This is a genomic window from Ensifer sp. LBL (assembly GCF_050435225.1).
Lineage (GTDB): Bacteria > Pseudomonadota > Alphaproteobacteria > Rhizobiales > Rhizobiaceae > Ensifer.
In genome coordinates this window covers 727,237-953,864 of record NZ_JBNDJY010000001.1, presented here as the reverse complement: position 1 = coordinate 953,864, position 226,628 = coordinate 727,237, and the positions used below count along the sequence as shown (strand labels likewise).

Annotated in this window: 224 protein-coding genes, 3 tRNA genes and 1 pseudogene (2 of these 228 only partly in view); 153 read left to right on the top strand and 75 right to left on the bottom strand. The window is 61.7% G+C overall.

Going from position 1 to position 226,628, the window contains the following annotated elements:
- The 8 genes from cydB to OKW20_RS04635 form a co-directional block, all read right to left on the bottom strand.
- Window positions 1-640: the 5' portion of a cytochrome d ubiquinol oxidase subunit II gene (gene cydB, locus OKW20_RS04670; protein ID WP_429170522.1), read on the bottom strand. Its footprint begins 365 nt before the window's first position; the window shows 640 of its 1,005 coding nt (coding positions 1-640); its start codon is at window positions 638-640; its stop codon lies beyond the left edge, outside the window.
- Window positions 630-2,057: a cytochrome ubiquinol oxidase subunit I gene (locus tag OKW20_RS04665; protein WP_429170519.1), complete on the bottom strand. Its 1,428-nt coding sequence runs from the start codon at window positions 2,055-2,057 to the stop codon at window positions 630-632. Before OKW20_RS04665 ends, cydB begins: the two co-directional genes overlap by 11 nt.
- A 323-nt stretch (window positions 2,058-2,380) precedes the next feature.
- The gene (locus OKW20_RS04660; protein WP_429170516.1) at window positions 2,381-3,862 is read right to left on the bottom strand and encodes an ArnT family glycosyltransferase; all 1,482 of its coding nucleotides are present in this window, start codon (window positions 3,860-3,862) and stop codon (window positions 2,381-2,383) included.
- A 155-nt stretch (window positions 3,863-4,017) separates the two neighbouring features.
- Window positions 4,018-5,187: a M20 aminoacylase family protein gene (locus OKW20_RS04655; RefSeq protein WP_429170513.1), complete on the bottom strand. Its 1,170-nt coding sequence runs from the start codon at window positions 5,185-5,187 to the stop codon at window positions 4,018-4,020.
- Window position 5,188: 1 nt separating this feature from the next.
- A complete protein-coding gene (locus tag OKW20_RS04650; protein ID WP_043613147.1) occupies window positions 5,189-6,013 on the bottom strand; it encodes an ABC transporter permease in 825 nt (274 codons plus the stop codon).
- Complete coding sequence (locus tag OKW20_RS04645) at window positions 6,010-6,735, bottom strand: ABC transporter permease (RefSeq protein WP_429112288.1); 726 nt, start codon at window positions 6,733-6,735, stop codon at window positions 6,010-6,012. The genes OKW20_RS04650 and OKW20_RS04645 overlap by 4 nt, the downstream gene beginning before the upstream one ends.
- Before the next feature lie 102 nt (window positions 6,736-6,837).
- Window positions 6,838-7,620, bottom strand: coding sequence for a transporter substrate-binding domain-containing protein (locus tag OKW20_RS04640; RefSeq protein ID WP_034797062.1), 783 nt, complete (start codon window positions 7,618-7,620; stop codon window positions 6,838-6,840).
- Between the two features lie 36 nt (window positions 7,621-7,656).
- The gene (locus OKW20_RS04635; protein WP_043613145.1) at window positions 7,657-8,430 is read right to left on the bottom strand and encodes an ABC transporter ATP-binding protein; all 774 of its coding nucleotides are present in this window, start codon (window positions 8,428-8,430) and stop codon (window positions 7,657-7,659) included.
- 286 nt (window positions 8,431-8,716) lie between these two features.
- Between OKW20_RS04635 and OKW20_RS04630 the strand changes: the two genes are divergently transcribed.
- The 8 genes from OKW20_RS04630 (at window position 8,717) to OKW20_RS04595 (ending at window position 17,942) form a co-directional block, all read left to right on the top strand.
- The gene (locus OKW20_RS04630) at window positions 8,717-9,340 is read left to right on the top strand and encodes a TetR/AcrR family transcriptional regulator (RefSeq protein WP_043613143.1); all 624 of its coding nucleotides are present in this window, start codon (window positions 8,717-8,719) and stop codon (window positions 9,338-9,340) included.
- A 17-nt stretch (window positions 9,341-9,357) separates the two neighbouring features.
- Window positions 9,358-10,548: a pyridoxal phosphate-dependent aminotransferase gene (locus OKW20_RS04625; protein ID WP_205237146.1), complete on the top strand. Its 1,191-nt coding sequence runs from the start codon at window positions 9,358-9,360 to the stop codon at window positions 10,546-10,548.
- Window positions 10,545-12,152, top strand: coding sequence for a 5-guanidino-2-oxopentanoate decarboxylase (locus OKW20_RS04620; RefSeq protein ID WP_043613137.1), 1,608 nt, complete (start codon window positions 10,545-10,547; stop codon window positions 12,150-12,152). The genes OKW20_RS04625 and OKW20_RS04620 overlap by 4 nt, the downstream gene beginning before the upstream one ends.
- A gap of 165 nt (window positions 12,153-12,317) precedes the next feature.
- Window positions 12,318-12,725 carry a hypothetical protein gene (locus OKW20_RS04615; protein WP_246764908.1) on the top strand — a complete coding sequence of 136 codons (408 nt, stop codon included), beginning with the start codon at window positions 12,318-12,320 and terminating at the stop codon, window positions 12,723-12,725.
- A 109-nt stretch (window positions 12,726-12,834) separates the two neighbouring features.
- Window positions 12,835-15,375: a protein translocase subunit SecD gene (gene secD, locus OKW20_RS04610; RefSeq protein WP_043613134.1), complete on the top strand. Its 2,541-nt coding sequence runs from the start codon at window positions 12,835-12,837 to the stop codon at window positions 15,373-15,375.
- A 513-nt stretch (window positions 15,376-15,888) separates the two neighbouring features.
- Window positions 15,889-16,101 carry a hypothetical protein gene (locus tag OKW20_RS04605; RefSeq protein WP_034797039.1) on the top strand — a complete coding sequence of 71 codons (213 nt, stop codon included), beginning with the start codon at window positions 15,889-15,891 and terminating at the stop codon, window positions 16,099-16,101.
- A gap of 233 nt (window positions 16,102-16,334) precedes the next feature.
- Window positions 16,335-16,787 carry an RrF2 family transcriptional regulator gene (locus OKW20_RS04600; RefSeq protein ID WP_034797035.1) on the top strand — a complete coding sequence of 151 codons (453 nt, stop codon included), beginning with the start codon at window positions 16,335-16,337 and terminating at the stop codon, window positions 16,785-16,787.
- Window positions 16,788-16,931: 144 nt separating this feature from the next.
- Window positions 16,932-17,942, top strand: a complete 1,011-nt coding sequence (locus tag OKW20_RS04595) for a KpsF/GutQ family sugar-phosphate isomerase (protein ID WP_043613132.1) — start codon at window positions 16,932-16,934, stop codon at window positions 17,940-17,942.
- Between the two features lie 36 nt (window positions 17,943-17,978).
- Here OKW20_RS04595 and OKW20_RS04590 read toward each other — a convergent pair whose 3' ends face one another.
- Window positions 17,979-18,503 (bottom strand): Lrp/AsnC family transcriptional regulator, encoded by a 525-nt coding sequence (locus OKW20_RS04590; RefSeq protein ID WP_034797032.1) that lies wholly within the window; start codon window positions 18,501-18,503, stop codon window positions 17,979-17,981.
- Window positions 18,504-18,551: 48 nt separating this feature from the next.
- Here OKW20_RS04590 and OKW20_RS04585 point away from each other — a divergent pair, with 48 nt between their 5' ends.
- A complete protein-coding gene (locus OKW20_RS04585; RefSeq protein ID WP_429170508.1) occupies window positions 18,552-19,739 on the top strand; it encodes an MFS transporter in 1,188 nt (395 codons plus the stop codon).
- A gap of 21 nt (window positions 19,740-19,760) precedes the next feature.
- Here the strand turns inward: OKW20_RS04585 and OKW20_RS04580 are convergent, their stop codons facing one another.
- The 5 genes from OKW20_RS04580 to OKW20_RS04560 all read right to left on the bottom strand — a co-directional run bounded on the left by OKW20_RS04580 (window position 19,761) and on the right by OKW20_RS04560 (window position 32,640).
- Window positions 19,761-21,074: a capsule biosynthesis protein gene (locus OKW20_RS04580; protein ID WP_429170506.1), complete on the bottom strand. Its 1,314-nt coding sequence runs from the start codon at window positions 21,072-21,074 to the stop codon at window positions 19,761-19,763.
- A 28-nt stretch (window positions 21,075-21,102) separates the two neighbouring features.
- Complete coding sequence (locus tag OKW20_RS04575; RefSeq protein WP_429170504.1) at window positions 21,103-22,695, bottom strand: LTA synthase family protein; 1,593 nt, start codon at window positions 22,693-22,695, stop codon at window positions 21,103-21,105.
- A 97-nt stretch (window positions 22,696-22,792) separates the two neighbouring features.
- Window positions 22,793-23,632: an SDR family oxidoreductase gene (locus OKW20_RS04570; protein WP_429112305.1), complete on the bottom strand. Its 840-nt coding sequence runs from the start codon at window positions 23,630-23,632 to the stop codon at window positions 22,793-22,795.
- A gap of 84 nt (window positions 23,633-23,716) precedes the next feature.
- The gene (locus OKW20_RS04565; protein WP_043613128.1) at window positions 23,717-25,132 is read right to left on the bottom strand and encodes an aminotransferase class I/II-fold pyridoxal phosphate-dependent enzyme; all 1,416 of its coding nucleotides are present in this window, start codon (window positions 25,130-25,132) and stop codon (window positions 23,717-23,719) included.
- Window positions 25,129-32,640: a type I polyketide synthase gene (locus tag OKW20_RS04560; RefSeq protein WP_429170500.1), complete on the bottom strand. Its 7,512-nt coding sequence runs from the start codon at window positions 32,638-32,640 to the stop codon at window positions 25,129-25,131. Before OKW20_RS04560 ends, OKW20_RS04565 begins: the two co-directional genes overlap by 4 nt.
- A 408-nt stretch (window positions 32,641-33,048) precedes the next feature.
- Here OKW20_RS04560 and OKW20_RS04555 point away from each other — a divergent pair, with 408 nt between their 5' ends.
- From OKW20_RS04555 to pncB, 3 genes are all read left to right on the top strand, one after another.
- Window positions 33,049-34,236 carry a polysaccharide biosynthesis/export family protein gene (locus OKW20_RS04555; RefSeq protein ID WP_034797015.1) on the top strand — a complete coding sequence of 396 codons (1,188 nt, stop codon included), beginning with the start codon at window positions 33,049-33,051 and terminating at the stop codon, window positions 34,234-34,236.
- Between the two features lie 179 nt (window positions 34,237-34,415).
- Window positions 34,416-35,015, top strand: coding sequence for a bifunctional nicotinamidase/pyrazinamidase (gene pncA, locus OKW20_RS04550; RefSeq protein WP_429171146.1), 600 nt, complete (start codon window positions 34,416-34,418; stop codon window positions 35,013-35,015).
- A gap of 45 nt (window positions 35,016-35,060) precedes the next feature.
- The gene (gene pncB, locus OKW20_RS04545; RefSeq protein WP_043613125.1) at window positions 35,061-36,365 is read left to right on the top strand and encodes a nicotinate phosphoribosyltransferase; all 1,305 of its coding nucleotides are present in this window, start codon (window positions 35,061-35,063) and stop codon (window positions 36,363-36,365) included.
- A 343-nt stretch (window positions 36,366-36,708) separates the two neighbouring features.
- Here the strand turns inward: pncB and OKW20_RS04540 are convergent, their stop codons facing one another.
- A complete protein-coding gene (locus OKW20_RS04540) occupies window positions 36,709-37,425 on the bottom strand; it encodes a DNA helicase (protein ID WP_429170497.1) in 717 nt (238 codons plus the stop codon).
- A 598-nt stretch (window positions 37,426-38,023) separates the two neighbouring features.
- Here OKW20_RS04540 and OKW20_RS04535 point away from each other — a divergent pair.
- Both OKW20_RS04535 and OKW20_RS04530 read left to right on the top strand, forming a co-directional pair.
- Window positions 38,024-38,848 (top strand): hypothetical protein, encoded by an 825-nt coding sequence (locus OKW20_RS04535; protein WP_429170494.1) that lies wholly within the window; start codon window positions 38,024-38,026, stop codon window positions 38,846-38,848.
- Between the two features lie 362 nt (window positions 38,849-39,210).
- Window positions 39,211-40,536 (top strand): trypsin-like serine peptidase, encoded by a 1,326-nt coding sequence (locus tag OKW20_RS04530; protein WP_429170491.1) that lies wholly within the window; start codon window positions 39,211-39,213, stop codon window positions 40,534-40,536.
- A gap of 6 nt (window positions 40,537-40,542) precedes the next feature.
- Here OKW20_RS04530 and OKW20_RS04525 read toward each other — a convergent pair whose 3' ends face one another.
- From OKW20_RS04525 to OKW20_RS04475, 11 genes are all read right to left on the bottom strand, one after another.
- Window positions 40,543-41,706, bottom strand: a complete 1,164-nt coding sequence (locus tag OKW20_RS04525) for a tyrosine-type recombinase/integrase (protein WP_429170488.1) — start codon at window positions 41,704-41,706, stop codon at window positions 40,543-40,545.
- A gap of 166 nt (window positions 41,707-41,872) precedes the next feature.
- Window positions 41,873-42,304 carry a DUF968 domain-containing protein gene (locus OKW20_RS04520; protein ID WP_429170485.1) on the bottom strand — a complete coding sequence of 144 codons (432 nt, stop codon included), beginning with the start codon at window positions 42,302-42,304 and terminating at the stop codon, window positions 41,873-41,875.
- Window positions 42,304-42,477: a hypothetical protein gene (locus OKW20_RS04515; protein WP_429170483.1), complete on the bottom strand. Its 174-nt coding sequence runs from the start codon at window positions 42,475-42,477 to the stop codon at window positions 42,304-42,306. Before OKW20_RS04515 ends, OKW20_RS04520 begins: the two co-directional genes overlap by 1 nt.
- Entirely contained in the window at window positions 42,474-42,899 is a 426-nt protein-coding gene (locus tag OKW20_RS04510; protein ID WP_429170480.1) for a hypothetical protein, read from the bottom strand. The genes OKW20_RS04515 and OKW20_RS04510 overlap by 4 nt, the downstream gene beginning before the upstream one ends.
- A gap of 3 nt (window positions 42,900-42,902) precedes the next feature.
- A complete protein-coding gene (gene bet, locus OKW20_RS04505; protein ID WP_429170478.1) occupies window positions 42,903-43,910 on the bottom strand; it encodes a phage recombination protein Bet in 1,008 nt (335 codons plus the stop codon).
- Between the two features lie 2 nt (window positions 43,911-43,912).
- A complete protein-coding gene (locus tag OKW20_RS04500; RefSeq protein ID WP_429170475.1) occupies window positions 43,913-44,446 on the bottom strand; it encodes a siphovirus Gp157 family protein in 534 nt (177 codons plus the stop codon).
- Window positions 44,446-44,682 carry a hypothetical protein gene (locus OKW20_RS04495; RefSeq protein WP_429170472.1) on the bottom strand — a complete coding sequence of 79 codons (237 nt, stop codon included), beginning with the start codon at window positions 44,680-44,682 and terminating at the stop codon, window positions 44,446-44,448. Before OKW20_RS04495 ends, OKW20_RS04500 begins: the two co-directional genes overlap by 1 nt.
- Complete coding sequence (locus tag OKW20_RS04490) at window positions 44,679-45,014, bottom strand: hypothetical protein (protein WP_429170469.1); 336 nt, start codon at window positions 45,012-45,014, stop codon at window positions 44,679-44,681. The genes OKW20_RS04495 and OKW20_RS04490 overlap by 4 nt, the downstream gene beginning before the upstream one ends.
- On the bottom strand, window positions 45,011-45,211 hold the full coding sequence (locus OKW20_RS04485; protein WP_429170466.1) for a hypothetical protein: 201 nt from the start codon (window positions 45,209-45,211) through the stop codon (window positions 45,011-45,013). Before OKW20_RS04485 ends, OKW20_RS04490 begins: the two co-directional genes overlap by 4 nt.
- The gene (locus OKW20_RS04480; protein ID WP_429170464.1) at window positions 45,208-45,465 is read right to left on the bottom strand and encodes a hypothetical protein; all 258 of its coding nucleotides are present in this window, start codon (window positions 45,463-45,465) and stop codon (window positions 45,208-45,210) included. Before OKW20_RS04480 ends, OKW20_RS04485 begins: the two co-directional genes overlap by 4 nt.
- Window positions 45,466-45,910: 445 nt before the next feature.
- Complete coding sequence (locus OKW20_RS04475; RefSeq protein WP_429170461.1) at window positions 45,911-46,294, bottom strand: helix-turn-helix domain-containing protein; 384 nt, start codon at window positions 46,292-46,294, stop codon at window positions 45,911-45,913.
- 335 nt (window positions 46,295-46,629) lie between these two features.
- On the opposite strand from OKW20_RS04475, the gene OKW20_RS04470 reads away from it, so the two are divergent.
- The 5 genes from OKW20_RS04470 (at window position 46,630) to OKW20_RS04450 (ending at window position 49,207) form a co-directional block, all read left to right on the top strand.
- The gene (locus tag OKW20_RS04470; RefSeq protein WP_429170459.1) at window positions 46,630-47,253 is read left to right on the top strand and encodes a DUF2312 domain-containing protein; all 624 of its coding nucleotides are present in this window, start codon (window positions 46,630-46,632) and stop codon (window positions 47,251-47,253) included.
- A gap of 26 nt (window positions 47,254-47,279) precedes the next feature.
- Entirely contained in the window at window positions 47,280-47,606 is a 327-nt protein-coding gene (locus OKW20_RS04465; RefSeq protein ID WP_429170456.1) for a hypothetical protein, read from the top strand.
- A gap of 447 nt (window positions 47,607-48,053) precedes the next feature.
- Window positions 48,054-48,428 carry a hypothetical protein gene (locus OKW20_RS04460; RefSeq protein WP_429170454.1) on the top strand — a complete coding sequence of 125 codons (375 nt, stop codon included), beginning with the start codon at window positions 48,054-48,056 and terminating at the stop codon, window positions 48,426-48,428.
- A gap of 48 nt (window positions 48,429-48,476) precedes the next feature.
- Complete coding sequence (locus OKW20_RS04455; RefSeq protein ID WP_429170451.1) at window positions 48,477-48,842, top strand: helix-turn-helix domain-containing protein; 366 nt, start codon at window positions 48,477-48,479, stop codon at window positions 48,840-48,842.
- A 2-nt stretch (window positions 48,843-48,844) separates the two neighbouring features.
- Window positions 48,845-49,207, top strand: coding sequence for a hypothetical protein (locus OKW20_RS04450; RefSeq protein ID WP_429170448.1), 363 nt, complete (start codon window positions 48,845-48,847; stop codon window positions 49,205-49,207).
- Between the two features lie 135 nt (window positions 49,208-49,342).
- On the opposite strand, the gene OKW20_RS04445 is transcribed toward OKW20_RS04450, so the two are convergent.
- Window positions 49,343-50,218, bottom strand: a complete 876-nt coding sequence (locus OKW20_RS04445) for an HNH endonuclease (protein ID WP_429170445.1) — start codon at window positions 50,216-50,218, stop codon at window positions 49,343-49,345.
- A gap of 101 nt (window positions 50,219-50,319) precedes the next feature.
- On the opposite strand from OKW20_RS04445, the gene OKW20_RS04440 reads away from it, so the two are divergent.
- Genes OKW20_RS04440 through OKW20_RS04430 form a run of 3 tightly spaced genes read left to right on the top strand, consistent with a single transcriptional unit; the run spans window position 50,320 to window position 52,108 of the window.
- Window positions 50,320-51,060: a YdaU family protein gene (locus tag OKW20_RS04440; RefSeq protein ID WP_429170442.1), complete on the top strand. Its 741-nt coding sequence runs from the start codon at window positions 50,320-50,322 to the stop codon at window positions 51,058-51,060.
- Window positions 51,057-51,512: a helix-turn-helix domain-containing protein gene (locus OKW20_RS04435; protein ID WP_429170439.1), complete on the top strand. Its 456-nt coding sequence runs from the start codon at window positions 51,057-51,059 to the stop codon at window positions 51,510-51,512. Before OKW20_RS04440 ends, OKW20_RS04435 begins: the two co-directional genes overlap by 4 nt.
- Entirely contained in the window at window positions 51,512-52,108 is a 597-nt protein-coding gene (locus OKW20_RS04430) for a hypothetical protein (RefSeq protein ID WP_429170437.1), read from the top strand. The genes OKW20_RS04435 and OKW20_RS04430 overlap by 1 nt, the downstream gene beginning before the upstream one ends.
- A gap of 37 nt (window positions 52,109-52,145) precedes the next feature.
- Here OKW20_RS04430 and OKW20_RS04425 read toward each other — a convergent pair whose 3' ends face one another.
- Both OKW20_RS04425 and OKW20_RS04420 read right to left on the bottom strand, forming a co-directional pair.
- A complete protein-coding gene (locus tag OKW20_RS04425) occupies window positions 52,146-52,400 on the bottom strand; it encodes a helix-turn-helix domain-containing protein (protein WP_429170434.1) in 255 nt (84 codons plus the stop codon).
- Window positions 52,401-54,610: 2,210 nt separating this feature from the next.
- Window positions 54,611-54,979, bottom strand: coding sequence for a hypothetical protein (locus OKW20_RS04420; protein WP_429170432.1), 369 nt, complete (start codon window positions 54,977-54,979; stop codon window positions 54,611-54,613).
- A 228-nt stretch (window positions 54,980-55,207) separates the two neighbouring features.
- Between OKW20_RS04420 and OKW20_RS04415 the strand changes: the two genes are divergently transcribed.
- The 3 genes from OKW20_RS04415 to OKW20_RS04405 are packed head-to-tail and all read left to right on the top strand — an operon-like array spanning window position 55,208 to window position 58,227.
- Window positions 55,208-55,519 carry a hypothetical protein gene (locus OKW20_RS04415; protein WP_429170431.1) on the top strand — a complete coding sequence of 104 codons (312 nt, stop codon included), beginning with the start codon at window positions 55,208-55,210 and terminating at the stop codon, window positions 55,517-55,519.
- Window positions 55,520-55,522: 3 nt separating this feature from the next.
- Complete coding sequence (locus OKW20_RS04410; protein ID WP_429170429.1) at window positions 55,523-56,854, top strand: phage terminase large subunit; 1,332 nt, start codon at window positions 55,523-55,525, stop codon at window positions 56,852-56,854.
- 8 nt (window positions 56,855-56,862) lie between these two features.
- Window positions 56,863-58,227: a DUF1073 domain-containing protein gene (locus OKW20_RS04405; RefSeq protein WP_429170427.1), complete on the top strand. Its 1,365-nt coding sequence runs from the start codon at window positions 56,863-56,865 to the stop codon at window positions 58,225-58,227.
- A 10-nt stretch (window positions 58,228-58,237) separates the two neighbouring features.
- Here the strand turns inward: OKW20_RS04405 and OKW20_RS04400 are convergent, their stop codons facing one another.
- Window positions 58,238-58,831: a hypothetical protein gene (locus OKW20_RS04400; RefSeq protein WP_429170424.1), complete on the bottom strand. Its 594-nt coding sequence runs from the start codon at window positions 58,829-58,831 to the stop codon at window positions 58,238-58,240.
- A 184-nt stretch (window positions 58,832-59,015) separates the two neighbouring features.
- Between OKW20_RS04400 and OKW20_RS04395 the strand changes: the two genes are divergently transcribed.
- The 6 genes from OKW20_RS04395 to OKW20_RS04370 all read left to right on the top strand — a co-directional run bounded on the left by OKW20_RS04395 (window position 59,016) and on the right by OKW20_RS04370 (window position 62,907).
- Window positions 59,016-59,147 (top strand): hypothetical protein, encoded by a 132-nt coding sequence (locus OKW20_RS04395; protein WP_429170422.1) that lies wholly within the window; start codon window positions 59,016-59,018, stop codon window positions 59,145-59,147.
- A gap of 11 nt (window positions 59,148-59,158) precedes the next feature.
- Entirely contained in the window at window positions 59,159-60,307 is a 1,149-nt protein-coding gene (locus OKW20_RS04390) for a DUF2213 domain-containing protein (RefSeq protein ID WP_429170420.1), read from the top strand.
- On the top strand, window positions 60,307-60,771 hold the full coding sequence (locus OKW20_RS04385; RefSeq protein ID WP_429170418.1) for a structural cement protein Gp24: 465 nt from the start codon (window positions 60,307-60,309) through the stop codon (window positions 60,769-60,771). Before OKW20_RS04390 ends, OKW20_RS04385 begins: the two co-directional genes overlap by 1 nt.
- Before the next feature lie 11 nt (window positions 60,772-60,782).
- Window positions 60,783-61,721 carry a DUF2184 domain-containing protein gene (locus tag OKW20_RS04380; protein WP_429170416.1) on the top strand — a complete coding sequence of 313 codons (939 nt, stop codon included), beginning with the start codon at window positions 60,783-60,785 and terminating at the stop codon, window positions 61,719-61,721.
- Between the two features lie 12 nt (window positions 61,722-61,733).
- On the top strand, window positions 61,734-62,090 hold the full coding sequence (locus tag OKW20_RS04375) for a hypothetical protein (protein WP_429170414.1): 357 nt from the start codon (window positions 61,734-61,736) through the stop codon (window positions 62,088-62,090).
- Window positions 62,091-62,415: 325 nt separating this feature from the next.
- Window positions 62,416-62,907: a DnaT-like ssDNA-binding protein gene (locus tag OKW20_RS04370; RefSeq protein ID WP_429170412.1), complete on the top strand. Its 492-nt coding sequence runs from the start codon at window positions 62,416-62,418 to the stop codon at window positions 62,905-62,907.
- A gap of 9 nt (window positions 62,908-62,916) precedes the next feature.
- On the opposite strand, the gene OKW20_RS04365 is transcribed toward OKW20_RS04370, so the two are convergent.
- Window positions 62,917-63,345 (bottom strand): hypothetical protein, encoded by a 429-nt coding sequence (locus tag OKW20_RS04365; protein WP_429170410.1) that lies wholly within the window; start codon window positions 63,343-63,345, stop codon window positions 62,917-62,919.
- Window positions 63,346-63,434: 89 nt separating this feature from the next.
- On the opposite strand from OKW20_RS04365, the gene OKW20_RS04360 reads away from it, so the two are divergent.
- Window positions 63,435-63,788, top strand: a complete 354-nt coding sequence (locus tag OKW20_RS04360; protein WP_429170408.1) for a hypothetical protein — start codon at window positions 63,435-63,437, stop codon at window positions 63,786-63,788.
- Here the strand turns inward: OKW20_RS04360 and OKW20_RS04355 are convergent.
- Window positions 63,785-64,258: a hypothetical protein gene (locus tag OKW20_RS04355; protein ID WP_429170405.1), complete on the bottom strand. Its 474-nt coding sequence runs from the start codon at window positions 64,256-64,258 to the stop codon at window positions 63,785-63,787. The two genes, OKW20_RS04360 and OKW20_RS04355, sit on opposite strands and share 4 nt — an antisense overlap.
- Window positions 64,259-64,437: 179 nt before the next feature.
- Here OKW20_RS04355 and OKW20_RS04350 point away from each other — a divergent pair, with 179 nt between their 5' ends.
- The 12 genes from OKW20_RS04350 to OKW20_RS04295 all read left to right on the top strand — a co-directional run bounded on the left by OKW20_RS04350 (window position 64,438) and on the right by OKW20_RS04295 (window position 76,160).
- Window positions 64,438-65,475: a phage minor head protein gene (locus tag OKW20_RS04350; RefSeq protein WP_429171144.1), complete on the top strand. Its 1,038-nt coding sequence runs from the start codon at window positions 64,438-64,440 to the stop codon at window positions 65,473-65,475.
- Window positions 65,475-65,921: an HK97 gp10 family phage protein gene (locus tag OKW20_RS04345; protein WP_429170403.1), complete on the top strand. Its 447-nt coding sequence runs from the start codon at window positions 65,475-65,477 to the stop codon at window positions 65,919-65,921. Before OKW20_RS04350 ends, OKW20_RS04345 begins: the two co-directional genes overlap by 1 nt.
- 207 nt (window positions 65,922-66,128) lie before the next feature.
- On the top strand, window positions 66,129-66,557 hold the full coding sequence (locus OKW20_RS04340; RefSeq protein WP_429170401.1) for a phage tail terminator-like protein: 429 nt from the start codon (window positions 66,129-66,131) through the stop codon (window positions 66,555-66,557).
- 18 nt (window positions 66,558-66,575) lie between these two features.
- Window positions 66,576-67,067, top strand: a complete 492-nt coding sequence (locus OKW20_RS04335; RefSeq protein ID WP_429170398.1) for a phage tail tube protein — start codon at window positions 66,576-66,578, stop codon at window positions 67,065-67,067.
- Window positions 67,068-67,076: 9 nt separating this feature from the next.
- Window positions 67,077-67,493, top strand: a complete 417-nt coding sequence (locus tag OKW20_RS04330) for a hypothetical protein (RefSeq protein ID WP_429170395.1) — start codon at window positions 67,077-67,079, stop codon at window positions 67,491-67,493.
- Entirely contained in the window at window positions 67,493-67,864 is a 372-nt protein-coding gene (locus OKW20_RS04325; RefSeq protein ID WP_429171143.1) for a phage tail assembly chaperone, read from the top strand. The genes OKW20_RS04330 and OKW20_RS04325 overlap by 1 nt, the downstream gene beginning before the upstream one ends.
- Before the next feature lie 313 nt (window positions 67,865-68,177).
- Window positions 68,178-70,406: a phage tail length tape measure family protein gene (locus tag OKW20_RS04320; RefSeq protein WP_429170393.1), complete on the top strand. Its 2,229-nt coding sequence runs from the start codon at window positions 68,178-68,180 to the stop codon at window positions 70,404-70,406.
- A gap of 2 nt (window positions 70,407-70,408) precedes the next feature.
- Entirely contained in the window at window positions 70,409-71,113 is a 705-nt protein-coding gene (locus tag OKW20_RS04315) for a hypothetical protein (RefSeq protein WP_429170390.1), read from the top strand.
- The gene (locus OKW20_RS04310; protein ID WP_429170388.1) at window positions 71,113-71,682 is read left to right on the top strand and encodes a hypothetical protein; all 570 of its coding nucleotides are present in this window, start codon (window positions 71,113-71,115) and stop codon (window positions 71,680-71,682) included. The genes OKW20_RS04315 and OKW20_RS04310 overlap by 1 nt, the downstream gene beginning before the upstream one ends.
- Window position 71,683: 1 nt before the next feature.
- On the top strand, window positions 71,684-72,082 hold the full coding sequence (locus OKW20_RS04305) for a DUF6950 family protein (RefSeq protein WP_429170385.1): 399 nt from the start codon (window positions 71,684-71,686) through the stop codon (window positions 72,080-72,082).
- Window positions 72,082-74,151: a hypothetical protein gene (locus OKW20_RS04300; RefSeq protein WP_429170383.1), complete on the top strand. Its 2,070-nt coding sequence runs from the start codon at window positions 72,082-72,084 to the stop codon at window positions 74,149-74,151. The genes OKW20_RS04305 and OKW20_RS04300 overlap by 1 nt, the downstream gene beginning before the upstream one ends.
- Before the next feature lie 71 nt (window positions 74,152-74,222).
- Complete coding sequence (locus tag OKW20_RS04295; protein WP_429170382.1) at window positions 74,223-76,160, top strand: hypothetical protein; 1,938 nt, start codon at window positions 74,223-74,225, stop codon at window positions 76,158-76,160.
- 9 nt (window positions 76,161-76,169) lie between these two features.
- Here the strand turns inward: OKW20_RS04295 and OKW20_RS04290 are convergent, their stop codons facing one another.
- On the bottom strand, window positions 76,170-77,441 hold the full coding sequence (locus OKW20_RS04290; RefSeq protein WP_429170380.1) for a hypothetical protein: 1,272 nt from the start codon (window positions 77,439-77,441) through the stop codon (window positions 76,170-76,172).
- A gap of 194 nt (window positions 77,442-77,635) precedes the next feature.
- Here OKW20_RS04290 and OKW20_RS04285 point away from each other — a divergent pair, with 194 nt between their 5' ends.
- The 7 genes from OKW20_RS04285 (at window position 77,636) to OKW20_RS04255 (ending at window position 82,147) form a co-directional block, all read left to right on the top strand.
- Window positions 77,636-78,580 (top strand): hypothetical protein, encoded by a 945-nt coding sequence (locus tag OKW20_RS04285; protein ID WP_429170377.1) that lies wholly within the window; start codon window positions 77,636-77,638, stop codon window positions 78,578-78,580.
- A gap of 11 nt (window positions 78,581-78,591) precedes the next feature.
- Window positions 78,592-79,263, top strand: coding sequence for a methyltransferase domain-containing protein (locus tag OKW20_RS04280; protein WP_429170375.1), 672 nt, complete (start codon window positions 78,592-78,594; stop codon window positions 79,261-79,263).
- Window positions 79,264-79,274: 11 nt separating this feature from the next.
- Window positions 79,275-80,054 (top strand): class I SAM-dependent methyltransferase, encoded by a 780-nt coding sequence (locus OKW20_RS04275; RefSeq protein WP_429170372.1) that lies wholly within the window; start codon window positions 79,275-79,277, stop codon window positions 80,052-80,054.
- A 415-nt stretch (window positions 80,055-80,469) separates the two neighbouring features.
- Window positions 80,470-81,438 (top strand): peptidoglycan-binding protein, encoded by a 969-nt coding sequence (locus OKW20_RS04270; RefSeq protein WP_429170370.1) that lies wholly within the window; start codon window positions 80,470-80,472, stop codon window positions 81,436-81,438.
- Complete coding sequence (locus OKW20_RS04265) at window positions 81,438-81,674, top strand: hypothetical protein (RefSeq protein ID WP_429170368.1); 237 nt, start codon at window positions 81,438-81,440, stop codon at window positions 81,672-81,674. Before OKW20_RS04270 ends, OKW20_RS04265 begins: the two co-directional genes overlap by 1 nt.
- Window positions 81,559-81,798, top strand: a complete 240-nt coding sequence (locus tag OKW20_RS04260; protein WP_429170366.1) for a hypothetical protein — start codon at window positions 81,559-81,561, stop codon at window positions 81,796-81,798. The genes OKW20_RS04265 and OKW20_RS04260 overlap by 116 nt, the downstream gene beginning before the upstream one ends.
- Window positions 81,799-81,802: 4 nt before the next feature.
- On the top strand, window positions 81,803-82,147 hold the full coding sequence (locus OKW20_RS04255) for a hypothetical protein (protein ID WP_429170364.1): 345 nt from the start codon (window positions 81,803-81,805) through the stop codon (window positions 82,145-82,147).
- Window positions 82,148-82,318: 171 nt separating this feature from the next.
- Here OKW20_RS04255 and OKW20_RS04250 read toward each other — a convergent pair whose 3' ends face one another.
- Window positions 82,319-82,744, bottom strand: a complete 426-nt coding sequence (locus OKW20_RS04250) for a hypothetical protein (protein WP_429170362.1) — start codon at window positions 82,742-82,744, stop codon at window positions 82,319-82,321.
- A 364-nt stretch (window positions 82,745-83,108) separates the two neighbouring features.
- Here OKW20_RS04250 and OKW20_RS04245 point away from each other — a divergent pair, with 364 nt between their 5' ends.
- From OKW20_RS04245 to OKW20_RS04235, 3 genes are all read left to right on the top strand, one after another.
- On the top strand, window positions 83,109-83,357 hold the full coding sequence (locus OKW20_RS04245; protein WP_429170360.1) for a hypothetical protein: 249 nt from the start codon (window positions 83,109-83,111) through the stop codon (window positions 83,355-83,357).
- 17 nt (window positions 83,358-83,374) lie between these two features.
- Entirely contained in the window at window positions 83,375-83,764 is a 390-nt protein-coding gene (locus tag OKW20_RS04240; RefSeq protein ID WP_429170357.1) for a hypothetical protein, read from the top strand.
- 77 nt (window positions 83,765-83,841) lie between these two features.
- Window positions 83,842-85,551, top strand: coding sequence for an AAA family ATPase (locus OKW20_RS04235; protein WP_429170354.1), 1,710 nt, complete (start codon window positions 83,842-83,844; stop codon window positions 85,549-85,551).
- Between the two features lie 339 nt (window positions 85,552-85,890).
- Here OKW20_RS04235 and OKW20_RS04230 read toward each other — a convergent pair whose 3' ends face one another.
- From OKW20_RS04230 to OKW20_RS04215, 4 genes are all read right to left on the bottom strand, one after another.
- Window positions 85,891-86,397, bottom strand: coding sequence for a thermonuclease family protein (locus OKW20_RS04230; RefSeq protein ID WP_429170352.1), 507 nt, complete (start codon window positions 86,395-86,397; stop codon window positions 85,891-85,893).
- A gap of 494 nt (window positions 86,398-86,891) precedes the next feature.
- Complete coding sequence (locus OKW20_RS04225) at window positions 86,892-87,062, bottom strand: hypothetical protein (protein WP_429170350.1); 171 nt, start codon at window positions 87,060-87,062, stop codon at window positions 86,892-86,894.
- Window positions 87,059-87,286, bottom strand: a complete 228-nt coding sequence (locus tag OKW20_RS04220; RefSeq protein WP_429170348.1) for a hypothetical protein — start codon at window positions 87,284-87,286, stop codon at window positions 87,059-87,061. The genes OKW20_RS04225 and OKW20_RS04220 overlap by 4 nt, the downstream gene beginning before the upstream one ends.
- Window positions 87,287-87,605: 319 nt before the next feature.
- Window positions 87,606-87,680 (bottom strand) — tRNA-Thr (locus OKW20_RS04215).
- Between the two features lie 151 nt (window positions 87,681-87,831).
- Between OKW20_RS04215 and OKW20_RS04210 the strand changes: the two genes are divergently transcribed.
- The 9 genes from OKW20_RS04210 to yacG all read left to right on the top strand — a co-directional run bounded on the left by OKW20_RS04210 (window position 87,832) and on the right by yacG (window position 93,969).
- Window positions 87,832-88,083 (top strand): hypothetical protein, encoded by a 252-nt coding sequence (locus OKW20_RS04210; RefSeq protein ID WP_210335871.1) that lies wholly within the window; start codon window positions 87,832-87,834, stop codon window positions 88,081-88,083.
- Window positions 88,084-88,345: 262 nt separating this feature from the next.
- Window positions 88,346-89,638 (top strand): UDP-N-acetylglucosamine 1-carboxyvinyltransferase, encoded by a 1,293-nt coding sequence (gene murA / locus OKW20_RS04205; protein ID WP_429170345.1) that lies wholly within the window; start codon window positions 88,346-88,348, stop codon window positions 89,636-89,638.
- 106 nt (window positions 89,639-89,744) lie between these two features.
- A complete protein-coding gene (locus OKW20_RS04200; RefSeq protein WP_043613197.1) occupies window positions 89,745-90,185 on the top strand; it encodes a DUF2948 family protein in 441 nt (146 codons plus the stop codon).
- Between the two features lie 55 nt (window positions 90,186-90,240).
- Window positions 90,241-91,545, top strand: a complete 1,305-nt coding sequence (gene hisD, locus OKW20_RS04195; protein ID WP_429170344.1) for a histidinol dehydrogenase — start codon at window positions 90,241-90,243, stop codon at window positions 91,543-91,545.
- Entirely contained in the window at window positions 91,542-92,018 is a 477-nt protein-coding gene (locus OKW20_RS04190; protein ID WP_192447884.1) for a UPF0262 family protein, read from the top strand. Before hisD ends, OKW20_RS04190 begins: the two co-directional genes overlap by 4 nt.
- 14 nt (window positions 92,019-92,032) lie before the next feature.
- The gene (locus OKW20_RS04185) at window positions 92,033-92,500 is read left to right on the top strand and encodes a low molecular weight phosphatase family protein (protein WP_429112313.1); all 468 of its coding nucleotides are present in this window, start codon (window positions 92,033-92,035) and stop codon (window positions 92,498-92,500) included.
- 269 nt (window positions 92,501-92,769) lie between these two features.
- Window positions 92,770-92,988, top strand: a complete 219-nt coding sequence (infA, locus tag OKW20_RS04180; protein ID WP_004435948.1) for a translation initiation factor IF-1 — start codon at window positions 92,770-92,772, stop codon at window positions 92,986-92,988.
- A gap of 143 nt (window positions 92,989-93,131) precedes the next feature.
- Window positions 93,132-93,752, top strand: a complete 621-nt coding sequence (locus tag OKW20_RS04175; RefSeq protein WP_034797002.1) for a Maf-like protein — start codon at window positions 93,132-93,134, stop codon at window positions 93,750-93,752.
- 4 nt (window positions 93,753-93,756) lie between these two features.
- A complete protein-coding gene (yacG, locus tag OKW20_RS04170; RefSeq protein WP_043613109.1) occupies window positions 93,757-93,969 on the top strand; it encodes a DNA gyrase inhibitor YacG in 213 nt (70 codons plus the stop codon).
- Here yacG and OKW20_RS04165 read toward each other — a convergent pair.
- Complete coding sequence (locus OKW20_RS04165) at window positions 93,966-94,166, bottom strand: hypothetical protein (RefSeq protein ID WP_429170340.1); 201 nt, start codon at window positions 94,164-94,166, stop codon at window positions 93,966-93,968. The two genes, yacG and OKW20_RS04165, sit on opposite strands and share 4 nt — an antisense overlap.
- Before the next feature lie 144 nt (window positions 94,167-94,310).
- Between OKW20_RS04165 and OKW20_RS04160 the strand changes: the two genes are divergently transcribed.
- Window positions 94,311-94,386 (top strand) — tRNA-Phe (locus OKW20_RS04160).
- A gap of 143 nt (window positions 94,387-94,529) precedes the next feature.
- On the opposite strand, the gene OKW20_RS04155 is transcribed toward OKW20_RS04160, so the two are convergent.
- The 3 genes from OKW20_RS04155 to OKW20_RS04145 form a co-directional block, all read right to left on the bottom strand.
- On the bottom strand, window positions 94,530-95,855 hold the full coding sequence (locus OKW20_RS04155; protein WP_429170338.1) for an HsdM family class I SAM-dependent methyltransferase: 1,326 nt from the start codon (window positions 95,853-95,855) through the stop codon (window positions 94,530-94,532).
- 5 nt (window positions 95,856-95,860) lie between these two features.
- Complete coding sequence (locus OKW20_RS04150) at window positions 95,861-96,484, bottom strand: restriction endonuclease subunit S (protein ID WP_429112326.1); 624 nt, start codon at window positions 96,482-96,484, stop codon at window positions 95,861-95,863.
- Window positions 96,485-96,800: 316 nt separating this feature from the next.
- Window positions 96,801-97,709, bottom strand: coding sequence for a LysR substrate-binding domain-containing protein (locus tag OKW20_RS04145; RefSeq protein ID WP_429170335.1), 909 nt, complete (start codon window positions 97,707-97,709; stop codon window positions 96,801-96,803).
- Between the two features lie 98 nt (window positions 97,710-97,807).
- On the opposite strand from OKW20_RS04145, the gene OKW20_RS04140 reads away from it, so the two are divergent.
- The 8 genes and pseudogenes from OKW20_RS04140 to OKW20_RS04105 all read left to right on the top strand — a co-directional run bounded on the left by OKW20_RS04140 (window position 97,808) and on the right by OKW20_RS04105 (window position 105,596).
- Complete coding sequence (locus tag OKW20_RS04140) at window positions 97,808-98,878, top strand: 4-oxalomesaconate tautomerase (RefSeq protein WP_429170333.1); 1,071 nt, start codon at window positions 97,808-97,810, stop codon at window positions 98,876-98,878.
- Between the two features lie 54 nt (window positions 98,879-98,932).
- Window positions 98,933-99,913: a Bug family tripartite tricarboxylate transporter substrate binding protein gene (locus OKW20_RS04135; RefSeq protein ID WP_429170331.1), complete on the top strand. Its 981-nt coding sequence runs from the start codon at window positions 98,933-98,935 to the stop codon at window positions 99,911-99,913.
- 1 nt (window position 99,914) lies between these two features.
- Complete coding sequence (locus OKW20_RS04130) at window positions 99,915-100,436, top strand: tripartite tricarboxylate transporter TctB family protein (protein ID WP_429170329.1); 522 nt, start codon at window positions 99,915-99,917, stop codon at window positions 100,434-100,436.
- A 1-nt stretch (window position 100,437) separates the two neighbouring features.
- Window positions 100,438-101,943 carry a tripartite tricarboxylate transporter permease gene (locus OKW20_RS04125; RefSeq protein ID WP_429170326.1) on the top strand — a complete coding sequence of 502 codons (1,506 nt, stop codon included), beginning with the start codon at window positions 100,438-100,440 and terminating at the stop codon, window positions 101,941-101,943.
- 196 nt (window positions 101,944-102,139) lie between these two features.
- Window positions 102,140-103,186, top strand: coding sequence for an acyltransferase family protein (locus tag OKW20_RS04120; RefSeq protein WP_043613102.1), 1,047 nt, complete (start codon window positions 102,140-102,142; stop codon window positions 103,184-103,186).
- 179 nt (window positions 103,187-103,365) lie between these two features.
- A pseudogene (locus OKW20_RS04115) lies at window positions 103,366-103,761 on the top strand (flagellin); the annotation flags it as partial.
- 597 nt (window positions 103,762-104,358) lie between these two features.
- On the top strand, window positions 104,359-105,129 hold the full coding sequence (locus OKW20_RS04110; RefSeq protein ID WP_429171141.1) for a flagellin: 771 nt from the start codon (window positions 104,359-104,361) through the stop codon (window positions 105,127-105,129).
- Window positions 105,130-105,374: 245 nt separating this feature from the next.
- Window positions 105,375-105,596, top strand: a complete 222-nt coding sequence (locus OKW20_RS04105) for a hypothetical protein (RefSeq protein ID WP_429112346.1) — start codon at window positions 105,375-105,377, stop codon at window positions 105,594-105,596.
- Window positions 105,597-105,701: 105 nt separating this feature from the next.
- On the opposite strand, the gene OKW20_RS04100 is transcribed toward OKW20_RS04105, so the two are convergent.
- From OKW20_RS04100 to OKW20_RS04070, 7 genes are all read right to left on the bottom strand, one after another.
- The gene (locus OKW20_RS04100; RefSeq protein WP_429112348.1) at window positions 105,702-106,949 is read right to left on the bottom strand and encodes a glycosyltransferase family 2 protein; all 1,248 of its coding nucleotides are present in this window, start codon (window positions 106,947-106,949) and stop codon (window positions 105,702-105,704) included.
- 464 nt (window positions 106,950-107,413) lie between these two features.
- A complete protein-coding gene (locus OKW20_RS04095) occupies window positions 107,414-107,800 on the bottom strand; it encodes a DUF930 domain-containing protein (protein ID WP_402323362.1) in 387 nt (128 codons plus the stop codon).
- 119 nt (window positions 107,801-107,919) lie between these two features.
- Window positions 107,920-108,381, bottom strand: a complete 462-nt coding sequence (locus OKW20_RS04090) for a YbaK/EbsC family protein (RefSeq protein ID WP_043613094.1) — start codon at window positions 108,379-108,381, stop codon at window positions 107,920-107,922.
- A gap of 87 nt (window positions 108,382-108,468) precedes the next feature.
- Window positions 108,469-108,657 (bottom strand): hypothetical protein, encoded by a 189-nt coding sequence (locus OKW20_RS04085; RefSeq protein ID WP_034796970.1) that lies wholly within the window; start codon window positions 108,655-108,657, stop codon window positions 108,469-108,471.
- A gap of 128 nt (window positions 108,658-108,785) precedes the next feature.
- Window positions 108,786-109,040, bottom strand: coding sequence for a GlsB/YeaQ/YmgE family stress response membrane protein (locus tag OKW20_RS04080; protein WP_034796969.1), 255 nt, complete (start codon window positions 109,038-109,040; stop codon window positions 108,786-108,788).
- A 159-nt stretch (window positions 109,041-109,199) separates the two neighbouring features.
- Window positions 109,200-110,495, bottom strand: coding sequence for an L-rhamnose catabolism isomerase (rhaI, locus tag OKW20_RS04075; RefSeq protein WP_429170322.1), 1,296 nt, complete (start codon window positions 110,493-110,495; stop codon window positions 109,200-109,202).
- Window positions 110,496-110,509: 14 nt separating this feature from the next.
- Entirely contained in the window at window positions 110,510-112,609 is a 2,100-nt protein-coding gene (locus OKW20_RS04070) for a bifunctional rhamnulose-1-phosphate aldolase/short-chain dehydrogenase (RefSeq protein ID WP_429170320.1), read from the bottom strand.
- A gap of 202 nt (window positions 112,610-112,811) precedes the next feature.
- Here OKW20_RS04070 and OKW20_RS04065 point away from each other — a divergent pair, with 202 nt between their 5' ends.
- From OKW20_RS04065 to OKW20_RS04035, 7 genes are all read left to right on the top strand, one after another.
- Window positions 112,812-113,624, top strand: a complete 813-nt coding sequence (locus tag OKW20_RS04065) for a DeoR/GlpR family DNA-binding transcription regulator (RefSeq protein WP_065774466.1) — start codon at window positions 112,812-112,814, stop codon at window positions 113,622-113,624.
- A gap of 115 nt (window positions 113,625-113,739) precedes the next feature.
- On the top strand, window positions 113,740-114,729 hold the full coding sequence (gene rhaS / locus OKW20_RS04060) for a rhamnose ABC transporter substrate-binding protein (RefSeq protein ID WP_043613083.1): 990 nt from the start codon (window positions 113,740-113,742) through the stop codon (window positions 114,727-114,729).
- A 256-nt stretch (window positions 114,730-114,985) separates the two neighbouring features.
- Window positions 114,986-116,482, top strand: coding sequence for a sugar ABC transporter ATP-binding protein (locus OKW20_RS04055; protein WP_043613189.1), 1,497 nt, complete (start codon window positions 114,986-114,988; stop codon window positions 116,480-116,482).
- Window positions 116,479-117,459: an ABC transporter permease gene (locus OKW20_RS04050; protein WP_429170316.1), complete on the top strand. Its 981-nt coding sequence runs from the start codon at window positions 116,479-116,481 to the stop codon at window positions 117,457-117,459. The genes OKW20_RS04055 and OKW20_RS04050 overlap by 4 nt, the downstream gene beginning before the upstream one ends.
- Window positions 117,459-118,463: an ABC transporter permease gene (locus OKW20_RS04045; protein WP_429170314.1), complete on the top strand. Its 1,005-nt coding sequence runs from the start codon at window positions 117,459-117,461 to the stop codon at window positions 118,461-118,463. Before OKW20_RS04050 ends, OKW20_RS04045 begins: the two co-directional genes overlap by 1 nt.
- 7 nt (window positions 118,464-118,470) lie before the next feature.
- The gene (gene rhaM, locus OKW20_RS04040; RefSeq protein WP_429170311.1) at window positions 118,471-118,785 is read left to right on the top strand and encodes an L-rhamnose mutarotase; all 315 of its coding nucleotides are present in this window, start codon (window positions 118,471-118,473) and stop codon (window positions 118,783-118,785) included.
- 4 nt (window positions 118,786-118,789) lie between these two features.
- Window positions 118,790-120,181, top strand: coding sequence for an FGGY-family carbohydrate kinase (locus OKW20_RS04035; RefSeq protein ID WP_429170309.1), 1,392 nt, complete (start codon window positions 118,790-118,792; stop codon window positions 120,179-120,181).
- Between the two features lie 36 nt (window positions 120,182-120,217).
- Here OKW20_RS04035 and OKW20_RS04030 read toward each other — a convergent pair whose 3' ends face one another.
- Window positions 120,218-120,475 (bottom strand): hypothetical protein, encoded by a 258-nt coding sequence (locus tag OKW20_RS04030; RefSeq protein WP_429170307.1) that lies wholly within the window; start codon window positions 120,473-120,475, stop codon window positions 120,218-120,220.
- A 394-nt stretch (window positions 120,476-120,869) separates the two neighbouring features.
- Between OKW20_RS04030 and OKW20_RS04025 the strand changes: the two genes are divergently transcribed.
- The 13 genes from OKW20_RS04025 to visR all read left to right on the top strand — a co-directional run bounded on the left by OKW20_RS04025 (window position 120,870) and on the right by visR (window position 133,720).
- Window positions 120,870-122,486, top strand: a complete 1,617-nt coding sequence (locus OKW20_RS04025) for a globin-coupled sensor protein (RefSeq protein ID WP_429170304.1) — start codon at window positions 120,870-120,872, stop codon at window positions 122,484-122,486.
- A 41-nt stretch (window positions 122,487-122,527) separates the two neighbouring features.
- On the top strand, window positions 122,528-122,821 hold the full coding sequence (locus OKW20_RS04020; protein ID WP_043613068.1) for an STAS domain-containing protein: 294 nt from the start codon (window positions 122,528-122,530) through the stop codon (window positions 122,819-122,821).
- A gap of 3 nt (window positions 122,822-122,824) precedes the next feature.
- Entirely contained in the window at window positions 122,825-123,190 is a 366-nt protein-coding gene (locus tag OKW20_RS04015) for a response regulator (RefSeq protein WP_025425897.1), read from the top strand.
- Between the two features lie 19 nt (window positions 123,191-123,209).
- A complete protein-coding gene (locus tag OKW20_RS04010; RefSeq protein ID WP_429170300.1) occupies window positions 123,210-125,501 on the top strand; it encodes a chemotaxis protein CheA in 2,292 nt (763 codons plus the stop codon).
- 5 nt (window positions 125,502-125,506) lie between these two features.
- Window positions 125,507-125,977: a chemotaxis protein CheW gene (locus tag OKW20_RS04005; protein WP_043613065.1), complete on the top strand. Its 471-nt coding sequence runs from the start codon at window positions 125,507-125,509 to the stop codon at window positions 125,975-125,977.
- Window positions 125,974-126,882 (top strand): protein-glutamate O-methyltransferase CheR, encoded by a 909-nt coding sequence (gene cheR / locus OKW20_RS04000; RefSeq protein WP_043613064.1) that lies wholly within the window; start codon window positions 125,974-125,976, stop codon window positions 126,880-126,882. Before OKW20_RS04005 ends, cheR begins: the two co-directional genes overlap by 4 nt.
- On the top strand, window positions 126,879-127,937 hold the full coding sequence (gene cheB / locus OKW20_RS03995; protein ID WP_043613062.1) for a protein-glutamate O-methylesterase CheB: 1,059 nt from the start codon (window positions 126,879-126,881) through the stop codon (window positions 127,935-127,937). The genes cheR and cheB overlap by 4 nt, the downstream gene beginning before the upstream one ends.
- A complete protein-coding gene (locus OKW20_RS03990) occupies window positions 127,937-128,326 on the top strand; it encodes a response regulator (protein WP_025425902.1) in 390 nt (129 codons plus the stop codon). The genes cheB and OKW20_RS03990 overlap by 1 nt, the downstream gene beginning before the upstream one ends.
- A complete protein-coding gene (gene cheD / locus OKW20_RS03985) occupies window positions 128,323-128,877 on the top strand; it encodes a chemoreceptor glutamine deamidase CheD (protein ID WP_043613058.1) in 555 nt (184 codons plus the stop codon). Before OKW20_RS03990 ends, cheD begins: the two co-directional genes overlap by 4 nt.
- Before the next feature lie 73 nt (window positions 128,878-128,950).
- Window positions 128,951-129,343: a chemotaxis protein CheT gene (cheT, locus tag OKW20_RS03980; protein WP_043613055.1), complete on the top strand. Its 393-nt coding sequence runs from the start codon at window positions 128,951-128,953 to the stop codon at window positions 129,341-129,343.
- A 358-nt stretch (window positions 129,344-129,701) separates the two neighbouring features.
- Window positions 129,702-131,378: a flagellar basal-body MS-ring/collar protein FliF gene (gene fliF, locus OKW20_RS03975; protein WP_043613052.1), complete on the top strand. Its 1,677-nt coding sequence runs from the start codon at window positions 129,702-129,704 to the stop codon at window positions 131,376-131,378.
- 842 nt (window positions 131,379-132,220) lie between these two features.
- Window positions 132,221-132,961, top strand: coding sequence for a transcriptional regulator VisN (gene visN, locus OKW20_RS03970; protein ID WP_043613049.1), 741 nt, complete (start codon window positions 132,221-132,223; stop codon window positions 132,959-132,961).
- 12 nt (window positions 132,962-132,973) lie between these two features.
- Window positions 132,974-133,720: a transcriptional regulator VisR gene (gene visR, locus OKW20_RS03965; protein ID WP_429170298.1), complete on the top strand. Its 747-nt coding sequence runs from the start codon at window positions 132,974-132,976 to the stop codon at window positions 133,718-133,720.
- 100 nt (window positions 133,721-133,820) lie between these two features.
- On the opposite strand, the gene OKW20_RS03960 is transcribed toward visR, so the two are convergent.
- The 6 genes from OKW20_RS03960 to motA all read right to left on the bottom strand — a co-directional run bounded on the left by OKW20_RS03960 (window position 133,821) and on the right by motA (window position 139,090).
- Window positions 133,821-134,261, bottom strand: a complete 441-nt coding sequence (locus OKW20_RS03960) for a hypothetical protein (protein ID WP_043613045.1) — start codon at window positions 134,259-134,261, stop codon at window positions 133,821-133,823.
- Window positions 134,262-134,266: 5 nt separating this feature from the next.
- A complete protein-coding gene (flhB, locus tag OKW20_RS03955; RefSeq protein ID WP_043613043.1) occupies window positions 134,267-135,343 on the bottom strand; it encodes a flagellar biosynthesis protein FlhB in 1,077 nt (358 codons plus the stop codon).
- A 198-nt stretch (window positions 135,344-135,541) separates the two neighbouring features.
- The gene (gene fliG / locus OKW20_RS03950) at window positions 135,542-136,573 is read right to left on the bottom strand and encodes a flagellar motor switch protein FliG (RefSeq protein ID WP_034796925.1); all 1,032 of its coding nucleotides are present in this window, start codon (window positions 136,571-136,573) and stop codon (window positions 135,542-135,544) included.
- 29 nt (window positions 136,574-136,602) lie between these two features.
- Window positions 136,603-137,211, bottom strand: coding sequence for a flagellar motor switch protein FliN (gene fliN, locus OKW20_RS03945; RefSeq protein ID WP_429170295.1), 609 nt, complete (start codon window positions 137,209-137,211; stop codon window positions 136,603-136,605).
- 60 nt (window positions 137,212-137,271) lie between these two features.
- Complete coding sequence (locus tag OKW20_RS03940; protein WP_402323345.1) at window positions 137,272-138,207, bottom strand: FliM/FliN family flagellar motor switch protein; 936 nt, start codon at window positions 138,205-138,207, stop codon at window positions 137,272-137,274.
- Between the two features lie 4 nt (window positions 138,208-138,211).
- Complete coding sequence (motA, locus tag OKW20_RS03935) at window positions 138,212-139,090, bottom strand: flagellar motor stator protein MotA (RefSeq protein ID WP_043613037.1); 879 nt, start codon at window positions 139,088-139,090, stop codon at window positions 138,212-138,214.
- Between the two features lie 182 nt (window positions 139,091-139,272).
- Here motA and OKW20_RS03930 point away from each other — a divergent pair, with 182 nt between their 5' ends.
- The 14 genes from OKW20_RS03930 (at window position 139,273) to fliP (ending at window position 149,013) form a co-directional block, all read left to right on the top strand.
- A complete protein-coding gene (locus OKW20_RS03930; RefSeq protein ID WP_429170293.1) occupies window positions 139,273-140,052 on the top strand; it encodes a DUF1217 domain-containing protein in 780 nt (259 codons plus the stop codon).
- 2 nt (window positions 140,053-140,054) lie between these two features.
- Window positions 140,055-140,780, top strand: a complete 726-nt coding sequence (gene flgF, locus OKW20_RS03925; protein ID WP_043613031.1) for a flagellar basal-body rod protein FlgF — start codon at window positions 140,055-140,057, stop codon at window positions 140,778-140,780.
- Between the two features lie 18 nt (window positions 140,781-140,798).
- Window positions 140,799-142,190, top strand: a complete 1,392-nt coding sequence (fliI, locus tag OKW20_RS03920) for a flagellar protein export ATPase FliI (protein ID WP_043613184.1) — start codon at window positions 140,799-140,801, stop codon at window positions 142,188-142,190.
- A complete protein-coding gene (locus OKW20_RS03915) occupies window positions 142,190-142,744 on the top strand; it encodes a flagellar protein (RefSeq protein ID WP_429112385.1) in 555 nt (184 codons plus the stop codon). The genes fliI and OKW20_RS03915 overlap by 1 nt, the downstream gene beginning before the upstream one ends.
- Before the next feature lie 178 nt (window positions 142,745-142,922).
- Window positions 142,923-143,303, top strand: coding sequence for a flagellar basal body rod protein FlgB (gene flgB, locus OKW20_RS03910; RefSeq protein WP_034797574.1), 381 nt, complete (start codon window positions 142,923-142,925; stop codon window positions 143,301-143,303).
- Between the two features lie 5 nt (window positions 143,304-143,308).
- On the top strand, window positions 143,309-143,728 hold the full coding sequence (gene flgC / locus OKW20_RS03905; RefSeq protein ID WP_034796910.1) for a flagellar basal body rod protein FlgC: 420 nt from the start codon (window positions 143,309-143,311) through the stop codon (window positions 143,726-143,728).
- Window positions 143,728-144,069 (top strand): flagellar hook-basal body complex protein FliE, encoded by a 342-nt coding sequence (locus OKW20_RS03900; protein WP_043613027.1) that lies wholly within the window; start codon window positions 143,728-143,730, stop codon window positions 144,067-144,069. Before flgC ends, OKW20_RS03900 begins: the two co-directional genes overlap by 1 nt.
- A gap of 11 nt (window positions 144,070-144,080) precedes the next feature.
- A complete protein-coding gene (gene flgG, locus OKW20_RS03895) occupies window positions 144,081-144,869 on the top strand; it encodes a flagellar basal-body rod protein FlgG (RefSeq protein WP_034796905.1) in 789 nt (262 codons plus the stop codon).
- 17 nt (window positions 144,870-144,886) lie between these two features.
- Window positions 144,887-145,396 (top strand): flagellar basal body P-ring formation chaperone FlgA, encoded by a 510-nt coding sequence (gene flgA / locus OKW20_RS03890; protein ID WP_052201629.1) that lies wholly within the window; start codon window positions 144,887-144,889, stop codon window positions 145,394-145,396.
- Complete coding sequence (locus OKW20_RS03885; protein WP_043613025.1) at window positions 145,393-146,508, top strand: flagellar basal body P-ring protein FlgI; 1,116 nt, start codon at window positions 145,393-145,395, stop codon at window positions 146,506-146,508. The genes flgA and OKW20_RS03885 overlap by 4 nt, the downstream gene beginning before the upstream one ends.
- The gene (locus OKW20_RS03880; protein ID WP_429112390.1) at window positions 146,505-147,044 is read left to right on the top strand and encodes a MotE family protein; all 540 of its coding nucleotides are present in this window, start codon (window positions 146,505-146,507) and stop codon (window positions 147,042-147,044) included. Before OKW20_RS03885 ends, OKW20_RS03880 begins: the two co-directional genes overlap by 4 nt.
- Window positions 147,041-147,754, top strand: a complete 714-nt coding sequence (flgH, locus tag OKW20_RS03875; RefSeq protein WP_043613021.1) for a flagellar basal body L-ring protein FlgH — start codon at window positions 147,041-147,043, stop codon at window positions 147,752-147,754. The genes OKW20_RS03880 and flgH overlap by 4 nt, the downstream gene beginning before the upstream one ends.
- An 18-nt stretch (window positions 147,755-147,772) precedes the next feature.
- A complete protein-coding gene (locus tag OKW20_RS03870) occupies window positions 147,773-148,267 on the top strand; it encodes a flagellar basal body-associated FliL family protein (RefSeq protein ID WP_043613019.1) in 495 nt (164 codons plus the stop codon).
- Between the two features lie 8 nt (window positions 148,268-148,275).
- Window positions 148,276-149,013, top strand: a complete 738-nt coding sequence (gene fliP, locus OKW20_RS03865) for a flagellar type III secretion system pore protein FliP (RefSeq protein ID WP_043613015.1) — start codon at window positions 148,276-148,278, stop codon at window positions 149,011-149,013.
- 207 nt (window positions 149,014-149,220) lie between these two features.
- Here fliP and OKW20_RS03860 read toward each other — a convergent pair whose 3' ends face one another.
- A complete protein-coding gene (locus OKW20_RS03860; protein ID WP_429170290.1) occupies window positions 149,221-151,134 on the bottom strand; it encodes a glycosyl transferase in 1,914 nt (637 codons plus the stop codon).
- 370 nt (window positions 151,135-151,504) lie between these two features.
- Here OKW20_RS03860 and OKW20_RS03855 point away from each other — a divergent pair, with 370 nt between their 5' ends.
- The 22 genes from OKW20_RS03855 (at window position 151,505) to OKW20_RS03750 (ending at window position 171,978) form a co-directional block, all read left to right on the top strand.
- Window positions 151,505-152,446 (top strand): flagellin, encoded by a 942-nt coding sequence (locus tag OKW20_RS03855; RefSeq protein ID WP_402323336.1) that lies wholly within the window; start codon window positions 151,505-151,507, stop codon window positions 152,444-152,446.
- Between the two features lie 287 nt (window positions 152,447-152,733).
- Window positions 152,734-153,675 (top strand): flagellin, encoded by a 942-nt coding sequence (locus OKW20_RS03850; RefSeq protein WP_402323335.1) that lies wholly within the window; start codon window positions 152,734-152,736, stop codon window positions 153,673-153,675.
- A gap of 367 nt (window positions 153,676-154,042) precedes the next feature.
- A complete protein-coding gene (locus tag OKW20_RS03845) occupies window positions 154,043-155,017 on the top strand; it encodes a flagellin (RefSeq protein ID WP_043624928.1) in 975 nt (324 codons plus the stop codon).
- A gap of 450 nt (window positions 155,018-155,467) precedes the next feature.
- On the top strand, window positions 155,468-156,121 hold the full coding sequence (locus OKW20_RS03840; RefSeq protein WP_429170288.1) for a hypothetical protein: 654 nt from the start codon (window positions 155,468-155,470) through the stop codon (window positions 156,119-156,121).
- The gene (locus tag OKW20_RS03835) at window positions 156,118-157,389 is read left to right on the top strand and encodes a MotB family protein (protein WP_205237089.1); all 1,272 of its coding nucleotides are present in this window, start codon (window positions 156,118-156,120) and stop codon (window positions 157,387-157,389) included. The genes OKW20_RS03840 and OKW20_RS03835 overlap by 4 nt, the downstream gene beginning before the upstream one ends.
- A 5-nt stretch (window positions 157,390-157,394) precedes the next feature.
- Complete coding sequence (gene motC / locus OKW20_RS03830; RefSeq protein WP_429170285.1) at window positions 157,395-158,696, top strand: chemotaxis protein MotC; 1,302 nt, start codon at window positions 157,395-157,397, stop codon at window positions 158,694-158,696.
- 110 nt (window positions 158,697-158,806) lie between these two features.
- Window positions 158,807-160,108, top strand: a complete 1,302-nt coding sequence (locus OKW20_RS03825; RefSeq protein WP_429170283.1) for a flagellar hook-length control protein FliK — start codon at window positions 158,807-158,809, stop codon at window positions 160,106-160,108.
- Window positions 160,059-160,616 (top strand): transglycosylase SLT domain-containing protein, encoded by a 558-nt coding sequence (locus OKW20_RS03820; protein WP_034800733.1) that lies wholly within the window; start codon window positions 160,059-160,061, stop codon window positions 160,614-160,616. Before OKW20_RS03825 ends, OKW20_RS03820 begins: the two co-directional genes overlap by 50 nt.
- Before the next feature lie 269 nt (window positions 160,617-160,885).
- Window positions 160,886-161,557, top strand: a complete 672-nt coding sequence (rem, locus tag OKW20_RS03815) for a transcriptional activator Rem (protein ID WP_034800735.1) — start codon at window positions 160,886-160,888, stop codon at window positions 161,555-161,557.
- 91 nt (window positions 161,558-161,648) lie between these two features.
- Window positions 161,649-162,860: a flagellar hook protein FlgE gene (locus OKW20_RS03810; protein ID WP_034800738.1), complete on the top strand. Its 1,212-nt coding sequence runs from the start codon at window positions 161,649-161,651 to the stop codon at window positions 162,858-162,860.
- A 23-nt stretch (window positions 162,861-162,883) separates the two neighbouring features.
- Window positions 162,884-164,341 (top strand): flagellar hook-associated protein FlgK, encoded by a 1,458-nt coding sequence (gene flgK / locus OKW20_RS03805; protein ID WP_429170279.1) that lies wholly within the window; start codon window positions 162,884-162,886, stop codon window positions 164,339-164,341.
- 2 nt (window positions 164,342-164,343) lie between these two features.
- Entirely contained in the window at window positions 164,344-165,399 is a 1,056-nt protein-coding gene (locus OKW20_RS03800) for a flagellar hook-associated family protein (RefSeq protein WP_192447836.1), read from the top strand.
- A 34-nt stretch (window positions 165,400-165,433) separates the two neighbouring features.
- Window positions 165,434-165,781 carry a flagellar biosynthesis regulator FlaF gene (gene flaF / locus OKW20_RS03795; protein WP_034800744.1) on the top strand — a complete coding sequence of 116 codons (348 nt, stop codon included), beginning with the start codon at window positions 165,434-165,436 and terminating at the stop codon, window positions 165,779-165,781.
- The gene (gene flbT, locus OKW20_RS03790) at window positions 165,778-166,227 is read left to right on the top strand and encodes a flagellar biosynthesis repressor FlbT (protein ID WP_034800746.1); all 450 of its coding nucleotides are present in this window, start codon (window positions 165,778-165,780) and stop codon (window positions 166,225-166,227) included. The genes flaF and flbT overlap by 4 nt, the downstream gene beginning before the upstream one ends.
- Window positions 166,218-166,628: a flagellar hook assembly protein FlgD gene (gene flgD / locus OKW20_RS03785; RefSeq protein WP_034800748.1), complete on the top strand. Its 411-nt coding sequence runs from the start codon at window positions 166,218-166,220 to the stop codon at window positions 166,626-166,628. The genes flbT and flgD overlap by 10 nt, the downstream gene beginning before the upstream one ends.
- A 7-nt stretch (window positions 166,629-166,635) precedes the next feature.
- Window positions 166,636-166,902 carry a flagellar biosynthesis protein FliQ gene (gene fliQ / locus OKW20_RS03780; RefSeq protein WP_043624946.1) on the top strand — a complete coding sequence of 89 codons (267 nt, stop codon included), beginning with the start codon at window positions 166,636-166,638 and terminating at the stop codon, window positions 166,900-166,902.
- A gap of 128 nt (window positions 166,903-167,030) precedes the next feature.
- Window positions 167,031-169,118 (top strand): flagellar biosynthesis protein FlhA, encoded by a 2,088-nt coding sequence (gene flhA, locus OKW20_RS03775; RefSeq protein WP_429170276.1) that lies wholly within the window; start codon window positions 167,031-167,033, stop codon window positions 169,116-169,118.
- Window positions 169,115-169,867, top strand: coding sequence for a flagellar biosynthetic protein FliR (gene fliR / locus OKW20_RS03770; RefSeq protein ID WP_043624952.1), 753 nt, complete (start codon window positions 169,115-169,117; stop codon window positions 169,865-169,867). The genes flhA and fliR overlap by 4 nt, the downstream gene beginning before the upstream one ends.
- Window positions 169,868-169,871: 4 nt before the next feature.
- On the top strand, window positions 169,872-170,285 hold the full coding sequence (locus OKW20_RS03765; RefSeq protein ID WP_043624955.1) for a hypothetical protein: 414 nt from the start codon (window positions 169,872-169,874) through the stop codon (window positions 170,283-170,285).
- An 80-nt stretch (window positions 170,286-170,365) separates the two neighbouring features.
- A complete protein-coding gene (locus tag OKW20_RS03760; protein WP_043624958.1) occupies window positions 170,366-170,920 on the top strand; it encodes a rod-binding protein in 555 nt (184 codons plus the stop codon).
- 123 nt (window positions 170,921-171,043) lie between these two features.
- The gene (locus OKW20_RS03755) at window positions 171,044-171,412 is read left to right on the top strand and encodes a hypothetical protein (protein WP_034800762.1); all 369 of its coding nucleotides are present in this window, start codon (window positions 171,044-171,046) and stop codon (window positions 171,410-171,412) included.
- Complete coding sequence (locus OKW20_RS03750) at window positions 171,412-171,978, top strand: hypothetical protein (RefSeq protein WP_043624964.1); 567 nt, start codon at window positions 171,412-171,414, stop codon at window positions 171,976-171,978. Before OKW20_RS03755 ends, OKW20_RS03750 begins: the two co-directional genes overlap by 1 nt.
- A gap of 64 nt (window positions 171,979-172,042) precedes the next feature.
- On the opposite strand, the gene OKW20_RS03745 is transcribed toward OKW20_RS03750, so the two are convergent.
- Window positions 172,043-173,032, bottom strand: a complete 990-nt coding sequence (locus OKW20_RS03745; RefSeq protein WP_429112417.1) for a glycosyltransferase family 2 protein — start codon at window positions 173,030-173,032, stop codon at window positions 172,043-172,045.
- A 140-nt stretch (window positions 173,033-173,172) separates the two neighbouring features.
- On the opposite strand from OKW20_RS03745, the gene OKW20_RS03740 reads away from it, so the two are divergent.
- From OKW20_RS03740 to OKW20_RS03730, 3 genes are read left to right on the top strand one after another with little or no spacing between them, the layout of a single operon-like run.
- Complete coding sequence (locus OKW20_RS03740; protein ID WP_429170273.1) at window positions 173,173-174,420, top strand: glycosyltransferase family 4 protein; 1,248 nt, start codon at window positions 173,173-173,175, stop codon at window positions 174,418-174,420.
- Window positions 174,417-175,232 carry a WecB/TagA/CpsF family glycosyltransferase gene (locus OKW20_RS03735; RefSeq protein WP_429170271.1) on the top strand — a complete coding sequence of 272 codons (816 nt, stop codon included), beginning with the start codon at window positions 174,417-174,419 and terminating at the stop codon, window positions 175,230-175,232. Before OKW20_RS03740 ends, OKW20_RS03735 begins: the two co-directional genes overlap by 4 nt.
- Before the next feature lie 11 nt (window positions 175,233-175,243).
- Window positions 175,244-176,122: a DUF6492 family protein gene (locus OKW20_RS03730; protein WP_429170269.1), complete on the top strand. Its 879-nt coding sequence runs from the start codon at window positions 175,244-175,246 to the stop codon at window positions 176,120-176,122.
- A gap of 9 nt (window positions 176,123-176,131) precedes the next feature.
- Here OKW20_RS03730 and OKW20_RS03725 read toward each other — a convergent pair whose 3' ends face one another.
- Window positions 176,132-177,406, bottom strand: coding sequence for a lipopolysaccharide biosynthesis protein (locus tag OKW20_RS03725; RefSeq protein ID WP_429170267.1), 1,275 nt, complete (start codon window positions 177,404-177,406; stop codon window positions 176,132-176,134).
- A gap of 257 nt (window positions 177,407-177,663) precedes the next feature.
- Here OKW20_RS03725 and OKW20_RS03720 point away from each other — a divergent pair, with 257 nt between their 5' ends.
- Window positions 177,664-179,679 carry a GumC family protein gene (locus OKW20_RS03720; protein WP_429170266.1) on the top strand — a complete coding sequence of 672 codons (2,016 nt, stop codon included), beginning with the start codon at window positions 177,664-177,666 and terminating at the stop codon, window positions 179,677-179,679.
- 255 nt (window positions 179,680-179,934) lie between these two features.
- The gene (folD, locus tag OKW20_RS03715; RefSeq protein WP_429170264.1) at window positions 179,935-180,834 is read left to right on the top strand and encodes a bifunctional methylenetetrahydrofolate dehydrogenase/methenyltetrahydrofolate cyclohydrolase FolD; all 900 of its coding nucleotides are present in this window, start codon (window positions 179,935-179,937) and stop codon (window positions 180,832-180,834) included.
- Between the two features lie 48 nt (window positions 180,835-180,882).
- On the opposite strand, the gene OKW20_RS03710 is transcribed toward folD, so the two are convergent.
- Window positions 180,883-181,914 (bottom strand): substrate-binding domain-containing protein, encoded by a 1,032-nt coding sequence (locus OKW20_RS03710; protein ID WP_043624972.1) that lies wholly within the window; start codon window positions 181,912-181,914, stop codon window positions 180,883-180,885.
- Window positions 181,915-182,206: 292 nt separating this feature from the next.
- Between OKW20_RS03710 and OKW20_RS03705 the strand changes: the two genes are divergently transcribed.
- The 7 genes from OKW20_RS03705 (at window position 182,207) to OKW20_RS03675 (ending at window position 189,706) form a co-directional block, all read left to right on the top strand.
- Complete coding sequence (locus tag OKW20_RS03705; protein ID WP_429112432.1) at window positions 182,207-183,565, top strand: ABC transporter substrate-binding protein; 1,359 nt, start codon at window positions 182,207-182,209, stop codon at window positions 183,563-183,565.
- A gap of 174 nt (window positions 183,566-183,739) precedes the next feature.
- Complete coding sequence (locus OKW20_RS03700; protein ID WP_429112433.1) at window positions 183,740-184,753, top strand: carbohydrate ABC transporter permease; 1,014 nt, start codon at window positions 183,740-183,742, stop codon at window positions 184,751-184,753.
- A 1-nt stretch (window position 184,754) separates the two neighbouring features.
- Window positions 184,755-185,900 carry a carbohydrate ABC transporter permease gene (locus OKW20_RS03695; protein WP_429112435.1) on the top strand — a complete coding sequence of 382 codons (1,146 nt, stop codon included), beginning with the start codon at window positions 184,755-184,757 and terminating at the stop codon, window positions 185,898-185,900.
- Between the two features lie 29 nt (window positions 185,901-185,929).
- Window positions 185,930-187,582 carry an alpha-glucosidase family protein gene (locus OKW20_RS03690; RefSeq protein ID WP_429170261.1) on the top strand — a complete coding sequence of 551 codons (1,653 nt, stop codon included), beginning with the start codon at window positions 185,930-185,932 and terminating at the stop codon, window positions 187,580-187,582.
- Window positions 187,583-187,631: 49 nt separating this feature from the next.
- Window positions 187,632-188,720 carry an ABC transporter ATP-binding protein gene (locus tag OKW20_RS03685; protein WP_429170259.1) on the top strand — a complete coding sequence of 363 codons (1,089 nt, stop codon included), beginning with the start codon at window positions 187,632-187,634 and terminating at the stop codon, window positions 188,718-188,720.
- A gap of 131 nt (window positions 188,721-188,851) precedes the next feature.
- Window positions 188,852-189,262, top strand: a complete 411-nt coding sequence (locus OKW20_RS03680; protein ID WP_192447810.1) for a hypothetical protein — start codon at window positions 188,852-188,854, stop codon at window positions 189,260-189,262.
- Between the two features lie 78 nt (window positions 189,263-189,340).
- Window positions 189,341-189,706: a GFA family protein gene (locus OKW20_RS03675; protein WP_043617946.1), complete on the top strand. Its 366-nt coding sequence runs from the start codon at window positions 189,341-189,343 to the stop codon at window positions 189,704-189,706.
- A 58-nt stretch (window positions 189,707-189,764) separates the two neighbouring features.
- Here the strand turns inward: OKW20_RS03675 and edd are convergent, their stop codons facing one another.
- From edd to OKW20_RS03650, 5 genes are all read right to left on the bottom strand, one after another.
- Entirely contained in the window at window positions 189,765-191,585 is a 1,821-nt protein-coding gene (gene edd / locus OKW20_RS03670) for a phosphogluconate dehydratase (RefSeq protein WP_218684940.1), read from the bottom strand.
- Between the two features lie 195 nt (window positions 191,586-191,780).
- Entirely contained in the window at window positions 191,781-192,479 is a 699-nt protein-coding gene (gene pgl / locus OKW20_RS03665; protein WP_429170257.1) for a 6-phosphogluconolactonase, read from the bottom strand.
- Between the two features lie 8 nt (window positions 192,480-192,487).
- Window positions 192,488-193,963, bottom strand: a complete 1,476-nt coding sequence (gene zwf, locus OKW20_RS03660; protein WP_043617937.1) for a glucose-6-phosphate dehydrogenase — start codon at window positions 193,961-193,963, stop codon at window positions 192,488-192,490.
- Between the two features lie 209 nt (window positions 193,964-194,172).
- The gene (locus OKW20_RS03655) at window positions 194,173-195,459 is read right to left on the bottom strand and encodes an NAD(P)/FAD-dependent oxidoreductase (protein ID WP_429170255.1); all 1,287 of its coding nucleotides are present in this window, start codon (window positions 195,457-195,459) and stop codon (window positions 194,173-194,175) included.
- 15 nt (window positions 195,460-195,474) lie between these two features.
- Complete coding sequence (locus OKW20_RS03650; protein ID WP_043617932.1) at window positions 195,475-196,911, bottom strand: glutamine synthetase family protein; 1,437 nt, start codon at window positions 196,909-196,911, stop codon at window positions 195,475-195,477.
- A gap of 123 nt (window positions 196,912-197,034) precedes the next feature.
- On the opposite strand from OKW20_RS03650, the gene OKW20_RS03645 reads away from it, so the two are divergent.
- The 3 genes from OKW20_RS03645 to OKW20_RS03635 all read left to right on the top strand — a co-directional run bounded on the left by OKW20_RS03645 (window position 197,035) and on the right by OKW20_RS03635 (window position 201,481).
- Window positions 197,035-198,219, top strand: coding sequence for an NAD(P)/FAD-dependent oxidoreductase (locus OKW20_RS03645; protein ID WP_043617929.1), 1,185 nt, complete (start codon window positions 197,035-197,037; stop codon window positions 198,217-198,219).
- A 235-nt stretch (window positions 198,220-198,454) separates the two neighbouring features.
- On the top strand, window positions 198,455-198,601 hold the full coding sequence (locus OKW20_RS03640) for a hypothetical protein (RefSeq protein WP_192447798.1): 147 nt from the start codon (window positions 198,455-198,457) through the stop codon (window positions 198,599-198,601).
- A 354-nt stretch (window positions 198,602-198,955) separates the two neighbouring features.
- Entirely contained in the window at window positions 198,956-201,481 is a 2,526-nt protein-coding gene (locus OKW20_RS03635; protein ID WP_429170252.1) for a methyl-accepting chemotaxis protein, read from the top strand.
- Between the two features lie 90 nt (window positions 201,482-201,571).
- Here the strand turns inward: OKW20_RS03635 and OKW20_RS03630 are convergent, their stop codons facing one another.
- Complete coding sequence (locus OKW20_RS03630; protein ID WP_429170250.1) at window positions 201,572-201,775, bottom strand: hypothetical protein; 204 nt, start codon at window positions 201,773-201,775, stop codon at window positions 201,572-201,574.
- An 89-nt stretch (window positions 201,776-201,864) separates the two neighbouring features.
- On the opposite strand from OKW20_RS03630, the gene OKW20_RS03625 reads away from it, so the two are divergent.
- Entirely contained in the window at window positions 201,865-202,746 is an 882-nt protein-coding gene (locus OKW20_RS03625; RefSeq protein WP_429170248.1) for a LysR family transcriptional regulator, read from the top strand.
- 67 nt (window positions 202,747-202,813) lie between these two features.
- Here OKW20_RS03625 and OKW20_RS03620 read toward each other — a convergent pair whose 3' ends face one another.
- The 3 genes from OKW20_RS03620 to aceA all read right to left on the bottom strand — a co-directional run bounded on the left by OKW20_RS03620 (window position 202,814) and on the right by aceA (window position 205,843).
- A complete protein-coding gene (locus OKW20_RS03620) occupies window positions 202,814-203,923 on the bottom strand; it encodes a helix-turn-helix transcriptional regulator (protein WP_429170246.1) in 1,110 nt (369 codons plus the stop codon).
- A 269-nt stretch (window positions 203,924-204,192) separates the two neighbouring features.
- A complete protein-coding gene (locus tag OKW20_RS03615) occupies window positions 204,193-204,432 on the bottom strand; it encodes an SMc00767 family acetate metabolism repressor (RefSeq protein WP_034800815.1) in 240 nt (79 codons plus the stop codon).
- 121 nt (window positions 204,433-204,553) lie between these two features.
- A complete protein-coding gene (gene aceA, locus OKW20_RS03610) occupies window positions 204,554-205,843 on the bottom strand; it encodes an isocitrate lyase (protein WP_429112461.1) in 1,290 nt (429 codons plus the stop codon).
- Between the two features lie 228 nt (window positions 205,844-206,071).
- On the opposite strand from aceA, the gene OKW20_RS03605 reads away from it, so the two are divergent.
- Complete coding sequence (locus tag OKW20_RS03605) at window positions 206,072-207,481, top strand: helix-turn-helix domain-containing protein (protein WP_429170239.1); 1,410 nt, start codon at window positions 206,072-206,074, stop codon at window positions 207,479-207,481.
- Here OKW20_RS03605 and OKW20_RS03600 read toward each other — a convergent pair.
- A complete protein-coding gene (locus tag OKW20_RS03600) occupies window positions 207,475-208,443 on the bottom strand; it encodes a fatty acid desaturase family protein (protein ID WP_429170237.1) in 969 nt (322 codons plus the stop codon). The genes OKW20_RS03605 and OKW20_RS03600 overlap by 7 nt on opposite strands.
- 335 nt (window positions 208,444-208,778) lie before the next feature.
- Here OKW20_RS03600 and OKW20_RS03595 point away from each other — a divergent pair, with 335 nt between their 5' ends.
- From OKW20_RS03595 to OKW20_RS03580, 4 genes are all read left to right on the top strand, one after another.
- Complete coding sequence (locus tag OKW20_RS03595) at window positions 208,779-209,873, top strand: polyamine ABC transporter substrate-binding protein (protein ID WP_043618210.1); 1,095 nt, start codon at window positions 208,779-208,781, stop codon at window positions 209,871-209,873.
- 104 nt (window positions 209,874-209,977) lie between these two features.
- The gene (locus tag OKW20_RS03590) at window positions 209,978-211,120 is read left to right on the top strand and encodes an ABC transporter ATP-binding protein (RefSeq protein WP_205237069.1); all 1,143 of its coding nucleotides are present in this window, start codon (window positions 209,978-209,980) and stop codon (window positions 211,118-211,120) included.
- A gap of 4 nt (window positions 211,121-211,124) precedes the next feature.
- Complete coding sequence (locus OKW20_RS03585; RefSeq protein WP_429170235.1) at window positions 211,125-212,036, top strand: ABC transporter permease subunit; 912 nt, start codon at window positions 211,125-211,127, stop codon at window positions 212,034-212,036.
- 3 nt (window positions 212,037-212,039) lie between these two features.
- On the top strand, window positions 212,040-212,858 hold the full coding sequence (locus OKW20_RS03580; RefSeq protein ID WP_192447783.1) for an ABC transporter permease subunit: 819 nt from the start codon (window positions 212,040-212,042) through the stop codon (window positions 212,856-212,858).
- 66 nt (window positions 212,859-212,924) lie between these two features.
- Here the strand turns inward: OKW20_RS03580 and OKW20_RS03575 are convergent, their stop codons facing one another.
- Window positions 212,925-214,742: an AsmA family protein gene (locus OKW20_RS03575; protein ID WP_429170233.1), complete on the bottom strand. Its 1,818-nt coding sequence runs from the start codon at window positions 214,740-214,742 to the stop codon at window positions 212,925-212,927.
- Between the two features lie 186 nt (window positions 214,743-214,928).
- Between OKW20_RS03575 and OKW20_RS03570 the strand changes: the two genes are divergently transcribed.
- Window positions 214,929-216,881, top strand: coding sequence for an acetoacetate--CoA ligase (locus OKW20_RS03570; RefSeq protein WP_429170231.1), 1,953 nt, complete (start codon window positions 214,929-214,931; stop codon window positions 216,879-216,881).
- Between the two features lie 290 nt (window positions 216,882-217,171).
- On the opposite strand, the gene OKW20_RS03565 is transcribed toward OKW20_RS03570, so the two are convergent.
- Both OKW20_RS03565 and OKW20_RS03560 read right to left on the bottom strand, forming a co-directional pair.
- Window positions 217,172-218,854: an ABC transporter permease gene (locus OKW20_RS03565; RefSeq protein ID WP_429170229.1), complete on the bottom strand. Its 1,683-nt coding sequence runs from the start codon at window positions 218,852-218,854 to the stop codon at window positions 217,172-217,174.
- 92 nt (window positions 218,855-218,946) lie between these two features.
- Window positions 218,947-222,657, bottom strand: a complete 3,711-nt coding sequence (locus OKW20_RS03560; protein WP_429170227.1) for an ATP-binding protein — start codon at window positions 222,655-222,657, stop codon at window positions 218,947-218,949.
- Window positions 222,658-222,887: 230 nt separating this feature from the next.
- Between OKW20_RS03560 and OKW20_RS03555 the strand changes: the two genes are divergently transcribed.
- Together OKW20_RS03555 and OKW20_RS03550 are read left to right on the top strand one after the other, a co-directional pair.
- Window positions 222,888-223,337, top strand: a complete 450-nt coding sequence (locus tag OKW20_RS03555) for a phasin (protein ID WP_429170225.1) — start codon at window positions 222,888-222,890, stop codon at window positions 223,335-223,337.
- Between the two features lie 189 nt (window positions 223,338-223,526).
- Window positions 223,527-223,603 (top strand) — tRNA-His (locus OKW20_RS03550).
- A gap of 49 nt (window positions 223,604-223,652) precedes the next feature.
- Here the strand turns inward: OKW20_RS03550 and OKW20_RS03545 are convergent.
- A complete protein-coding gene (locus OKW20_RS03545) occupies window positions 223,653-223,853 on the bottom strand; it encodes a hypothetical protein (RefSeq protein WP_429170222.1) in 201 nt (66 codons plus the stop codon).
- A gap of 247 nt (window positions 223,854-224,100) precedes the next feature.
- Here OKW20_RS03545 and OKW20_RS03540 point away from each other — a divergent pair, with 247 nt between their 5' ends.
- On the top strand, window positions 224,101-225,864 hold the full coding sequence (locus tag OKW20_RS03540) for an adenylate/guanylate cyclase domain-containing protein (protein ID WP_429170220.1): 1,764 nt from the start codon (window positions 224,101-224,103) through the stop codon (window positions 225,862-225,864).
- Window positions 225,865-225,918: 54 nt separating this feature from the next.
- On the opposite strand, the gene OKW20_RS03535 is transcribed toward OKW20_RS03540, so the two are convergent.
- A protein-coding gene (locus OKW20_RS03535; RefSeq protein WP_043618241.1) for a LysR family transcriptional regulator crosses the window boundary here: on the bottom strand, window positions 225,919-226,628 show its 3' portion. The gene runs 172 nt beyond the window's last position; only the last 710 of its 882 coding nucleotides appear in the window; the start codon falls outside the window, past its right edge; it ends in the stop codon at window positions 225,919-225,921.

The following is a 226,628-nucleotide window of genomic DNA, read 5'->3' as shown; positions in this document are numbered from 1 at the left end:
ACGGCGTCCACAGGCTGACGATGCCCATCGCGGCGACGGTGGCGAAGGAGCATTTGAGCGCGAGGTCGCGAGCCCGATCGGCAAGGTCGCCATGGGTCTTCATCACCAGCCAGGTGGCGCCGAGCAGCGCGTAGCCAACGACGACGGCAATGCCGGTCATGATCGAGAACGGCGTCAGCCAGTCCCACCAGCCGCCGACATAGGCACGGTTCTCGACCGGAATGCCCTGGACGAGCGCGCCGAGGGTGATGCCTTGCGCGAAGGCTGCCAGCATCGAGCCGCCGGAGAAGGCCCAGTTCCAGAGATATTCGGCCCGCCGCGTGCGCCAGCGATATTCGAAGGCGACGCCGCGGAAGATGAGGCCGATGACCATGGCGATGATGGGCGCATAGAGCGCCGGTAGGATCGTCGCGTAGGCCAGCGGAAACACCGCCATCAGGCCGCCGCCGCCGAGCACCAGCCAGGTCTCGTTGCCGTCCCAGACCGGGGCGACGGAGTTCATCATCACGTCGCGGTCGTGCTTCTCCGGGAAGAACGGGAAGAGAATGCCGACGCCGAGGTCGAAGCCGTCGAGAATGACATAGGCGAGCACCGCAAAGGCGATGATGCCGGCCCAGATGAACGGCAGATCAAGCTCCATGATGGCCTCCCTTGATGTTTGCATGGCTGGCGTGAGTGGCGGGGCCCGGCATGATGCCGGAACTGCGCAATGGTCCTTCGCCGAGCTCCGGCATCGGATCGCGCGGCAATCGCGCCATCAGGCGCAGGATGTAGAAGGTGCCGGCGCCGAAGACGAAGAAATACACGATGATGAAGGCGATCAACGAGGCGGCGACCGCGGGTGCCGCGATCGGCGCCACCGAATTTGCCGTCAGCAGGTGGCCGTAGACCGTATAGGGCTGGCGGCCAACTTCGGTCGTGACCCACCCGGCGAGCACGGCGACGAATCCGGCTGGTCCCATGGCGATCGCGGCACGGTGCAGCCAGACATTGCTGTCGAGCGTGCCGCGATAGCGACACCAGAGCGACCAGAGCCCGATCCCGAGCATGGCGAAGCCAAGGCCGACCATCACCCGGAACGACCAGAACACGATGCCAACAGGCGGATGCAGCTCCTCGGGGATCGTATCGAGCCCGGCAAGAGGCGCGTTGAGGTCATGCTTCAGAATCAGGCTCGAAAGTTTCGGGATCTCGATCGCATAGTCGACGCGCTTTTCAGGCGAGTTCGGAATGCCGAAGAGGATGAGCGGCGCACCGTCCGGATGGCTCTGGTAGTGCCCCTCCATCGCCATCACCTTGGCCGGCTGGTGTTCCAGTGTGTTGAGCCCGTGCATGTCGCCGGCAAAGATCTGGATCGGCGCGACGATCGCCGCCATCCACATCGCCATCGAGAACATCTTTCGCGCCCGCCGCGGCGCCGTCTTTCGGATCAGGTGCCAGGCGCCGCAGGCACCGACGACGAAGGCCGTCGTGAGGTAGGCGGCCAGAACCATGTGCGTCAAGCGATAGGGAAAGGACGGGTTGAAGACGATCGCCCACCAGTCGACCGGGACGAATTGGCCCGCCTCGTTCATCGCAAAGCCCGCCGGCGTCTGCATCCAGGAGTTCGCCGAAAGGATCCAGGTGGCCGAGATCAGCGTGCCGATGGCGACCATGACGGTGGCGAGGAAATGCAGTTTTGGCCCGACGCGGTTAAGGCCGAAAAGCATGACGCCGAGGAAGCCCGCCTCGAGGAAGAAGGCTGTCAGCACCTCATAGCCCATCAGCGGCCCGATGATCGGCCCCGCCTTGTCGGAAAAGACGCTCCAGTTGGTGCCGAACTGGTAGGACATGACGATGCCGGACACGACGCCCATGCCGAATGCGACGGCAAAGATCGTCTTCCAGAAATTGAAGAGCTCGAGATAGACCTCGTCCTTCTTCCACAGCCACAACCCTTCGAGCACCGCGAGGTAGCTCGCAAGCCCGATGGAAAAGGCGGGGAAGATGATGTGGAAGGAAACGGTGAAGGCAAACTGGAAGCGAGCGAGCAGGGTCGCATCGAAACTCTCAAACACGGGCGCAATCCTTTCAGACACGCGGATGCGACGCCTCACGGAAGCGTGGGCCGCAATGCTCTGGCTGCTGCATCATTCGTCCGGTGATCGATCGTCGATCAGGGGACCTATCTTGGCCTCTGGCCGAGGCAAATCCTTGGGTTGCGCCGGCTTTTCAGCATGCACTTGAATCTGCGCCAAATTTGCCAAACGTCAATGACAGCGCGTCCGCCACGTTGTCACACTGCGGCAATGTTGCGCTGCGGCATATTGGAGCGCGCCGAGCGGACACCCGTGGGCGCCAAGGAAACACGACGCCCGGCCGGTGGCCCGTCCGGCAGCGACTAGTCGCTGCTCGCCACTTTGTCGCATGCCGGGGTTTGCGCGTCGCTGCCGTTGTCGTGACACGGTTGCGCCTTGGAGGGGACGGCCAGAGGCCTTGCCGCGAGCACGCCCATCCTCTTGCCGCGGTAGGGACTGTCCATGACCAGCTGATATCCGGAAAAGTCGTCGGCGTTTCGGCCAACGACGATCGCGCGGCCCTCGGGGTGGCTTGCAAACCATTGCGCCAGCCGCTGTGGAGGGACGTCGTCGACAGGTTTTTCCAGGCGAGAAAGGAAGCCGAACTCGGCATGATAGTTGGCGACGAAGGCCCAGTCCCGGTCGCGATTTGCGCGCATATAGGCGGCCGTCGGCTCCAGATCATATCGCTTCAGGAACGTCGCCGACGCGATTGCCTGGCCGACGACGATGGCCGCAACCATGACGGCCATGTTCAGCACCAGGCGGCGGTTCGGGACATTTTTGAGACAGAGGACGACGGCAAGCACGACCGCCGGCACCAGCGGCATCAGGTAATGCGGCTGTTTCTCGCCGATCAGGGAAAAGCTTAAGAAAGTGGGGGCTGCCCAGAAAAACAGGAACCGCGTGCCTTCCTCCTTAAGCCAGCCTTGGCGCAGCGCAGCAGCGCCTTTCCAGAAGCTTGGGAAGAACACCCATGGGATCATCATTACGGGCAGCAGCGGCAGGTAGAAGTAGAAGGGTCGCACGTGAGCGTTGAGCGTGCCCGTCGCCCGGCCGACCGTCTGATCCCAGAGCAGCGAATGGGTAAACTTGCCGTCCGCCTGCATCAACACCGGGACGAGCCAGCAGAGAACGATCAGGCCGGCGATGGCAAGCGCTGCGAGGATGCCGAGATACCACCGGCCGGGTCGCCTGAGATCGTCTGCCCAGAGCGGAGCCAGCGCGATCGGGAACAGGATGTGGAGGAAGGCCACCGGTCCTCTGGCGAGAACGCCGAACCCCAGCGACAGTCCGATCAGGAGGACGGAGCGCCAATCCCGCTTGCGGGCATAAAGCACGATGCCGATCAGCGACAGCAACACGAAGACGGTGAGGGTGAGATCGAAGTAGATCAGGGTGCTGTAAACGAGAAAGGGCACGCTCGCGACCATGACCATCGCCGTGCGGTCAGCCTGCCGGTCGAAATCGGAAAAGAGCAGGCGGCCGAGCGCGATCGTGAGATAGACGCTTGCGAGCGAAGACAGGACGACCGGCAGCGTTGCCGCCCAACGGGTCACGCCGAAGACCGCCCATGAGGCGTTGATGAGCCAGAACAGCAGGGGCAGCTTGTGATGGTAAGGCTCGAAATTCATGGTCAGCGGCTGAAGCCAGTCGCGACGCAGGAACATTTCCCAGGCGACGCTGATGTAGCGCGTTTCGTCGATCGGAAGCAGCGGCCTGAACCATATCGCTGCGACAAACGGGATGAGTACGACGAGCGGAAGCCAGAGGTGCCTTATCGGCTTGGGAAGGGCCAGATGCATGGTGTGTCAAGCTCCGCATCACGGTCGGTTTGCTTGCAGCACCATGCGGAGAGAACCTGTCTCGCGCCTGTCCAACATTTGAGCGAGATGAGGAAACACGCCCTGGTGGCGCGGGCAGGATCCGCGCCGCCAGGGCGGTAACCGTTCACGGCCTATCAGCTTCGGGAAAGATAGGCCTCGGCCAGCTCGGTCCAGAAAGCTGCGCCGATCGGCAGCAGGTCGTCGTTGAAATTGTAGCCGGGGTGATGCAGCGGCCGGTCGTCGTCGCTGGTCTTGGAGCCGAGGAAGAAGTAGGTCCCCGGCCGTTCCTTCAGCATATAGGCGAAATCCTCGCTGCCCATGAAGGGGCGGGCGAGATCGACAACCTTGTCGGCCCCGGCGAAACGGACCGCGAGATCGCGGACGAAATCGGTCTCGGCCTTGTGGTTGATCGTCGCGTCGTAGCTGCGCTGGTAGTCCACGGTCGCGCGCATGCCGAAGCTCGTCGCTTGCGCTTCGGCGATCATGCGGATGCGCCGTTCGAGTTCGTCGCGCACATCGGGCTCGAAGGAGCGGATGCCGACGACGATCTCGGCGCGCTCGGGGATGATGTTGCTGGCGGAACCCGCATGAAAGGCGCCGACGGTGACGACGGTCGGATCCATCGGGTGGATGTTGCGCGAGACGATCGACTGCAGCGCCATGACGATCGAGGCGCCGCAGACGATCGGGTCGGCCGTTTCCTGCGGCTCGGCGCCATGCCCGCCGCGCCCGTGCACGGTGATGCGCGCCTCGTCGACGGCGGCCATGATCGGGCCCTCTCTGAGGGCGAACTGGCCGAAGGGAAGACCCGGCTCGTTGTGAAGCGCAAACACCGCGTCGCAGGGAAACTGATCGAACAGGCCCTCGTCCATCATGATCTTGGCGCCGCCGAAATTCTCTTCGGCCGGCTGGAAGATCAGGTGAACAGTGCCGTCGAAATTGCGCCGCTCGGCAAGGGCGCGGGCAGCACCGAGCAGCATCGTCGTGTGACCGTCATGGCCGCAGGCATGCATCAGGCCAGAGGTCTTGCTGGCATAATCGAGCCCGGTTTCCTCGATAATCGGCAGTGCATCGATGTCGGCGCGGATGCCGACCGAGCGTTTGCCGGTGCCGTTCTTGAGCGTGCCAACGACACCGGTTTTCGCAAGGCCCGTCGTCACTTCGTAGCCGAGGCTTCTGAGATGTTCCGCGATGAAGGCGGAGGTGCGTGTCTCCGCCAGCCCGAGTTCGGGATGGGCATGCAGGTCGTGGCGAATGGCGACGAGTTCCGGCATGGCGTTGGTGATCGAGGGGGAAAGTTTCATGTCAGGCACCGCGGGTTGGGATGCGATTTTCGAACGTGCGGAAAGCCACCACCAGGATGCCGGTGAGGCACATGTAGATGAGTGCGAGCAAAAGCAGCGGCTCGTAGGTGAGGAAGGTTTCCTGCCGCACCTTGGAGATGACCGCATAGACGTCGACGACGGTGACGGTGGCGACAAGCGGGGTCGATTTCAGTTGCAGCACCGTTTCGCCGTTGAGCGTCGGCAGCGCCCGATGGATGGCGCGCGGTAGCCAGATGCGACGGAACATCGTCCAGCGGCCCATGCCATAGGCCTTGGCCGCCTCGAGCTCGCCGTTCGGAACACCGGCAAAGGCGCCACGCATGACCTCGCCCTCGTAGGCGGCAAAGGAGATCGTCAGCGCCGCAACGCCATAGGGCCAAGCCTCGCGCAAATAGGGCCAGAGGAAGGACTGGCGGATCGCCGGAAACTGCGGGAACAGCGAGCCGAGCCCGTAATAGAGCAGCCAGAGCTGCAGGAGCAGCGGCGTGCCGCGAATGACGGTGCAGAAGATTTTTGCCGGCAACTTCAGGAACCACGGCCCCGTCACCTGGACGAGGCCGATCGGCACTGCCAGCAGGAAGCCGAGGATGGCGGTGCTGAACAGCATCATCAGGCTGACGAGAATGCCCCAGCCGAGCCGCGGCAGGTAGCGCGGCAGCCAGTCCCAGCGCATGAAGACGGCGACGGCGACGACGAAGGCTGCAAAGACCAGCATCATGACGATGCGGTGCGGTTGGAAGAAGCTCCTCGCGGTTGGCAGGTCTTCGGGCGTAAACGCAACGGCGTGGGTGGTTTCGTCGGTCATCGGCTCTCCGCAAAACCGCGTCGGGCATGGCGTTCGAGCATGCCGATGAAGATGTTGGAGATCAGCGTCAGCGCCAGGTAGAGGGCGCCGGCAGCCAGGAAGAACAGAAGATAGGCCTTGGTCGTGCCGGCCGCCTGGCGGGTGACCAGCGTCAGCTCGCTGAAGCCGACGACGGCGAGAAGGGCCGTATCCTTGGTGGCGATCAGCCAGAGATTGGAGAGGCCGGGAATGGCATAGGGCAGCATCGCCGGCAGGGTGATCCGCCGCAGGACCATGGCCGGCGACATGCCATAGGCGCGCGCCGCCTCGATCTGGCCGGCAGGCACCGCCTTGATCGCGCCCCGCAATACCTCCGTCGAATAGGCGCCCTGGACGACGCCGATGACGAAGATGCCCGCCATCAAGCCGCTGATGTCGACCGGGCCGACCGAAAAGAGAGCGAGCACCTGGTTGAGCAGGTCGGTGCCGGCATAATAGAGCAGGAGGATCAGCACCAGCTCGGGCACCGCGCGCACGACCGTGGTGTAGCATTCGAGCAGATCGCGCAGGACCGGGCCGCCGTAGAGCTTGCCGAAGGCGCCGCCGATGCCGAGTGCCAGGCCGAGCGTGAAGCCGCCGACGGCGATCTGAATGGAATTGAAAAAGCCTTGCAGCAATACGCCGCCCCAGCCGGGTGCTGAAAGCGAGAGCAGGCCCCAATTGATGAGGGAATCCGCAGCCATGCGTCGTCGAGCTCCGATGGCGCCGGCCGGCGATCGCTACAGCGCTGCGGTCCGTTCGGACGCGACAGCGCTGCGACGGTTCGATCGCCGGCCGATCGCGCCTTATCCGCCGTAGATGTCGAAGTCGAAGTACTTCTTCGAGAACGTATCGTAGGTGCCGTTGTCACGGATCGCCTTGATGGCGGCGTTGATCTTGTCCTTGAGCTCGGTTTCGCCCTTGCGCAGGCCGACACCGACACCGGGGCCGATCACGGCGACGTCTTCGGCAACGTCACCCTTGTATTCGCAGCATTCCTTGCCCTGGTCGGTTGCCAAAAACGCCTTGAGCGCGATGGCATCCGCCTGCACCGCATCGAGGCGGCCGGCGGCGAGGTCGTTGTTGGCCTCGTCCTGCGTCTGGTATTCCTTGACCTCGACGCCGGCCGGCGCGAAGTGCTTGGCGGCATAGGCTTGGTGAACCGTCGAGACCTGGACGCCGAGCGTCTTGCCCTTCAGCCCTTCCGGCGAGGAGTTCATCTCGACGCCCTTGGTGCCGATGATACCGGTCGGGGTGTTGTAGTACTTGTCGGAGAAATCGATCGTCTTCAGGCGCTCGTCGGTGATCGACATCGAGCTGATGATCATGTCGATCTTCTTCGAGGTCAGCGCCGGGATGATGCCGTCCCAGGCGACGGGCGTCAGCACGCATTCGAGCTTGGCCTCGGCGCACATCGCGTTCATGAACTCGACTTCCCAGCCTTCCCACTTGCCGCTGGCGTCAGGTGCCGTGAACGGCGGATAGGGTTCCGCTGCGACGCCGACCTTCAGCGCTTCCGCCGATGCCGCGACACCGCCGCTGACGGCGATCGCCGCCGCAACGGCCAGGACTTTCAATGCCTTCTTCATGCTGTTCCCCTTTTTGGTTGTTTAGCATTCAGGAATTCAGTGAATGGAACTGATGAACTTCTTGAGCCTTTCCGATTTCGGTGCGCCGAAGATGGCCTCAGGCGGGCCCTGCTCCTCGATCACGCCGTTGTGGAGGAAGACGATGTGGTTGGCGACGTCGCGCGCGAACTTCATCTCGTGGGTGACGAGGATCATCGTGCGCTTTTCACGCGCGAGGTCGCCGATGACAGAAAGAACTTCGCCGACGAGTTCGGGATCGAGCGCCGAGGTCGGCTCGTCGAAGAGCATCACGAGCGGCTGGATGGCAAGCGCCCGGGCGATCGCGGCGCGCTGCTGCTGTCCGCCGGAGAGAAAGGCCGGGTAGGCGTCGCGTTTCTCGTAGAGACCGACCCGTTTCAGCAGGGTTTCGGCGGTGGCGACAGCCTCGGCCTTCGGTTTGCCGAGCACATGGATCGGGGCTTCGATGACGTTTTCGAGGATGGTCATGTGCTGCCAGAGATTGAAGCTCTGGAATACCATGCCGAGCTGGCTGCGGATGCGCTGGACCTGTTTGCGGTCCTCCGGCACCAGGCCGCCGCGACCGTCGGATTTCATCCGGATCTTTTCGCCATGCACGCTGACGCTGCCGGCGGAGGGGAGTTCGAGGAGGTTGATGCAGCGAAGGAAAGTGGATTTGCCGGAGCCGCTGCCGCCGATGATGGCGATTACGTCGCCCTGCTTCGCCGTGAGCGAAACTCCCTTCAGCACTTCCAATGGCCCGAAACGCTTGTGCAGGTCAGTGACCGCGATTGCCTGGGCCGCATCCGTCATCGGCGCGCCGCTCCCATGGCTCTGCGAGCTTTGTCTGTCAGCATCGAAACAGTTCCCCTGTCGTCTTCCGCGCGGCATCTTTGGCCTGTCACGGGTTTTTGTTGGCAGGCATGGTTGCACTTGTGCCGCTATTGTTCAAGCGTATAATAATGGACGTCGTCGATTTTTTGACGCCCCGCCGATCGCTCGATTTCCCGAAGGAGCCGCCCATGCCGCCGTTCTGGCCGAAGCCTTTGCCGACCGCGCCTGAACAGGGTTTCGCGCCGGTTCGAGAGCAGAGTGCCGCATGAACAGACGCAGTTTTCACCGTGCGCCGGAAGGCGAACGCCGCCAGGAATTGATCGAAGCGACGCTCGACTGCATCTCGGAATTCGGGCTGAAGGGCGCGACCGTTCGGCAGATCGCGATCCGTGCCGGGGTGACCGCCGGGCTGGTGCGCCACTACTTCGAATCGAAGGACCAGATGGTCGCCGAGGCCTATCGCGCCGTCATCGCCTCGCTCACCGAAAAGGCGAGCAAGGTCGAGGGCGACCCGGAAACGCGGCTCAGGGATTTCATCGCCATCAACCTCACCGAGCCGGTGGCCGACAGCCGCAGCATCTCGCTCTGGGCGGCCTTCATCAGCCAGGTCCGAGTCGATCCGGTGCTGTCGGAGATCCATCGCGAAGGCTATCTCGCCTTCCGCAATTCGCTGCAGGAACTGCTTGCCGATTTCCTTGCGGCCAAGGGCAAGCCGGCCGATGCCGAAACCTGCCGGGCTTTCGCCATCGCCATCAACGGATTGGTCGACGGCCTCTGGGTCGAGGGCTGCCTTGCAGGCGATCTCTTTCGCGAGGGCGAGCTTGTCGCCATCGCCATGTCTTCGGTCGAGGCGCTGCTCGGCACGAAGATCGGAACTGCAAAACAATGAAAACGGGAGAAAGCACCATGCGCTACGCGTCCATCACCGAACGTCTTGCCGATCTTGGTTCGGGCAAATGGTCGCTGCATATCCGTGCCCGCCAGTTGAAGGCTGCCGGTGCCGACATCATCGAGTTGACGATCGGCGAACCGGATCTTCCACCGGATCGTGCGCTGCTCGACGAATGCCAGCGCGCGATGAATGCCGGGCGCTATCGCTATTCCAACGGCCGCGGGGAGCCGACGGTCGTGGCGGCCGTTGCGGAGAAATACCGTCGCCGCCGTGCTGATGTGACGAACGAGAACGTGCTCTGCTTTCCCGGCACGCAGACGGCGCTTTTCGCCGTGATCCTGGGATTGGCGGAGGCCGGCGATGCCGTGCTCGTCGGCGATCCGCTCTATGCGACCTATGAAGGCGTCATCCGCTCGACCGGTGCCCATCCGGTGCTGGTGCCACTGAAGCCCGAATTCGGCTTCCACATGCAGGCCGAGGATCTCGAAAAGGCGATCACTCCGGAGAGCCGGGTGCTGCTGTTGAATACGCCGCACAATCCGACCGGCGCCGTGCTGACGGCGGAAGAAATTGCTGCGATCGGCGAGGTCGCACGCCGTCACGATCTCTGGATCGTCTGCGACGAGGTCTATGAGGAGCTGGTGTTCGACGCCGTCTTTGCCTCGCCCTTCGACAATCCGGATCTCGCCGAACGCACGATCGTCGTCTCCTCGATCTCGAAGTCGCACGCCGCCCCCGGCTTTCGCAGCGGCTGGGCGGTCGGCCCGGTCGAGTTCACCGAGCGGCTGCTGCCGGTCTCCGAAACCATGCTTTTCGGCACGCAGCCCTTCATCGCCGACATGACGGCCTATGCCCTGACCCATGACATCGACACCGCACGGCAGATGCGCCTGTCCTACAAGTCGCGGGCAGCGCAGATCGTCGCCGGCCTTGCCAAGGCACCCGGCATCGAGGTGTTCGCGCCGGAGGCCGGCATGTTCATCCTGATCGATGTTTCGGGAACCGGTCTCGACGGCGATGCGTTTGCCTGGGCGCTGCTTGAAGAAGAGGGGGTTGCCGTCATGCCCGGATCGTCCTTTGGCGACGAAGCACAGAACTATCTGCGCGTCAGCCTGACCGTGCCCGATGCCGCCATCGACGAGGCCTGCCGCCGCATCACCGCTCTTGCCGAGCGAGCCAGCCAGCGCAAGGAGCGCCGCGCATGACCACGGAAAAAACGGTTGGAGAAGTCCTGGTCGACCTGCTCGAGGCCAATGGTGTCGAGGTGGTGTTCGGCATTCCTGGCGTGCACACGGTCGAGCTCTATCGGGGCCTTGCGGCATCGAAGATCCGCCACGTGACGCCACGGCATGAACAGGGCGCCGGCTTCATGGCCGACGGCTATGCCCGCGTCAGCGGCAAGCCGGGCGTCGCCCTCGTCATCACCGGGCCGGGGCTGACGAACACCATCACGGCGATGGCGCAGGCGCGGCAGGATTCGATCCCGATGCTGGTGATCTCGGGCGTCAATCGCCGCGATTCACTCGGCCATGGCCGCGGCTTGCTGCACGAGCTTCCCGACCAGCACGGCATGATGAAGACGCTAGCGCTCTATTCGCACACGCTCCTCAATCCGGAAGACCTGCCTTTCGTCGTCGATCGCGCCTTCTCGGTGCTCGTCTCCGGCCGGCCGGGACCGGTGCATATCGAGATCCCGACCGACGTGATGTCGGCGAAGATCACGCCGCAGGCGGTGCGCCCCGCAACGGCCACTCGGCCGCGCTCCGACAGCGAGACGCTGCAGCGTGCGGCGATCCTTTGCGCCGACGCCTCGCGCCCGGTCATCATCTGCGGCGGCGGCGCGCTGACGGCGGAGGCGGAAGTGGCGGAGCTTGCCGAAAAGATCGGCGCGCCCGTCGTCACCACCGTCAACGCCCGCGGCATGTTCTCAGGCAGTCCCTTGAGGGTGCCCGCCAGCCCGAGCCTGAAGGCGGTGCGGTCGCTGCTGAAGGAGGCCGACCTGGTGCTGGCGCTCGGCACCGAAATGGGCCAGACCGACTACGACATGTATGCCGATGGCGGCTTTCCGGCCCTGCGCAACCTGATCCGCACCGACATCGATGCGGCGCAGCTTGCACGCGGGCCGCATGCAGCACTCTCCATTCTCTCCGGCGCCAAGGCGGCGACGGCGGGCATTCTCGCCTTCCTGCCGGGCCATGCCGCCAAGGATGGCGCGGGACGGGCCGAGACCGCGCGACGCGCGGCGCTGAAGGAACTGACGCCGAAGATGCGGGCCGAGATCGGCATCATCGACACCATCTACAAGGTCCTGCCGGATTGCACCGTCGTCGGCGACTCGACCCAGGCCGTCTATGCCGGCAACCTCTATTGCGATGCACCGCGGCAGCGCAGCTGGTTCAATTCGGCGACCGGCTACGGTTCCCTGGGCTACGCGCCGCCGGCAGCCGTCGGTGCGGCCGTTGCCGATCCGTCGCGGCCGGTCGTCTGCCTCGTCGGCGACGGCGGCTTCCAGTTCTCGCTGGCCGAAATCGGCTCGGCCGTCGATGCGCAAGCGCAGGTCGTCTTCCTCGTCTGGAACAATGACGGTTACCAGGAAATCGAAAGCTACATGGTCGATGCCGGCGTCACGCCGGAGGGCGTCAAGCCTTCGGCGCCGGACTTCCTGATGGCGGCCAAGGCCTATGGCGTTGAGGGGCAGCGGCTTGCTTCCGTCGCCGATCTCTCACAGGCGCTCGCCGAGGCGGGCAGGCGCAAGGGACCGTCGCTCATCGAGATCCACGAGCGGCGAACGAGCGGCCTTACGGCCTGAACAACGACAACGACGAAGCGGGCCGGATTTGACTTTTCCGGCCCGGAATGGTGTTAAAGGCGCCCATGCTCGATTCCGGCCATGTTCTCTAGGTAAGGTCGGTCATTCGGGCTCAATTTTCGTCTCGCTGGCGTTCGACCGCCAGGGAAAGGGACCGCGTCCTCGATGGACCGCATGGGTGGTGGCAGCAAGAACATGCAGGCCGGCCGGCTTCTCGCCGTGCTGTGGCTGTTCTGCGCCTCCTTCGCAATGCAGGTTATCTCGGTCGGACAGAGCATCCCGTCCCGTTCGGCATCCGGCGCCCAGGCCGGCAACGTCACAGACACCGGTTCGACCGACCGTCCCGCCGCCCGGCAGCTCTCGCGGGCGACACCGCTTTCTGACCTTCGATTTACGGCCGAGCGCAAGGACGCCAAGTCCGCAGCCGATGACGGCTTGCCGGCGCTCCTGCCGGCATCGCTCCAATTTGAATTTCCCCGCTCGTCGGACGGGCGGGTATTCCGAGAGACCGCCGCGTATCTCGGCGGGGCCGCGAACCATGGCCCCCACATTCGCGCACCTCCGCGCGTCTGATCCATCACACGGATTTTGGCAGGCTGGCAGCTTCGGCTGCAGCTGCCTTTTATGAAACAAGCCCTGACGACGCGCCCCGTGCCCGCGCAGGCTCTTCTGGAACCACAACATGCGTACATCGAAATGGGCGATTCTCGTCTATGTCGTCGTGATCATCTTCGGATGTATCGCGGCGCTTCCGAACGTGCTGACGCCGGCACAACGTGAACAATTTGCAGGCTGGCTGCCGGTCAAGCCGGTGACCCTCGGCCTCGACCTCAAGGGCGGCTCGCACCTTGTTCTCGAAGTCGATGCTGCCGGCCTGCGCAAGGCTCGCCTCGAAACCCTGCTTGACGATACGCGCCGGGCGCTGCGCACCGAGCGCATTTCGGCCTCTTCGGCCCGCATTGCCGGCGACACCGTCACCGTGAAGATCGAAGACCCGGCTGACCGGGAAAAGGTCCTACCGAAGCTGAAGGAACTCGCTGCCCCCGTCGGCACGCTCGGTTTCGGTGGCTCGGCCTCCGATATCGAGGTGACCGAGAGCGGCGACAGCATCAACATCGCCATGACCGAGGCCGGCCTTGCCGACCGCACCACCAAGGCGGTCGAGCAGAGCCTCGAAATCATCCGCCAGCGCGTCGACACCGTCGGTGTCGCAGAACCGCTGATCCAGCGCGTCGGTTCCGACCGTATCCTCGTCCAGCTCCCTGGCCTCGAGGATCCGACGGCCCTGCGCCAGCTCCTCGGCTCGACCGCGCAGATGAGCTTCCACATGGTCGACCAGGCCGTGGATCCCAATCAGCCGCCGCCGCGCGGCGTCGACATCCTGCCTGGTGCGCACGACAACAACAAATACGCCGTCGAAAGCCGTGTGGCGATTTCGGGCGAACGCCTGGCCGACGCCAAGGCTGGCTTCGACCAGCGCACCAACGAGCCGATCGTGTCCTTCACCTTCGATTCGCTCGGCGCCCGCCAGTTTGCTGAAATCACCCAGGCCGCCGTCGGCCGGCCCTTCGCCATTGTTCTTGACGGCAAGGTCCTGACGGCACCGGTCATTCGCGAACCGATCATCGGCGGCAACGGCCAGATCAGCGGCAATTTCACCGCAAAGGAAGCGACCGTTCTCTCCGCGCTGCTGCGCTCCGGCGCCCTGCCGGCACCGCTCACCGTCATCGAAGAACGCTCCGTCGGTCCGAACCTCGGCTCCGATTCCATCCGCATGGGCATCTACACCGGTCTTGCCGGCTTCGCCCTCGTCGTTACCCTGATGGTCGTTCTCTACGGCGCATGGGGTATGATCGCCAATGTCGGCCTGGTGCTGCACACGATCCTGACCGTCGCGCTTCTGGCTATGCTCGGTTCGACGCTGACCTTGCCCGGTATCGCCGGTATCATTCTCGGCATCGGCATGGCCGTGGACGCCAACATCCTGATCAACGCCCGTATCCGCGAAGAGACGGAAGCCGGCGCCGGCGCGATGAAGGCGCTCGATATCGGCTTCAACAAGGCCTATGCGACCATCATCGACAGTAACGTCACGACGCTTTCGGGCACCGTGCTGCTGTTCGCCTTCGGCTCCGGCCCGGTCAAGGGCTTCGCCGTCACCATGATGCTCGGCATCATCATCTCGATGTTCACCTCGATCACCGTCGTTCGCCTGATGATGCGTGAAGTCGTCGTCCGCCGGAAGATGAAGAAGCTCGAGATCCCGTCGCTGTTCGGCAAGGTTCCGAAGCTTCCGTCCTTCTCCTTCATGAAGGGCCGCTTCATTGCCATCGGCATGTCGGCCTTCCTGTCGGTAAGCTCGGTCGTGCTGTTCTTCACGCCAGGCCTCAACTACGGCATCGACTTCGTCGGTGGTATTCAGGTCGAAACCACCTCGAAGAACACGCTCGACCTTCCGACGCTGCGCCACAATCTCGAAGCGCTCAACATCGGCGAGGTGGCACTGCAGGAATTCGGCCAGGACAAGTCGGTCCTGATCCGCGTCCAGCGCCAGCCGGGCGGCGAGCAGGAGCAGACCGCTGCGCTCAACCGCATCAAGGATGCCGTCGTCCAGACGATCCCGGATGCGGCATTCGAGCGTACCGAGGTCGTCGGCCCGACCGTCAGCACCGAGCTTGCCCGTTCGGGCTTCCTCGCTGTCGGTCTCGCGATGGTGGCGATCCTGCTCTACATCTGGTTCCGCTTCGAATGGCACTTCGCCGTCGGTGCGATCGCGGTGCTCTTGCTCGACATCACCAAGACGATCGGTTTCTTCGCGCTCACAGGCATCGACTTCAACCTGACGGCCATCGCCGCGTTGCTGACGATGATAGGCTACTCGGTCAACGACAAGGTCGTGGTCTATGACCGCATGCGCGAGAACCTCAGGAAGTACAAGTCGATGCCGTTCTCGGATCTCATCGACATGAGTATCAACCAGGTGATCGCGCGATGCATCTTCACCTCGATGGCGACGGCCTTCTCGCTGGTGCCGATGGCGATCTGGGGCGGCGATGCCGTCAAGAGCTTCGCCTGGCCGATGATCTTCGGCGTGATCGTGGCAACGACCTCGTCGATCTACATCGGTGGTCCGATCCTGCTTTTCCTCAATCGTTGGTGGAAGGATCGCGAAGCGTCCCGCAGCGGCACGACCACGCCGCAGGCGGGAACGCCGGCGGCCTGAGCGTCGTCTTTCAGGATATAAAACGTGAAGGGGCGGCTGCAACGGCCGCCCCTTTTTTGTCCGAATGTGCTGTCTTTATCCACCCGTGCCTTGCAGACTGATTCTTCGCTTCCTAAATAGCGTGGGTCTCCGGCTCCGGACTGGGTGGATGGATTTTGCGTCCTCTACCCCTAGAATTTCAGGGGTGAAGAATTTTTTTCTTCTTCTTCATCTTTTTAATTGACGGAATTGGTAGATTATTCTAGTTTGCCAATACGTGACGCGGGGAGTCCGCCTCACGGTTGTTCATCGAACGCTCCGGCATTGCTGATGCCGGGCCAGCCAAAGGAGTGTGACATGTCTGAAACCGTCTCGACCGCCGCCTTCTTCGGCACGCGTCTCCTTTGTCGCGCAACAGAGAAAAAATGGCGCATTCGCAATCTCTGCCGAATGTGACCTTCGAACCCCTCGAACTTTATCTTTTGCCGAAATTGAAAGTCTCCGCGCCGCCGGCGTGGAAGGAGCGTTATTTGTATGAGCAAGCAGGTTATCGAATTTGGCGGCGAAGCCGTCGGCGTTGTTGTCCCGGATGAAGATCGCTTCAAGTTCCTGGCGGTGAAGTATCACGTCTGGGATCTGGACGCGAAGCGCTTCGGCTCGGCCGATGAGGCGCGTGCCGCGATCCGTCAGCTGTTGGCCCACCAGGCCGTCCAGGCGAAGCGGCAGAACCACAGCGCCGCTGCCTGAAGCCGCACTTGAAGCGGATGAGAAAAGCCGGTTTCGGCTTTTCTCCCGCCTCCGCCGCGAAGACATCCGCAAATTCTGGCCGCATCGGCGGCACGCGATGCCGGCGACATCGGCCAATTCCCCACTATAATTATATGTTGGCAGTACGTTTCTTGTGCTATGCCAAGATATATTTGCATTTGCGCGGATGATTCCCGTTTCCCGGGGTGCCGCCGCAGGGAAAGCGTGCCGGAATGCTGACGAAGAAGGGAAAGTACGGACTGAAGGCCTTGGTCGATCTTGCACGGCTGGAGCCGGGGGAGACCGCCTTCATTACCGAGATCGCGCAGCGCAACAATATCCCGAAAAAGTTCCTGGATACGATCCTGCTCGAGCTGCGCAACGCCGGCATGCTGCGCTCGAAGAAGGGGCCTGGTGGCGGCTACTCGCTGTCGCGGCCGGCATCCGAAATCCGCATCGGTCACGTCATCCGTACGCTCGATGGGCCGCTTGCGCCGATCCGCTGTGCGAGCCGCACGGCCTACGAGGTGTGCGAAGACTGCAACGATCCCGAGACCTGTCAGGTGCGGGTGTCGATGACGACGGTGCGCGATGCCGTTGCCGCTATCCTCGATTCGATGACGCTCGAAGAATTCGCGGCCGACAAGTCGATGCCGCTCGAAATGGAAGAAAAGCGCGCCGGCTGACGAAAACGCCGCGGATCGCGCCAGTTTTCCCCCGAACTCTGCTTCCAAGACTTGGTTTGCCAAGAAAAAGCGCTTATCTGCCGTCAATGGTCTGGCGGGCAAGTTTATGCCTGTTGCTTAAGTCTTCGCAGAATTGGGGTCATCATGGGTTTGAGACATGCATCGGCGGATGATCGCACCGCAAATGCGGCTTTGGAATCGATCGGCCGGACGCTGACGACCGCGATGGCCGGCATCAAGGCGCTTGCGGATCAATTCGGCGCCGACGAGATCTTTGCCCGCAGTGTCGTCGAAGCCGTCGAACTGATCGGCGAAAGCAAGGGGCGCGTCGTCGTCTCCGGCGTCGGCAAGAGTGGCCATATCGGCCGCAAGATCGCAGCCACCCTGGCATCGACCGGAACATCCGCCTATTTCGTGCACCCGACCGAAGCGAGCCACGGCGACCTCGGCATGGTCACCTCGCAGGACGTACTCATTCTGCTTTCCTGGTCGGGCGAGACCGCCGAGCTTGCCAACATGCTCACCTATGCCAAGCGCTTCAACGTGCCGATCGTCTCGATCTGCGCCAATCGCGACAGCGTGCTTGCCCGCAATTCCGAAGTGCCGATTGTCCTGCCGAAGGTTCAGGAAGCCTGTCCGCACGGCCTCGCGCCGACGACGTCGGCCATGCTGCAGCTTGCCATCGGCGACGCGCTCGCCATCGCGCTCCTGGAGCGGCGCGGCTTTTCGGCCGAGGACTTCAAGACTTTCCATCCGGGCGGCAAGCTCGGTGCGCAGCTGCGGCTGGTGCGCGAACTGGCGCATGAGGGCGCGCAGATGCCGCTTCTCAGCGTCGGCCGCCCGATGAGCGAGGCGCTGATCGAGATGTCGTCGAAGGGCTTCGGTGTCGTCGGCATCGTTGACGGCGGCGGTAAGCTGGCTGGCGTGATCACCGACGGCGACCTGCGCCGTCACATGTCCGGCGACCTGCTACTGCAGCCGGTCGAGGCGGTGATGTCGCGCAATCCGCGCGTGATCCGCGGCGACGTGCTCGCAAGCGGCGCCATGGAATTCATGCAGCAGCACAAGGTGACCGTGCTGTTCGTCGTCGATGATGGCGGGGCGCCGGTCAGCATCCTGCATATCCACGACCTGCTGCGCGCCGGCGTCGTCTGAGGCCGGCAGAGCGGATCTCCGTCTGACGAAAGCAGCCTAACCTTTCACCACGGCGGGCCAATCGCTCGTCGTGCCTGGCTGCACCGGCCGTTCCAGATAGGTCGAAAGCACCACATAGCTGCGCGTCGCCTTGACGCCGGGTGTGTCGTAGAGCCGCGCCAGCAGCCCTTCGAGCGCATGCGTGCTTTCGGTGCGCACCTTGAGCAGCATGCAGGTGTCGCCGGCGACCGAGTGGATCTCCTCCACCTCAGGGCATTCCTCGATCGCCAGCAGTGCCTGCGTCTTGCCCCAGCCGGTCGTATCGACATGGACGAAGGCAAGCAGCGTCTTTCCGACCGCGTCCGGATCGATGAGGGCCGACACGCGGCGGATCGCGCCCGAACGCCGGAGCCGTTTCACCCGTTCATGCGCCGCCGGCGGCGAAAGTCCGACGCGTTCGCCAAGCTCGGCATAGCTCGTGGTCGCGTCCTCGACGAGGACGCCTAATAGCTTTCGGTCCATGGCGTCGAGGTCGCGTTCCGGCGGACGCTTCCGCCGAACGTCATCTGTATTTTGGTCCATACCCGGAATTCCTCTTGTTGCTGAATTTCATTCTGCAAAAATGAAGGAATGACGAACATAGATCAACAAGTTTCGCCAGATCCAATCGACAGGGTCTCGATCGACAGGGCGCGCATCCCGCCCTTCGCCTATGTCCTGACCGTGTGTATCGGCGTCATCGGCTCGAATTCTCTGGCGCTGGGTCCGATCGCGCCGGAGGTGGCGCGGAGCCTCGGCGCCGATGTTCCCTCCGTGATGGTCGCGTCGGCGGCTTTCGGACTGGGCACGGCCGTCAGCGCCATCTTCCTTGGCCGCTTCATCGATCGCTACGGTCCCCATCGCATTCTGGCTGCCGCGCTGTTGCTTCTGGCCGCCGGGCTTGCCGGCAGTGCGCTCGCGCCCATGCTCGCCTTCCTGGTCGCCGCCCAGCTTGTTGTCGGCGTCGCCACCGGCATCGCGCTTCCCTCGATCTATACGCTGGCCTCGGTCATCGCGCCGGCCGGACGGGAGAGCGAGACGATCGGCCTGGTATTGACCGGCTGGACGCTCAGCATGGTGGCCGGTGTGCCGCTATCGGCAGCGATCGCCGACTTCGGGGGATGGCGCGCCGTCTACGTCGTCGTTGCCGCGGCGACGCTGGTTGCCTGCGCTGCCGTCAGGCTCGCGCCGGTACGGGAAGGTCTCGCCGGCAAGACGACGTCGCCGCTTGCTGCGCTTGGCGTGCGTGGCGCCGGGCCGCTGCTGATCGCCTGTGCCGCCTTCATGGCCGCCTTCTACGGCGTCTATGCCTATATCGGCGAACACCTGCACGCGGCGCTCGGATTGCCGCTCAGCGCCAATGGCCTTGTTGCCGTTTCCTACGGCTTCGGCTTCGGTGCGGCAGCACTGCTCGATCGGCTGATCGATCGCTTCGGCGCCGGCCGGTTGCTGCCCCTGATCTTCGTGGTCGTCGCCGGCGTCTATGCGGCGATGGCGGCCGCAAGCGGCTCCTACACGGCCATGCTGGTCGTCGTGTTCTTCTGGGGCCTTGCCAACCATTTCGGTCTCAACGTGCTGATCATGCGGTTGACGGGGCTCGATCCCACAAGGCGGGGCGCGATCATGGGACTGAACAGCGGCGTCACCTATCTGTCGCTCTTTTTGGGAACGCTTGGTTTCGGCGTCGTCTATGGCGAGGCTGGCTTTTCCGCGCTGCCCTTGGCCGCAGCCGGCCTGATGCTGGTCGCAGCAATCGCGGCAGCGCTCGCGCCGCGCTAGGTCCACACGATGTAAAAACGGCTATCCTTGGCGGGAAGCGGAAGGCGCGCGTTTCGCAGGCTTCTGTCTCGGCGCGGGGTCAACAAAGGCCCCAGGCTCGTTGAGGCTGTCTTCGTGCAGCCGCTGGGCAATCGCTTCCGCACCGGCATCGGTTCCGGTGCGGGAATAGAGGTTGCCGCGCACCTGGATCGACGCCGCAAGCAGGCGGAACATGGCAACACTGAGTTCAGGCTCCGGCGCCTGCGGCGCCCGCCAGAAAGCGTCGAGTGGCTGTTGGTCCGTCAGGCCGGCAATATCGAAGACGGCAGTGCCGAGTACCTTAACCGGCCGCCCTTGCTTCAAGGCGTGCAGGCCGGCGGTCGAATTTACCGTGACCATGCCGGCGCTCGCGTCGCCAAGCGTGTCGAGGTTGCCGCCGTCCAGATAGAAGACCCGTCCGCTCAAGCCACGCGTTGCCGCGTGCTGCTCGATGAAGCTGCGCCACGGGATCAGGTCGTTGTCGAGCGGATGCACCTTGAAGACCAGGCGTGCATTCGGCGCGGCAAAGGCGCTGAAGGAGGTCAGGACGTCAGCGATCGCATCCTTCTGGCTGTGAAAGGGCGAATGCGCCCTGAGCTGAAAGTCGGTTTCGAGCTGAAGCGGATAGACGAAGTAGGGGACGTCCTCCGAAAGCAACTTCGCAACGGTCGCCACCGCTTCGGCGTTGCGCCGCTTCTCGGAAAGCAGCCGGCGTATCCAGCCGGCATATTCGGCGAGCGGATGAAAAATCGCGTGACGGCGATAGTGCGGAAACAGGAACCAGAAAAAGACGTTCGGCAGATTGTAGAGCAGATCGTAGCTCGCATCGGCGAGGAACGTCTGGCTGTAGCGCTTGCGCCAGTCTGGCTCGGGCAGGTTTGACGCAGCCGAAAGGATCTGCCCGGCATCGACGGGAAAATGGGAATTCGACGACATGCCATTGCGCTCAAGCGTCAGCCAGTCCGGCCGCAGATAGCCCATCTCGATAATGGCGACATTGACGCCGGTTCTGCGGGCGACGGCGGTCGCTGCCTGGTGATAGGGCCGCTCTTCGCCCAACAGCAGCATGTCGGTGACGCCGTGGGTGGCGATGAACGCCTCGAGATAGCCGGGCCAGGCTGCCGCCGTGCCGCGATAGTTGAAGCCGCCCTTGCGGCGCCAGAAGATCTGGTCGCCGACGTTGAGGTTGATCCGCAGGCAGCGGTGGCCAAGGGCTTCGAGCCGGTCGGCGATCTTGCGGAAGATCGGCGAGGAGGGGCCCTGCAGGAACAGGAAGACCCGCTGCCTTTGCCGGCCGGCCACACCGGCCGATGTCATCGAAGCGTTCTCCATCCGCCGATCGCCGCTAACGCAGCGTATCCTTTCTGAGATTCGCGTGGTTGAGAAGCGCCTCGATCAGGTTCCAGGCCTCGACGCTGCTCGGCTCGGCCGGCTTGTGGGACGACCGCTTCGCCTTGGCGAGCGGCACGATCAGATAGTCCGTGCGCGGATCCGGGAAGGGATCGGCGAAGGATTTGAGCAGCGGCGCATGGTCGCCGTAAAAGACGAGCCAGACCGGGCGGTCGAGCTTGTCGAGGCGCTCGCTCAACGTGTTGAGCGCTGCGTCGGACTGCTCGAGGATGGCCAGATAGATATCGACGGGGTTGGTAAGATCGCCGACGCGGCCCGGCTCCCACGGGCCGTGATTGGCCATGGAGGCGACGAAGATAAAGCCGCTTTCGTCTTCGGGCAGCTTCTCGCTGGCGTCGATCACTTTCGCCGCGAGCTTCTCGTCGGAGACATAGGGCCCGTCGCGCTCGGGGCGATGGTCGAAGCCGTCGAGCATCGTCAGCTTGGAGAAGCCGAGCTGCGGCATCGCCTTGTGCCTGAGGAAGAACGTGCGGTCATAGGGATGGATGAAGTGGGTGTTCCAGCCGGCGCGCTTCATCTTTCCGGGCCAGACGACATCGGCATAGTGCGACGCGCGCAGATAGGGATAGCTGGCGTCGACATGGATGTCGTCGGGCACGAGGCCGCTGATGACGGCGAATTCGGTGCGTAGCGTATACCCACCTTCGAACACGCTGCTGAGCCGGCCCCACTGCACCGCCTCGCGCCGCAGCCGGTCCAGCGTCGGCAGGTTCAGCGTGTCGACGCCGAAGTGCCGCATGTCGATGAAGGATTCCGATTGCCAGACGACGATCAGCGGCGAGCCGTCGTCGCCGATGAGGTCCTGCACGGCGGCCCGCACGATTTCCGAGAGTTCCGCGACGATCTTTTCGCGCCGGACACCAAGCCAGATGATGAAGCGGAAGACGACCGAGCCGAAGGTGCCGAAGCGCACGGTATTCATCTTGACGTCGAGGACCTTGAGCAGCCGCTGCACCAGGGCCGCCGTCGGCCGGTTCACCGGGCCGTAGAAGAGCAGGAGCCAGGGACCATAGGCGACGCCGAGCATCACCAGGATCCAGAAGGCCTTGCCCCGATCCGGCAGAATGGCCGGCTCGAAATACATGTAGAGGCCGGAAACGCCGAAGACGTAGAGGAAGGCGACGGTCCAGAAGACGACGTTCAGCGAGCTCGCGTAGAAGATGGTCTTGTACTTGAACACGTCGACGACGAGCGCGATGTCCGAGAAGATCAGCGGCTCGCGAATGAACTTGAACTTGGCGCGGGAAATGCCGGTGAAGATGATGAAGAAGCTCATCGTGCCGGCCGCCGCATAGAGCGGACGCCAGGATCCCGCAAAGAAGCCGGCAAAGACCAGCGCGATCACCGGCAGGCGGGCAAGCACATCGATCACGTCCTGGGTGCGTCCGAAGGGCGAGGGATTGGCGCGCCGCTCGCGCTTCGGCAAGGCGAAGCGGTCGGTGAAGAAGATCACCGCACAGGACAGCAGATAACAACTAAGCGTCAGTGTTATCGGGTAGTCGTGCAGCTGAAAGGGAAGCAACGCCAAGCGGAAACCTTCATGTCTTCATGCCGGCCGATGCCGCTTTATGCGGCACAGCGTCCGCCCGACACTTAGATCTTATCGATGCTAGGTACAAGCACCGTCAGGTCCGGTGCTCGGACACTCCACGATTATGCGTCGCCGTGTTGCCGCACCGCACAATCGCCCGGTCGAACCACCAGTTGAGCAAGGGACGAACGGCGGGAGCGAAGCGGCCAAGGAGAAACAACGTCGTGCCGAAATAGACTTCGAACCGGCCGCGGTCGGTCCCCTTGGCGATCCGCCTGGCCACCGCTTCAACTGGCCAGGGCCTGACCGTGCCCATGATCGTGGCGGCTTCCGGCGGTCGGGCCGCGAGCTCGCGCTGAAACTGCGGCGTTTCCGTATCCGGCGGAAAGCAGACGGAGACGCTGACGCCGTGCGGACGAGCTTCCGAACGCAGAGCCTGGGCAAAGCCGTGCACGGCGAACTTGGAGGCGCAGTAGGCCGAATAGCCGTAGATGCCGAGCAGCCCCGCGCCGGACGAGATCATCATGATCCGGCCGCGCCGGCGCCGCTTCATGCTGTCGTAGACAGCGCGGACCGCATGCACCGTGCCGGAGAAATTGGTGTCCATCTGCTGCCGGAACGAGGCGCTGTCGAGTTCCTCGAACCGGCCGGGTTCGACGATGCCGGCGGATGCGACCAGGATGTCGCAGGGGCCGAAAGCCTGTTCGCACCGCCGGATCGCCGCTTCGACATCGCTTTCCACCGCGACGTCGGCGGCCTCGATCCGGATACTGTCGGCGTTCGCCCCGCTGGATGCGACAAGTTTCGCTTGGGCGTCTTCCAGGAGGCCACGGGAGCGGGCGATCAACGAGAGGCGCGCCCCGCGCGCCGCGTAGATCGATGCGACCGCAAATCCGATACCGCTCGAGCCACCGGTAATGATCACATGCGTCATGCTGGTATTCCGCTCCAGAGTTCGGAAGAGTGCGAAGCGGCTCTGCTTCGGCAACCACATGACCCGGCAGCACACGCGGTCAGGTCAGCGCGCCGAGAGCGCTTTCATCATCTGGTCGATGTCGATGCCGCCGAGGCCGAAGTTGCGTGCGGTAAGGTCGGCCAGACGCTCGGCCGTCAGCGTTACCGTGCGGCGGATCTGCTCTTCCGTGTGGTCGCTGGTGATGAAGAAGCGCAGCCGCGCCAGCCCTTCCGGAACTGCCGGGTGGATGATCGGCAGCGCATTGACGCCTTCGGCAAGCAGGTCGTTCGACAGCTGGACTGCACGCAAGGAATCGCCAACCAGAACCGGAACGACGGAAAATCCACTCGAGAGGCCCGTGTCCAGGCCCGCTTCCTTGGCAAGCTTGAGGAAGAGGGCGCCGTTGCGGCGCAGCGCCGCCGTGCGTGTCGGCTCCCGTTCCAGAACTTCCAGGCTCGCGGTAGCCGCAGCCGCCAGCACCGGCGCAAGGCCGACGCTGTAGACGAAGCCGCCGGCCGAGGCCTTCAGCACTTCGACCAACGCTTCGCTGCCGGCGATATAGCCGCCGCAGCTCGACGTGGTTTTCGACAGCGTCCCCATCCAGATATCGATCTCGCGCGGATCGACGCCGAAATGTTCCGCAAGCCCGCGGCCGGTCTTGCCGAGAACGCCGAGCGAATGGGCTTCGTCGACCATCAGCCAGAAACCATATTCGGCCCTAAGCTTCAGAAGCGCCGGCAGGTCGGCGACATCGCCGTCCATCGAGTAGATGCCCTCGACGATGACCATGATGCGGCGATAGTCGCCGGCAACGGTGCGCAGCACGTGTTCGAGGTCGGCGACGTCATTGTGCTTGAACAGGCGTCGTGTCGCGCCCGAGAGCTTGACGCCGGCAAGGGCGCTGTTGTGGATGAACTCGTCGTGGACGACGAGGTCCTTCGGCCCCATCAGGCAGCTGATCGCCGCCACATTGGTGAGATAACCGCTGACAAAGCAGACCGCAGCATCGACGCCATAGAAGCTGGCGATCTTTTCTTCGAGCGCCACATGCACTGGGCGCTCGCCCGCGACGAGGCGGCTCGCCGACGCGGAGATGCCGAAGGTGCCGATGGTGTCGCGTGCCCGCGCAAGCACCTCCGCATGGCGGTTGAGGCCAAGATAGTCATAGGAAGCGAAGTTGATCAGCTTCCGGCCGTCGATGACGGTGGTCGCGCCCGCCGCCGTCTGGTGCGCACGATAGAACGGATTGGCAATGCCGAGCTGCTCGCTTGCGAACTTCTGCGTCATCACCTGCTTGTATTCCGGCAGGTCTTCGAAACGGGCCTGCTGCCGGCGTGCCGGCGGCGGCATCTCCCGCTCCGAGCGTGCCATGCGGTTGCGCTCGGAGGATTGATGCGTGTTTCTCATCCGGTCCAGCAGGTTCTCTTTGAGGCTGCTGGTCATCTTGGATGCGCCTGGACCGTTTCCGTTCGTGCTCATTGGCCTTGTGCTTTTTCCTTCGCCGTTCCGACGTGCCGTTGCGCAAGTTCGCTGACGATCTTGTCGTCGGCGGGTTCGGCATCGTCGCTCTGGTCGCGCTTGCTCACCTTTTCATAGAGCTTGCGCGCGACATCGCCAACCGTCGTGTTGTCGGCGACGCCGCTGAGCGGCATGTCGAAGCCGGTGTTCTGCTGGAAGCTCATGCCGAGTTCGACGGCCATGAGGCTGTCGAGGCCGATTTCCTTCAGAACCTTGCTGCGGGTGACCGTATCCTTCGATACGCGCAGGATTGCGGCGATCTCGCCGGCGACGAGATCGAAGAGAATGTCCTCGGCTTCCTGCGGCGACTTGCCCTCGATCATCGCGACGAGGTCCATCTTGGTGCCTTCGCCGCCCGTCGCATGCTGGTCGGCACTGCGCAGGATGACTTCGAAGAGGGCGTTCTTGGCGACAGGCAGATTGCGTGCCGCCGACCAGTCGATCTCCGAGATCATCACGGTTGCCGCATCGACGGTGCCCGGATCGAAGGCCAGGTGGCTTTCGACCATGTCGAGCGCCGTCTGCGCCTTCAGCGCCGTCTTGCCGATACGCTTGGCGAGGATGTCGTTCACGTCCGTGTTCTGGACCAGGTAGCCCCTGTCCGCGATCGCGCCGAAGCCGACGGCGAGACCCGCAAGGCCGCGGGCGCGACGGGCGCGGGCGAGACCTTCGAGATAGCCGTTGGCCGCGACGTAATTCGCCTGTCCGGGGTTGCCGACGAGGGTCGTCGCTGACGAGAACAGGATGAAGTTGTCGAGCTTGTCGCCGCTAGTCAGTTGATCGAGAACCGCGGCACCCTTGGCCTTGGTATCGATGACCGGCCGGTTGCGCTCGCGGTTGAGGTTGCTGATCAGCGCGTCGTCGAGCACCATGGCAGCATGGACGATCGAGCGCAGCGGCGCCACGGCGCGCAGCGTCTTGAGCAGGCGCTCCGTCGCTGCCGGATCGGTGACGTCGCAGGCATGAACCGTGGCGGCAACGCCGGCCTTCGCCCAGAGATCGATCATCGCCGTCGTCTCGGCATCCGCCTGGCCACGGCGCGAGCAGAGCGCGACCTTCGTCGCACCCTTTTCGACGAGCCAGTTGGCGGCAGCGAGGCCGAAGCCGCCGATGCCACCGACGACGAGATGCATGCCGTTCGGATCGACCTTCATGCCGCCATGCGGACGCTTGGCGACACGATGCGTGCCGGCGACCGGAGGAAGCACGACGATCTTGCCGATATGCCCGGCATTCTGCATCAGCCGGAAGGCGTTGCCGATTTCGTCGAAGTCGAAGGCACGATAGGGAAGCGGCGTCAGCTTGCCGTCTTCGAACAGTGCACCGATCTCGGTGAAGATCCGCTTGGTCAGCTTCGGCTGATTGACCAGCAACTGGTCGGCGTCGATGCCGAAATAGCTGACATTGCGGCGGAACGGCCGAAGGCCGATCTTGCTGTCGGCGTAATAGTCGCGCTTGCCAAGCTCAAGGAAGCGGCCGAACGGCTTCACCAGCGCCAGGCTCTGCTCCATGGCCTCGGCGAACAGCGAGTTGAGCACGAGATCGACGCCTTCGCCGTCCGTTACGGCGCGAACGTCGTTGACGAAGTCGAGCGAACGGGAATCGAAGACGTGATCGGCGCCCAGCATCGACAGGAAGCGACGCTTCTCGCGCGATCCTGCCGTGGCGATGACCTTGGCGCCCTTCAGCTTTGCGACCTGCAGAGCGGCAAGGCCGACACCGCCGGCGGCGCCATGGATGAGGATCGTCTCGTCAGGCTGGATCCGTCCAAGCTCGACCATCGCGTAATAGGCGGTCAGGAACGCGACCGGGACCGTCGCTGCGGCGACCGGGCTGACCGATTGCGGCAACCTGGCGACGCCGGCGCGCGAAACGACCGCGTGGGTCGAGAAGGCGGAGGACGCAATCGCCATGACGGCATCGCCGACGGTGAGGTCATCGACGCCGGCGCCGACCGCGACCACATGGCCGGAAAGCTCCATGCCGATCGTCGCGCCTGCGAAACCGTCTTCGAGCGCTTCTTCCGGCAGAAGGCCCATCGCCCACATCACGTCGCGGAAGTTGAGGCCGGTGGCCGCGACCGCGACGACGACGTCACCCGGGCCTGCCGAGGGGATGTCGCTTTCTTCCCAGACGATGCTGCCGACCTGGGAGCTGACGCGCTGGCGGATGGTTGCAGCCTTGAAGGCAGCTGTTGCTGCGTGCGCATTGTCGACCGGCCCAGGCACGGCGCGGATCTCCGAAAGCGCAGCGCCAGCGTCACCTTCGAGCAGCCATTCGCGGTTTGCTCCAGCGGCGCCAAGCAGCGGCAATGCCGCAGCCATCTGGGCAGCCGTCGCCGGCGAACCGTCGATGTCGAGCGAGTGGACGTCGAGGAACTCGTATTCGTTCTGAAGCACGCGGGCGAAGGCCCAGAGGCCGGCATTGACGCCGTCGCTTGCGACCGCTGCGCCGACCGTCCGGCTGGCGATCGGAGCGCCACCAGGCGCAACAAGCACCAGACGGGGCCGCTTGTCGTCCGCCGGCTCTGCACCGCCGATATGCTGGCGCAACGCTTCGGCAAACGTGCCGAGCGCGAGGATCTGCGTTTGCAGAGAGGCGGAATCGTCGGTACGCGACGCGGCCGTCGGCAAGGCGAGGAAGACTGCCCGAAGCGGTTGGCCCCCCAGCGCCGCGAAGGCTGGCAGGAGCGCGGCCTTGTCCGCAGTCGCATCGCCGGTCAGGCTGACGCGAACGGCTGTCTCAGACGGTTCGCGCTGTTCGTGACCGCCGATCTCCAGCAACAGGTAGGGGTTGGACGCCGGTACCGCCACGTCTGCGGCAGCAGCAGCTGTGCCATGCGCTTCGAGCAGGATGACGTTGCCGCTTGCACATTCGCGGTCGGCAATGTCGATGTCGCGCAGGTCAAGATCGTCGAGGCATTTCTGCCAGTGCGGCGCAGCCGCGAGGTTGCCGATCGGAAACTCCGCCGTCTGGCTGCGCGCGAACCAACCCTCGGACAGGCCAAGCGCGAAGTCGTTGAACAACGACGGCGCGCTGACCGCGGCGATGATACCACCGGTAGGACGCAGTGCGGTACGCAAGGCCGTGCGAACCGTCACATCGTCCTCGATCAGGCCGTAGAACCCATCGGAAGCGCTGACGGCGAGATCGAAGGCCGCAAGCGTCGCGAGTTCGCCTTTCTTGAGGATGTGTACATGGGCGTCGTTTTCGAAGGAGAGCTCAAGGCCGCGCTGGGCGTTGTCGCGTGCTTCGAACACGGTGAGGCTTGCACCATGCTTTTCGGCAAGCGTCGCCAGCCGCTTAGTGAAACCGGCGGATACGCTGCCGAGCTCGACGATGCGCAGACGCGCTCCGGCGGGCTGCGTCGAGAGCGTTGTTTCGAGCGCTTGCAGCACGAAGGCCATGCGCTGACGGCTTGCCTCCGAGTGAACCGCCTGATGGTCGATCGTGGCGTCGCTGATGAAGTTCGAGCCCGAGGCCGCTTCGTCACCCGCGTGCAAGGCGTCGATGCGGGCAAGCGCTTCCGCATAGGCGTTGTTGATCAGTACGGCTTCGACGGCGCGGTCAGGCCGTTCGCCGTAGAGTTCGCTCAGAATTTCAGACACGCTCGGCAGGTTGAACTCCTGCGCGACGGTCCAGACACCATCCTTGTGCTCACAAAGCCCGGCATCTTCGAGCACGTAGAGGCAGCTCGTCAGGAAACACTGGAACGCGAAATCGCCGGGCAGGCTGCCGCCCTGGATCGTTGAACGACCCTTGCCGAGCTTGAGGGCGATCTCCTGGCAGGCGCGGTAGATCGCGGCATTGAAGAGCAGCGTCGCGTTGTCGATGCCAGCCTCGCCGGCGGCCGGCATGGCGATCGAGACCGGTGCCAGGCTGTTGCGCAGAAGGCCCGGCAGGACGGCTTCCGACTGTACTGCCTCGTAGTGGAAGGACAGCGCGTCGAGCGTCTTGTGCTTGCGCAGATAGGTGCGGCGGAAACGGCAATCCTCGAAATGCGCGATCGGTTCGCCCGACTGGCCGAAGAAGTGGAACTTCGCCTTGATCGAGTTGGCGCTGACACGTTCGATTTCGATCATGGCGCGCGCGATCGGCAGGCCGCCGTTGACGACACGGACCGAACCGAAACGGACCGGGATATAGGGTGCGCCGCTCTTGTCGCCGGTGAAGCGGTCGAAGAGCGCCACCAGGCCGTGGAAGGTCGCATCGACCGAGATCGGGTTCAGAGCATAGCTGACCAGCGGGTGTCCGGTGGCGTCGGCCGTCTTCAGTTCTACATCGACGAGGCGATCGCCGTAGGCAACTGCTTTCGCGAGCAGCTGGAAGCGGGGACCGTAGTCGAGGCCGAACTGCCGTGCCGTTTCATAGGCGCGGCCCGGTGCCACCGTTGCCGTCTTGGCGAGGCCCGCAAGCGACGGATAGGCGCGATCCCCGGCCGGCAGCGGCTTGCGGCAGCGGGCAACCGCATGTACGGCCCAGTCGTCTTCCGACAGCCGTTCGCGCGAACGGATCTCGAGGTCGCCGGTCTCTGGCGAGAGGACGGTCGACAGCTCCATGATTTTCGTGTCGCTGAGTTCCAGCGGCCGGACGATTTCGAGATTGGTGATCTCGACTTCGTCGCTGCCGTAGAACTGCTGTGCCGCTGCAACGGCGATCTCGATGAAGCCGCTGCCCGGCAAGATCGCCTTGCCGTCCACCACGTGTTCGGCAAGGTCCGGGAAGAGATGGGCGTCGACATGGTTCTTCCAGCTGCCGCTGTTCGGATCGCTGCGCCAGCCGGTCAGGCGGTAAGGTCTGGCAATCCGGCCGAAGAGGTCGGTGGCATCGGTCGTCGCCGCCGGGCGAAGCTCGACGGGCTCGAACGGCAGGCTTGGCAGGGCGATCGATGCATTGCGCTTGCCGAAGACCCGGGTTGTGTCGACCACGGCGCCATGCGCAACGGCACGCGCCATCGCGGCCGAAATCGGATCCTGGCCGCTTTCGGCGACGTCCCTGAGCAGCGTCGGCACCACCATGCCGGGGGCGGCTGCCTGCTTGATCGTCTCCTTGACGTAGGACGACAGGATTGGGCGCGGCGAGATTTCGATGAACAGGCGGCAGCCCATCTCGATCGCGGCTTCTGCGGCCGCCTGGAAGCGGACCGGCTCGCGAACGTTCTTCCACCAGTATTCCGGATCGAGCTGCGTGCCTTCGAGTGCGGCACCCGTCACCGTCGAGAGATAGGCGAGTTCGGTGCGGCGCGGCGCGATATCGGGGATGTCCGAAAGGAAGGCATCCTTCGCCCGGTCGATGATCGGGTGGTGGAACGGATAGTTGATGTCGAGGATCTGGACCGGGATCTTCGCCTTGCGGGCGGCATCGCGGAAGGCCGAGATCTGTTCGGCCGGGCCCGAGATCGTCACGGAGTTATGGGCGTTGACCGCAGCAACGCAGAGTTCGTCAAGGCCGCGAGCCTCGGCAAAAGCGCGAGCAGCCTCTTCACCGAGCATGACGGCAGCCATCGTGCCATGGCCGGCAAGCAGGTCCTGATGCAGCGAGCGCTTGGCAACGATCGAAACCGCATCGACGAGCGACAGTGCACCGGCCGCGTAGGCCGCGGCGATTTCGCCGACGGAGTGGCCGAAAACGGCGACCGGCTTGATGCCCATGGCAACCAGCGAATCCGACAGGGCGGCCTGCACCGCAAAGAGCAGCGGCTGGGCGATCTTCGTGTCGGCAAGCTTCTTGTCGAGATCAGGATCGGTCAGGAGATCGGTAAGCGCGATATCCGAGTGGAACTTGAACAGCGCGCTGACCGAGGTGAAACACTGGCGGAAATGCAGGTTTTCACGGAAGGCTTCCACCCCCATGCCGGCCCATTGCGAGCCGTTGCCGGAGAACACGAACGCGACCTTGGCGTCGCGAGCGACGGCCTCGCCGACCTCGCCGATATCCGAGCCGGGCTTTTCCAGGTGGCTGGCGATCGCACGGACGATATCTTCGGGCTGGTCGCTACGGGCGGCAAACCGATGGCGCATATGGGTGCGGTTGGCACCCGATGCGGCGATCATCGCACGGGCTTCACTCTTGGAAGCATGCGCGAAAGCCGTCTTGTAATCCTTGAGAAGGGCTTCCAGGCTCGACTGCGTATGGGCGCTCGCGAGGAACACGTGTCCCGAGGACGACGGATTAATGGCCTTTTCATCGGCCGCCGGTTCCGGATCGCTGATGACGACGTGTGCATTGGCGCCGCCGAAACCGAAAGAGTTGATGCCGGCGAGGCGCGCGCGCTTTCCACGCAGAAGCTCGATCGGGTTTGCCGTGACGCGAACGTTCAGGCCGTCGAAATCGATATGCTCGTTCGGCGTATCGAAATGCAGCGACGCCGGCAGGTAATTGTTCTCGAGCGCCATCATGGCCTTCAGCATGCCGAAGAGGCCGGAGGCGGGTTCGGTATGGCCGATGTTCGACTTGATCGAGCCGATCGGCACGGGCGCCCGGCGCTTGGCGCCAATGACCGTTCCGATCGACCAGACTTCTGCCGGATCGCCGACCTTGGTGCCGGTGCCGTGGCCCTCGACGAAGGCCACCTGATTGGCGTCGATGCCGTTGCCTTCGTAGATCGCTCTCAGCAGATTGGCCTGGGCTTCGCGCGACGGCAGCGAAATGCCGTTGGTGCGCCCGGCCGAATTCACGCCCGTCGCGACGATGCGCGCATAGCTGCGGTCTTTTTCGCGGCGTGCGCGATCAGAACGGCGCAGCACGAAGACCACGCCGCCTTCGGCGCGCACGTAGCCGGCGCCGTCATTGTCATAGGCGCGGCAGAGGCCTTCCGGCGACAGCATGCGCGCCTGGGCGAAGCCGACGAAGGGCAGGGGGTGGGCAAGAATGTTGACGCCGCCGACGATCGCCGTGTCGATCTCGCCCGATGTCAGTGCCCGCATCGCCTGGTCGAGTGCGACCAGCGAGGAGGAACAGGCGGTATCGACCGTCATGCTCGGGCCGCTGAGGCCGAAGATATGCGAGATGCGGTTCGACACGATCGACAGCGTGTTGCCGGTCATGAAATAGGGGCCGGCCGCTGCCGGGTCCTCGACCGTCAGGTTGGCGTGGTCGAGGCTCGATGCGCCGATATAGACACCGACGTTTTCGCCGTGCAGCGACGTCGACGAGATGTTGGCGTCTTCAAGCGCCCGCCAGGCAAGCTGTAGCAGCACGCGCTGCTGCGGGTCCATATACATGGCCTCGCGCTGCGACATGCCGAAGACGGCCGGGTCGAAATCGTAGAGTTGATCCAGCACGCCGGCCGCGAAGGAATAGGTCTTCCCCTGCGTGCCCATGACGGGATGCCAGAATCGCGCGACGTCCCAGCGATCCGATGGAATGCTGGTGACGGTGCACTTGCCCTGACGTAGAAGTTTGAACAACGCCGAGGGCGATTCTGCTCCAGGGGCGAGGCATGCACGCCCAATAATCTCAACAGCCATGTATGATCGAACGCTCTAAAATGCCGTTAAAGTTGCACCTGCGATTGCGCGGCGGAGGTCGAAATGCAATCGCCAATCGTCATGCTTGTGGGCTATCCCCAGCTATATTCGTTCCGCCTCATTAGTCAGCTTTTAACTTAAAGTCCCTAGCTTTCAACCCCAAAGACTGAAGATATACACGCTGTCAACGCCAGTCCAAGTCGGATTGGGCGACAAACCACGCTCAAGGTATCGAAGGTATGACCAGAAAGACGCGGGCTCAAATAAATTGCCCGTCTTGGTCTTGGGGTGACTTGTTGTGGGACGGCGATTGTGCTTTTCAGAGACCGGCGAAATTCCCTGCCGGGGGATGATGCGGCGCGGAACCATGAGCAAAATCATGGCTGTGCCGAATGTGGAGTGTCGTAGTTGAAACGAGTCAGTGCCCTTCTGCTTTGTTCCGCCCTTGTCGGATGCCAGGCTGTGCCTGGTGAGGGGCCGCTGGCTGGGGCGATCGTCAAGGATGCCGGCCAGTCCGGCGCCGAGATCGGCCGCCAGAATGCAACGGTTTTCGACATCGTCGATGTGGACGGGCGCTCCGCGCGTCTTGTTTCCGATTATGTCTCCTCGACGCTCAATCGCCGTTTCGGTATTGGCGGCGGTGTTGGCCGCGTCGTCATCGGCGTTGGCGACCAGCTCAAGGTTTCGATCTTTGAAGCCGGCAGCGACGGCCTGTTCTCGACGCAGGACTCCAAGCAGACCAGCATCGATCTCGTCGTTCAGCCGGATGGCAAGGCTGCTATCCCCTATGTCGGTCCCGTTAAATTTGCCGGCCTGACGCTGGAGCAGGCGCGCCAGGAAATCCTGGAAGCGCTGAAGCAGAAGGCCGTCGAGCCCGACGTCATCGTCACCAGCATGAGCACGGCGTCACGCAACGTCACGGTTTCGGGTGCCGTCGGCAAATCGTCGGTGGTGCCGCTGAGCCTCGTCGACGAAACGATCAACGAAGTCATCGCCAAGGCCGGCGGCCCGGTGGCGCAGCCCTATGAAACCTTCGTCACATTGGTGCGCGGCAAGAAGACCGGAACGGTTCTTCTGAAGTCGATCATCGAGAACCCGTCGGAAAATATCCACGTCAAGCCGGGCGACCAGATCTTCGTGACGCGCGATCCGCGCCGCTTCACGATCCTCGGTGCGGTCAAGGCCAACCAGCGCGTCGAATTCGGCGCCAACGATCTCAACCTGCTCGAGGCCATGGGCCTTGCTGGCGGTGGTTCGGACTACACGCTCGACATGAAGGGCTACTTCATCTTCCGTTACGAAGAACCGGATGTGGTCATGAGCCTGCTCGGTCAGCAGCGTTTCAACGAAATGCTGCGCAAGGGCATGAAGACCGACAGCGTCGGTCGCTACCCGATCGTCTACCGCTTCGACATGAGCAAGCCGGACAGCCTGATCGTCGGACAGACCTTCCCGGTCAAGAATCGCGACGTCATCTATGCCTCGCGTCACCCGTCTGTCGATTTCTCGAAGTTCCTCAACTTCGTCGCCCAGCCGGTCGGCATCGCAAATTCCGGCTTCTCGATCGCGGACAACATCAACAATCTCGGAAACTGATTGTTTTCAACCGCATTTGTTCAAGGGCGCCGGCCATGCCGGCGCCCTTTTTGCTTATCTATCCTCCTGATCCTCGAAGCTTGCGGAACTGGCTTGTCGTTGCTCAAATTCTGTGATTGATCTTGGACTTAAATCGATTTTGGTGATCGATAACCAGTTGATCGGCCAAGAGGTGAATGATGGCGGATAAAGCGTTGATCGTCGTGGATGTGCAGAACGATTTCTGCCCGGGCGGCGCGCTCGGTGTGGCAGGTGGCGACGAGATCGTGCCGATGATCAACGGCCTGATCGGTCGCTTCGAGCATGTGGTTCTGACCCAGGACTGGCATCCGGCCGGCCACTCGAGCTTCGCTTCCAGCCATCCTGGTAAAAACCCCTTCGAAATGATCGCCATGCCCTATGGCGCGCAGACGCTCTGGCCGGATCATTGCGTGCAGGGCAGCGTTGGCGCCGAATTCCATCCGGCGCTCGAATGGACCCGCGCCGAGCTTTTGATCCGAAAGGGTTTCCGCCCTCAGATCGACAGCTATTCCGCCTTCTTCGAGAACGACCGCCGGACGCCGACCGGTCTTTCCGGCTATCTCAGGGATCGCGGGATCAAAAAGGTGACGCTCTGCGGGCTCGCGACCGATTTCTGCGTCGCTTTCTCCGCGCTCGACGCGGTGACGCAGGGCTTCTCGACCTCGGTCGTTCTCGACGCCTGTCGGGGCATCGACCTCAATGGCTCGCTTCATGCCATGATCACGCGCATGCGTGACGCCGGCGTTGAGCTGAATTAGCCGGGATGATCTAGCCTCGCCCAAGAGGAAGGAGCAATTTCACCGATGACGAAGACCGATATCGCCAGGCGCGTCTACAATCACGCCTGGAAGCTCGACCCGATCGTGCGCAGCCTGCTGGACACGGATTTCTACAAGCTCCTGATGCTGCAGATGATCTGGCAGCTCTATCCGGATGTCGACGCGACGTTCTCGTTGATCAATCGCACGAAGACGGTGCGGCTTGCCGACGAAATTGACGAGCAGGAACTGCGCGAGCAGCTCGATCACGCGCGCGAGCTGCGGTTCTCCAAGAAGGAAATGATCTGGCTTGCCGGTAATACGTTCTATGGCCGCAAGCAGATCTTCTCGCCGGAGTTTCTCGCCTGGCTCGCGAAATTCCGCTTGCCCGATTATGAGCTGAAACGGAGCGACGGCCAGTTCGAGCTGACCTTCCGCGGCCGCTGGGCGGAGACCACCATGTGGGAGATCCCGGCGCTGGCGATCATCAACGAGCTACGCTCGCGCTCGGCGATGAAGGGCCTCGGCCCGTTTACCCTCGATGTGCTCTATGCCCGCGCCAAGGCAAAGATGTGGTCCAAGGTCGAGCGCCTCAGGCAGTATCCGAACCTCAGGATTTCCGATTTCGGCACGCGCCGCCGCCACAGCTTCCTTTGGCAGCGCTGGTGCGTCGAGGCGCTGAAGGAAGGGATTGGCAGTTCGTTCTCCGGTACCAGCAACGTGTTGCTCGCCATGGACAACGATCTGGAAGCGCTTGGCACCAACGCACACGAATTGCCGATGGTGGCCGCGGCCCTTGCCCGCAACGACAAGGAACTGGCTGCCGCCCCCTACAAGGTGCTGCAGGACTGGAACCAACTCTATGGCGGCAATCTCCTGATCGTGCTGCCCGATGCTTTCGGCACAGCGGCGTTCCTGCGTGATGCGCCGAAATGGGTGGCGGACTGGACGGGCTTCAGGCCGGACAGTGCGCCGCCGATCGAGGGCGGTGAAAAGATCCTCACCTGGTGGAAGAAGATGGGTCGGGACCCCCGGGAAAAGCTGCTGATCTTCTCCGACGGTCTCGACGTCGACACGATCATCGAGACGTACCGCCACTTCGAGGGGCGCGTGCGCATGAGCTTCGGCTGGGGCACCAACCTCACCAACGATTTCGCCGGTTGCGCGCCGACAGAAATCAGCGGTCTCAGCCCGATTTCGATCGTCTGCAAGGTCAGCGAAGCCGATGGCCGGCCGGCGGTAAAACTCTCCGACAATCCGCGCAAGGCGACCGGTGACCCGGCCGAGGTCGAGCGCTACCTCAAGTTCTTCGGCTCACAGGATTTCGTGGAGCAGGCGGTCAAGGTCTGACCGCCAAGTAACGCAAGCAAGTAACGCCAAGTACGAAACAGGTGCATCAAAAAAAGAAACCGGCAGAAGCCGGTTTCAAAAGGGGATCAAAGATGTTGCGATTGTCCATCATCGCAATGTCAAATCTGGCAGTGGAATCTTAAGGTCGCGTTAATCTGCCAACCTGCCGTTGCATTTTGCTTCTCTAGAATACGAACATGTAGAGAAGGATGATGACGATGAGCGGCACGCCCATAAGCCAGAGAACGATACCTTTCATTGAGAAGCCTCCGCGTTGCTGCCTTTGAGACGGTAACGCGGCGAAGGCGGATACGTTCCCGATGTCAGCCAGCCAAGCTTCGTATCAATTGATTGATTGGAGCCGAGCCTCCCCTTTACTCAAGAAGCAGGCCTTGTCGAAAAGCCGGAGATCGAGCGGGTTCGGCATACGGATATCGTCCAGGTCCGGAAATCGTCTCGCGGTGGCTTCGAAGGACCGATCGATCTGCGAGATGAAGACGATGATCAGCCCGCGTTGCCGCGCGAATGCCCTCAATTTGCGCACCTGATCGCCAAGCGCAGGGTTCTCACGCCGCTGATCGAGAAGCTGGAGGTAATCCACCACCACAAGCGTGCCTGGCGTCGCCGTCGACAGCCTGTCAACGATATGGTCGGCACTGATCGTGTCGGAGCAATCGATCTCGAATAACGACGCAAACTGGTCGTAGTCGGCCTTGATGGCGGTAAAGCGCCCGATCACGTCCGCAACGGTGTATTCCAGCGTGAAGAAGAAGGCTCTGTGGCCGGCCCTCATCGCCTCAACAGCAAGCGCGAGGCCTCGCAGCGTCTTACCCTGGCCGGGACGCGCGCCGAGGAGAACGAGATCGCCGGGGTCGAGCTGCGAATGCTGGATTGGCGTTTCGATACCCGCCGCCGCATGTTTGGCAGCAAGCAGGCTCCAATTGCTGTAACCCTCTTGCACCGCGATGCGATCGAGCGCCTCGTGCAAGGAAATGGCTTCGCCGCGGCATAGGCGTTTCGCCTTGCGTTTCAGATGGTAGATCGGCGCAGTCAGTTTCATCGGTAACCTCCTGATGCGAGCAACCTTCGCAATCCCTCCTTATGCGCAATGCTCGAACAGTCGGTTCGATGATGGATGGCCCCGCATGAAATCTGCTTTCCCGATCGGAGGGGGGAGGCGTGGGCGCGCCCGAATCGAAGTGTAGCGCAGAGGACGTACCAGGTGAATGGCTGTCGGTGGACCGAAAAGGGTAAGGCGTGAGCCACTGAGCCGTCATGGGTGACGCGGGCAAATGTTCGGATGAGGCGGCTTGCAGATGGCAACCGACGGAACATTGCGAAGCGCTTCGCACGCGAATAACCGATTGTATCTCTTGAGAGAAAACTGGTGCTGCTAGAGAGATTTGAACTCTCGGCCTCTCCCTTACCAAGGGTAATTTTTATCTGTCATAAGGGCATGAAATAACTACAAAATATACGCTAGGAGCCATTCAATGCACTGATAGTGCACGGTCTCCTTCGAAAATAGTGATGGGTCGACGACTAAGATTTATCGGCCTGGTGGCGCGACCTGCGGTTTGCAATTTATGACTGTTTAAGGTAGATAACTTTTAGCATTTCATAATGGACGGTTCTTTTTGTTGGGGGGGCGGGTTCAGATGAAGCGAAGGCAGGTTCTCGGCGTCATCGCGGGTTCGCTCGCGATTGGGAAAACGCATCCAATTCGTGCTCAGAATTTTGATCAATTTGATACAAGGCTGGCAGCCTTGCAGCCGGATGAGTTGTTGGCAACAGGTTCCGCCAGAGAGATCCAATTTCGGCAGATCATCGTTATCGAAACTCAAGGTACTTCGCGCCGGTTGAAATCCGACCGGCGGATTTCTCGGCGAGCGAAAGATCTAATTGTCCGCTTTGAGGTCTCTGGAGAGCAGTATTACAAACAGAAACTTATCAACCCCATTTGGCCGAAGGGCGATTCCGGTATAACTATAGGCATTGGGTACGACATCGGATATATGTCTGGTCAAACGGTTAGAGGAGACTGGAATGGGATCCTGGGTCAAGATATTATTGATAGGTTCGTGACGGCGGTAGGTAAAAAGGGCGTAAACGCGCGAAATATACTCCAAAATTACTCCGACATAGAAGTGAAATGGGATAGTGCACTTCAGCAGTTTGACGGATTTGTTCCTTATATAGTTTCAGAGACCGAAAATGCTTTTCCAAATACGTCATTTTTGAATGAAGATTGCCTGGGGGCGTTGGTGTCCTTGGTCTACAATCGTGGAAGCCTCATTAATGGCTCGGATAGACGTAAAGAAATGCTGAATATCCGGAACCATATGGCTTCAAAGTCATTTGGTAACATTCCTGCGGAGATCCGGGACATGAGACGTCTCTGGCAGGGAAAAGGGTTGCCAGGACTTCTGGAGCGTCGTGAGTTGGAAGCACTCTTGTTTGAGCGTGGACTGGAGGCGGGATAATGCGCCACCTCGCTTTACTGCTCGCGCTCTGTTTCCTGACAGATACTGCTGCTATGGCACAAGACGGTGGTGGCTTCGGAGGCGGCGGAGCTGGTGGTGGCTTCGGAGGCGGCGGAGCTGGCGGCGGTTTTGGAGGCGGCGGAGCTGGCGGTGGCTTTGGAGGCGGCGGAGCTGGCGGTGGCGGTTCTGGCGGTGGCGGTTCTGGGGGGAATGGCTTTGGGAGTGGAGGGGGCGGTCCCGTAAGCCCTGGTTTCGGCAACAGCAGTCCCGGGAGTGATGGATTCGGCGGGATTGGCGAGGGTGAAGGGGGCCAAAATGGGCCGCTTATTATCCCAAGCGTTCGGAGCGTACTTGAGCAGTCATTGGAAACGAAGCCGCTCGACATTCAGCGTGCCGTACGTACACTGCAAAATCGGGAGCCATATCAGCTAGATACCCTGTCGGACTACCAAGCTGACGTCCCGCTCCTGCAGGGAATAACGTTTCCGAAGACGGGCGTTCCTGAGATTGGCGCGGATGGTCGACCAGTCCGCAATCCATCGATCATCGACTTGGACAACTGCCCGTCGTGTCAACCCGCTGATCCGGGCATAGGATTGCAGACGTTGTCGGGACTGCCTGGCATCGAGTTACCCCCGCGGCTGCAAGATGCCACGACCGGGGGTGGGGCAAGTGCTCAGATCAATCAATGTGGCGCGGCCGTGCAGCTATTGCGTGCGCCCGTGTCGCCGACTCGCGGTAATATGATTGATGACTTTGATGGTGCCTGCCTCAAAGCAGGTGAACCCGAGACCTACGCACAGTTCGACGCTGATGATAAGCGTGAAATTTCCGAATGCCTTGCAGCACACCTGCTCTACGAGCAAAACTGTTTGCAGTATTTGGATACCATTACCGACACAAGAATCGTCGGCCGGGTCGGCATGTTGTTTAACGTCTTGGATCCAGGCGAACCAAAGCCTACATGCACGGCAACGCTGATCAGCGAAACGCTCATTGTTACAGCGCGTCATTGCTACTACGGCGAAGCGCTTGGCAATCTTGGTCCCGACGCGGACGCTACCGGTGCTCTCGCCTTCGCACCTAGTCCCGTGCTCTTAGCCGCAGTTAAAGCGCACCTGCCTCCTTACATTGAAGTTGCTGCAGAAGTCACTCCAGTTGGAGAACGCCCTGTCGCCGTTGTAACCTCATATCCTCAACCTCCGGACGACGTTATAGCTCTAAGGTTAAAAACTCCTGTCCCGCTTGAAAGCCCGCGCCTCAAAGTCTCGTGGGCAGAAGTAGAGCTTGGGTCAGAACTGACGTTGATTGGATTTCAGGAGCTTGCTTTCCGCAGGGCGCTACTTGAGCAGCGCATAAAAAATGCGGCCCTCACGGCTGGAAGTTCGCTTCTGGAAGATGGGGCTTTCTCAGCGTTTCTTCGAGCTGACCACGGTGCCATGTGCGTAGTCGGCGACCTCACACCCGGTCAATTTGGACACTATTGTCAAAGCTTTCAGGGCACTAGTGGAGCGCCAATCTTTCTCGGCAATCTTGCAGGTTCCCCAGACCCCAATTCGACAATTCGCTTAGTCGGCTTTCAGTCGCGAGGAAATGCGAATGACATGCCTGACAAAGAGATTATTGGCCCCCCGAACACAGCAGCGAGAATGTCGGCCGAACTCGCGTCTCTGTTAGGTCTACAGTAGGTTCCGTTACCCAACGTCACTCGTACTGGCGTATCCGAAGTTACCTCGCCCCCATTTTACCAAACGCCTCGACCAGTAGACAGGATCGCTCCACCATTCCTGATCGCGCCAGAGCTGCGGCACGGGTAGCGTGTTGATCGCGTCGATCAGGGGCTGCTGCGGCACGTGGGTGTAGTGCCGGCTCATATCGTCGGCGGCGTGGCCGAGGATCTGGTCCTTGATGTAGGGGTGGATGCCGTTGACGACGAGCTGCGTCGAGACCGTGTGGCGCGCGGTATAGGGGGCGATATCGATGATCGTGATGCCGCGTTTTTTGAGGCGGTTTCTAGCCCCCGTGATGGCGCTGGAAATCTGGCCGCCAAACTCCTCGGTCGGCGGATAGGGCTTTCCCTTGTGTGAGCGGAACAGAATGCCGCCGCGTGCCACCAGTGCCTCGAAGAGAGGGGCGATAAAATCATGGATAGGAACTCCGCGCGGTTCACCTGTCTTGCTGGCGTCGAGCGTGATCCATCGGCCTGGCACGTTCACGTCTGACGCATCGAGAGTGAACATCTCAATCGGACGCATCCCGGTGTAGAAGAGGGCGGTCATAAGCTGAGCCGGAGCCGGCGACATGGCGGCTACGAACTGAGCGGCTCGGTCATAGCTTGTCGGCTTGGTGCCGGCGCGTACCTTGAGCTTGGCGACGTTCGTGCCTTTCGCCTTGCGCGGCCGCTTCCACTGGCGAACCTCGGCCCACTGGTTGCCGGCGGCATGGTTCCAGACGGCGATGAAGGGGGTGTAGCACTGCCGGTTGCGCGTCTCGGCCGAGGCTGTCGGAAAGAGAATGCGGGCAGCGGCATCTAGGTCGGATTGGGTAAGGTCTTTCAGCAGCTTGCCGCGAAAGTGCGCGACGATGCCGGAGACCTTGCCTGTTGCGGGTGAGACCTTGATAAGAAACCGTTCCGAGCCGCCAGACGAGATGTAGGACTCAGCAGCCTCTTCGAAGGTTATGAGGGCTTTCTTGCCGTGAACGCTTTCGTTCAGCAGCCGGCTTTCCGTTTTGATACGGATCGCTTCCGCGACCTCTGGGTCGCCAGTGCCAGTAGATTCGAAAATGCTTTGTCCGCGGACGGTGCCCCGGATGTAATAGAAGTCCGAACCTTTGCGGCGGACGAGTTTGAGGGGCATCGCTTAATTTCCCAGATTGCCAGAAGATCGCTCTCGCTGAAAAGGAGGTCGCGACCGGAAACGGTACAAAGACCCTCGCGCCGGGCAACTTTGGCTATGGCGCGAGTCGTCATGCGCAGATGTTCATGCGCCTCGTCGAGATTGTAAACTTTGCCCAGTGGCCCCGTCATGCTTCGTCCCTCGATCTCAGTGCGCCGACGGCGGCCAGACGCTGGTTTATGATCGCGGTGCACCGGACGATTGCCTCGGCCTCGTCGAAGTCGCAGTAGACGCCCCAGAGCGCATTCGCGAGTTCATGCGGATCGATACCCTTCGAGGCCCAGTAGTCGCGCTCAGAGCCGAGCTTGCAGGAGTGCTGCAAGTCGTGTTCCGCTGGCGACAGGGGCAGGGCGAACCGGTCGGGTACCTTCGTGCCCTTTCCGCGCCCATATGCGCCGTGCCAGGCGCTGGGATAGGAGACGTGGGCCGCCTGCACGCCATAGGCGCCGGAGACCGCGCACGGCAGGTTGTGAATGAAAGTCAGATAGGAAGGCTTTTTGGACGGACGGCGCGCGGGCGTCGGATCCGGGCGGAACGAGTTGGCTACACGGAAGGCCATCAGTCGATATCCTTCTCTGGGGTCAGTTCTCCGGCTTTCCAGTCACGCTTCATGCAGGCGAGTTCGATGCCGACAGCGCGAAAGGCAGACCGAAAGCCGATGATCACCTCGGAGAAGAACGCAACGACAAGGACCGGCGGCCCGACGATGATGATGAAAAGACGAGCGGTCATGCTGCCTCCTGAAGGAATGCGAGAGGATCGAAGCCGACGGCATCGGCAAGCAGTTCCATCGCCTGGTTCATGAAGCCGCAGAACTCGTCATGCGACATGCGGTCGAGCGCGATGCTGTCGGGAACCAGGGTGATTTCGCCGGTCCGGAGATTGATAGTCTGCTCCCGGTAGCCGAGCGTCATTTTGATGTCGCGATGAAGGGTCTCCGGAGACGGCCACTTGCCGGTGACCTTGACCACCAGGCCGAGCGCTTTCCAGTAGGTGCGCAGCTGCTTGCTGGACCGCTGCGACACCGGGACGAGCTCGAAGACCTTGCCCTGCGGTACGACGGCCATCTTCTCGGCGTCGTCGGCGGTGTGCGCGCGGAGACCGCGGGCCGTCATCACGGCTTCGATGTGTGGTGGTTTCTCCTTTTTCGCCATGGCTCAGCCCGCCATCATCGGGTGCTGCGAAACTTCTCTGTTCGCCGGCCGGCTCGGCGCGCGAGCGATTGCGGCCTCGATCTCCTTCTTGAGGTCGAGCGCGTCGCCCGGCTGCATGGCCCAGAACCGTTTCAGCGGCTCCCGGTTCGCGTCCTGCCATCTGGCGACGGTCTCAGGCGTGTTTTCCCGTAGGAACTGCAACACCGCGTCGGCGAATTTCCCTACCGGCACGTTTTCGAGCGTCCAGTTGTCGCCCCAGGTGACGGTAATGGAATTGTCCGCACCGACCGCGCGCATCCTATGGTCTTCGCGTTCCTTGAGAACAATTTCAGAGGCGGTGAGGTCGAGGATCTTTGCGCGATCCAGTTCGGCTTCGTCGTAGAGGCCGGTAAACTGCTCGGGCCAGCCGGCGCGCAAGGCCTGCATCTCAGCGCACTTGGCGATCATCAGGCGTGGCATCCGGCACCAGTTGCCGGAATCGTCCAAGGCCTCGATTTCCTCGCCGATCGGAACCTTCTTCCGCTTCGGCTTTCCGCTGTCGGGCCAGACCTCGCCCGTTTCTTCCCACTTATAGCCGCCGGCCGCCTTCCTTTTGATCGGGGCGAATTCTTCCCAGTATGCCTGGCCGGCGACCTCGTACCATTCACTGGTTTTCGGATCTTGCTTCCACAGGTAGACGGTCGCAACCACGATGCCGTGTGGGTTCAGTGGCCCCTTGAGTGACGGATCGATCTCGTAGACAGGCGGCTTGCTCGCCGGTCGGTAGTCACCGCACCGCTGCGCGATCACGCGCTGGCCGTCGCGGCTGATGATGATGGTCATGTTGCGCCTCGCCGCATCATCCTTCGAGAAGACCATCGGGATGATCTGCTTCAAGAAGGGATCGAGGCGCTTGGCCTTCGCCACCTCCATGTAGAGGTTGAATTCGTCGTCGTTGCAGTCCTTGGCAATCGTCTGTTTTACCAGGGCAATCTGGCGCGGCGTCATGTCGAAAGTGGTGAGGGCGTTCATGGTCACTTCCTCCGGACCGTGAGAGAGAACGAGCCGTTGTCGAGGGTCGCGCCAGGGATTGCGGCGGCATTCTTCTCGCGCAGCGCGTCGGTGAGGGATTTCTTGTCGAGCTTCGGGGCGGGGCGGGGTTGCTCAACCCAATACTTGGCCGGGATATCCGCCTCGTCCGTGACGATCAGGCCTGGGGCGCGCTTCGAAAGCGACAGCGTCGCCGTCGGCAGCTTCAGCGATACCTGGTCGGTTGCCAGCATCGCCTGTTCGATCAGGGCTCGAATCCGCTCGGCGCGGTTTTCGATCGCCTTTCGGCGCGCCTCAAACTCTGCTTCCTTCGTCTTGAGCCCCGTCACGAGAACGTCGCACTCGTCGAGTTCGGTGACAGCCTTGGCAAGGGCCTCGATCAGGTTTGTTTCGCCCTCGATGGTGTCGGCGACGAGCTCGGCGTCATCATCGGCACCTCGCTTGCGGAGATCGACCAAAAGCGCCTTCGCGGCTTCGGTCTGCCGGCGCACGCTGTGTTCGATCGCGGGAGCGGTCATCAGACGGTCCTTTCCGCGATGATGGTTCGGTGAACTCCCTCCGTCTTGGCGAAGCCGATCGCGTAGAACGCGAGAAGGCCCGCCAGCAGGATCAGGAAGGTGGAGAAGGTGAAGGTCGCGCGCTGCAGCTGCACCACGCCGCCTAGGTCGATGCATGGGGCCGGCGGCAGCTGGCAGCGTCCGCACTCACAATAGCGCTCGGCGGGCGAACAGGCGTATTGGATAGGTCGGGTCATGACCGGCCCTCCGCCTCGGCAATCGCCGCCTTGGTGGCTGCAACAATTGCCACGCGGTCTTCTGCCGGAATGCGTTCCCACCGCTGCTTGACGCTACTCCCGGTGATCTCGAACCACTTGTTCAACATCATCAGAGCTTCGAGCATGTCAGGAGCGGCGGCGATCAGGCGAGCGTTCGCCTCCGCCTCGGGAACCTCCGGTGAAGGTGTCGCGATGATGCGAGGCTCAGCGCACTTCTCGCGCCATTTGCCGTCCAAGAATTCAACGTCGCTGGCGGGCCAGATAGCGCCGAATGGGCCATAGAGCCACGGGCCGGGAGTGTGTTTGCTCATTGGAGGCTTGCTCCTTCAATCAATTGTTCGCGCGTCGCGGCGTTGTGCCCGACGGCTAGCGCCGCACCGATCTGCTCTGCGGCATCGGCGAGGCTGACGAAGGTCGGGGCGAGGCCACATGCGGCGTCTTCCTGCCAGTGGCGGACCCAAGCCGCCTGCTGGCGCAGAGCGGCGCGGAGGCGTTCAATCTCGGTCATGCTGCACGCCCAAACTCGCGCTCGCGGTCGAGGTCAAAATAGGCTTCATCGACGATCTCGGACGCGGCGACCGCCTCGTCCTGGATGCACTTGCCGTCGGCGCCGAGGTACCAAACGAGTGACGACAGGCTCGAAAACATCGCCTGCACGAACTCGCGCGCGGCTTCCTTGCATTCTTGATCGGAAGAGTTGCCCTGCGTCTGCGCGAACAGCGCTTCGACCTGCTGCAGCATGTTTGATTTGATGTCGGTCATGCTCATCGCTTCGCCCTCTCTTCAGTGCCTTGCTGATGGGAGGAATGATACACGCAATAGCGTGCATGTAAAGTGTCATCCACGTTAAAGCGTGTATTTTTCTCGAAGAACGATTCTCGGCGGCTATCTCGCATCTGTTAACGATCGCGGATTGATTCTTAATAATGTTCTTGTTTAGTTCTCATTTTCCAGCCATGCTCGCCGGGATTCCAGGCATGCAGGGGGAGGGAGAACATGAATTTCTCGCGCGGCGGAGCTATGCCCGCAAACAATGATACGGAACGGGTGTAGGTAGACATGGCTATCATCCACCAGATCCGACGTAAGTACGCAACCAAGGCGGACGAGACCGTCGCGGAACTGCTCTACGGAACCGGGATAAAAACTGAAGAAGAGATGGAGACCGTGATCAAACGAAAGGCGGCTGAAATATCAATCGCCATGGCTATTTTGCACGGTGGAGACTGGCGGGTGCAGATTGATCACGAGGATGGTCTTGTTGTGATTGCTCGTCGTCGATCTCGACGACAAACCCCTTGATGGCTTTAAAGACAGCGGGAAGATCATCTCGGTCAATGCCGTAAGCAAGGAGAGCAGACTGCAGCTGCCCATGGGGATCGCCAAGCACGCCGGAAATCACATATACCGTGGCTCGCGGGCCAAGTTCGGACAGAAGCTTCGCTAGCCTGGTGAAAGACGGATCCTTTTCGTCCTTTAGGACCTGCTGGACATAATTTTCCCCAAAGCCGACCGCTTGGCTGATGGCGCGCTTACTGCGTCCGTCAGCCTCAATCATTTCCCGAAGTCTGCTTCTCCAGTCGTTTTCCATGCAGTGCTGGTTTACCACGCTCAGGAAAAACGCGCGTGAACGTTATAGCGTGTATTGATTTGCACGCGATAGCGTGTATCATGCTCTCCCATGAAGAGAGATCTCCTATCTGAAATTGAACGCTTCCTATTAGCTGAGAACATCGGCGAGCATCGTTTCGGGATACTGGCGGCCAGAAATGGACGTCTTGTCGAAAGGCTCCGATCGGGTGGGAGGGTGTGGCCAGAAACGGCACAACGGATTCGCTCGTTTATGGTTTCGCGTCGCCCCGACATCCTGGATCTCAAAGAGAGTCTCGTGCCACCCGTTGTTGCACGCCAGTCTGAGGCCACCCAATGAGCGCCGATGCTTTTGCGGTTGGTCAACTCCGCTCGTTCATCGAGCGAGTGGAGCGCGTTGAAGAAGAGATCGCCGTGCTCAATGGCGACAAGTCGGACATCTACAAGGAGATCCGCTCCGCCGGTTTCGACGTGAAGACGGTTCGTAAAGTCGTCGCAAAGCGCAAGCTGGCTGACGATGTGCGAGACGAGCAAGACTCGCTCTTCGACACCTATTGGCATGCGCTGACGGGTTCGACCCTCGTGCACGTGCACACACGAGAAAACATTCAAGAAAATCCGAAATCGGACGGCGGCGCAGTCGCTGCAGTAAAGGGCAAGGCCCGACTGGCGAACGCCGCTGGCGTTGAACCGCCGCCGTCCGAGCATAGCGAGGCCACCCAGACCGCAACGAACGAAGGAGGCGCCAACCCAGAGGAAGACATGGCTCAAGGGAGCACTCCCGACCTCGAACCCTCTGGCCCGGAGGCTGAACGGGCAACCTCTTTCACCGCCAGGCCCCCAACCCCGTTGAGACCGCATTGCCGGCAGCCGGAGGCATGCGGTGGCTACGGCCGGAACCACTGCCACACATGCGCGAAAGCAATGCGCGAGCGCGAACCACAAGAGGAGCTTGCATGATGAGGTTTTCATTTGGGAGTGACGCCATGGCACAGCGCGCGATCGAGCGCGGGGTAGGCGGCAACCGCAAGAACGCGACCCGCGTTGAAATCTCCGCTGCCGTCGCGGCGTTCGTAGAGAGGGGCGGGGCGGTCCGTCGTTTCGAGGCTGGCGTTTCCGGCGACTACGACGGGGTCAAGATCTTTCTGGCGGCGCGGGGATACGACCTTTCGACCTACCGCCATGCTTACCGGCTGAAGACACTGGGCCAGAAGGGGCCGGGAAAGGTCATGCATTGGTCCAAGGTCATCGCGCTCGTTGACGAAATCCGGGTCGCGGAGAACCGCGAGCCGCTGCGCAGAAAGGTCGCCTGATGATCGCCCAGATCATGTTCGCGGCGAACATGGCCCTGGCGTTTCCGCTTCTCGCGGGTGTCGCCCTGTTCGGCCAGTTCGAGTTCCGCCGGACCGGCTTCCAGCAAAAGGATTGATCGCGGGTTTCCTCCTTTCCTCGCGGTCATAGCTCGCGCCGGTTTCCCTCCTCTCCCTGGCCGGCGCGAGCAACCCTTAACCGGATCCGTTCGATCGCCGTTTTCATAACGACGGCTTGAACGAGGATCCCCAGCGGAATGGCCGGTGACGACAGGGGATCGTCACCGGCAGCAGAGCCGAAATGGGCGGCGGAGGCTCTGCGGAACGGAATGACATTGGAGGGACCGGCAGCCGTTGGCGCGGCGCCGTCCTCTCCATCGGAAGTAATGCCTGTGCGACGCATCACGTTTCTCCATCAACACGAGAAGGATCGCACAGGAGTTGTCGGAAATGTCCGAGAAGTCGTCGGAGAAATCAGAAATGTCTACGGCTACCTTTTGTCAGAACGCTTTGCAGAAAAAGATCGCGCCGAAGAGCGTCGGCAGCGTGCAGACAAGAATTGCGACCGCCGCGCGGCACCTCGGCTGGTCGTACACCCGAACCCGCGACGCTTGGTACGCGGACCCCAGAATTTCCATCAGAGGACATGAACTCCGACGCGTCGAGGACGTGAGCGGGCTTGTCTATGAGGCACGCCAGGAGGTGCAGAAAAATGAAGACGCAATTGGCAAGGCCACCGCTCTCCTGGGCGGCGAGGACGCGCATCTCGTTCGCTCGATCGTTGCTGCGGTTCGCTCGGTCCTTGGCCTTCGCAATAGCGCCTGAGCTCCGCGACGAAGTGGGGAAGCGCGAAACCACACCGGAGGATGCCGAATGAACGCCATGGCTCGCGTCACTGAAGAAAACGATGTCCTTCGTGAGCGTATCCGCCAGCTTGAAGACGTGCTGATGCCGTCGAAGTTTGTGTTCCCGCCGGAATGGAAACTGACGCCGACGGAACAGCGCGTCCTTCGCTGCCTGGCAACTCGAGAGTTGGTCTCAAGAGAGGCGATCCGGATCGCGGCGCGCGGATTTGAACATGAGGACAGTTGCGAGGCCACCTCTCAGGTCTGGGTGCATAAGCTCCGCAAAAAGCTGCGCCAGCGTGGCGTCGATATTCAGACCATTTGGGGCTCCGGGTACCGGATCGAAAACCGGCAGCAGTTCCTTCGCACGCTTTCGCGACCGTTGGAGATGTAGCCATGGCCCAGCACCTGATCTTCAGTGAGCACCTGACGGCCAAGGAAGTCCACCAGCCAATCGCTGACACCTATCTCGGGCAGGCGCATATCGCAGGTACCGGGCCAGAGGGCACGACCTGCCGCGAATGCATCTTCTGGCACGTCTGGAAGTCGAAGAAGCTGGCAGGGGGGGGTATCGAGAAGGTGCCGGCCGATCCTGGGTACTTCGGCGCTCGCCACCCCAAGACGCCGTGCGAGCTAAAAAAGGCGTTCTGCAATCGTCCGATCCTGAACAAGGCCAATCGGCTCATCCCTCATTCCGCGAAGGCGTGCCGCCTGTTCGAGGCGTCGGAGCACGTCTTGCAGGCGAAGAGTAGCGGGTGAGCCAATGCCCGCAATGACCCCTGAGAAAATCGCCTTTCTCGATGCCGAGATCAAAGGCCTTCGCACTCGTATCGGCGACGTTGGAAACTCGGTCCAACGCGCCAAGCTCAAGATGCTGCGCGACATCCGCGAAGACTACTGCAAATCAGTCGAGGCAGACTTTCGACGGCGACGGGAAGGTGACAGATGAACCACGTCGTCAGGTTCAATGCTATTCATCCTCTCGACGAGTTGGGCCTTGAACTGGTTTTTGTCAGCTGCCGAATGCGCGCGGCGATGGCAGTTCGGGCAAAGCGCTATAACGTGTTTCGGGTGATCAGGCCCCCCGTCGCTCACGCGCTCGATATGGTGGGGCTCAAGGTAAGGTTCTCCGTTGGAGCGGGAAAACGGTGCCGGCTCGCCATCATATTCGCAAAGACCTTTCGCTCGTCGAAGCACGTATGTGCTCACATGACGGCTACGTTCGTAAACGGTAGTTTTCCGTGGACGGCCCGGCGCGGTGGGCTGGGAGGCTTGGTAGGCGAGCTCCCTGAGCTGTTCGAGTGTGAGGCCGTCAAGGCTTCGGTCGATGCCGTGCGGGCTCTCAAGCACTTCGATGATGTTCTCAAGCGGACGCAAGCGAAAGACAATCGCATTGCGCATTTGCTTGTTGGCGTCTGGTGCCCGGCGCCATTCGTACGCTTCGCACACATATTCCCCGAGAAACTTCAGCTGGCGCTTGGCCTCTTCAAAAAACAGCAGACTCTTAGAGGCTTGGCTGTGTTGCAAGAGGCCCAGATTGCGATCTGTCATAGATTGATCACCATAGCGGCCGGCACCAAAGTACTCAAAGCTACCATCGGGCATTTCACGATCTTCGTAGCCGTGAGCTTTGCCGCGTTTACCAGTGATTGCGATGACCAACTTCGCTGCTGCCGGTGTGATAATTCCGCCCTGTGGCTGTCCGACAAAGCGGTCGTGAATATCCTTAGTGCGGTTGTATCGCTTTCCTCGTTCGAATCCCCAGGTCAATGGTGGTCTCCTCTCCGCTGCAATGCGTCTCTTATCGCGCCTCTGGGTTGCGCATCAGTTAAGCGGATAGGCGAACGCCCTCGGTTAACAGGGGCGTTGTCATGAGCGAGCGTCCTTTCATGCAGCTCTACGTCTCCGACTTCATCGGGGACACCCTGCATCTGAGCACCGAGCAGATCGGGGCTTACATGCTGCTGCTGATGGCTATGTGGAATGCCGGCGGCAAACTGCCGAACGATCATGCCAAGCTGGCGCGCGTCGTGCGCATGAGCGTGAAGAAATGGCTCGCGATCAAGGATGATCTGCTGGGCTTCTTCGACGTCGGCGCCGCCGAAGTTACGCACAATCGCCTGACGAAAGAGCTCCAAAAAAGCGAGAGGAAATCGCAATCGAGAGCCGACGCCGGGGCGAAGGGTGGAAGCGCTAAGGCATTGAAAGATAAAGAAGCACGCCTAGCAAATGCTATGCCTGAGCTACAGCATCTTCCAGATACCAGAGTCCATATAGAAAAAGAAGAACCTATCGGTTCTTCCAAAAAGCGTGGTTCTCGCCTTCCGGCAGATTTCAAACCCGACTTCGATTTCGCTGCTTCGATCGGCATCGATCATTCCCGGGCCACGGCCGAGTTTGAGAAGTTCCGCGACTACTGGAACGCAAAACCCGGCAAGGATGCCGTCAAGCTCGATTGGCCGGCTACCTGGCGGAACTGGATCCGCAACGCTCGGTCCTGCGGCCCGGGCACCCGCTCGCCTCCCTCGTTCTCCTCGACAGCGAAGGCCGGCCAGACCCGGGAAGAGTACCTTGCCGCCGAGCGGCGCCGATCCGATAGGAGCTTTCAATGAACGCCCACGCCAAATTGCCATCTGGCACGCTTGAGCAAGCCGATCGCATTTACCGTCTCGAGCAGCGCATCAAGGGCCTGACCAGCCAGAACGACGAGCAGACAAAGCTGATCCTGTCGTTGCAACTGTCGTTGGCAGATGCTCAGGCTCGCATCCTTGAGCAGGCGAAGGCGCTCTGCGAATTCCAGCAGGCCGACGATGGGGAGAGGCTGTCGCCGCGCCGCCCGGTGCGCGACATCGTGAAAGACGTGCTGCTGTTCTACCCCGGAATCACCTGGGAGGACGTTGTCAGCGTTCGCCGCGAAAAGCGGCTGATCGAGCCGCGTCATCGCTGCATGGTCGCGGTCTACGAGGAGCGCAAAGACCTGTCGATGCCGGCGCTCGGGCGTATCTTCAGGCGGGACCACACCACCATCATTCATGCAGTTCAGAAGGCGGAGGCCAAGCGCTGATGGCAAAACGAGGCCGCAAGGCAAAGATGAATGCGATCTCCCTTCCGTCGATCGGCTCGCTTCAGGCGCACGTCGAGTTGCGGCAGATCGACAATCCTCTTCACAACCCGGCTCACGACGGCGAGACATGGAATCCGAAGCAGATCCTTGCCGCGGTCAACGTCAAGGAAAGTGCTCTCGTCGTCCTCAAACAGCGCAAGCTGATCAACGATGCGCAGGAGAGGGCGGGAGAGAAGTTCCGCCGCATCTGGGAAGCCCTCGGCGGCGCTGGCGCTGGGTCGTTCGACTACAGCCGCGAGCCGGTCGACGGCGGGGGTCCGCGTTCGGCGCTGTCCGATAGCCAGATCCAGGCCGGCATCGACCTTGCGGAAGCTCGTCGGGTCCTAGGCATCGGATACGACGTGATGGTCAAGGTTGCCGGCGAAGGAAAGGCTATTTCCGAGCTTTCGCCGAACCGGACACTGCAGCGGGCCTATACAGAATTTCTAAAGGAAGGGCTTACCGCTTTGTCTATCCACTGGGGCTTCGACAACGGAGGAAAATTAAGGAAAAATCAGCCGGAAGACACTTCCCCCGTGCGCACGAGTTTGTTATAGGAAAAATATATTCGTGATCTGCGCCAAGAGGCAGTGGTCACCATCTCCTCATCAACTCAACCAACTTCAAAGCATCGTCCTGGACATTGGATGGCGCGTGATCCGGCTGCTCGGTTAATGCTGCGTGCGCCAAGGCCACGCGCTCGACGGCCAGAACGTGGATCGGCCTAAGTGCGGCTCGCTCATTCTCAATGTCCTGGTAAGCACGAAGAGACATCCCGAGTTGGTTCGCCATCGTGTTTTGGGTCCACCCCCAGGACTTCCGCATTGCTATGAGTTCGTCCAATGTCATTGAAACGCTCCTTGGCCTTTGCTACATTCTTGGGAACCGGAAGGGTGTGCTAGACCCCTCCGGCCCCCGGTTTACCGGCTAATGGAGATAGTCAGTCTCCACCGGCCGATCCGGACTTGGAAGCTGAGCTTGAGGCTCATGGTAGGCTCCTAGTCCTGCCGAAGCGGGAGTGCTTCGGTACGATCGTTGTACGAAGTTTCCTCGTGTTCGTCAATCGAAATATGCGGAAACCACGTAAAAATTAAAGCCGCCCGATTTGTCACCGGGCGGCTTTTCGTTGATCGCTATCTCCACCAGTCCAGGGCCATTTGGATGAGTTCGGTGGAGATCCAAACGGTTACGGCGAAGTCACGGTACTTGATGGTAATCGGCAGCATGTCAGCCCTTTCTATTAACGAGGACGAGTCACCACGACTTGTCTCGTTGAAAGATCGGAGCGAATGGTTGCTGGTTAAGAATTGTAAGGATCTGGAGCGCGACCACCCGATGACTGCCGTCTATGCGCAGGGTGGAATCCTTGCATTTCGAACTTAGATCTTGTCTGAGACGATTAGAGTGACTCCGTGTCCGACGACGTCCGCAACGTTGATTACTTGCCCGGTATACGCGAAGACGATCGCGGCGAACGCGCATGCGAATATGATCATGAAAAAACCGAGTGCCTGGATAAGTTTCGTTTGGCTTGGCAAATGATTGTACTCCTTCTTTGACGCGTGAACGCAACCGCCCGGCCGAGAGGACGAGGGTTGTCACCATTGATTTTGGGTTTGAACGACGAGACTGCGGGCGGCATTTAGGGCCGCGGGTACCTCAGAGTTAGCCGGATGGCCGGGAAGCAGCAACAAAGTCGCGGAAATTTATTCCGAATAGGAAGGATATCGACCTGTTCGTCTGATTTTCCTCATCTCACCGAGCATGTTTATGTCGGCCCTTCGAGCTAGCCCGTTTGATACGAGGCAGCAACCAAGCCGGTGATTATTTCCGAATAAGAAGGATACAGACCTATCTGTGTCGCCGCCTGCATCTGTCGAACATCTCTATGTCGGAGTAGAGCGACCCGGTAACTTTCCAGCCTCCTAAGCTGAGGTCGAAGCGCGGAGGTGATGAGTAGACTCCCTACCTTCGGGTAGCGTTCTGCGGGCAAGGAGTCAGTATCAACGTCGGCCCGTCCTGCCAGTCGGTTACTGTGGCTACTTGTAGATGGGGCTCATCTTGGGCCGCTTGCCTTTGGTCTCGTCACGCAAGAACGCACAGGTGCCGGCGGCAGACCATGAGCAACTTGCATTTGTGAGTGCTTGGTCCTTGTTACGGCACGCTTGAAGTCCAATGTCTTCGCAATCGCGATAGCCATTCAAAAACGTACATATGCATTGGGAGGCGAAGGCCGGCTGAGATATTGTGATTAGCGACAATGCGAGGAAGCACAATCTAAGCATTTTATCAACCTTTCGATAGTGTTGGACATTGTAAGCAACAATGGCAACGAGCGCGAAGGAGTATGCTTAATATGGCAGTGGCGAAGCCAATCACCACTTCAAGGTAACATTTCTGGAAAGTCACAGTTTTAACTTGCGCAATCACACATTGTTATTTGCTAATTGCGGTTAACCACAAAGTATTATCGAGAGGGAGGGTTTGGACAATCCGCCCGGTTCCCCCGATGTCTCAACTTGTGCCCTCAGGAGAGGGTAGAGGTTGAAACGCCATTTCTTCTTCTGGCTTCGCAGACCAGGGGCTCCGCCTGGGACGGGCCTCGCAAGTAACGTGTATTCGGTCCAAAGCGTTCGGGACTTCTTCGTATCGCGCTCGTCTTTCCATTCGATTGCCTTCATTTCGGCAATAGATGCCCGCGGGGCCTTCGGCTTCTTACCGCCGCCTCTCACGTGGCTACTCAACATGTGCGTGAACTTCTTCTGTGGTTTCTTCGTCACCGCAATGCTCCTCGCGCCCTCGTTGGGGGCATCGTCGATTATGGAGTGAAGCGACGGACTATTTCGTCTTCGATATCGGTGATCGCCTCATCGAGCAGTTTGAGAGCGTCCTTAGCGACTTGCGTTGGGGCCGTTCCAAAGACATCCCTGCATGCATCTCGAGCTGATCGGAGCTTATCGATCTCCTTTGCGAGCGTCGGAGTTGATCGTTGGTTGAGTGGCTTCATCCATCTATGCCTCAAGTTACCAGGTGGCGACGTTCGTATTGGCGGCGGCGCATTAGCTTTCTTTGAGCGAAGAAACCGGAACTCGATCCTGAAACACCATGCACAATCCATCCTTCTGGTCGTCAGATAGTCGGTCGAGATCCCGTATGAGACCGGCGTATGTGCCATTGGCATAACCGGGTATGAGGCCGGCGGCCCCGATGTTGTCTTTCAGTTTGTTGGAATAGGCCAGATACCCGCGGTACGTGGCCTGATCAAATCTTCCGAAGCAAAGCACATTCATCGTGTCGATGGTTGCAAACGCCAAACCCTGGTCGAAAAGCTCTTTCGTGTGTTTGGCGACGTAGTCTTTGCCCGCGGTTTCGTACGGATCGTTGCTGATGAGTTGCAGCAAGAAGGCGACGACGTGTGCAGTCTGCACTCTATTTCTCCCTGAGATAATGCATTTCAGGGTTGTATCCATCAAAACTCGTGGAGAATTGGTTAGCGCCCCTGATCGTGTCGCGATCGGCTCCGCTTCGTTCTGAAGTTGAATTTAATCAAAGGTAATCAAATGGCCCGAGGCGGTAAACGCGAAGGCGCTGGCCGCCCCGCCGGTGCCATCACCAAGCGCACCCGAGAGGTAGCAGAGCGAGCATTGGCGACCGGCATGAGCCCGCTCGATGTCATGCTCGACAACATGAGGCACTTCCAGCAGGTGGCGCTCGATGCAGAGGCAACCCTCGAAGGCCTGACCGCTGACCAGTTTTCGGAGCAGGTCGCCCCCGATGCCTCGCCGGAAGATCAGTTCAAGTTCCTGCTCGCTCAGGTGAAGAAGACAGCGGGGTTTCGGCAGATGGCCCAGGATGCCGCACGCGATGCCGCGCCGTATGTTCACCCGAAGCTCGCTTCCGTCGAACACTCAGGCCCGAACGGTGGGCCGATCAAGCTCAACATTCTGCCTGAGGACGCCGACCTGTGACGCATGGAAGTCGCTCGTTTAACGGAGAAGCAGCGAGAGGCTAACCGCTTGCTGGCTGGGCCGGCTCGCAACATCATGCTTCGCGGCGGTTCGCGATCGGGGAAGACCTTCGTTCTTTGCCGCGCGCTCATCCAGCGGGCCATCAACGCCCCAGGATCGCGGCATGCCATCTTTCGCTTCCGGTTCAACCACGCCAAGACCTCGGTATGGTCGGACACGCTGCCAAAGGTTCTGTCGCTCTGCTTCCCGACGCTGAAGGTTCGGTTCGACAAGACCGACTTCTATGTCGAGTTGCCGAACGGTTCGCAGGTCTGGATCGCCGGCCTCGACGACAAGGAACGGGTCGAGAAGATCCTCGGCCAGGAATACGCCACGCTCTACTTCAATGAGAGCAGCCAGATACCGTGGGCCTCGGTCGAGACAGCGATGTCGCGCCTTGCGCAGAAGTGCAAGCTGGCCCCGGAGATCGCAGCCGCGACGGGCCGGCTCTTTCTGTCGCTGAAAGCCTACTTCGACTGCAACCCGCCATCAAAGCTCCATTGGAGCTTCCAGATGTTCCGGGCGAAGATGAAGCCGGGCACGAAGGAGGCGCTGGCAAAGCCGGAAGACTATGTCGAGATGCGGGTGAACCCGTCCGACAACGTCGATAACCTGCCGGCGGAATACTTCGAGGTTCTGGCCTCGATGTCTGCCGCGAAACGGCTTCGGTTCGAAGCGGGCGAGTGGGCAAGCGAGGTCAGCGGTGCCCTTTGGGCGCTCGAAGATCGTTTGGCACCCGACGGTAAGAACATGCCTGGTATTGACAGCCTCCGGGTTTCGGAAGCGCCGGAGATGCAACGCATCGTCGTCTCTGTCGACCCATCGGGAACGAGAGGCGATGGCGCCGGTGACGATATCGGTATCATCGTCGCGGGCCTCGGCGTCGACGGCCACGGCTACATTCTTGAGGACGGCACCTGCCAGATGTCCCCGGAGGGATGGGGGCGTCGCGCCGTCGACCTGTACCACTGGCACGAAGCTCACCGGATCATCGGCGAACGCAACTTCGGCGGCGACATGGTGCGGTTCACCGTCTCGACGGCGGATAAGAAGGCAGCCTTCAAGGAAGTGGTTGCCAGCCGCGGCAAGGCGGTACGCGCCGAACCTATCAGCGCCCTCTATGAGCAGGGCAAGGTGCACCACGTCGGGGACTTCCCCGACCTTGAAGACCAGATGTGCAATTTCACCCCGTCCGGATACCTGGGCGAGGGCTCGCCTGACCGGGCCGACGCGCTAGTGTGGGCTCTCACGGAATTGATGCTGGGTGGTTCGTCCTTCACGCTGGCGAACGTTTAGGAGCGGACATGGGAAACATAATCGCTTTCGTCCGCGACAGCCTGACGAACATGGTTGCCAACATCGGCACCAGTCGGGACAAGGCGGCGTCGACCTTCTACTCGATGCCGATGCTGTCGGATGAGGAGTTGCTCAACGCCTACCGTGGCGCATGGCTGCCACGGAAGATCGTCGATATCCCGGCGTTCGACAGCGTGCGCGCATGGCGTGACTGGCAGGCGAAGAAAACTCAGATCGAGCTTATCGAGGCCGAAGAGAAGCGTCTCAACGTCAAGGGCAAGATCCTCGAAGCCAAGATCAAGGCTCGGCTCTGGGGTGGCGCCGCCGTTGTCATCGGTACCGGCGATCAGAACCTCACCGAGCCGCTCGACGTCGAGCGCGTGGGCAAAGGCGGCCTGAAGTACCTCACGGTCATCTCCCGCCGCAACCTTACGGCAGGCGAGATCGATCGCGACCCGGCCTCCGAATGGTACGGCAAGCCGAAGGTCTATCAGATCAAGTCGACGGACGGCGTGCAGGTCGACATTCACCCGTCGCGCCTGGTCGTCTTCAACGGGGCTGCGCAACCGGACGAGGAGATCGTCACCACGACCTATGCCGGATGGGGCGACAGCGTTCTCCTGTCGGTCGTCGAGGCGATCAAGCAGGCCGATGGCACCGCGGCGAACATTGCCAGTCTGGTCTTCGAGGCCAAGGTCAACGTGATCCGCATCCCCGATTTCATGCAGAATGTCGGAGATGAGCGGTACCGCGCCAAGATCCTCGAACGCTATACGCTGGCGGCCACGGCCAAGGGCATCAATGGCGACCTCCTCCTCGACAAGGAAGAGGAGTTCGAACAGAAGACGGCGAGCTTCGCCACGCTGCCAGACGTGCTGATGTCGTTCATGCAGCTGGTATCGGGCGCGGCCGATATCCCGGCAACGCGATTGCTCGGTCAGTCTCCCGCAGGCATGAACGCCACCGGCGAAAGCGACCTGCGCAACTACTACGACCGCCTTCAGGCCATGCAGTCCGTCGAGATGACGCCGGCCATGGGTCGCCTTGACGAGTGCATCATCCGCAGCGCCCTCGGCGCGCGCGACCCGGATATCTATTACGAGTGGGCGCCGCTCTGGGGCATGTCGGAGAAGGAAAAGGCCGACGTCTTCAAGACGAAGGCGGATGCAGCCCGGGCGCTCGCCGGCACGTCGACATCACCGCCGCTGGTGCCGATCGACGCCTTGTCGGATGCCTTGGTCAACACGTTCGTCGAAGACGGATCGTTGCCTGGTCTGGAAGCTGCGATTGAGGAGCATGGCACGCTCAGCGAGCAGGAGCCGGACGACGACGAGCAACGAGCTGCCGTTGGGGAGGACATCATGGAACAATAGGCGTGGTGGATCAGGTCGCGTTGTTCCCCTGATCGGTGAACGTCATCGAACCATCAAAGAAACCGCTCTTGTTTCTCAGCCGGAATTCACTCACGTGACTGTCCCCAAAGATGTCGCGGTAACGTATCTCGCCATAGACATAAATTGCTTCCGTTCCTGAAGCCAGATTCTGGACAGATTGTAAGGGAATCGGAGCCGGGGCTACCGCCATCGATTGACTAGCATGGCCTGCTCCCAGAGACATAACAGACGCGGGAGGCAACTCGACGAGTGCGAACGAATCGGGTGCGGCAGGTTGTGGCCGGATCCCTATCCTGACATGAGCCTGCAGATCTAACGCCGGAGTTTGCCCGGTATTCTTGAACTGGATCGTGCCTATCGGGAGGGAGTTTGGCATAACGTAGTCCTGGTGCTGCCCACCAGCGTCGCACGATAGGCCCGAACCTTCGACTAGAACGTAAGCCCGCAGTTGCTTTTTTGCGATGTCGGCGGCCTGCAATGATGCTTCGCCGGCAAGTCGAGCTGATTCTGAAGCCGCATCGGCGGCGGTTTTGGCCGAACGGGCGGATCCATCGGTAACTTTCCAGAGCAGCGCAGTCACCATCACCAATACAATCGTAGCTAAGGCGGTAACAACTGTACCGGCTGCACTCCATAGACCGAGTTCGGACGGTTGTGGCCCCAAGTAGATCGATACTGCCCATCCGAGGCCAAATGCTATCAGTGCTGCGCAGGCGACTGCCACCCAAACGGAAATTTCTCTCACAATTGCACCTTGGAACTTCGAGTTGAGCAACGTCGATAGCACATTTGGCTACCGCGTGGTCAACCGCACCGTGCACCTCAAGTTTGGTGTTCTCACCACCAAGTCGAGAGTCGAAGAGGCCGTCGTGTGGGCGATCGAACACATCACCGCCTAAGAGGCAAAAATATGAACTTCATTGACCTTGCACCGATCGCGGGCACGCGACGGACTGCCGATGGCTACCTTGTTGCGGACGTCCGCACCGCGCGCACAGGCATCCAGCTTTATGCCGGCCGGGAGGTCGGGAAGCCGGAGATGCAGTCCGTCAAAGTGTACCGCTCCGCCGACCAGGTCTTCGATAAGGAAAGCCTCGGCAGCTACGCCCACAAGCCGGTGACGAACGATCACCCGACTGAAGCCGTCACCGCCGGCACATGGAAGGCCGTGTCGGTCGGCCAGATCGGCGACGAGGTCGCGCGCGACGGCGAGTTCGTCCGCATTCCTCTCGTTGTCATGGACGCCGCCGCGATCAAGGCGATCGACGATGGCAAGCGTGAGCTGTCCGCTGGCTACACCTGCGACCTCGCATGGGAGCCTGGCACGACGCCCGAGGGCGAGAAGTACGACGCCATCCAGAAAGATATCCGGATCAACCACGTCGCCATCGTCGAGCGTGGCCGCGCCGGATCAAAAGCTCGCATCGGCGACGGTGTGGGACAGTGGGGCGCTGCCCCGTTCACCAGTGATCAGAAACCGCAAGAGGAAAAGATCATGACCCTGAAGACGGTTACCGTCGATGGCATCCCGGTTGAAGTAACCGATCAGGGTGCCACGGTGATCGGCACGCTGCAGCAGCGCCTTGCCGACGCCATTTCCAAGCTTACCGCCACCGAAGCGGCACATCAGACGGCTCTGGCCGCCAAAGATGCCGAACTGGCGAAGAAGGATGCCGAGATCGATGCCACGAAGGCCAAGGTGCTTTCCGACGCCGACCTCGACAAGCGCGTGCAGGCTCGCGCCGATCTGGTCGCCAAGGCCAAGGTTCTGGCCAAGGACGTCAAGACCGAAGGTCTCAGCGATGCCGCCATCCGCAAGGCTGTCGTCGTCGCCAAGATCGGCGACGCGGCCGTCGCTGACAAGTCGGACGCCTACATCGATGCCCGCTTCGACACGCTCGTCGAGGACGCGAGCAAGGGCGGCGCCGATCCGTTCCGCACGGTCGTCAAGCAGGGGCTCACCTCTGACGCGGACCTCACCGACACCAACAAGGCTTACGAGGCAATGCTTGCCCGCGATCGTAACGCCTGGATGGGCAATCAGAAGGAGAACGCATAATGGCCTTTCCTCCCGTCTCCTATTCGCGCGACACGCCGGCCGGCTATCCCGGCATGATCGCCACCACTGAGCCGCATTTCATTACCTCGATGATCGTCGCGGCCGCCTCCGGCAACATCCCGTTTGGCATCGGCGTCATCTACGACACCGTCGAGGACACGGTGAAGCTGCCGGCTGCCATCGGCAAGTTCGCCGGCGTCGCCGTCGTCGATCGCACGCTGCCCTTCGCCAACGGCGAGGTCTACAAACCGTACGACCAGATCAGCGTCATGAAAAACGGCTCGGTCTGGGTTACGGCACTCGTTGCCGTTGCTCAGGGCGACCCCGTCTATATGACCCCGACTGGCGGCTTCACCAACGTTTCCAACTCGTCGGCCAACCAGCTGATCGAAAATGCCGAATGGGCAAGCGTCACGAGCGGTACCAACCAGCTCGCGCGCCTGCGCCTGGGCGTCACCAAGTAAGGAGAACACAGATGTTCACCACTGACGCGCCCGCGCTGGCGCTGAACTTCCTCCGCACGGCGCAGAACTACATCGAGCCGGGCATCTATGCTCGCGAGTATCCGGACTTCCAGTATCGCGAGCTCGTGCCGGTCGATAATTCGGCGCCCGAATGGACGACGGCCATCGACTTCTTCTCGATGGGCGACGACGTCGGCCAGGCGCGAGAGTTCGCCCCCGATGGCGATGACATCCCGTTCGTCGACTTCAAGCTCGACAGCGGCAACAGCCGCGTCTGGATGGCGGCGATCGGCTACCGGTACAATCTGCAGGAGCTTGCCCATGCCCAGGCCTATGGCATCCGATTGCAGAACGACCGCGCCGATGCGGCCCGTCGGAAATACGAGCAGTACGTCGACAACGTCGCATTCCTCGGCCGCTCCAAGCTCGGCATGCAGGGTTTGCTCAACACCACCTCAGTTACCGCGCTCACCGCGGCGAACGGGGCGGGCGGTACTGCGACCTGGACCACGAAGACGGCCGACGAGATCCTTGCCGACGTCAACAGCGTCCTCGGCGTGATCTTCACCGCCTCCAACGGCATCGAGCAGGCAGATACGATACTGCTCGACCAGGACCGGTATGCACTCATCGCCACGAAGCGTCTCGACGCGACGATGACGACCACCATCCTGGAACACATCCAGCGGGCAAACATCTACACCATCCGGACCGGTCGACCGCTCACCATTCGGGCGGTGTTTGGTCTCGAAACCGCCGGCGCCGGAAGCACCCACCGCATGGTGGCCTATCGCCGGTCACCCGACGTCGTGAAGATGCACGTGCCGATGCCGCTGCGCTGGTTGCAGGCTGAGCAGCGTCTGCTGAAGTTCGAAGTGCCGGGCATCTTCCGTCTCGGTGGTGTCGAAGTTCGTCGTCCCGGCGCCATGCGCTATCTCGACGGAATCTGAGGAGTTTTCGTTATGTCTAAGATTACGCTTCAGAATAACCGTCCGGGTGGCTTTGGGATCCCGGGCGGTCCAGTCATCGCGGCCGGTGGCTCGCTTGAAGTCGAAGCCTCCGACTGGAAGACGGTCAAAGACCATCCGGTGGTCAAGGCCTGGGTCGATGCGGGCCACCTGAAACTCGACGGCGACGAGGATGTCACTGAGGAAGGTGCTGGGTCGAGGTCCGTGACGGACGTCCTCGCCATGGCGAGCGACCCGGGCGTTCAGTTCATGTCGTTCAAGTCGGCGGCATCCAAGCTCCTAGGCGAAAAGACGCCGAAGACGAAGGACGAGATCATCGCTGCTCTCGAAGATCTGGCAACCAAGCCCTAGGAAGTGGAGAAGGGGCGGCCTAGCGTCGCCCTATCACTTGTTATCCCGGTTCCAAATGTATCGGGTGCCGGAGCACTCTTTGCAATTCTCTTTGATGTTCGATTTTCCCGTTCCGCCGCATTTGGGGCAGATGGCGCCGCCCATTTTCCCATCGGCGCAACCGCAAGCACGATAGTTGGTGCCCTCGCCAGTTCCACCGCATGCTGGGCAGGTTTGCATGAACATGTCGAACCTCCTGTCTCTGTGTGTTCTAATATATCTACAGGTTGAAAAAGTGTCACCGGCGAGGCGAGCGTAGCGGCGGTTAGGTTTCTCGGAGAATGACATGGCTGGATACGGCGATAACGACGGCTTCACGGCTTACGCGACGGCGGCCGGGTATGTCTTCCCCGATGGTACGACCGATGCCCAGAAGACGGCAGCGCGCCAGCGCGGTTCTCTGGTGATCGATCGGTACGAACCTCGGTTCAATGGCCACCGCACCGGCGGCTATGCCCAGGAACGCGCATGGCCGCGCACCGGTGCGTCGACCTACTACGGGGAGGCGATCCCATCCGGCGAGGTGCCTGTCCCAATCATCAACGCTTCCTATGAGGCCGCGTTCCTCGAAACGACGAACCCCGGCAGCCTCTCGCCCGTTGTTACGGGCGCCTCAACCGTCAAGCGGGAGAAGGTCGGGCAGCTCGAGGTTGAGTACGCAATTCAACCAGCGAACATTGAGGAAACCGTGGCCATGACAACGCCAACTGTAACGTCAATTAATGGGTTGCTTTGGCCTTTCTTCTACCCGACCTCTTCTCATCCGCTAGTTGTCTAGGCGGCAGCCCTACGCACAGCAGCACTGATAGCAATAGAACATGGACACGCCGCGGGGCCCTACCGTAAATTCGTACGGTGCGCCGGCTTTCAAGTACATCCAGCCTCCGGCTTCCAGTTCCTTGTCTTTGTACGTGATCGAGCCCGACATTATGACGCGAATGCCTGCGCCTTCGTCATGGGAGTGGAGAGGGACCTTCACATATGGCCCAGCCGATGAAATGTAGAACGTGGCTGGCCCGTCGGTGAAGAACGGAAGAATAATCTTATTGAACCCGCCAGGAACGTTACTTACCGCCAGTTCCTTGGTCTTCCAAATGTCAGGAAGATCCAAGGAAGTGATAATCTCTTTATCGTCCAATTTTCGCGCCTTCCGGAATTTCTCAATTTCGGCGATGCACGCTGCAAGAGTTTTCGAATTCGGGTTGAACTTTGCCATGCTTTCCTCCTTCGGCAAGGCGGTTTGCTCGCATATGCTAATTCAACGCTCGATAGAGTCGAGTCATATTTAACTTTCGGGGGTTGCGTGTGGATTATCGAGCCCTGCAAATCACAGCTGAGCGCCTTATCGCCAAGTTCGGCCAGGCCGGCGGCGTCACGCGCATCACGCCTCCCGATCCCGTCCTTGGTGGCGATCCGGTGCCCACGCCATACGCGGCCACGCTTGTCCCGATGGCCCACGAGGCCCGCTACATTGACGGCACCACGATCAAGACCGGCGACATGCAGATCTACATCTCGTCCGTCGGGCTGGCGATCGAGCCGACCGTCGGCGACGTCGTAACCGCTAACGGTATCAACTATGCCATCGTGGCGGGGGATCCGAACAAGTTCGACGGCATCACGCCGGTTGTATTCATCGTGCAGGGGCGAACTGGTTAAGGCCCCTTCTTTCGACTTTCCTTCAACTTTATCCGCTGCTCAGGCGGCAACACGGCTAGCACATCGTGAAAAATCTGCCCTTCAGGCCTGGGATGAAACTTGATCCCCTCAATGAAGGATGATTCCATTACATAGGTGAAGACGGAATTTATATCATTGGCTAACAGCTGCGCCGAAGAGCGAAATTCAGAGTAGGTGGCTATACCCCCGTACGTCGCCAGAAGGACCACGAGAACCTTGCTGGAAATCTGGATATTGCCGTCTTTTACTTTAATCGACCCCAGCGAAGCGTTTCCGCCCGAGATGCTAAAGCCTCCGAAGCTCATCCGTTTCGCGAAGCCGTCGTTGAGGTATGCGACCAAGACACCGTGACCCAAGCTGCGAGCATGATCCAGAAGTATCTGCGGACGTTTGATTTGTAGGTCAGAGCTTAGCCTAAAAGAATAATCGACATCACCTAAAGTGATCATGATGTCTCGTGTTTCGTCCCCTTGGTCAACATGAGGGTCCATAAACAAATCTCCCGGATTTGGTGCGACAGTTCCTCAAATAACTCAAAGAATAAGACAGTTTTGCTTTGTCGCAAGTTCTCTCCGATGCCCACGTCTTGTCGGATGCAAATCGATCTCTGGATAGGAGCAATTTGCGGATGGATTTTGACACGCTTCTTGCCACCTTCGAGCCAAGGCTTGCTTCCGCTTTCCGCGAGGCTTTAGACGAGATCCGCTCGTCCATCGTCCTCGCCCGCGTCATTGAGCGGCTTGAGCGTGGCGACGTCAGCGGAGCGATCGAGGCCATGCAGATCGAGCCCGAGGCCTTCTCGGCTCTCGAAATCGCTCTGCAGGAGGCCTTCAACGCCGGCGGAACTAACGCTGTCGCCGAACTGCCAAAGGTAACGGACCCGCAAGGCAATCGCGTCATCTGGCGCTTTGGAGTTCGCAACCCGGCCGCCGAAGCAATCCTACGGGACCTCTCGACGACCATGGTCACGCACATCACCGATGACCAGCGGCAGGGCATCCGCCAGGCGCTTGAAGCCGGCCTTGCCCGAGGCGCCAATCCTCGATCTACCGCGCTCGACGTCGTCGGCCGCGTCAACAGGGTAAGCAAGCAGCGTGAAGGCGGCGTGATAGGCCTCACGCGCCACCAGATCGCGTTCATCGAACGTGCCCGCGTTAATCTCGCGTCCGGCGACCCGGAGTTGATGAAGCAGTATTTCGAGCTCAAGACCCGCGATAAGCGGTTCGACCGCTCGATCGCAGCAGCTATGCGCGAAGGTAAGCCGATCACCGGCGACGCTCTCGCGAAGGTCATAGGCAGGCTCCGCGACAAGAACCTGCTTCTCCGCGGTGAGATGCTGGCCTGCACCGAGACCATGATGGCGCTCGGGTCCGCTCGTGATGAGGCGATGCGCCAGCAGATCGAGGCCGGGAAGGTCCAAGCGCAGGACGTGACGAAGACATGGCGAGATGCTGGCGACAAACGCGTTCGTCACACGCACCGCGTTTTGAATGGTCAGTCCGTCGGCATCGACGAGGTGTTTCAGAGCCCATCCGGTGCGCTCCTCCGCTACCCGGGCGATCCGCGCGCGCCGGTGAGCGAGATCTCGGGCTGCCGTTGCAGGCTGGAATACAAGATCGACCACATCGGCGCCGTCGTGCGCCGTTTCCGTGCCGAGGCTGTCTGATGGCAAAGCTCTCGTTCAGTGCCACCGTCGCGGCCTTCGCAGAGAAGATCCCGGGCGCCGTCGAAGCCGTCTTCAAGGAATCGGTTCACGACGTCACCGAGGAGATGCTGAAGCCGACTGGTGCCGGCGGGCGGATGCGGGTTGATACCGGCTTTCTTCGCGCTTCGGCGCTGGCGTCAACCACGGCCATGCCGACGATCAAGAGCCAGTCTGGTCCTGTCGCCGGGCAAAACTATGCCTTCGACTTCGGTCAGATCGAGGCCGTCATTCTCGGCGCGGACGTCAACGACACCATTTATGTGGGCTTTACGGCCGGATACGCAGTTCACCGCGAGTTCGGCGCGAACGGCCAGGCGCCTGACGCGTTCGTCCGCAGCGCTGCACAGCAGTGGCAAGGTATCGTCAGTCAGAAGGCGTCGGAGTTGAAGCGTCGTCTCGGGCTTTGACTGCCCGGTTGTCGTCCGACCCGCTGTCTTGTGCGGCTAAGTGGCCCATCTGAAGCAGCAGGATCGCCCGTCGCGCAGCTTTCAGCGCGGTATCGCCCCGCACGGTCTCTCCGTCCTCCCGGCCCAAGGCGAGGTAGGCAGCATGCAGACGTTCGTAGACCTGATCGTCGGAAAGCTTATCGGCCATCGCCGGGAAGGATTACACGAATGCCAACAGGTGTGGAAGCCAACATCTGGCTCGCGCTCATCACTCGCTTGCAGGCGCTGACCTTCACCCCGGCGCAAGCGATCGCCGGGCCGTTCGTCCCGTTCCCGGCAGCGGGGCAAACGAAGCCGAAGGATTATCTCGAGGTGGTGTTTCTGCCGAGCCCGACCCGGACCCGCACCGTCGGTCCTGGTCGCCAACAGCATCGCGGCATCATGCAGGTCAACGTTCATTTCAGCAACGGTACCGGCATCATCATACCGCTTCAGCGCGCCGACCAGATCGTCGCCCATTTCCCGAAAGACCTGATCCTCTACGAGAGCGGCGTGAAGGTGAAGGTCAATCGCAAGCCCTATGCAATCCCGCTCCCGCCAGCCAACGGCTCCCTCATGGTCCCTGTGACCATCTCCTACGAAACCTTCGCAGCCTAACAGCAAGGAACCATTCCCATGACGATCACCACGGCCACTGGGGCTCGCTATTTCATTGGCGGCACCACCGCAATTCCGTATGCCAGCGGCGACGCAGCCGCAATCGCAGCCTTTGAGGCCCTAACCTGGGTCGAGATCAAGGAAGTCGAGGATGGCGGCGAGATCGGCGACGAATCCGCCGACGTCACCTTCCAGTCATTGTCGGACGGCCGCGTTCGCCACCTGAAGGGCGCGCGGGATGCAGGCACACTTGCGCTCGTCGTCGGCGACGATCCGCTCGACGCCGGCCAGCAGGCGCTTCGCGACGCGGAGAAGACGAAGTTCCAGTACAACATCAAGGTCGAGTACGAGGACGCTCCGGACGCGACCTATTCCAACAGCGTCGACTACTTCCGCGGCCTCGTGATGTCGGCTCGCAAGCAGATCGGCGCCGGCGACAACGTGCTTCGCCGCACCTTCAACATCGGTATCAACACCGAGATCCTCACCGTCGAGCCGGCTGTTATCTAAGGAGCACTCATGTTCGATCTTGCCAAGTTCGACAAGGAAATAGCCTTTGACTTCGAACAGGCGTTCCCGCTCGAAATCCTTCACCCGATCACCGGCGACAAGACCGGGCTTGTGATCGATATCGTCTCGTACCGGTCGGAACGGGTGAAGCGGGTGCAGCGGCGCCTGGCGAACTCCGCCATCCGCGAGAACAAGAAGAATCCAAAGAAGGTCGGTACTGTCGAGGAGGTCGAGGAGCGCACGAACGAGATCGTCGCCGCCTCGATCGTCTCTTGGAACATGACCCGGGATAAGACGCCGGTCGAATGCACTCCCGAGAGTGTCATGCAGATCATCTCGGACCCCCGGTACTTCTTCATCGCCGAGCAGGTCGACAAGGCGGCCGACGAGGACGCGAATTTTACGAAGCGGTCGCAGAGGACTTAATCGCCTTTGCGGCTGCGCATTTCGCGCCTCGGCGCAAGAATGATCCCCCGCCCGAAGAACCTGTCTTCGGCCTCCATATCTGGGATTGGTTCGTCGAACTGCACAACATCCGGCAGTCCGGCTTTGCGGCCAACCCCATCAGCTTCGGTGAGATAGAATCCTTCTGTCGCCTCACCGGGGCGGCCATCAACCCCTGGGAACTATCCGTGATCCGCCGAATGGATCAGGTGGCCCTCTCCATCATCAACAAGACCGGCAAGACCGAGACTGCCCACCGTCAGACGACGGAGGCTGATGTCGCGGAGTCGAAGCTTCGGATACGCGGGGCGGCCAGGAATCGCCGAGTGGTGAAACGTTCGTTAGAGGCCTAGCCACCAAAAAAAGCCTCTCTCGTAGCAGTCACTGTCACGCTTACTGCCACATTCCACCTTGAGGCGATAACCATTGCCCTTCATGCATGCGTCGAGCGCAGAATTGTACCCGTCGCCTCCAAACTTGCCGTCCTGAATTGGGTTCTGCTCGCAAGCGGCAAAGTTCGTGTACCGGTCTCCGCCGCCAGCCATGACCTGTGTTGGGACCGCGAGCGCAGTACCTGAAGCGACCATCAGCAACATCAATATGGAACGCATTACATCCTCGGTTTGGTTGTAAATCAGTGCTCCTGTACACTCTGGTTGGTGAAGAATGACTGAACTCGCGTCCCTTGGCATCGAAGCCAAAACCACCGGCGTCGACCAGGCAACCAGCAAGCTCGACAAACTCACCGGCGCGGCGAAGCGCGTAGGGGCCGCGGTCGAGGGTATTGGCCCATCCAGCAGTAAGGCAGGGCAGATGGCGGCGTCCGCTGCCAATGCCCATGCCGCAGCCTTGAACGCCGAAGCGGCGGCGGCAAACAAGGCTGCCGGCGCGCTTCGTGTGCATAATCAGGCTGCAAACCAGAACATCAGGGGAGTGCAGGGGGCTGCAAGCCACGTCAGCAACCTCGCTGCCCAGTTCCAGGACATCGGCGTTTCTGCAGCTATGTCGATGAGCCCGCTACAGATCGCTTTGCAGCAGGGTACGCAGATCAGCGCCGTTCTCGGTCCCATGGGGGCCTCCGGCGCGGTGAGGGCGCTCGGCGAAGCCTTCTTGTCCGTCATCTCGCCCGTCAGCTTGGCGACGATCGCCATCGTGTCCTTGGCTGCCGCTGGCCTTCAGATGGTGAATTGGAGCAAGCTTGCCGCGTCGGCGCTGACCATGCTTGCCAATGGTCTCGTCGTGATCGCCCCGTATGCCGCCGCGGCAGCAGCCGGGCTCGCGCTCCTCTATGCTCCGGCGATCATAGGAGGCGTGATAGGCCTGATCGCACTTCTCGGACGCCTTTCCGTCGCAGCGATCGGGGCTGCTGCATCCATGGCAGCCGCGAACCCCGCTGGCGCGCTCGTGCTGGGCATGGTGGCGGCAGTTGCCGCAGCGAACATCTTCCGGGACGAGCTCACCCAGATCTTCGACGTCGACATCGTCGGCTCGGCAAAGGACGGGGCGAACCTCATCATCGGCGCGTTCGTCGCGGCGTTCCACGACCTAGAATTCCTCTGGGCCAAGTTCCCTGACGTGATCGGCGCAGCTGCCATCGGCGCAGCGAACATGGCGATCAAAGCCGTCAACGCGATCGTCTCGGCGAGCGTGAACGCGATCAACGGGCTGATCCGCAGTGTGCAGACCGTATTCAAGACCGGCGCGGCAGTTGGCACCGGGATGGACGTCGAGAAGATCCTCGGCAACACGAGCGGCCTTAGCAACTTCATCGAAGCGCCGCAACTGGATGAGATCGCCAATGAGGCAGCAGGTCGGCTAGCCGGCGCCGTCCGCGAGCGCAACAAGACGCTTCAGAATGACCTGACCGCCGACTATCTCGGCACCATCGGGGCAGCCGTCACCAAGGGCGCGTCGGCTGCCTCGACGAAGCTGAAGGAACTCGCCAAGGACCTGACGACGGTCGACGACAAGTCGAAGAAAAAGGGCGGCGGCGGCAAGACCGAAGCCGAGAAGTACTCGGACATCGTCGACGGTGCGAACCGCCGCATTGCGTCGCTCAAGGCGGAGCAAGAAGCGCTCGGCATGACAGAGCAGTCGGCCGCCGCGCTGAAGTACGAGACCGATCTCCTCAACCAGGCGCAGCAGAAGGGCATCGAGCTTACAGCAGCGCAGAAGGCGGAACTGTCCGGTCTTGCTCAGCAGATGGCCGCAACTGAGATTGCGACGAAGCAGGCAAAGGAAGCGCTCGATTTCGCCAAGGACGCGACGAAGGGCTTCCTCTCGGATCTGCGTTCCGGCCTAGCGAACGGCGAAGGGCTCTGGCAATCCTTCGGCAAGGCGGCGCTGAACGTCCTCGACAAGATCATCAGCAAGGTCGAGGACGAGCTCGTAAACGCGCTGTTCTCGGCTGGCAATGCTTCGGCAGGCGGCGGAGGAGGGCTTCTCGGCGGGCTGCTCGGCGGCATTGGCAAGATCTTCGGCTTCAGGTCGGGCGGCTACACCGGTAGCGGCGCGACAGGCAGGGCGGCCGGTATCGTCCACGGCCAGGAATACGTCTTCAACGCCCGGGCCACCAAGAAGATCGGCATCGGCAACCTTGAGCGCATGCACAGCGCTGCCAACGGCAACGGCTACCAGTCCGGCGGCTACGTCACTCCGATGCAGCCCGCGCCACAAAACGGCGGCGTCATCGTCGTCCGGACCATCAATGAGGTCCGGAACGGCAACCTCGTGCCGGTCATGACCGAGGTGGCCGGCGAGGTATCCGGCCAGAAGATTAAGGAAGCGTCGCCGCAGATCGTCGCGGCGTCCGTCACCAGGGCGAACGAAACGGCCCCCGCAGCAATGGCGAAATACCAGCGCGATACCGCCGGTGGCGATTACAGGACCAGTTGAGCATGGCTGACATTCTCGTGTGGCCGGTCGAGCTCCTCACCCCTGAGGAGTGCCGGACGAACATTGTCCCGTTTACGCGCTCTGGCGGTCGGTCTCTCGGCGGCGTCGAGCCGGCAACCAAGACCGACCTCGGCTATTGGGCGATCGATCTCGCCGACATCGCGACGTTTGACATGGCGCAGCGCCGGGCCTGGGAGGCCATCAGTCAGAAGCTCGGCGGCCGCTCTGGTTTGATCGCTGTCCCGGCATGGTCGCGAGACACGGCCCCATACGTTTCAGGCGAATATGAGCCGGTCGGGCTCGTACCGCACGACGACGACGCGCCGTTCGACGACGATACCGAGTATCTGCAGGGCGCGATTTCCGTCGTCTCCGACGGCGTGACACCGATCGGGGCGACCACGATCCGGTTGCGCATCATCAACGCGGCGTCTGACCTGGTCGGCGTCCGCTTCTCCTATGAGCATGCCCTCTACAAGACGGGCCCGGCGATAGCGATCGACGGTGACATCTGGACCCTTCCGATTTCGCCCGCCGTGCGCGCTTTGATCCCTGCCGGGAGTGATCTGGAATTCGATGAGCCGACATGCCTCTGCCATCTCGTCGACGATCGCGGCATGGATGCCGGCGTCAACTCGATCGAATTCGAGCAGCGCTCTCTTAGCTTCGTCGAAGCAACAGACTACTGGGCCTCGTTGGTGGCGTGATGATCAAGTCTCTTCGTGTTCTTGCTCAACTCGACTTCCCGTCGAAGACTATTCGATTGTGGGATGGGTCGGGCGGGCTATTCATCGACCTCGACGGGAACATCTGGCGACCGTGCGTGCTGACGGAATCGGCGCTGGATCAGATCGAACTGGCAATCAACGCCGAAGCGTTCACGCTGTCGCTCGCGCTCTCCGGTATCGACCCGGAGCTATCGAACGTAATCTGGTCGGACTATCAGGATGGGGAGGTCATCGGAACGCGGGTCCGCATCCTGATCCAGGATTGCGACGAGTACGATCAGCCGGTTGGCTCGCCCGATATCAAGTTCACCGGCACTATCGACGACATCATCTTCGACGATGCGGCGGCCAACGATCAGATCCTTTCGACGATCACCGTCGAGATCACGAACCGGTTCACGCTCCGGACGCTGACCAACGGCGCTGTTCTTTCCGACGTCGACCAGAAAGCCCGATCGAAGGTCCTCAATCCGAGCGCACCGCCTGACCGCTTCTGCGAGCGCATCCCGCTTCAGATCGACAACACGATCCGTTGGCCGAACTGGTGACATGGAAGAGACCCTTCTCGAATTCCTCAGGGACTACGGCGAGAAACCGTGGCGGCCGGGTGTCGATGTCGATTGCTGCCTCTTCCTTGCGTCGTGGGCGCTCTGGCTTGGCCATCCCGACCCGGCGGCGCACCTTCGCGGGGCCTATGACAGCGACGATGGGTTCCGCCTGATCGTCGAGCGCGCCGGAGGCGTCGAGCCGCTCGTGGCTGACTGCGCCGGCCGGATCGACGGCCGGCGGGTGCAGCAGCCATGTTGCGGCGCGATCGGCGTCATCGGCTCGCCTGCCAACATTCATCGCCAGTTCGGCGCGATCCACGACGGAGAGCGCTGGCTGGTGCGCTTCAGGAACAGTGTCGGCCCGATGGTTGCGACACCTCTCGCAATTTGGATTATCTGATGCCTGGTGTGATCGAACTGACCGCGCTCATCATCTCGTCGGTCGCAACGTCCGTCGTCGGCGCGAACCTGCTTTATCTCGGCACCTATGCGCTCGCATATGCTGGTCTGGCATTCGGCGCGCAGGCTTTGCAGGGGCTGTTCGTGCAGAAGCCTTCCGTTCCGAAGCCGGAGGACGGCAGCTACAACCTGAAACAACCGGTTCCGCCGCTTACCTTTGCCCTCGGCCGCATGAAGAAGGGCAGCGACTATGCCACGCTCGAGGAGGCAGGCGGCGTCGCTTACCACGTCCTGATCATGGCTGCGCACCGCATCCAGGGCTATGTACAGCATTATCTGCACGATGACGCGGTGACGCTGACCGGTGACGTCGTGACCTCGCCCTCGAATTACCACTACAACGGCAACGACTACGTCAAGATCGATACTCGCCTCGGTTTGGATGCAGAAACCGCCTATCCAGCCATGGTCACAGCTTTCCCGACGATATGGAGCAACAACCACCGCGGCGACGGCCTCGCCACGGTGCTGATGCGCTGCGTGACCGCCAACAGCCAGAATTACCTGAAGGTGTTTCCTAACCAGATGCCGCAGCACTCCGCTGTCATCGATGGGGCGCTGCTCTTCGATCCTCGGAACCCGGCGCACAACCCGAGCGACGACAATACCTGGGGCTTCACTCAGAACCTGCCGCTAATGCGGCTCTGGCATCTGTGCCATCCCGTTGGGGGCAAACTCAACTATGCCGACATCTATCTGCCGGATTGGATCCACGCGGCCAATGTTGGCGACCAGAGCGTGACGAACCGCACTGGCGGAACAGAGAAGCGCTACAATGGCGGCTTCTGGTTCCGGGCGAACAATGATCCGGTGCAGGTTGGCCGATTGATGGACGAGGCCGCAGAGCTCGTGGTGTACGAACGTCCGGACGGTCTGATCGGCGTGCACGCCGGAGAGTATGTCGAGCCAGACATACGGCTCACCGCCGCCGACATCATCCGGTGCACCCACGACGTCAATCAACGGCGCTCCTCGACGGTGCTTGCTGTTCGTGGGCGGTTCACCGACCCAGCGAGCCGTTACAATACTGTTGATGCGGCGATCTATGGCGACCCCTACGCCGGCGAGGATACAGAGCGGACGGTGACCGTCGATAACCAAGCGATCCAGAGCCACAACCACGTGGCCAGACTGCAGAAGCTGAGATACACGCGCCGCAATGCCCCTCGCGTGACGATCGTCGCCCACTATGAGGCCGCCAAGAACTTAGCCTACCGCCGGTTCGTGCGGGTTCATCTCCCTCCGAGGCTCACGGAGGTTGTGATCGAGATCACGGCAACGCCGAAACTCTCGCTGAAGAACCTGACGATCGAGTTTTCCGGCATCGTTGTGCCCTCTAACCTCTACGCGTTCAATGCGGCAACCGAGGAGGGCGCCCCAGGCGCGAGCGTGACGCCATTACCGCCACACGGCGTACCGTTGCCGACGAACTTCAATGTGACGATTTCAACGGAAGTCGTTAGCGGTGGAGCGACAGCGGCCTATGGCTCGGCCACATGGGATTTCGTTTCGGATTCGTTGATCTACGAGTTGGAGTGGCAGCCGACATCCGAGATCGAGCCTCCTCGATCGGTCACCTCGAAACCGGGCGAAACGCAAGTTCGTTCCGGTTATCTCTCGGATGGTGTGCAGTACCGCTTCCGGCTGCGGACTTGGTCGAATGGCGACAGCTCGGAGTTCACGGACTACGAGATTCGCACAGCAACAGCCGACCCGGTTGCTCCAGGTGTGGTGACCAATGCCGACCTAACTGGTGGCGCCGCCCAAGTGCAATTTGATTGGACCGCGCCGAACAGCCCGAAATACTTCGCCTCACGGCTGTACCTCAACACCGCGAATAGCATGACGGGCGCGACACTGGTGGCGACTGAGTATGGGTCGCCAGCAGCGGATGACAGCCGCATCGTCACGGGGCTGAGTGCGGGCACCTACTACGGTTTCGTCGTGGCTATCAACTCCTCCGGAGTGCCGGCCGCTGCCGTCGCCACGGGCTCCGCAATCGTCACCTGAGACTTCTCACGCTTCCTTTCTGAAATCTCTGCTCTGGTGCAACGCCGGAGCGCCTTCGCATGGGGACAGGCATGGCCGACACCGCAAATATCGTTTACCGCGACTTCGTCACCTACGGCGTGCCTTCCTCGGGCAAGAACAAGCCGAAGAAGGACGAGATTCGGCGCCTGCTTACCGGCTATGAAGCGATCATCAGCGCCTTCACCTCGAATGGCGGCCTGATCTACGCCAGCAAGGCGGCGATGGATGCCGATCTGGCGCGACCCGCAAACAGCATGGCCTGGGTGCTTGGAGACGCCATCGTCGCCAACAATGGCATCTATCGAAAAGTCGGAGGCGTTGGCACCGGGTCGTGGTCACGTGCTGCCGATCTGCCGTTCTCCTTCATCACCGCTAATGACGTCGGTGCTGGCACCGCGAACGATATTCAGGCCACTACCAGCATTCCGGTTTCGGCGTCAGCTCTCGTCTGGATGAACGTTTTCGAGGCAAACACGGCTTCACCGGTAACCGTTAGCTTCAATGGCGGCGCTCCTCTGACGATCAAGACGAACACCGGCAACAACGTCGCTGCGGGTGGCCTTGTGTCCGGCATGATCATTCTTGGCATCGTATCCGGCAGCACGTTCCGGCTCCTCAACGATCAAGTCTCCAGCGCCATTGTCGCCGCGGCTGAGGCTGCACAGGTTGCTTCGGAAGCGGCGGCAACGAGCGCTGCCAACAGTGCGGCAGCCGCAGCGGCGTCGGCTGCCAGCGTGAATTTGCCGGCGTCACTCACTGCCAATACGATGCTGGTTACGAACCCGGGCGCGACTGCCCGCGAAGACAAGTCGTTCGCGGACGTAATCGCGCTTCTCGGTCTCGATGCACGGTACTTGCGTCTCACGTCGCGAGGGTATGTCGACTTGTCCACGGACTTCGGCGCTCCATCTGCGGGGAGTGACTTTACAAATCCCTGGAGCCAGTTCCTCGACGCATGTCTGTTCGACGCGATGAAGGGCGAGATACCGCAAGGGACCTTCAACATCTCGCAGCCGATGTCGCGCACCTGCACGGCGCCGTTCCAGAGCCTCACGATTGAGGGCAAGGGGAGGCAGACGCTTCTCAATTTCCGCGGAGAGATCAATGCTGGGCTTACCGTGAATTACCTCACAGTGCTTAACTGCGTGAACATTTCGAGGATGAACATCCAGACGGATAGCCAGTCTGGCGCTTTGTCCGCGTTCCGTCTTATATGCCCTGCTCACCCTGACCCTGCGGCGGCGGAGTACAACATCTTTGATGATGTCGTGTTCAAGGGGATCGACGGTTACAAGACCGCAAAGCACTTCGGGACATGTGTTTACTCCTTCAGGGTCAACAACATGAATTTCGAGCGCTGCCGTTTCTATGGCCCAGGCGCCGCGATCGGAGACGGTAACGGAAGGGGGAACCAAGTCGAACTGCAAAGCCAGAATGGTGACTACGCGGTGAAGTACGTCTTCGAGAAGTGCTACTTCTCGCAGTTTCAGAACGCCATCCTGGTCGGCCCTTACGTGCAGGGACTGGTGCTTGACGGCAGTGACTTTGTCGGCGGTCGAGCCGCTGTCATGGTTCCGGCCGGTCAGCTGGCCAACGATGGCCTATTGGTAACTGGCTGCCACATGAATACCCGCGAGGTCGGTATCGAGGTTCTGGCCACCGAAGCGACCAGCATGGAAGTGAACAACACCTTCTTTATCATCGACAAGGCGAACCAGGTTGGCATCCGCACCGCCGGCTACCGGTGGTCGGTTCAAAACACCCACTTCGAGGGCCAAGGTTCTATGCCTGGATCTGCCGGTATCCATGTTATTTCTGGCGCCCACCATGGCATCATCTCGGGCAACCAGTATGGATATATGCCGTCGGGCAACGTGCTAAACTCTGGCTGCCATGACATCAAAGTGCTGAACAACAGCTATGATAATGTCGTGACGCCGAACGTTAACAACGGCACAAACAATGCTATCGGCATAGCTACGGCCTGACGCCGCCCTCTAATTTGAGGGCAGCTTTGTCATGAACCGCTCGTTTGTCTGGCAGATCACAAGGTCGGCGCCCAAGCGCGAGGCAACCGCCATGTCGGCACTGGCGCTCCAGATGAAGTGAAATTCGCGGAATAGCCTCGCAAACCACCAGGACAAGGTAGTTGACGTCTCCCCACGCTCAAAGAACGAGTTGCCGAAGCAAACGGCTACCGCATCGATCGACGCTTGCGGACAGCGCCAGGACCGTTTTGTCCCGGTCAGGCCTTCTGAAGGGTTCCACGAAACCGTTGAGTGCGGCTGACAGACCTCCTGCGAGGCTGTTTCTATCGCACGGTAGAGCACTGGCCTTTCGATGAACTCGCTCCCGAACTTCGACCCCAAGTCTCCCTGGTCCCTCCCAAAGAAGGTAGCGGTGGGCTTGGGAAACTCGTCCTCTATCAGTCGGTACCTTTCAGCGACGTACCTGGCAATGGTTTCAGCGCCATAGGTCGATAAGTGTGTGTCGTAGTCCCTGTAAACCTTCTCGGCATCGAGGTCGTTCGAAGTGAGAGAAAGTAAATCGACGATGTCCTCTCCCACGAATTCATCCTCCTCGAGTTTTCTGATTACTTCGTTGTAGCCCTTCGAGCCTTTCGTGGCTTCGAAGGGACATTTCCAGTGCAGCTGCGACGACTTTTCGGGAATGAAGATCTGGCGAAATTCCATGCCAGCCTTGCTCGCTTGCGCCTTGCGCTCGTGGACGAGGCCTGCCCACGCCGCCGCGTCAATAGCGTCTGAGTTGTAGAGGGATGCCACGTCATTGACGCCCCCACGCAGCAGTAAGGTACCCCCGGCACCCACTACAGCATCGCCGCAAGGAGAGCTAGCACCGTAGCCAATGGCGCCCATTCGTTCGCGCTCGTGGTCTGTCTCCTTTGGAAAGGAGATGCGAATGGCCCGGTAAATGAGTGAGGGGAGGATTTTAAGAGTCGCCGAGGTGCCCCCGCAAATAGCGGTAAACTGGGCGCTGCCGCTGGCGATCGCTTCATAGGCCGCTTCCTCGGATTCTAAAGGAATTCGAAACGAGCCCGCCCATGGAAGATGCGTGAGATCAAGGCGGTCAGACGATGTTGCTTCGGTCGAGTATCGCACGCCATCTAAAGTTAGGACGCATTGGACACAGCCGGCATACAAGGGCCCTTCAATGCCAATCCAGCCGGCAATCGTGTTCTGCTGCACGACTTCTACGTAGCCGTGAAGAACAGGGGCTGGAACTCCAACATCGTAAGACATCAATGCCATTCAAAACGACCTCTACAAAAGCTTATGCAGGGTGACGTCCTCGTGGTCAACAACCGCTACGAGAGGGTTTCCACTCCGAACATCAACAACGGGACAAACAATACTATCGGCAGTGCGACTCCTTGACCGTGTTGTTGACATTGCAACCGTTGGTGTGCTTTCTCGCGAAACTGGTGTTTGGGGAGAGACATCAAATGTTTTGGGGCAAGCGGAGCCTTCCAGCAGAGTTCGATGCAAAGGTATACCGCAAGAGATACCCCGACCTCAGGCATATGAGTGCCGAGAGCGCGGAGGCGCATTATCGGGATTGCGGGCTTGAGGAGGGTCGTTGCCCGTCGCGGGTAACCAGTCGACTTGACTTCATCGGACTCGTTGACCGAAAGAAACCTGTGCTGGAAATCGGACCGTTTCTTAATCCCTGCCTTCGTAGGCCGGTTCACAACGTCAAATATTTCGACGTTCTCAACAAGGAACAAATAGTTTCTCGCGCCCAGCATATCCTCACATACTCCGAGGAAGAGGAGAACAGGAGACAACTGAGAGCGGCAATCGAGGCTGCGGAAGAGATTGACTTCAGTCATCCGACCGGGGATCTAAGTTCGGTCCCAGAACGCTTCATGAATGTTTTCAGCAGCCACTGCATCGAGCATCAAGTCGACATAATCAGGCATCTAAACGGCGTGTTTGATCTTCTGGAGCCCGGCGGTCGATACTTCGTCATCGCCCCAGATAAGCGGTACTGTTTTGACCACTTCCATCCAGAGTCGCGATTTATCGACGCGCTGGCTGCTTATCTAGAGGTGCGTCAATTCCACACGCCAACTAAGGTGTTGGAGCACGCTATGAACCTGACCCACAATGACCCAGGCCGCCATTGGGCCGGGGATCACGGCAGTAGGCGCATCGACAATTGTTTCTTCGATGAAAGGCCAGGTGTTTTCGAGAATGTTTTGGACCAGGCACGTCTAGCCAAAGACCAATACATTGACGTGCACAACTGGATCTTCACGCCGTCCAGTTTCCGCGAGGTTATGAGGCAGCTCTTCGACCGCGGCTTCGTTAAGATGCCGGTCGTTAAGGTATATCCGACGCTCCGAAATTCCATGGAATTCTACGCCGTGTTCGAGAAGCCTGCTTAACGGAGCTTTGAATGCTGAGCCAGACCTTGATGGAAGGGATAGCGATTGAGCTTGGTTTCTGGAAGTGGTTTGTTGACCAGCCACGGTTCCGGGAAGAGTGGCTGGACGAGGAGAGACGTACGGTCGACCTTCAACCGGAAATCTATGAGTGGTTCCGGTCTCGCAGCAACGTCGATGACCTGAAAGTTCTCGACGTGGGCTCCGGGGTGGTCTCTGTCTTGCTGGGGACGTTCCCGAAGCAGAATATCACCACGGTAGACCCGCTAGGGGCCCTGTATCCTTTTGTCTTCGACTACGAGAAGCACGCAATCCCCGCGCCGCTCGCTCGAGGCGGCGAGGAGATGGATTTCTCGGAAGAGTTCGACATCGCCCACATCAGCAACGCTATCGACCATGCCCAAAACCCTGGCCTGGTCTTCGAAAAGATGATGGCCGCGGTAAAGCCTGGCGGATACGTCATTGTGCAGGGGCTGGTCGACGAAGCAACGGCAGAGAACTGGGGTGGCCTTCACCAGTTCAATTTTCGGCTGACGGAAGACGGTCTTGTGATCTACGTTGGCCGAGAAGGTGAGGAGCGCTACTTGTCTGGGAGAGCGGTTTTCCATCTCGTCAAGCGGTTCCATGCAGAGGCCCGCGATTGGTTCATCGCCGTGTTCAAAAAGCCGGTTGAGATGGCGGGCTGAAGGACGCGCGAATGAATAAGGCAACGTTTTCCCCGGATGTACCAGGCCACCAACCTGCTCTGGATATCTTTCGAGGTGGCTGGTCCGTTAAACTTCCAGATGAATTGGGATTGAGCGCCGGAAGTCACGAGCACTTCAATGACCCTCGCATCGCGTGGGCCGGGCCAACGATCAAGGGCTTCTCAGGGAAGAGGATACTAGAGCTAGGTCCATTCGAAGCCTACAACACATGCGAAATGGAGCGATTGGGCGCAGAGGTTACCGCGATCGAGGGATCTGCGGATAACTTTTTCAAATGCCTGATCATGAAGAATGTGTTCAACTTGCGGGCGACGTTCCTCTACGGAGATTTCAACAAGCACGAGCTTGCTGACGGTGAGGGATACGATGTCCTGTGGGCCTCTGGCGTCCTTTACCATATGGTTGACCCGATCGCCTTTCTTCGAAAGGCGGCCACGCTCTCGCGCAAGATGTTCCTCTGGACGCAGTATTTCGATGCTTCGGTGATGACGCCTGATCATCCTTCGATTGGCCATTTCGATGAGGAACGGAATGTGATTGTCCATCTCGAAGGCAGAGACATCACGCTACATTGGCGGTCTTATCTGGAGATAAAGCCGGGGCAGCCCTTCTCTGGGGGAAGCTCTGACTTCTCCTACTGGATGGAGTTGCCGGACATCCTCTTCGTGTTGGACAAGCTTGGGTTTGATGGCATCCAAATGGGCGTGAACAATCCGGCATTCCCACCCGGACCGGCCTGCTTCTTCTTGGCGTCTAGCAACCTCCTATAGCCAAATAATTACACCGCCGATGACGATCAGCGCTGCTCCCGGCCAGGTCGGAAGAGCCGCGAGCCATTCAATTAGTCGGCCACGTGCGGCTACTTGCTCGGCTGGCAGGTTTCGCCCCTTATCCATGTCGCGGAGGACGCTTTCAGCCAAGGATTCCCTGGTTAGCCAGAACAACCCCGCTATCGCTACGACCGCGCCAAAAGCATCCATCAGCTTTCCCCTTTAGACGGTTCGCGTAACCACCTCGGTCACGACTGAGGTGAGCAGGGCCACCAGCGCGACGGCCGTCCCAAATCGCGCGATCTTCATCCGGCGCCCGCGAGCGCCATTCCAATCGTAGCCCATCATGTTCCCCCAGCCGGCCTCATGCCGTGCGTGGATGGTGGCCTGTTTTCCTAACCAAGAGGTAAATCTGATGAGCGCAATCACCTCGCAGCAAATTCGTGCGTCGGCGAAAGGGTCTGTCAACGAGAGCAACCTTGCGTCCGTGCTTATGGCCTTGGACAAATACGGGAGCAAGTTCGGCATGGATCGGCCGCACCGGCTCGCTCAGTACTTTGCGCAACTGATGCACGAAAGCGGCGACTTCAGGTACGATCGTGAGATCTGGGGACCGACGCCGGCGCAGCAGCGCTATGACACCCGAACCGATCTGGGCAATACTCCTGAGAAGGATGGCGACGGCTACGTCTATCGCGGCCGCACCGGCATGCAGTTGACCGGCAAGGACAACTACCGCCAGTTCCGCGATTGGTGCCGCGCCGCTGGTTTGTCTTGCCCGGACTTCGTCAAGGATCCGGATGCGGTGAACAGCGACCCTTGGGAAGGCCTTGTGCCCTTGTTTTACTGGGACACGCGCGGGCTGAACCGGTGGGCCGACGAGGGCGACGCAGAAACCATCACGAAGAAGATCAATGGCGGAAAGAACGGGCTTGCCGATCGCTTCGACCGGTTGGCGCGGATCTCGCTCGTGCTCCTCGGCTACCGAGCCGACAACGTTCGCCAGTTTCAGGCCGACCAGCGCCTCGATGTCGACGGCGACGTCGGCCCGAAGACCAGGTCGGCGATGCACAAGGCACTAGTGGCGCTCACGCCGGGCGAAGCCGCCAGGCCGGAGGTGAAGGTGGCGCCGGTCACGGAAGAGAAGCCGGTCCCCGTTCCGGTGACGCCGCCAAGCCTCGATGCGCCGTGGTGGAAGTCGAAAGAGGTACTCGTCCCGGCCGTCAGCGGCGGCGGCGCCTCGATCCTGACCGCCATCGGGGGCATACCCTGGCAGAACCTGATGATCCTCATTGCCACGCTCGGCATCATCGCCGCCATCCTCTACTGGCGGAAGAACGCCGATCGGAAGGCCGTGGCGAAGCAGGTCGAGAGGATGGCGTGATGTGCGCCACGCCTCGGATCATCGCGGCCGTGGCCGCTCTCGCGATCATCGCCGCCGCGCTCGCCTGGCTCTACCGGCAGGGCGGCGACGATGTCAGGACCTCAATCGAAAGGCAGAACAATGAAGCTGGCCGCACTGCGGACGATGTCCGCTTTCGTTATGACCTTTGCCCTCCAGGGATGTGGGACTTCGGCGCCAGCAAGTGTCGACGGGCTGCGGCGCGTGGTCGGCACTGATCTCATCGGTGCGCGAGGGGCGACGCCGGAAGATCAGCGAAAGATAGACCGGACTGCCGTTGGCATCTGCGCCGCGGCGATCTGGACGAAGGCGGAATGCAAGCGACACGGGGAAGGGCGCTAGAAGGATGGTCGATGCGGAAACCAAAATCATTCTCGACCAGATTCGCGATCTAGGTGCGTTGATCGAGCGGAGGGAGGAGCAGGCCGACGCGCGCCGGCGTGATCTCTGGAAAGAGATCAACGGCCTAAACCTGTATATGGTCCGGGAAATGAGTGCGATCCTCGCTCGCGTCGAGGCGGTAGAAAAGGCCGTGGCATCGGCATCGCCAACGCTTTCCGACTACCAGGACATGCGGAAGAAGGCGGAGGGTGCCGGCTTGCTCGGTAGAACGCTTTGGCGGATTGGTGGCTGGCTTATCGCAGGCGCATCGACGCTTTATGCGACCTACCAGTGGCTTCAGGGGAGATGACTTGCGAAACTGCTTCGCGCCCACTTAATTGAAAGTGGACGCGAAGATGCAGTTCACTTCAGAATTTTATCAATAAATCCGGTAGGGATTTTGCATATCGTCGCTGCGATCGGCGGGAGGGTCGCCCCTCCCACACGATGCCATGTAGACGTTGCTTTTACATTGGCCATCTTAGCCTCCGAGCCTACCGAACACCTCCTTGCCGCGGTCCGTCAAAGCGTAAGTATTGCCAGCATTTTTCTTGATCAGGCTGTACGCCCTCAAGTGCTCGATCTGAGTATCCACCATCTTGGCAACGCGCTTGCAGGTGTTCGTGTATGCGATCTGATTTTTGCGGAGATCTTCCGGCGTCTTGCCATAAGGCAGCAATTCGCCTTCGATCCACTCTTCCACAATCCTCTTGCGGTCGACCGGCACGTTCAGAGCTTTGTCCATCTGGGCGACGATCATAAAGAACGCGGCCATTTCAAGTTGGACTAGTGCTTTTTCTGCGCCCTTCCGCTTTTTGTGAATGTTACTACTTTCACAGCTAAGAAGCTGTATACATTCCTGGGTCCATGCCTGAGACAGTTCTTTTAAGGCCGTCAGTGCGGTCATTGTTTAGAGCTCCTCGCGCGTGGCCAGAACTGCACTTGCAGTCCATTACAATAGCCACTGTATTGCGCGCTAACCCGGCGATTGAGTAACGAGCGAAGGCCGTTACTCTGTCGAACAAGGTCACCGCAACAATTTCCGCGATTGTTTTGTGAGCGCTAAACATTCTGTGTCCTTTCAGAATCTTATGACAGGAGGACGATAGCACATCGAAGCGGTTTCGAAAGTTTCTCCACTTTTTGTGGCGAGGTTCATTCCGTTCGACACAGCAAGGTTCTCCCTCCACAAAAAGTTATGCGTGTTGCCGCACTTTTTGTGACCTCGATAGTGGCATTGTCTGAAACGCGTCGCCCTGGGAGACACCAATATGAAGAAGTTCAGCAGTGCCGTTACCGTATTCCTGGTTGGTTCGCTTGTTTTCGCCCCGCTTGTCCTCAATACCATGGAGTTGCGGATTACCCCGCTGCGCGAGCAGGACATCGTTGCTAGCTGCGCCCTCCTCGAAGAGGCCAATTTCGGCTACGTCGGCAAGGTACGGGCCTGCGTTAATTGGTCTTTTCAGTTCCCGAATTCGAACCCGTATATGATTAGCATTCGGACGATTCAGGCCAAGTGAATTGTTCGCAGGGCCACATGGCAACCTATGAGCGATGCGCCGACATAATCATCCAGCTCATGACCCTCTTCGGCATGTGCGCCGGCGGCGTGGCTATCTGGGTTAACAAGGGCAGGGACATCGAGGAGCTTCAGAACTGGAAGGCGGGGCACGAACTCTTGCACAAAGAGCGCTTGGTCGAGGTCAAGGCGATCGAGGCCCGCAACGAGGAGCGATTTCGATCGCTCGAAAGTGAGGTCCGGAAGATCGACAACCTTTCCTACCGGTTGACGGTGACCGAGCAGACGTCTTCGTCGACGGCCGGCGCGATCAAAGACCTTCAGGGTCTGTTGAGCCAGCAGGCCGGCGACCTGAAGGTGATCAAGGAGATTTTGCAGCGGGTCGAGGGCGGGCAGCTGCGCAGGTGAAACGAGAAGTAGAAGATTGAAGGGGGCCGAAACCAAACCTAGACTTCTTCCAGTGATTCTCAAGACAGGGGTTTTCGATGAAAGTCAGGCGCGTTGAGTTGCAGGAGCATCCAGGCGTTGGGAACTTGAGCGTCTCCTTTTTGGCTGATGACGATACCCCCTTTGAAGTCGTTGTGATCGCGGGCGGAAACGGGTCCGGAAAATCTACGCTTCTAGAAGCGATACATGCGTGCATGCAGGGCCAGTTGGGGCACCAGATCGGGATTATTCGCCTGGAACTAGAGTTATCCGAGGTTGAGCGCCAGCGTTTGATTGCCACAGGCGCTTTCGAGAACAGGGCCCCGGACCTCGCAAACAGGATTTTCCTTTCATACAACTCCATGGTGAATGGAAACTGGTTCGAATCTTTTCGCATTAGTGGAATAGACCGGAACGGGGCTGGGTACGACACCGGCATCGCAATGTACCAAATGCCTGTACAGGCGGTCTTCCGCGCGATGTTCAATGAGGCCGGTGTGGACTACAAATCTGGGGCTCCTGGCTCGGTAACGGCCCTGTCTTTGGATGCAAACGGCGACAAGAGTAGCAGAAGCGAAAACATCGCCCAGCAAATGTCACAGCTATTAGTCGACGTTCGGGCGGCGGATGCTGAGGAAGTATTGACGTGGACGCAGCAAAATAGGGGGAAGGCGATTCCGGACGAATTCGTGGATCGCAGGATGGGGCGTTTTATCGCCGCCTTTGCAGCTATGTGGCCAAACAAGCGCTTCAAAGGTATCCGGCGCGAGGGCGGTTCCATGTATGTCGAGTTCGTCGAGTTTGGGCGGACCAGCACTATTAACCAATTGAGTACTGGTGAAAAGCAAATAGCATTTCGTGGTGGCTACTTGCTAAAAGATCGAGATCGGCTGACCGATGCAATCATAATGATTGACGAGCCGGAACTGAGCCTTCATCCAGAGTGGCAATCGCGTATCGTTAGCTTCTACCGTGAAATTACCCAGCAGCCTGATGGTACCCATCCGCAGATTATCATTGCGACTCATTCACCCTTCATCGTCCACGGTGCGCCTGGCGCTAAAATAATCGTTTTGGAGAAGGACGCAGCAACTGGCACCGTCTCCGTTTCTCCAGAGCCCAGATATCCAATCTCCGTGGAGTCGAGGGCGGTTGAGGCCTTCAGCCTAGAGCGGTTCATAGCGGCAACGCAACATCAGACGCTTGTTATGACCGAAGGCGAGTCCGATGCGATAATCCTCGCAACGGCTTGGAGGAAATTGAGGCCGGAGCACCCCATACGCTTTGAAATTCGTTCTGCTCTCGGCGTTAACAACCTAACGAACACTCTCAACGACAGCGAATTGAGCAGCAAGCTCGGCGCCCGTAAGCTCGTCGGTCTGTTCGATTTCGATGGTGATGGTTACAACCGATGGAACGGTGTTTGGAACAAGACTGGAGTAGTTAGTCGAGATGAGGCGGCAGGGCTTACGAAGAAACATCCCCAACTGCCAGCATGGGCGGTTTTGCTGCCCGTTCCAAATTTCAGGAACGCCGATGCTAGTCGATCGCTAGGGCCTCGATCATTAATGCCGATCGAGTCGTTGTTCGAAGACGTCAATTTGCCTGCCGCAATGCGGGCCGACATCGTTGTCGCGGGGGGCGGTCGAATCCCGCAGATCCGAAATCGAGACAAGATGGATTTCGCCCGGCTCACCAACACTTTGACAGCGGAGAGCTTTGCAGCGTTCGAGCCATTGATGCAGATACTAGAGGACGTTTTGGCCTGATGAGACTCCACACGGACGCGTGGCTCGGCGGCGGTCGGACGGACTACGCGAATTAATGCGTGGTCGCGTCCGTCCACCCGCGTCGGCGCGCCTCTTCTTCGATTTGAAGCCAGATCGCTTCTCCCGGCTGCGCCCCATGGGGGGATAAATAATTGGCCTCGTCGTGGGCGCGACGAGGCCGGGGCGCACTTAATACAACGCATCACATGGGGACAGTTGTGAAGCTTGTTCCTGATGCCGATCGGAGAGAGAGGCGATCAGGACGAAGGGTAAACGCTCGGAACTTGAAATCGTTCCTAGCCAACCAATAAAGCGGCGCTCTACCAACCGGGTGCGCAGTCAGCACGATGGAGATTGCTTGTTCCGGATCGCCCGAGCTCGGCAGGGCTCCAGAAACTCCCCTCGCCATATGCCGAATTTCCGTTCGCGTGCGCTCGCCTGGGCATCAGCGTAGGCACCATCGCTGTAGCGCGGCCAATCGACCGCGTATCCATTGGCAACGAGCCAGTTATTGACGTTGGCGCCGTCGGCGCGAAAGCACACGCCGACCATGCGCCCATACCGATCGCGCTCGACGAACGTGCATCGGGCTGGTCTTGAGGCTGAGAGAAACCGGTCGAGGGCCTCGCCGGCCTCGCGCCCGCATCGGTATGTGGCACCGTCGCCGTCCGCACAGCGCTGCCAGCTCTCCGGCGCATCCACGCCGTGAAGTCGAATCCGCTCGCCGTTGATTTCGAGTGTGTCGCCATCGATGACTGATGCGCGGCCGACGATCGAGCTGTCGGCGCTGGCTATGGATGCGGCTAACAGCCCGCCGGCTACCGCTGCCATCCATTTGCTTTGCATTCTTCTCACCGCTTCAATTTCCCGACTTTGATCGCATTGCCGTCGTTGTTCCTGCACGTCCTGCAGCGCATGCGCCGTTCCAGTGCCATGATCGACTGAGTTTTGCCGAAACGTTGAGCGAGTTCGTGCCGGTCTATCCGGCGCACGCGCCCGCAGCGTTTGCACTGGCAGAACAGGTCATACCACTCCGGAAGATTGGCGAAGGTGATTTCCTCAGGTCTCCCGGCCGGCGCCGCGCTATTGCCGGCCGGGGCCGTCGGGAGGCTAGTGGTTCCGTGGGTAAGGTGTGGGCGTAGTGTAGCCTGCAGCGATCACGGAATTGGTTTTCTGTTTTCGTGCACCCGTTCGCGCGGGCGAGCCGGGGCAGAAGTCCCGGCATCGACTGGTCGCCGATGCGATCGAAAAGCGCTTTTGCGTCGTACTGCTTCTTGAGCCCGCATTCGCACTCGATCTGCACCTTGAAGACGAGTTCAGACAGCCACCAGGCGTCACCTCTAGGCATTGACCTTCTTCCATTCTGGGCGATGCTCGAAACAATACCAGTTCGGCGCTGCCTTCCCGGTGGCGTAGCCGAAGCCTCCCCACTTCTTGCAGCCAGGATGCTCGCAGAGGTGAACCCAAGGACCATCGGCTGATCTCTTCGAGGCGCCCAGTTCGTCGCTCATGCTTCGTCCACTCGTCGCCCAAGGCTCGGCCGCCAGCCGCGGGCAAAGCCTATGCTCATCGAGCCTTCGGCCAGGGCAAGTTGCGCGCGCAGGTGCCGGCAGTCGTCCAGCAGTGTACGGATCGTGGCGTCCTTGTCGCCCGCGTGCCAAGCAACGGCGGCCGCGGCCTCATCTATGGGCTGGCTGTCGTCCTCGAGCTCGATTTGCAATTGGGGGGCGGACATAGCTTCTCCTTCTCCAGTTGGCACCGGAGTTTTTCATTCGTCGGTTTTCGGGTTGGCGGCCGCATCGCCGTGGAATGTTCTTATAATGTTCTCATTGCCGTTGGGAGTCAACGACGAGAAATAGGGAGGCGATCAATGAACTGGGGAAGGCTTTGGCTTGCGAATGACCATACCGTGTCAGAGCGCTTGGAACACTGTGCACGGATTTTGCACGCCCTCGGGTGTGCAATTCATGCTTTGTTCTGTGCATTCATGTCGTTTCATGCAGAAACGCGAACTGGCGCACTCGCCTTAACGTATTGATTTCTTGAGAGAAAACTGGTGCTGCTAGAGAGATTTGAACTCTCGGCCTCTCCCTTACCAAGGGAGTGCTCTACCCCTGAGCTATAGCAGCATCTGGCGGCCGGTTCGTGTGTCAGCCGCATCAAGCGAGGGGGCTATTGCCATAGCTGAGCGGGGAGTGCAAGCAGGTTTTCGAAGTTTTTCGTGAAGAGCTGTGAGAAAAGTCGCTGGCGCTTCCGAAGACCCTGGTTTTGCGCTATGGCATGGGCATGCAAACAGACGACGAAGAAAGCGGCAAGGCCGTGTCCACGCCTGACGAGCGGCAGGCGGACGGCAAGGTGCGCCAGAAAAAGATAAAGGATACGACCGAGGCGGACCTGAAAAAGGCGCGTCTTGCCAGGAACTTGCGCGACAACCTCATGCGCCGCAAGCAGCAGATGCGGGCGCGCCGATCCGGCGCTGCTGATGAAGTCAGCGGTCTTCCTGCCGCAAAAACGGACGAATCCCAAGATTAGTACGGGCAGGAAGCGGTATCAGCCGCTTCGTTTTCAATTTGCCGGCGGCATGGCCATCGGCCGTTCGAATGCACAGGTCCGTAAATCGGGACCGATCGCGGGGGAAAGCTGTGCAACGACCTAAATATTACAGCGCCAGGCGTCTGAATGGATGCGCGGCGTTCAAGGTACTTCTAATTTCGCGGCGTCTCCACTAAAGAGGCGCCTTCAGACAACATCGGATTATTTTGGAAAGGCGGGCCAAGCCCGTTCGAGAGGCCTCATGGATCGCATCAGGATTGTAGGCGGCAACAAGCTCAATGGCGTCATCCCGATTTCGGGCGCCAAGAATGCGGCCCTGCCGCTGATGATTGCGTCGCTTCTGACCGACGACACGCTGACGCTCGAAAACGTGCCGCACCTGGCCGACGTCGAGCAGCTGATCCGCATCCTCGGCAATCATGGCGCGGATATCTCCGTCAACGGCCGCCGCGAACGCCAGGGCGAGAGCTACGCCCGCACCATCCACTTCACCTGCCGCAACATCGTCGATACGACCGCCCCTTACGAGCTGGTCTCGAAGATGCGTGCGAGCTTCTGGGTGATCGGCCCGCTGCTTGCCCGTGAAGGCAAGGCGCGGGTTTCGCTGCCGGGCGGCTGCGCCATCGGCACGCGTCCGGTTGATCTTTTCATCGAGGGCCTCAAGGCGCTTTCCGCCAACATCGAGATCGATGGCGGCTACGTCAACGCGACGGCGCCCGCCGGCGGCCTGATCGGCGCGCGCTACACCTTCCCGAAAGTGTCGGTCGGCGCCACTCACGTGCTGATGATGGCAGCGACCCTTGCCAACGGCACCACGGTGCTCGGCAACGCCGCGCGCGAGCCTGAAGTCGTCGACCTTGCCAACTGCCTCAACGCCATGGGCGCCAAGATCACCGGCCAGGGCACCTCGACGATCACCATCGAGGGCGTGCGCTCGCTCTCCGGCGCGCGCCACCGCGTCCTGCCGGATCGCATCGAGACCGGCACCTATGCCATGGCCGTTGCCATGACCGGCGGCGACGTCATCCTCGAAGACACCGACATGGCCCTGCTCGACACGGCTCTCGAAGCGATCCGCCGCGCTGGCGCCGAGATCACCGAGACCAACAGCGGCATTCGCATCGTGCGCAATGGCGCCGGCATCAAGCCGGTGGATATCGTCACCGATCCCTTCCCGGGCTTCCCGACCGACCTGCAGGCGCAGTTCATGGGTCTGATGACGATGGCGAAGGGCACCTCGCACATCACCGAGACGATCTTCGAGAACCGCTTCATGCACGTGCAGGAGCTCGCACGTCTCGGCGCCAAGATCTCGCTCTCGGGCCAGACGGCCAAGATCGAGGGCGTCAGCCGCCTGAAGGGTGCGCCAGTTATGGCGACCGACCTTCGCGCCTCCGTCTCGCTCGTCATCGCCGGCCTTGCCGCCGAAGGCGAAACCATGGTCTCGCGCGTCTACCACCTCGACCGCGGCTTCGAACGGCTCGAAGAGAAGCTCACCCGTTGCGGCGCGCACGTGGAGCGCGTCAGCGACTGATTTCTTCGGTTGCGCCTGATACCGTTGCGGTTTCAGGCGCAACATCCTATGTCCATTTCAATTGTGGCACGGCAAGATGTGCGGCGAAACGAAAGGAATGGATGGCATGACCGGATTGAAGCTGCTGGCGCTCGACGAGGAGGATCTCGCTGTCGTCTCCGCCCACGTCCAGGATGCCGTGTTCAAGGTTTCGGGCCTGGAATACGACGCGCGCCGCAAGCAGTTTTCGCTCATCGTCAACCGCTTCGTCTGGGAAACGGCCGATGGCAAGCGCCGCTCCTTCGAGCGCCGGCGGGCGCTTCTCCTCTTCAAGCGGGTGAATGCGGTCCGCTCCGTCGGCTTCGACCGGCGTGATGGCGAAGCGGTGCTCGATCTGCTGACGCTGAAGTTCACGGTGGAGGGCGAGGGGCCGGAAGGCACGCTCGAGCTGGTTCTGGCTGGCGACGCCTCGATCGCGCTTGACGTCGAATGCATCGAAACGCAGCTTGCGGATACCGGCGGGGCGTGGGAAACCGCTTTCAAGCCCAAGCACCCCGAAGGCGCTTGACGCTGATCGATCCGCCCACATTGGCATGTGACACTGGCATACGAGGACGTCCCCTTTGGCAATCAGGCTCAATTTTCTCGACGGTGACTTCGAACAAAAGTTCGCGTCATTCCTGACGACCAAGCGTGAGGTGTCCGAGGACGTCAATGCGGTGGTCAAGGCGATCATCGACGACGTACGGCTGCACGGCGATGCGGCGCTTGCCGAATACTCCAAGCGTTTCGATGGCGTCGATTTCCAGACGACGCCGATGGCGGTCAGCGCCGCCGAGATCGATGCGGCGATCCAGGCGGTCGAGCCGGAGGTTCTCGGCGCGCTTAAGGTCGCCGCCACCCGTATCGAGGCGCACCACGCGCGCCAGCGTCCGAAGGACGATATCTACGAAGACGCCATGGGCGTCGGCCTCGGCTCGCGCTGGACGGCGGTCGATGCCGTCGGCCTCTATGTGCCAGGCGGCACAGCCAGCTATCCGAGCTCGGTGCTGATGAACGCGCTGCCGGCGAAAGTGGCGGGCGTTCCCCGCATTGTCATGGTGGTGCCGGCAATGGGCGGTGCGATCAATCCGGCAGTATTGGCTGCGGCACGGCTTGCCGGCGTCGAGGAAATCTATCGCATCGGCGGCGCGCAGGCCGTAGCCGCCCTTGCCTATGGCACCGAGACGATTGCGCCGGTCGCCAAGATCGTCGGCCCAGGCAATGCCTATGTGGCTGCGGCCAAGCGCCAGGTTTTCGGCACGGTCGGTATCGACATGATCGCCGGCCCCTCCGAAGTGCTGGTCATTGCCGACAAGCACAACGATCCGGACTGGATCGCCGCTGATTTGCTCGCCCAGGCCGAGCACGATGTCGGCGCCCAGTCGATCCTGATCACCGACGATGCGGAATTCGGCCAGGCGGTCGAGAACGCGGTCGAGCGGCAATTGAAGACGCTGCCGCGCGCCGAAACGGCGTCGGCAAGCTGGCGCGATTTCGGCGCCGTCATCCTCGTGCCCGATCTTGCAGAGGCCGTGCCGCTCGCGAACCGTATTGCCGCCGAGCATCTCGAGCTGGCGCTTACCGACCCGGGCCCGATGGTCGCCAAGATCCGCAATGCCGGCGCGATTTTCGTTGGCCGCCATACGCCCGAGGTCATCGGCGACTATGTCGGCGGGTCGAACCACGTGCTGCCGACCGCCCGCTCGGCGCGCTTCTCCTCCGGCCTCGGCGTGCTCGATTATATGAAGCGCACCTCGATCCTGCGGCTTGACGCCGAACAGTTGCGGATCCTCGGGCCGGCGGCGATCGTTCTTGCCAAATCCGAAGGCCTTGAGGCCCATGCGCGCTCAGTCGCCATTCGCCTCAATCTCGGTGATGCTGGATGAAGGCGGACCGCAACCAGCGTCTCTGCGATGTCGTTCTGGACGAGACCATCGGCCGCTCGACCCCTGACGTGGAGCATGAGCGCGCGGTTGCGATCTTCGATTTGCTCGAAGAAAACCTGTTCGAGCCGGCCGGCCATCCCGGCGGCCCCTACAAGCTCAATCTCTCGCTCGTCGATGCGAAGCTGGTCTTCGCGATTTCGACCGAGAAAGGCGACGATGTCGCCACCCATATCCTGTCGCTGACGCCGTTCCGCCGGATCGTGAAGGACTACTTCATGATCTGCGAGAGCTACTACGAAGCGATCCGCTCGGCGACGCCGAGCCAGATCGAGGCGATCGACATGGGGCGTCGTGGCATCCATAACGAAGGTTCGCAGACGCTGATGGATCGCCTCTCCGGCAAGATCCGGCTGGATTTCGACACCGCCCGCCGCCTGTTCACGCTCGTCTGCGTGCTCTACTGGCGCGGGTGAGGGCGGCGACCGGCATGGCGGGAACCGAGGCTCAGCGCTTGAAAATGCCCCGCTCGGTCCTCTTCATGTGCGGCATGAACGCCATCCGCTCGCCGATGGCCGAAGCACTCGCCAAGGCGGCGCTGCCGGCCGGAACCTATGTGGCCTCAGCGGGCGTGCGGCATGGTGAGCGTGATCCCTTCGTCGACGTGGTCATGGCAGAAGTGGGCCTGAGCCTCGGTCGCCATCAGCCACATACCTTGGACGAATTGGAGGACGACTACTTCGACCTTATCGTCACGCTGGCGCCGGAAGCCCATCACAAGGCGCTTGAATTGACACGGTCCATGGCCGTCGACGTGGTCTACTGGCCGACGCCGGATCCGACGGTGGCCGCCGGCACGCGCGAGCAGATCGTCGATGCCTATCGCGCCGTGCGCGATCACCTGTCGACGCTGATCAACCATCGGTTGGTCGGTTCGAAGAATTCGGAAGACGTCTGAGGCTTTGCCGACAATCCGCGGCGGTTTCCAGCCCAAGACGTTTCCATGCCCGCTTAAATCCCGATCGATTTAAGACTAGAGACATGGAGCGGTACGAAGTGCTATAGCGGCTTCGCGCTTCTGATCCGACGCGCGGCACAGTAGCCCGTCACAAAAGCGCAAAAGCCGGTCTTAGATGGTTCACAAATCCTCGTCGATTGTGTAGTTTCCGGCGAATTTTTCGGGATACCTGACGGTTCCCTAAACAAAGATAGAAAGAACAGTCCTACATGGCGAAAGAAGAAGTCCTTGAATTTCCGGGCGTGGTCACCGAATTGCTTCCGAATGCGACCTTCCGCGTGAAGCTCGAAAACGAGCATGAGATTATCGCTCACACGGCTGGCCGTATGCGCAAGAACCGCATTCGCGTGCTTGCCGGCGATAAGGTTCTCGTTGAAATGACCCCGTACGACCTTACCAAGGGTCGTATCACCTACCGCTTCAAGTAAGCCGCTCCGGCTCTTAGCAATTCCTGGAGCATTTCCGCTTCTTCTTCGAATCGCGAAAACGCTCTAACCTTTGGTTGGATTGCAATTCCGTAAACCGCCTATCGCATTTTGCTGGAATTGCTCTGGAGTGACGGCTCGTTCCGATGACAGTGGCCAAGAAACTGATACTTGCGTCCGGTTCGCCGCGTCGCGTCGAGCTTCTGGCGCAGGCCGGCATCGAGCCCGCGCGCCTGATGCCGATGGATCTCGATGAGACGCCGAAGCGTGCCGAACATCCGCGTTCGCTCGCACGGCGCCTGTCGGCCGAAAAGGCGCGGGCGGCGCTTGCTGCGGTGAAGGGCGAGGCCGGCTGGGACGGAAGCTACATCCTGGCGGCCGATACGGTCGTCTGTGTTGGCCGCCGCATCCTGCCGAAGCCGGAACTTGTCAGCGAGGCCTCGAGCGCGCTGCATCTTCTTTCCGGCCGCAGCCATCGCGTCTATACCGGCGTCTGCCTGATCACTCCGGACAAGACCGTGCGCCAGAAGGTCGTCGACACCAAGGTGCGCTTCAAGCGTCTGTCCGGCTTCGATATCGAGAGCTACCTTGCGTCGGGCCAATGGCGCGGCAAGGCGGGCGGCTACGGCATCCAGGGCATCGCCGGCAGCTTCGTCGTCAAGCTCGTCGGCTCCTACAGCAACGTCGTCGGCCTGCCGCTCTACGAAACCGTCAGCCTGCTTGTCGGCGAAGGCTACGACGTGCACAATCGTTGGCTGGAAGGCTGAACGAGTGACCGACGAAACGAAGAAAAGCGGTTCGAACGTCGCGCCCCTGCGCGCGCCGCGCCCGTGCCCGGAATGTGGCCGGCCGTCGCACCGCGAACACTACCCCTTCTGCTCCGATCGCTGCCGCAACGTCGATCTCAACCGCTGGCTCTCCGGCTCCTACGCTATTCCGGTCGCCGACGACGAGGCGAAGGCTGACGACGGCGACGACCGCTAAGGCGTGCCGCTACGGCCGGACCCGCCGGTCCGGCTTTCCTTCGCCACATCCTCTTTGCCACGGACGACGCCTTGAAGATCCTCGCGCGCCACCGCGTGCGCACGATCATCTTTTTCAGCTTGCAACGATCGCTTTCCACGAAAAATGGACGAGGGAGAGGATGCGATCTCTCTGAAACTCCTGGCTTTTTCGGTCATTCAATTGTCCACAGGATTTCGGTCAAAAAACTTTCATTTGGCGCTGGACACCGCCGAACAAGATGCTATAACCCCGCTCGTTCCCGGGGCACACACAAGCGCCCCGATGGTTCCGAAAGGAGCCAATGCCCGAAACGGCAGGATGCCCGGATAGCTCAGTTGGTAGAGCAGCGGATTGAAAATCCGCGTGTCGGTGGTTCAAATCCGCCTCCGGGCACCATTTCTATGGGTTGCCAGCCATTGCATTAGACCAGACCAAACGCCACTGCGTATGACGCCGTAGCGTTCATCGAATTCGACGCACTCCCAAAAGTTAACGGAACTTTTCGCCTTCAACGATCGCGAGGCGCGGATGGCATTTCGTCAGCCGCGTTTTAGCTGAAGTACTATTTGCTCGTACTCCGCACGAAGTGACGTGTACTGGCTTTCCAACTCGCCAATTTTGGATCGCCGGTCGAGGGCGCCGACCTTTTCAATAGCGACGTGTTCAAAATAAATGGCGGGCGCGAGTGAGGAATTTGCAGTGAGCAATTCAGAGGTAGAAACAACCCTACTGAACTCGCGTTCCGACCGACGCGCTTTGTAGACGTCTATAATGTGATCGACTGTTGTTTCATTCAAAACCGCTTTCGCGCCTTTGCGATATCCCGATTCGCGTGCGTCAATGAAAAGTGTGCTCGGATGAGCGTTGGGCCCACTTGGCTTAGCCAATACCAAAATTGAGGTCTCAATGGCTGTTATCGGGGCAAAAAGCCGAGGTGGCAATCCGATAACAGCGCTTACAGCTTCTCGTTCGATCAGCGCTTCTCTGATTCGCCGATCAGCCCCCCCTCTAGTGAGAAAGCCGTTGGGGACGATGAGCGCTGCTGTTCCTTTCGAGGAAAGGCTCTCGTATGCCATTGCGACATAAGCGGATTCGCTGGCCACTCGGGCGGACTCTCGTCCTGAAAGAGGCTTTCCGGATAAGAGTTCTGATTGGCGGATCAGCGGAGGCAGATCCGCCACCTGCATCTGAACACCGAACGGTGGGTTCGTAAGTATGATGTCGAAGCCTTGCTTCTCTACATTGAGCGGATGATTTCTGGGACGGAGGACTTGTTCTAGTTCAATTGTTGCGTTTCCGGCGCCTTGGGCCGCTAATCTGATGGTTGCCCAGGAATATGAGTATCCGTTGCCCTCTTTTCCGATCAAGCTGGAGTGCTCAGCGCCGAACCGTTTCAAGGCAGCGGATAACAGGGTACCAGTACCGCAAGCCGGGTCTAGTACGCGGACGTCTCGCCCTTCAAATAGTGAGGTTATCAGATGGGCCACCGATGGTGGCGTCTCTTGGAAGGTCGATAGCGTTAGATTTTCGAATTGGTTTGGGAACCAATTCTTGAACTCGGCGTCGAGGCTAATTCCTTCCGCAAGGGAGAGCCATTTTGCGACAATTGCTGGGCTGAAGGCTTGTATGTGAGATAGCAGGTATCGGCTAAAAGGGCGTTCATTCCAGCCCATGCTGAATTCGACGTCTCTGGCAAGCCTTAAGATGTCATCGGAAGTCGATAGCTCGCATTTGCCGGAATCGATACCAAGTCGCTGGTCAAAGAAAAGCAGACCCAAAAGTGCGAGAGGAGTATTTGGATCCCGGTGCCCTGAGACGCGGCCTAGATCTTGCATCTCTTTGAAAAGTCTATCCAAGGTCGACATCCTCTTCATTCCTGCGCATTTGCGATATGCATATGGTCAGCCAAGATAGACAGCGCTTCGTCGCGCCGAAGTTCGGCGAGCGTGACAGCTATCTGGAAAAGCTCATCCGCTGCACGAACTAGGCGAACCAACGCTTGCTGTTTGTCTAGGGGCGGAACGGCGAGCGACAGGCTTTCGAGATCGCTGATTGTTAGCGCCGGCTGGGCTGTGTTTGATACTCTGCTGAGTAGAAGTGCCTGTGTTTCGGCTTGGCGTAGAAATGCACATAGCAGTTCCGGCTTCACAAGTGGTGATTTCCCTGTTCGAACAATTATGAAGTTAGCGCTTGCGACGGATCCCACGTGCGTTGGTCCGACTACTGCACACTTCAAGAGTGTTCCTCGCGCGCTTACGAGTACATCGCCGTGCCTCAGCTCTTGCCGCCCTAACTTATTTTTTGGAATCCTAAAATTACCTAATTTGTCCCGGTCTGCGAGGACGCCATTATTTAGGTCCTTGACGTGGATCACCGGAGTTTGCGTTGTGCCCGTCTCGTCGGTCGCGAATTTACTCAAGTTAAGACCCATAAACATGGACTCAGTGAGTTCACGGAATTGGCGAACTGTTCCAGTTTCATCGAATGGTGTCATCACGGCTCGCTATGGAGTATTTTTCCTACTTCTATTGAAATTACAGCAGCGGGCGGTTATCTTCAAGCCATAAAGCATGCCCTCTACCTTTGCGGAGGGCGCGGGTGCGTATGGAGGCAGGCTTGAAGGCAATTGACATCAACCGCATCGCGCTTGTCCTAGGCGCTGTCGCGATTGTTGCTATCGCGGCGTCGGCTAACTATCGCGTCGAGATTAGCGCAACTCGACTCACGTTTGAAAAGAACACAGTCACCTCTGAGCCGCATTTGGCGCCGTAGCTTGAAGGTTCAAGGCTCCGAATACGCAGCGCCAGGCTCTACGGTCGCCGCAAAAACGTCCACTCCTGCACCAGCATCTCGCGAAACCTGATCGCCGCCGGCGATAGCCTGCCGCCGCGGCGCTCCACCAGGCCGATCGTGCGGCTGACGGTGGGGGCGGTGAGCGGCACGGTGGCGATGACCGGGTGTTCGACCTGGGGTGTTGCCAGCCGCGGCATCACCGAGATGCCGAGGCCCGCCTCGACGAGGCCGAGCGAGGTCGAGAGGTGGTTGACCTCATAGAACCAGTTGAGCTGCACCTGCGCCGTTGTCAGCGCCCGGTCGAGCACGGCGCGGTTGCCACTGGTCTTGCTCACCCCGATCAGCGGGTGGCCGGTCAGATCCGCCCAGGTCAGTTGTTTCGACGTCGCAAGCGGATGGTCGCGGCGGCAGGCGAGCACGAAGGGGTCGTCGACGAGTGGCGTGAAGCTGAGATCGGGGCGCGCAGCACCTGTTATGTTGATGCCGAATTCCACTTCGCCGTTGGCGACCGCATCGAGCCCTTCATTGGCCGAGAGATCGAGGATGCGGAAGCGGATGCCCGGGAACTTGTCGTTGAAGGACTGCACAACCCTGGGGAGAAAGTAGAAGGCCGCGGTCGGGACCGAGGCGATTGTGACCTGGGCGCGGTGTCGCCCGCCGAGATCGCTGATCGAGAGGATCGATTCCTCGAATTCGTCCACCAGTCGCCGCACCAGCGGCAGAAGCTCGCGCCCGACCTGCGTCGGCGCCACGTGCCGGGTCGTGCGTTCGATCAGCTGCGCGCCGACGGAGGCTTCAAAACCCTTGATCCGCCGTGAAAGCGCAGGTTGTGAAAGATTGAGCTGACGGGCAGCTTCGTTGAACGAGCCGAGGTCGAGGACGGCGAGAAAAGCCTTGAGGTCGAGGAATTCGAAATTATTGCGCATATCGGAATAATTACGTCATTCTTTGCATTTCACAACAGATTTGATCCGTGAGATCCCTCCGATCAGCCGGTTGCGGCCGGTGCGAAGGAGCATGCGGAATGGATGACTTGATCAGGATACCCTGCGTGATGATGCGCGGCGGAACGTCGAAGGGACCGTTTTTTCTGTCTCGCGATCTTCCGGCTGATCCGGTCGAGCGCGACCGCATGCTGCTTGAAATCATGGGGTCGGGCCACCCGCTGCAGATCGATGGCATCGGTGGCGGCAACTCGCTGACGAGCAAGGTCGCGATTGTCGGCCCGTCGAGCCGTCCGGAAGCCGATGTCGATTATCTCTTTGCCCAAGTGAAGGTGCTGGAGCGCAGCGTCGATACGGCGCCGAACTGCGGCAACATGCTCTCGGCCGTCGGTCCCTTCGCCATCGAGGCCGGCCTGGTGTTGCCGACCGGCGACGAAACGGTCATCAAGGTGCACAACGTCAACACCGGCAAGATCATCGACGCCCGCGTCCAGACGCCCGGCGGCGCGATCGCCTATCAGGGCGAGGCCGCCATCGACGGCGTCCCGGGCAAGGCCGCCCCTGTCTATCTGGCCTTTCGCGACGCGATCGGCGCCAAGACCGGCCGGCTCTTGCCGAGCGGCAAGGCGACCGATGTCATTCTCGGCCTCGAAGTGACCCTGCTGGATGGCGCCACGCCGGTGGTGATCCTCACCGCCGAGGATATGGGCTACACCTGCTCGGAGCCGGCTGCGGTTTTCGACGCCGATGCGGATTTCATGGTCCGGCTCGAGCAAATCCGGCGGGAGGCCGGAAGGCTGATGGGGATGGGGGACGTCAGCCAGTCGGTTCTGCCGAAGCCGGTGCTGATCGGTGCGCCCGAAAACGGCGGCGATCTGGCTGTGCGCTATTTCACGCCCGCCAATTGCCACACGGCGCTTGCAACGACCGGGGCGGTGAGCCTCGGCCTGGCGGCAACAATCCCGACGAGTCTGGTGGGGCAGCGGTTTCCGGAGCTCTCGCTGCCGGCGACGCTCGCCTTCGAGCACCCGACCGGCGAGCTCCGGGTGAGGGTCGAGAAGGCCATGGGAGACAATAGCCCGACGGTGTCTGTCATGCGCACCACACGTCGGCTGTTTGAAGGTGCGGCTCTTGTTCGCAAAGACGCTTAGGGTCTTGCCGAGCAACGTGTCGCGAATGCATTAACGAACTGGGAGGAGAACAAAATGCCCATGAAATTTACCCGTCGCGTCGCCCTTGCCCTGTGCGGGGTTGCCATGACCATGTCGGTCGCAGCCCCTGTGATGGCGCAGGATGCCTATCCGTCCAAGCCGATCACGCTGGTGGTTTCCTATGCCGCCGGCGGCGGTACGGATGCCATCGCCCGTGTCTTTGCCGCCCGGCTTGAAAAGGCGCTCGGCGGTCGCGTCATCGTCGAAAACCGCCCGGGTGCTGCCGCCAACCTCGGCACTGAAGTTGCCGCTGCGGCTGATCCCGACGGCTACACCCTGCTGATCGGCAATCAGGGCCCGATGGTCGTCAACCCGCATATCTTCAAGCTGAAGGCCGATCCGGGCACGGACCTCGATCCGATCGCGATGATCGCCGATGCGTCCCTCGTCGTCGTTGTCGGACCGTCGCTCAAGGTCAAGACGCTCGGCGAGCTCGTCGAGGTGGCCAAGTCCGGAGAGCTGGTCTATGGTTCGGCCGGCAATGCCTCGGCCAGCCATCTCGGCGCCCTGCTGCTCGGCCAGACCGCCGGCATCAAGGTCAGGCACGTTCCCTACAAGGGTGCTGGCCCGGCGGTGAACGACCTCGTCGGCGGCCATATCGACTTCATGGTCACCACCATTCCCTCGGCGATCGGGCTGATCGAAAGCGGCACGCTGAAGGCGCTCGCCGTCACCGGCGACAAGCGCTTTGCGAGCCTGCCGGATGTGCCGACCGCCATTGAAGCCGGTGTCCCGGGTTACACTGCCTCTGCCTGGTATGGCCTCGTCGGGCCGAAGGGCATGCCGGCGGACGTGAAGTCGAAGCTCGAAGCGGCGACGACCGAGACGCTCAGCGATGCGGACGTGCTCGACAAGCTGAAGAACGACGGTGCCGTGCCGTCCTCCATGGGCCCCCAGGCCTTTGCCGAGTTCATGGCCAAGGAGCGCGCGCGCTGGGGCGACGTGGTGAAAGCCGCCGACATCAAGGTCGAGTAAGATGCAGGCCACGTCCACGAACACTGAAACCGAGCCCTCTGCGGGAGGGCTCGGCCGGGAGAGGCTTGCCGGCATCGTGCTGGTTGGCTTCGGCGGGCTTGGCCTCTGGGCCGGCTCGGATTTGCCCTTCATGACCTCGGAAGGCGTCGGCTCGGGGCTGATGCCGCGGGTGCTGTCCATCGTCATCCTGGGGCTCGGGCTCCTGCAACTGGTGCTGAGCCGAAAGGATCCGGGGCCGTCGACCGGCCGCTGGGCGATCCGCGAGACGATCCCCGTCATCCTCGGCGTCGTTCTCTTTGCCGTTACGGTGCGTGGCTATCATCTCGGTCCGGTTACCATTCCCAGTCTCGGCCTTTCGATTGCCTGCCCGCTGGCGGTCGTCGCTTCCGGCCTTGCCGCGCGCGATGCGCGCCTTGGCGAACTTCTCGTCTTTGCCGCCGTGCTAACAGCCTTCTGCATCGGCCTCTTTCGCTATGCGCTCGGGCTTTCGGTTCCCGTCGCGCCCTGGCTTCTAGGATACTGAGATGCTGGACGTCTTTATCAACCTCGGCCTCGGCATGACCGTGGCGTTCACCCTGCAGAACATCGCGCTCTGCTTTATCGGCTGTCTCATCGGCACGCTGGTGGGCGTGTTGCCGGGCGTCGGCCCGGTCGCCACCATCGCGATCCTGCTGCCGGTCACCCTGTCGCTCGATCCCACGGGCTCGCTGATCATGCTCGCCGGCATCTATTACGGCGCCCAGTACGGCGGCTCGACCACGGCGATCCTCGTCAACATTCCCGGTGAAGCGACCGCGGTCGTCACCGCCATCGACGGTCACAAGATGGCACAGAAGGGCCAGGCGGGGCTTGCGCTCGGCCTGGCGGCGATCGGTTCCTTCTTTGCCGGCACGGTTGCCACCATCGTGATTGCCGCCCTCGGCGTTCCGATGACGCGCATGGGCCTTCTCTTCGGTCCGACCGAGTATTTCTCGCTGATGATCATGGGTCTCGTCTTCGCCGTCGTGCTGGCGCACGGTTCGCTTCTGAAGGCGGTGTCGATGATCCTCGTCGGCGTGCTGCTCTCCTGCGTCGGCGCCGACATGGAGACGGGCCGCGAGCGCATGACCTTCGGCCTTGAAATGCTCCAGGACGGCATCGAATTCGTCGTGCTGGCCATGGGCATCTTCGGCTTTGGCGAGATCTTCAAGAACCTTGCCGATCCGGAATCCCGCGATGTCGTGCGCAGCCGCATCGGCCGCCTGTGGCCGACGCTGAAGGAACTGAAGGAAAACTTCCCGCCGATCCTGCGCGGCACCTTCCTCGGCTCTGTCCTTGGCGTTCTCCCGGGCAACGGCGCGATCCTCGGCCCCTTTGCCAGCTACGCCGTGGAAAAGCGCATGTCGAAGCGGCCGCAGGACTTCGGCCATGGCGCACCGGCGGCTGTCGCCGGCCCGGAAAGCGCCAACAATGCCGGCGCGCAGACCTCCTTCATCCCGCTTCTCACCGTCGGACTGCCGCCAAACGCGGTGATGGCGCTGATGGTCGGCGCGATGATGATCCAGGGCATCGTGCCCGGACCCCAGGTGATCGAGCGCAATCCGGAACTGTTCTGGGGGCTCATCGCCTCGATGTGGATCGGCAACCTCATGCTGGTCATCATCAACCTGCCGCTGATAGGGCTCTGGGTGAAGCTGCTGCGCGTTCCCTATCGCCTGCTGTTTCCGGCGATCGTCTGCTTCTGCTGCATCGGCCTCTATTCGATCGCCAACGATGCCGCCCAGGTGATGATGGCCGCCCTGTTAGGGATCATCGGCTACGCCCTCTACAAGCTCGAATTCGAGCCTGCGCCGTTGGCGCTCGGCTTCGTGCTCGGCCGTTTGCTCGAGGAGAAGCTGCGCCAGTCACTGATCATCTCCGGCGGCAGCCCGCTGACGTTCCTGCAATCGCCACTGTCGGCCATTCTGCTTGCGATCGCCGTCATGGCGCTCGTGGTCGCCATCTCGCCGTCGATGCGGCGAAACCGCGACGAGGTCTTCAAGGAAGCCTAAGGCTGCTTTGAACCTTGATAAAGGCCACGGGCGTGCCGCGCCCGTGGCTTTCTTGTTTTCGGGTCGGCGGAAGAGGTATCGTCTCTGGTCGATCAAGAACATCGCTCCTCTTCACAAGTGCGCGGAAGCGGCGTAATCTCCAAGGATATTCTTAAGTAGAAATAATTTAAGTATTATATCCTGCGGGGACAAAGGAATGGCTGCGACGGGAGCGCGCGGCGACAGGCGGGAGCAAATTGACGGGCTTCGCGTGATCGCCATGACGGGGGTATTGTACGTCCATTACTGGAACGAGCATCCCACACTTGAATCGGTTCGAGTTTCACTCTTCTTCATCATCAGCGGCTTTCTGATCGGGGTGATCCTGCTGTCGGCAAAAGACACCCAGGCAACGATCAACGTCACCAACTTCTACATTCGCCGATCGCTCCGCCTGCTTCCGGCCCTGTTCCTGATGCTGTTCGTGGCGGCGTTGTTCAACATGGATGGCATACGCAACAGCCTGGTGTGGCACACGTTTCAGATGTCGAGCCTGTATTTCGCCATCACCCAGGACTGGGAGCCCTGGGTTGCCGCACATCTCTGGAGCCTCAACATCGTCGAGCAGTTCTACCTGACCGCTCCGCTGATCATCATCTTCCTGAGCCGGCGGCACATATTCGTGGCCTATGTCCTCATCTTCACGATGTCGGTGATCGCGCGGACCTATAGCGACGAGCTCGGGCTTCTCGCCTGGTCAAACATCGTTCTTGCCTTCGACCCCGTGGCGGCCGGGGCCATCCTCGCGCTGGTCAAGGACAATGTCGACGTGCGGGCGGTGCTGACGAGCAAGCTCAACAACCTCGTATCGGTCGCCATCATCGCGTCGCCGCTCTTCGTCGGTATCAAGTTCGGCCACTCGGAAACCTACAAGTTGCTTTGCATCTACGCGCTGTCGTCGATCGTTCTGAGTTCCTACATCGGATACAAGGGCGTGTCGGCCTATCTGCTTGCAAACCCCGTCACGCGCTTCCTCAGCCGGGTCAGCTACGCCACCTATGTGTACCATATGGCGCTCTGGTGGCTGGTCGCGGAGCAGTGGCCAGCGCTCTACAAGGCAGGGCCGATGACATTCCTCGTCATGAGCACCATCACCGTGATCGTCGCGACGATTTCCTGGCATCTGGTGGAAAAGCACTTCGATGCCCTGAAAGCCCTGTTCCCGGTAACCCAGCCGGTGCCGCTGGCGGCCGAGCGTGCCTGACCCCGGCTATGGGCCGGGCCGGGGCAGGGCCGCAATTTTTGCCAACGACCGGAAGCGCCGACGCAATATTTGCACGTCGAGGCGGGTTTCTTAAGTCCGCGTTAACCACGTATTTGGTTGTATCGCCACAATCACAGCGGCCCATGAAGGGCATTTTTCAATTTTAAGATGTCACTAATATGGTCAGCATTCTCACGAACGCTGGGGCGATTTCTGCGCTCCAGACTCTGCGTACGATCAATTCCGGCATGGCCGAAGTACGCGGGCAACTGAACTCCGGCCTCAGAATTCAGACGGCGGCGGACAACGCCGCCTATTGGTCGATTTCGACAACCATGCGCTCGGACGCCAAGGCCGTGTCCGCGGTTCAGGACGCGCTCGGGCTCGGAGCGGCCAAGGTCGAGACGGCCTATGCGGCGATGGATGCCGTTACCGGTATTCTCAGCGAGTTCAAGGCCAGGCTGGTGACGGCGAGGGAGCCCGGCGTCGACAAGGGCAAGCTTCAAAAGGAGCTCGACCAGCTCAAGCAGCAGATCCTGAGCATCGTGGATTCGGCGAGCTTCAGCGGGCAGAACTGGCTGAGAACCAGCGTCTCCGACATCTATGACAGCGACCTGAATCGCACCTCCGTCGCCTCCTCGTTTTCGCGAGACGCCCGCAACGGCGTGTCGCTGAACACGGCCGACTTTTTCCTGCGGGACTCCTCGCTGTTCAACAGCACCGGCGGCGGCATCCTGCAGGCCGATACGCGGGATCTGAGGACCATCGGCGGGATCCGTTTCATAACGTCGGTCGACGTCGACGGCTATACGACCAACAGCAACTACAACAATCGGATCGGCCAGGCCGGCGAATTCGTGTTCCAGTTCACGGGGCCGCTCAGCTTTTCGAACGCCGGCGACAAGATCACCTTTGATGTCATCGTCGACAAGGACAGCGGCTCCCAGGGCCTGTCGCCGCCGCTACACCCCGGAAAGACAACGCCGGTCACCGTCGACCGCGCGACCGTCGATACGGTGCTCGGTGCAGCCGCCAATGGCGTAATATCCGACTACACGCAGTATGCAGCGGTGCTCGACCATGCGGTCAAGCAGGCCGGGACCGGCGCCACGGTCAAGACCTACAGATACCCCTACGAGCCTTACGCCCCCATCATCAACCAGATCGGCTTTATGACACAGCAGAATTCCGCCCTCGACGGCTCCTATGTCGAGGTCGCCAACCTGGTCGTCAACACGTCGAGCGGCGGCGGAGCGGGTCTCGTCGAAAACTCGGACTTCGGCGAGCGCGGATCGGAAATGACGCTGACCTTCGAGCAGTTCGAGGTCTACAAGGACGTCGTCGTGTCCTTCAATTTTTCGGTGAACGGCGAGGCGCCCAGCACCCATTCCTTCGACCGCAACCAGGTGAACGCGCTGCTGGGCAAGGATACCGGCAAGATCGAGACGGTGGACGAGATGGTGACGGTGCTTCAGTCGCTCATCACCCGGCCCAACACCATCATTCAGAACAATGGCTCAGGCGGCATCCTGATAAAGTCCGATCCGGCCTTCGATCGGAAATCCGGTGCCGGGACCGGTATCGGCTTCACCAATATCGAGGTGAACATCGAGCCGATCGCCCGCAGAAACTTTCTTGATGTCGATATCGCCGCAAACCCGCAATCGGTCGATTCCTATCTGCAATACATAGAAATCGTCATGCAGCGGACCATCGACGGTGCCGCAGCACTCGGTTCGTTGTTGTCCCGCATCGACATGCAGTCGAGCTTCGCGCAAACGCTGATGGCGACGATCGACAAGGGTGTCGGGCGTCTGGTGGATGCCGACATGAACGAGACGTCGACACGATTGAAAGCCCTGCAGTCGCAGGAACAACTCGGCATCCAGGCTCTGCAGATCGCCAATTCCGACGCGCAGAACATTCTGCAGCTTTTCCGTTGAGGAAAGAAGCAGCGGTCGATTGGGAGGGGATTGCGCGGTCCTTTGTCCGGACCTTGGCTTCGACTGACCCCGAAGCCTAGCGCAGGCGAGACCCACCGGCTGTCACCTGCGTTACAGGCGTGTCGCAGCTTCTGCCTATTCTGGCGCCCGGGAGGACCTGAGCGGCGCAGTTCGTCGCCGCACAATTTAGGCCACGACATCCGGGAAAAAAAACGGGGGCGTGGCCGGGTCAACGAGGATCAGACATGCGTAAACTTGCGACACTCTCTCTGGCAGCTTTGGTGACTGCGACGGTCGCCGCGGGCGGCGTCGCTCCGGCATTTGCCGGCGGAAGCTACTACAAGGGCGTATCGACAACGCCCATCAACGAAGGCCACAAGAGCGAGAAGTACAATCCTGAGGCCAAGGTCGTGAACCGCCCGCCGCCGCGCAACGGCGCCTACTACAAGGGCATCATGCGCAAGTAGTGCGGTATCCCTGGGGCGTGCGTGGCCAAGCGGCCTCTTGCCCGTCGCGCTTCCCGGTATAACCTGCGAAAAGAAACGAGGGCGCCAGCGGCGCCCTTTTGTATTTTAAAGCAGAACGTGGTTGAGGATGTCGCTTTCGCTGACCACCAGGTTCGGCAGGTGCCCCTTGCGAAGATAGTGCTTGCGGTCGCTGTCAACAGTGACGAAGACGGCCGTGCGGGCAATTTCCTCCGGCGTGAGTTCCGTCGTGCCGGGAACGACGGCGAGATGGGAGCGCAGGCCAAGATCGCGCAACAGCTCTTCGATCGCTCCATAGTCGTCGACGCCGTGAAGCACCAGACGATCGATCTCGGCCACCGCGTTCGTATGCCACATCACCGTCTGCAGGGCGACCATGAGTGGCAGAACGCCCTTTGACCGCTGCAGTTCGGGATGGTGTTCGAAGCCGCCGAGCATCAGACGGGTATAAAGCTCATAGGCTCGGATGTAGTCCTTCTTCGCGATCCACATGCGCAGCGCAACCGTCATGCGCAGCATGGTGAAATCCCGCACCTGCGCATCGAGATAGGCCCGACGCTCGGGCGTCAGCCGCACGGCGCCGCGCTTGGCGCCGGAATAGAGGAAATATTCAAGGCCGCCGCGGTAGCTGTCCCAGGCGGTGAGCACGTCGGCATGGCCGGCCTGCGGCCGGTCGCGAGCAATCTTCGAGCGGGTGACCTGTCGATAGAACGGCTTTCTCAGGAAGGCGACGGCGCCCTGCTCCAGGAAATGGGCGAGATAGGCGAAGGCCCAATAGGCGAAGTTCCTGGGTACCCAGGCCGATCGAAGCGCCGACGCCCGGTAGATGCCGATTTCCGGAAACACGTGTCGTTCGCAGAGAAAGTCGAACACCTCCTCGAATGCGCGCTTCTTGAACTTCGTGTCCTTGTCGACGATGTAGAACGGCGGATCGTCACGCTCTTCGACTTCGTCATGCGTGTACCAGGGGGCGTAGCAGGCGGTGACTTCCGGGTTGAGATCCAGGTAGCGGATCGCCTCGCGCAAGCCGTCGTTGATCAGGATGTCGTCGTCGGCAAGGTAGAGCACATATTCGCCGGTCGCGCGGCTGAAGGCGCTGACGACGTTTGCGCCGGAACCGTAGTTTTCCGCCTGCCTGAGATAACGAATCGGCAAGCCCTTGGCGATGAAGCGCTCGGCCACGTCGCGCGTATCGTCCGTCGACGCGTTGTCGGAGATGATGATCTCGTACTTGTAGGAGAATTGGTAAAGGTCGACGAAATAGGCGAGCGCCTTTTCGAGAAACGCCGCGCGATTGTAGGTTGGAATGCAAATGCTCAGCTTAACCTGGCTCACGCGCCTCTCCATGGTGCTCATTTCGCGCGATTTCTCGTCGCTCGGACGTTGCCCGTTGCCCGCATTGCCAGCCCTGGAGCTGCCGCAAGACGCGGGGAAACCGCGCATGCAGGGAACTTCCCCTGCCCATTCGTTATTCAGTGTCGATCTTGTGTGAGCCTTGTCTTGGATAGGGGATGCCCGACCTCTCTCGGCATCACTCGAATTAACGCTTTGTTAACCATGCGGGCGCACTCTCGGATCAGGCTCACGCCGCTCCTCGTCCGACGGATCTAAGCGGCGGACGGGATACGCCGTCGCGGTCGTTCCGATGGTGCCGAGGTAAGGGTGTACGATATGGCAGAGCACATGATGAAAATGCTGATGAGCATCATGGCGGCGTTGTCGTTCGGCTCGCTGCTCTTTCTCGTGGCCATCCTTTAGGGCTGGCCACCTTCTAACGCCGCGGCGTCCTTCGACGTCCGTCAGGGGTAGAGGTAGAATTCGTCCCAGCTCTCGTGCGGCACCAACTCGCCGATCTTGTATTCGAAAGACAGGACATCCAGGTGCTCGGCGTCGGTGCGGCACTTGAACTTCAGCTTGTACCATTCCCCCTTGCTGCGGAACACGGCGCCCGGCGCCTTCATCTTGTCTTCCTTCACGACCGGTTCGGCGAAGGTATAGGCAATCACCTTGTCCGGTTTGAAGCTCGACTTGTCGGCGTTGATGCGCTCCATCGCTTCGGTGTCGCAGCGCTGCTCCAGGCGGGTCTGGGGGTCGAGCTTTTCGAACTGGCGTACCAGGGACTGATCCATCGCCAGCGCCGGGGAAAACGTGGCGGCGAAGATGAGCGGGTACGCGAGTAGCTTCATGCTTGACGGACTCCTGGCAACGGAAGGACGGACCCAGCAAATCACTGCCGGGACGCGCCAGCGGTTTCAGTTAAGCTTTGTGGCCATTCCAAGGCAGGCCGCGTATCCGAAACGGCAAACTACGTTTCGGATACGTCGATCCACTCGGCGCCGGTCAGTTCGGCGATGCGGGTTGGGCTGATGTGCACAGCCGCGTTGGTGGCGCCGGCGGCCGGCACGACGATGTCGTAGGCCTTGAGCGACATGTCGCAATAGATGCTGTGCGGCTTGGCAAGACCGAATGGGCAGACGCCGCCGACCGGATGGCCGGTTTCGGCCTCCACCTCGTCGAAGCCGAGCATGCGCGCCTTTGTGCCGAAGCGGGCTTTGTATTTCTTGTTGTCGAGGCGGGCGTCGCCGCGCGTGACGATCAGGATCACGTCGTCTCCGACGCGAAGCGCCAGCGTCTTGGCAATTTGCGCCGGCTCGACACCATGGCCCTCGGCCGCAAGCGCGACCGTTGCGGTGCTTTGCTGAAGCTCGATGACGTCGATGTCGGGGGCATGCTCTGAGAAGAAGTCTTTGACGGAGGTCAGGCTCATGGCGAACAGTTCACGTAATTAAAAGGCAATGGCGGTCGGCTGCGGCACGAAGAGCGCTATGGTTCTTCGTGCCGGCGTGCAAATCTCTCAGTCGTCGTTGGAGGCGTCAAGGTCTTCCGGACGCAGACCTTCCTGTTGCGGTGGCAGGTAGCCATGATTGGTGAACCAGTTTTCGAGGATCGCGATGATCGCCTGATCCCGTGTCTGCATTCCCGGGTGATCGGCAATGAACGACTTCAACGCCGTTTCGATCTTGTCGGTATAAAGCGCGTTCATGCTCGCCTCCGTCTGGCTAAATGCGATGTCCCGTCCGGCAGATCACAGTGCTACAGCGCCCTTCGCGCGTCCAGATGGAACGGCGCGGGGATGTGCCGGGCGCGATGGGTACTGCCGTCGGCGATGGGTCAGGCCTGTTTGACGATGCGGATCAGCACCAGAAGGATGACGGCGCCGATCGTCGCGTGCAGGATCGCCGAGAGGATGCCGGTTCCCAGGCTGATGCCGATCGCCGGGAAGAGGAAGCCGGCGATGAAGGCGCCGATGATGCCGACGACCATATTGCCGATGAGGCCGAAACCGCCGCCCTTGACGATGAGCCCGGCGAGCCAGCCGGCGACCGCGCCGACGATCAGGAAGACGAGAATGCTTTCAATGCCCATGAACGGGTCCCTTTCCGTTTGGATCTCCAAGGGAAAGATAGATCAGGAATTGAAATCAGATAGGGGGCAATTTCATCGCGCAGCGATTTTTTGAGCGGTCGAGCGCAGGATGAGCGGAACCGGGCCTCAAATGGCAGCCCGGTGCCGCTTGGTTCAGGGTCAGACGATGCCGCCGCCACCGCCGGCAACGGCCGGGCGCTCAGCAGCGACTTTCGCGCGGTAGCCGCTCTTGCGGTAGGTCGCAACAGGTGCAATTGCGCCGCCGCTGTCGAGCCGCGCCATTGCGAGGATCGGCTCGACATCGGTGCGGAAGGCTACCTTCAGCGTCTCGCTCGCCATCAGCGCATCGTTGTCGTCCTGGTAGCCTGCGAGCGCCGGGCGGTCGACGATCAGCGCCTGGGCATAGGCGCGGCAAACCTCGGTGGCGCTCGTCATCAGGCTTTCGATCGGGTCGGTGACGTTGTGGCTCTGGTCGAGCATGTGCGCCGGTTGGAACCCTTTGGCCTTGCGGGTCTCCGCATCGACGAGTTCGTTGAAGACGAGGAACAGCCGGTAGGGATCGATCGAGCCGGTGTCGAGATCGTCGTCACCGTACTTCGAATCGTTGAAGTGGAAGCCGCCGAGCTTGCCGAACTGGATGAGGCGGGCGACGATCATCTCGATGTTGACGTTGGGAGCATGGTGGCCGAGATCGACGAGGCAGAAGGCCTTGGGGCCGAGTTCCTGGGCGATCAGATAGTTGCTGCCCCAGTCCTGGACAACCGTCGAGTAGAAGGCCGGCTCGAACATCTTGTGCTCGGTGTAGACGCGCCAATCCTCCGGCAGCGCCGCATAGACCGCTTTCATCGCATCGAGATAACGCTCGAAAGCGCGGGTGAAGTTGCTCTGGCCGGGGAAGTTGGAGCCGTCGCCAACCCAGACCGTCAGCGCCTTGGAGCCGAGCTGCCGGCCGATCTCGATGCATTCGAGATTGTGCTCCACCGCTTGGGCGCGCGTGGCGGCGTCGGCATGCGACAGCGAGCCGAATTTGTAGGAATGTTCCTGGCCCGGCGCATCGGAGAAGGTGTTGGAATTCATTGCATCGAAGCTGAGGCCGAGCGACGTGCCCTTTTCTCTCAGTTCGGAAATGTCGTTCACCTTGTCCCAGGGGATATGCAGCGAAACGGTCGGCGTTGCCCGCGTCAATTGCTGGATGACGGCGCAATCCTCGAGCTTGTCGAAGATGTTGCGCGGCTCGCCCTTGCCGGGGAAGCGGGCAAAGCGCGTGCCGCCGGTGCCGACACCCCAGGAGGGAACGGCAACGCCGTAGGCGGCGACCTTGCGCTTGATCTCGTCGATCGCGATGCCGCGCCGGCTGAGCCTCTCGCCGAGGCTCTCATAATCCCGGCGAAGTGCGCTGAGCCGGCTTTCGTTCTCGGCCTCGACCGTCGCCTGGCTGATCATGGTGGTCGTCATGAAACTCTCCTTGATCAGCGGGTAAATGACTGGGCGTTGCCCGCGTCGACATTGATGATGTTGCCGGTCGATTTCGCCGACATGTCGGAGGAAAGGAAATAGATCGCCTCGGCGATATCCTCGGGGAACACGCTGAGTTTCAGCATCGAGCGTTCGCGATAATGCGCCTCGAGGTCGTCTACATCCATCTTGTAGGCGGCGGCGCGCTGTTCCTTCCACTCGCCGGTCCAGATCTTCGAGCCGCGCAGCACCGCGTCCGGATTGACGACGTTGACGCGGATCTGTGCGGCAGCGCCTTCGAGCGCCAGGCAGCGGGCGAGGTGGATCTCCGCCGCCTTGGCGGTGCAATAGGCGGATGCGCCGGGGGAGGCGGCCAAGCCGTTCTTGGAGGCGACGAAGACGACGTTGCCGCCGGCCTTCTGCCGGCGGAAGATGCGGAAGGCTTCTCGCGAGACGAGGAAATAGCCTGTCGTCAGGATGTCGATGTTCTTGGTCCAGAGCGCCAGCGTCGTGTCTTCGATCGCGGCAGACGAGGCGAGGCCGGCATTGGAAACGAGGATATCGAGACCGCCGAAGGCAAGCAGCGCGTCGGCAAAGCCGCCCTCGACCGCCACCTCGCTGGTGACGTTCATGCTGACGGAGCGGACGAAATCCTTGCCGTAGCGCTTGGACAGTTCGCCCTCGGCCGCCGCAAGCGCCGTCTCATCGATATCGGCGAGCACGACGCAGGCGCCCTCCTGTATCAGCCGGTTGGCCGTCGCCTTGCCGATACCGCCGGCGCCGCCGGTGACGAGCGCGATCCGGCCGGCGAGGCTCTTCGGCTTCGGCATGCGCTGGAGCTTTGCTTCCTCAAGCAGCCAGTATTCGATGTCGAAGGCTTCCTGTTCCGGCAGACCGACATAGGTTGAGACGCCGGAGGCGCCGCGCATGACGTTGATGGCGTTGACATAGAACTCGCCGGAGATGCGGGCGGTCGCCTTGTCCTTGGCAAAAGTGATCATGCCGACGCCGGGCACGAGATAGACCACTGCATTCGGATCGCGCATCGCCGGGCTGTCGGCATGTTTGCAGCGCTCGTAATAGGCGGCGTAGTCGGCGCGGTAAGCCGCGATCGTGTCGGGAAGTGCCGCCAACGTCTTGTCGACATCGGGGCTAGCCGGGTCGAAATCGACCACCAGCGGCCGGATCTTGGTGCGCAGGAAGTGGTCGGGGCAGCTCGTGCCGAGGGCGGCCAGCGGCTTCAGATCCTTCGACGTGACGAAATCGAGCACGGCCTGGCTGTCGTCGAAATGGCCGACCTTCTTCTCGTCGGCGCTGATCAGGCCGCGGATGACCGGCATCAGCTTGCGCGCCACGTCGGCGCGGGCGGCCGCGTCGAGCACCGGCTTCACTGCGCCGCCAAAGGCAGGCTCGGTGTTCTCGGCCTCGAACCAGGCGATTGCCTTGTTGATGATCTCGACCGTGGTCTCATAGGCTTCCTTCGCCGTGTCGCCCCAGGTGAAGAGGCCATGGCTTTCGAGCACGACACCGCGCGCCCGGGGATTTTCCAGGCAGAATTTTTCAAGCCACAGGCCGAGTTCGTAGCCCGGGCGCTTCCAGGGCAGCCAGCCGATGTCGTCGCCAAAAATCTTTGCCGTCAGGTCACGGCTGTTCTTGGCAGCGGCAATCGCGATGATCGCGTCGGGGTGCATATGGTCGACATGCTTCTTCGGCACATAGGCATGCAGGGGCGTATCGATCGAGGCGGCGCGCGGATTGAGGTTGAAGGTGCAATGCGGCAGGTAGCCGACCATCTCGTCTTCGAACGCGACGCCGCGATAGATCGACTTCAGCGCGTTGAGCTTGTCCATATAAAGCGTGGCAAAGCCGTCGAGCTTGATCGTGCCGACATCGCCGCCCGAACCCTTAACCCAGAGAACCTCGACCGTGCCGCCCCCAAGCGGATCCTTCTCCATCACCTTGGCCGAGGTGTTGCCGCCGCCGTAATTGGTGATGCGCTTGTCGGAGCCGAGCAGGTTGGAGCGATAGAGCAGGCGCTCGGATTCGCTCATGCCGGCAGCCTTTGCCTCGTCCCAAAGGTTTGCAAGTCGCGCACCCTGCTGCTTGTCGAGCATCTCGATTTCCTCCCGGTCTGATGTCGCGCGGCTTGGCGACCGCGCAGAGATGTGGTTGGCATCAGATCACAGGACTTGAGCGTTAAAGTCAATCAAAAACGATCAAGTTCGCGCATACTGCGCTGCACAATGAAAAAATATGATTGTTTGTGATTGACAATGGTCGATCGTGATGGAAGCATGAACGCCATCGGAGGAACGCATGCACGAGAAAGAAAGACACCGGATCATTCAGTCGGCGGTTCAGGAAAAACCCGTCGTCACCGTCCAGGAACTGGTCGATCTGACCGATAGTTCCGAGGCGACGATCCGGCGCGATATTGCAGCCCTCCACGTGCAGAAGAAGCTGCGCCGGGTGCGCGGCGGCGCCGAGGCGATCAATCCGCCGCAATTCGTCGGGCTCGCCGGCCGACCGTTCAAGGTTAACGAGGGTCTGCATGCCCGCGAGAAGCAGGCGATCGCCAAGGAAGCGGTGGCGCTTTGCGAGGACGGCGAACCGATCATCATCAATGGTGGGACCACCACCTTTCAGATGGTGCATTTCCTCAGCAATCGGCGGATGCAGGTTTTCACCAATTCCTTCCCGATAGCCGAGCATCTTCTGAAACACTCGAAGAATACGGTGATGCTGTCGGGCGGCACGATCTACCGCGAGCAGAACATCATCCTCAGCCCCTTCGACAATGACGTGACGCGTAATTTCTATGCGCGCCGCATGTTCATGGGGGCGCAGGGCCTCGGCCCGCTCGGCCTGATGGAGGCGGATCCGCTGTTGATCCAGGCGGAGCAGAAACTGATCGACCAGGCCGACGAACTCGTCGTGTTGGTCGACTCCTCGAAATTTCACAAGCGTTCCAGCCTGATCCTGTGCGGATTGAAGCGGATCGCCACTGTCATCACGGATTCGGGCATCGAGGACAGGCATGCCGCGATGCTCGAAAATGCCGGCGTGCGGCTGGTCGTTGCCAGCTCGAGAGCCGGCGCAGATGCGGAGAACATGTCCTCGTCCGCCTGAGGCAGGCGAGGAGAGGGGAAGGTGACGCTCACGACCGGAGGGGCCGGGGCATCGCCAATGGAGGAAATCGCGCCGGTGACGCTTGTCGCGTGCCGGTCATTGGGAGGAAATGAGCATGAAGATCCTGAAGTCACTGATGGTCACGGCCGCCGTTTCGCTGGCGCTGATGGCCAATGCCGCGCATGCGGAAAACAAGAAGATCGCGCTCGTAGTCAAGGCGCTCGGCATCGGCTTCTTCGAAGCCGCCAACAAGGGCGCGCAGGAAGCTGCCAAGGAGCTGGGCGACGTCGAGGTGATCTACACCGGCCCGACGACGACGACCGCCGAAGGCCAGATCGAGGTGATCAACTCGCTGATCGCCCAGAAGGTTGATGCCATCGCCGTTTCCGCCAACGACACCGATGCCCTCGTTCCGGCGCTGAAGAAGGCGATGGATCGCGGCATCAAGGTCATCTCCTGGGATTCGGGCGTCGCCAAGGATGGCCGCCTGATGCACCTCAACCCGTCGTCGAGCCCGCTGATCGGCAACATGATCATCAAGCTCGCCGCCGACAACCTGCCTGAAGGCGGCGACGTCGCAGTGCTGTCGGCAACGGCGACCTCGACCAACCAGAACACCTGGATCGCCGAGATGAAGAAGGTTGAGGGCAACTACAAGGGCATCAATGTCGTTGCGACCGTCTACGGCGACGATCTCGCCGACAAGTCCTACCGCGAAACGCAAGGCCTTATTCAGTCCTATCCTAACCTGAAGGCGATCATCGCGCCGACGTCGGTCGGCATCGTCGCAGCCGCACAGGCCGTCACGGACGCCGGCAAGATCGGCCAGATCAACGTCACCGGTCTCGGCCTTCCCTCGGAAATGGCGGGCCACGTGAAGTCGGGCGCCTCCAAGTCCTTCGCGATCTGGAACCCGATCGACCTCGGCTACTCCGCAACGATGATTGCCTACGACCTGATCAACGGTGCCGAAGCGAAGCCCGGTGCTGAACTGAAGATGGGCCGCATGGGCGCCGTCAAGCTCGACGACAACAACGAAGGCGCGATGGCCGACCCGTTCGTCTACGATGCCAAGAATGTCGAGGAATTCGCCAAGATCTTTTGATCCGGCGAAAGCCCCTCATCCGGCTGCCGGCACCTTCTCCCCGTTCGACGGGGAGAAGGGACAAGCGGCAACGGTTTGCCCCCTTCCCGACGAGGAGGGAGGCGTGCGGCATACTCGTTCCCTGTCTGCGTCAGCGGAGAGAGGGCAGGGTGAGGGGCATCCTCGCGCGGCGTAACCGTCGCCTCGACAAGCTTTGCATAATCGAAACGACTGAATGGTGGACTGTCTCTTGCTGCAGGATACGCTCACATCGCGGATGAAGCCCGCCATTGCGCTCGAGGGGATTTCGAAGTCCTTTCCCGGCGTGAAGGCGCTCTCCGATGTTTCGCTGGCGCTCTATCCAGGATCGGTGACCGCGCTGATCGGCGAAAACGGTGCCGGAAAGTCGACGCTCGTCAAGATCCTGACCGGAATCTACCAGCCGGACGAGGGCACGATCTCCGTCAGTGACCAGGAGGTTCATTTTCCGACGGCGCTTGCGGCCGCCCGCGCCGGCGTCACTGCCATTCACCAGGAAACCGTGCTCTTCGACGAGCTTTCGGTCGCCGAAAACATCTTTCTCGGCCACGCTCCGCGCAATCGCTTGGGACTGATCGACTGGAAGAAGCTCAATGCTGATGCACGTGCGCTGCTTGCGCGGGCCGGCGCCGATCTCGATCCGACCATCCGCCTGCGCGATCTCGGTATCGCCAAGAAACATCTGGTCGCGATCGCCCGCGCGCTGTCGATCGATGCGCAGGTGGTGATCATGGACGAGCCGACGGCGGCGCTGTCGCACAAGGAAATCCACGAGCTCTATGCCCTCGTCGAACGGCTGAAGGCAGACGGTAAGGCGATCCTGTTCATCAGCCACAAGTTCGATGAAATCTTCCGCATCGCCGACCGCTACACGGTGTTTCGCGACGGAACGATGGTCGATGAAGGGTTGATCGCCGATGTCAGCCAGGACGAACTGGTGCGCCTCATGGTTGGCCGCGCCGTCGGCTCGGTTTACCCGAAGAAGGACGTGGCGATCGGCGAACCGGTGTTGACCGTTTCGGGCTATCGCCATCCGACCGAGTTCGAGGATATCAACTTCGAGCTTCGCCGCGGCGAGATCCTCGGCTTCTACGGCCTGGTCGGCGCTGGCCGTTCCGAATTCATGCAGTCGCTGATCGGCGTCACCCGGCCGTCGGCCGGCGCCGTCCGGCTCGATGGCGAGGTGCTGGTGATCCGCAGCCCGTCCGAAGCGATCCGGGCTGGTATCGTCTATGTGCCGGAAGAGCGCGGCCGCCAGGGTGCGATCATCGGCCTGCCGATCTTCCAGAACGTCACTTTGCCGTCGCTGTCGCGCACCTCGCGCTCAGGCTTTCTGAAACTCGCCAACGAGTTCGCGCTCGCTCGCGAGTACACCGCGCGCCTCGACCTGCGCGCCGCCTCGCTCGATCAGGATGTCGGTACGCTTTCGGGCGGCAACCAGCAGAAGGTCGTCATCGCCAAGTGGCTGGCGACGAAGCCGAAGGTGATCATCCTCGACGAGCCGACCAAGGGCATCGACATCGGCTCCAAGGCCGCGGTCCACGCCTTCATGAGCGAACTGGCCGCACAGGGCCTCAGCGTCATCATGGTCTCCTCGGAAATCCCGGAGATCATGGGCATGTCTGATCGCGTCATCGTCATGCGCGAGGGGCGGATCGCCGGGCGCTTCGAGCGCGCGGATCTGACGGCGGAAAAGCTGGTGCGTGCCGCTGCCGGCATTCAGGAGGCCGCGTGATGGCAAACATCCTCAGGAACCGCGAACTGCTGCTGGTCGGTGCGATCGCCGTGCTGCTGGCGCTGATCACCTGGCGTTTCCCGCCCTTCGTCGCGCCCGCGAACCTCGCACGCGTCTATAACGACACGTCGATCCTGATCATTCTGGCGCTTGGCCAGATGGCGGTGATCCTGACACGCTGCATCGATCTTTCGATGGCCGCCAACCTCGCGCTCTCGGGCATGGTGGCGGCAATGCTGAACGCCGCCTTCCCGGGGCTGCCGATCCCGCTGATCATCCTTGCGGCGGTCGCGCTCGGCACGCTGCTCGGCATGATCAACGGCGCGCTCGTCTGGAAGCTCGACATTCCGCCGATCGTCGTAACCCTCGGCACGCTCACCATCTATCGCGGCATGATCTTTCTCCTGAGTGGCGGCAAGTGGATCAACGCCCACCAGATGAGCGACGCCTTCAAGGCCTTGCCGCGCGACGAACTCCTTGGTTTCCCGGTTCTCTCCTGGCTCTCGCTGGTGATGATCACGCTCGTCTTCCTGCTGATGAGCCGCACGGCGCTCGGGCGCGCCTTCTATGCCGTCGGCGGCAATCCGCATGCGGCCGTCTATACCGGCATCGATGTCGGCCGCACCCGCTTCTTCGCCTATTGCCTTTCGGGCGCACTCGCCGGGCTCTCGGGTTATCTCTGGGTGTCGCGTTATGCCGTCGCCTATGTCGATATCGCTGCCGGCTTCGAGCTCGACATCATCGCGGCCTGCGTCATCGGCGGCATATCGATCGCCGGCGGTATCGGCACGGTGGCAGGCGCGGTGCTCGGTGCGCTGTTCCTTGGCGTGATCAAGAACGCGCTACCGGTCATCAATATCTCGCCCTTCGCCCAGTTGGCGATTTCGGGCATGGTCATCATCATTGCCGTTGCCGTCAACGCCCGCGCCGAGCGGCGCAAGGGCCGCGTCATCTTGAGAAAGGCGGAGGCTGTCTGATGGCCGAGACCCACCTTACCCCACGGCATATTCCCGACCGGCTGGAAGGCCGCGGCGCGCGGTTGCTGAAGAGCTGGGAAAGCCTGCTGCTCGTGGTCGCCTGCCTCATCTTCCTCGGCAACTCGCTGGCCTCGCCCTATTTCCTCGACCCCTGGAACCTTTCGGACGCGACCTTCAACTTCACCGAAAAGGCGATGATTGCCTTCGCCATGGCGCTGGTGATCATTTCCGGCGAGATCGATCTGTCGGTAGCCTCGATCATCGCGCTCGCCTCGACGGCGATGGGCTATGCCGTGCAACTCGGCTTCGACACGCCGGCGCTGGTGGTGATCGGCCTCTCAGTCGGGCTCATTTGCGGGGCGATCAACGGCCTGCTGATCACCGGTCTCGGGCTGCCGTCGATCGTGGTGACGATCGGCACCATGAGCCTCTTTCGCGGTCTCTCCTTCATCATCCTCGGCGACCAGGCTTTCACCGGCTATCCCGACAGCTTCTCCTGGTTCGGCCAAGGCTATGTCTGGTGGGTGTTCTCCTTCGAGTTCACGCTCTTCATTGCCCTTGCGGTCGTCTATGGTGTTGTCCTGCACAAGACCAATTTCGGCCGTGCGGTCTATGCCATCGGCAACAACCAGACGGCAGCACTCTTCTCCGGCATCCGCGTTGCGCGCATCAAGTTCATCCTGTTCCTTTTGACCGGGCTGATGGCCGGGCTTGCCTCGATTTGCCTGACTTCGCGGCTCGGCTCGACGCGCCCATCGATCGCGCTCGGCTGGGAGCTGGAAGTGGTGACGATGGTGGTGCTTGGCGGTGTCAATATTCTCGGCGGCTCCGGCACCATCCCCGGCGTCGTGCTGGCCGCCCTGATCATGGGCATGGTGACCTTCGGCTTCGGTCTGCTCAACGTGCCGGGCATCGTCATGTCGATCTTCATCGGCCTGCTGTTGATCTCGGTGATCGCGCTCCCCATTCTCTGGCGGCGCGCGCGCCAGCGTCTCGCACATTGAGGATCCGATGGAAAAATACGCCTTCCGCATGCGCCTGAACCCGGGCATGGCCGCCGAATATAAGGCACGGCACGATGCCATCTGGCCGGAACTGGCCGCCCTGCTGAAGGAGGCCCGCGTCTCCGACTACTCCATCCATCTGGACGAGGAGACCGATCTGCTTTTCGGCGTGCTCTGGCGCACGGACGACCATCGCATGGCCGAGCTGCCGTCCCATCCCATCATGCAGAGATGGTGGGCGCATATGGCTGATATCATGGAAACCAAGGCCGACAACGAGCCGGTCGCGGTGCCGCTCAAGACCGTCTTTCATATGGAATGATCGCATGCGGGTTGTTGGCGTTATCGATATCGGCAAGACCAATGCCAAGGTTGCGGCAGTCGATCTCGACCGTTTCGAGGAGATCGCCGTCCGCAAGACGGCGAATGCGGTGCTGACCGATAGTCCCTATCCGCATTTCGATGTCGAGCATCTCTGGGCTTTCCTGCTCGAAAGCCTCGCAGCACTCCATGCCGAACACGCCTTCGAGGCGATCTCGATCACCACCCATGGCGCGACCGCCGTCGTGCTCGATGCATCAGGCAATCTGGCGCTTCCGGTGCTTGACTATGAGCACGCCGGCCCCGACAGCCTCGCCGCCGAGTATGATCAAGTCAGGCCGCCCTTTTCCGAGACCGGCTCTGCGCGTCTGCCGATGGGGCTCAATGTCGGCGCACAACTCTACTGGCAGCAGAAGACATTTCCCGACGCCTTCGTCAGGGTCGCCTCGATTCTCACCTATGCGCAATATTGGACCTATCGGCTGACCGGCACGCTCTGCAACGAACTGACCTCGCTCGGCTGCCACACCGATCTCTGGAACCCGCGCGCCGGCACGTTCTCGTCGTTGGTCGAAAGCCAGGGGTGGGAGCCCCTTTTCGCACCGGTGCTGAAGGCGAGCGATATCGCCGGTGCTCTGCGGCCGGAGCTCTGTGCTGCAACGGGCATCGCATCAGGGACCCCGGTCTATTGCGGCATTCACGATTCCAACGCCTCGCTGTTGCCGCATCTCCTGACGCGGGCCGCGCCCTTCTCGGTGGTCTCCACCGGCACCTGGGTGGTGATGCTCGCGGTCGGCGCCGAGGCGAGGGCGCTCGACGAACACCGCGACACGCTTGTAAACGTCAACGCGCTTGGCGATCCCGTACCCTCCGCCCGTTTCATGGGCGGCCGCGCCTTCCAGCTTCTGTTGGGGGCGGGGGCGGCGGTTCCCGTGTCGCCGGAGACGGAAGAGGCTGTGGCCAAGGCCGGCCACATGTTGCTGCCGTCCATTCCCGAGGGGTCCGGTCCCTTTCCGGCTGCAAAGGCGATCTGGACGACGGACGAAGAGGAGCTTGATCCCGCCGAACGTTTCGTCGTCGTCTCGTTCCACCTGGCGCTGATGACGGCCACCTGTCTCGGCCTGATCGGAGCCCGCGGCGACATCGTCGTCGAGGGGCCCTTTGCTTCCAATGGGACCTATCTGCGCATGCTTGCTGCCGCGACCGGCCGGCCGGTCTTTGCCGATCCCCACAATATCACGGGGACAAGCCTCGGTGCTGCGTGTCTCGTTAAGGGATCCGCGGTCAGGACCGGGGTCGAGCCGCTTGTGGGCGAGATCGCGGAGAGCCTCGCCACCTATGCGCAGGCATGGCAAAAGGCGACGCAGGACCATGCGGGCAAAGAAAAGCGGCCGTAGAACATCCGTTCCCGGCCGCAGAGATGCCTGGTTGTGTCAGTAAGAGACGGGCTGAAGCCCGATCAAAACACAGAACTGCGCTTTGCCGATCGGTTGTGCTCGATGTTGAGAACGATCGATACTGCCATCATTGTCAGGATTGCTGTGAGTGCGGCGCCAATGCCAAGAACAATCATTGTTCGTTTCCTGTAAGCGCATCGTCATGATGTCGCTTTGCGTGATGCGAAGGTTTCTTCGCGCATGCAGCGCCCACTTCACTTTCGCTTCGATACGCGAGCGCAAGTCGAAGTACAATTCTAAACTCTTGTGATTGAGAACCTGTTGGTTTCGCGGGTGTTTATTACAGTTTTGTTGCAGCGCAAAAATAGCACCCAAAAACACCCTGTGAATTTTAGTGATTCCGATTAGAGGCGAGGGACCGTTAACCTTCAAGCAAGGAATTAACCATAAACATGGTCCCACACGTCGGAATGGGATAATTCACAAGTCTCCTCAAGGCATGATGCCGCCCCGCCGTACCGGTTCCGGTCCGGTATCCATTCTTCACCGAATTTACTTGCGGGATGAACGACAGCAGACGCGTTTCGGCGGAGGCTGATCTCATCGATGTGGCGTGCACGTCCGGTGGACCGTGGCCCTCCCTGATGCTCCCCAGGCAAGTTCCGAACGTGCACACCGGGGATCAGCGTTGAGGCAGGAAGCATCGTCAGAACAGGCAAAAAAGGGCCAGGCAGGCAGCCTGCTGGAGCGCCTGCGCTTTGCCGGGCTCGATGACGAGAGCTGCAACCGCGTCCGCGATCACAGGCAAAAGCTTTCTCCCCGGATCGATCAGGCGCTTCGCGACCTCTTCCAGCGCCTCCAGACCTACCCTGACGCGGCCCGCCATTTCGACAGCGACCGCCAGATCGATCGCCTCCAGGATCTTCAGTCGTCGCACTGGAACGTGCTGACCGACGCACGCTTTGACGGGCTCTATGCCGAGCGCATCAAGGTGCTCGCAGACACCGCAAGCCGCATGGGCCTCGACCCGCGCTGGCAGATGGCAAGCCATGCCGTCGTACTCGAACATCTCATCGTCGGGCTCATCGAGGATGCCTGGCCAAGGTCCTTCCTACCGATGGGCAAGGCGCGCCGCCGCGAACTCTGCGAGCTGGTTGCCGCTCTGGTGCGCACGACCTTCGTCGACAGCGAGATCGGCGTTTCGCTCCGCTTCAACGCTCTCCGCCAGCAGCATCAGCGGCAGCTCGCCGAGCAGCGCAGCGCCGACGAACTGGAGGTCAAGGCGCTTTTCAGCGACTTTGCCGAAGGCGTGAGCCAGGGCGATCTCGGCGCGCGGCTGCCGGAAACGGCCGTCGAAGCCTACCAGCCGATCGTCGCGAGCCTGAATGCGGCGCTCGAACAGATCCAGCAAAGCCTTCAGGCGTCCGATCAGCGCAACCAGGCCGCCGGGGCCTTGGTCGACCGCATGCGCGACGGCGCGACCGCCTTCTCGGGCAAGGCGAGCGCTGAAGCCGAAGCACTTTCCGGGCAGCTTGCCATGCTCTCAGACATGGCCGGACGCATGGCGACCGGCTCGGGCCGGATCAGCGCTACGGAAACGAAGACCAACGAGACCCGCATCGCGGTCGAGCGCAGCGGCGAGATCGCCGGCCAGGCGATCACCGCCATGGCCGACATCGAGGCGTCGGCCGAAAAGATCGGCCAGATCATCGGCGTCATCGACGAGATCGCCTTCCAGACCAACCTTCTGGCGCTCAACGCCGGCATCGAAGCGGCGCGCGCCGGCGACAGCGGTCGCGGCTTTGCCGTCGTTGCCCAGGAAGTACGCGCGCTGGCGCAGCGCTCCGGCGAAGCGGCGCGCGAAATCAAGCAGCTTGTTTCCGGCACCAAGGCGCAGGTCGAGACCGGCGTCGAGATCGTCGGCCGCACCCAGGACGCAATCAGCAGCATTGTCGAGCAGGTGACGTCGATCAATTCCGCCGTATCCGGCATCGCCCGCGAGGCGGAGCAGCAGGTCGGCGACCTCCGCGGCGTTGCCAGCGAAATCGGCACGATCTCCAGGGGCGTCGAGGCAAGTGCCGCGCTCGCTGGCGATACCGTCCGCTCGTCGGACGATCTTCACACAGTCATCGTCGAACTCGGCGAGACCATCCGTCAGTTCCGCCTGGAGCGCCGCCATCCGGTTGCGCCGGCACGCACCGGTCGCGAGCCCTTCCGTCACGCATCGGCCGCCGTTGCCGACGAGCCGGCCGCACCGCTGTTTGACGACGGGCTGCAGCGGCAGCTCGCCGGTTGGCAGCGCTGATTATTAGGGCAGTAGAGAGTTAGCAGTCGAGGAAGACAGGAATGGCCAGCAAGAAGACCGCTCAGAAGACGCTTAGCCTCGCTCCGGTTTTGGACCTGAACGAGGCGACGGCACTGCACGAGAAGCTGCTCGCGCTCAAGGGCAGCGACATCGTGATCGACGCTTCCGCGGTCGAGCGGGTCGGGACGCTTTGTGTCCAGGTGCTGATGGCCGGCGCCAAGACCTGGGAAGAGGATCATTTGTCTTTCACCTTCAGCAAGGTGTCGGACGCTTTCGACAAAACGACACAGCTCATCGGGGTCGAGATCGACCACCTGATGGCAAAGGAGATTTGAGAAATGAAAAAGCGAGTTCTGACGGTCGACGACTCCCGGACGATCCGAAACATGCTGCTGGTCACGCTGAACAATGCCGGTTTCGAAACGATCCAGGCCGAAGACGGCGTCGAGGGCCTTGAGGTCCTGGAGGAAGCCAATCCGGACGTGATCGTCACCGACATCAACATGCCGCGTCTCGACGGCTTCGGCTTCATCGAAGGCGTGCGCAAGAACGATCGCTACCGCGCCATTCCGATCCTGGTGCTGACCACCGAAAGCGATGCGGAAAAGAAGAACCGCGCGCGTCAGGCGGGTGCAACCGGCTGGATCGTCAAGCCGTTCGACCCGACCAAACTCATCGATGCAATCGAGCGCGTAACGGCCTGAAGTCCGGGGATAGCCTCCAATGGATATGAACGAAATCAAAGAGATCTTCTTCCAGGAATGCGAGGAACAACTCGCCGAACTGGAATCGGGTCTGCTGAAGCTCAATGATGGCGACCGCGACCCGGAAACGGTCAATGCCGTTTTCCGTGCGGTGCACTCCATCAAGGGTGGCGCCGGCGCCTTCGGGCTGGACGACCTGGTCTCCTTCGCGCACGTGTTCGAGACGACCCTTGATTGCGTTCGTTCCAATAGGCTCGATCCCGGACCGGAAGTTCTGAAGGTCATGCTGAAATCGGCCGACGTGCTCGCCGACCTCACCAACGCTGCGCGCGATGGCGGCAGCGTCGATGAGGCGCGCAGCCGCCAGCTGATCAAGGAACTCGAGGCGCTCGCAAACGGTGAAGTGCCGCAGGCGTCGGCAGCACCGGCCGAACCGGTTGCCAAGCCCGTCGCTGCCGTGGCGCCGCCACCGGTCAACGACGAAGGCTTCCAGCCGGTCGCCTTCTCCTTCGATGACTTCGACGCGGCCGAAGAGCCGCCGCTGATGGAAATGCCCACCTACGAGATTGTCTTCAAGCCGAAGTCCGATCTCTATGCCAAGGGCAATGAGGCAACGCTGCTTCTGCGCGACCTCTCGCGCCTTGGCGAGATGAGCATCCATTGCGACACGGGCGCACTGCCGACGCTCGATCGGCTGAGCCCGGAGAGCGCCTATTTCTTCTGGAAGATCTCGCTCAAGACCGACAAGGGCGAGGACGCGATCCGCACGGTTTTCGAATTCGCCGAGTGGGATTGCGACCTGGAGATTTCGCTGGTCGAAGACGAGGCGACGCAGTCGGGCGAAGAGCTGCCGATGCAGCCGGTTCCCTTCGACCTGTCGATCCTTGATGACGAACCGGCGGTATCGGTCGGTGTCGTCGAGGAAGAAGAACAGCTTGTCTCCCAGCAGCAGGATCGCGACGCCGCGGTTTCGGCTGCCAGCACGGCAAGCAACGTGCTGCAGATGGCGCAGTCCGCCGCCCGCGCACCGGCCGAAAAGGCAGCACCGGCTGCCAGTGCCGCCGCACAGAGCGCTGCCGCGCAACAGGCTGCCGCATCGGCTGCAACGCCGACCATCCGCGTCGATCTCGATCGCGTCGACCGCCTGATCAACCTTGTCGGCGAACTCGTGATCAACCAGGCGATGCTCTCGCAGAGCGTCGTCGAGAACGACACCAACGGTACGTCCTCGATCAACATGGGCCTCGAAGAGCTGCAGCAGCTCACCCGCGAGATCCAGGATTCGGTGATGGCGATCCGCGCCCAGCCGGTGAAGCCGGTCTTCCAGCGCATGTCGCGTATCGTTCGCGAAATCGCCGACATGACCGGCAAGTCGGTCCGCCTCATCACCGAAGGCGAGAACACCGAAGTCGACAAGACGGTCATCGACAAGCTCGCCGAGCCGCTGACCCACATGATCCGCAACGCGGTCGACCACGGCCTCGAAACGCCGGAAAAGCGCCTTGCCGCCGGCAAGAGCGCCGAAGGTACGGTCCGCCTGACGGCGAAGCACCGTTCCGGCCGCATCGTCATCGAGCTTGCCGACGACGGCGCCGGCATCAACCGCGAGAAGGTGCGCCAGAAGGCGATCGACAACGACCTGATCGCCGCCGATGCCAACCTGTCGGACGAAGAGATCGACAACCTGATCTTCCACGCCGGCTTCTCGACGGCTGACAAGATCTCCGACATTTCCGGCCGCGGCGTCGGCATGGACGTGGTCAAGCGCTCGATCCAGGCGCTCGGCGGTCGCATCAACATTTCGTCGAAACCGGGCCACGGTTCGGTCTTCACCATGAGCCTGCCGCTGACGCTCGCCGTTCTCGACGGCATGGTGGTCACCGTTGCCAACCAGACGCTGGTCGTGCCGCTGACCGCGATCGTCGAAACGCTGCAGCCGGAAGCCTCGGCGATCCACTCCTTCGGTTCCAACCAGCGGCTTATCTCGATCCGCAACTCGTTCTGCCCGCTCGTCGACGTCGGTCGCATCCTCAACTTCCGCGCCATCCAGGCGAACCCGGTCGAGGGCGTCGCGCTCTTGGTGGAATCGGAAGGTGGCGGCCAGCGTGCTTTGATGGTCGATGCGATCCAGGGGCAGCGCCAGGTGGTGATCAAGAGCCTGGAAGCCAACTACACCCACGTGCCGGGTATCGCCGCCGCGACCATTCTGGGTGACGGTCGCGTGGCGCTCATCCTCGATGTCGACGCGATCGTCGCCGCCTCGCGCGGGCACTCGCTGAAACCTGAAATGTCACTTGCTGCAGTCGGATAATGACAATGACCTATGCCGCAAAAAATCTGACGACGGACGGACGGGAGCTGATCGCTTTCCGCGTCGGTGATCAGGAATTCTGCGTAAACATCATGCAGGTGCGCGAGATCCGTGGCTGGACGCCTGCGACATCCATGCCGCATGCGCCATCCTATGTGCTGGGTGTCATCAACCTTCGCGGTGCGGTGCTGCCGATCGTCGATCTCTCGGCCCGGCTCGGCATGAAACCGGCCGAACCGAACGTGCGCCACGTCATCATCGTCGCACAGGTCAAGAGCCAGGTCGTCGGCCTTCTGGTCGACGCTGTCTCCGACATCCTGACGATCACGGACGACAAGATCCAGCCGACGCCGGATGTCATCTCGTCGGAATTCGAAAAGAGCTTCGCCCGCGGCGTGCTCGCAATCGAAGGCCGGATGATCTGTCTTATTGAACTGGAAGCGATCTTCCCGCAGGAAGAAAGGGAAGCCGCATGAGAAGCCAGATCATCGCCGAACAGAAACTGTCGCCGGACGAGTGCCTGGCGAGCGGCGAGTATCCGTTGACCCGTCGCGATCTTACCGAGATCGCCGCGATGATCTATGCGGATGCCGGCATCTACCTCAACGAGACCAAGGCGTCGCTCGTCTATTCGCGGCTGTCGAAGCACATTCGCAATCTCGGGCTCAAAGGCTTCCGCGAGTATTGCCAGCTGGTCGCTTCGCCCGCCGGTGCGGCCGCACGGCGCGACATGCTTTCGCACCTGACGACGAACTTCACGCGCTTCTTCCGCGAGAACCATCACTTCGAGCACCTGAAGACCGACGTGCTGCCGGACCTGATCGCCCGCGCCAAGGCCGGTGGCCGGGTGCGCATCTGGTCGGCCGCCTGCTCCGACGGACAGGAGCCCTATTCGATCGCGCTGACGGTCCTGTCGTTGCTGCCGAACGCCGCCGACTACGACTTCCGCATCCTTGCGACCGACATCGACCCGAAGATCCTGGCGCTCGCCCGCGCCGGTGCCTACGACGCGACCGCGCTCGAAACCGTCAATCCGGCCATGCGCAAGCAATATTTCTCCGAGGTCAACAGCGGCGGCCGCTTCAAATGGCAAGTCGATGATCGCGTCAAGCGGCTGATCACCTTCAACGAACTGAACCTGATGGCGCAGTGGCCGTTCAAGGGTCCGTTCGACGTCATCTTCTGCCGCAATGTCGTCATCTATTTCGACGAGCCGACGCAGATGAAGATCTGGTCGCGCTTCGCCGGCATGCTGAACACCGACGGTCACCTTTATATCGGCCATTCCGAACGGGTGTCCGGTGACGCGAAGGCGCACTTCGACAACATCGGCATTACCACCTACCGCCACACCGGCAAATTTCATGGAGGACGGGCATGACCGCTCCCGCTCGTGTTCTCGTCGTTGACGACTCCGCCACCATGCGTGGCCTGATCACCGCCGTGCTCAACGCCGATCCTGACGTGACCGTTGTCGGCCAGGCGGCCGACGCCATGGAAGCGCGCCAGGCGATCAAGCAGCTTGATCCCGATGTCGTCACCCTCGACATCGAAATGCCGAACATGAACGGCCTCGAATTCCTCGACAAGATCATGCGGCTGCGGCCGATGCCGGTCATCATGGTCTCGACGCTCACCCACAAGGGCGCCGAAGCCACGATCGCCGCACTCGAGATCGGCGCCTTCGATTGCGTCGGCAAGCCGCATCCGGGCGACCCGCATCCCTTTGCCGGCCTTGTCGACAAGGTGAAGGCTGCGGCTCGCTCGCAGCGCAAGTTCATCATAACGGGTAACAAGGTTGCGGCGCCGGCTCCGGCCAATGCGAACACGGCGTCCGAATACCGGGCCGGTCGCAAGATCATCGCCATCGGCGCCTCGACCGGCGGCGTCGAAGCCCTGATCACGGTTCTGCAGAAGTTCCCGGCCAATTGCCCGCCGACGGTGATCACGCAGCACATGCCGCACACCTTCACCAAAAGCTTCGCCGAGCGGTTGAACCGCCTCTGCGCGCCGACGGTGCAGGAGGCGACGGACGGTGCGCGGCTCGAAATCGGCAAGGTTTACCTGGCGCCCGGTGGCGAGCGCCATCTGCAGGTCGCCAATCCGACGGCGCCCTGCTGCCGGCTGGTGGACCGCGACCCGGTCAACGGGCATCGGCCTTCGGTCGACGTGCTGTTCGATTCGGTGGCCGAGCTTGCCGGGCGCAATGCGATCGGTGTCATTCTGACCGGCATGGGGCGCGACGGCGCCTCCGGTCTCCTGAAAATGCGGCATGCCGGAGCAAAGACCTTCGGCCAGAACGAAAAGACATGTGTCGTCTACGGCATGCCGAGAGTCGCCTATGAATTGGGCGCCGTTGAAACCCAGCTCCCCCTCGGCTCCATCGGGGAGGAGGTCCTGAAAGCAGCGGCGCTCCGCAAGGAAGGAAGCGAATAATGTCCATCGCCGAAAAAATCAAAGTTCTGATCGTCGACGATCAGGTGACAAGCCGCCTGCTTCTGGGCGACGCCCTGCAGCAGCTCGGCTTCAAGCAGATCACCGCCGCCGGTGACGGGGAGCAGGGCATGAAGATCATGGCTCAGAACCCGCACCACCTGGTGATCTCCGACTTCAACATGCCGAAGATGGACGGGCTTGGCCTGCTGCAGGCGGTCCGTTCGAACCCGGCGACCAAGAAGGCGGCCTTCATCATCCTGACGGCTCAGGGCGACCGTGCCCTGGTTCAGAAGGCGGCGGCCCTCGGTGCCAACAACGTTCTGGCCAAGCCCTTCACCATCGAAAAGATGAAGGCTGCGATCGAAGCCGTATTCGGGGCGCTCAAATGAACATGGAAGCCGCCGGCAAGCGCGTGCATGTCATCCAGGGCGAGTACAAGGTCTTCAACGATCCGAACATCGTTCTGTCGACCATTCTCGGCTCCTGTGTGGCAGCCTGCATGCGCGATCCCGTGGTCGGCGTCGGCGGCATGAATCACTTCCTGCTGCCAGGTTCCGCGACGTCGCCCACATCTGGCGGCGACGCGACCCGCTACGGGGTCCACCTGATGGAGTTGCTTATCAACGGCCTCCTGAAACAGGGCGCCCGGCGAGATCGTCTCGAAGCCAAGATCTTCGGCGGCGCCAAGACGATCGCGCGGTTTTCCAATGTCGGAGAACAGAACGCAGCCTTCGCACGCCAGTTCCTGCTCGACGAGGGCATCCGCATCGTCGGCGAGAGCACCGGCGGCGAGCACGGTCGCAAGCTCGAATACTGGCCGTCGTCCGGCCGCGCCCGGCAATATGCCCTGACCGGCGTCGAAACGCAGCGCACGGTGCAACTGGAGGAACGCCCGATCGTCGCGCCGAAGCCGGCCGAAAGCTCCATCGAATTCTTCTGATCCTGCGAGGCAGGCGCCTCGCAGGCCCGAAATACGACTTCTACCGCAGCCCCGAGCCACGTGAGACATACACATGCAGACCGACTACCAGGCCCACATGCCGCACGTGGAAGAAGCGCTCCCCGAAGTGCTGATGCGCATCGTCACCGAATTGCACGACGTCGCCTATCTGATCGAGCGGATCGAGCCGCAGCTTGCCGGTGACCATGGCGCCGATGCACTTGCCAATCCCGACAAGATGATGGTGCTGCAGGGCATCGACCTTGCCGTGCAGAAGACCCGCGGGCTGGCCGAATTCATCGACACGATTACCGCATCGATCCCGGACGCCTGGATGGTCGACGTCACCACGGCCGTCAATCTGGTGAAGCTTGCCGATATGAAAAAGGCACTTGGCAACGGCATGTTGCGCCACGGCCACTCCCAGCCGCTGACGAAGGCGGCCGGCGATTTCGAAGCGTTCTGACGCTTGCGAAGCGCGCTTCATGGCGCGCGTCTGAGAATATCCTTTTATAATCAGCAGCTTGCTGCACCGTGCCCCGATGCCGCCGCAGCTCTGCGGCGAGGCTTGGCTGCGCGCGACGGCCCGTTTCGCGCCGGTGGATAAGTTTTGTGGCGAGGCTTCCGCCGCTTCGATTGGGCTCATCAAGCCAAGTTCGCGCAAGTTTCGTTTCCTACGGTCCGGATCGGGACTGGTGGATTCGCGCGCATTGGAAGTCGATACTCGGCATGTCGATACCCAGAAAACCCGAATGTTGGAACTGCGCAGGGCGCTCGGCCGATGATCGGCCCGATGACCTTGCGATACTGGGTGCGGAAACAGAATGAGTCTGTTGGATCAACTCTCGACGTTCACGAAGAACCTGAGCAGTCTCGGGCAAGGCAAGCTGATCGCGTTGGCGGCGGCTGGCATTGTTGCGGTCGGCATGGTGCTCGGGGCTGGAATTTACGTCAACAGACCCTCGTTCGAGACGCTCTATGTCGGGCTCGAACGCAGCGATGTCACCCAGATCAGCATCGCGCTGGCTGAGGCCAACATCGATTTCAATGTTGGGGCTGACGGCGCCAGTTTGCAGGTTCCGGTTGGCATGACCAGCAAGGCGCGCCTGCTGCTCGCCGAGCGTGGCCTGCCGAGCAGCGCCAATGCCGGCTATGAACTCTTCGACAATGTCGGTTCGCTCGGCCTCACCTCCTTCATGCAGGAAGTGACCCGCGTGCGCGCCCTCGAAGGCGAAATCGGCCGCACCATCCAGCAGATTTCCGGTATCGCCGCCGCCCGCGTCCACATCGTGATGCCGGAGCGCGGCAGCTTCCGCAAGGCAGACCAGAACCCCACCGCCTCGGTCATGATCCGCGCCAGCGCCACGGTCGGCCGCAGCGCTGCCGCTTCGATCCGTCATCTCGTCGCCTCGTCCGTACCGGGGCTCGACGTCGATGACGTGACCGTGCTCGATTCGACCGGGCAGCTTCTCGCCTCCGGCGACGACCCGGCCAACAGCGCCCTCAACCAGTCGCTCGGCGTTGTCCAGAACGTGCAAACCGAGCTTGAGAAGAAGATCGACAACGCGCTTGCTCCGTTCCTCGGCATGGACAATTTCCGCTCGAGCGTCACGGCACGTCTGAACACCGACACGCAGCAGATCCAGGAAACGGTCTTCGATCCGGAATCGCGTGTCGAGCGCTCGACCCGTGTGACCAAGGAAGAGCAGAAGTCCAGCCAGCAGCAGCCGGACAATGCCGCGACCGTGCAGCAGAACATTCCTCAGGCCGCCCCGAAGGGTGGTGCCGGCCCGCAGTCGAGCGATCAGGCCGAGAAGAAGGAAGAACAGACCAACTACGAAATCAACAGCAAGACGATCGCTACCGTCAAGAACAGCTACACCGTCGAGCGGCTCTCCGTTGCCGTCGTCGTCAACCGTGGCCGCCTGGCAGCAATGGTGGGCGAGCCGGCCGACCAGGCCAAGATCGACGCCTATCTCGCTGACATGCAGAAGATCGTCGCCTCGGCTGCAGGCCTCGACACCAGCCGCGGCGATATCGTGACCTTGACTGCCATGGACTTCGTCGAGACGCAGCTGCTCGACCAGGCGGTTGCCGGCCCGGGTGTCATGGAAACGCTTACCCGCAACCTCGGCGGCATCATCAACGCGCTCGCCTTCATCGTGGTCGCCTTCCTGGTGGTCTGGATGGGCATGCGGCCACTGGCTCGCCAGCTCGGTCTTGGCGGCGGCGCCGGTCAGATCCAGGGAGAAGCCGCTGGCCTCGAACTGCCCGACTTCTCTCCGGCCAATGCCGGCGCCGGTGGCGCGCTCATGGAAGGCTTCGGCTCGGACTTCGGCTTCGACAGCACCGACGACCTGCTCAGCATGGGCGACGACAGCGGCAGCTTCAACCGCCGCGTCAAGGAAGGGCCGGAGCGGCGCCTGGCCCGCATGGTCGAGATCAGCGAAGAGCGCGCGGCGAAGATCCTGCGCAAGTGGGCTCTCGACAAGGCAGCCTGACGGACAGAAAACGACCCCGGAACTTCTTGCAAATCCCGCCCTTGTGGCGGGATTTTTCTTGTCGCCACCACGCCTCATCGCGCCTGCGGTGGGTTTTGGTGTTCGGCTCAAATATTGCCGGAGTCCGGCCGCCATATTTCATCTGGCGCCGAAATTGCTTCAAGTTTCCAAGGGAGTTCGGCGGAGTCCCGGTGGAATCTCGGATGGTAATATTTTAACGATATCTTAATTTATAGATTCGGCGCGCCCGCATGACGTGCATTCCGCGTTGCTATCTACTATTCCGGATTCGGGCTATACAGAGTTCATCGCAAATATAACATTATTGCTATAGAAATTTATTCTTTGACTTTCACAATTTATATATCGGTAAAATGAGCTGCGCCTGAAAATAGGCTGGTGCATTTGAGCAACAGCTATGAAAACAAAGTATAATATCGCCCGCATTCGAAATTCTCTGTGCGCGAAAAACCGTCCTTTTTTGGGATGAAATCCCATCATTTTCCACTCGCAATGCGGCCCCCTCTCTCGTTCCGCGCGCGAAAATCGCTGATTTTCAAGAGAAAATGCCTTTCCTTTCAAGGTGTTGCGATTCTGAGTCGGTTCATGCCGCAGCAGATGGGTGTTGGCAGGGGCGTGTGATTGCGAATCGCGACATGCCGGCGACACGAAGTAAATAGCCAGAAGAGGGCGATGTTTTTTTTCTCGCGTCGATGTACATTTTTAGCAGTTGATTCGCGTCCTGATCTGCGACTGGTGGTAATATTCGGCTTCGGCCGGCTGTTGGCGGCGGCAGCGCAAATGCAGTTCCGGGATGTGGATCCGGCACAGGGGCTGAACTCATGGACATTTCGCAAGCAGACATTGCTGTCTGGCCTTTGCCGACGGCACCGACACGCGCACGCGGCGGCGGGTTTTCGCGCGAGCAGCTTTTGCGACGATTGGGCGAAGTCGCCGGGCGCGGCGGTCTCGGAAGCGGCCTCTCGGCGCTGACGGAATATGTCGGCGCGAGCCATTATCTGTTGGCGCGCTATGATCTGTCGCAGGACAGCGGCCTCGACCACGTGGTCTGCTCGGACTGGCCTTTCGACGTCGTCCGGCGGCTTTCCGGCGTGATCACCGCGCTTCATGCCAAGACGACGGAGCTGGAAAAGTGCCTCGCGGTGCTGCAGCCGTGTTTTCATGCGCTTCCCGACAATACCGAATTGCCGCGCGGCATCAGCCGCGAATACTGCGCAGTTACCTTCAATGTCGGGCGCCTGCGTTTCTCCCTGATGCTGCTCGTCCCGGAAGACGTGATCCTGTCGCAGGAGAGCCTGCGGGACGTCACGCTTCTGGCGGGCTATCTGGCAAGCTTCACCACACGCGCAGAAGTGCGCCATGACCGCGACTTCGAGCTGACCGAGCGCGAACTGGAGTGCCTGTTCTGGATTGCCGAAGGCAAGACCAGCGAAGAGATCGCGGTGATCCTCGGCATCTCGCGCAACACCATCAACAACTACATCACCAGCGTCATGCGCAAGACCGCGACCCGGACGCGGTCCGAAGCGATTGCCTACGCGGTGCGCAATAATCTTGTGTAAGGAACGGGCGCGATGACGCATTTTCTTGGCGGCGGGCGGATCGAGGACGAGCAGAAGCTCGCAAGAAACGGCAACCGCGCCGCGCGAGCGGCCACCTTGGTCACGCGCCTGCAAGCCATGCAGCGTCAGATCAACGCCAAGCATTTCGCAGTCCTGCGCCTCAACGGCAAGGGAACCGGCAGCGCCCGAAAGCTCACCTGCGTCCTCGACAACTGGGGCGTAGCCGCGGAAGCCAACGCCCATGATCTCGTCAACGCCTATGGCGAAGAACTGGTCGCGCATCTCGACCAGTCGCTGCTGCCGATCCTTTGGGACGGCGCCGGCGAGCACCAGGCGGCCGAGCTCTCCGAGCTTGCGCCTTTCGCGCAGCGCCTGAAGGGTCGCAAGCTTCCCTATTCCGGCATTGCCTTCCCCGTCAGGCTCGGCGCCCAGGGCAACGGTTACGTCGTCTTTGCCGGCAGCTACGTCGACGCCTCCACGGAGCAGGTGGTCGATCTGCACGGCCGCAGCTGCATGATCATGACCGACCTTCTGGCGGCCGACGAGAAGCGCGTCGCCCCGGCGGAAACCTTGAGCGACCGCGAGATCGCCTGCCTGCAGATGGCGGGCGACGGTCACATCAGCGAAGAGATCGCCGAGCGCATGGGGCTTTCGGTCCACACGGTCAACGCCTATCTGGGGGCTGCGACCACCAAGCTCGATTCGGTCAACCGCATCCAGGCGATCGCCAAGGCGATCCGCCTCGGCTACATCAGCTAGCCCCGGACACGACGGACCACGCCGGCCTTTTGAGCGGCGGAGCCGAGGGAATTGCCAGCGTCAATTGCACGTCCAGACGAGATCCGTCCGAGCGGCGCTTTCAGCTCGCCAGTGGCAACTCGTAGGACTTGATGAATTTCGCCTCTGCGAGGCTCCGCGCCAGGAAGGCCGTGTTCTCGTCCGGGTCGGACGAAGGGTTCTGGAAATTGATGTGGCTGATTTCGATCCCGGCCGTCTCGTTGCCGAGCGACAGGCGGACATAGATGGTCACGCCGCGGGGCTTCAGTTCGAGGTCGAGCACGATTTCCGGCTCGCTGTCCCAATCCAGATTGTAGTTGCCGCCGAGGCCGAAATTGACCGTGCCGGGCAGAAAATAGAGCTCCGCTGCCGATTCGACGAGGTCAGCGAGGCTGGCATAGGACTCGAACCGCAATAGCGCGATGAAATCGGCGGCGTCGATGAGACGCAGTTCGGTCGCCACAGGGCGAATTGCTTCAGCTACGATCTGTTCTCGCTTCTCGGAGAATTCGCACTTTTTCATCGGAGTTATGTCATCCGTTTTGGTTGCGACGCATGCACGCGGTGAATGAGTTCGGCAACAGCCTTGTAAAACACCGGTGGAATCACACTATCGACCGAGACTTGTGCAAACATGGAGCGTGCAAGCGGCGGGTCCTCGAAGACGGGAATGCCGTTTTTCTCTGCGATTTCACGGATCTTGAGGGCAACCAGGTCCTGGCCCATTGCCACGACGATAGGCGCGTCGCTCTCCTCGCGGACATAACGCAAGGCGACGGCATAGTGGGTCGGGTTGGCGATGACCAGCGTGGCGCGCGGCACCGACGAGATCATGCGCTTGCGCGCCCGGTCGCGCTGCATCGAGCGCAGGCGCGACTTGACGATCGGGTCGCCCTGCGCCTGCTTCATTTCCTCCTTCACTTCCTGCTTGGTCATCATCAGTTCGGTGTACCAATGGTGCCGCGACCAGAAGAGGTCGGCGATCGCCAGCACTGCGGTCGACAGCAGAATGACGATCATGATCTCGTTGAGGTCGCTCGCCATTGTCGAGAACATCGTGACCGGATCGGAAAACATCAGGTCGAGCGTGGCGAAATAGTCGTTCCAAAGCACCAGGACGACGACGACCGACACGATGATGATCTTGAACAGCGACTTGCCGAATTCGACCAGGCCCTGGATGCCGAAGATCCGCTTGAGCCCCGCCATCGGTGAAACCCGATTGAGCTTGGGCTGGATGCGGTCGAGAACCGGCAGGGGCAAGTTCTGGAAGATGGAGGCGCCGACGCCGAAGACGATCAGCAGGACGAAAACCGGGACAACCAGAGCCGTCGATTTCCAGATCAGATGGGTGATCAGGGCCACGACGTCGGTGGCGTTTTCCAGCCGCCAGGCCTCGGGTTGCTCGAAGATATCCTTGAGCGCCTCGGTGAGGGTGGCGACGCCGTCGGTCAGGAAGAAGACGAAGAAAATGTAGATCGCGAGCGTCGATGCGAACATCGTGGCTTCGCGTGAAAAGGGCACGTTACCCTTTTCGGCGGCGTCGGAGATCTTCTTCTCTGACGGGGCTTCTGTTTTGCTGTCTTTATCCTGATCGTCCGACATGAGACAGGACGGCTCCCAGTTCCTCTGCAGCGACGCGCGTCCGGCGGACATATGCCCTGCATTGCGCCTCCTGTAGTGGACCCAGCGCGGGAACCAGGCAAGAGTTGAGCCCCGGCATTCGCCGGGGCTCAACAGAAATTACCCTTCGGGGAGCGGTCGGTCGGCCGCGTTGCGCGGCTCGTTGGACGGAGGCAGGCCTCACGCGGCCTGCACATCCTTTTCCTTGAGCTCGAGCTGTCCGTTCGCAGCCAGCCTGATGGCTTCCTGCGTGATCGAGCGTCGTGCGATAGCGATATCGCGCGGGTTGATGCCGGCATCGCCCATGGCGAGATCGGACTCGATCATGCGGCGCTGGCGCGCGCCGATGGAGGCAAGCACGGATTCGCGCAGTTCCGACGTCGAGCCGCGCAGCGCCATCGTGATGATGTCGGTCGACACGTCGTTGAAGAGCTGAACGCGGCTGCGCTGCGGCATGTAGAGTACGTCGTCGAAGAGGAAGATCTTCGGACGAACCTTGTTGGCCGACGCGGTGCTGAGCGATTCGAGCGAGGCAAGCAGCGTATCGACCTGCGGCTTGTCGAGTTCGTTCATCACCTCGGCGATCTTGGCCGGGCCTGCCGAATTGCGCTCCGCTTCCATCTCGCCGATCATTTCCATGACGCGGTTTTCGATGATTGCGGCGGCCTTCGGGTTGACGTCCTTCATGTTGACGGCGCGCTTCAGGATGTCCGGGCGCTGTTCTTCCGACAGCTGCAGCAGCACCTTGGCACCGAAGCTCGAAGGCATCATCGACAGCACGTAAGCGATCGTCTGTGCATGTTCCTTGGCAAGCTGGACGGAAACGGCGACCGGGTCGCATTCCTGCAGGCGATCCCAGATGTTGGCTTCGTAAGACTGGAACGTGGCGCGTCGGCCGAGCAGGCCGTCGACTTCGTCCGGCGTCAGGCCTTCCTCGAGAATGCTCTCGATCGCCTTGGCGTTGTCCATGAGGCCGGCGCCCTCGGTGAAGAGGTCTTCGAACTCGTTGACGAGGGCTTCGAGCTCATGCGGCGGAATGGCGCGCAGCGACTGCGCCGAGGCGATGATCGACTGCAGTTCGCTCTGGGTGAAGAACTTCAACAGCTTGCTGGCGACGCCCTTGCCCATGGCAAGCAGAACGGCCGCCGCCTTGTCCGTCTGGCTGAGCGGCCTTGATAGCGCCTGAGCCTCGAAACTTTCGAAATCCATCATGGATTCATCCTTCGCCCAATCATTGGGCCCTATGACTTCTTATTGCCCTTGATCTCGATGAGTTTGACGCCGAAGCGGGTATCGTCGCCTTCGAGAACAGTAATTTCGCCACGGCCGATCACGCGACCGTTGACCATGATCTCCACTGGCTCGCCGATGCGGCGATCCAGCGCGATCGTTGCGCCTTCGCTGAGGTTCATGAGGCCCGAGACCTGCATCCGGCTGGAGCCAAGCACGATCTGCACGTCGATCGGAATGTCCATGATCAGATCGAGATTGGCGTTCATGCCGCTGCCGGGCGGCGTATCGACGGCCACATCAGCGCTGTCGAAGGACGTAGCGGCAAAATCCGTGCCGCCGAAATCGCTCGTCGCGGCCGCGCCGCCGAGATCGGCGCCGAAGTCGCTGGAGCCGAAATCGCCGCCGAATGCGTCGAGGCCGCCAGCGGCCGGTGCGCCAAAATCACTGCCGAAATCGGTGGTGCCAAGCGTTTCGCCGCCGAATTCGGAGCCGAAAGCATCAGGCGTGTCGGAATCCTGCTTCAGGACACCGCGCAGGTCGTTGATCGCCTGGTCGAGTTCCATATCTCCGACAGCGACTTCGGCCTGTTCGTTGATGGGTGCTTTTTTGGGTGCCATGTGAGAACTATTCCAGTTGAAGCTTGCCTCAGGCATGCTGCGAGCGCGCGGCAGGCCGATTTAACTCATGATGTGGCGAAGGATGTCCTGTTCGGATCCGTGCGTGTCCTTGACCCGAACCGTGTATTTCGATCCGGCGCGCCCGAATTCGCAGACATAGAGGTCGCGGCCATTGGCGTTGACATCGACGCGAACGTCCTGGGCATCGAGGAAGGGAATGACATCGCCCGGTTGCAGGCGGCTGATCGTGTCGAGCGTCAGGCTTTCGAGCCGGATACGCGCCTCGATCGTCACCGCCGAACGGCGAACCTGTTCCTCCAGCTGTTCCGTCCACTCGGCCTTCGCCTTGCGCTGCTGTCCACTTCCCTTGGGGAAGACGATCGTCGTCTTCAGAAGCACGCTTTGCGGAACGATGATCGAGAAGGTGGAAAGCACGGGGCCGAAGCCGATCGTCATGTCGATCGCGCCGGCGTGAACGTCCTCGATCATCGGATCGGGCTTGGCGCGCGCCACGCTGTTGAGCGGGCGTTCGACGATCGGCTCGAAGCTGCCAGGCGCATTGACGGCCGTCCTGAGCACGTCGGCGATCTTTTCGAACAGCGGCACGGCCACGTCGATTTCGATCTGGGAAAGGGCGCGCGGCTGAGGCTCCTCGATGCCGGCGGGCTCGGCGCCGAGCAGCGCCTCCACCAGAGCAATGATGATCGGGCTGTCGCAGCCGATCTGAAAGTCCGTGCACCAGTTGCGCAGCGAAACCTCGCTGATCAGCACGCCCGTGCCCATCGAAGAGATCAAGTCGCGGCGCATCCCGGTCCGGTGGCCGGCATAGCCGATGGTGATGTCGAGACCCGTCTCCGCCCGGCACATGTCCGGCAGGAATTCGCCGAAGACCTGGCCGAGTTCGAGAGCCAGCCGGCCGATCACCCGGTCGTCGCCGAGCGCGCCGGTCATACGTGCGAGGAGCTTGCGGTCGAATGCGTGAACGTTGGAGGTCATCAGATCAAGCCGCCTTGCTTTCGCCGCCGCCGCCGGGGTTCATCATTTCCTGCTCGACCGCGTCGATGGACGGACGTTCGTAGGCCGAGATGGTCTTGCGGCCATATTCGAGAGCGACCTGCGGAACCGAACCGTTCATGTAGGCAAGCAGTGTCTGCTTGACGATGATGTAGAGCCGGTTCTGCTTCTCGCGCACCGATTTGACGTTGGCGACGAGCGGCGCGACGATCGAATAGGAAAGAAACACGCCGAGCAGTGTGCCGACGAGAGCGGCCGCGATCTTGGCGCCCAGAACTTCGGGCGCCTCGCTGATCGCGCCCATCGCCTTGATGACGCCGAGAACGGCCGCGACGATACCGATCGCCGGGAAGGCATCGCCCATCGTGTTCAGCGCGTGGTAGCACTTCATCTTGTCATGGGTGATGGTCTGGATTTCCTCGTCCATCAGCGCTTCGATCTCGTGCGAGCGGGCGTTTCCGATGATGATCAGACGCACGTAGTCGCAGATGAAGGCGGTCAGTTCCTTGTTCTTCAGAACCGTCGGCGCTGACTGGAAGATCGTGGATTCCTCGGGGTTGTCGATGTGGCTTTCGATCTCGTTGCGCGACTTGGTGCGCAGGTCGCGCATCAGCGAATAGAGAACGCCGAGCGTGTCGAGATACTCGCGCTCCTTCGGCACCTTGTGGCGAAAGGCTTCGCCAAGCGCCTTGCCGGTATCCTTCACCACCTTCATCGAGTTGGCCATGATGAAGCCGCCGACGCCGGCGCCGCCGATGATCAGCAGTTCGAACGGCTGGTTGAGGACTTCCATGTGGCCGCCCATCGCCAGATAGCCGCCGAGGATACAGCCGAACGTCACAAGAAGTCCGATGATGATGTTCATATTCGATACCTGTCGCGATCTTATTTTCCGCTAACGGGATACGGTTTCATCCTTGCGTGAGGCTGGCCGGTCCTGGCGACAGGGCCACCTGGCGGAACAGGTTCGCGCAAGGCTGTCCGGTCAGGATTTGTCAGAACAGGCTCAGGGGCTGCCTGTCTCATTCCGGCAGGGGCGGAGCGATCGTGACCACGACTTATACGAGCTACAAGCTGATTACGGCCGACTTGACGAAGTCGCTGGCCCGTGTTGCCGAGCAGCCCGATGTGGCGCGCGAGACCGCGTACTATCTGTCGAAGATCGGCGACGTCAAAACGATCGACGACTTCTTTGCCGATACCCGCCTCTACAATTACGCGATGAAGGCCCACGGCCTCGAAGACATGGCCTATGCCAAAGCCTTCATGCGCAAGGTGCTGACGGAAGGCGTCGATAACGAAGATGCCTTCGCCAACAAGCTGACCGACAACCGCTACAAGCAGCTCGTCGAATCGCTGAATTTTGCAGCCCACGGCGCGGCCGCCACGTCCTTCGATCGTGCGCAGAAGGGCGTCGCAGAAAAATACACGCGCCAGACCCTGGAACAGGACGCAGGCGAAGAGAATGCCGGCGTCAGGCTTGCCCTTTATTTTTCCCGCATGGCGCCGACGATCAACAGCGGCTACGCCATCATCGCCGACGAGGCGATCGCCCAGGTGGTGCGCACGGCCCTGCAGCTGCCCGACGAATTTGCAGCGACCAATGTCGATCGCCAGGCCGAGACCTATGAACAGGCGCTCGATTTCAAGGACTTCCAGGACCCGACCAAGGTTGCCGATTTTCTCGACCGGTTCACTGCGCTCTGGGAAACCAAAAATTCAAAGGACGGTTATGATCCGCTCGCGGTCTTCGGCTCATCGAGCGGCTACGGCATTTCTTCCGATCTTCTCCTGTCCATCAACAGCCTGAAACTCGGGGGAAACTGAGCGTGCAAACCGGTCTTTACGTCGCGATTTCGTCGCAGATGGCGCTTGAAAAGCGCCTCAACACACTTGCCGACAACATCGCGAACGCCAACACCGTCGGCTTCCGTGGCACCGAGGTGAAGTTCAACCAGATGCTCGGTGACACCAAGCCGACCAAGGTTGCCTATGTCAGCAAGGGCGAGGAGTTCCTCAACACCAGCAACGGTTCGCTGACGCGCACGGGCTCGGCGCTCGATTTTGCCGTCAAGGGCGACGCCTGGTTCCAGATCGAGACGCCCGCCGGCCCGGCGCTGACGCGCGACGGGCGGTTCACGCTGACGGATACCGGCGAACTCGTCACCATCCGCGGCTATCCGGTGCTCGACGCCGGCGGCGCGCCGATCCAGCTCAACGGCAACGGCGGCGAGATTACCGTCGGCGCCGATGGCGCGCTTCACCAGAACGGTGTCGCCGTCGCCTCGCTCGGCCTCTACGAGGCCGATTTCAGCAAGGGGTTCGTTCGCCTCGACAACAGCGCGGTTCAGCCGGCGGCACAGGTCGAGCCGGTCGTCGACCGTTTCGATGTCGGCGTCATGCAGGGCTTCCTCGAAGAGTCCAACGTCAATGCCATTCAGGAAATGTCGCAGCTGATCATGGTCACCCGCGCCTTCGACAACATCACCGCCCTGCTGCGCGACGGCGAAGGATCGCTTGAAGAAGCGGTCAAGACGCTTGGCGGCAGCCGCTAATCTGTGACGGACATCGGCATGCAAAGCGAAGGCCAGAAAACGAGCGCAGGATCGACATCTCTGGCGGCACTTGCCGGCCTGGTCGAACGCTATGCCAAACCCGAATTCTCGATCGCGCCCGGCGGTCACGTCCAGACGATCTCGCCTGGCCACTACACGGTGACCGGCCTGTCGCGGCATGTGCGGCTCGGCGATTTCGTCGCCCACAAGAGCGTCACCGGGACCCATCTCGGCGAGGTGGTTCGGGTCGAACCGGAGCGGGTGGTCGTCTGCCCGATCGAGCCCGGCGACCCGATCGGCATCCATGACACCGTCATTCGCAAGGGCGCCTTCCGTGTCGCGCCGACCGACCAATGGTGCGGCCGTGCGATCAATGCGCTCGGCGAGCCGATCGATGGTCTCGGTCCCCTGCAACAGGGCGACGTACGCCGCTCGATCACCAACACCGCACCGCCGTCGATGACCCGCAAGCGGGTCGAGAAGGGTTTCCTGACCGGCGTGCGCGCGATCGACATCTTCTCGCCGCTCTGCCTCGGCCAGCGTCTCGGCATCTTCGCCGGCTCCGGCGTCGGCAAGTCGACGCTGCTCTCCATGCTGGCGCGGGCCGATGCCTTCGATAAGGTGGTGATTGCGCTGGTCGGCGAACGCGGCCGTGAAGTGCGCGAATTCATCGAGGACACGCTGGGCGACAATCTGGCGAAGTCCGTCGCGGTCGTCGCGACCAGCGACGAAAGCCCGATGCTGCGCAAGATGGCGCCGCTGACCGCCGTCACCATCGCCGAGCATTATCGCGACAACGGTGACAACGTTCTGTTGATCGTCGACAGCGTCACCCGCTTCGCCCATGCGATCCGCGAGGTCGCAACCGCGTCCGGCGAGCCGCCGATCGCGCGCGGCTATCCGGCCTCAGTCTTCACCGAACTGCCGCGCCTGCTGGAGCGCGCCGGCCCGGGCACCGAAGGCGCCGGCACGATCACGGCGATCATCTCCATCCTCGTCGACGGCGACAACCACAACGATCCGGTTGCCGACTCGACGCGCGGCATCCTCGACGGCCACATCGTGCTCGAGCGCAGCCTTGCGGAGGAGGGGCGGTACCCGCCGATCAATCCGCTCGCCTCGATCTCGCGTCTCGCGCGCAAGGCCTGGACCCCCGACCAGGAGAAGCTGGTCTCGCGCCTGAAGGCGCTGATCCACCGCTTCGAAGAGACCCGCGACCTTCGCCTGATCGGCGGCTACCGCCCGGGTGGCGATCCGGATCTCGACATGGCGATCAAGCAGGTCCCGGTCATCTACGAGGTCCTGACGCAGACCGCCGGTGAGCGCCCGGCACAGGACGCCTTTTCCGATCTCGCCAACGCGCTGAAGGCGGCGGCGATGGGCAATCAGCCGGGTGCGAGAGCGAGGTGATGACCATGACCGATTATGATGCGGACGAGATGGTTCATCAGCGCAAGCGCAGCCGCATGCCGATGACCGACAAGTTCCTGGCCGCGACCGGAGTGGCGCTTGCCGCCTTCGCCACCTTCTTTCCCTGGTATGCCTTCTTCCACCAGGACAAGTTCACCATGCCGCCCTTGTGGCAGGGCTCGACCCGCGACCTGCCGGAGCGCGCCGCGCGCAACGTCGTCTCGGTCTCCCCGCTCGCCATGCCCGACGCGGATGGCGAGACCATGGCCGCCATCGACCAGCTGACGACGGCGACCGTGCCTGGCATTGGCGGTGGTCCGGGGCCGGAAGGGACAGCCGCGGAAGAGGGGCTGTCACAGCCCTTTCCCGGCAAGTCCGGCTTCAAGCTGATGCATGTCGCCAACGGTCGTGCGCTGATCGAGGATGCGAGCGGCATGTACATCGTGCGCGTCGGTTCGGTTCTGCCCGACAACACGCGTCTTGCTACGCTCGAGCAGCGGGATGGCCACTGGGTGATGATCACCTCCTCCGGCGAAATGTACCAGGCCAACTGATTTACGCTTGCCTTCTTGCCCACGACGGCCGCGCTATCTCTGACGGATGACGCGGCTTTCCGCCTTTCGCGGACAATCTCCGGCCGTTGTGGCCGCGTTCCTTCGGGCATCGCTTTCCGACGAAAGTCCCACGCAAGATTACCGGCCTAGGTTCGCATCACCAAGCATGGAGCTTTTGATGCAACCGATTCAGCTTTTCGAACTCGCGTCCCGGCAGGCCCAGTGGCTGACCGTTCGCCAGAACGTGGTGGCCGGCAACATCGCCAATGCGAACACGCCGCACTACAAGGCCAAGGACGTCAAGCCGTTCGAAAGCGTTCTGCAGGACGCCGGCATCCAGATGGCGGCGACCAACAAGATGCATTTCACGGACGGCCTCGCAGCCTCTCAGGTGGCTGAAGTCGGCATGGTCGACGGTGTGCAGATCCAGCAATCGGGCAACAGCGTCGCGATCGAGCAGGAAATGATGAAGACCGGCGAGATCAAGCGCGACTACGAGCTCTCCGCGGGCCTCGTAAAGGCCTTTCACCGAATGATGCTAATGGCGGTACGGAAGTAAGAACCATGGATCCATTGACCTCGGCCCTCAAGGTATCGGCCTCCGGCCTGCAGGCGGAATCGACCCGCCTGCGCATCGTCTCCGAAAACATCGCCAACGCCCGCTCCACCGGCGATACGCCGGGCGCGGATCCCTATCGCCGCAAGACCATCAGCTTTGCCGCCGAAGTGGACCGCGCAAGCGGCGCCTCGCTGGTCGAGATCGAGCGCCAGGGCACGGACGATTCGGACTTCAACATCGAGTTCGATCCGGGCAATCCGGCCGCCAACGAAAAGGGCATGGTCAAGCTGCCGAACGTCAACATTCTGGTCGAGATGGCCGATATGCGCGAAGCCAACCGCGCCTACGAGGCGAACCTCCAGACCATCAAGCAGTCCCGCGACCTGATTTCCCAGACAATCGACCTGTTGAGAGCCTCGCAATAATGATCGACGCAGTTAAATCCCTCGGCGCGTTCTCGGTCACCAAAGAGACCGACGGCACCCACTCCACGTCATCCTCGTCGTCGATCTTCGGCATGCCGGCCGCCACCCAGGGCGTGCCGCAGGGGCAGAGCTTCGCTTCGGTTCTCGGCGACATGGCGACCGACGCCATCGGCGCGATGAAGAAGGCGGAAGGCATGTCGCTCGACGGCATTCGCGGCCAGGCAAACACCCGTGAGGTGGTCGATGCGGTGATGAGCGCCGAACAGTCGCTGCAGACCGCGATCGCGATCCGCGACAAGGTGGTCACCGCCTACCTCGAAATTGCGCGCATGCAGATCTGAAGGAACGAGACATGAAGGCCCTTTCCATTGCCGCCACCGGCATGAACGCCCAGCAGCTGAACCTCGAAGTCATCGCGAACAACATCGCGAATATCAACACGACGGGTTACAAGCGCGCGCGTGCCGAGTTTTCCGATCTGCTGTACCAGACCGAACGCGCCCAGGGCGTGCCAAACCGCTCCAACCAGGCGATCGTTCCGGAAGGCGCGATCATCGGCCTCGGCGTGCAGACGGCAGCCGTGCGCAATCTTCACATCCAGGGCAGCATGGTCTCGACCGGCAACGAGTACGACCTGGCGCTGATCGGCCGCGGCTGGTTCCAGGTCGAAACGCCCGATGGCGAGACGGTCTATACCCGCGCCGGCGCCTTCAACAAAAATGCCCAGGGCCAGCTCGTAACGATCGACGGCTACACCGTTGTTCCGGGTATCACCGTTCCGCAGGACGCGACCGACATCGTCTTCACCAGCTCCGGCCAGGTGATGGTGCGCATCGGCAACGACCCCGCCATGCAGGAAATCGGCCAGCTGACGATCGCCAACTTCGTCAACGAGGCGGGTCTCGAGCCGCAGGGCGAAAACCTCTTCAAGCAGACGCCGGCCTCCGGCGACGCGATCGTTGGCACGCCGGCCGATCCGGGCTTCGCGCAGATCAAGCAGAAGTATCTCGAAGCGTCCAACGTCGATCCGGTCAAGGAAATCACCGACCTGATCTCGGCGCAGCGCGCCTACGAGATGAACTCCAAGATCATTCAGGCCGCCGACGAAATGGCGGCCACGGTGAGCAAGAACCTCAGGTAACGAAAGAGGGGGCAAACATGACGTTTCGCCGATCCGCAGACATCAAGGCTTCGAAGGCCGGCCGCGCCAGGGCGCGGCGGCTGGCGGCTGGCGCGCTCCTTGCCGCCGCTTTCCTGTTGCCTTCGGCAGGTTATGCGGAACGGCTGACGGCGGTAATCCCCACGCAGACCATCTATCCGGGCGAAACCGTCGATGCGAGCCGCGTCGAAGTCGTCGACGTCACCAACCCTGATCTCGCCGACGGTTACATCAGAACCCTGGGCGAGATCGACGGCAAGGTCACCAAGCGCACGCTTCTTCCCGGCCGGGTGATTCTCGCGAGCGCGCTGCGGGAGCAGTACGCCGTCGAGCGCGGTTCGACCGTGCGCCTCGTCTTCAGCAATGGCGGCCTGACCATCAGCGCTGCCGGATCGCCGCTCCAGGACGCCGCCGTCGGCGAACTGATCCGGGCGCGCAACATCGATACCGGCGTCATCGTTTCCGGAACGGTGATGGCCGACGGCACTGTCCATGTGGTGGCGAAATGAAAATGCTTGCATGCAAATGGTTCCTGTCGCTGGCCGTCGCGTTCTCCATGGCGCTGACGCCCGCCTTCGGCGCATCCAGGATCAAGGACGTCGCCTCGCTTCAGGCCGGTCGTGACAACCAGCTCATCGGATACGGCCTCGTCGTCGGCCTCCAGGGCACGGGCGACAGCCTGCGCTCGTCGCCGTTTACCGACCAGTCGATCCGCGCGATGCTGCAGAATCTCGGCATCTCCACCCAGGGCGGCGAGTCCCGGACGCGCAACGTCGCGGCCGTGTTGGTGACGGCGAACCTGCCGCCTTTCGCCAGCCCCGGCAGCCGCGTCGATGTGACCGTCGGCTCGCTCGGCGACAGCACATCGCTGCGCGGCGGCACACTGGTCATGACCTCGCTTTCGGGCGCGGACGGCCAGATCTATGCGGTTGCGCAAGGCTCCGTCGTCGTCACCGGCTTCAACGCGCAGGGCGATGCTGCGACCCTCAACCAGGGTGTCACGACGTCTGGTCGCGTGCCGAACGGCGCCATCATCGAGCGCGAGCTGCCGTCGAAGTTCAAGGACGGCTTCAATCTTGTGCTGCAGCTGCGCAATCCTGATTTCTCGACCGCCGTCGGCATGGCCGCAGCGATCAACAAATATGCGGCCCAGCAATATGGCGGTCGCATTGCGGAAGCCCGCGATAGCCAGGCCGTTCTCGTCGAGAAGCCGAAGATGGCGGATCTGGCGCGGCTGATGGCCGACATCGAAAACATCGTCATCGAAACCGACGTGCCCGCGCGCGTCGTCATCAACGAACGCACCGGCACGATCGTCATCGGGCAGGATGTCCGGGTCAACGAGGTGGCAGTCAGTTACGGAACCTTGACCGTGGAAGTCAGCGAGACGCCGACGGTGGTGCAGCCGCTGCCTTTCTCGCGCGGACAGACGGCAATGGAACCGAACACCACCATCAACGCGCAGTCCGACGGCGGCACGGTGGCGATCCTCAACGGGTCGAGCCTTCGCTCGCTCGTCGCCGGCCTCAACAACATCGGCGTCAAGCCGGACGGCATCATCGCTATCCTGCAGAGCATCAAGACGGCCGGTGCCCTCCAGGCGGAGCTCGTGCTGCAATGACGGCAAACGACAATCATTCTCTTGGCCTGATGCCCAAGCTGCTGCTCGCCGCAGCGGCTGTCGCGTCCATGCTCTCGATGCCCGGCGCCTTCGCCCAGGACGTCACGGCGCCGCCGGCCAGCGACGCGACCCAGAACGAAATCCAGCAGTTCTGCACCAACATCGCCGATGCCGCGCGCGACCAGCGCTATGTGCTGCAGCGCAAGGATCTCGAAACGCTGCAGGCCAGCATCGACGAGCGTATCGCAACGCTCGAAAAGCGCCGCGACGAATACGAAGACTGGCTGAAGCGCCGCAACGATTTCCTGAAACAGGCGGAACTCAACCTCGTCGGCATCTACAAGACGATGAAGCCGGACGCAGCTGCCGGCAAGCTTGAGATGGTGAGGCCCGAAATCGCCGCCGCCATCGTCATGCAGCTGCCGGCGCGCCAGTCGTCGTTGATCCTGAGCGAAATGAGCGACGAGAAGGCGGCGGTTCTCACCAACATCATCTCGAGCGCCAGCGACCCGAACACCTCGAAGGAACCATCATGAAAACGCGTCTAACGGCTATACTGACCGGGGCCGCCCTCCTTGCGGGATGTCAGAACCAGGCGCTCAACGAAATCGGCCGCGCGCCATCGATGAGCCCGATCGGCAGCGGCCTGCAATATTCGCAGACGCCGCAGCTGGCGATGTACCCGAAGCAGCCGCGCCAGATGACGAACGGCTATTCGTTGTGGAACGACCAGCAGGCGGCCCTCTTCAAGGACGCACGCGCGATCAATGTCGGCGACATCCTGACGGTCGACATCAAGATCAACGAAGGCGCCACCTTCGACAACAAGACCGACCGCAGCCGCAAGAATGCGAGCGGCTTCAACATCGGCGCCAACGGCAAGTCGCAGACGAGCGATTTCGATTGGTCGGGCGAACTGAAATACGGCTCGAACACCAAGACCGAAGGCGACGGCAAGACCGAGCGCTCGGAAAAGCTGCGCCTGCTCGTTGCGGCCGTCGTGACCGGCGTGCTCGAAAACGGCAACCTGTTGATCAGCGGTTCGCAGGAAGTGCGCGTCAACCATGAACTGCGCATCCTGAACGTCGCCGGCATCGTCCGGCCGCGGGACGTCGATGCCGACAACGTCATCTCCTACGACCGCATCGCCGAGGCACGCATCTCCTACGGTGGCCGTGGCCGCCTGACTGAAGTGCAGCAGCCGCCCTACGGCCAGCAGTTCATGGATCTATTTTCGCCGATCTGATCGGCAGGGAACGGCAAGATGGAAGAACTCGATTCCAACGCTCCGAAGCCGCCGTCGAAGGTGCTGACCATTGCGGCCATCGCCGTGCTGACGCTGGTTGCCGGTGGCGGCGGCTGGCTGGTCGGCGGCCTGCTCGCGCCACCGCCGCCGAAGGAGCAGGTGGAAGCAGCCAAAGAGCCGGCCGCCAATGCGACCGGCGAAGAGGGGCTGCCGAAGGTCGCCATCGAAGCGAACGGCGTTGTCCAGCTCGACCCGATCACCACGAACCTTGCCTATCCCTCGGAAAACTGGATCCGCCTGGAAGTGGCGCTGCAGTTCGACGGCGTGCCCGACCCGAAACTGGCCGAGCAGATCCACCAGGATATCGCCGCCTACCTGAAAACCGTCTCCCTGCAGCAGATCCAGGGACCGCGCGGCTTTCAATATCTCCGGGATGACATCCAGGAGCGGGTTGACCTGCGCTCCGATGGGCGCGTAACCAATGTGATGTTCAGAACCTTCGTCATCCAATGATTCGATAAATGGTCCGGCTAGTCGCCTTTATAGTTGCCATGATGGCGATGTCCGGTATTGCCGGCGCCCAGAGCTTCCCCTCTGATATCCTGAATACGCCTGTCGACGGCTCTGCCGCTTCGTGGATCATCCGCACTTTCGGTCTTCTGACCGTGCTGTCGGTGGCCCCTGGCATCCTGATCATGGTTACCAGTTTTCCGCGCTTCGTGATCGCCTTTGCGATCCTGCGCACCGGCATGGGCCTGGCAACGACGCCGTCCAACATGATCATGGTTTCGCTGGCGCTGTTCATGACCTTCTATGTCATGGGGCCGACCTTCGATCGTGCCTGGCGGGACGGCATCGACCCGCTGATGAAGAACCAGATCACCGAGACGGAGGCGATCCCCCGGATCACCGAGCCGTTCCGCGACTTCATGCTCGCCAATACGCGCGACAAGGACCTGCAGCTCTTCATCGACATCGCCAAGGAAAAGGGCCAGACGGTCGTCGTCGATGATAAAGTCGACCTGCGCGCCGTCGTGCCGGCCTTCATGATCTCGGAAATTCGCCGCGGCTTCGAAATCGGCTTCCTGATCATGCTGCCGTTCCTGGTGATCGACCTGATCGTCGCCACGATCACCATGGCCATGGGCATGATGATGCTGCCGCCGACGGCGATCTCGCTGCCGTTCAAGATTCTCTTCTTCGTCTTGATCGACGGCTGGAACCTGCTCGTCGGCAGCCTGGTGCGCTCCTTCAGTTGAGCCTGCCGCGCAAACCTGCGCGGCGCGGTAACGACAGATCAAAAGCTCAAAGTGACGACGCGCATGCGAAAGACCGCGATGCGCTCACCTTTTGGCGCATGGCGCTCCAGATCATTCGCGTCATCAAGGGTCGCAATCTTCGAAACGGGACAACAAAAAAAGGCAGCGCCGTAGCGCTGCCTTTTGTCTTTTTAGGAATTTCGCCGTTCAGCGTTCGAACGACCCGCTGCGCGGCGGCAACGCCGGAACGTCGATGTGATCGGGCGCAAGTCCGCGCTTGGCGCGATCGGCCATCATTTCGTAGCCCGTTTCCAGGTGCTGGCAGAAACGTTCCGCGTCGAACAGCGGCATCCGGAATCGGTTCTCGTCCAGCCTCTTCCGATAGTCGGCGATCTTGTCACGGTTGTTGTAGAGCGCGACAGCTTCCTTGACGTAGTCCTCCGGTCCGGCGGCCACGAGCTCCGGCACGCCGATGGCGTTCAGCAAGCTCTCGCTCACGCGTGAAGCGAAGTTCGTGCCTTTGAAGGAGAGCACCGGCAGGCCTGCCCAGAGCTGCTCGGATGTGGTCGTGTGGCCGTTGTAGGGATAGGTGTCGAGGCCGAGATCAGCCAGCGGAACGCGGTCGACGTGGTTCTGGTAGGCGAGCTTGCCGCAGATGACGATGCGCTTGGTATCGATGCCGGCGCTCTTGAACTTGGCCAGCAGATTTGTGCGTGCGTCCGCCCTGTCGCACAGCACCCACAGCAGGCTTCCCGGCGTCTGGCGGAGGATGTCGACCCAGAGGTTGACCGTCTGAAGCGAGATCTTGCGGTTTGCGTTGAAGGAGGCAAACACGAATGCATCTTCGGGAAGGCCGACATTCTGTCGCGACATCGCCCGTGGGCGCGCGCGCTCGTAGGGATCGTTGGGCTGGTAGGTCTCCGGCAGACGGCAGTACTTTTCATAGTAATGCGCCTTGCTGCTATCCGGAAGCACGCATGGGTCGCCGATGATGTAGTCGAGATCGACGTTGACCGTCGTGCCTGGGAAGCCCAGCCAGCCGACCTGCACGGGAGCTGCCGCCCGGTTGAAGATCGAGACCCGGCTTTCGAGCGTATGCCCCTTCAGGTCGACGAGAATGTCGATGTTTTCCTGGCGAATGACATGCGCGGCCTCGTCGTCGGAGAGGTCGCCGATCTCGACGATCCTGCCCCATTTTTCGCGTATGTCCTGGTCGCGCGTCGCAAGCGCGCTCTTGGTATGGCAGAAGAGGGTGACATCGAAGCGCGTCTTGTCGTGCGCCATCAACACCGCCTTCAGCAGCTTCATCGTCGCATGATCGTCCCAGAAGTCGGCGGAAACATAACCGATGCGGATGCGCTCGCCCCAGCTGTGCGGCGCGGCGCGGCGGACTTCCGTCAGGCTGCTCGGGAACGGGTTGAGCTGCGCGCCGGCGACACGGTTGAAGCTTTCGTCGCCGCACCAGGTCGCATGGTAGTAGGGCGCTTCAGCCGCAAGAATTTCGGTCTGCCCGGCTTTCAGCGCCCTCTGGATGTCGCGTTCGTGCTTCTCGACCTCGGCATAGTCGTTGGCTTCGCGCGCATAGACGAGATGGGCCGAACGCAGCGTGGTGTTCTTCGGGTTGTTGCGGAAGAGGTTGGCGAGCGCGTCACGATCTTGCAGGTCGTTGATCTCGGCGGTCAACAGCTTGAAGGCAAGCGCATTGTGCAGGCGGTTGGTGCTCAAGGTCAGCGGCGCCTTGAAAAGCCCGAGGATTTCCTTTTCGCCGCGCTTGAGGAAGATCGAGGCGATGATGAAGGCGATCTCGGCGTCCGTCTTGGCCTTCTCCAGAAGCGGCAGTCCGATGCTCAGCGCCTCGTCCTCCTGCCCGTTTGCGAAGTAGAGCTTCATGGCGTCGGTGAGGTAATCCTCCGCCCGCGAGCCGCCGGCTTCGCCGGCGAGCTGGTAGGCGCGGGCCGCCTCAGCCTTGAAGCCGAGTTTTACAAGCACCTTCGCCAGAAGCACGTAGGTCTTGGTGTCGCGGTTGATCCCCATCAGCACATTCAGCTGGTTGAGCGCGTCTGTGTACTGCCCCTTCTGGTATTGCCGGGAGGCGGTCGAAAAGATGGCTTGGGCGTTCACTAAGAGCTCCGTCGAAGAGGTGCGGCGACCGGCGCCGGCTTGCTAGTCCTTGTTCGAAGGCGAGTTTACTTGGGGGAGCTTGCCTCAGGCAGGAGCGAACGACCGTCCGACACATCTATGCAGGCGGCGGCGGGGACTGTGCCCCCTGCATCCGGGAGACCATTAAAGTCTTGTTAAGTATAAGTTATCTCGGACGAAGCTGCCTTGGGCATTTAATCAATTCGCAAGCTTTGCACGCGATAGTCCCTTTCACATGACGGGTTTGGTTTCTTCCGAGATAGTTGGAACCGAGTGGCATGAAGCCGATCCGCCATCACCGGGAAGTCCGGTATGTCCCCTAAATCGTCTAAAGTAATCAAGGGACACTCTAATGACGAGCATCATCACCAATTCTTCCGCCATGGGCGCACTCGCCACCCTGCGTTCGATCAACTCCTCGATGGAAACCACCCAGGAGCGTATTTCGTCGGGTCTGCGCGTCGGCACCGCGGCTGACAACGCTGCTTACTGGTCGATCGCGACCACCATGCGTTCGGACAACAAGGCCCTCTCGGCCGTTCAGGACGCCCTCGGCCTCGGCGCTGCCAAGACCGACGTTGCTTCGTCGGCCATGGAAAACTCCAAGGACGTCGTCGACGAAATCAAGAAGAAGCTGGTAACCGCCAGCGAGCCGGGCGTTGACAAGAGCAAGATCCAGAAGGAAATCAAGGAGCTGCAGAACCAGCTCGTGAGCATTGCCAAGTCGGCTTCCTTCTCCGGCGAAAACTGGGTCTACACCGACCCGAACAACGCTGCTGGCACGAAGTCGGTCGTTGGTTCGTTCAACCGCGACGCCAAGGGCAATGTCAGCCTGACGACGCTGCAGTACGACACCAACAAGAGCTCGCTCATCGAAGTGAACGCTTCTGGCGCCAACGTCACGAACGGCACGGGCCTGCTTTCCAGCAACATCTCGTACTCGGACGCAACCGGTGCAACCGTAGCTCTGTCCTTCAGCGTTCTGTCGCTCGACATCACCAACATGACGACCGGCGCTCTGTCGCAGGCTCTGTCGGGTGTTGACTCGGTCCTGACGCAGATGACGGACGCAGCTGCCGACCTCGGTGCGCTCAACAGCCGTATCGACCTGCAGAAGGGCTTCGTCGAGAACCTCTCGGACTCGATCGAGAAGGGCGTTGGCCGCCTCGTCGACGCCGACATGAACGAGGAATCGACCCGCCTGAAGGCTCTGCAGACGCAGCAGCAGCTCGGCATCCAGGCACTGTCGATCGCCAACTCGAACTCGCAGAACATCCTGTCGCTGTTCCGTTAATCGACGGGCTGAAGGGGGCGGGCCACGGCCCGCACCCGAAGCAAGATACGAAACCGCGCCTCGCAAGAGGCGCGGTTTTTCTTTGTCGCCAATGCACTGATAAAACTTCGAAAAGTTTCTCCGGGTTTTAGGGTTCGTTAACCACGATGGTGTTTGTTGTAACCATCGAAACGACGGGTTGACCCGAACAGATTAGAGCGTCAGCAGGCATGAGGCTGACCGTCGTTTCCCGGTAATCCCGGAATGTCCCTTTCCATTTCATCTTTGCCAACAAGGGGCACTCAGCCATGACAAGCATTCTGACCAACTCTTCCGCCATGGGCGCACTCGCCACCCTGCGTTCGATCAACTCCTCGATGGAAACCACCCAGGAGCGCATCTCCTCGGGCCTGCGCGTCGGCACCGCGGCTGACAACGCTGCTTACTGGTCGATCGCGACCACCATGCGTTCGGACAACAAGTCGCTCGAAGCCGTTCAGGACGCCCTCGGCCTCGGCGCTGCCAAGACCGACGTTGCTTCGTCGGCCATGGAAAACTCCAAGGACGTCGTCGACGAAATCAAGAAGAAGCTGGTTGCCGCCAGCGAGCCGGGCGTTGACAAGAGCAAGATCCAGAAGGAAATCAAGGAACTGCAGAACCAGCTCCTGAGCATTGCCAAGTCGGCTTCCTTCTCCGGCGAAAACTGGGTCTACACCGACCCGAACAACGCTGCTGGCACGAAGTCGATTGTCGGTTCGTTCAACCGCGACGCCAAGGGCAATGTCAGCCTGACGACGCTGCAGTACGACACCAACAAGAGCTCGCTCATCGAAGTGAACGCTTCTGGCGCCAACGTCACGAACGGCACGGGCCTGCTTTCCAGCAACATCTCGTACTCGGACACAACCGGTGCGACCGTAGCACTCGCCTACAGCGTCATGACGCTCGACATCACCAACATGACGACCGGCGCTCTGTCGCAGGCTCTGTCGGGTGTTGACTCGGTCCTGACGCAGATGACGGACGCAGCTGCCGACCTCGGTGCGCTCAACAGCCGTATCGACCTGCAGAAGGGCTTCGTCGAGAACCTTTCGGACTCGATCGAGAAGGGCGTTGGCCGCCTCGTCGACGCCGACATGAACGAGGAATCGACCCGCCTGAAGGCTCTGCAGACGCAGCAGCAGCTCGGTATCCAGGCACTCACGATCGCCAACACCAACTCGCAGAACATCCTGTCGCTGTTCCGTTAATCGATCGACCGAACCTGACGGGCGATCCTCGCCCGTCACCTCGAAAAGAAGCCGCACATCCCCCGTGGATCGTGCGGCTTTTTCGTTTTGCGCTCCGGTGTGCCATGGCCGTCAGGCGTCGCCGGCGTCCGTTCCAAGCGAACCGCGCCCACCTTAACGTTTCGTCCATCTTCCCTTATTTTTGTTCACCTTTGTTACCGACTTCCTAACGGTGTTAACCATTTGTTAACTATGAGATCGTTACATATTCGTTAAGAGCGAAGGGTCGCCTCCAGGGCAAAACAGGGGCGATTCGCATGATGCCAGTCCCATCGCTGCCGGTAACACTCCGGAATGTCCTTATGAATTCAATCGGGACAGGTGACCAATGACCAGCATCATGACCAACACCGCCGCCATGGCGGCTCTCCAGACTTTGCGTTCGATCAACTCCGACATGGCCGAAGTCCAGGACCGCATCTCCTCGGGCTATCGCGTGCAGACGGCCGCGGACAACGCCGCCTATTGGTCGATCGCGACCACCATGCGCTCCGACAACGCGGCGCTCTCCACCGTTCAGGACGCCCTCGGCCTCGGCGCCGCCAAGATCGACACGGCCTATGCGGCGATGAATTCCTCGATCGAGGTCGTCAGCGCGATCAAGAGCAAGCTCGTCGCGGCGAGCGAGCCGGGCGTCGATAAGCTGAAGATCGACAAGGAAATCTCCGAGCTCAAGAACCAGCTCATCTCGGCCGCACAGTCCGCATCGTTCTCCAGTGAAAACTGGCTCTATAACGCCGCGACGGCCCCCGTCGGCACCAAGTCGGTTGTCGCCTCGTTCAACCGTGACGCCAACGGCAACGTGTCGGTCACCACGCTCGACTTCGACACCTCGCAGTCGATGCTGATCGACAAGCAGAATGCGAGCCGCGGCATCCTGACCCGGAACTACGACGCGTCCCAGCTCACCTCTCCTCCCGGCACGGCAGGCGCACGCCTGTACCACCTGATCGGCGCGCCGGCGACGACGCCGATCGGCACGACGGCGGAAATCAAGCTGACCGCATCGACGACGCCTGCCGAAATGTCCGACATGATCAGCGTCGTCGAACGTATCCTCAACCAGTTGACGGATGCCGGATCCACGCTCGGCGCCATCACGAAGCGCATCGAGCTGCAGGAGGGCTTCATCGCCAACCTGATGGATACGATCGACAAGGGCGTCGGTCGTCTCGTCGATGCCGACATGAACGAGGAATCGACGCGGCTGAAGGCGCTGCAGACGCAGCAGCAACTGGGCATCCAGGCGCTCTCGATCGCCAACACCAATTCCGAAAACATCCTGCGCCTGTTCCAGCAGTAAGGCGCGGCGGCGGACAGCGGCCCGAAGCGGCCGCCGATCTGCCAAACTGAGCCCATCGCCCCGATGTGGGTGACGGCACTTTGAGTTCTGCCACGTCGTCGGTCACGGCACCCGGTGGAAACTGTTGGACCGCGCTAATTGCCCTGGCGCGGTCCAACACATTCATTTTCGCACAAGTTTGACCGAATAGCCTTCCCTCGCAGTCCTGTCGGATGACTGCCGGCCAAAATGACCTTTGCGCCGTCGCCTGCATCGGATCGTTCCGGGACCAACCGACCCCGGATCACGCCGATGTACGTCAAGAATGCTGGGTTCGCCGTATCCGACGGTCGGGCCCGAGGGAGACATGTCAGCAGTGCCAGGAGCAATGGAAGTCCGCGCCAGGGAGCGCCGCCTCTCAAGCAGATGGGGATCGCCGCGTTGCCGCAGGTCCGCTGCAGGGGGCCGGCCATGAGTGCAATGCTCTCCCGCTATCTCAAGGACTTCAGCGCGCCGAAAGTCGAGCTGTCGCTGATGCCGCCGAAATATTTCCCTGATCTGGATGCCGACTATGCCGATGGCGAACGCCTCGGCGCGAGACCCGCCATGCCGGAAATCGATATCGATGCGGAGCGCCGGAGGGCCTTTGCCGAAGGCCGGGCCGAGGCGACCGCGGAACTGGTGTTTGAACACGAAAAGCAGATTGCCGAACTCCAGGCGGCGCACGCGGCCGAACTCGAGGCGCTGACGCGGCGCTTCGAGGAGGAAACCGCGAACCGTTTGGCGCAGCGCATCGACGAAATGACCGAAGGGCTTGCTGTCGCACTCGGCGATCAGGCCGCTCGCGTGCTTGCACCGGTCATGGGCGATGCCCTCATGCAGCGCGCCGTTGCCGATATGGCGCAGATGTTGCGCCAGGGCCTTGTGGCCGGCGAAGGCTGCACCATCGTCGTCAAGGGCCCGGCGTCTCTCTTCGAGGCGCTGAAGCGCCAGCTCGGAGAAGACTTGCCGTCCCTGCGGCACGTCGAATCCGACGATGTCGATCTCGCCGTCGAGATGGATGGCACCATCCTCGTGACGCGCATGGCCGCCTGGGCCGATACAGTTCGGAAAGTTCTCGCATGAGCGACGAAAACCACCACAACGGCAAGCACGAGATCATCATCGTCAAGCGCCACAGCGGCAGCCATGACGGCCACCATGGCGGCTCCTGGAAGATCGCCTATGCCGACTTCATGACCGCAATGATGGCCTTCTTTCTCGTGATGTGGCTGATCAATGCCGCCAACGAAGAGACGAAGGCGGCGATCGCTTCCTATTTCAACCCGGTGCAATTGACCGACCAGAAGCCGGCCGAACGTGGCTTGAAGGACCCGGCCAAGGATGCGCAGGGCGAAGAAACGCAGCAGCGTTCGAAGGTCGATGGCGAGCAGGACAAGTCCGGTGGCTCGGCCAAGACCGGCGATCAGCTGACGGCGACGTCGGGCGAAGAGACGAAGTATTCCGACGCTGACTTCTTCGAAAACCCCTATTCGGTGCTTTCCGAAATCGCGCGCGAGGTCGGCCAGCAGGCCAACATCAGCGTCAAGGGTGAGGGCGGTGCGGCCCAGTCCGGCCCGGCCACCGGTGCCGATGGCGGCGAGGCCTATCGTGACCCGTTCGACCCGGACTTCTGGACAAAGCAGGTCGAAGTCAAGGACGCCGGCAACACGGCCGAAACCGTCGCTGCCCTTGCCGACAAGTCGACGGAGCCCGCAGGTGCGACGCCGACTGTCAAGAAGTCCGAGGCGGACGCGTCGGAACAGACGCCCGACGCGGCCGACAAACAGGCCGGCGACGGCAAGGACACAAATACGGGCGCTGGCAAGGACACGGCGGATGCCGCGGCCGGCGAAAAGCCGAAGGCCGAAACCGCCGAAGCCGACGCCAAGGCGCAGGCAGCCGAACTCCAGGCCGAGCTGAAGAAGCAGCTTGCCGGCGAGGCGGGCCAGCTGGCCGAGGGACTTGTCGTGACGCCTGCTGAAGGCGGCCTGATGGTGACGATCAGCGAGCGCACCGATGCGCAGATGTTTTCCATCGGCTCGGCCGTGCCGCAAAAGGAGCTGGTGCTGGCGATGGAAAAGATCGGCCATCTCCTGGCCGAGCGTCCAGGTGCGGTTGCGATCCGCGGCCATACCGACGGCCGCCCCTTCAAGGATGGCACCTATGACAACTGGCGGCTCTCCGCCGCCCGCGCCCAGAGCGCCTATTACATGCTCGTCCGTGGCGGCCTGAAGGAAGATCGCGTCAGCCAGATCAGCGGCTTCGCCGACCGGCGGCTGCAGATCCCCGGCGATCCCTACGCCCCGGGCAACCGGCGCATCGAGATCCTCCTGCAATCGGCTCCGGGTTAAGCGCCATGCTGAGACGACTGCGAACCGCTCTGATGGCCTGCTGCGTGCTGGCGACCCCCATTGCAACGGGGGCTGCCAGGGCGAACGATATCGAGGAGCTCGCACCCTTCAAGATGATCCGGTCTCTGCAATATGTGCAGGACTCGGTCGTCCTTGGCGACCATTCGGCGATCGAAATGCAGCGTTTCATGCTGGGCGCGATCGACAAGCGCCTGCGTGCGGCCGATGCGACTGTCTTCCGTGATCCGCGCAACGTCGATGCGGCGCTGGTCTATGCGATGAGCGGCGGCAATCCGGAGACGTTGAAGTACCTAGCTGATCATGACGTGGCCGGGAACTTCGATTCCCGCGTCACCGATGCGCTGACGCAATATCTGAACGGCAAGGGCGGCCTGATCGTCGAGAACCTGTCCAAGGCCGCGCCTGAATACCGCAGCGCCCGCATCGGCCCCTATCTCTACCTCATCCTCGGCAATGCGACGTCGCAGCAGGATCCCGTGGGCGCGATGAAGTACTACGACTGGGCCCGTCTCGCGGCCCCGGGTACGATCATCGAAGAGGCTGCCCTGCGCCGCTCGGTCTTCCTCGCGGTTCAGGCGGGCGACGCGGACAAGGGCTTCCGCTACGCGCTGACCTATGCCCGGCGCTACCTGACGTCTCCCTATGCCAGCCAGTTCGCGGATGTCTTCGTCGAACTTGCCGTTGCCCATTTCGATGGCGAAGCGCAGGGGCGGATCTCGGAGATCCTCGGTTTCATGGATGCGCCGCGCCAACGCGAAGTCTTCCTTCGCGTCGCTCGTCGCGCGGCGATCGCCGGCAAGCAGGAGCTTGCGAAGCTCGCCTCTGAGCGCGCCGAGGCGCTCGGCGCTGACGGTGCAGCGCAGCCGAAGCTGCTCGCCAGCTTCTATGCCGGATTGGCTTCGGTGCCCTCCAACGACGTCTTCGCCGCGACGGCAAGCCTGGCGGCGATTTCAGACGCGGAGCTTTCGCCGCGCGACCGCGCCCTGCGCGACGCTGCAAAGGCGGTTGCGGACGCCGTCGTACGGCGACCTGCCGGTGAAAGCCTCACGCAAGCGTTTGCGTCTAAACCCGATAGACCGGTTGAAGCGAATGCGTCGGCCGCAAGCGAGGAAACTGGCAGCGGTATGAGCCCCTTTGGAAGCGGGCAGGCCCCGGTGGTAGCGCCGACGACCGTGGCTGCATCCGGCGCTGACGAGGTGGCGGACCCGGAGCACGATGGCTTCGTGGCGAAAGGACGATCGAAGATCGACGAGATCGACGCTCTCCTCAAGGGAGATGACAAATGAGGGCTGAGGACACTCTGCGCATGCCTCCGGCGCCTGTCGGCACGGGAAGCGGACGAACGGGCGGCAAGGAACAGGCCGGTGGTGCATCGGCCGGTGCGTTTGAAGATGCCGTGGCCAATGCGGGGCGACAGAAAAACAACGATCAGCCGGGTTCAGGCAAGGGTGGCAACGACGCCGCTGCCGGCAGCGACGCGGAGGCGGGAGCCTTGATCGACAAGGACAATATTGCCAAGACCGCAGGCAGGGCCGTGACACGCAGCATCAGCCTCGGTCGCAACGAACAGTTTGACGAGCACGCGTTGCGCGACCATTTCCAGATGGCCGAGCGCGGTGTCGGCGGCAAACGTGCCATCGACAAGGCCGATCCGGCCAAGACGGCTGCCGTGTCCGACGATCTGGCGCAAGTGGTGGCTGATGACGAACTCGCCGAGCGGATTGCTGCGCTGACGAAGGGCCTTGGCAAGGCGTCGGCAGATCGCACCGCGGTCGATAGCGACGCCAACGCTGGCGGCGAGGGTGCAGAAGCCAAGCAGACAAAGACGGCGATGGACGATCTGCTGACGCTGCTGGGCGGCGCCCAGACGGCACAGCCTCAGGGACAGACGGCGGCCGCGCGTCAGGCCGCGGACGGCCAGATTGAAGCTGCGGCGCCCGTTGCCGGCGGCAGCGAGCATGGCGCGAAAGCCGAGGCACAGGCGGGCGAGAACGACCCCGACCGGCTCTTCCGCTTCGCCCGGGCTGACGGCAAGGGACAGGCCGTTTCCATGAGCCTCTCGAAGGACGGTGATGCGGCGTTCGACGCTGCCCGTTCGCAAGGCTCCGCCAAGGTCGAGAATGTCACCGTGCTCGAGGCCCGGCGTTATCTCGGCATCTCGATGAGCCCGAACACCAGCGCCGTGGCAGACGCCATCGCCGGTGAGGCCACCACTTCCTTGCAGCCAAGTGCTGCGCTCGGTCAGCCGGGCGCGTGGACGCAGGCCGGCAAAACGCTCAACACCCTGAAGATCCAGCTTCACCCGATCGAGCTTGGCCTCGTCACAGCCACGCTGCGCCTGAAGGATGACGAACTGCAGGTCGAACTGAAGGTCGAGAACAGCGACGCCTTCCGGCAGTTGCGCGATGATCAGAACGACTTGGTCAAGGCGCTGCGTGCTCAGGGCTTTGCGGTCGATCAGGTGAACATCGTGTTCAACTCCGGCGGCGACACGTCGTCCGGCGGCGGCTCGCAGGCCCAGGCCCAAGCCCAGGCCGGGCAGCAGGGCCGAGAGCGCGCCGATGGCAACGGCCAGGGACGACAGCAGCGACAGGACGACAGCCAGTCTTCGGCGGCGGAAAGGTGGGTTGGCAATGGCGGGACGGACGATGCGGCTGCCGGCACTGAGCGCTCTCGTACTGGTCACGTCTACATGTAGCGCTTTTGCCAGCGCGGACGCAGGCGTCTGCGAGCGCGAGATCATCAGCGCAGCGGCGAAGTACGATATCCCGGCCGGGATCCTCTATTCGGTCGGGTTGACCGAAACCGGCCGCAAGGGATCGCTTCAACCCTACGCGATGAACATCGAAGGCAAGGCCTATTTCGGCAGCAGCGAGCAGGACGTTCTAACCCAGTTCGGCAACGCCCGGGCACAGGGTGCCAAGCTTATCGATCTCGGCTGCATGCAGATCAACTATTACTTCCATGGCGAGCATTTCAGTTCGCCGCAGGAGATGCTTGACCCGCGCAAGAATGTCGAATATGCCGCGCGCTTCCTGGCCAATCTCCACGCGAGGCACGAGACCTGGACGATGGCCGTTGCGCGCTATCACGCGGGCCCGAATAACGACCCGGCGCAGAAGAAATATGTCTGCCGGGTGATCGCGAATCTCGTCGCGACCGGCTACGGCAAGTGGACGCCGAACGCCACGCAGTTTTGCCAATAAACAACCAAAGATAGTATTTTGACATTGCAACCCGCATTGTGGCGAGAATGCGCGGACAATGTGACCGCAAGCGATTTGTCGTAGTCCGTTAACTTTTCCACATTATTTTAGTGCCGCTTCGGCGTGGGTGCTACTAGATATAGATCAAATCGGCGAAACATGGTTAATCAATTATTAATTCCACCCAGTAACTTCCTCTAGTTGTTCATGAATCCCTCGATTCGTACCTCTCAATCAGTGCGGAGCCATACTGATTCGGAGGCGGGCGAATGATCGTAGTGGTTGATGAAAGAGAGCTGGTGAAGGACGGGTACACGTCCCTCTTCGGACGTGAAGGTATTCCCTCGACGGGTTTCGATCCCAGGGAGTTTGGAGAGTGGGTAAACGCGGCTGCCGATTCGGATATCGATGCCGTGGAAGCTTTCCTGATCGGGCAGGGCGACACCACCTTCACGCTGCCGCGGGCCATCCGCGATCGCTCGATGGCACCGGTCATCGCGATGAGCGATACGCCGTCCCTCGAAAACACGCTTGCACTCTTTGATTGCGGCGTCGACGACGTCGTTCGCAAGCCTATCCACCCCCGCGAAATCCTTGCCCGCGTCGCGGCGATCCGCCGGCGCCTGAAGGCGATCGCCAACTTTACCGACATCGGTCCGATCCGCGTTTTTGCCGACGGCCGTGATCCGGAAATCAACGGCGATGTGTTCGCCCTGCCGCGCCGCGAGCGCCGCATTCTCGAATATTTGGTCGCAAACCGCGGCCGTCGTGTCTCCAAGTCGCAGATCTTCAACGCGATCTACGGGATTTTCGACGAGGACGTCGAGGAAAACGTCGTCGAAAGCCACATCAGCAAACTGCGCAAGAAACTGCGCAAGAAGCTCGGCTTCGATCCGATCGATTCGAAGCGTTTCCTTGGCTACTGCATCGACTGGAACTGAGCGCCACGCCAATGGGCGGGCACTGAACCAAGACAGGTTCACGCAAGGCCCGCTTCCTAGTGTCGCCGTAACAAGGAAATGAGGATCCGAAATGAGTCTCTATGGCAGCATGAGAACGGGTGTGTCCGGTATGAACGCCCAGTCGAACCGTCTGGGCACGGTCGCCGAAAACATCGCGAACGCCAACACGACCGGCTACAAGCGCGCCTCCACTGAGTTCTCGTCGATGATCCTGCCTTCGGGCGGCGGCAACTACAATTCCGGCGGCGTCGAAACGCAGGTGCGCTACAGCATCTCCCAGCAGGGCGGCACCAGCTATACGACGTCGGCGAGCGACCTTGCCATCAACGGCGGCGGATTCTTCATCGTTTCGGGCAATGGCGGTGAGAACTTCCTGACGCGTGCCGGCTCCTTCGTTCCGGACAAGAACGGCAACCTCGTCAACACCGCCGGCTTCACGCTGATGGGCTACGAGTACAAGGCTGGCGTCGATCCGACCGTCGTCGTCAACGGTTTTGACGGCCTGGTGCCGGTCCAGCTCAAGGACGAGGGCCTGGTCGCCGCCGGCTCGACCAAGGGTACGATGGAAGCAAACCTGCCGTCGGGCGCGGCTGTCAACGATCAATCGAAGACCTCGATGGTTGTCTACGACAGCCAGGGCAACACCCGCATCCTCGATTTCACCTACACCAAGACAGGTCCGAACGCTTGGGGCCTGAGTGTCGTCGACCGCACATCGGGCACTACAGTCGGTACCCAGACCATGACGTTCGACGCGGCCGGCAAGCGCATCGGCGCTGTCCCCGCGACACTCACCACGACTGCCATCAACAACCTGCCCGGCACCGGTGCCAACCTTGGCGCGATCACGATCGACACCTCCAAGACCACGCAGCTCGGCGGCGACTTCAGCAGCACCGGCGGTGGCATCGACGGCAGCAAGCCGAGCAAAATGTCGGGCTTCGAGATCGACAAGGAAGGCATCGTTTACGTCAAGTATGGCGACGGCAACCTCATCCCCAAGTTCCGCATCGCGCTTGCGACGGTCCAGAGCCCGGACAAGCTGCAGCCGCAGTCCGGCAACGTTTACTCGCAGGGGGCAGATTCAGGCGTTATCGTCACCGGTTTTGCGGGCTCTGGCGCTTTCGGCAACATCCAGTCCAAGGCACTCGAAAACTCCAACGTCGACATCGCCAACGAGCTGACTTCGATGATCGAGGCGCAGCGCAACTACACGGCAAACTCCAAGGTGTTCCAGACCGCCTCGGACCTGCTTGACGTGCTGGTCAACCTGAAACGGTAATTGAAAGAGATACGGTCCGCGTCATGTCGCTGTCCTCCGCAATATCCATCGCACAGCAGGCCTTCAGCAACACGGCGCAACAGACCGCGATCGTGTCGAAGAACATCGCGAATGCGGGCAATGCGGACTATTCGCGTCGCCTTGCCCTCTTGGGCAGCACCGGCAACGGTGCGCAGGTCGTATCCATCTACCGGGCACAGAACGAGGCGCTGCTCAAGCAGAGCATCGCCAGCATCGGCGAAGCCTCCGGCCAGGCGCGTCTTCGCGATGGCCTGGAACTCCTGAAATCGGCTCTCGGCGGTAACAACTACGAGACTGCGCCGTCAAAGCTGCTGTCGGAGTTTCGCAACAGCCTGCAGACACTGGCCTCGACCCCAGGCAACAAGACGATTGCGGCGGCTGCGGTCACCAGCGCCCAGGACCTTGCCGACTCCCTGAACAAGACTTCTGCCACCGTGCAGAACATGCGCGAAGATGCCGACAAGGAAATCGCTCTTGAGGTCGACAAGCTGAACAGCCTGCTTGCGGACTTCGAGCGTGTGAACAACGAGGTCAAGTCGGCGACTGCATCCGGCGGCGATGCGAACGATGCGCTTGACCAGCGCGACAAGATCCTGAAGCAGATTTCGGAGATCGTCGGCATCTCCACCGTTACGCGCGGCAACAACGATACGGTGATCTTCACCACCGACGGCACGGTGCTTTTCGAGAACATTCCGCGCCAGGTGACGTTCGCGCCCACAACGACCTATGACGCCACCGTCACCGGCAACAAGATCTTCGTCGACGGCGTACCGGTCGCCCCCGGAAGTGGCGCAGATACGACCGCCAAGGGCAAGCTTGCGAGCCTCGTGCAGCTGCGCGATGACATTGGGCCGAAGTTCCAGTCGCAGCTGGACGAGATCGCCCGTGGTCTCGTCGAGCTTTTCAAGGAAGGCAACCCCAGCGGGGTGCCGCCGGTTCCCTACCAGCCGGGTCTCTTTACCTGGGGAAGCGCGGGTGTGCCGGCTGCAGGCACCGTCGTTCCCGGACTGGCATCGAAGATCACCGTCAACGCTCTGGCCAAGGCCAACCCGCTTCTTTTGCGTGACGGCGGCTTCAACGGCGTGGTGTCGAACCCTGGCGGTGCGGCAAATCCGAGCCCCGGTTACACGGGCCTTCTCGACGGCTTCATCAACAAGATGGGCGAGAACATGACGTTCGACCCGTCGACCGGTCTCGACGGAACCAGCAGCCTGCTGAACTTCGCGACCGGGTCGGTCGGCTGGCTGGAGCAGACGCGAAAAACGGCATCGACCGCCGACGACAACAAGCGCGCGATGCTGTCGCGCACCCAGGAAGCGCTCAGCAAGCAGACCGGGGTCAGCATCGACGAGGAACTGTCGCTGCTGCTCGATCTCGAACAATCCTACAAAGCATCGGCCAAGCTGGTGAGTACCGTGGACGCCATGATGGCGGCCTTGATGGAAGCTGTGAGGTAATCATGAAGACGTCCTACGTTTCTAATCTGGCGATCCAGACCGCCATGCGCATGACGATTCAGCAGAACCAGATGGATCTGCTGAAGGCAACCCAGGAACAGACGACCGGTCGGCACTACGACGTTGGCCTGACGCTTGGCGCGACGGCTTCGCGCTCGCTCAACCTTCAGCGCGAGATCGACCGGCTGAACTCGATGAAGAGCACCAACTCGGTCGTAACCCAGCGCCTCTCCGGCTCGCAGGGCGCGCTGGAAACGATGGCGAAAGCGGCCGAAAAGGTGCGCGACACGCTCGTTACCTACAAGGGTAACGATGCCGCGAGCCAGCTGAAGATCCAGAAGACCGAGATCATGGGCGCGCTGCAGACCTTCACTGCGGCTGCCAACACGTCCTTCAACGGCGAGTTCCTGTTTTCGGGCATCAATACCGACGCCAAGCCCGTCGCCGACTACACCGCTACGTCTGCGGCAAAGACGGCCTTCGATACCGCGTTTACGGCGTTCAAGTCCGCCAATGGCATAACGTCCGACGACCAGATCACCGCCGCGCAGATGAAGACGTTCATCACCGGACTGGAAACCAGCTTCATGGATACCACCCCCGGGGGGTATTGGGACACCAACTGGTCGGACGCATCCAGCCAGAACATGACGAGCCGGATCAGCGCCAGCGAGGTGATCGAAAGCTCGACCAACGCCAATACCAAGGGCTTCCGGATGTTCGCCTTGGCGAGCGTGATCTCGGCCGAGCTGATGGACAAGAACATCACGCCTGACGCGCGTGCTGCCGTAGGCACCGCGGCGCTGGACTATGCAGAGCAGGGCATCGCCGCGCTCAACGGCGAACGCAGCCAGCTCGGTATCTCGGAATCGCGCGTGAAGAAGGCGAACACCTCGATCGACGCGCAGCTCAAGCTGGTCAACACGCATGTCGCCGATCTCGAAGGCATCGATCCGATCGAGACATCGACCCGGATCAACACGCTCAAGGTGCAGTTGGAAACGTCCTATACACTAACGTCGCGACTACAGCAGATGAGCTTGCTCAATTTCCTCTAGTGTGAGGAGCCGGACAAACATGAAGGATGTCTGAATGTACCAATTTTCCTATGCCGAGATCATGGAGGACGGCGTCGCCGACTCCAAGAATCGGGAACGGCAGGTACTCGATCGCTCGATCGCGCTCATGGAAGCAGCGAAACAGCAGAAAGGGTATTCGAGAGAGGCCATCGAGGCCATCTACTTTACCCGGCGCCTGTGGATCCGTTTCATCGAAGATCTGCGTGCTCCGGAGAACCAGCTGAATGAAGAGCTGCGCGCCAATCTGATTTCGATCGCCATCTGGATACTCAACGAGACGGAAAAGATCCGCAAACGCGAATCCTCCAACTTCCAGGGCATAATTGACATTACCACCATCATCAGGGATGGACTGAAATGAAGAGCACACTGCGTATCTCGCTGAAGTCGGGCGAACGGATTTTTGTAAACGGCGCGGTGCTGCGCGTGGACCGGAAGGTCGCGGTCGAGTTCCTGAACGATGTGACGTTCCTGCTCGAAAACCACGTGCTGCAGCCGGAAGACGCAACGACGCCGCTGAAGCAGCTCTATTTCATCGCGCAGATGATCCTCATCAATCCGGAAGGCGCCGAGCAGTCGACCGCCATGTTCCGCAAGTCGATCGTCATGCTCTTGAACTGCTTCAAGAACGAAGAGATCCTTGCCGAGCTGAAGCGTGTTGACGGCCTGGTGACCAACGGTCGCGCCTTCGAAGCGCTCAAGGCGATCCGCGGTCTCTACGCCATCGAAGACCGTATTCTCAACACGCAGGAAATCACGCCGGCAACGGTCGAGCAGATTCGCAAGGAGATCGCACCATGGCGGTAAGCGGCGTCAGCAACAACGGCTATACCCCGAACGTTTCGGCTCAGGATTCGGGCGGCGACGCCGCCAAGGCATCGCTCAACTACGAGAGCTTCCTGAAGCTGCTCGTCGCCCAGATGAAGAATCAGGATCCGACGCAGCCGATGGACGCGACGCAGCAGATCGCGCAGCTTGCGACCTTCTCGCAGGTCGAGCAGACGATCAAGACCAACAAGAACCTTGAAAGCCTGCTGCAGCGCACGTCGTTGAGCGAAGCGGACGCCGTCATCGGGCGCACTGTCACCAGCGAAGACGGCAAGACCACTGGCGTGGTTAAGGAAGTGAAACTATACTCTGACGGAATCATTGCGGTGCTGGATAACGGCAAGGAGCTTGTTATCGGCCCGGGCGTCAAGGTGAAGTGATAATTCCATGAATGAGGCGGATGCCCTCGATATCGTACAGGCCGCGATCTGGACCGTGATCGTGGCCTCGGGGCCCGCCGTTCTCGCCGCGATGATCGTCGGCGTCGTCATCGCCTTCATTCAGGCGCTGACCCAGGTCCAGGAAATGACGCTGACCTTCGTCCCGAAGATCCTCGCCGTCATGATCACGGTTGCCGTGTCCGCGCCCTTCATCGGCGCTCAGATCTCGATTTTCACCGACATCATCTTCTCGCGCATTCAGTCTGGGTTCTGATCCGCACCGCCGGCCATCGGCCAGCGACGCCATGAAACCCTCGCGCAAGCTTGGGCGGGTATCTCCATCTCTATAGTGGGGCAGCGCGTGTGAATGCTGCCTTGATCTCATGATGAGACGGAAGAGACATGGCACAACAAGCAGCGCTGATCATCCCGAAAGTAGCTCCGAAGGGCCGGGACATTGGCTTCGCGCTCGGGATCGTGGCGATCCTGTCGATTCTCTTCCTGCCGATCCCGCCATTTCTGATCGACATGGGACTGGCCTTCTCGATCGCCTTTTCGGTGCTGATCCTGATGGTCTCGCTGTGGATCCAGCGCCCGCTCGAGTTCTCCTCGTTCCCGACCATCCTGCTGATCTCGACGATGGTGCGCCTGGCGCTGAACATCGCCACCACCCGCGTCATCCTTTCGCATGGTCATGAAGGCCACGGCGCTGCCGGCGGCGTCATCTCCGGTTTCGCCAGCCTCGTCATGTCCGGCGATTTCGTCATCGGTCTGATCGTCTTCCTGATCTTGATCACCGTAAACTTCATCGTCATCACCAAGGGTGCGACGCGTATCGCCGAAGTCGGCGCGCGCTTCACCCTCGATGCGATCCCCGGCAAGCAGATGTCGATCGACGCCGACCTGTCGGCCGGCCTGATCGACGAGAAGGAAGCGCAGCGCCGCCGGCGTGAACTCGAAGAGGAAAGCTCCTTCTACGGCGCCATGGACGGTGCGTCGAAGTTCGTGCGCGGCGACGCGATCGCCGGCCTGATCATCACCGCAATCAACATCTTCGGCGGTATCATCATCGGTTATCTGCGTCATGGCATGCCGATCAGCGAAGCGGCCGACGTTTTCGTCAAGCTGTCGGTCGGTGACGGCCTCGTCTCGCAGATCCCTGCACTCATCGTCTCGCTCGCTGCCGGCCTTCTGGTATCGCGTGGCGGCACATCCGGCTCCACCGACCAGGCCGTCGTCGGCCAGCTCGGCGGCTACCCGAAGGCGCTGATGGTCGCCTCCGGTCTGATCATTCTTTTGGCCGTGGTTCCCGGTCTGCCGTTCCTGCCCTTCGCCGTACTCGGCGGCGGCATGGCGTTCCTGAGCTGGCTCGTGCCGCGCCAGATCGAGGCTGCCAATGTCGCGCGTCGCGCCGAAGAGGCCGCCAAGGTCCAGCAGACCAAGGAAGGCGAGCAGGATTCCGTCAAGTCGGTGCTGAAGACCGCCGAGATCGAGCTCCTGCTCGGCAAGCAGGTCTCGACCCGCCTCCTTGGTGCGCACCAGGAACTCGCCTTCCGTGTCGGCAAGATGCGCCGCAAGTTCGCCGGTCAGTACGGCCTCGTCATCCCGGAAATCAAGGTTTCCGACGACATCAGCATTCCGGACAAGGCCTACCATATCCGCATTCACGGCACGACGATCGCGTCCAACACGGTGCGCGTCGGCGAAGTCCTGGTGGTCACCGGCGGCGGCCGCCGGCCGAGTGTTCCGGGCGACGAGATCCGCGAACCCGCCTTCGGCATGCCCGCGGTCTCGATTCTCGAAACCTTCACCGAGGACCTGAAGCGCGAAGGCTTCCATCCGATCGACAACGTCTCGGTGGTGCTGACCCACCTGAGCGAAGTGATCCGCAACAACCTGCCGCACCTGCTGTCCTATAAGGACGTCAAGGTGCTGATCGAGCGGCTCGATCCGGAATACCGCAAGCTCGCCGACGAAATCTGCACCTCGCACATGTCCTATTCGGGCCTGCAGGCGGTGCTGAAGCTGCTGCTGGCGGAGCGCGTCTCGATCCGCAACCTGCACCTGATCCTCGAAGCGGTCGCCGAACTCGCGCCGCATGTGCGCAAGACCGAACAGATCGTCGAACACGTGCGCGTACGCATGTCGCAGCAGCTGTGCGGCGACCTTGCCGACAACGGCATCCTGCGCGTGCTGCGCCTCGGCAACAAGTGGGACATGGTCTTCCACCAGGCGCTCAAGCGCGACGCCAAGGGGGAGGTTGTCGAGTTCGACATCGATCCGCGTCACCTCGAAGAGTTCAGCGAGCAGGCGACGAAAGTTATCCGTGAACATCTCGATCGCGGCATGCCCTTCGTACTGGTAAGTTCGCCCGAATCTCGTTCTTATGTGCGCATGATCATCGAGCGCCTCTTTGCCACCTTGCCCGTGCTCTCGCATGTCGAGCTTGCCAAGGGCCTTGAGATCAAGATCATCGGCTCCATTTCATGATCACCGACCCGGAGGGCACGGTGCTGGCGCTGTTCGCGGCTTTCTGCCGGATCGGCGGCTGCATCATGATCATGCCCGGGTTCTCCAGCGCACGCGTTCCGATGCAGGTGCGGCTGTTCATTGCAGTCGCGGTGTCCATGGCGATCCTGCCTGTCATGTGGACGGATATCTATCCGCAGGTGACCGGCAAGGGGCACAGCTACATCTATTTGATCGCCGCCGAGACGGCGGTCGGCGCGGTCATGGGCCTTGTCGCCCGCTACTATGTCCTGGGACTGCAGTTCACCGGAACGGCGATCACCATGCTGATGGGCTTTGCCTCGCCGCCATCGTCGGACGTGATCGAAGATACGCCCGAAAACCAGGTGACCAGCTTGATCAGCTTCACCGGCCTGATGGTGCTGTTCATGCTTGACTTCCATCATGTGATGATCGAGGCGATCGTTCAATCCTATCGCGCCATGCCGATCGGCACGCCCTTCGATCCGCAAGGCGTGCTGATCACGCTCACGGATTCGCTGTCGCAGATCTTCATGATCATGCTGAGGCTCGCAAGCCCCTTCATCATCTATGGCCTGCTGTTCAACGTGGCGATCGGCATGGTGAACAAGCTGGCGCCACAGATCCCGATCTACTTCATCTCGCAGCCCTATTTGATCATGGGCGGCTTGTTCCTGCTCTATCTCGGTATCGCCGCGATGCTGCGCCTGTTCGGCGACGGTTTCGCGCTGGTCATGCAGGGAGGATAGCCGGATGAAAACCCGCTCGCAGAAACTCAAGCGGCTGGTCGCCGTCCAACGCCATCTCGAACAGATGGCGGAGGCGGATTTCGTCGAGATGGTGCGGCAGCGCGAGATCCTGGCCGAGACGATCGATGTCGTCGTCGATGCCATGGGCTCGGCGCACCCGATGCACCGCATGTTCTCCGGCCACTATTCCTCGCAGATCGGAAGGCTTGTGCAGAAGGACCAGATGCTGCACGGCATCCAGCAAACGCACGAGGCGCGCATGCTGAGAGAGCGCGCGAAAGCCGACCGGCTCGAGGAAAACATGAAGGAGGCCCGCCAGTCCGAGGACCGCGAAGAGGCCGACAATTCCATCTACGACCTGATCGATCAACACGTTACGGGCAACGCGCCAGCTTCCGGTAAGCTTGACGGGCGATAGTGCGTCATTCCCGGTTTGCTCCGATGGCGGAGCGGACCCGGGCCGACCAATGCCCAGGCTCGATTTTGAGAGGATTCGTCATGGCCATCTCTCCGCCCAGCGATCTGGTGATGGATGTCGTGCGCGCCGCCGACCCCGCCGAAGTGCAGGAAGCGCAGGCGCGGTTGAAGGCCAACCGCGCCGCGTTCAAGGCGACGAGTCTCGCGGAAAACGGCAACGGTTTTGCCGCTGCCGTCAACGTTCTGAACCTGTCGCCCGAAGGTTCTAGCGGCCTCGGCGACCTCAACAACCGCGTCGAACAGAAGAAGATTCCGGAAACCTATCGCAAGTTCGAGGCCATGGTGCTGCAGAACTTCGTGAAGTCGATGCTGCCGACCGAAAGCGAGAACGTCTTCGGCAAGGGCAACGCGGGTGACATCTGGAAGAGCATGATGGCCGAGCAGATCGGCGACGTAATCTCCAAGAGCGGTGGCATCGGCATTGCCGAACAGCTCGCAGGTGCCGAAGGCACCGATCGGGTTCAGGCATCGCTCGACGGCAACAGCCGAAACCTCGCCGCAAGCCTCGTGCAGGAATACGAGCGCAAGACGCTGACCGGCTTCTCGACCGACAACGACAAGAACAAGCAAGCCTAGGGCGGGGTGAGGGAACTGCTTGCAGTTTTCCATCCGCATTCCGCTCTAATTCATAGGAATAGATCGCTTGAGAATCCGGTCGATCCGACCAGAAATCATCGTGATCCAATTGGGAGTTGATTCATGGAAGCCATGGCATCCAATGACGTCCGGATCCAGAACGTGCTCGGCCGCCTGGAAATGATCCTCGACAACGAGAACAGCCGGATCGGCATCGACCCGGAATTCGATATCAAGACATCGAACGCCCACAAGAGCCGTTGCCTCTACGAACTGACGATGCTGCATCGTGACATGCTGCCGGGCGAAAACTCTTCGGCTTTCTCCTCGCATGCACTGCACCTGCGCGAGAAGCTGTCGGTCAATTCGCAGAAGGTCGAGGCCCATCTCGAAGCGGTTCGCGCCGTCGTCGACCTCCTGAAGACCGCCGCCCAGGATGCCGATGCGGACGGCATCTATTCCGAAGCGCAGTTCCGCTATAGCGATTTCTGATGCTGAAGCTCGTTTTCACCGGGATCTGGGTCTGCGCGGTCACGCTCGGATCGGTCTATTTCTCGATGCAAAGCGCCTCCGCGCCCGTCGTCGCTGACGGCGAGGCCGCGCGGCGCGCAGCGGAGCAATATGTTCCCGGTGAGATGATCACCATCCCGGTCATACGGGATGGTTCGGTTCAGGGCTATTTCCTGACCAAGCTTTCCTTCTCCGCCACCAAGGAGGGGATCAACAACCTTCGCGCGCCGCTGCGTCAGATGGTTACCGATGAGCTTTACGATTTGCTCGTCGGCTCGAAATTCATCGACATCGCCGACACCGGCACGTTCGACCTGCCGACGTTCAAGACGACGGTCAAGGACGGCCTGAACAAGAAGCTCGGCGGAGAGGTGATCACCGAGGTGCTCGTCGAGCAGCTCGAATATCTGACCAAGGAAGACGTCAAGCGCGTCGCCAACAGCCAGAACGTGCCGCGGCAAAAGCCGGTCCCGATCGTCGACAAGAACGGCAATGTCGCCGATGACAAGTTGCCGGAAGGCGCCGTGAAGGCAAGCAGCTCGCACTGACGAGAGCCAGAACGTCCGGCCGGGTTCCGCTCGGCCGCCGCCATCGGCAAGACGGTATCCGTCGTCAGTTCTTTTCCGGGGTGCGGTACTGCTCGTTGACAAGGCCGAGCTCCGCCATCAGCCGGCCGATTGCCACATAGAAATGGTATGACCCGGCCGCCGCCAACCCGCTCTTGTTCCACAGTTCCAGCCCACGCGGGATCGATGCGCCAAGCAGCGCCAGCGATTTGCCGAAGGTCCTGAGGCGGCCCTTGAAGCTGGGGTCTCGCCGATGTTCGAGCATCGTCGAGATCGCGCCGTTCCTGAGGCTGCGCGCCCTGATCCAGGATGCGCTGGTGCGGCGGGCCGGCACCGTCTCGGCAACCCAGGCATCGGCCGCCCAGGCAAACGAAAACCCTTTCGCCTTGCAGCGGCTGTAGAAATCCGCATCGCCGCCGCCGATAAAGTTGAAGGCGGGATCCAGGAAAGGTTGGGGCATCGCGTCCAGCACCCCGCGCGTGACGAGCACGTTGCCGGAGGAATAGAGGATGGGAACCGGCCCGGTCGCATCATAATGGGGCGTGAAGACCGGATGGCGTTTCCACTTCTGCCCGCCATCGCCTTCGAAAACCGGAAGCTGCGGGCCGCCGACCATATCGGCGCCGGTCGTTTCCTGTGCCGCGATGAGGCAATCGAGCCATTCGGGCGCTGCCACTTCGTCGTCGTCGATGATCGCGATCGCCTTGAGGTTCGGATAGGTCGCGAGCGCCGTCGCCCAGCCGGCATTGTAGGCGTAGCAGTTTCCGCGCTGGTGCGCGACGATCACGATCGATTCCGAAGGGTGCCCGAGGAAGAAGTCCTTGGCCGCCGCAGCCCCGGCCAGCCCGTCGGCATCGTTCTCGACGACGACCGTGGCGAAGGAGAGGTCAGGCCTTTGGGAAACAATGGTTTTTAGCGTCTTGACGACATGCTCCGGCCGACGGAACGTCGGCAGCACGACGACGAGTTCGATGTCGCCGGCGTCTTCCAGCTCTGTCCGGAAGTAGACGGAAATGTCCTGGCCGGTCGTCGTCATGGCGAAACCTGTAAAAGCAAAATTGCGTCGCAATACAGCAAATCTTCCTAAACAGATGCTGAACCCTGGCGGCAGTTTTTGAAAGGGGTCTTTAAGCGCTCCTTCATCCCATGCTGCTAATGAAGGCCGCAGTTCCATTCATGACGCGTGGCAAAATGCATCTGGTCCTGGTCTCTTCGCTCGTTCCCGTCGCCAATCCGGCGTCCGGTTTCGACATTGCCAACCGGGCGGTGCTCGACGGTCTGCGCGCGCTCGGTCATCGCGTCAGTGTCATCGGTTTTCTCCAGCCGGGACGCGTGCCGGCGCCCGATTGCGACATGCACCTGCTCGGCGAACTGGAAGTCACCAATGCCAAGGTGGGAACGCTGCAGAAGCTGAGCTGGCTCGCGACCGCCTTCCTCAACCGCACGACCGTCTCGTCCGGCAAGATGCTGGTGGTGTCGGCGAGCCGGATCCAGTCGATCCTCGAGAGCCTCGCTCCGTTCGACGGTCTCGTGCTCAACTCGGTGCAACTGCCGGCCGCTTTCCAGCAGGTCTTCCGCCCTTATCCGTCGATCTATGTCGCGCACAATGTCGAGGCGGATTCTGCCTTTGAGAACGCCGAGCGGGCCAAGGGTACGGTCGAACGTTTTCTTTTCCGGCGCGAGGCGCAGTATCTCGAACGCTACGAGCAGCAACTGGCGCAAAATGCCGTGGCCGTCTGGACGTTTGCGGAGGCCGACCGCTTCGGCTTCGGCCGCGCCGTCAGCGACCGGGCCTTCGTGCTGCCTCTGGTCACCGGTTGGGACGCGGCTGCGGTATCGGAGGAAACACCTGACCTCCAGCAGGACCTCGGCTTGATCGGGACCTGGAGCTGGCGACCGAACCGATTGGGGCTCGACTGGTTTCTCGCCGAGGTCGTACCGCATCTGCCGCAGGATCTTTCGATCGCCATTGCCGGCCAGATGGATGGCATACCGGCGGTTTCCCATCCCGGCGTTCGCTTCGTCGGGCGGGTACCGGATGCACGCGCCTTCGTCACGGAAAGCGCGGTCATACCGCTCGTCAGCCGGGGCGGTACGGGCGTGCAGTTGAAGAGTATCGAGACCTTCGAACTCGGCATGCCATCCGTGGCGACGCAGGCGTCGCTGCGCGGCATCGAGGCGCTCCCTGAGAACTGCGCGGCGGCCGAAGATCCGGCCGAATTCGCACGCCTGTTGGTCGACAAGGTCACCCGGGCGCGCGGCGGCGACCGCCAGCGCCTTGACGGTTCGGTCTTCCATCGCGCCCAGAAGGCAAAGCTGATGCGGGTCATGCGCAATGTGCTGGCCGGCCTCGCCCCCAGCGCCGCGGTCGAGGCGCCCTCTGTCCCGCCCGAACTGAAGGTCCATGACGGGGGACGGTCGTGACCAAGACGACCGCCGGCGCGAACGCCGCCCTGTCCAGGCGCCTCATCCTGGGCATGCCGGTGGTCGATTTCGATTGGGAGGGCGCCTTTGCCTTTGCGGCCGACGCGCTGTCGCGCCCCGGCGGGCAAACGACGCTCGCCTTCCTCAATGCCAACAATGCCAATCTGATGATGCGCGACGGCGCGTACCGCGAGGTCCTCGGCCGCCAGGTCGTGCTTCCCGACGGTCACGGCGTCGATATCGCTTCCTACCTCTTCTACGGCAGCATGTTCCCCGCCAATCTCAACGGCACGGATTTCGTGCCGGCGCTGCTGACCTTCATCGACCGGCCGCTTCGCGTCGCGATGATCGGCGCCCGTGGGAAAGTGCTGACGCGCGCGGCCGAGAACTTTCGCAGGCATGCGCCATGGCACGAGTTTGTTCCCGTTTCCGACGGGTTCTTCGATCGTGACCGCTCCGAAGAGGTGCTTGCCGATGTCCGGGCGCTGAATGCCGATATCCTGCTGGTGGCGATGGGAAGCCCCGGCCAGGAGAAATGGGTCGATGCCCATGTGGGGCCGCAGGACGCCCGACTGGTCATCACCGTCGGCGCGCTCTTCGATTTCGTCGCCGAGGCGTTTCCGCGGGCGCCGAAATTTCTGCGCCGGATGCGGCTGGAATGGTTCTTCCGCCTGGCGGTCGAGCCGCGGCGCATGTGGCGTCGCTACATTCTCGGAAACCCGCTTTTCCTGTTTCACGTCCTCTGGCACAAGCTGTCGGGGCGGGCGCGGGAAAGCGTCGCCGACAGCAGCCTTCGGACGGGAACATCGTGAACGGTCAGACCATGCGCACAGCCATTGTCACAGCGTCCTACGCCAATGACTTCGAGCGCTGCCGGCTGATGTGCGAAAGCATGGACCGCAAGGTTCAGGGCGATTGGAAGCACTATCTGCTGGTTGCCGATTTCGACGTGAAGCTCTTCCGGCAACTGGAGGGCTCCAGGCGCCAGGTAATCAGCGAACGCGATCTCCTGCCTTGGTGGCTGCATCCCATCACCGACCCGCTGTCGGGTGGCCGCCGGAAGCTGTGGCTCAGCCCGTTCGGCCTGCCGCTGCGTGGCTGGCATGCCCAGCAGCTTCGCCGCCTGGCGCTCGCGCGCCATATCGACGAGGCGGCCATGTTTGCCGTCGATTCCGATGTCGTCTTCCTGCGTGCCTTCGATCCCGCCAGCCTCTGGCAGAAGGAACGGCTGACGCTCTACCGCAAGGACGGGGCGATCAACGCGCATATGCGCTCCAACCACCTTGAATGGCTCGCCCATTCCGACCGGCTTCTCGGCATCGGCCCCTACACGCTGCCGGCCAACGACTATATCAACACGCTGATCGCGTGGCGCACCGATACCAGCCGCAAGCTGCTCGAACATATCGAGACGCTGCATGGCCGGAACTGGGTGAGGGCGATGACCCGTACCCGCGCCTTTTCCGAATGCACGATCTACGGCCGCTTCGTCGACGAGGTGCTCGGCGGGGAAGGGCACGTTCCCTCCGATGCCGCGCTCTGCCATGTGCTCTGGTTCGAAGACAGTTATCGCCAGGATCTCACTGGTCTCAGGGCGTTCCTGAAGGATATCGCACCGCATCAGATCGGCATCGGGGTTCAGTCCTTCGTCGGCCACGACCTCGACGATATTCGCCGGGCGGTGTTCGAACTCGCGGCCTGACGCTCCTGCTCAGATGACCCGATCGGTTGGTTTCCTGAGTGCCGAATAGGTCAGTCCGAACGACAGCGCGTAGAGGACCAGGAAGATCCCGTTGAGTGCCGGTGCCCAGGTCGCGACATCGGTCGTCGTCTGCAGCAACAGCACCAGCAATCCCACCTTGACGATGCCGGCAATCAGCAGGTTCAGCATGCGCCGCACCGTGCGGCCGGTCGCGTAGAGCAGTTCGGAATGATATTCGATCAGGTTGCGGAACGAGGGCACGAGCAGGATCATCGCCACGATCGGCGCGGCCGCCGACACATTGCGCCCGAGGCCATCGGGAAAGACCCACAGATAGAATGCCATGGCCGCGATGGCGGCAAAGGACGCAAGCGCCACCAGGAGTTCGATCGACAGCCGGACACCCCAGCGGGCGATCGCCTCGGGCGTTCGCATGATGCGCTGGACGAGCAAGGTGTTGAACGACCGCACCGGCAGCGCCGTCAGGTCCGCCAGCCGCATCAGGATGGCATAGAGACCGGACACCGCCGGACCGCCGATCGCAAGCACGGCGATCTTGTCGAACTCCGACTGGATGTAGAAGAGCACCTCGGCGCCGGCAACCGACACGGAATCCGCCCAGCGCCGGAAGTAGAGCCGGGGCTGCCAGCGCAGCCGCACACGCGGATAGAACCAGAAAAGAGCCACCAGCAGGCCGAGCGCATTCGCAAGCAGATAGAGGTAGGACCAGGCCTCGAGCGTTTTCCAGGGGAGCAATGCAAGGAGCAGGGCAGCACCGGTGCGGATCGCCGTTCCGATCACCACGAGCAAGGCGCCGCGCCCGAAGCGTCCGAGGCCGTTCAGCACGATGACGGCGGTCTCCAGCCCGCGCCAGCAGAGGATCTCGGCCATCATAAAGGCAGCAAAGGTGCCGGCCGCCATGTCGCGGGAAAAGAGAGCGAGGAAGGTGACCGCGCCGATGATTGCGATCAACGGCAGCGACAGGAGGGCGCCGACCAGGAAGCCGGCGCTATAGGTGCCGACCAGCAGCGGCTTGACGGTCGCGACACGATAGAGCGGCGACATGAAGCCGAAGGCGAGCACGCGCGATATCATGATGCCGGCGGCGGACGCGGTTGCGAACAACCCGAAGTCGGCGATGGCGAGCGTGTTGGCAACGGCGATGAAATAGACAAGCGACAGCACGAGCCGGCCCGCCGAGCCTCCGGTCATCGAGAGGTAAGCGTGGATGAGCGCCCGGTGGCGGAGATAAAGCGCTTTGACGCGATGAGGCACGGCCGACATTCCAGTAGCGCGTCCCCGGTTCGATGCCGATGGAAACGCTCTATCTCCTTGATATCTCACAGTTCCAAGGCCAGGGCTTGCAAAGCGCCGCCTGGAATTGCGCTCGTCCTTCCGTCATAGGCGGGAAAGCTTAATAAGGCGTGAGATCAGGCCCTTCGCATCCTCGTTTCCGCTAAAGTTAACGATTTGTTTTCCATGTTTCCTTAGGTTGGCTTCACTATTCGGAATTCGCCGTTTCGGCAGCCGCGGGATCAGTCATGTTCAACATCGACGACGAGAAACGCCCGGTTCCGCGTGCATCGTTGCTCGATTTTGCAGCAGAGGACACGCGCGATCCTGCGCGTGTGCGCGACAGGCGCACCGCCGACCCCACGGGTGAGGGCTCGTCCTTGCTTAGTCGCCCGTCCGGCTCCGGTGGATCAACCAATCACGCAGCGGCGCCGGATAAAAACCGCGCGAAAGGTCGTCAGGCGCGCGGCGAAACGGCACGGGCTTCAGGCAAGGCCCCGGTTGCCCGCAGCCAGGGACGCATCGGCGGCATGCGTGACAAGTTTGCGCGCTGGCTGGTCGATCGTCCGCCCGAGGGTGCCGTGCCGACGGTGGCTGCCGACGGGCAAGCGGCAGGCGATCGTCCGCTCGTTGATATCAAGACCGTGGTGCGCGCGGTCTGGCAGCTCCGCAAGATCATTCTCGCGACCACGGCGCTTGGCGCCGTCGGTGGCGTTTTGCTGGCGCTGTCAACGCCGAGCACCTTCGTCTCCGAAAGCAAGCTGTATGTCGATCCGCGCGAAGTGCGGCTGACGGATTCCGATCTGTCGAAACAATCGCTGGCAACCGAAGGCATTCTGGCCATCGTCGACAGCCAGCTCGAAGTATTGCGCTCGCGAACGGTCATGGAAAAGGTTGCAGCCAGTCTCGAACTGGAAAAGGACGCAGAGTTTGCCGGCAGGATGGCCGGTGGCGATGCGTCCGCGCGCGTCCTGAAGAATTTGGGCGAGGCCATTCAGGTCTGGCGCGATCCGAAAACTTTCATCGTCACCATTGAGGCGAAGACCAGGGATCCCGAGAAGTCGGCACTGATTGCCAACCGATTGGTGGACATGTTCCTCGGCGAGGAGACCGCCGCGCAATCCGGCTTCTTCCAGAAGACGACGGTTGCGCTCGACGCGCGCATCAAGGAACTGAAGGCCGAGCTCGATGCTGCCGAAAAGGCGGTCGAGGACTACAAGGCGGCGAACGATATCGTCGGTGCCGGCGGTGAGCTGATCGCCGACAAGCAACTCCTCAGCCTCAGCGACCAGGTCGCTGCTGCGCGCAACCGCATCGCCGAGGCGAAAGCCAAGGCCGATGCCTCCGGCAAGGTTCAGCTCAACGATGTCCTGACCGGCGCCTATCCGGAGGAAATCAGCTCGCTGGCGCTAACCGAGCTGCGCAAGCAATATGCGGCGACCAAGGCGCAACTGAGCGCGCTTGACGCGAGCCTCGGGCCGCGCCACCCGCAACGCATTGCCGTTCAGCAGGCGCTCGAGGCGTCGCGCTCCGAGATCGCCAACGAGTTGCGCCGCATCGCGGCCGCGGCCGGGACCGAGCTCGACCGCGCCCAGCGAACGGAACAGGATCTGGTGCAGCAGCTTGCCGTGCAGAAGGCCCGGCAGATCGATTCCTCGGCCGAATTCGTCGAACTGCGCGAACTGCAGCGGAAGGCGGCGGCAACTCGGGAAATCTACGAATCCTTCCTGAAGCGCGCCGGCGAAACGCGCGAAGAGGAAAAGCTGACCGCAAAGAACATCCGGGTGATCTCCAAGGCCGAGCCGGCGCTGCAGGCAAAGGGGCCCTCCCGCAAGATCATCGTGATTGCCGCCACCATGGCGGGCTTCTTTGCCGGCCTCGGCCTCGGCGTGCTGCTCGGCATCTATCGCAGCCTGAACGGATTGTTCCCCGCCGCCCGAAAGGTCGAGGACGACCCGGCGCCCGAGCCGCCGGAACCTGATGGCGGCCCCGAGCCCACACGGCGCTCACAGCCGCAGCCCGATCCGGCTTCGGCCAAGCTCGAACTGCCGCCGCAGTTCAGCCCGGCCGCGCACCATGCGCAATCGCTGAATGCTGCCTATGCCGTCGCTCGCCGCAGCGCGACGGCCGGTCCGGCTGCGGCCGAACCGGTGTCGCAGACCGTAGACGAGGATGATGCCGACATCGCCAAGGTCCAGGAAGGCCTTCGCGCTCTCAGGTCCCGGGTCGAGCACTATTCCCGCCAGAAGCTCGCGCGCCGTTGATACGACGGGAAGGCGGAGAGCATGCTCCGTTCGCCTTGCATCTTGTGAGGCTGAGACCTCAAGTCTTTCGACGAAACCACGTCCACCTCTCAGTCTTGAGAGGAAATATCGTCGGGGCGCCCGAAACGGCAGCCAACCGCGCCGCCGCCTCTTGCATTTATGCGTTTGGGACAGCATAGGGCGCGTTGAGGCCATCGCCTTTTCTGAGGCGAACTAGAGTATGCCGCGTGAACAGGAAGCCAGGAGGAACATGCCGTGACGACTGTGATTGATGGCAAGAAGGTCGCCGCTTCGGTGATCGAAAGCGTGAAGGCCGCGACCCGTGCGCTCGAAACGGATGCCGGCGTTCGTGCAGGTCTCGCCGTCGTGATCGTCGGCGACGATCCGGCAAGCCACGCCTATGTTTCTTCGAAGAGCAAGATGGCCAAGGAGTGCGGCTTCCTGTCGGTCCAGCATACCTTGGCTGAGGCAACGACCCAGGAAGAGCTCGCTGCACTCGTGGCAAAGCTCAACGCCGACCCCTCTATCCACGGCATCCTCGTGCAGCTGCCGCTGCCGAAACATCTGAATTCAGAACCCATCATCCAGTCGATCCTGCCCGAAAAAGACGTCGACGGTCTGCACGTCGTCAATGCCGGCAAGCTTGCGACCGGCGATCTCGAAGGCGGTCTCGTCTCCTGCACGCCGGCCGGCGCCATGGTCTTCGTGCGCCAGACGCACGGCGACGATCTCTCCGGTCTGAACGCCGTCGTCATTGGCCGTTCGAACCTGTTCGGCAAGCCGATGTCAGCGCTGTTGCTCGCCGCCAACGCGACGGTCACGACCGCACACTCGCGCACCAAGGATCTGCCGGCCGTCTGCCGCAACGCGGATATCCTCGTTGCCGCCGTCGGCCGTCCGGAGATGGTGAAAGCCGATTGGGTAAAACCGGGCGCGACGGTGATCGACGTCGGCATCAACCGCGTACCGGCGCCCGAGAAGGGCGAGGGCAAGTCCAAGCTCGTCGGCGACGTCGCCTTTGCGGAAGCCGCCGAGGTTGCAGGCGTGATCACGCCAGTGCCGGGTGGCGTCGGGCCGATGACCATCGCCATGCTGATGGCCAACACCGTGATTGCCGCCTATCGCAAGGCCGGCCGCAAGCCACCGCGCTTCTGATCCCGGGTCACATGGGATGACGAGACGCGTCGCGATTGCGGCGCGTTTTCATTTTTGCGGGGCCGGTCCCGTCGAGGCGCGCACGATCAGTTCGGCGCGCCAGAGTTCCTGTTCCGGATAGTCGCCGCGCTTCAGGATGCCGCCGATCAGCCGTGTGGCGATCCGGGCGCCGGCGGCCCGGAGCGACGAGCGCGTCGTCGTCAGCGGGATGCTGAAATTCTCAGGCTTCAGCATCGGCAGCACGTCGTCGTGGGCGATCAGCGAAATGTCTTCGCCGATTTTCAATCCCGCCTGGTTGATCGCCCGGACTGCGCCAAGCGCCAGCACCGTACTGGAACAGAGCACCGCCGTCGGCGGCTGCGCATTCTGCAGGAAGGGCTGCATGCTGCGATAGCCGTGCTCGTCGGTCATCAGCGAATGTTGGACCAGCGCCTCGTCGAGCGAAAGGCCGTGTTCGGCGAGCGCCCGCAGCATGCCCTTTTTCCGGCGAATGGAAAAAGCCAGATATTCCGGCCCGTTGATCAGCGCGATCCGCTGGTGTCCGAGCTGTATGAGCAGCCGTGTCGCGTCGTAGAAGGCACTCGTATTGTCGATGTCGAGGAATGGGTAGTCGCGGCTTTCGCCGATCGACCGGCCATGGACCACGAAGGGGATCGACAGCGATTTCAGCATGGCGATGCGCGGATCGTTGGCGCGCATATAGGCAAGGAACAGCGCATCGACATTGCCGCTTGCCGCCAGGCGCCGGAAGGTCACTTCCTCGTCCTCCGGCGCGCTCGGATTGAGCACGAAGTGGAAGTCGTGCTTGACCGCCTCTTCCGCCAGCCCCGCCAGGAACTCGCCGAAATGCACGTCGGAATCGATGCCGGGCGCAATCGGCATGACCATGCCGATCGAATAGGCCTTGCCGGTGGCAAGCCGCTGGGCGGCGCGGTTCGGCCGGTAGCCGGTTTCGCGTACGGCCTCAAGCACGCGCTGGCGGGTCTCGGCATTGACTTCCGGATAGCCGTTCAAAGCCCGACTGACCGTCGTCTGTGACAGGCCGAGCAGTTCCGCAAGTTGCTTGAGATTGACCGCCATGGTCAGGATTCCTCCCAAAGCGCTTTGGATATCCCTATGATTTTTAGTGTTTGGTCCCAGCGCCCAAGGTTTGTGTAGCATCCGTTTTTCGAGCAACAAAGCGGAATTCGACCATGGCGCGGTGCAAAACGATACCGCAGAGCACAAAAATGTCGCCGCTAGAGCAGGTTTCGGGAAAGCTCTTGACTCCTTCAGTGTCGCAATGGTTTGTTAGCGAACTCAAAGCGCTTTGAATTTTTGCGCATTGACGTCTGCCCGGGGGGATCCGGGTTCATCTTGGGAGGAGAAAGACGTGAAGAGATCATTGCTGTTGGGCGTGGCCGCCTTTGCCCTGATTGCGGGTGCAGCCGGCGCCGCCGACCTCAAGTTCAAGCCGGGCGAAGATAGCAAGTTCAACTGGGCGAGCTTCGAGGAATTCAAGAAGGGCCACGACCTCAAGGGCCAGACGCTGACGATCTTCGGCCCCTGGCGCGGTGAGGACGAGGCGCTGTTCAAGAGCGTCTATGCCTACTTTACCGAAGCGACGGGCGCCGAGATCAAGTACTCCTCGTCCGAAAACTACGAACAACAGATCGTCATCGATACCCAGGCCGGAAGCCCCTCCGAAGTCTCCATCCTGCCGCAGCCGGGTCTGATCGCCGATCTCGCCTCCAAGGGCTATCTGACGCCGCTGGGCGACGACACCCAGAAGTGGCTGCTCGACAACTACGCCGCCGGCCAGTCCTGGGTCGATCTGTCGACCTACAAGGGCAAGGACGGCAATGCCGCGCTCTATGCGTTTCCCTACAAGATCGACGTAAAGTCGCTCGTCTGGTACTCGCCCGAGAACTTCGAAGACGCCGGCTACGAAGTCCCGAAGACCATGGAAGAGCTGAAGGCGCTGACTGAGAAGATCGCCGCTGACGGCGGCAAGCCCTGGTGCATCGGCCTCGGTTCGGGCGGCGCGACCGGCTGGCCGGCGACCGACTGGGTCGAAGACATGATGCTGCGCACCCAGCCGGCCGATGTCTACGACAAGTGGGTCAAGAACGAGATCCCGTTCACCGATCCGGCCGTCGTCGGTGCGATCGACGAGTTCGGTTGGTTTGCGAAGAACGACAAGTTCGTCGATGGCGGCGCTACAGCCGTTGCTTCCACCGACTTCCGCGACAGCCCGAAGGGCCTCTTCGCCTCGCCGCCGAAGTGCTACCTGCACCACCAGGCGTCGTTCATCCCGTCCTTCTTCCCCGAGGGCACCAAGATCGGCGAGGATGCCGACTTCTTCTACATGCCGCCCTACGAGAGCAAGAAGGAACTCGGCAATCCGGTGCTCGGCGCCGGCACGCTGGCGATGATCACCAAGGATTCGCCCGCCGCCCGCGCCTTCATCGAATTCCTGAAGACGCCGATTGCCCATGAAGTCTGGATGGCGCAGACGAGCTTCCTGACACCTTACAAGAGCGTCAACGTCGACACCTACGGCAACCCGCCGCTGAAGAAGCAGGGCGAGATCCTCCTGAACGCCACCACCTTCCGCTTCGACGGTTCCGACCTGATGCCGGGCAAGATCGGTGCAGGCGCGTTCTGGACCGGCATGGTCGATTTCGTTGGCGGCAAGTCGTCGGCTGACGTTGCCGACGGCGTTCAGAAGGCCTGGGACGCCATCAAGTAACACCGGATGACGGGCGGCAGAGATGCCGCCCGTTGCCGATGCGGGTTCGCTGCCAGGAGAGGACGGAGATGCGAAAGCAGCTTTCCGTTCACGGGAGAGGTGGGGCACCCCAATGAGAACGGCGACAATCGCCAGCCCTGCACGCGACCGTGCACCGAGGGGGAGGGACATGTCATGTTGTTTCAGCTTCTAATAGCTGCAGGGTTCATGTTGGGCGGGGTGATTGGCTGCGCCGCCTACTTCTGGGGAACCAGCTTCATTCTCGACCTGATCTTCCCGTCGAAAGGGAAATCCGGCGCCGTCGCCTCGAGAAACCTGCGCATCACCAACGCCATCCGCCCATGGCTGTTCCTGGGCCCGGCGCTGTTCGCGCTGACGATCTACCTTATCTATCCGGTCTTCATGTCGCTCTGGTACAGCGTTCATGATCGCGCCGGCCAGAACTTCGTCGGCTTCAGCAATTATGTCTGGATGGTCAACGACGGCGAGTTCCGCCAGTCGATCTACAACAACTTCCTCTGGCTGTTGGTGGTCCCGGCGCTGGCGACGTTCTTCGGCCTGATCATTGCCGCGCTCACCGATCGTATCTGGTGGGGCAACATCGCCAAGACCTTGGTCTTCATGCCGATGGCGATCTCCTTTGTCGGCGCCGCGGTCATCTGGAAGTTCATCTACGATTTTCGCCCCGAGGGTGCCGAACAGATCGGTCTGCTGAACGGCATCGTCGTTGCCTTCGGCGGCGACCCGCAGGCCTGGATCACGCTGCCCTTCTGGAACAACTTCTTCCTGATGGCGATCCTCGTCTGGATCCAGACCGGTTTTGCCATGGTCATTCTGTCGGCCGCCCTTCGCGGCATCCCGGAGGAAACGATCGAGGCGGCCGTCATCGACGGCGCCAATGGCTGGCAGATCTTCTTCAAGATCATGGTGCCGCAGATCTGGGGCACGATCGCCGTGGTCTGGACGACCATCACCATCCTGGTGCTCAAGGTCTTCGATATCGTTCTCGCGATGACCAACGGCCAGTGGCAGAGCCAGGTGCTTGCCAACCTCATGTTCGACTGGATGTTCCGCGGTGGCGGCGACCTCGGTCGAGGGGCGGCCATCGCCGTCGTCATCATGATCCTCGTCATTCCGATCATGGTCTGGAACATCCGCAATGCGGCCAAGGAAATGAAGGGGCACTGAGATGAATCCAGCGACACGTTCCCCTCTCATGTGGGTCGTCCACCTCTCGGTCTTCTTGATCGTCGCACTCTGGACGCTGCCGACCGCGGGCCTCCTGATCTCGTCCCTGCGCGACAAGGATCAGCTCGCCGTCTCCGGCTGGTGGACGGCGCTTTCGACCTCGTCGCAGAACATCGTCGTTCGCGCACCCGGCCCGGACGCCCAGGTCGAGCGCGACGGCAAGTTCGTCATTTCCGGCAACCTGCTCGACGGGCAGGCGGGGCAGATCTCGGCCTTCGGTTTCAACAGCCGTGAGCCGACCGCATTCAAGGCCGGTGAAACCGCCGAACTCAACGACGGCGAAAAGCTGACCGTGCAGGCCGACGGCAATTTCGAGATCGTCTCCGATAAGAAGATGGAAGGGTCGCGCGGCCAGCGCGTCTTCGTCACCGCGTCCTCGCCGCCACGCTTCACTTTCGAAAACTACGGCGAAGTCTTGAGTGCCGAAGGCATCGGCCGCTCCTTCATCAACTCGCTGACCGTTGCCATTCCCGCGACGATCATCCCGATCATGATCGCCGCCTTCGCAGCCTATGCGCTTGCCTGGATGCCGTTCCCGGGGCGGGCAATCCTGATTGCCGTCGTCGTCGGTCTGCTCGTCGTGCCACTGCAGATGTCGCTGATCCCGCTCTTGAAGCTCTATAACGGCGTCGGCGCCTTCTTCGGCGTGCCGGCCAAGACCTATGTCGGCATCTGGCTGGCGCATACCGGTTTCGGCCTGCCGCTGGCGATCTATCTCTTGCGCAACTACATGGCCGGCCTGCCGCGCGAAATCATGGAATCCGCCCGCGTCGATGGTGCCAGCGATTTCGATATCTTCGTCAAGATCATTCTGCCGCTGTCCTTCCCGGCGCTCGCCTCCTTCGCGATCTTCCAGTTCCTCTGGACCTGGAACGACCTCTTGGTCGCCATCGTGTTCCTGGGCGCCGGTCCGGACGAACTGGTTCTGACCGGTCGGCTCGTCAACCTGCTCGGTTCACGCGGCGGCAACTGGGAGATCCTGACGGCCTCCGCTTTCATTACCATCATCGTTCCGCTGATCGTCTTCTTCAGCCTGCAGCGCTATCTCGTGCGCGGCCTGCTGGCGGGTTCGGTCAAAGGCGGCTGACAATCCAGGGACGTCCAGAGAAAATGAGCATGACCGAAATGAGCACTTCCACTTTGCAGGCTGATCGGGACTGGTGGCGCGGCGCGGTGATCTACCAGATCTATCCGCGCTCCTACCAGGACTCCAACGGCGACGGCATCGGCGACCTCAAGGGCATCGTCGCCCGGTTGCCGCATATCGCCGCGCTGGGTGCCGACGCAATCTGGATTTCGCCGTTCTTCACCTCGCCGATGAAGGACTTCGGTTACGACGTCTCCAACTACACCGATGTCGATCAGATCTTCGGCAGTGTTGCCGATTTCGACGCGGTCATCGCCGAGGCGCACCGCCTCGGCATCCGGGTGATGATCGACCTCGTTCTCTCCCATACGTCGGACCAGCACCCCTGGTTCGTCGAAAGCCGATCGAGCCGGACGAATGCCAAGGCCGACTGGTACGTCTGGGCGGATTCCAGGCCGGACGGCACCCCGCCCAACAACTGGCTGTCGATCTTCGGCGGCTCGGCCTGGGCCTGGGATCCGACGCGCCTGCAGTACTACATGCACAACTTCCTGACCTCGCAGCCGGACCTCAACCTGCACAATCCGGAGGTTCAGGACGCGCTGCTGGCCGTTGAGCGTTTCTGGCTGGAGCGCGGCGTCGACGGCTTCCGCCTCGACACCATCAACTTCTACTTCCACGACAAGCAGTTGCGCGACAACCCGGCGCTGGCGCCGGAGCGCCGCAACGCCCAGACCGCGCCGGCGGTGAACCCCTACAACTACCAGGAACATCTCTACGACAAGAACCAGCCCGAGAACCTCGAATTCCTGAAGCGCTTCCGCGCCGTCATGGACGAGTTCCCGGCGATCGCTGCGGTCGGTGAAGTCGGCGACAGCCAGCGCGGGCTGGAGATCGCCGGCGAATACACCTCCGGCGGCGACAAGATGCAGATGTGCTACGCCTTCGAGTTCCTGGCGCCGGATCCGCTGACACCGGCGACGGTCGCCGAGGTTCTCCGGAACTTCCAGAAGGCGGCACCTGAAGGCTGGGCCTGCTGGGCCTTCTCCAACCATGACGTCGTGCGCCACGTCAGCCGCTGGGGAGCGGGCGTTGCCGATCGCGACGCCCATGCAAAGCTGCTCGCGAGCCTTCTGATGTCGCTGCGCGGCTCTGTCTGCATCTATCAGGGCGAGGAACTGGCGCTGAGCGAAGCGGAACTGGCCTATGAAGACCTGAAGGATCCCTATGGCATCCAGTTCTGGCCGGACTTCAAGGGGCGCGACGGTTGCCGCACGCCGATGGTCTGGGACGGTGCTGCTGTCAACGGTGGCTTCGGCAGCGCAAAACCCTGGCTGCCGGTGCCGGCCGAACACTTGAAGCGCGCCGTGTCGGTGCAGCAGGGCGACGACGCGTCGGTGCTCGAGCACTACCGCCGCTTCCTGCAGTTCCGCAAGGCGCACCCGGCCTTTGCCAAGGGCGAGATCGAATTCCTGAACACGGATGGCTCGGTGCTTGCCTTCGTGCGCAGCCACGGCAATGAAAAGCTTTTCTGCCTGTTCAACATGAGCGGCGCACCGGCTGCAGCCACGCTGCCGAATGAGCCGGTGGCTGCGTTGGAAGGCCATGGCTTCGTGTCCGAGGTCAAGGATCGAACAGTTCACCTGCCGGCCTGGAGCGCCTATTTCGCGCGGCTGGTGTGACGGCGGATGACAACAGGGATAGACGGGAAAAACCGAAGGGGAGCGTGCAATGACGGGTCTGCTGCTTAAAGATATCCGCAAGTCCTACGGCGCGGTCGATGTCATTCACGGCATCAATCTCGACATCAAGCAGGGCGAGTTCATCGTCTTCGTCGGCCCGTCCGGCTGTGGAAAGTCGACGCTTCTGCGCATGATCGCGGGTCTCGAGGAGATCACCGGCGGCGACATGTTCATCGACGGCGAACGGGTCAACACCGTGCCGCCGTCGAAGCGCGGCATCGCCATGGTGTTCCAGTCCTATGCGCTCTATCCGCACATGACCGTCTACGACAACATGGCCTTCGGCATGCGGATCGCCAAGGAAAGCAAGGAGGAGATCGACCGTCGCGTGCGCAACGCCGCCGATATCCTGCAGCTGACCAAGTATCTCGACCGCCTGCCGAAGGCGCTCTCCGGCGGCCAGAGACAGCGTGTTGCCATCGGCCGCGCGATCTGCCGCGACCCCAAGGTATTCCTGTTCGACGAGCCGCTGTCGAACCTGGATGCGGCTTTGCGTGTCGCCACACGCATCGAGATCGCCAAGCTCAGTGAGCAGATGGCGGACACGACGATGATCTACGTTACCCACGACCAGGTGGAGGCGATGACGCTCGCCGACCGCATCGTGGTTCTGTCGCAGGGCCATATCGAACAGGTGGGCGCGCCACTCGAACTCTATGAGCGCCCGGCCAATCTCTTCGTCGCCCGCTTCATCGGCTCGCCGGCGATGAACATCATCCCGTCGACGGTGACGGAGACCGGCGCGCAGACGACGGTGAAGCTGACCGGCGGCAAGAGCGTGACGCTCGATATCCCGACCGACTCGTCGCAGAACGGCAAGACTGCGAGTTTCGGCGTTCGCCCCGAAGACCTTCAGGTCAGTATCAGCGACGACTTCCTGTTCGAGGGCACGATCTCGATCGTCGAAGCGCTCGGCGAAGTGACGCTGCTCTACATCGAAGGCCTCGTCGACAAGGAGCCGATCATCGCCAAGATCCCCGGCATCCTGCCGGTTCAGCGCGGCGACAAGGTGCGCTTCACCGCCGACAAGGCCAAGCTGCACCTTTTCGACGCCGATGGTCGCACCTATCGCCGCTGATACGAGCAGGCTCTCCCGTCGAACCCGCCCGTAAAATCGGGCGGGTTTTTTCAATGCACCCTGCGGATCAAACCCTCTGTTAAATCTCTGCCGCTAGTCTGTTTCAAAAGGGGATACGGAAAGGCATTTCGATGAGAGGCGCGGCGCCGGTGATGTACCAGCACTTCCTGAACAAGGAAGAGTCCTTCATGTACGATCGGGAAACCAACTTCCCGATGGAGGACACGCGGAACGAAGCCCGCATCGAATATACCGAGAAGGGCATGACCCAGCTGAGCTCGCGCCGTTGCGAGATCATCAAGCTGTCGAAAAGCGGCGCGTTGATCGGTATCCTCACGCAGTACCAGCTGCCGGAGAACTTCTACCTGGATATTCCGAGCGCGCGCATCCAGATGGTCGGCTGCCTTTTGAAGCGGGTGCATGCCAACAACGTCATCGAGGCGCGCTTCCTGCGCATGCTGACGGACCGCGACCTCAATCGCATTTTCGTCTACAGCACCCATCCGAACCATCGCAACCGCACGCTCGACATCTATCGCTGAGGTGCCGCGCCGGACTTGACGGCCCTGCCGCGCTCAATGGATGGTTGTGGTCTCAATCAACGGGATCGGACCTGAACCATGCAGCGACCCTATCGGCTTTCCTGCCATTGCGGCGATATCGCCGTCGAAGTCGACGAAGAGCTGACCGGTCTCGTCGACTGCAACTGCTCCACCTGCCGGCGCTCCGGCTTCCTGCATTGGAAGGTGGATGCCGCAAAGGTAAAGCTCTTGACCGAAAAGCGCCGCCTGTCGAGCTACATCTGGCGCGGCCTTAACGAGGGGCATCATTTCTGCCCGACCTGTTCGACGCCGATCATGCGCAGCGGCTATCCGGATAACAAGATCTCGATCAATGCGCGCTGCATCGAGGGGGTCGATGTCTTCACGCTGGAAATCGAGCGCTATGACGGGCGCAACGACATGTTCCCCGGGCCACTGCCCTGAGCTTTTCACGATCGTTTGAAGACCAAGCGCCGCCCCAATGGGAGCGGCGCTTTTTATGTCAGTGGAAGAGAACGCTGGCGCCCTGATCAGCCGCACCCGCGATCGCGCGGAAGGGCGCGAACAGTTCGCGGCCCATGCCGAAGTCGTTGTCCGAAAGATCCGCATGCGCGGGCACGCGTGTCTTGAGTGCGATGTCCTCGACCAGCACCTCGATCGTTCCGGCAACAGCGTCGATGCGGACGATATCGCCTTCCTGGATGCGAGCGATCGGGCCGCCGTCCTTGGCCTCCGGCGTCACGTGGATCGCCGCCGGCACCTTGCCGGAGGCGCCGGACATGCGGCCGTCCGTCAGGATGGCGACGCGCTGGCCGCGGTCCTGCAGGATGCCGAGCACGGTCGTCAGCTTGTGCAGTTCCGGCATGCCGTTGGCCTTCGGGCCCTGGAAGCGCACGACTGCGACGAAGTCGCCCTCGAGCTTGCCGGCCTTGAAGGCGGCGTTGAGTTCGGCCTGGTCGTGGAAAATCTTGGCGGGCGCCTCGATGATATGACGATCCGGCTTGACGGCAGAGATCTTGATGACGGCCTTGCCGAGATTGCCGGTCAGCATCTTGAGGCCGCCGGAGTGCTGGAAGGGCTGCTCGATGGTCGCAAGCACCTTCGGATCAGCGCTTTCTTTCGGCGTCGGCACGCGTTCGACATTGCCGTCGGCGCCGAGGCGTACGTCGATCTTGTAGGCGTCGAGACCCTGGCCGACAACTGTGCGCACGTCGTCGTGCAGCAGGCCGGCGCGAAGCAGCTGGCTGATCAGGAAGCCCATGCCGCCGGCGGCGTGGAAGTGGTTCACGTCGGCAAGCCCGTTCGGATAGACGCGCGCCAGCAGCGGCACGATGTCCGAGAGCTCGGAGATGTCCTGCCAGGTCAGCACGATGCCAGCTGCCCGCGCCATGGCGACGAGGTGCATGGTGTGGTTGGTCGAGCCGCCGGTCGCATGCAGGCCGACGACGCCGTTGACGATCGAGCGCTCATCGATCATTTCGCCGGCCGGCGTGAACTCGTTGCCCATGGCGGTGATCGCCAGCGCACGCTTGGCCGCTTCCTTGGTCAGCGCGTCGCGCAGCGGCGTGCCCGGATTGATGAACGAGGCGCCGGGCAGGTGGAAGCCCATGATCTCCATCAGCATCTGGTTGGAGTTGGCGGTGCCGTAGAAGGTGCAGGTGCCCGGTCCGTGGTAGGACTTCGATTCCGCTTCCAGCAGTTCGTCGCGGCCGACCTTGCCTTCGGCGAACAGCTGGCGAACCCGCGCCTTCTCGTCGTTCGGCAGGCCCGAGGTCATCGGACCGGCGGGCACGAAGATCGCCGGCAGGTGGCCGAAGGTGAGCGCTGCGATCACGAGGCCCGGCACGATCTTGTCGCAGACGCCGAGATAGACGGTGGAATCGAACATGTTGTGCGACAGGCCGACGCCGGCCGCCATCGCAATCAGGTCGCGCGAAAACAGCGACAGCTCCATGCCCGGCTGGCCTTGCGTGACGCCGTCGCACATGGCGGGCACGCCACCGGCAACCTGGGCGACGCCACCTGCCTCGCTGGCCGCCTGGCGGATCAGCGCCGGGTAGGTCTCGAACGGTTGGTGCGCCGAGAGCATGTCATTGTAGGAGGTGATGATGCCGAGATTGGCCACGCGGTCGCCCGCAAGCGCTACCTTCTCGGCGGGGGAACAGACGGCAAATCCATGCGCCAGGTTGCCGCAACCGAGCACGCTGCGATGCGGACCGCTCGATGCCGCCCGGCGGACGCGATCGAGATAGGGCTCGCGGTGGGGTTTCGAGCGCTCGACGATGCGAGCCGTGATCGAGGCAATGCGGGAATCGGCGGACATGGCAAATCCTGTTCCGGAGTCTTCGGACTCCTCATCTTCATCCAGTCATCGTCCGGAGCGCGGCGAGCTTGGGAGAGCGCAAGCCGCGTCCCGGCGTTTCTCAGAAACACCTGTCCAATCCGACGGGAGCGCGCCACCGGCTGAACGTGTCTCCAAAGTTCCTATCGGGCCGGTTCGGCCCAACATTATTCCGATCTACGGCGCCCAGTAGATCTGCACCGGCGACGCGGCGCGGCGCAGCATCGCGCGGATCGGCATGTCCTTTTCGTCGCCGGCTTCTTCGGCCTTGGCGAGAACCGTCTTCTTGCCTTCGCCCTCGATGTGCAGCACCAGAAGCCGTGCGTCCTGGAGGCTGGCAAAGGTAAAGGTCAGGCGGGTTTCGCCCGCACCCTCGGCTTCCATCGTGATCACGCCGCGCGGCGTTGCCGGATCGATGGCGCGCGCGAGTTGCGATCCGCCCGGGAAGAACGATGCGGTGTGACCGTCCGTTCCCATGCCGAGGATCGCCACGTCGAACGGTGCGCCGATCTTCGCCGTTTCCCGGCTTGCGAGATCAGCTGCCGCCTCAGCCGTCGGGGCCGCCTGGTAGAGCGGCAGGAAGGTTGCTGCAGCCGCCTTGCCCTGAAGCAGGTTGGCCGCAACGAGACCATGGTTGGAGCGCTCGCTTTCCGGCGGCACGAAGCGCTCGTCGACCAGCGTCACCGTCACCTTGTCCCAGGCGATGTCCTTCTTCGACAGCGCCTGGAAGAATGCCTTGGGCGTGGAGCCGCCGGAGACGGCGATGCTCGCGGAGCCGCGTGCGGCAATGCCGGCGGCGAGCGTCTGGCCGACGGCATCGGCAAGGCCTTGCGCCAGTGCTGCGCCGTTTTCGAATGTATGAAGCTTAGACGTCATCGGCGCACCTATATCGCGTCGTTCCAGGTCCGGCCGTCACGCTCGATCAGCGCGATCGACTGGCTCGGGCCCCAGGTGCCGGCGGTGTAGCCCTGGACCTGCTGTCCGGTCTCTTCCCAGGCCTTCAGGATCGGATCGACCCACTTCCATGCGGCCTCGACTTCGTCGCGGCGCACGAACAGCGTCTGGTTGTTGCGGATGACGTCGAAGAGCAGCCGCTCATAGGCGTCCGCATTGCGCACCGCAAAAGCCTCGGCGAAGCTCATGTCGAGCGAGACGCTGCGCAGACGCATGCCGCCCGGGCCCGGGTCCTTGATCATCAGCGACTGCTTCACGCCTTCGTTCGGCTGCAGGCGGATGACCAGCTGGTTGGCCGAGATACGGCCGGCATTGTTGTCGAAGATCGAATGCGGGATCTGCTTGAAGGTGATGACGATTTCCGACATACGGCCGGCAAGGCGCTTGCCGGTGCGAATATAGAAGGGCACGCCGGCCCAGCGCCAGTTGCTGACCTCGGCCTTGATCGCCACGAAGGTTTCGGTGTTCGAGACGCCGCCTTCGAGCTCTTCGAGGTACCCCTTGACCGGGCCGCCAGCCGAAGCGCCGGCGCGGTACTGGCCGCGCACCGTCACCTGCTCGACATTCGACGAGGTGATCGGTTTCAGCGCGCGCAGAACCTTGAGCTTCTCGTCGCGCACCGCTTCGGCGTCCATCGAGGTCGGCGCTTCCATGGCGACGAAGCAGACGAGCTGCAGGATGTGGTTCTGCACCATGTCGCGTAGCGCGCCGGCCTTGTCGTAGTAGCCGGCGCGGTTTTCAAGTCCGACGGCTTCCGACACGGTGATCTGCACGTGGTCGATATGGGCGGAGTTCCATAGCGGCTCATAGAGCGCGTTGGCAAAGCGCAGCGCCATCAGGTTCTGCACCGTCTCCTTGCCGAGATAGTGGTCGATACGGAAGATCTGCTCTTCGCGGAAGACCTTGCCGATCGTGTCGTTGAGTTCGGTCGCAGACGCAAGGTCGCGGCCGATCGGCTTTTCGACGACGATGCGGGTGTTCTTGGTGATCAGCTTGTGGTCGCGGATGCGCTCGGAGATGTCGCCGAAGATCGCTGGGCCGACGGCGAGATAGAAGGCGCGAATGCGCTCCTTGCCCTCTTCGAGGATCTTCTTCAGCGCGTCCCAACCCTGGTCGGACTTGGCGTCGACGGAGACGTAGAACAGGCGTGCAGCGAACTTCGCGACTTCCTCTTCCTTGTACTCTTCCGGCTTCAGATGTTCCTTCAGCGCGTCGACGGCAAACTTGCGATAATCCTCATGGCTGAGTGCCGCGCGCGAGGCGCCGATGATGCGCGTCGGCTCGGTGATCTGGCCTTCCAGTTGCCGGTGATAGAGCGCCGGCAACAGCTTGCGCTCCGCAAGATCGCCGGTGCCCCCGAACACCACATAGTCAAATGGTTCGACGGGAATGATCTGGCTGCTCATGGGATATCTCGATCTGTTCAGGTCAGGGGCACATATAATCTAATCGATTTAAAGGCGCTAGTGCGGGATGAGGAAAAGTGCGTGCGGTTTTCCGCCCGCATCCCGCATTATCTTCTAACTATCGAACACGTTTATGATTTTGGGTCGAGCCGACCCAAAATCATCGTGATCTCAAGCGCGGCGCAATAAAATGCCGCCGCAAGCCTTCTTCAGAACCTGTCGCGTAATGCGTACCAGCTAAGCGCGAAGAAGAGAAGGGCGGAGCGGAACCGGGTTCCGCCCGGAAAAGCCGGAATTTTCAGCGCCTTCAAGAGGTCGAGCTCGGTGTCCTTGCCGAGCGCGAGATCCGCATAGAGCTTGCCGCAATAGTTGGAGAGCATCACACCGTGGCCGGAATAGCCGCCGATCGAGGTGACGCCAGGCATGACCTCGCGACAGAAGGGCGTGCGCGGCATGGTAATGCCGACGGAGCCGCCCCAGGCATGGGTGATCTCGACATTGGCGAGCTGCGGATAGATCTCGCTAATCTGCCGGCGGATATGGGTGGAGATGTCGCGCGGATTGTCGGCGGTATAGGCTTCGCGGCCGCCGAACAGAAGCCGTCCATCCCGTGACTTGCGGAAGTAGCGCACGACGAAGCGCGAATCGTCGACCGACTCACCACCGGGAATGACGTCAGGGTGGTCCGAAAGCACCGTCGTCGCACCGATGAAGGAACGGATCGGCATGACATGGCTGGCGCTCACCGGCTCCAGGTTGCCGATATAGGCATTGCAGGCGACGAGCACGCGGTCGGCGGTGATCGTGCCGCGGTCGGTGGTGATGACGATCGCGCCGCCCTGGCGGTCGATCTTCAGGGCCTTGGTCTGCTCGAAGAGGTTGGCACCGGCAAGCGCTGCCTGTTTCGCAAGGCCGACCAGCAGCTTCATCGGGTGGATGTGGCCGGTGCCGGCATCGCGAATACCGAAGTGGTAATGGTCGGATCCCAGCCGGCTTGCGGTTTCCTCGCGCTCCATGAAGGTCAGGTGCGGATAGCCGAAGCGTGTCGCCATCGCCTCGGCATGGTCGCGATAGTCTTTTTCGAGGCTTTGCTTGTGCCCGACCGAGAGTTGGCCGGGCACGAATTCGATGTCGATCTCGTGCGCGTTCGCAAAGTCGAGCACATATCGCTTGGCGTTCTCGGCCATGTCGAACAGCGCCTGCGCCCGTTCGTGGCCGAGGCTCTCTTCCGTCTCGTCCGCCCAGGCGCGCTGACCTGTGCCGAACTGGCCGCCATTGCGGCCAGAGGCACCGTCGCCGAAGCGGCAGGCGTCGATCAGGGTGACGTCGACGCCTTGCTTGGCAAGGTTGTAAGCCGCCTGAAGTCCCGTATAACCGCCGCCGACGATCGCGACATTGGCTTTCCGCGATCCCGGCATGGGCGGATAGTCCGGTCGGTCCGGAACAGTCGCCTCATACCAGGAGTAACCGGGCGAGATCGGGCTTTGCCAGGGCATGGAGAACCTCTGAGGTCAGACGTTGAGAAGCAGGAATTCGCGCTCCCAGGGACTGATGACCTGCATGAAGGTCTCGAACTCGCCACGCTTGACGCCGGCATAGATGGCGATGAACTCGGGGCTGAGCACATCTGCAAGCGAGGGCGCCGATTCCAGCAGCGCAACGGCTTCGAGCAGGCCGCGGGGCAGGTCGATCTCGCCCTCGTTGGCCGTGTCCTCGGTCGGCGCCGTCGGATCGCGCTGTTCTATGATGCCGAGATAGCCGCAGGCGAGCGAGGCCGCGAGCGCCAGATAGGGATTGGCATCCGAACTCGGCAGCCGGTTCTCGATACGCCGGGCGACCGGCTCCGACACGGGGATGCGGAAGGCGGTGGTGCGGTTGTCGTAGCCCCAGGCGGTGTTGACCGGCGCCGACATGTCGGGCGTCAGTCGGCGGAAGGAGTTCACATAGGGCGCCATCATCACCAGCGTGCGCGGCACATAGTGCTGCATGCCGCCGATGAAGTGGAAGAATTCCTTCGATGCGGAACCGTCCGGGTTGGAGAACAGGTTGCGGCCGGTGTTGATCTCGACCACCGACTGGTGAATGTGCATCGCCGAGCCCGGCTGGCCCTGCATCGGCTTCGCCATGAACGTGGCATAGATGCCGTGTTTCAGCGCCGCCTCGCGGATCGTCCGTTTGAACAGAAAGACCTGGTCGGCCAGCTCGATCGGATCGCCATGGCGCAGGTTGATTTCGAGCTGCGCCGGTCCTTCTTCGTGGATCAGCGTATCGATCTCGAGACCCTGCTTCTCTGAGAAGTGATAGATGTCGTCGATCAGTTCGTCGAATTCGTTGATGCCGGCGATCGAATAGCCCTGGCCGCCGAGGATCGAGCGACCGGAACGGCCTTTCGGCGGATGCAGGGGATAGTCGGGATCGTCATTGGTGGCGACGAGGTAGAATTCGATCTCGGGTGCGACGACCGGCTTCCAGCCCTTCTGCTTGTAGAGATCGACCACGCGCTTCAGCACGTTGCGCGGCGTGTAGCTGATCTGCTCGCCCTGCGAGCCGACGATGTCGCAGATCACCTGCGCCGTCGGGTCGGTCTCCCAGGGAACGACCGAAAGGGTCGAGAGATCGGGCACGAGCTTGATGTCGCTGTCGCGGGAATCGTAGCGGAACTGGCCGGTTTCATCAGGATATTCGCCCGAGATCGTATGGCGGTAGACGGCCGAGGGCAGCGCCAGCGAGGTGTTGGAGGTGAACTTCGAGGTCGGCATCATCTTGCCGCGCGGAACGCCGGCGAGGTCGGGCGTGATGCATTCGACGTCTTCGATGCCGCGGATCTTGAGCCAGTCCGTGGCTTCCTTCCAGGTCTTCACACCGCGGAGGGAGTGGAGGGCGGGGGGTATTTTCGAAGTCTTGCTGATTTTCGTTGTTTGTTGGGCAGCACTTCTCTTTGAGGGCATAAATCACCGGTTTTGGCTTCGGATAGCGCATCATAACCACAGATTGGCAATTGGCTAGATGGGCTTGATCATTGACTTTCTGCTTTGCCCCCGGAATGGAAGGACAAACGAGCGGAGTGTTTCGTGGCTGAAAAGACAGATGTGGTCATCATTGGCGCCGGTGCCGCCGGCATGATGTGCGCCATCGAGGCGGGCAAGCGCGGCCGCCGCGTGGCCGTGCTCGACCATGCCAAGGCGCCCGGTGAAAAGATCCGCATCTCCGGCGGTGGCCGCTGCAACTTCACCAATATCCACGCGGGGCCGAAGAACTTTCTGTCCGCCAATCCGCATTTCGCAAAGTCGGCGCTGGCGCGCTACACGCCGCGCGATTTCCTCGCTTTTGTCGAAAAGCATGGCATCGCCTGGCACGAAAAGACCCTCGGTCAACTCTTCTGCGATCATTCGGCGAAAGACATCATCAAGATGCTGCTGTCCGAAATGCGCGACGTGCATGCCGATCTTCGCCTCGAAACGACGATCGAGAGCGTCGAGCGCCATGGCGCCGGCTTTCGCGTGATGACGGGCGAGGGACCGATCGATGCGCAGTCGCTGGTCGTTGCCAGCGGCGGCAAGTCGATCCCGAAGATGGGGGCGACCGGGCTTGCCTACCGGATCGCCGAGCAGTTCGGCCTCGGGCTCATCGAAACGCGTCCCGGTCTCGTGCCGCTGACGCTCGATCCGGCGCAGCTCGAAGCGATCGGTGATCTGGCCGGCGTCGCTGCCGATGCGGAAGCGCGATCCGGCAAGACGGCGTTCCGCGAGGCGGTGCTGATCACCCATCGCGGCCTGAGCGGCCCGGCCATCCTGCAGATTTCCTCCTATTGGCGCGAGGGGCAGGAGATCGTGCTCAGGTTGATGCCCGACATCGACATTGCCTCCCTTCTCAAGGATGCGAGGCGCAGTCACGGCAAGCAGGCGGCGCAGACGGCACTCGGTGATATCCTGCCGCGGCGGCTGGCACAGTTTTTCGCCGACGGCGCAAAGCTGACCGGGCGCCAGCTGGCCGATCTCTCGGACAAGACCATCAACCAGCTTGCCACCTCGATACAGGCCTGGACCATCAAGCCAGCCGGTTCGGAAGGCTACCGTACGGCCGAAGTCACGCTTGGCGGCGTCGATACCAACGGGCTCGACTCCAAGACGATGCAGGCAAAGGCTGTGCCGGGGCTCTATTTTATTGGCGAGTGCGTCGATGTGACCGGCTGGCTCGGCGGCTACAATTTCCAATGGGCCTGGGCGTCGGGCTTTGCGGCCGGCCAGGACGCCTGATTTCCCTGGTTTTGGCGGGGCGAGCTTCAGTGATTGTTAATATATCTCGCCGAACCTTTATCCTTGTCGGCACAGCCGGCAGTTGGTGGGATCGGATTGTCGCGTAAACGGAAATAACACTGTTTCTGATTTTTTGACTTTCTTCCGCCACGGCATGGCTGCAATATAACTGTGACGGGCAATACGGGTCATGCGGACCCAGCGTTGCCGGTCAATGTGACAAGGACAGGATGCCATGAACCAAATCCGCCGCCGTCCCCGCGCCATCGCGATCGCCCGCACCGATGAAAGCCGTCAGCAGAAGGCCGCACTCACGCGCCTCGCCTTGATTGCATTCTTTGCCGTTGCCGCCCTCGCAGCCCTTCCGGCTCTCTGGTTCTAAGTTCAGGGGATCGGCCTTAAGCGGCCGCCTCTTGGGCGCATTTGACGCGTCCGCGCACGCCTACGGATTTTCTGCCGCGGGTTGAATGCGCTTATACAAATTTTAATCGTTCAAAACAGATAGTGCGACGATGTGAGTTTCGTCAGGTTCACGTTGCCGAGGAGTGGCGCCGTGGATCCGCAATGATTGCCGACGGACTGGCGGTGTGCGCCGCATGATTTTTCGAAAAACATCAGCCTGTTTGCGCATCGGGTGGCTCTCGATCGTTCGCACATTCACGCCCTGTCGTTGAGTGCGGAGACCTAGCGAGCCGTCGGGGGAGGCGAATGCGAGCTGCGAGCCAAGGTGTTTTCCATGTTCATCGATAGAATTCTTGCCCGTTTCAAGATCCAGACGAAGGTGCTGTTTTTCATCCTGCCCTTCGTCGTCAGCATCTGTGCCGTCGGTATCACCGGCCTCTATGCATCCGGCCTGCTTCAGGGACGCATGGAGATTTCCAACAGCGTGTTGCAGACCTTGAGCGGGTTCAAGGATGTCTATGCGGGCATGAACGCCTTCCTGCATTCGACCACCGAAGAAACCCGTGATGCCGTGCAGTCGACGATTTCGGCGCAGAAGGACGTGCTCGCCGATACGGCTGCACAGGTCGCCGGCCAGAACGGCCAGGACGAGCTGAAGGCTGCGATCGCGGCGACGAGCGACATCGAGGCCCGCATCGGCGGCCTTTGGACGCTGCACGTTGGCGAGCAAGACCTGCGCACGGCAATGAACTCGAACCTCGACGCCTTGCTGATCGAGCGCGCCAAGATCAACGAAGAATCGAACCGCCTGCAATACGCCGTTCGCAAGAGCGAGAACGCCGCCAAGACCATGTTGCGCGAAGCCGAAAAGCTGATGCGCGCAAGCCGCTTCTTCAACGAGTTCGGCACCGAAGTGAGCAAGGCGATCACGGTCGACGAGAAGCTGAAGGCGGTCAAGGAACGCTTCCCGATGATCGGCCGCACCGAGCGTGATATTTTCCGCCTGCTGCCGAAGGACGAAAAGTCGCTTACCGAGACAATCACCTCGGCTTCGAGCGAGATCGGCTCGATCCTGAAGGCGCCCGCCGGACCGGAAACGCTTGCCGGCATTTCCAAATATGTCGACCGCTTCCGCACGGCGAGCTTCCGCCTGGAAGCGGCATCCGTCGGCAAGATGCGCGACGCCACGCGGATTTTCGCCGAACTCGACGAGCAGATCGTCACGACGGAATCGGTTCTGACCGCTACCCGCCGTCTCTCGTCGTCGATCACCGATATCCAGATTTCCGCCGCCACCTTCATGGGCCTGACGAACGAGAGCAATCGCCAGAAGCTGCTCGACAAGTCGCTCGCCGTTCAGCAGAACATGGCGACGCTTCGCGGTGTCGCAAGCGACGGCGCCTCCTTCGACAAGATCGCCGACACGCTGATGCCGATCCTGACGGCGATGAAGAAGGATGCCGCGGCGCTCGTCGAGATCACCGTCAAGCGCACCGCAGACTTCGACGCCGCAGGACAATCGATCAACCAGATCTGGACCGACCTCACCGAATTTGCCGAACAGCAGAAGGTTGCCGCCGGAACCGAGCGTAACGAGGCGAACCAGATCTCGGTCGCCGCGACCGTTGCCGGTGTCGTCATCGCGCTTCTGGCAGGGATCGCCCTGACGCTGACGCTGAAGAAGCCGATCGGCCAGATCACCGCGGCAATGCGTCGTCTCGCCGATGGCCGCCTCGACACGACGATCGACGGCGACGGCCGCCGCGACGAAATCGGCGACATGGCGCGCGCCCTTGGTGTGTTCAAGGAAAACGCGCTCTCCAAGGTGCGCATCGAGGCCGAAAGCGAAGAGCAGCGGACGCGCGCCGATATGGAGCGCAGCCGCAACGACCAGGAAAAGCGCGAGCTCGATCGCCAGATCGATCTCGCCGTCAGCGAACTAGCTGCTGGCCTTGGCCGCCTGGCCCAGGGCGACCTGTCGCGCCAGATCGACGTGCCGTTCCACGGTCGCCTCGAGCAGCTGCGCCAGGACTTCAACGGTTCGCTGATCCGCCTGCAGGACACGCTCGCCCAGATCCGCGCCAATGCGCAGGCGATCCAGGAGAGCGGCTCCAGCATGCATCATGCGGCAGATTCGCTGTCGAAGCGCACGGAGGCCCAGGCCGCCTCGCTCGAAGAAACCGCGGCCGCCGTCGACCAGATCACCGTCACCGTCCGTTCCTCGGCCGAGCGTGCCGGCGAGGCCAACCATGCGGTGATCCAGACGAAGCGCAGCGCCGACAGTTCGGCGACCGTCGTCACCAACGCGATCGCCGCCATGGGACGCATCGAGGAGGCTTCGCGCCAGATCGAGCAGATCATCGAGGTGATCGACGACATCGCCTTCCAGACCAACCTCCTGGCGCTCAATGCCGGTATCGAAGCGGCGCGCGCCGGTGAAGCCGGAAAGGGCTTTGCCGTCGTCGCCCAGGAAGTGCGTGAACTGGCCCAGCGCTCGGCAGAGGCTGCGCGCGAGATCAAGGGCTTGATCAACAAGTCGACCAACGAGGTCAATGCCGGCTCGCACCTGGTCAAGGAAACCGGCGAAGTACTGGCCTCGATCAGCGCCCAGATCGTCACCGTCAGCCAGCATGTCGAGATGATTGCGACCGCCAGCCGGGATCAGGCCGTAGCGCTCAACGAGGTCAATGGCTCGGTCAACCAGATGGACCAGATGACGCAGCAGAACGCCTCGATGGTGGAAGAGGCGACGGCGACGAGCCGCGCGCTCTCAAACCAGGCCGACACGCTGATGATGCTGGTCGAGCAGTTCCGGCTGGAGCCGGCGGCGGAAGACTACGACACCTACCGGGCAGCCTGAGGCGTCCGGCAAAGGGTTTCGCTGGCGGCAGGCAACGTCGCCAGCCGAAAGCACGGCACCCGATGCCGTGCGATATAACAAGGGCAGGGGCTAACATTGCACCGCGTGGCCGCAGGGCTTCGCGGTGCTTTTTTTATCGGCGCCGGAATTTTTCATCCGGTGCCCGGCAAGTCTGGCGGCAAGCGCTGCGATGCTGCGCTTGAGAAAGCCCGGCGGCTTCGGGTCGAAATCCGCGTCCCAGCGGCGGTTCTTGAGCGCCAGATCCACTATGAAGACCATTGCCATCGATTCCATCGTGATGCTCCTTGGTTGATGGGCATCACTTCTTTTATGCAGCAAAACCAGTTTTACATACATTGGATATCGCTCTATGTTTTTCACCCATGAAAGACATGGATTGGGATATCTATCGCTGTTTCATGAGCGTGGCACGCGCCGGCGGGCTCACCGGAGCAGCGCAGGCGCTCGGGTCCAGCCCGGCGACGGTCGGCCGGCGGATGCTGGAGCTTGAGGAACGCACCGGCCGCACGCTGTTTCTGCGCAGCCAGACCGGCTACCAGCTCACCGGCGATGGCGAACTTCTGTTCGAGCAGCTTCAGGAAATGGAATCGGCGGCGCGCCGGGTCGAGAGCTGGCGCCAGGAAGGCGAGGGCGCGACGGTCCGCATCACCGTCGGCACCTGGATCGCCTGGCTGCTGGCGGAAAACTTTCCGGCGCTCTGCACCGAAAGGGACGGCTTCAGCCTGGCGATAACCGTCGGCGAGACGCGCGCCAGCCTCGCCTACCGCGAGACCGATATCGGCATCCGCGCCTTCGAGCCCGAGGAGGCCTATCTGGCGGCAAGTCCGGTCGGCGACGTTGCCTATGCCGCCTATCGCCGGAAGAACGCGCTGCCGGGCGCGAGCGCGCGATGGGTGGCGGTCGGCGAGGAGGAGGCGATCTCGGCCTATCTGCGCTGGCCGCACGAACAGATGAAGGGGGGCTGGGAGGGACGGATCGTCGCCACGGTCACGCGGCCGCGCTCGCTGCTCGATCTTGCACGCGCCGGCGCCGGCTGTGCGGTGCTTCCCTGCTTCGTCGGCGATCTCGATCCGATGCTGGAGCGCGCCGGCGAGGAGATCCCGGCGCTCCGGCACCGGCAATGGATCGTCATGAACAACGAGGACAGGCACCGCAAGGAGATACGAACGGTGGTCGATCGCATGACGAAGCTCTTGCGCAGTCACGTGGATATCTTTGCCGGAAAGCGACCGCGCCGCAGCTGAGACAGGCAAGCCCCTGTTGGCTCCGGTTGCAGGGAACGCCGCCGCCTGGGTGCTTCGTGGGTACGGATCAGCGCATCAGCAGCTTGACGAGTGCGGCCTGCGAATTGACCCGGGTTTTGGCATAGATGCTTTTGAGCTGCGTTCGGGTCGTCTCGTAGCTGACGCCGTTGGCCTGCGACATTTCCTTCAGCGTCAGGCCGGCGGCGATGCCGCAGGCAATGCGGATTTCAGCCGGGGTCAGGCCGTAATTGTCCTTCAGATGGTCGTGCCTGAGATCGCCGATGAGCGACGTTGCAGGCTCGATCAGAACCGCAACCGTCGGCCCGTCGAGAAGCTCGGTAAAGATGGTGGCGTTTCGCCGGACCAGGGTAACGCGGAAGGCGCCGTGTTCGGCGGTCCTGACGACGCGCAGCTGCGGCTGCGCCGGGGCGCCGACCGGCGAGGCCAGAAGCTCGAGTGCCGCATTGGTTTCCGGTTCGTCCATGAACAGACGGCCGTTGACCGCGATCCGGAACGGCGAGCCGTTCGCCGCCATCCGTTCGGCGTTGTGGTTCATCGAGCGGATGCGCAGATTTTCGCCCACATAGATCACGCCGACACCGATCGTATCGAGCAGCGTGCGGCCTTCGTGCTGCTCTGCCATCATCAGGTCGCGCCGCCGCAGGAAGTCGAAGGCGCGCTTCAGGTGGGGTGCAAGGTGCGTGTACTGGTCGGCTGCCTGCTGGTTGAGTTCCTCGTCCGTCGAAGAGGTGCAGGTCGACAGGAGCAAGGTCCGCGTCGGGCTGCGCACGATGGTCACGCCGACGGTGGTCTCGCTGCCGGTCTGGCGCTTCAGCCAGTCATTGTAGAATTCCGATTTCGTCAGCTCCGCGCGCGAGACGATATGCTCTCCCGAGAGGCCGCGCCCCACCGGCACGAGAACCGACTTCGGTATCCAGGGGTTGATCGCCGCAAAGTGATCGTTGAACTGGTCGATGGCATCGGGGGTAAAGCCGGAGACATAGGGCACGCAGGCCGATGGCGACGCGAGGTCATGGTAATGGAGCGCGGAACGCCCGTTGGGCATGGTCGTCGTCAGCCGGTCGAGAAAATCCTGCCAGCCGCAATCGCCAAAGGCGGCGCCGTAGATCAGCTCCGTCAGTTCGGCGGTATCTGCAGGTTTCGTCGAACGATACATGCGTGCCTTTGCCTAAGACAGGTATGCCTAATATAGCCAGGCATCGCAGATTCGATCAACCTGAAATAGTGGAGACAAGCATTCGTTGCGTGCGATACCATCCTGACAACGCAGAATAGCCGGCAAAGCGCCGGCCATTCCAATTTCTCCCACTTTCAATCGCCTTCGGCAAAATCAACCCTTGGTTGCTTTAATCGCTGCAGCCACAGCTGTGTGGCAGAGCGGTAGCGGCGACAGCAGGATCGCCGCAAACAGCGTTGTGGCGAGCATCATGGCCGGCCCTGGGTGACGATAACCGGGATCAGCAGGTCGCCCCAGTTGCCTTCGCCGCCGTGGTGGCGGGCCGAGCGCACGAGCTCGACGGAAACGCCGGCATCGACGGCCTTCATCACGGACTGGTTGAGGCGGTGCAGGTCGTTGGCGACCATGCGGATTGCCGCCTGCTGGTCCGGGGTCATCGCCGAAGACTGTTCCTCGGCCCGTTCCTTGACGCGTGTCTGGACTGTCATTGGACTTCTCCTTGAGGTTCGAGGCTGGAGCGTGCGTGCGGTTTTCCGCCCGCATCCATTTCATTTACGAGGGGTCGGCAGGAGCGCAGCGGGCAGGGATTGCCACGCTCCCGCCGGGCTTTCACTCTGCGGCCGGGCGGAACTGATCGTGCTCGGTCGATTCCTTCATCGCTGTTGTCGAGGACTGGCCGCCGGTGATCGCCATCGAGACGGCGTCGAAATAGCCGGTGCCGACTTCGCGCTGGTGCTTGGTGGCGGTGTAGCCGTTGACCTCGGCGGCGAATTCCGCCTCCTGCAGCTCCGAATAGGCGGCCATCTGCCGTGCCTTGTAGCCGCGCGCCAGTTCGAACATGCCGAAGTTCAGCTGGTGGAAGCCGGCCAGCGTGATGAACTGGAACTTGTAGCCCATCGCGCCGAGCTCCCGCTGGAACTTGGCGATCGTCGCGTCGTCGAGGTTCTTTTTCCAGTTGAACGACGGCGAGCAATTGTAGGCAAGCAGCTTGCCCGGATGCACCTTGTGCACGCCTTCGGCGAACTTGCGGGCCTGCTCGAGGTCCGGCTTGGAGGTTTCGCACCAGATGAGGTCGCAATGCGGCGCATAGGCGACCGCGCGGGCGATGCAGGGCTCAAGCCCGTTCTTCACCTGGTAGAAGCCTTCGACCGTACGGCCGGCGTCGTAATCGACGAAGGGGCGATCGCGCTCGTCGATATCGGACGTCAAGAGCTTGGCGGCCTCCGCATCGGTGCGGGCGATGACCAGCGTCGGCGTTCCCATGACGTCGGCGGCAAGCCGGGCCGCGTTCAGATTGCGGATATGAGCCGCCGTCGGGATCAGCACCTTGCCGCCGAGATGGCCGCACTTCTTTTCAGACGCAAGCTGGTCCTCGTAGTGGACGCCGGCAGCCCCTGCCTCGATGAAGGCCTTCATGATCTCGAAGGCGTTGAGAGGGCCGCCGAAGCCGGCTTCGGCGTCCGCGACGATCGGTGCGAACCAGGTGTCGACCGAAAGGCCCTTGCCTTCGGAGGTCTCGATCTGATCGGCGCGCTGCAGCGTGCGATTGATGCGCTTGGCAAGCTCTGGCGCGGCATTGGCCGGATAGAGCGACTGGTCCGGATACATGGCCGAAGCGGTGTTGGCGTCGGCCGCAACCTGCCAGCCGGAGAGATAGATCGCCTTCAGGCCGGCGCGGACCATCTGCATGGCCTGGTTGCCGGAGAGCGCGCCGAGCGCGTTGACGAAGTCGTCCTCGTGAATGAGCTTCCACAAGCGGTTCGCGCCCATTTCGGCCAGCGAATAGCGGATTTCGACCGACCCGCGCAGCCGCTTCACGGTCTCTGCGGTGTAGGGGCGATCGACGCCATCGAAGCGGCCTTGCGGTGCGCTGGGAACGAGCTTGTAAAAATCAGTCATTACTTCCTCCTGTCAAAATCAAACACCCATTCGACTTTTGTCGTATGCAGCCTTGTGTTTCGAGTTCATGTGACAGTTTTTACATTGCGCTGCAGTATTCGGCTATTGGAAACAATGAACTGGCGAGATCAAAAGGGTTATCTTGTCTTGCCTTTGACAAGGCGACGAAGTAAATTTGTAAAAAATGTAAAGCGCCCTGCGTCGTGCGGATTGTAAAGGTAGTTACAAATGGCCGAGAACAAGATCTTTGCCGGTCCGCGGGTCAGGCGCATTCGCAATGGCCTGTCGCTGACCCAGACGGCCATGGCCGAGGCGCTCGGCATCTCGCCGTCCTACCTCAATCTGATCGAGCGAAACCAGCGACCGCTGACGGTGCAACTGCTTTTGAAGCTTGCCTCGGTCTACAAGGTCGATCTCGACGAATTGCAGGGCGAAACCGGCGGCAGCCTCACGCAATTGCGCGAGGTTTTCGCCGATCCGCTGCTGTCGGCGGAGTTGCCAGGGGAGCAGGAACTGATCGAGGTGGCGGAAGCTGCCCCCAATGCCGCCGGCGGTGTCGTCAAGCTCTATCGCGCCTATCGCGAACAGGCCTCACGCCTCAAGGATCTGGCGGACCTTCTGGCGGGGCAGGGGCACATGGAGGCGCTTTCGGGCACGCGGCTGCCGATGGACGAGGTGCGCGAAACCTTCGAGGGGCGGCCAAATTATTTCGCCGGCATCGAGGCGGCGGCGGAAACCTTCCACGAGGCGCTATCGCCGGGTGACGATCTGATCGGCGCACTCAAGACTTGGCTGAAGAAGGAGCACGGCCTCGTCGTGCGCAGCCTGCCGGTGCGCGCCATGCCGAACCTGCGCCGTCGCTTCGACAGGCACTCCATGCGCCTCTTCGTCTCCGAGCGGCTGTCGCCCTACGACCAGTTGCGCGAGATCGCCATGGAGGCCGTGTCGATTGCCTGTCATGAGGCGATCACGGCGGAGCTTGGGATGTTAAGGCTCTCGACTGCGGAAGCGCGCCGCATCGCTCGCTTCGAGCTGGCGCGCTATGGCGCGCACGCGCTGATGATGCCCTATGCCGCTTTCTTCGCAGCAGCGCAGCGGGCGAAGTACGACATCGATGTCCTGCGCGCCCGCTTCCAGGTCTCGTTCGAGCAGGCCGCCAACCGGCTAACCATGCTGCAGCGGCCGGGTGCCCCCGGGCTGCCGTTCTTCCTGATGGAAATCGACAATGCCGGCCACCGGTTGCGGCGGGCCGGCGCATCGGGCTTTCCGCAGGCGAAATTCGGTGGTGGCTGTCCGAAGCTCAACATCCACGCCGCCTTCTCGGTGCCGGGGCAGGTCCTGGTCGATCGTGTCGAAATGCCCGACGGTGCCGCGTTCCTGACGGTGGCGCGCACGCTGGAGGGGCCGCAGGCCGCGTTCCATGAGCGTGTCCGGCGCACGGCGCTTCTTCTTGGCTGCGAGGCGTCGGTTGCCGACGAGACCGTCTATGGATCCGCGCTGCCGCCGGCAGTCGCGATCGGTGCCGCCTGTCGGCTCTGCGAGCGTCAGGGCTGTCTGGCACGCGCCGAGCCGCCGGTCACCCGGCCGCTCGGGCTCGACGAAATGGCGACGGGGCTCAGCGTCTTCGATTTTCAGTAGCTGACGGGGTGCTGGTTGGGCAGAAGCGGCGCATTCGCCGCGAAGCATTCTGCCGGCAGTCCCGTCGTGTAGCCGCGGGTGATGTGCGCCTTGTCGGCATAGGCCCTGTTGCGCATCAAAATGGCGTGCAGTTCCGGCAAATTGTAGAACGGTACGCCCGGATAGAGATGGTGCTCCAGGTGGTAGTTGATGTTGTGGGGTGCGAAGAACAGCTTCTCCCAGGCATGCGGATAGACCGTGCGTGAACTCGTCAGTTCGTCGCTATAATCCATACTGCCGAAATGCTCGGCGACGCTGCGTATATAAAGGAATAGGCAGAAGAAGGTGAGGAACGGCACCACCCAGTAGAGCGCCACTTCCCGCCAGATGCCGAAGAACGTGAAGATCGCGGCGGCGGCGACGTAGAAGCCGATGCGCAGCAGCTTGTACTGAAGCGTCGAGCGATCGTTCTTCCCCATGCGCTTGGCCATGTGCAGCATGTCGCGCAGCGAATTGACCGCGACGAGATAGCCGAGCAGTTGCGTGATGCCGCGCGCGACCTTTTGCGGAAAGGTGAATTGCGGCATGCCGAGCTTCGCCGTCCAGTCCGGATCCTCGTCGGTATTGGCATGCTGATGGTGGGCGAGGTGGTTCTGGCGATAGCCGTCGACGGTGGCCAGCACCGGCCAGGCGAGCAGCAGGTCGCTCATCCAGTCGCTGAGTTTCCGGTTGCGGATGATGCGGTAGTGCGCAGCCTCGTGAATCATGCAGCCGAGCGCATGCATGCGTCCGGCGATCAGCACCACGGCAACGAGGTAGACGAGGAGGTTGCCGAAATACTCGCTGACGGCGATCGCTGATGCGATCAACGCCCAGTCGAATGCGATTGCCGCAAGGGCCTTTCGCGGCTCGAGCACCGACAGGCGCTTCAACTGCTTCGGATCGATCCTGCGGCTTTTCCCGCCGACGACCTGCTCACCCATGACGACACCTGAGATCCTTCACCGCTACTGTCGGGAAAATCGCATGGCGATCATGGTTAATCAATCGTAAATGGCGGTCCGTACAGAGGCGGCAAGGCTATGGTTAACGGTGCCGCCGCGGCCGGGTCGAGGACGACAGGCTGGGAGCCAGCCGCCATAAGTGCCCGTTTTTCTTCGACTTGTGAAATTGACGAGCCCACAGGGCGGCGCTTCTTATCGGCACGAAAGCGCTTGAGGTTATCGAGAAAGATGCCTAACCTCCGGCCTGAACGAAGCGGATTGGAGGGTGTCCCGGTGTGCCGGGCCCGATACGAAAAAACCAAGAGGGGAGTTGTATGTCCAAGCTCATCGTCACAACCCTGGCGGCAGCCGTTCTGGCCGGCTCGACCATGCTGGCCTCCGCGCAGGAGCGCGTGGTCAACGTCTACAACTGGTCGGACTATATCGACAGCAGCATTCTGGAAGATTTCACCAAGGAGACCGGCATCAAGGTCGTCTACGACGTCTTCGACAGCAACGAGATCCTGGAGACGAAGCTGCTTGCCGGGGGCTCCGGCTACGACGTGGTGGTGCCGACGGCAACCTTCCTGCAGCGGCAGATCGCCGCGGGCGTGTTCCAGAAGCTCGACAAGTCGAAGCTGCCGAACCTTTCCAATATGTGGGACGTGATCATGGAGCGTACGGCCAAGTACGATCCGGGCAACGACTATGCCATCGACTATATGTGGGGCACGACCGGCATCGGCTACAACGTCGACAAGATGAAGGCGATCCTCGGTACCGACGAGAAGCCCAACTGGGACGTCATCTTCAAGCCGGAACTGGCGGCGAAGTTCAAGGATTGCGGCATCCACATCCTCGATTCCCCGACCGACGTCATGCCTTCGGCGCTTGCCTATCTCGGCCTCAATCCGGATAGTCACGAGGCTGCCGACCTGGAAAAGGCCGCTGAGCTGCTGGCGAGCATCCGTCCCAATGTGCGCAAGTTCCATTCGTCGGAATACATCAATGCGCTTGCCAACGGCGACATCTGCCTTGCAATCGGCTTTTCCGGCGACGTCTTCCAGGCCCGCGACCGTGCGGCCGAAGCCAAGGCCGGTGTGACCGTCGACTACGCGATCCCGTCCCAGGGCGCGCAGATGTGGTTCGACATGCTTGCGATCCCGGCTGATGCACCGCACGTCGAGGAGGCGCACGCCTTCCTCAACTACATGATGAAGCCCGAAGTCGTGGCCAAGGCATCGAACTACGTCTTCTACGCCAACGGCAACAAGGCCTCGCAGCAGTTTCTTGACAAGGCTGTTTTGGAAGACAGCGCCATCTATCCGTCGGACGAGGTGATGCAGAAACTGTTCACGGTGACGCCCTTCGAGGCGAAAGAACAGAGGGTGTTGACCCGACTCTGGACAAAGGTCGTAACCGGCCAGTAAGAGCGGAAAACGAATTGCCCGGACCTCAAAATCCGGGCAATTTTCTTAAGGGGGCACCGGGGAAAACGAGAGTGCCCATCGGCTGTATCATTCGGGGATAGATGATGAAGTCTCTCGGCAGTATCCGGCGGTCCTTTGCCCCTTGGGCGGATCCCGCTTCCAAGCCATTCATTTCCTTCAAGAACGTGACCAAGCGGTTCGGCGATTTCACCGCCGTCGACGATCTTTCGCTGGATATCTACACGCGCGAGTTCTTTGCGCTGCTGGGTGCGTCCGGCTGCGGAAAGTCGACGCTTCTGCGCATGCTCGCCGGCTTCGAACAGCCAACGTCGGGCGAGATCATCCTCGACGGGCAGAGCCTGGCCGGCATTCCGCCCTACAGGCGTCCGGTCAACATGATGTTCCAGTCCTACGCGCTCTTCCCGCATATGAATGTGGAGAAGAACATTGCCTTCGGCCTGAAGCAGGATGGCATGCCGAAGGCGGATATTGCCGAGCGCGTCGCCCAGATGCTGAAGCTGGTGAAGCTCGAGAAGTTCTCCCAACGCAAGCCGCACCAGCTTTCAGGCGGTCAGCGCCAGCGTGTCGCCCTTGCCCGCTCGCTCGCCAAGCGGCCGAAGGTGCTGCTCCTCGACGAACCGCTCGGCGCGCTCGACAAGAAGCTGCGCGAGGAAACCCAGTTCGAACTGATGGATCTGCAGCAGGAACTCGGCCTCACCTTCGTCGTCGTCACCCACGACCAGGAAGAGGCGATGACCATGGCCGACCGCATCGCAGTGATGAGCCACGGCAAGGTCATCCAGGTGGCGACCCCTGCCGAAATCTACGAGGCGCCGAACTCGCGTTTCGTCGCGGACTTCATCGGCGACGTCAACATTTTCGAAGGAGCGGTCTCCGGGGCCGAGGGCGGCTATGTGCGCCTTGAAGGCACCAACGGTTTCCCCATCCGCATGGCATCGCCCGAGACGCCGGCTGCCGGCGGCAAGTCGGCCGTCGCCGTCCGCCCGGAAAAGATCCGCGTCAGCCGTCAAGCGCCGGCGCACGCGCCCGTCAACGCCGTTCAGGGCGAGATCTGGGATATCGGCTATCTCGGCGACATGACCGTCTTCCACGTGCGCCTGAAGGATGGACGCGTGATCAAGGCGTCGTCGCTGAATGCGGTGCGCGCGGTCGAGGATCCGCTCGGCTACGACCAGGAGGTCTGGGTTTCCTTCGGCGAAGACGCCGGCGTCGTTCTGAAGGATTGAGGCCATGACGCGTGTCGCATCCGCTCTCTTCAGCCGCCTTGTCATCATCATCCCCTATGCCTGGCTGCTGTTTTTCTTTCTGATCCCGTTCTTCATCGTCTTCCGCATCTCGCTGTCGCAGACGGCGGTGGCGATGCCGCCCTATACGCCGGTCTTCGATCTCTTCGGTGGCTTGTCCGGCATCCTTGAAAACGCGAAAGAGTTCTCGTTCGACAACTACGTCTGGCTGACGGAGGATGTCCTCTACTTCAACGCCTATGTGTCGAGCGTCATCATCGCGGCGGTTTCGACCGTGCTGACGCTGCTGATCGCCTATCCGGTCGCCTACGGCATGGCGAAGGCGCCGAAGACCATTCGCCCGACGCTGCTGATGCTCGTGATCCTGCCGTTCTGGACGAGCTTCCTGATCCGCGTCTACGCCTGGATCGCGATCCTGAAACCCGAAGGGTTGCTCAACCAGTTCCTGCTGAGCATCAACGTCATCGACCAGCCGCTGATCATCCTCAACACCAATTGGGCGATCTACATCGGCATCGTCTATTCCTACCTGCCGTTCATGGTGCTGCCGATCTATTCGTCGCTCGAGAAGATGGATCACACCCTGACAGAGGCGGCACTCGACCTCGGCTGCACGCCGTTTACCGCCTTCTGGCGCGTGACCTTCCCGATGTCGCTGGCGGGCGTCGTCGCCGGCTGCCTGCTGGTCTTCATCCCCGCCGTCGGCGAATTCGTTATCCCCGACCTGCTCGGCGGTTCGGAGACGTTGATGATCGGCAAGACGCTCTGGAACGAGTTCAACGCCAACCGCGACTGGCCGGTTTCGTCGGCCGTGGCGACGATCCTGCTTCTGATCCTGGTGCTACCGATCGTCTACTTCCAGAACGCCCAGGCCAAAGCCGACAGCGAGGGGAGGTAGGACATGGGCAACTGGTCACGTTTCAACATCGCCTCGATCGTGCTCGGCTTCGGCTTCCTCTACCTGCCGATCGTGCTTCTGGTGATCTTCTCCTTCAACGAATCGAAACTCGTCACCGTCTGGGCCGGGTTTTCGACCAAGTGGTACGCGCAGCTCTGGCATAACCAGGCGCTGCTCGATGCCGCCTGGGTGACGATCCGCGTCGCGCTGATCTCGGCGACCTTCGCCACCGTGCTCGGTACGCTCGCGGCTTTGGCGCTCGTCCGCTACACCCGCTTCCGTGGCCGCATGCTGTTTTCCGGCATGGTCTATGCGCCGCTCGTCATGCCCGAAGTGATCACCGGCCTGTCGTTGCTGTTGCTGTTCGTTGCCATCGGTCTCGACCGCGGCTTCTGGACGATCACGCTGGCACACATCACCTTCACCATGTGCTTCGTTGCCGTTGTGGTGCAGTCGCGGTTGCTCAGCTTCGACCGGTCGATCGAAGAGGCGGCTCTCGATCTCGGCGCCACGCCGGTGACGACCTTCTTCTCGATCACCCTTCCGGTCATCGCGCCCGCGGTGTTTTCCGGATGGGTTCTCGCCTTCACGCTGTCGCTGGACGATCTGGTGATCTCGAGCTTCACCACGGGACCGGGCGCCACGACGCTGCCGATGAAGATCTACAGCCAGGTGCGGCTGGGCGTGACGCCGGAAATCAACGCGATCTGCACCATCCTCATTGGCGTGGTCGCGATCGGCGTGGTGGTTGCGTCGATCGTCACCAAGCAGCGCGAAGCGCAACGCGAACGGGACGAGCGGGCGGCCTTCGCCCAGTCCTGATCCGCTGCGCCATCGCCAGGGCCCGTTTATGAAACCAGCGGCCGGTGCCCCTGACACCGGCCGTTTTCAGTTGGGTTCGCCGAGAACCGACAGGGGCGAGATCACCGCATTCGGCCAGGAACCGCCGACGAAGAAACGCAGCCTTTGCCCGGCGTTCAGCGTGTCGATGTAGGTGCCCGCAAGCGCCAGGCTGCCGCTGCGATAGGGAATGACGCCGTTGACCGAGAGATTGCCGGTCTGGCCGGCAAAGAGCGCCCGGTTGAGCCGCGCCGACCCTTCCTCGAAGCTGGCTTCGATGTCCGCCGTCTGGAAGGCGAAGTTGCCGTCGCTCGCCTGCGACAGCGAAAAGAATTCGCCGGCCCGCACAAGGTTCGCAAAGGCATTAGCGTCGAAGCCGGTGAGGTTGCCATTGGCAAGCGAAAGCCTGATGCGGCCGGAAGCCTCGGCCACCTGCGCGCGCCAGAACGGGTGTTGCGTCGTAAGGTCCAGATTGACATTGCCCCGGCCGGTTGGGATCGGGCCGGTGAAGCCGAAGTCTGCAAGGGCTGCAGCAAGGTCGGCGTTTTTCAGCACCAGTTCCAGCCTTCCGCCGCCGGCCAGACCCTCTTCCGAAGCGGCGAGCCGCCCGCTGAGCCGGCCATTGGCATAGGTGCTGTCGGCGACGTTGACGGAGGCGCGCCCGTGATCGAAGATGACCCCGGCGGCGAGATCTTCGAGCCGCAGCGGGCCGACCAGCGCCTCCTGCGCCGACAGCCGCACATCAGCACGCCAGCTGCGCATGAACGCATCGCCGAGTTGTTGCCTGAGTTCGTCCGGCTCCAGCGGGTCGATGAACGGCTGCAGTCCGTTGAGATCGATGCGGTCGAAGGCGAGCGTGCCTTCGACGCGGTGGGTATCATCGATCGGCGTGGAGATGTCGAGGATGCCGGTCGCGTTGGCGCCGCCGAGCGTCAGATGAAGTTCGTCGAGCTTCAGCGAGGCCTTGCCGCTGGTGACGTTGGCACTCAGGCTGAAGCCGCTGTCCGGCAGGGTGCCTGCCGTCTTGCCCCTGTACCAGGCGGCAAGGGCCTGCAGCGAGGCCGTCGAAACCTGCAACCGTCCCGCCGCGGCCGGTGTCTGGGAGAGATTGCCGTTGCCTTCGAACGAGAGATTGAGCGCCGCCGAGGATAGCGACGTCTTCAGCGCCGCGTTGCGGCCGGTCAGCAGCATCAGCGGTTCGTTGCATTCGAGCGTCCAGGCCACCGCCTGTCCGGCAAGGGTGCCGGAGAGCCGGGCGCTGAGCTGCTTGGTGAATGACGGCCAGGAGACTGTTCCGGATATGCCGGAAAATTCCCGCGTCTGGTTGGTGACGAGGTCGATGATCTGCAGGCGGCCGTTTTCGACCGTGATGTCGCCGAAGGGCGTATCCTTGTCTGCGGCCTGCACGTCCGGTGTATTCAGCCAGTGCGGCCGCTGCCAGTTGAGTGTGCCGTCCGTGCGCCGCTCGAGCGTGACGACCGGCTCAACCAGCCGGACATCGTGCAGCGCTGGCGTGCCGTCGATTGCCGAGAACAGGCTGAACGTCGCGGTTATGCTGCCGATATGCGCGAGCTTGCGGGACGATCCGTCCGTCGTTTCGATCGTCGCCGAGCGGAGCGTCAGCGTTGGTTCCGGCCAGAAGCTGATCTCGGGATTGCCGGCGATCCGGCTTTTGCCGCCAGACCAGGCATCCAGCATGTGTTCTACGGTTGGGCGCACGTTGGTGGTCGAAATCAGCAGAGGCAGGACGGCGTTGTAGCCGGCTGCAAGCCCGACGCCGATTGCGGCCGGCCACAGGAAATGGCGGCGCCGCAGCCGCGACAACAGGCGTATGTCGCGCATCATATGCAGAAATTTACGTCTCATGTCCGCCTGGTCGCCGTCGCTTGGGTCACGTGAGCTTGGATAGGCCTTCGGTCTTCAGAAATCAAATGCGACGGACAGGCAACAGACAGGTAAATGTCGTCCACGCGATGACGAGCCGCTTGCCGGTGCTGTTTATTTTGCGATGCAGCATGGTATAGAGGGCATGGAGCAGGAGTGGAGGAAAGCATGCACGCAGAGCAGCCGTTGTGGGTTCCGGGTCCGGAAATCCTTGCGCATAGCCCCATGGCCGAATTCATCGCCTGGAGCAGCAAACGCTTCGGCAGAACCTTTGCGGATTATGATGCCTTCCACGCCTGGTCGGTAGCCGAGCGCGGCGACTTCTGGACCGCGGTCTGGGAACACTGCGGCGTCATCGGCGAACGCGGCGCGACAGCCCTCGTCAAAGGCGACCGCATGCTCGATGCGCGCTTCTTCCCCGAGGCGAAGCTAAACTTTGCCGAGAACCTTCTTCGCGAGACCGGCGACGGCGACGCGCTCGTCTTCCGCGGTGAAGACAAGGTCGACTATCGCCTCTCGTGGGGCGAACTTCGCGCGCTGGTATCGCGCCTGCAGCAGGCGCTGAAGGCTGAAGGTATCGGCCCCGGCGACCGCGTTGCAGCGATGATGCCGAACATGCCCGAGACCATCGCCTTGATGTTGGCGACCGCCTCGATCGGCGCGATCTGGTCGTCGTGTTCTCCCGATTTCGGCGAGCAGGGCGTTCTTGATCGTTTCGGCCAGATCACGCCGAAGCTGTTCATCACCTGCGACGGCTATTGGTACAATGGCAAGCGCCAGGACGTCGACGCCAAGGTTCGCGCGGTCTCCAAGGCCCTTGGCGTGCCGGCGCTGATCGTTCCCTATGCCGGCGACAGCGCGGCACTCGCGGCCTCGATCGAGGGTGGCGCGACGCTCGACGATTTCATCGCACCGTTTGCCGCAGCAACTCTGACCTTCGAACGCTTGCCTTTCGGCCATCCGCTCTATGTGCTGTTTTCCTCAGGCACGACGGGCGTTCCCAAATGCATCGTGCATTCGGCCGGCGGCACGCTTCTGCAGCACCTGAAGGAGCATCGTTTCCACTGCGGCCTTCGTCGCGGCGAAAAGCTCTTCTATTTCACCACCTGCGGCTGGATGATGTGGAACTGGCTGGTGTCTGGCCTGGCCGTCGGCGCCACCCTCTGCCTGTTCGACGGCTCGCCCTTCCATCCCGACGGCAACGTGCTCTTCGACTATGCCGCGGCCGAGAAGTTCGCGGTGTTCGGCACCTCCGCGAAATACATCGACGCCGTGCGCAAGGGCGGCTTCGTCCCGGCCAACACGCATGATCTCTCCACCCTTCGGCTGTTGACCTCGACCGGTTCGCCGCTGTCGCCGGAAGGCTTCTCCTTCGTCTACGAGGGCATCAAGTCGGACGTTCAGCTTGCGTCGATCTCGGGCGGTACCGACATCGTCTCCTGCTTCGTTCTCGGCAACCCGCTGAAGCCCGTCTGGCGCGGCGAGATCCAGGGGCCGGGTCTTGGGCTGGCGATCGACGTCTGGAACGACGAGGGGCAATCGGTGCGCGGTGAGAAGGGAGAGCTCGTCTGCACCAAGGCATTCCCGTCGATGCCGGTGATGTTCTGGAACGACCCTGAAGGTGCCAAGTATCGCGCCGCCTATTTCGAGCGCTTTGACAATGTCTGGTGCCATGGCGACTTCGCCGAATGGACAGAACATGGCGGCATCATCATCCACGGGCGCTCGGACGCAACCTTGAACCCCGGCGGGGTGCGCATCGGCACGGCGGAGATCTACAATCAGGTCGAGCAGATGGAGGAGGTCGCAGAGGCGCTCTGCATCGGGCAGGACTGGGAAGACGACGTGCGCGTCGTTCTCTTCGTTCGTCTCGCTGCCGGCGTTGCCTTGACCGACGACCTGACGAAGGCGATCAAGAACCGCATCCGCGTCGGCGCCTCGCCGCGCCATGTGCCGGCAAAGGTGATCGCGGTCGCCGATATCCCGCGCACGAAGTCCGGCAAGATCGTCGAGCTTGCCGTCCGCGATGTCGTGCATGGCCGTCCGGTGAAGAACAAGGAGGCGCTCGCCAACCCGGAAGCGCTCGATCTTTATGCTGGACTGGATGCCCTTAAAAATTGAGGGCGCGTTAACGGATTCGCGTCGTTGGAATTAACCAAGGCTTCAGACTTGCTGAAAAATCCCTAAAATTGCGGATCCGGCGGGTAAGGTCTTGTTAAGGATTGGGGGCGCATGGTCATGCCAACTTGAGGCCGATCGATGTTGGATCGGCGTTCGGCAGAGATGCCGTCGCAGACATGACGTCGTTACTTCTCGAGCGATTGTTGGTTTAGCATTCAACTATCGAGGTGGCCTCCCAGCCACCTTTTTTTTATGCGTTTCTCGTCTGCCCGGACCTTGCTGAACGAGGCTCAGGAGCGGCGCTCAAGCGACCGCGACACGAGAATGACCGGGATCATGCCGGCGACGACGATGATCATCGCGGCGACTGAAGCGTCTTCGACCTTGGCCCGGGACGCGTCCTCATAGACGAGCGTTGCCAGCGTGTTGAAGTTGAAGGGCCTGAGCATGATCGTTGCAGAAAGCTCCTTCATCGTCTCGATGAAGACGAGGAGCGCGGCGGTCAGCACTGCCGGGCGCATCATCGGCAGAAGGACGGTGCGCAGGGTCTGGCCGCCGGTGCGGCCGAGCGCGCGCGCCGCCATGTCGAGATGCGGCGAAAGCTTCTGGAAACCGGCTTCGAGCGAGCCCTCGGCCATGGTGAGGAAGCGCACGCTGCAGGCGTAGATGATCGCAAAGCCGGTGCCGGTCATCATCAGCCCGGTGGAAACACCGAACGTATCGCGCATGCCGGCATCGATGATGTTGTCGAGAGCGGCCAGCGGGAAGAGCACCCCGATCGCAAGAACGGTGCCTGGCACGCCATAGCCGAAGGAGGCGAGGCGTCCGGCGATGTCGCTCACCCGCGAATGTCCCGTGCGCGCCGCATAGGCGAGCACGAACCCGAGCAGAACGGTAACGGTTGCGGTGGCGCCCGAGACGAGGATGCTGTGGAACAGCGCGTTGAGCAGCCGCGGCTCGATGAACTGGTCAATGCGCTTGAGCGCAAAATTGCCGAGGATCAGCACGGGAACGGCAAAGCCTGAAAGCACCGGCAGCAGGCAGGCGACCGTGGCGGCCCACTTCTTCCAGCCGGACAGCACGAGCCGGGCGGCGTCGTGGACGGCGGAGGTCGTCTTCTGGCTGGAGAAGCGCTGGCGCCGCCGCGCGGCCCGCTCGATCATCATCAGGCCAATGACGAAGACCAGCATGATGCAGGCGATCTGTGCAGCGCCCGCAAGGCTGCCGCGGTTGAGCCAGGTGTCGAAGATCGAGAAGGTCAGCGTCTGAACGCCGAGGAATTCGACCGCACCGATGTCGTTCAGCGTTTCCATCGCCACCAGCGTCAGGCCGATCATGATGGCCGGGCGGGCCATCGGGATCTGGATGCGGAAGAACACCTTCAGCGGCCCGGCACCGAGCGTGCGCGCGACATCGGCGGCGGCGCGCCCCTGCATCAGGAACATCGAGCGGCAGGCGAGATAGATATAGGGATAGAGAACCGAGCTCAGCACCAGCACGGCGCCGCCGAGCGAGCGGATATCCGGAAACCAGTAGTCACGGCTCGTCTTGAAGCCGAAGATCGCGCGGATCAGTCCCTGCACCGGCCCGGTAAAGGTGAAAAGCTCACCGAATGCATAGGCCGCGAGATAGGCGGGGATTGCGAGCGGCAAGACCAGAGCGGCTGACAGGAAGCGTCGCAGCGGAAACTCGCAGCTTGCGACGAGCCAGGCGGTGAGAATGCCGACGAAGGCGGTCGCGGCACCCGTCAGCGAGATCAAGAGCAGCGTGCGCCCGGTGGCGCGCGGAATGACGTTCTGCATCAGATGCGGCCAGTCGCCGCCGCCGCCCGAGATCGCCAGCCAGGCGATCGCGACGATCGGCATCAGCACGATGAGCGATGTCAATCCGGCCCAGGTCGCCAGCAGGGGATGCGAAAGACCGGTTCCGGCACGCGCATGGCGGCGCTTGATGCTCTGAGATGTGGACTGCAATCGATCGATTCCGCGGCATGACGGCAGGACATGGCCAGTGGCGGCCAGCAAACTGGCCACCACAAGTCAACATTTCCTTATAGCATCCGGCCTCAGTTCGCCAAGACGCGTTGTGACGGGAAGGAAATTTCCACCAGCGTTCCCTCGTTCGGCGCCGAGGTTATCGAGAAGTGGGCGCGGTTCGCCTCTGCCATCGCCTTGGTCAGAGGCAGGCCGAGCCCGGTGCCGTCGCCACGCTTGCGCGCGCCCGTCGTCACCTGCCGGAACGGTTTCATCGCCTGGTCCAGTTCGCCGCGGGTCATGCCGACGCCGGTATCGCGGATCCGCAGCATCACGCTGCCATTGGCCTCGTAGGAGGTCGACACCACGATCTGGCCACCCGAGGGCGTGAAGCGGATGGCGTTCGCCAGAATGTTGAGCGCGATCTGCTTGATCGACCGGCCGTCGGCCACGACGTTGGGCACCGCCGCTGACAGCGAGGTGCGGATGATGACGCGCTGGCTGTTGGCCTGCGGCTGGACGAGCGACACGGCTTCCGAGACCGCGTCGTTGATCTCCACGGCGCCGAAGTCGAGCTCCATTTCGCCGGCCTCGATCTTCGAGATGTCGAGCAGATCGTTGACGATATCGAGCACATGGCGACCGGAGCGGCCGATGTCGCCGGCATATTCGATGTAGCGCGGGTGGCCGACCGGGCCGAAATGCTCGCTCGCCATCATGTCGGAAAAGCCGATGATCGCATTGAGTGGCGTGCGGATCTCGTGGCTGACGCGGGCGAGGAACTCGGTCTTGTGGGCGTTCGCCGTTTCGGCCGCGCGCTTGGCGTTGCGGAGTTCCTCTTCCGTGCGCTTCCACTGGGTGATGTCGCGGATGACGGCGCAAAAGCCATTGGAGGCCGAAAGCCGCCCGATGGTCATGAATAGCGGAATGAAGCCGCCGTTCGCTTCCCGGCCGATCACCTCGCGTCCGTCGTTCAGAACACTCGCGACACCGTGGCCGGAAAGCCCGTGCAGGTAGTCGATGACTGCCTTCTGGCTTTCGTGGGCGAAGAGCGCGGCGAAAGGTTTGCCGCGGATCTCGCCCTCGTCATAGTTGAAGAGCGCGCTTGCCGAGCGGTTCATCGAGCGGATGTCGCCGTCATGGCCGAGAACGACGACGCCGTCGGTCGCGGTTTCGAGGATCGATTTCAGCTCGTCGATTTCCGTCTTCAGGCGATCGACGTCGTCATCGGAGATGGCCTGGTCGAGCTTGCTCGATGGCATGTTCGCGGCTGCCGGCGTCAGCGCCAGCATCAGCGCGCTCCGGCCGTCCCAGCGGATCGTGTGCAGGCGTGCGGTGACCGGACGCATCTGGCCGTCCTTGCGGATCAGCATCATCGTGCCGTCGGGTTCCTGGTCGGTCGCCTCCTCGCCGTTGGCAAAGAGCGCGTCGAGGCCGCCTTCCTGGACGAAGTCGTCGAGGTCGCCATAGGCGGTGAGCCGCAGGAATTCCGGATTGGCGTGCAGCAGTTCTTCACCGCGATGCACAAGCATGCCGATCGGCAGGCTGTCGAGGATCTCGCCGCTGAGGCCGATATCGGCCGCTTGCGGCTGTAGATGCACGCTCGCCTGCTCGTCCTCGGCCACCCCGTCGTCGGTCTCCGCTTCGGTTTCTTCCGCGCCAGGCTGCTCTTCTGCCGCTGGCGTCGAGGACGAGACGGTTTCGTGCGCGTCCACCGGCAAGGGTGTGCTCGCATCGGCCGGCGCGTCGCTTTCCTCGACCGGCGCGGTTTCCGTCGGCTTGCCGAAATGCTCGCCCAGTTGCCGCGCGATTTCGCGGAACGCCGCCTGTTCGCCGCGCGTCAGCGCGGTTGCGGCGCGATGTTTCTCGAGTTCGACGATCTTGTCGGAGGCTGGAGGCTCGGTCGTATCGACCAGCTGTAGGGCAGGGCGTTCTCCCTGGAAGGGATCCTCCGGTGCCGCGTCGTGTTCATCCGAGGCGACTTCGGCCGCGTGGTCCGGCTCTGCCTCATCCACACTGGTGGAGAGGGCCTGGTCTTGGGTCGCGTCGTGATCCTGCACCGTTGCGGCAGGTTCGGCTTCCGCTTCTGACGACGGCTGTTCGACGACCTGCACCTCGTCTGAGGGCCGTTCCTCGATCTCGGAGCCGGTAGCTGGAAGATGCGCGTGATCTTCCGGCAACGTCGCTTCCGCGTCCGGTTCCTCCGCCATGTCCGTTGCGGCGTCGAATGTCAGGCCGTTGGCGTGTTCGTCTTCGACGGCATCGGCAAGACGCACGATGCCGAAACCGCGGAAGCCGTCGAATTCGCGGGAGCGCGAGTAGGTGGGCAGCGCCGCCAGATCGACCGGAACCTTGAGGCTCGTGCCCTGCACGGGCCAGAAAATCGTCTTGCCCGACCAGGTGTCGCGGCGCTGCAGCAGCGCGCCGATCTTCTGGTCAGGATCGAGGCCGTAGCGTGCCGCCACTTCATTAAAGGTGGTTCCGATCACATCGGCGGCGCGCGGGCCGACGGCGGTGGCGAATTCCTCGGAGATCTCGCTGAAGCGGCCTTCGGCGTCGATCTTCCAGACGAAGCGCACCGCACGAGCGCCGGGCACGAACGCAAAGTCGGCCTGTTCGGACGGGGCGGTCTCGGCGGCCTCGACCGTCTCGTCCTCGCGAACGACCTCTTCCGTCAACGGGATTTCGGCGGCGGCCGGCGTCTCGGCCGCGGTCACGTCGGTCGCGACCGCAGGCGCCTGTTCGCCTTCCTCTTCCGTTGGCTCCGCGCCCAGCACCGTAATGTCCGCATCAACAGCCGCAAGCGCCTGCGGATCTGCAGCGGCAACCGCCTCCGGTTCTTCCGGCAGAACGACCTCGTCTGCAGCGACGTCGACGTCTGCGTTCTCAAGGTCGCCATCGTCCTGCGCGGCATCCGCTTCGACAGGCACCACCTGTTCGAATGCGTCGGCCAGGGCAGCGTCTTCGGCTGGTGCAGCGCTTTCATCCGGCGCTTCGGCCGGTTCGACGGTGTCCGCTGCCTCTGAAGCGGCTGTAAAGGGGGCCGGTGTCTCTGCGGTCGGCTCTAGTTCCCCGGCCGGCGGCAGGATCGGCAACGCTGGCGCCGCCTCAGTCTCTTCGTCTGGATCGAGCGTGCCGAGAATGGTCTCGACAGCAAAGAGCAGGTGCAGCGACGGCTCGTCGGCGATCTTGCCGACCGCGGCCGGCAGGTGCCCTTTCCGCGTTGCGACCGGGCGCTTGATCAGCCAGTCATGGTCCCGGCCGACGGCGTCGACGAGCTGCTTGCGCGTCTCATCCGACATGCCGAGATCGATGAAGCCCGGCGAGTGCGCGATGATGCCGCCGTTGCCGTCGAGAACGGCCATGTGGGTGTCCGGGCCGTCGAGGCCGGCGATCATGCGTGCAGCGCGATCCTCAAGCGATAGCGGCGCGCCCGAATGCGGTGCGGTAAAGAGTACGGCGTCCTCGTCCGGGCGCACGCGGATCATCTCCACGCTCACATTGAGCGGCGTGCCGCGGAAGCCCGAGAACTTGCGGATCGAAAGCTGGCGCCGGTCGCCGGCGCGCACGAGCTGCGCTCCCGCGGCCTTGAGCTGACGCAGCGACAGGTCGCCCTGGTCCGGTCCTGCATCGATGAAATCATAGATCGAACCGGCGCCGAAAAAGGCCGCGCCCTGGTCGTTGGCCCAGAGAATGCGTGCGAAGTCCCGCGAAAACAGGATCGCCGCGTCGCCGCGGGCAAAATGCTCCCGCACCCGCGCATGCACGGCGATATCAATGAAGGGATACTGTCTCGCGGGCATAAATGGGGCCTATTGACGGATCGCTTGCGGGTTAACACTCTATTAATACCCGGCAGGCCCGCAAGGGTCCAGCGAGGGCCGGAGCTTCGTCACGGCTTTCGGCGCGAAAGGTTAATTCTCCGGATTTTGTGCACTGCACAATTTTATTGCAATGCACAAGCAAGTAGTTTATATAATGCGCATCAATCAACGGCGCCTCTGAAGAGGGCCAGACACCAAGGAGCGCTTTCATGGCTACCAAGAAGACCGACGACGTATTTTCCCTTTCCTCTTTCGACCCGGCGAAGTTCACCGACAGCTTCCGCGACTTCGCGGAAAAGGGTGCCCTCCAGTCGAAGGAAGCCTATGCCAAGATGAAGACCGCTGCCGAAGAGGCAACGAAGACCGTCGAAGCGACGCTCGAAAGCGCCCAGACCGGCTCCGTCGAACTCGGTCTCAAGGCCATCGACGCACTGCGCACCAATGCTGAAAATTCGCTGTCGCACATGGAAGCGCTGCTCGGTGTGAAGTCGCTGTCGGAGTTCGTCGAACTGCAGACGAGCTTTGTCCGCAAGCAGGCCGAACTCGCCGTCGAGCAGGCGAAGTCGATGCAGGAAGCGACCAAGAAGGTTGCCGAAAACGTCGCCAAGCCGGGCAAGGACGCCGCTGAAAAGGCGATGTCGTCCTTCAAGAAGGTCTAAAGTCAACAGACTGCGCTGGCTGAACAATGGCGATAGATTGCTGTCGCCCAATTCTGCCATCTGCGCCCAAAACCAAGAATCCGGATGGCTTGCCATCCGGATTTTTTCCAGGATAATCTCAAGTTAAGGCTTGCAAAGCGACGGAAGTCTCCGTATGTGAGCCGCCAAGCGACTGATGTCGCTTTATGTGCGGTTGTAGCTCAGTTGGTTAGAGCGCAGGTTTGTGGCACCTGAGGTCGTAGGTTCGATTCCCACCAACCGTACCATTTCTTCCCTATTCCACCGGTACAGAGACTTGCAGGGCGCCTTGCTTGGTCAGAACAGCTTGGCCAGGGCTCTGAGCGCCACGATATCTTGGACGCCGTTCTGATAAAGTTCGATGAGCCGGGCAGCGAGCGCCGATGCCTCTGCCGACTGGCGCGAAAGTTCTCGCTCGCGCAGCGCTTCCTTGAAGACATCGTCGATCTTGGTGAGTTCACCCGGCAGGATCGGCCGGCCCGGCATGGACACAAGCATCCTTCCATACTCCTTTGTCGAAGCGTGAGCGCGTGCCGACTGCGACCGGCGTGTCGGAGCCATCGCCTTGAGCAAGCAGCTCTCTTCCCTGTGAAAGCAACGTCGGACCAGCGCGCCGGGTTCCTGTCGTCGCGATACCCAATTCGGGCTAGTATTTGGGCGTTGGGCGGATCCGGTTCGAATAGACACGAGACCCATCCGCCGGTAAAATTTGGCCAAGAGGATTCCCAGTAAGGCGTCGCAATCCATGGCCAAAGAATCCATCACACGGCGGCTTGCCGCCATCCTGGCTGCCGATGTCGTCGGCTACAGCCGGCTGATGGAGCGAGACGAGAAGACCACCTACACACAATTGATGGCGCGGTGGAGCCAAGTGCTGGAACCGCTCGTCGAAACCCACCAGGGCCGGGTGTTCAAGCGGACGGGCGATGGCGTGCTCGTGGAGTTTTCGAGCGCCGTCAACGCGGTCGAATGCGCTGCCGCCTTGCAGCGGGCGATGTTCTTAGCCAATGCGGACGTGCCCCACGATCAGCAGATCGTGCTGCGCGTCGGCATCAACATGGGCGACATCATGGTCGCCGACAGCGACCTTTACGGCGATGGCGTCAATGTCGCCGCCCGGATCGAAGCGCTCGCCAGGCCCGGCGGCGTGGCGATTTCCGATGGAGTGCACGAATATGTGCACGGCCGTATCGAGCTTGATTTCGTCGACAGCGGCCACCACGAGGTCAAGAACATCGAGCGGCCGGTGCATATCTGGAGCTGGTCGCCGGACGAATATGCCGACGCGCCGATTAGGGTCGCCGCCGAGGCCCCGCCGCAACTTCCGAGCCGACCGTCGATCGCCGTGCTGCCCTTCGACAACATGTCCGGCGATCCGGAGCAGGGCTATTTCGCCGACGGCATCACCGAGGACATCATCACCGATCTCTCCAAGGTCTCCGGTCTCTTCGTCATCGCCCGGAATTCCTCCTTCGCCTACAAGGGCAAGTCGGCGGATATCCGTCAGGTCAGCCGCGATCTCGGCGTTCGCTACGTGCTCGAAGGCAGCGTGCGCCGCGCCGCCAACCGCATTCGCATCAACGCCCAGATGATCGACGGAACCACCGGGGGCCATCTCTGGGCCGAGCGCTACGATCGCGGCATCGAGGATATCTTTGAAGTCCAGGACGAGGTGACGCGCACCATCGTGACGGCGCTCAAGGTGAAGCTGACGGCTGGCGAGACGGAGCGGCGCGAGGGGCGCGGCAAGGTCGATCCGGAGGCCTACGATCTGCTCGTGCGGTCGCGCCAGGCGATCCTGCGGTTCGACGCGGTGTCATCGGCGGAAGCGCGCAGCATGCTCGAACGGGCGATCGTCATCGACCCGGAGCTTGCCGCAGCCTACGCGTCCCTCGCGATCATCGCGATGACCGACTACATCAATCGGTGGAACGGTGGCACCGTCGACAATATCGAGCGCGCTCTCAAGCTTGCGCAGAAAGCGGTCGAGACCGACGAGCATGAACCTCACGGCCACCACGCGCTCGCGATAGCGCTCTGCTGGAAGCGTCGCTTCGACGAGGCCGAGCGGTCTGCCCAGCGCACGATCGAACTCGACCCGAACTCCGCCGGCGGCCACACGCAGCTTGGCACGATCAGGGATTTTCTCGGCCAGTTCGAGGAGGCCTTGCCCTTCTACACCCGCGCCCACCGGCTCGATCCGCAGTTCGACCTGGCGCTGCATTTCCTTGGCCGGACCTTGCTCAATCTCGGCCGCTTCGATGAAGCCGAGATTGCCTTCAAGCGGCGCCTGGCCTTGGCGCCGCGGTCGGACATGACGCGCTTCTATCTTGCCTGTCTCTATGGTCGCACCGGGCGCCACGAGGAAGCGCGGCGCTACTGGCATGAGGTCTTCGAGGTCAACCCGGACTTTTCCATCGACCACTTCAAGCGGGCGATGCCCTACCAGGATCCGGCCATCATTCCGCGGCTGATAGACGGTCTGCGCGAAGCCGGGATTTCCCTTTAAATATCTGCCTCGACCGGGTTCGCTCGTGAGGTGCGTGCCTGGGCGCCTGATATCTCAGACGAAGATTTGGTGCTCCGCCGTCACCAATTCCTGCAGGAAGGCGACGACGGTGCGCACGCGCACGAGATCGCGGGCGCTCTCGTGATAGGTGGTCCAGTAGGCGCGGCGAATGGTCGTTTCCGGCAGGATGCGTTTCAGCTCCGGCGCATGGCGGGCAATGTAGTTGTGCAGGATGCCGATACCGGCGCTGGAGCGCACCGCCTCCGTCTGGCCGGTGGCGCTGGAGATCTCGAACGAGGCATCCCAACTGCGCATGATTTCGGCGGAAAAATTCAGCGACGGCGTGAAGATCAGGTCCTCGACGTAGCCGATGCGGCGGTGTCCCTTCAGATCGTCGATCGTCTGCGGCGTACCGTGTCTTTCGAGGTAGTCGGCCGAGGCGTAGAGGCCGAGCGTATAGTCGGTGAGTTTCGAAGACACGAGCCGGCCCTGTTCCGGCCGCTCGATGGTGATCGCGATATCGGCCTCGCGCTGCGACAGTGAGAAGGAGCGGGGGACCGGCACCAACTGCAGCTTCAGTTCCGGGTATCGGGCGGTCAGCCTTCCGAGGCGGGGCGCGAGGAAAGAGACGCCGAAGCCGTCGGGCGCGCCGATCCGCACCGTGCCGGCGATCGCCGTATCTATCCGGCCGATCTGCGACTGCGCCGCCAGCATCTCTGTCTCCATCCGCTCGGCAGCACTGAGGAAGATTTCACCCTCGGCGG

Coding starts and splice junctions, on each gene's coding strand:
- OKW20_RS04280 (WP_429170375.1), top strand. CDS start 78,592: ATGCTGAGCCAGACCTTGATGGAAGGGATAGCGATTGAGCTTGGTTTC.
- OKW20_RS04155 (WP_429170338.1), bottom strand. CDS start 95,855: ATGTCGACCTTGGATAGACTTTTCAAAGAGATGCAAGATCTAGGCCGC.
- flgK (WP_429170279.1), top strand. CDS start 162,884: ATGTCGCTGTCCTCCGCAATATCCATCGCACAGCAGGCCTTCAGCAAC.
- OKW20_RS04430 (WP_429170437.1), top strand. CDS start 51,512: ATGGCAAAACGAGGCCGCAAGGCAAAGATGAATGCGATCTCCCTTCCG.
- OKW20_RS04250 (WP_429170362.1), bottom strand. CDS start 82,744: ATGACCGCACTGACGGCCTTAAAAGAACTGTCTCAGGCATGGACCCAG.
- OKW20_RS03820 (WP_034800733.1), top strand. CDS start 160,059: ATGCGGCTGCCGGCACTGAGCGCTCTCGTACTGGTCACGTCTACATGT.
- OKW20_RS04630 (WP_043613143.1), top strand. CDS start 8,717: ATGAACAGACGCAGTTTTCACCGTGCGCCGGAAGGCGAACGCCGCCAG.
- OKW20_RS04635 (WP_043613145.1), bottom strand. CDS start 8,430: ATGACGGATGCGGCCCAGGCAATCGCGGTCACTGACCTGCACAAGCGT.
- OKW20_RS04470 (WP_429170459.1), top strand. CDS start 46,630: ATGAGCGCCGATGCTTTTGCGGTTGGTCAACTCCGCTCGTTCATCGAG.
- OKW20_RS04585 (WP_429170508.1), top strand. CDS start 18,552: ATGACGAACATAGATCAACAAGTTTCGCCAGATCCAATCGACAGGGTC.
- OKW20_RS04265 (WP_429170368.1), top strand. CDS start 81,438: ATGTGCGCCACGCCTCGGATCATCGCGGCCGTGGCCGCTCTCGCGATC.
- cheT (WP_043613055.1), top strand. CDS start 128,951: ATGCAGACCGACTACCAGGCCCACATGCCGCACGTGGAAGAAGCGCTC.
- OKW20_RS04380 (WP_429170416.1), top strand. CDS start 60,783: ATGTTCACCACTGACGCGCCCGCGCTGGCGCTGAACTTCCTCCGCACG.
- OKW20_RS03685 (WP_429170259.1), top strand. CDS start 187,632: ATGACGGGTCTGCTGCTTAAAGATATCCGCAAGTCCTACGGCGCGGTC.
- OKW20_RS03540 (WP_429170220.1), top strand. CDS start 224,101: ATGGCCAAAGAATCCATCACACGGCGGCTTGCCGCCATCCTGGCTGCC.
- OKW20_RS04405 (WP_429170427.1), top strand. CDS start 56,863: ATGGGAAACATAATCGCTTTCGTCCGCGACAGCCTGACGAACATGGTT.
- OKW20_RS04125 (WP_429170326.1), top strand. CDS start 100,438: ATGCTGGACGTCTTTATCAACCTCGGCCTCGGCATGACCGTGGCGTTC.
- OKW20_RS03845 (WP_043624928.1), top strand. CDS start 154,043: ATGACCAGCATCATGACCAACACCGCCGCCATGGCGGCTCTCCAGACT.
- OKW20_RS04655 (WP_429170513.1), bottom strand. CDS start 5,187: ATGAAACTTTCCCCCTCGATCACCAACGCCATGCCGGAACTCGTCGCC.
- OKW20_RS04035 (WP_429170309.1), top strand. CDS start 118,790: ATGCGGGTTGTTGGCGTTATCGATATCGGCAAGACCAATGCCAAGGTT.
- fliG (WP_034796925.1), bottom strand. CDS start 136,573: ATGATGGATTTCGAAAGTTTCGAGGCTCAGGCGCTATCAAGGCCGCTC.
- OKW20_RS04310 (WP_429170388.1), top strand. CDS start 71,113: ATGATCAAGTCTCTTCGTGTTCTTGCTCAACTCGACTTCCCGTCGAAG.
- OKW20_RS04605 (WP_034797039.1), top strand. CDS start 15,889: ATGAGCAAGCAGGTTATCGAATTTGGCGGCGAAGCCGTCGGCGTTGTT.
- cheB (WP_043613062.1), top strand. CDS start 126,879: ATGACCGCTCCCGCTCGTGTTCTCGTCGTTGACGACTCCGCCACCATG.
- OKW20_RS04005 (WP_043613065.1), top strand. CDS start 125,507: ATGACCTATGCCGCAAAAAATCTGACGACGGACGGACGGGAGCTGATC.
- OKW20_RS03730 (WP_429170269.1), top strand. CDS start 175,244: ATGCGCACAGCCATTGTCACAGCGTCCTACGCCAATGACTTCGAGCGC.
- rem (WP_034800735.1), top strand. CDS start 160,886: ATGATCGTAGTGGTTGATGAAAGAGAGCTGGTGAAGGACGGGTACACG.
- OKW20_RS04065 (WP_065774466.1), top strand. CDS start 112,812: ATGCACGAGAAAGAAAGACACCGGATCATTCAGTCGGCGGTTCAGGAA.
- flhB (WP_043613043.1), bottom strand. CDS start 135,343: ATGTCGGACGATCAGGATAAAGACAGCAAAACAGAAGCCCCGTCAGAG.
- OKW20_RS04475 (WP_429170461.1), bottom strand. CDS start 46,294: ATGGAAAACGACTGGAGAAGCAGACTTCGGGAAATGATTGAGGCTGAC.
- OKW20_RS04315 (WP_429170390.1), top strand. CDS start 70,409: ATGGCTGACATTCTCGTGTGGCCGGTCGAGCTCCTCACCCCTGAGGAG.
- OKW20_RS04240 (WP_429170357.1), top strand. CDS start 83,375: ATGGCAACCTATGAGCGATGCGCCGACATAATCATCCAGCTCATGACC.
- fliN (WP_429170295.1), bottom strand. CDS start 137,211: ATGGCACCCAAAAAAGCACCCATCAACGAACAGGCCGAAGTCGCTGTC.
- rhaS (WP_043613083.1), top strand. CDS start 113,740: ATGAAGATCCTGAAGTCACTGATGGTCACGGCCGCCGTTTCGCTGGCG.
- OKW20_RS03915 (WP_429112385.1), top strand. CDS start 142,190: ATGACCATGACCGATTATGATGCGGACGAGATGGTTCATCAGCGCAAG.
- pncA (WP_429171146.1), top strand. CDS start 34,416: ATGGCGGATAAAGCGTTGATCGTCGTGGATGTGCAGAACGATTTCTGC.
- murA (WP_429170345.1), top strand. CDS start 88,346: ATGGATCGCATCAGGATTGTAGGCGGCAACAAGCTCAATGGCGTCATC.
- OKW20_RS04235 (WP_429170354.1), top strand. CDS start 83,842: ATGAAAGTCAGGCGCGTTGAGTTGCAGGAGCATCCAGGCGTTGGGAAC.
- OKW20_RS03680 (WP_192447810.1), top strand. CDS start 188,852: ATGAGAGGCGCGGCGCCGGTGATGTACCAGCACTTCCTGAACAAGGAA.
- OKW20_RS03585 (WP_429170235.1), top strand. CDS start 211,125: ATGACGCGTGTCGCATCCGCTCTCTTCAGCCGCCTTGTCATCATCATC.
- OKW20_RS04140 (WP_429170333.1), top strand. CDS start 97,808: ATGGATGACTTGATCAGGATACCCTGCGTGATGATGCGCGGCGGAACG.
- OKW20_RS04510 (WP_429170480.1), bottom strand. CDS start 42,899: ATGGCGAAAAAGGAGAAACCACCACACATCGAAGCCGTGATGACGGCC.
- fliR (WP_043624952.1), top strand. CDS start 169,115: ATGATCACCGACCCGGAGGGCACGGTGCTGGCGCTGTTCGCGGCTTTC.
- OKW20_RS03710 (WP_043624972.1), bottom strand. CDS start 181,914: ATGGCGGTCAATCTCAAGCAACTTGCGGAACTGCTCGGCCTGTCACAG.
- OKW20_RS04650 (WP_043613147.1), bottom strand. CDS start 6,013: ATGACCGACGAAACCACCCACGCCGTTGCGTTTACGCCCGAAGACCTG.
- OKW20_RS04340 (WP_429170401.1), top strand. CDS start 66,129: ATGCCAACAGGTGTGGAAGCCAACATCTGGCTCGCGCTCATCACTCGC.
- OKW20_RS04480 (WP_429170464.1), bottom strand. CDS start 45,465: ATGACCGACATCAAATCAAACATGCTGCAGCAGGTCGAAGCGCTGTTC.
- OKW20_RS04175 (WP_034797002.1), top strand. CDS start 93,132: ATGACAGTGGCCAAGAAACTGATACTTGCGTCCGGTTCGCCGCGTCGC.
- OKW20_RS04015 (WP_025425897.1), top strand. CDS start 122,825: ATGAAAAAGCGAGTTCTGACGGTCGACGACTCCCGGACGATCCGAAAC.
- OKW20_RS03650 (WP_043617932.1), bottom strand. CDS start 196,911: ATGCCCTCAAAGAGAAGTGCTGCCCAACAAACAACGAAAATCAGCAAG.
- flbT (WP_034800746.1), top strand. CDS start 165,778: ATGAAGAGCACACTGCGTATCTCGCTGAAGTCGGGCGAACGGATTTTT.
- OKW20_RS04600 (WP_034797035.1), top strand. CDS start 16,335: ATGCTGACGAAGAAGGGAAAGTACGGACTGAAGGCCTTGGTCGATCTT.
- OKW20_RS04425 (WP_429170434.1), bottom strand. CDS start 52,400: ATGACATTGGACGAACTCATAGCAATGCGGAAGTCCTGGGGGTGGACC.
- OKW20_RS03655 (WP_429170255.1), bottom strand. CDS start 195,459: ATGCCCTGGCAAAGCCCGATCTCGCCCGGTTACTCCTGGTATGAGGCG.
- OKW20_RS04535 (WP_429170494.1), top strand. CDS start 38,024: ATGAAGCGAAGGCAGGTTCTCGGCGTCATCGCGGGTTCGCTCGCGATT.
- cheR (WP_043613064.1), top strand. CDS start 125,974: ATGAGAAGCCAGATCATCGCCGAACAGAAACTGTCGCCGGACGAGTGC.
- OKW20_RS04130 (WP_429170329.1), top strand. CDS start 99,915: ATGCAGGCCACGTCCACGAACACTGAAACCGAGCCCTCTGCGGGAGGG.
- OKW20_RS04565 (WP_043613128.1), bottom strand. CDS start 25,132: ATGAGCACGAACGGAAACGGTCCAGGCGCATCCAAGATGACCAGCAGC.
- OKW20_RS04595 (WP_043613132.1), top strand. CDS start 16,932: ATGGGTTTGAGACATGCATCGGCGGATGATCGCACCGCAAATGCGGCT.
- OKW20_RS03745 (WP_429112417.1), bottom strand. CDS start 173,032: ATGACGACGACCGGCCAGGACATTTCCGTCTACTTCCGGACAGAGCTG.
- OKW20_RS04165 (WP_429170340.1), bottom strand. CDS start 94,166: ATGACCGAAAAAGCCAGGAGTTTCAGAGAGATCGCATCCTCTCCCTCG.
- OKW20_RS04620 (WP_043613137.1), top strand. CDS start 10,545: ATGACCACGGAAAAAACGGTTGGAGAAGTCCTGGTCGACCTGCTCGAG.
- OKW20_RS04300 (WP_429170383.1), top strand. CDS start 72,082: ATGCCTGGTGTGATCGAACTGACCGCGCTCATCATCTCGTCGGTCGCA.
- OKW20_RS03960 (WP_043613045.1), bottom strand. CDS start 134,261: ATGAAAAAGTGCGAATTCTCCGAGAAGCGAGAACAGATCGTAGCTGAA.
- fliF (WP_043613052.1), top strand. CDS start 129,702: ATGAGTCTGTTGGATCAACTCTCGACGTTCACGAAGAACCTGAGCAGT.
- OKW20_RS03755 (WP_034800762.1), top strand. CDS start 171,044: ATGGAAGCCATGGCATCCAATGACGTCCGGATCCAGAACGTGCTCGGC.
- OKW20_RS04645 (WP_429112288.1), bottom strand. CDS start 6,735: ATGGCTGCGGATTCCCTCATCAATTGGGGCCTGCTCTCGCTTTCAGCA.
- OKW20_RS04465 (WP_429170456.1), top strand. CDS start 47,280: ATGGCACAGCGCGCGATCGAGCGCGGGGTAGGCGGCAACCGCAAGAAC.
- OKW20_RS04330 (WP_429170395.1), top strand. CDS start 67,077: ATGTTCGATCTTGCCAAGTTCGACAAGGAAATAGCCTTTGACTTCGAA.
- OKW20_RS03545 (WP_429170222.1), bottom strand. CDS start 223,853: ATGCTTGTGTCCATGCCGGGCCGGCCGATCCTGCCGGGTGAACTCACC.
- OKW20_RS04570 (WP_429112305.1), bottom strand. CDS start 23,632: ATGACGCATGTGATCATTACCGGTGGCTCGAGCGGTATCGGATTTGCG.
- rhaI (WP_429170322.1), bottom strand. CDS start 110,495: ATGACGACCACCATGATCAGCCAGGCGACGGTCGAGGCCGAGAACGAA.
- OKW20_RS04490 (WP_429170469.1), bottom strand. CDS start 45,014: ATGAGCAAACACACTCCCGGCCCGTGGCTCTATGGCCCATTCGGCGCT.
- fliQ (WP_043624946.1), top strand. CDS start 166,636: ATGAATGAGGCGGATGCCCTCGATATCGTACAGGCCGCGATCTGGACC.
- OKW20_RS04290 (WP_429170380.1), bottom strand. CDS start 77,441: ATGGCATTGATGTCTTACGATGTTGGAGTTCCAGCCCCTGTTCTTCAC.
- flgG (WP_034796905.1), top strand. CDS start 144,081: ATGAAGGCCCTTTCCATTGCCGCCACCGGCATGAACGCCCAGCAGCTG.
- infA (WP_004435948.1), top strand. CDS start 92,770: ATGGCGAAAGAAGAAGTCCTTGAATTTCCGGGCGTGGTCACCGAATTG.
- OKW20_RS04020 (WP_043613068.1), top strand. CDS start 122,528: ATGGCCAGCAAGAAGACCGCTCAGAAGACGCTTAGCCTCGCTCCGGTT.
- aceA (WP_429112461.1), bottom strand. CDS start 205,843: ATGACTGATTTTTACAAGCTCGTTCCCAGCGCACCGCAAGGCCGCTTC.
- OKW20_RS04415 (WP_429170431.1), top strand. CDS start 55,208: ATGAGCCCGCTCGATGTCATGCTCGACAACATGAGGCACTTCCAGCAG.
- OKW20_RS03835 (WP_205237089.1), top strand. CDS start 156,118: ATGAGCGACGAAAACCACCACAACGGCAAGCACGAGATCATCATCGTC.
- OKW20_RS03605 (WP_429170239.1), top strand. CDS start 206,072: ATGGCCGAGAACAAGATCTTTGCCGGTCCGCGGGTCAGGCGCATTCGC.
- OKW20_RS04355 (WP_429170405.1), bottom strand. CDS start 64,258: ATGATCACTTTAGGTGATGTCGATTATTCTTTTAGGCTAAGCTCTGAC.
- visN (WP_043613049.1), top strand. CDS start 132,221: ATGGACATTTCGCAAGCAGACATTGCTGTCTGGCCTTTGCCGACGGCA.
- flgH (WP_043613021.1), top strand. CDS start 147,041: ATGAAAACGCGTCTAACGGCTATACTGACCGGGGCCGCCCTCCTTGCG.
- OKW20_RS04150 (WP_429112326.1), bottom strand. CDS start 96,484: ATGACACCATTCGATGAAACTGGAACAGTTCGCCAATTCCGTGAACTC.
- OKW20_RS03800 (WP_192447836.1), top strand. CDS start 164,344: ATGAAGACGTCCTACGTTTCTAATCTGGCGATCCAGACCGCCATGCGC.
- OKW20_RS03640 (WP_192447798.1), top strand. CDS start 198,455: ATGAACCAAATCCGCCGCCGTCCCCGCGCCATCGCGATCGCCCGCACC.
- motC (WP_429170285.1), top strand. CDS start 157,395: ATGCTGAGACGACTGCGAACCGCTCTGATGGCCTGCTGCGTGCTGGCG.
- flgD (WP_034800748.1), top strand. CDS start 166,218: ATGGCGGTAAGCGGCGTCAGCAACAACGGCTATACCCCGAACGTTTCG.
- OKW20_RS04275 (WP_429170372.1), top strand. CDS start 79,275: ATGAATAAGGCAACGTTTTCCCCGGATGTACCAGGCCACCAACCTGCT.
- OKW20_RS04090 (WP_043613094.1), bottom strand. CDS start 108,381: ATGAGCCTGACCTCCGTCAAAGACTTCTTCTCAGAGCATGCCCCCGAC.
- flgC (WP_034796910.1), top strand. CDS start 143,309: ATGGATCCATTGACCTCGGCCCTCAAGGTATCGGCCTCCGGCCTGCAG.
- OKW20_RS03690 (WP_429170261.1), top strand. CDS start 185,930: ATGACCGAAATGAGCACTTCCACTTTGCAGGCTGATCGGGACTGGTGG.
- OKW20_RS04095 (WP_402323362.1), bottom strand. CDS start 107,800: ATGAAGCTACTCGCGTACCCGCTCATCTTCGCCGCCACGTTTTCCCCG.
- OKW20_RS03810 (WP_034800738.1), top strand. CDS start 161,649: ATGAGTCTCTATGGCAGCATGAGAACGGGTGTGTCCGGTATGAACGCC.
- OKW20_RS04305 (WP_429170385.1), top strand. CDS start 71,684: ATGGAAGAGACCCTTCTCGAATTCCTCAGGGACTACGGCGAGAAACCG.
- OKW20_RS04295 (WP_429170382.1), top strand. CDS start 74,223: ATGGCCGACACCGCAAATATCGTTTACCGCGACTTCGTCACCTACGGC.
- OKW20_RS03885 (WP_043613025.1), top strand. CDS start 145,393: ATGAAAATGCTTGCATGCAAATGGTTCCTGTCGCTGGCCGTCGCGTTC.
- OKW20_RS04070 (WP_429170320.1), bottom strand. CDS start 112,609: ATGCTCGACAAGCAGCAGGGTGCGCGACTTGCAAACCTTTGGGACGAG.
- OKW20_RS04145 (WP_429170335.1), bottom strand. CDS start 97,709: ATGCGCAATAATTTCGAATTCCTCGACCTCAAGGCTTTTCTCGCCGTC.
- OKW20_RS04285 (WP_429170377.1), top strand. CDS start 77,636: ATGTTTTGGGGCAAGCGGAGCCTTCCAGCAGAGTTCGATGCAAAGGTA.
- OKW20_RS03750 (WP_043624964.1), top strand. CDS start 171,412: ATGCTGAAGCTCGTTTTCACCGGGATCTGGGTCTGCGCGGTCACGCTC.
- OKW20_RS04625 (WP_205237146.1), top strand. CDS start 9,358: ATGCGCTACGCGTCCATCACCGAACGTCTTGCCGATCTTGGTTCGGGC.
- flgA (WP_052201629.1), top strand. CDS start 144,887: ATGACGTTTCGCCGATCCGCAGACATCAAGGCTTCGAAGGCCGGCCGC.
- OKW20_RS03880 (WP_429112390.1), top strand. CDS start 146,505: ATGACGGCAAACGACAATCATTCTCTTGGCCTGATGCCCAAGCTGCTG.
- OKW20_RS03760 (WP_043624958.1), top strand. CDS start 170,366: ATGGCCATCTCTCCGCCCAGCGATCTGGTGATGGATGTCGTGCGCGCC.
- OKW20_RS03765 (WP_043624955.1), top strand. CDS start 169,872: ATGAAAACCCGCTCGCAGAAACTCAAGCGGCTGGTCGCCGTCCAACGC.
- secD (WP_043613134.1), top strand. CDS start 12,835: ATGCGTACATCGAAATGGGCGATTCTCGTCTATGTCGTCGTGATCATC.
- OKW20_RS03720 (WP_429170266.1), top strand. CDS start 177,664: ATGTTCAACATCGACGACGAGAAACGCCCGGTTCCGCGTGCATCGTTG.
- OKW20_RS04105 (WP_429112346.1), top strand. CDS start 105,375: ATGCGTAAACTTGCGACACTCTCTCTGGCAGCTTTGGTGACTGCGACG.
- OKW20_RS04450 (WP_429170448.1), top strand. CDS start 48,845: ATGGCCCAGCACCTGATCTTCAGTGAGCACCTGACGGCCAAGGAAGTC.
- OKW20_RS03850 (WP_402323335.1), top strand. CDS start 152,734: ATGACAAGCATTCTGACCAACTCTTCCGCCATGGGCGCACTCGCCACC.
- OKW20_RS04055 (WP_043613189.1), top strand. CDS start 114,986: ATGAAGCCCGCCATTGCGCTCGAGGGGATTTCGAAGTCCTTTCCCGGC.
- OKW20_RS04590 (WP_034797032.1), bottom strand. CDS start 18,503: ATGGACCAAAATACAGATGACGTTCGGCGGAAGCGTCCGCCGGAACGC.
- OKW20_RS04045 (WP_429170314.1), top strand. CDS start 117,459: ATGGCCGAGACCCACCTTACCCCACGGCATATTCCCGACCGGCTGGAA.
- OKW20_RS04540 (WP_429170497.1), bottom strand. CDS start 37,425: ATGAAACTGACTGCGCCGATCTACCATCTGAAACGCAAGGCGAAACGC.
- OKW20_RS03630 (WP_429170250.1), bottom strand. CDS start 201,775: ATGGAATCGATGGCAATGGTCTTCATAGTGGATCTGGCGCTCAAGAAC.
- OKW20_RS04120 (WP_043613102.1), top strand. CDS start 102,140: ATGGCTGCGACGGGAGCGCGCGGCGACAGGCGGGAGCAAATTGACGGG.
- OKW20_RS03855 (WP_402323336.1), top strand. CDS start 151,505: ATGACGAGCATCATCACCAATTCTTCCGCCATGGGCGCACTCGCCACC.
- OKW20_RS04135 (WP_429170331.1), top strand. CDS start 98,933: ATGCCCATGAAATTTACCCGTCGCGTCGCCCTTGCCCTGTGCGGGGTT.
- OKW20_RS03620 (WP_429170246.1), bottom strand. CDS start 203,923: ATGTATCGTTCGACGAAACCTGCAGATACCGCCGAACTGACGGAGCTG.
- OKW20_RS04385 (WP_429170418.1), top strand. CDS start 60,307: ATGGCCTTTCCTCCCGTCTCCTATTCGCGCGACACGCCGGCCGGCTAT.
- OKW20_RS03600 (WP_429170237.1), bottom strand. CDS start 208,443: ATGGGTGAGCAGGTCGTCGGCGGGAAAAGCCGCAGGATCGATCCGAAG.
- OKW20_RS04260 (WP_429170366.1), top strand. CDS start 81,559: ATGAAGCTGGCCGCACTGCGGACGATGTCCGCTTTCGTTATGACCTTT.
- flhA (WP_429170276.1), top strand. CDS start 167,031: ATGGCACAACAAGCAGCGCTGATCATCCCGAAAGTAGCTCCGAAGGGC.
- OKW20_RS04580 (WP_429170506.1), bottom strand. CDS start 21,074: ATGACATCGGCCGGTGTGGCCGGCCGGCAAAGGCAGCGGGTCTTCCTG.
- OKW20_RS04400 (WP_429170424.1), bottom strand. CDS start 58,831: ATGGTGACTGCGCTGCTCTGGAAAGTTACCGATGGATCCGCCCGTTCG.
- OKW20_RS04320 (WP_429170393.1), top strand. CDS start 68,178: ATGACTGAACTCGCGTCCCTTGGCATCGAAGCCAAAACCACCGGCGTC.
- OKW20_RS03940 (WP_402323345.1), bottom strand. CDS start 138,207: ATGACCTCCAACGTTCACGCATTCGACCGCAAGCTCCTCGCACGTATG.
- OKW20_RS04410 (WP_429170429.1), top strand. CDS start 55,523: ATGGAAGTCGCTCGTTTAACGGAGAAGCAGCGAGAGGCTAACCGCTTG.
- OKW20_RS03695 (WP_429112435.1), top strand. CDS start 184,755: ATGAATCCAGCGACACGTTCCCCTCTCATGTGGGTCGTCCACCTCTCG.
- OKW20_RS04220 (WP_429170348.1), bottom strand. CDS start 87,286: ATGTCCGCCCCCCAATTGCAAATCGAGCTCGAGGACGACAGCCAGCCC.
- OKW20_RS04270 (WP_429170370.1), top strand. CDS start 80,470: ATGAGCGCAATCACCTCGCAGCAAATTCGTGCGTCGGCGAAAGGGTCT.
- OKW20_RS04010 (WP_429170300.1), top strand. CDS start 123,210: ATGGATATGAACGAAATCAAAGAGATCTTCTTCCAGGAATGCGAGGAA.
- OKW20_RS03700 (WP_429112433.1), top strand. CDS start 183,740: ATGTTGTTTCAGCTTCTAATAGCTGCAGGGTTCATGTTGGGCGGGGTG.
- OKW20_RS04515 (WP_429170483.1), bottom strand. CDS start 42,477: ATGACCGCTCGTCTTTTCATCATCATCGTCGGGCCGCCGGTCCTTGTC.
- OKW20_RS04435 (WP_429170439.1), top strand. CDS start 51,057: ATGAACGCCCACGCCAAATTGCCATCTGGCACGCTTGAGCAAGCCGAT.
- flgB (WP_034797574.1), top strand. CDS start 142,923: ATGCAACCGATTCAGCTTTTCGAACTCGCGTCCCGGCAGGCCCAGTGG.
- OKW20_RS04485 (WP_429170466.1), bottom strand. CDS start 45,211: ATGACCGAGATTGAACGCCTCCGCGCCGCTCTGCGCCAGCAGGCGGCT.
- OKW20_RS04245 (WP_429170360.1), top strand. CDS start 83,109: ATGAAGAAGTTCAGCAGTGCCGTTACCGTATTCCTGGTTGGTTCGCTT.
- OKW20_RS03575 (WP_429170233.1), bottom strand. CDS start 214,742: ATGAGACGTAAATTTCTGCATATGATGCGCGACATACGCCTGTTGTCG.
- visR (WP_429170298.1), top strand. CDS start 132,974: ATGACGCATTTTCTTGGCGGCGGGCGGATCGAGGACGAGCAGAAGCTC.
- OKW20_RS03555 (WP_429170225.1), top strand. CDS start 222,888: ATGGCTACCAAGAAGACCGACGACGTATTTTCCCTTTCCTCTTTCGAC.
- cheD (WP_043613058.1), top strand. CDS start 128,323: ATGAACATGGAAGCCGCCGGCAAGCGCGTGCATGTCATCCAGGGCGAG.
- OKW20_RS04440 (WP_429170442.1), top strand. CDS start 50,320: ATGAGCGAGCGTCCTTTCATGCAGCTCTACGTCTCCGACTTCATCGGG.
- OKW20_RS04185 (WP_429112313.1), top strand. CDS start 92,033: ATGGCGGGAACCGAGGCTCAGCGCTTGAAAATGCCCCGCTCGGTCCTC.
- OKW20_RS04560 (WP_429170500.1), bottom strand. CDS start 32,640: ATGGCTGTTGAGATTATTGGGCGTGCATGCCTCGCCCCTGGAGCAGAA.
- OKW20_RS04225 (WP_429170350.1), bottom strand. CDS start 87,062: ATGAGCGACGAACTGGGCGCCTCGAAGAGATCAGCCGATGGTCCTTGG.
- OKW20_RS04190 (WP_192447884.1), top strand. CDS start 91,542: ATGAAGGCGGACCGCAACCAGCGTCTCTGCGATGTCGTTCTGGACGAG.
- rhaM (WP_429170311.1), top strand. CDS start 118,471: ATGGAAAAATACGCCTTCCGCATGCGCCTGAACCCGGGCATGGCCGCC.
- OKW20_RS03725 (WP_429170267.1), bottom strand. CDS start 177,406: ATGTCGGCCGTGCCTCATCGCGTCAAAGCGCTTTATCTCCGCCACCGG.
- OKW20_RS03580 (WP_192447783.1), top strand. CDS start 212,040: ATGGGCAACTGGTCACGTTTCAACATCGCCTCGATCGTGCTCGGCTTC.
- OKW20_RS04350 (WP_429171144.1), top strand. CDS start 64,438: ATGGATTTTGACACGCTTCTTGCCACCTTCGAGCCAAGGCTTGCTTCC.
- flaF (WP_034800744.1), top strand. CDS start 165,434: ATGTACCAATTTTCCTATGCCGAGATCATGGAGGACGGCGTCGCCGAC.
- pgl (WP_429170257.1), bottom strand. CDS start 192,479: ATGACGTCTAAGCTTCATACATTCGAAAACGGCGCAGCACTGGCGCAA.
- OKW20_RS04200 (WP_043613197.1), top strand. CDS start 89,745: ATGACCGGATTGAAGCTGCTGGCGCTCGACGAGGAGGATCTCGCTGTC.
- motA (WP_043613037.1), bottom strand. CDS start 139,090: ATGAACATCATCATCGGACTTCTTGTGACGTTCGGCTGTATCCTCGGC.
- OKW20_RS04500 (WP_429170475.1), bottom strand. CDS start 44,446: ATGACCGCTCCCGCGATCGAACACAGCGTGCGCCGGCAGACCGAAGCC.
- OKW20_RS03595 (WP_043618210.1), top strand. CDS start 208,779: ATGTCCAAGCTCATCGTCACAACCCTGGCGGCAGCCGTTCTGGCCGGC.
- OKW20_RS03615 (WP_034800815.1), bottom strand. CDS start 204,432: ATGACAGTCCAGACACGCGTCAAGGAACGGGCCGAGGAACAGTCTTCG.
- OKW20_RS03870 (WP_043613019.1), top strand. CDS start 147,773: ATGGAAGAACTCGATTCCAACGCTCCGAAGCCGCCGTCGAAGGTGCTG.
- OKW20_RS04255 (WP_429170364.1), top strand. CDS start 81,803: ATGGTCGATGCGGAAACCAAAATCATTCTCGACCAGATTCGCGATCTA.
- OKW20_RS04520 (WP_429170485.1), bottom strand. CDS start 42,304: ATGGCCTTCCGTGTAGCCAACTCGTTCCGCCCGGATCCGACGCCCGCG.
- OKW20_RS03625 (WP_429170248.1), top strand. CDS start 201,865: ATGAAAGACATGGATTGGGATATCTATCGCTGTTTCATGAGCGTGGCA.
- OKW20_RS04495 (WP_429170472.1), bottom strand. CDS start 44,682: ATGACCCGACCTATCCAATACGCCTGTTCGCCCGCCGAGCGCTATTGT.
- OKW20_RS03990 (WP_025425902.1), top strand. CDS start 127,937: ATGTCCATCGCCGAAAAAATCAAAGTTCTGATCGTCGACGATCAGGTG.
- fliI (WP_043613184.1), top strand. CDS start 140,799: ATGCAAAGCGAAGGCCAGAAAACGAGCGCAGGATCGACATCTCTGGCG.
- edd (WP_218684940.1), bottom strand. CDS start 191,585: ATGTCCGCCGATTCCCGCATTGCCTCGATCACGGCTCGCATCGTCGAG.
- OKW20_RS04085 (WP_034796970.1), bottom strand. CDS start 108,657: ATGAACGCGCTTTATACCGACAAGATCGAAACGGCGTTGAAGTCGTTC.
- bet (WP_429170478.1), bottom strand. CDS start 43,910: ATGAACGCCCTCACCACTTTCGACATGACGCCGCGCCAGATTGCCCTG.
- OKW20_RS04660 (WP_429170516.1), bottom strand. CDS start 3,862: ATGCATCTGGCCCTTCCCAAGCCGATAAGGCACCTCTGGCTTCCGCTC.
- OKW20_RS03675 (WP_043617946.1), top strand. CDS start 189,341: ATGCAGCGACCCTATCGGCTTTCCTGCCATTGCGGCGATATCGCCGTC.
- OKW20_RS03560 (WP_429170227.1), bottom strand. CDS start 222,657: ATGCCCGCGAGACAGTATCCCTTCATTGATATCGCCGTGCATGCGCGG.
- OKW20_RS03840 (WP_429170288.1), top strand. CDS start 155,468: ATGAGTGCAATGCTCTCCCGCTATCTCAAGGACTTCAGCGCGCCGAAA.
- OKW20_RS04640 (WP_034797062.1), bottom strand. CDS start 7,620: ATGAAGAAGGCATTGAAAGTCCTGGCCGTTGCGGCGGCGATCGCCGTC.
- fliP (WP_043613015.1), top strand. CDS start 148,276: ATGGTCCGGCTAGTCGCCTTTATAGTTGCCATGATGGCGATGTCCGGT.
- OKW20_RS04365 (WP_429170410.1), bottom strand. CDS start 63,345: ATGGCAAAGTTCAACCCGAATTCGAAAACTCTTGCAGCGTGCATCGCC.
- OKW20_RS04230 (WP_429170352.1), bottom strand. CDS start 86,397: ATGCAAAGCAAATGGATGGCAGCGGTAGCCGGCGGGCTGTTAGCCGCA.
- OKW20_RS04615 (WP_246764908.1), top strand. CDS start 12,318: ATGGACCGCATGGGTGGTGGCAGCAAGAACATGCAGGCCGGCCGGCTT.
- OKW20_RS04370 (WP_429170412.1), top strand. CDS start 62,416: ATGGCTGGATACGGCGATAACGACGGCTTCACGGCTTACGCGACGGCG.
- OKW20_RS03900 (WP_043613027.1), top strand. CDS start 143,728: ATGATCGACGCAGTTAAATCCCTCGGCGCGTTCTCGGTCACCAAAGAG.
- OKW20_RS04460 (WP_429170454.1), top strand. CDS start 48,054: ATGTCCGAGAAGTCGTCGGAGAAATCAGAAATGTCTACGGCTACCTTT.
- OKW20_RS04390 (WP_429170420.1), top strand. CDS start 59,159: ATGAACTTCATTGACCTTGCACCGATCGCGGGCACGCGACGGACTGCC.
- OKW20_RS04080 (WP_034796969.1), bottom strand. CDS start 109,040: ATGGGCATTGAAAGCATTCTCGTCTTCCTGATCGTCGGCGCGGTCGCC.
- OKW20_RS04335 (WP_429170398.1), top strand. CDS start 66,576: ATGACGATCACCACGGCCACTGGGGCTCGCTATTTCATTGGCGGCACC.
- pncB (WP_043613125.1), top strand. CDS start 35,061: ATGACGAAGACCGATATCGCCAGGCGCGTCTACAATCACGCCTGGAAG.
- OKW20_RS04345 (WP_429170403.1), top strand. CDS start 65,475: ATGGCAAAGCTCTCGTTCAGTGCCACCGTCGCGGCCTTCGCAGAGAAG.
- OKW20_RS04210 (WP_210335871.1), top strand. CDS start 87,832: ATGGGCATGCAAACAGACGACGAAGAAAGCGGCAAGGCCGTGTCCACG.
- OKW20_RS03740 (WP_429170273.1), top strand. CDS start 173,173: ATGACGCGTGGCAAAATGCATCTGGTCCTGGTCTCTTCGCTCGTTCCC.
- OKW20_RS04525 (WP_429170488.1), bottom strand. CDS start 41,706: ATGCCCCTCAAACTCGTCCGCCGCAAAGGTTCGGACTTCTATTACATC.
- zwf (WP_043617937.1), bottom strand. CDS start 193,963: ATGAGCAGCCAGATCATTCCCGTCGAACCATTTGACTATGTGGTGTTC.
- OKW20_RS04110 (WP_429171141.1), top strand. CDS start 104,359: ATGACACAGCAGAATTCCGCCCTCGACGGCTCCTATGTCGAGGTCGCC.
- OKW20_RS04455 (WP_429170451.1), top strand. CDS start 48,477: ATGAACGCCATGGCTCGCGTCACTGAAGAAAACGATGTCCTTCGTGAG.
- OKW20_RS04375 (WP_429170414.1), top strand. CDS start 61,734: ATGTCTAAGATTACGCTTCAGAATAACCGTCCGGGTGGCTTTGGGATC.
- OKW20_RS03570 (WP_429170231.1), top strand. CDS start 214,929: ATGCACGCAGAGCAGCCGTTGTGGGTTCCGGGTCCGGAAATCCTTGCG.
- OKW20_RS03635 (WP_429170252.1), top strand. CDS start 198,956: ATGTTCATCGATAGAATTCTTGCCCGTTTCAAGATCCAGACGAAGGTG.
- OKW20_RS03590 (WP_205237069.1), top strand. CDS start 209,978: ATGAAGTCTCTCGGCAGTATCCGGCGGTCCTTTGCCCCTTGGGCGGAT.